At 68.3% G+C, this 226,371-nt stretch carries 218 protein-coding genes, 2 pseudogenes and 1 riboswitch (2 of these 221 running past the window's edge); of the genes and pseudogenes, 96 read left to right on the forward strand and 124 right to left on the reverse strand.

Features of this window, described 5'->3' with window-relative positions:
* The 3 genes from V9K99_RS12460 to V9K99_RS12470 form a co-directional block, all read right to left on the reverse strand.
* Positions 1-338 carry the 5' portion of a GNAT family N-acetyltransferase gene (locus V9K99_RS12460; RefSeq protein WP_337002097.1) on the reverse strand. 160 nt of this gene lie to the left of the window's left edge, so the window shows 338 of its 498 coding nt (coding positions 1-338); it begins with the start codon at positions 336-338; its stop codon lies off the left edge, out of view.
* Between the two features lie 22 nt (positions 339-360).
* Positions 361-543 carry a hypothetical protein gene (locus V9K99_RS12465; RefSeq protein WP_337002095.1) on the reverse strand — a complete coding sequence of 61 codons (183 nt, stop codon included), beginning with the start codon at positions 541-543 and terminating at the stop codon, positions 361-363.
* A gap of 155 nt (positions 544-698) precedes the next feature.
* Complete coding sequence (locus tag V9K99_RS12470) at positions 699-2,573, reverse strand: AfsR/SARP family transcriptional regulator (RefSeq protein ID WP_337002093.1); 1,875 nt, start codon at positions 2,571-2,573, stop codon at positions 699-701.
* Positions 2,574-2,603: 30 nt separating this feature from the next.
* Between V9K99_RS12470 and V9K99_RS12475 the strand changes: the two genes are divergently transcribed.
* Positions 2,604-3,515 carry an alpha/beta fold hydrolase gene (locus V9K99_RS12475; RefSeq protein WP_337002091.1) on the forward strand — a complete coding sequence of 304 codons (912 nt, stop codon included), beginning with the start codon at positions 2,604-2,606 and terminating at the stop codon, positions 3,513-3,515.
* Here the strand turns inward: V9K99_RS12475 and V9K99_RS12480 are convergent.
* Complete coding sequence (locus tag V9K99_RS12480) at positions 3,430-4,701, reverse strand: amidohydrolase family protein (RefSeq protein WP_337002089.1); 1,272 nt, start codon at positions 4,699-4,701, stop codon at positions 3,430-3,432. The two genes, V9K99_RS12475 and V9K99_RS12480, sit on opposite strands and share 86 nt — an antisense overlap.
* An 80-nt stretch (positions 4,702-4,781) precedes the next feature.
* Here V9K99_RS12480 and V9K99_RS12485 point away from each other — a divergent pair, with 80 nt between their 5' ends.
* Positions 4,782-5,270 (forward strand): MarR family winged helix-turn-helix transcriptional regulator, encoded by a 489-nt coding sequence (locus V9K99_RS12485; protein ID WP_337002087.1) that lies wholly within the window; start codon positions 4,782-4,784, stop codon positions 5,268-5,270.
* A 45-nt stretch (positions 5,271-5,315) separates the two neighbouring features.
* Here the strand turns inward: V9K99_RS12485 and V9K99_RS12490 are convergent, their stop codons facing one another.
* From V9K99_RS12490 to V9K99_RS12505, 4 genes are all read right to left on the reverse strand, one after another.
* Positions 5,316-5,531, reverse strand: coding sequence for a helix-turn-helix domain-containing protein (locus V9K99_RS12490; protein WP_337002085.1), 216 nt, complete (start codon positions 5,529-5,531; stop codon positions 5,316-5,318).
* 118 nt (positions 5,532-5,649) lie between these two features.
* Entirely contained in the window at positions 5,650-6,825 is a 1,176-nt protein-coding gene (locus tag V9K99_RS12495) for an acetoin utilization protein AcuC (RefSeq protein WP_337002084.1), read from the reverse strand.
* 47 nt (positions 6,826-6,872) lie between these two features.
* Positions 6,873-7,367, reverse strand: a complete 495-nt coding sequence (locus V9K99_RS12500; RefSeq protein WP_337002082.1) for a GNAT family N-acetyltransferase — start codon at positions 7,365-7,367, stop codon at positions 6,873-6,875.
* 10 nt (positions 7,368-7,377) lie between these two features.
* Positions 7,378-7,533, reverse strand: a complete 156-nt coding sequence (locus V9K99_RS12505) for a hypothetical protein (protein WP_337002080.1) — start codon at positions 7,531-7,533, stop codon at positions 7,378-7,380.
* 527 nt (positions 7,534-8,060) lie between these two features.
* On the opposite strand from V9K99_RS12505, the gene V9K99_RS12510 reads away from it, so the two are divergent.
* The 3 genes from V9K99_RS12510 (at position 8,061) to V9K99_RS12520 (ending at position 10,702) form a co-directional block, all read left to right on the forward strand.
* Entirely contained in the window at positions 8,061-8,753 is a 693-nt protein-coding gene (locus V9K99_RS12510; RefSeq protein WP_337002078.1) for a hypothetical protein, read from the forward strand.
* 186 nt (positions 8,754-8,939) lie between these two features.
* The gene (gene trpS / locus V9K99_RS12515; protein ID WP_337002076.1) at positions 8,940-9,959 is read left to right on the forward strand and encodes a tryptophan--tRNA ligase; all 1,020 of its coding nucleotides are present in this window, start codon (positions 8,940-8,942) and stop codon (positions 9,957-9,959) included.
* A complete protein-coding gene (locus V9K99_RS12520; protein ID WP_337002074.1) occupies positions 9,956-10,702 on the forward strand; it encodes an endonuclease/exonuclease/phosphatase family protein in 747 nt (248 codons plus the stop codon). Before trpS ends, V9K99_RS12520 begins: the two co-directional genes overlap by 4 nt.
* Here the strand turns inward: V9K99_RS12520 and V9K99_RS12525 are convergent.
* The gene (locus V9K99_RS12525; protein ID WP_337002072.1) at positions 10,688-11,590 is read right to left on the reverse strand and encodes a TIGR03560 family F420-dependent LLM class oxidoreductase; all 903 of its coding nucleotides are present in this window, start codon (positions 11,588-11,590) and stop codon (positions 10,688-10,690) included. The two genes, V9K99_RS12520 and V9K99_RS12525, sit on opposite strands and share 15 nt — an antisense overlap.
* A 9-nt stretch (positions 11,591-11,599) precedes the next feature.
* Positions 11,600-11,959, reverse strand: coding sequence for a winged helix-turn-helix transcriptional regulator (locus V9K99_RS12530; protein WP_337002070.1), 360 nt, complete (start codon positions 11,957-11,959; stop codon positions 11,600-11,602).
* A 51-nt stretch (positions 11,960-12,010) separates the two neighbouring features.
* Here V9K99_RS12530 and V9K99_RS12535 point away from each other — a divergent pair, with 51 nt between their 5' ends.
* Positions 12,011-12,445: a TIGR03618 family F420-dependent PPOX class oxidoreductase gene (locus V9K99_RS12535; protein ID WP_337002068.1), complete on the forward strand. Its 435-nt coding sequence runs from the start codon at positions 12,011-12,013 to the stop codon at positions 12,443-12,445.
* 7 nt (positions 12,446-12,452) lie between these two features.
* Here V9K99_RS12535 and V9K99_RS12540 read toward each other — a convergent pair whose 3' ends face one another.
* Positions 12,453-13,067, reverse strand: a complete 615-nt coding sequence (locus V9K99_RS12540; RefSeq protein WP_337002066.1) for a hypothetical protein — start codon at positions 13,065-13,067, stop codon at positions 12,453-12,455.
* An 81-nt stretch (positions 13,068-13,148) separates the two neighbouring features.
* Positions 13,149-13,952 carry a pyrroline-5-carboxylate reductase gene (proC, locus tag V9K99_RS12545; protein WP_337002064.1) on the reverse strand — a complete coding sequence of 268 codons (804 nt, stop codon included), beginning with the start codon at positions 13,950-13,952 and terminating at the stop codon, positions 13,149-13,151.
* A 104-nt stretch (positions 13,953-14,056) separates the two neighbouring features.
* Here proC and V9K99_RS12550 point away from each other — a divergent pair, with 104 nt between their 5' ends.
* Positions 14,057-14,620 (forward strand): hypothetical protein, encoded by a 564-nt coding sequence (locus V9K99_RS12550; RefSeq protein WP_337002062.1) that lies wholly within the window; start codon positions 14,057-14,059, stop codon positions 14,618-14,620.
* A gap of 9 nt (positions 14,621-14,629) precedes the next feature.
* On the opposite strand, the gene V9K99_RS12555 is transcribed toward V9K99_RS12550, so the two are convergent.
* Complete coding sequence (locus tag V9K99_RS12555; protein ID WP_337002060.1) at positions 14,630-15,559, reverse strand: proline dehydrogenase family protein; 930 nt, start codon at positions 15,557-15,559, stop codon at positions 14,630-14,632.
* Positions 15,560-15,725: 166 nt separating this feature from the next.
* On the opposite strand from V9K99_RS12555, the gene V9K99_RS12560 reads away from it, so the two are divergent.
* Positions 15,726-16,760 (forward strand): DUF695 domain-containing protein, encoded by a 1,035-nt coding sequence (locus V9K99_RS12560; protein ID WP_337002058.1) that lies wholly within the window; start codon positions 15,726-15,728, stop codon positions 16,758-16,760.
* A 255-nt stretch (positions 16,761-17,015) separates the two neighbouring features.
* Here the strand turns inward: V9K99_RS12560 and V9K99_RS12565 are convergent, their stop codons facing one another.
* The 6 genes from V9K99_RS12565 to V9K99_RS12590 all read right to left on the reverse strand — a co-directional run bounded on the left by V9K99_RS12565 (position 17,016) and on the right by V9K99_RS12590 (position 21,928).
* On the reverse strand, positions 17,016-17,753 hold the full coding sequence (locus tag V9K99_RS12565) for an ABC transporter permease (RefSeq protein WP_337002056.1): 738 nt from the start codon (positions 17,751-17,753) through the stop codon (positions 17,016-17,018).
* Entirely contained in the window at positions 17,750-18,472 is a 723-nt protein-coding gene (locus tag V9K99_RS12570) for an ABC transporter ATP-binding protein (RefSeq protein ID WP_337002054.1), read from the reverse strand. The genes V9K99_RS12565 and V9K99_RS12570 overlap by 4 nt, the downstream gene beginning before the upstream one ends.
* 146 nt (positions 18,473-18,618) lie before the next feature.
* Positions 18,619-19,209 carry an HDIG domain-containing metalloprotein gene (locus V9K99_RS12575; protein ID WP_337002052.1) on the reverse strand — a complete coding sequence of 197 codons (591 nt, stop codon included), beginning with the start codon at positions 19,207-19,209 and terminating at the stop codon, positions 18,619-18,621.
* Complete coding sequence (locus V9K99_RS12580) at positions 19,209-20,111, reverse strand: TetR/AcrR family transcriptional regulator (RefSeq protein ID WP_337336389.1); 903 nt, start codon at positions 20,109-20,111, stop codon at positions 19,209-19,211. Before V9K99_RS12580 ends, V9K99_RS12575 begins: the two co-directional genes overlap by 1 nt.
* Positions 20,108-20,959: a sugar phosphate isomerase/epimerase family protein gene (locus V9K99_RS12585; RefSeq protein ID WP_337002048.1), complete on the reverse strand. Its 852-nt coding sequence runs from the start codon at positions 20,957-20,959 to the stop codon at positions 20,108-20,110. The genes V9K99_RS12580 and V9K99_RS12585 overlap by 4 nt, the downstream gene beginning before the upstream one ends.
* Before the next feature lie 36 nt (positions 20,960-20,995).
* Complete coding sequence (locus V9K99_RS12590) at positions 20,996-21,928, reverse strand: Ppx/GppA phosphatase family protein (RefSeq protein WP_337002046.1); 933 nt, start codon at positions 21,926-21,928, stop codon at positions 20,996-20,998.
* 87 nt (positions 21,929-22,015) lie between these two features.
* Here V9K99_RS12590 and V9K99_RS12595 point away from each other — a divergent pair, with 87 nt between their 5' ends.
* Positions 22,016-22,753 (forward strand): hypothetical protein, encoded by a 738-nt coding sequence (locus V9K99_RS12595; protein WP_337002044.1) that lies wholly within the window; start codon positions 22,016-22,018, stop codon positions 22,751-22,753.
* On the opposite strand, the gene V9K99_RS12600 is transcribed toward V9K99_RS12595, so the two are convergent.
* A complete protein-coding gene (locus tag V9K99_RS12600; RefSeq protein ID WP_337002042.1) occupies positions 22,746-23,702 on the reverse strand; it encodes an NAD-dependent epimerase/dehydratase family protein in 957 nt (318 codons plus the stop codon). The two genes, V9K99_RS12595 and V9K99_RS12600, sit on opposite strands and share 8 nt — an antisense overlap.
* A gap of 69 nt (positions 23,703-23,771) precedes the next feature.
* On the opposite strand from V9K99_RS12600, the gene V9K99_RS12605 reads away from it, so the two are divergent.
* From V9K99_RS12605 to V9K99_RS12615, 3 genes are read left to right on the forward strand one after another with little or no spacing between them, the layout of a single operon-like run.
* Complete coding sequence (locus V9K99_RS12605) at positions 23,772-24,401, forward strand: VOC family protein (protein ID WP_337002040.1); 630 nt, start codon at positions 23,772-23,774, stop codon at positions 24,399-24,401.
* A 50-nt stretch (positions 24,402-24,451) separates the two neighbouring features.
* Positions 24,452-24,814: an ArsR/SmtB family transcription factor gene (locus tag V9K99_RS12610; RefSeq protein WP_337002038.1), complete on the forward strand. Its 363-nt coding sequence runs from the start codon at positions 24,452-24,454 to the stop codon at positions 24,812-24,814.
* Complete coding sequence (locus tag V9K99_RS12615) at positions 24,801-25,277, forward strand: SRPBCC family protein (protein ID WP_442914712.1); 477 nt, start codon at positions 24,801-24,803, stop codon at positions 25,275-25,277. The genes V9K99_RS12610 and V9K99_RS12615 overlap by 14 nt, the downstream gene beginning before the upstream one ends.
* On the opposite strand, the gene V9K99_RS12620 is transcribed toward V9K99_RS12615, so the two are convergent.
* Together V9K99_RS12620 and V9K99_RS12625 are read right to left on the reverse strand one after the other, a co-directional pair.
* Entirely contained in the window at positions 25,274-26,725 is a 1,452-nt protein-coding gene (locus tag V9K99_RS12620) for a WS/DGAT/MGAT family O-acyltransferase (protein ID WP_337002034.1), read from the reverse strand. The two genes, V9K99_RS12615 and V9K99_RS12620, sit on opposite strands and share 4 nt — an antisense overlap.
* A gap of 258 nt (positions 26,726-26,983) precedes the next feature.
* Positions 26,984-28,408, reverse strand: coding sequence for a beta-N-acetylhexosaminidase (locus tag V9K99_RS12625; RefSeq protein WP_337002032.1), 1,425 nt, complete (start codon positions 28,406-28,408; stop codon positions 26,984-26,986).
* Between the two features lie 158 nt (positions 28,409-28,566).
* On the opposite strand from V9K99_RS12625, the gene V9K99_RS12630 reads away from it, so the two are divergent.
* Entirely contained in the window at positions 28,567-29,793 is a 1,227-nt protein-coding gene (locus V9K99_RS12630) for an MFS transporter (RefSeq protein ID WP_337002030.1), read from the forward strand.
* Here V9K99_RS12630 and V9K99_RS12635 read toward each other — a convergent pair.
* Positions 29,781-30,029 carry a GNAT family N-acetyltransferase gene (locus tag V9K99_RS12635; RefSeq protein ID WP_337002028.1) on the reverse strand — a complete coding sequence of 83 codons (249 nt, stop codon included), beginning with the start codon at positions 30,027-30,029 and terminating at the stop codon, positions 29,781-29,783. The genes V9K99_RS12630 and V9K99_RS12635 overlap by 13 nt on opposite strands.
* Positions 30,019-30,204: a hypothetical protein gene (locus V9K99_RS12640; protein WP_337002026.1), complete on the reverse strand. Its 186-nt coding sequence runs from the start codon at positions 30,202-30,204 to the stop codon at positions 30,019-30,021. Before V9K99_RS12640 ends, V9K99_RS12635 begins: the two co-directional genes overlap by 11 nt.
* A gap of 132 nt (positions 30,205-30,336) precedes the next feature.
* Between V9K99_RS12640 and V9K99_RS12645 the strand changes: the two genes are divergently transcribed.
* The 9 genes from V9K99_RS12645 to V9K99_RS12685 all read left to right on the forward strand — a co-directional run bounded on the left by V9K99_RS12645 (position 30,337) and on the right by V9K99_RS12685 (position 40,275).
* Positions 30,337-30,954, forward strand: coding sequence for a class I SAM-dependent methyltransferase (locus V9K99_RS12645; protein ID WP_337002024.1), 618 nt, complete (start codon positions 30,337-30,339; stop codon positions 30,952-30,954).
* A gap of 103 nt (positions 30,955-31,057) precedes the next feature.
* Entirely contained in the window at positions 31,058-31,609 is a 552-nt protein-coding gene (locus V9K99_RS12650) for a hypothetical protein (protein WP_337002022.1), read from the forward strand.
* Positions 31,599-32,846 carry an ABC transporter substrate-binding protein gene (locus V9K99_RS12655; protein WP_337002020.1) on the forward strand — a complete coding sequence of 416 codons (1,248 nt, stop codon included), beginning with the start codon at positions 31,599-31,601 and terminating at the stop codon, positions 32,844-32,846. Before V9K99_RS12650 ends, V9K99_RS12655 begins: the two co-directional genes overlap by 11 nt.
* Entirely contained in the window at positions 32,846-34,618 is a 1,773-nt protein-coding gene (locus V9K99_RS12660; RefSeq protein ID WP_337002018.1) for a sugar ABC transporter permease, read from the forward strand. The genes V9K99_RS12655 and V9K99_RS12660 overlap by 1 nt, the downstream gene beginning before the upstream one ends.
* Entirely contained in the window at positions 34,615-35,931 is a 1,317-nt protein-coding gene (locus V9K99_RS12665; protein WP_337002016.1) for a hypothetical protein, read from the forward strand. The genes V9K99_RS12660 and V9K99_RS12665 overlap by 4 nt, the downstream gene beginning before the upstream one ends.
* Positions 35,932-35,984: 53 nt before the next feature.
* Positions 35,985-37,385 carry a DNA repair protein RadA gene (radA, locus tag V9K99_RS12670; protein WP_337002014.1) on the forward strand — a complete coding sequence of 467 codons (1,401 nt, stop codon included), beginning with the start codon at positions 35,985-35,987 and terminating at the stop codon, positions 37,383-37,385.
* Between the two features lie 305 nt (positions 37,386-37,690).
* Entirely contained in the window at positions 37,691-38,629 is a 939-nt protein-coding gene (locus V9K99_RS12675) for a beta-ketoacyl-ACP synthase III (protein WP_337002012.1), read from the forward strand.
* 217 nt (positions 38,630-38,846) lie between these two features.
* Positions 38,847-39,902, forward strand: coding sequence for a DNA integrity scanning diadenylate cyclase DisA (gene disA / locus V9K99_RS12680; RefSeq protein WP_337002329.1), 1,056 nt, complete (start codon positions 38,847-38,849; stop codon positions 39,900-39,902).
* A 172-nt stretch (positions 39,903-40,074) separates the two neighbouring features.
* Positions 40,075-40,275 carry a hypothetical protein gene (locus V9K99_RS12685; RefSeq protein WP_337002010.1) on the forward strand — a complete coding sequence of 67 codons (201 nt, stop codon included), beginning with the start codon at positions 40,075-40,077 and terminating at the stop codon, positions 40,273-40,275.
* On the opposite strand, the gene V9K99_RS12690 is transcribed toward V9K99_RS12685, so the two are convergent.
* Positions 40,246-40,902 carry a hypothetical protein gene (locus V9K99_RS12690; RefSeq protein WP_337002008.1) on the reverse strand — a complete coding sequence of 219 codons (657 nt, stop codon included), beginning with the start codon at positions 40,900-40,902 and terminating at the stop codon, positions 40,246-40,248. The two genes, V9K99_RS12685 and V9K99_RS12690, sit on opposite strands and share 30 nt — an antisense overlap.
* Positions 40,903-40,935: 33 nt before the next feature.
* On the opposite strand from V9K99_RS12690, the gene V9K99_RS12695 reads away from it, so the two are divergent.
* The gene (locus V9K99_RS12695; protein ID WP_337002006.1) at positions 40,936-41,832 is read left to right on the forward strand and encodes an A/G-specific adenine glycosylase; all 897 of its coding nucleotides are present in this window, start codon (positions 40,936-40,938) and stop codon (positions 41,830-41,832) included.
* 37 nt (positions 41,833-41,869) lie between these two features.
* Here V9K99_RS12695 and V9K99_RS12700 read toward each other — a convergent pair whose 3' ends face one another.
* Both V9K99_RS12700 and V9K99_RS12705 read right to left on the reverse strand, forming a co-directional pair.
* Complete coding sequence (locus V9K99_RS12700; RefSeq protein WP_337002005.1) at positions 41,870-42,820, reverse strand: hypothetical protein; 951 nt, start codon at positions 42,818-42,820, stop codon at positions 41,870-41,872.
* Positions 42,821-42,892: 72 nt separating this feature from the next.
* Positions 42,893-44,875, reverse strand: a complete 1,983-nt coding sequence (locus V9K99_RS12705) for a kinetoplast-associated-like protein (protein WP_337002003.1) — start codon at positions 44,873-44,875, stop codon at positions 42,893-42,895.
* A 106-nt stretch (positions 44,876-44,981) separates the two neighbouring features.
* Between V9K99_RS12705 and V9K99_RS12710 the strand changes: the two genes are divergently transcribed.
* The 3 genes from V9K99_RS12710 to V9K99_RS12720 all read left to right on the forward strand — a co-directional run bounded on the left by V9K99_RS12710 (position 44,982) and on the right by V9K99_RS12720 (position 50,054).
* Positions 44,982-47,795: a hypothetical protein gene (locus V9K99_RS12710; protein WP_337002001.1), complete on the forward strand. Its 2,814-nt coding sequence runs from the start codon at positions 44,982-44,984 to the stop codon at positions 47,793-47,795.
* Positions 47,792-48,307, forward strand: coding sequence for a hypothetical protein (locus V9K99_RS12715; RefSeq protein WP_337001999.1), 516 nt, complete (start codon positions 47,792-47,794; stop codon positions 48,305-48,307). The genes V9K99_RS12710 and V9K99_RS12715 overlap by 4 nt, the downstream gene beginning before the upstream one ends.
* Before the next feature lie 574 nt (positions 48,308-48,881).
* Positions 48,882-50,054 (forward strand): hypothetical protein, encoded by a 1,173-nt coding sequence (locus tag V9K99_RS12720; protein ID WP_337001997.1) that lies wholly within the window; start codon positions 48,882-48,884, stop codon positions 50,052-50,054.
* A gap of 54 nt (positions 50,055-50,108) precedes the next feature.
* Here the strand turns inward: V9K99_RS12720 and V9K99_RS12725 are convergent, their stop codons facing one another.
* From V9K99_RS12725 to V9K99_RS12740, 4 genes are all read right to left on the reverse strand, one after another.
* Positions 50,109-52,652: an ATP-dependent Clp protease ATP-binding subunit gene (locus V9K99_RS12725; RefSeq protein ID WP_337001995.1), complete on the reverse strand. Its 2,544-nt coding sequence runs from the start codon at positions 52,650-52,652 to the stop codon at positions 50,109-50,111.
* Positions 52,653-53,000: 348 nt separating this feature from the next.
* Positions 53,001-53,330 carry a histone-like nucleoid-structuring protein Lsr2 gene (locus V9K99_RS12730; RefSeq protein ID WP_337001993.1) on the reverse strand — a complete coding sequence of 110 codons (330 nt, stop codon included), beginning with the start codon at positions 53,328-53,330 and terminating at the stop codon, positions 53,001-53,003.
* A gap of 286 nt (positions 53,331-53,616) precedes the next feature.
* Positions 53,617-55,137, reverse strand: a complete 1,521-nt coding sequence (gene lysS / locus V9K99_RS12735) for a lysine--tRNA ligase (protein ID WP_337001991.1) — start codon at positions 55,135-55,137, stop codon at positions 53,617-53,619.
* 9 nt (positions 55,138-55,146) lie between these two features.
* Entirely contained in the window at positions 55,147-56,373 is a 1,227-nt protein-coding gene (locus V9K99_RS12740) for an MFS transporter (RefSeq protein WP_337001989.1), read from the reverse strand.
* Between the two features lie 99 nt (positions 56,374-56,472).
* Between V9K99_RS12740 and V9K99_RS12745 the strand changes: the two genes are divergently transcribed.
* The 4 genes from V9K99_RS12745 (at position 56,473) to V9K99_RS12760 (ending at position 59,131) form a co-directional block, all read left to right on the forward strand.
* Entirely contained in the window at positions 56,473-57,039 is a 567-nt protein-coding gene (locus V9K99_RS12745) for a winged helix-turn-helix domain-containing protein (RefSeq protein ID WP_337001987.1), read from the forward strand.
* Between the two features lie 74 nt (positions 57,040-57,113).
* A complete protein-coding gene (locus V9K99_RS12750; protein WP_337001985.1) occupies positions 57,114-57,560 on the forward strand; it encodes an NfeD family protein in 447 nt (148 codons plus the stop codon).
* On the forward strand, positions 57,548-58,426 hold the full coding sequence (locus V9K99_RS12755) for an SPFH domain-containing protein (RefSeq protein WP_337001983.1): 879 nt from the start codon (positions 57,548-57,550) through the stop codon (positions 58,424-58,426). The genes V9K99_RS12750 and V9K99_RS12755 overlap by 13 nt, the downstream gene beginning before the upstream one ends.
* A 39-nt stretch (positions 58,427-58,465) precedes the next feature.
* Entirely contained in the window at positions 58,466-59,131 is a 666-nt protein-coding gene (locus V9K99_RS12760; RefSeq protein WP_337001981.1) for a DedA family protein, read from the forward strand.
* Here the strand turns inward: V9K99_RS12760 and V9K99_RS12765 are convergent.
* On the reverse strand, positions 59,117-60,403 hold the full coding sequence (locus V9K99_RS12765; RefSeq protein ID WP_337002327.1) for a hypothetical protein: 1,287 nt from the start codon (positions 60,401-60,403) through the stop codon (positions 59,117-59,119). The two genes, V9K99_RS12760 and V9K99_RS12765, sit on opposite strands and share 15 nt — an antisense overlap.
* Before the next feature lie 139 nt (positions 60,404-60,542).
* Between V9K99_RS12765 and V9K99_RS12770 the strand changes: the two genes are divergently transcribed.
* Positions 60,543-61,112: a carboxymuconolactone decarboxylase family protein gene (locus V9K99_RS12770; protein ID WP_337001979.1), complete on the forward strand. Its 570-nt coding sequence runs from the start codon at positions 60,543-60,545 to the stop codon at positions 61,110-61,112.
* Here the strand turns inward: V9K99_RS12770 and V9K99_RS12775 are convergent.
* From V9K99_RS12775 to V9K99_RS12810, 8 genes and pseudogenes are all read right to left on the reverse strand, one after another.
* Positions 61,100-62,497, reverse strand: coding sequence for a multicopper oxidase family protein (locus V9K99_RS12775; protein ID WP_337001977.1), 1,398 nt, complete (start codon positions 62,495-62,497; stop codon positions 61,100-61,102). The two genes, V9K99_RS12770 and V9K99_RS12775, sit on opposite strands and share 13 nt — an antisense overlap.
* A 74-nt stretch (positions 62,498-62,571) precedes the next feature.
* On the reverse strand, positions 62,572-63,018 hold the full coding sequence (locus tag V9K99_RS12780) for a hypothetical protein (RefSeq protein WP_337001975.1): 447 nt from the start codon (positions 63,016-63,018) through the stop codon (positions 62,572-62,574).
* A 102-nt stretch (positions 63,019-63,120) separates the two neighbouring features.
* Complete coding sequence (locus tag V9K99_RS12785) at positions 63,121-63,882, reverse strand: type III pantothenate kinase (RefSeq protein ID WP_337001973.1); 762 nt, start codon at positions 63,880-63,882, stop codon at positions 63,121-63,123.
* Positions 63,882-64,736, reverse strand: coding sequence for a carboxylating nicotinate-nucleotide diphosphorylase (gene nadC, locus V9K99_RS12790; RefSeq protein ID WP_337001971.1), 855 nt, complete (start codon positions 64,734-64,736; stop codon positions 63,882-63,884). The genes V9K99_RS12785 and nadC overlap by 1 nt, the downstream gene beginning before the upstream one ends.
* A complete protein-coding gene (locus V9K99_RS12795) occupies positions 64,729-66,393 on the reverse strand; it encodes an L-aspartate oxidase (protein WP_337001969.1) in 1,665 nt (554 codons plus the stop codon). Before V9K99_RS12795 ends, nadC begins: the two co-directional genes overlap by 8 nt.
* A 22-nt stretch (positions 66,394-66,415) precedes the next feature.
* A complete protein-coding gene (gene panC, locus V9K99_RS12800) occupies positions 66,416-67,243 on the reverse strand; it encodes a pantoate--beta-alanine ligase (RefSeq protein ID WP_337001967.1) in 828 nt (275 codons plus the stop codon).
* The gene (locus tag V9K99_RS12805) at positions 67,240-67,776 is read right to left on the reverse strand and encodes a DUF2520 domain-containing protein (protein ID WP_337002325.1); all 537 of its coding nucleotides are present in this window, start codon (positions 67,774-67,776) and stop codon (positions 67,240-67,242) included. Before V9K99_RS12805 ends, panC begins: the two co-directional genes overlap by 4 nt.
* A gap of 63 nt (positions 67,777-67,839) precedes the next feature.
* Positions 67,840-68,184 (reverse strand): annotated as a pseudogene (locus V9K99_RS12810) (NAD(P)-binding domain-containing protein); the annotation flags it as partial.
* 6 nt (positions 68,185-68,190) lie between these two features.
* Between V9K99_RS12810 and V9K99_RS12815 the strand changes: the two are divergent.
* Together V9K99_RS12815 and V9K99_RS12820 are read left to right on the forward strand one after the other, a co-directional pair.
* Positions 68,191-68,742 (forward strand): 2'-5' RNA ligase family protein, encoded by a 552-nt coding sequence (locus V9K99_RS12815; RefSeq protein WP_337001965.1) that lies wholly within the window; start codon positions 68,191-68,193, stop codon positions 68,740-68,742.
* A gap of 269 nt (positions 68,743-69,011) precedes the next feature.
* Positions 69,012-69,377: pseudogene (locus V9K99_RS12820) on the forward strand (SAM-dependent methyltransferase); the annotation flags it as partial.
* 107 nt (positions 69,378-69,484) lie between these two features.
* On the opposite strand, the gene V9K99_RS12825 reads toward V9K99_RS12820, so the two are convergent.
* Together V9K99_RS12825 and V9K99_RS12830 are read right to left on the reverse strand one after the other, a co-directional pair.
* The gene (locus tag V9K99_RS12825) at positions 69,485-70,969 is read right to left on the reverse strand and encodes a PH domain-containing protein (RefSeq protein ID WP_337001963.1); all 1,485 of its coding nucleotides are present in this window, start codon (positions 70,967-70,969) and stop codon (positions 69,485-69,487) included.
* Complete coding sequence (locus V9K99_RS12830; RefSeq protein WP_337001961.1) at positions 70,966-71,454, reverse strand: PH domain-containing protein; 489 nt, start codon at positions 71,452-71,454, stop codon at positions 70,966-70,968. Before V9K99_RS12830 ends, V9K99_RS12825 begins: the two co-directional genes overlap by 4 nt.
* An 82-nt stretch (positions 71,455-71,536) precedes the next feature.
* Between V9K99_RS12830 and V9K99_RS12835 the strand changes: the two genes are divergently transcribed.
* On the forward strand, positions 71,537-72,742 hold the full coding sequence (locus V9K99_RS12835; protein WP_337001959.1) for an NADH-quinone oxidoreductase subunit D: 1,206 nt from the start codon (positions 71,537-71,539) through the stop codon (positions 72,740-72,742).
* A 1-nt stretch (position 72,743) separates the two neighbouring features.
* On the opposite strand, the gene V9K99_RS12840 is transcribed toward V9K99_RS12835, so the two are convergent.
* The 15 genes from V9K99_RS12840 to dacB all read right to left on the reverse strand — a co-directional run bounded on the left by V9K99_RS12840 (position 72,744) and on the right by dacB (position 85,916).
* Positions 72,744-73,529 carry an inositol monophosphatase family protein gene (locus V9K99_RS12840; RefSeq protein WP_337001957.1) on the reverse strand — a complete coding sequence of 262 codons (786 nt, stop codon included), beginning with the start codon at positions 73,527-73,529 and terminating at the stop codon, positions 72,744-72,746.
* Between the two features lie 23 nt (positions 73,530-73,552).
* Positions 73,553-73,924, reverse strand: coding sequence for a hypothetical protein (locus V9K99_RS12845; RefSeq protein WP_337336390.1), 372 nt, complete (start codon positions 73,922-73,924; stop codon positions 73,553-73,555).
* A 63-nt stretch (positions 73,925-73,987) separates the two neighbouring features.
* Positions 73,988-74,428: a hypothetical protein gene (locus V9K99_RS12850; RefSeq protein ID WP_337001953.1), complete on the reverse strand. Its 441-nt coding sequence runs from the start codon at positions 74,426-74,428 to the stop codon at positions 73,988-73,990.
* A gap of 11 nt (positions 74,429-74,439) precedes the next feature.
* Positions 74,440-74,952 carry a DUF3180 domain-containing protein gene (locus tag V9K99_RS12855; RefSeq protein WP_337001951.1) on the reverse strand — a complete coding sequence of 171 codons (513 nt, stop codon included), beginning with the start codon at positions 74,950-74,952 and terminating at the stop codon, positions 74,440-74,442.
* Between the two features lie 2 nt (positions 74,953-74,954).
* Positions 74,955-75,512, reverse strand: a complete 558-nt coding sequence (gene folK, locus V9K99_RS12860) for a 2-amino-4-hydroxy-6-hydroxymethyldihydropteridine diphosphokinase (RefSeq protein WP_337001949.1) — start codon at positions 75,510-75,512, stop codon at positions 74,955-74,957.
* Positions 75,509-75,898 (reverse strand): dihydroneopterin aldolase, encoded by a 390-nt coding sequence (gene folB / locus V9K99_RS12865; RefSeq protein ID WP_337001947.1) that lies wholly within the window; start codon positions 75,896-75,898, stop codon positions 75,509-75,511. Before folB ends, folK begins: the two co-directional genes overlap by 4 nt.
* A complete protein-coding gene (locus tag V9K99_RS12870; RefSeq protein ID WP_337001945.1) occupies positions 75,895-76,380 on the reverse strand; it encodes a nuclear transport factor 2 family protein in 486 nt (161 codons plus the stop codon). The genes folB and V9K99_RS12870 overlap by 4 nt, the downstream gene beginning before the upstream one ends.
* On the reverse strand, positions 76,377-77,174 hold the full coding sequence (gene folP, locus V9K99_RS12875) for a dihydropteroate synthase (RefSeq protein ID WP_337002323.1): 798 nt from the start codon (positions 77,172-77,174) through the stop codon (positions 76,377-76,379). Before folP ends, V9K99_RS12870 begins: the two co-directional genes overlap by 4 nt.
* 276 nt (positions 77,175-77,450) lie before the next feature.
* The gene (locus V9K99_RS12880) at positions 77,451-78,593 is read right to left on the reverse strand and encodes a S1 family peptidase (RefSeq protein ID WP_337001943.1); all 1,143 of its coding nucleotides are present in this window, start codon (positions 78,591-78,593) and stop codon (positions 77,451-77,453) included.
* A gap of 218 nt (positions 78,594-78,811) precedes the next feature.
* Positions 78,812-79,384: a GTP cyclohydrolase I FolE gene (gene folE / locus V9K99_RS12885; RefSeq protein ID WP_337001941.1), complete on the reverse strand. Its 573-nt coding sequence runs from the start codon at positions 79,382-79,384 to the stop codon at positions 78,812-78,814.
* 86 nt (positions 79,385-79,470) lie between these two features.
* Positions 79,471-81,507, reverse strand: a complete 2,037-nt coding sequence (gene ftsH, locus V9K99_RS12890; protein ID WP_337001939.1) for an ATP-dependent zinc metalloprotease FtsH — start codon at positions 81,505-81,507, stop codon at positions 79,471-79,473.
* Between the two features lie 237 nt (positions 81,508-81,744).
* Positions 81,745-82,296, reverse strand: coding sequence for a hypoxanthine phosphoribosyltransferase (gene hpt, locus V9K99_RS12895; RefSeq protein ID WP_337001937.1), 552 nt, complete (start codon positions 82,294-82,296; stop codon positions 81,745-81,747).
* A 4-nt stretch (positions 82,297-82,300) separates the two neighbouring features.
* Positions 82,301-83,272 (reverse strand): tRNA lysidine(34) synthetase TilS, encoded by a 972-nt coding sequence (tilS, locus tag V9K99_RS12900; protein WP_337001935.1) that lies wholly within the window; start codon positions 83,270-83,272, stop codon positions 82,301-82,303.
* Between the two features lie 64 nt (positions 83,273-83,336).
* Positions 83,337-84,431 carry a zinc-dependent metalloprotease gene (locus tag V9K99_RS12905; protein ID WP_337001933.1) on the reverse strand — a complete coding sequence of 365 codons (1,095 nt, stop codon included), beginning with the start codon at positions 84,429-84,431 and terminating at the stop codon, positions 83,337-83,339.
* A gap of 120 nt (positions 84,432-84,551) precedes the next feature.
* Positions 84,552-85,916 (reverse strand): D-alanyl-D-alanine carboxypeptidase/D-alanyl-D-alanine endopeptidase, encoded by a 1,365-nt coding sequence (gene dacB, locus V9K99_RS12910; RefSeq protein ID WP_337001931.1) that lies wholly within the window; start codon positions 85,914-85,916, stop codon positions 84,552-84,554.
* A gap of 50 nt (positions 85,917-85,966) precedes the next feature.
* Between dacB and V9K99_RS12915 the strand changes: the two genes are divergently transcribed.
* Complete coding sequence (locus V9K99_RS12915; RefSeq protein ID WP_337001929.1) at positions 85,967-86,455, forward strand: inorganic diphosphatase; 489 nt, start codon at positions 85,967-85,969, stop codon at positions 86,453-86,455.
* A 9-nt stretch (positions 86,456-86,464) separates the two neighbouring features.
* On the opposite strand, the gene V9K99_RS12920 is transcribed toward V9K99_RS12915, so the two are convergent.
* The 5 genes from V9K99_RS12920 to V9K99_RS12940 all read right to left on the reverse strand — a co-directional run bounded on the left by V9K99_RS12920 (position 86,465) and on the right by V9K99_RS12940 (position 91,565).
* On the reverse strand, positions 86,465-86,647 hold the full coding sequence (locus V9K99_RS12920) for a hypothetical protein (RefSeq protein ID WP_337001927.1): 183 nt from the start codon (positions 86,645-86,647) through the stop codon (positions 86,465-86,467).
* 47 nt (positions 86,648-86,694) lie between these two features.
* The gene (locus V9K99_RS12925) at positions 86,695-88,071 is read right to left on the reverse strand and encodes a C40 family peptidase (protein ID WP_337001925.1); all 1,377 of its coding nucleotides are present in this window, start codon (positions 88,069-88,071) and stop codon (positions 86,695-86,697) included.
* A 253-nt stretch (positions 88,072-88,324) separates the two neighbouring features.
* A complete protein-coding gene (locus V9K99_RS12930; RefSeq protein ID WP_337001923.1) occupies positions 88,325-89,146 on the reverse strand; it encodes an endonuclease/exonuclease/phosphatase family protein in 822 nt (273 codons plus the stop codon).
* A 63-nt stretch (positions 89,147-89,209) separates the two neighbouring features.
* A complete protein-coding gene (locus V9K99_RS12935) occupies positions 89,210-90,280 on the reverse strand; it encodes a WD40/YVTN/BNR-like repeat-containing protein (protein ID WP_337001921.1) in 1,071 nt (356 codons plus the stop codon).
* A 22-nt stretch (positions 90,281-90,302) separates the two neighbouring features.
* Complete coding sequence (locus V9K99_RS12940; RefSeq protein ID WP_337001919.1) at positions 90,303-91,565, reverse strand: RICIN domain-containing protein; 1,263 nt, start codon at positions 91,563-91,565, stop codon at positions 90,303-90,305.
* A gap of 159 nt (positions 91,566-91,724) precedes the next feature.
* Between V9K99_RS12940 and V9K99_RS12945 the strand changes: the two genes are divergently transcribed.
* Complete coding sequence (locus V9K99_RS12945) at positions 91,725-92,609, forward strand: bile acid:sodium symporter family protein (RefSeq protein ID WP_337001917.1); 885 nt, start codon at positions 91,725-91,727, stop codon at positions 92,607-92,609.
* Here V9K99_RS12945 and V9K99_RS12950 read toward each other — a convergent pair.
* A complete protein-coding gene (locus V9K99_RS12950; protein WP_337001915.1) occupies positions 92,585-93,430 on the reverse strand; it encodes a helix-turn-helix transcriptional regulator in 846 nt (281 codons plus the stop codon). The genes V9K99_RS12945 and V9K99_RS12950 overlap by 25 nt on opposite strands.
* A 100-nt stretch (positions 93,431-93,530) precedes the next feature.
* On the opposite strand from V9K99_RS12950, the gene V9K99_RS12955 reads away from it, so the two are divergent.
* Positions 93,531-94,271, forward strand: coding sequence for an SDR family oxidoreductase (locus tag V9K99_RS12955; protein ID WP_337001913.1), 741 nt, complete (start codon positions 93,531-93,533; stop codon positions 94,269-94,271).
* On the opposite strand, the gene V9K99_RS12960 is transcribed toward V9K99_RS12955, so the two are convergent.
* The 4 genes from V9K99_RS12960 to V9K99_RS12975 are packed head-to-tail and all read right to left on the reverse strand — an operon-like array spanning position 94,268 to position 97,472.
* Entirely contained in the window at positions 94,268-94,567 is a 300-nt protein-coding gene (locus tag V9K99_RS12960) for a thiamine-binding protein (RefSeq protein ID WP_337001911.1), read from the reverse strand. The genes V9K99_RS12955 and V9K99_RS12960 overlap by 4 nt on opposite strands.
* Positions 94,564-95,166: a hypothetical protein gene (locus V9K99_RS12965; protein WP_337001909.1), complete on the reverse strand. Its 603-nt coding sequence runs from the start codon at positions 95,164-95,166 to the stop codon at positions 94,564-94,566. Before V9K99_RS12965 ends, V9K99_RS12960 begins: the two co-directional genes overlap by 4 nt.
* A 12-nt stretch (positions 95,167-95,178) precedes the next feature.
* Positions 95,179-96,840 (reverse strand): MFS transporter, encoded by a 1,662-nt coding sequence (locus V9K99_RS12970; protein WP_337001907.1) that lies wholly within the window; start codon positions 96,838-96,840, stop codon positions 95,179-95,181.
* Complete coding sequence (locus V9K99_RS12975; protein WP_337001905.1) at positions 96,837-97,472, reverse strand: acyl-CoA-like ligand-binding transcription factor; 636 nt, start codon at positions 97,470-97,472, stop codon at positions 96,837-96,839. Before V9K99_RS12975 ends, V9K99_RS12970 begins: the two co-directional genes overlap by 4 nt.
* Before the next feature lie 161 nt (positions 97,473-97,633).
* Between V9K99_RS12975 and V9K99_RS12980 the strand changes: the two genes are divergently transcribed.
* The gene (locus V9K99_RS12980) at positions 97,634-98,179 is read left to right on the forward strand and encodes a hypothetical protein (RefSeq protein ID WP_337001903.1); all 546 of its coding nucleotides are present in this window, start codon (positions 97,634-97,636) and stop codon (positions 98,177-98,179) included.
* On the opposite strand, the gene V9K99_RS12985 is transcribed toward V9K99_RS12980, so the two are convergent.
* Both V9K99_RS12985 and V9K99_RS12990 read right to left on the reverse strand, forming a co-directional pair.
* Positions 98,169-98,630: a methyltransferase family protein gene (locus V9K99_RS12985; RefSeq protein WP_337001901.1), complete on the reverse strand. Its 462-nt coding sequence runs from the start codon at positions 98,628-98,630 to the stop codon at positions 98,169-98,171. The genes V9K99_RS12980 and V9K99_RS12985 overlap by 11 nt on opposite strands.
* Positions 98,623-99,102 carry a MarR family winged helix-turn-helix transcriptional regulator gene (locus V9K99_RS12990; RefSeq protein ID WP_337001899.1) on the reverse strand — a complete coding sequence of 160 codons (480 nt, stop codon included), beginning with the start codon at positions 99,100-99,102 and terminating at the stop codon, positions 98,623-98,625. Before V9K99_RS12990 ends, V9K99_RS12985 begins: the two co-directional genes overlap by 8 nt.
* A gap of 86 nt (positions 99,103-99,188) precedes the next feature.
* On the opposite strand from V9K99_RS12990, the gene V9K99_RS12995 reads away from it, so the two are divergent.
* Positions 99,189-100,406, forward strand: coding sequence for a nucleotide disphospho-sugar-binding domain-containing protein (locus V9K99_RS12995; protein WP_337001897.1), 1,218 nt, complete (start codon positions 99,189-99,191; stop codon positions 100,404-100,406).
* Between the two features lie 153 nt (positions 100,407-100,559).
* Here the strand turns inward: V9K99_RS12995 and V9K99_RS13000 are convergent, their stop codons facing one another.
* From V9K99_RS13000 to V9K99_RS13030, 7 genes are all read right to left on the reverse strand, one after another.
* Entirely contained in the window at positions 100,560-100,760 is a 201-nt protein-coding gene (locus tag V9K99_RS13000; RefSeq protein ID WP_337001895.1) for a hypothetical protein, read from the reverse strand.
* Positions 100,761-101,112: 352 nt separating this feature from the next.
* Entirely contained in the window at positions 101,113-104,511 is a 3,399-nt protein-coding gene (locus V9K99_RS13005) for a hypothetical protein (RefSeq protein WP_337001893.1), read from the reverse strand.
* Positions 104,508-106,667 carry an outer membrane protein assembly factor BamB family protein gene (locus tag V9K99_RS13010; RefSeq protein ID WP_337001891.1) on the reverse strand — a complete coding sequence of 720 codons (2,160 nt, stop codon included), beginning with the start codon at positions 106,665-106,667 and terminating at the stop codon, positions 104,508-104,510. Before V9K99_RS13010 ends, V9K99_RS13005 begins: the two co-directional genes overlap by 4 nt.
* On the reverse strand, positions 106,660-109,347 hold the full coding sequence (locus V9K99_RS13015) for a hypothetical protein (RefSeq protein ID WP_337001889.1): 2,688 nt from the start codon (positions 109,345-109,347) through the stop codon (positions 106,660-106,662). The genes V9K99_RS13010 and V9K99_RS13015 overlap by 8 nt, the downstream gene beginning before the upstream one ends.
* Before the next feature lie 12 nt (positions 109,348-109,359).
* Entirely contained in the window at positions 109,360-109,668 is a 309-nt protein-coding gene (locus V9K99_RS13020; protein ID WP_337001887.1) for a hypothetical protein, read from the reverse strand.
* A gap of 40 nt (positions 109,669-109,708) precedes the next feature.
* Positions 109,709-110,017, reverse strand: a complete 309-nt coding sequence (locus tag V9K99_RS13025) for a hypothetical protein (RefSeq protein WP_337001885.1) — start codon at positions 110,015-110,017, stop codon at positions 109,709-109,711.
* A gap of 136 nt (positions 110,018-110,153) precedes the next feature.
* Positions 110,154-110,816, reverse strand: coding sequence for a hypothetical protein (locus V9K99_RS13030; RefSeq protein WP_337001883.1), 663 nt, complete (start codon positions 110,814-110,816; stop codon positions 110,154-110,156).
* 235 nt (positions 110,817-111,051) lie between these two features.
* Here V9K99_RS13030 and V9K99_RS13035 point away from each other — a divergent pair, with 235 nt between their 5' ends.
* Positions 111,052-111,819 (forward strand): IclR family transcriptional regulator, encoded by a 768-nt coding sequence (locus tag V9K99_RS13035; protein ID WP_337001881.1) that lies wholly within the window; start codon positions 111,052-111,054, stop codon positions 111,817-111,819.
* 549 nt (positions 111,820-112,368) lie between these two features.
* Here V9K99_RS13035 and V9K99_RS42740 read toward each other — a convergent pair.
* A complete protein-coding gene (locus tag V9K99_RS42740) occupies positions 112,369-112,866 on the reverse strand; it encodes a bifunctional DNA primase/polymerase (protein WP_443137118.1) in 498 nt (165 codons plus the stop codon).
* Between the two features lie 205 nt (positions 112,867-113,071).
* On the opposite strand from V9K99_RS42740, the gene V9K99_RS13040 reads away from it, so the two are divergent.
* From V9K99_RS13040 to V9K99_RS13055, 4 genes are read left to right on the forward strand one after another with little or no spacing between them, the layout of a single operon-like run.
* Complete coding sequence (locus tag V9K99_RS13040; protein WP_337001879.1) at positions 113,072-113,518, forward strand: MarR family winged helix-turn-helix transcriptional regulator; 447 nt, start codon at positions 113,072-113,074, stop codon at positions 113,516-113,518.
* Complete coding sequence (locus tag V9K99_RS13045; RefSeq protein ID WP_337001877.1) at positions 113,515-114,726, forward strand: MFS transporter; 1,212 nt, start codon at positions 113,515-113,517, stop codon at positions 114,724-114,726. The genes V9K99_RS13040 and V9K99_RS13045 overlap by 4 nt, the downstream gene beginning before the upstream one ends.
* A gap of 41 nt (positions 114,727-114,767) precedes the next feature.
* A complete protein-coding gene (locus V9K99_RS13050; protein ID WP_337001875.1) occupies positions 114,768-115,319 on the forward strand; it encodes a TetR/AcrR family transcriptional regulator in 552 nt (183 codons plus the stop codon).
* A gap of 9 nt (positions 115,320-115,328) precedes the next feature.
* The gene (locus V9K99_RS13055) at positions 115,329-115,832 is read left to right on the forward strand and encodes a DUF2867 domain-containing protein (protein ID WP_337001873.1); all 504 of its coding nucleotides are present in this window, start codon (positions 115,329-115,331) and stop codon (positions 115,830-115,832) included.
* Here V9K99_RS13055 and V9K99_RS13060 read toward each other — a convergent pair.
* Both V9K99_RS13060 and V9K99_RS13065 read right to left on the reverse strand, forming a co-directional pair.
* Positions 115,815-117,656 carry an ABC transporter permease gene (locus V9K99_RS13060; RefSeq protein WP_337001871.1) on the reverse strand — a complete coding sequence of 614 codons (1,842 nt, stop codon included), beginning with the start codon at positions 117,654-117,656 and terminating at the stop codon, positions 115,815-115,817. The two genes, V9K99_RS13055 and V9K99_RS13060, sit on opposite strands and share 18 nt — an antisense overlap.
* A gap of 135 nt (positions 117,657-117,791) precedes the next feature.
* Entirely contained in the window at positions 117,792-118,346 is a 555-nt protein-coding gene (locus V9K99_RS13065) for a TetR/AcrR family transcriptional regulator (RefSeq protein ID WP_337001869.1), read from the reverse strand.
* Between the two features lie 118 nt (positions 118,347-118,464).
* On the opposite strand from V9K99_RS13065, the gene V9K99_RS13070 reads away from it, so the two are divergent.
* The gene (locus tag V9K99_RS13070; RefSeq protein ID WP_442914714.1) at positions 118,465-120,975 is read left to right on the forward strand and encodes a bifunctional FO biosynthesis protein CofGH; all 2,511 of its coding nucleotides are present in this window, start codon (positions 118,465-118,467) and stop codon (positions 120,973-120,975) included.
* 666 nt (positions 120,976-121,641) lie between these two features.
* On the opposite strand, the gene V9K99_RS13075 is transcribed toward V9K99_RS13070, so the two are convergent.
* Together V9K99_RS13075 and V9K99_RS13080 are read right to left on the reverse strand one after the other, a co-directional pair.
* Positions 121,642-122,268 carry a hypothetical protein gene (locus V9K99_RS13075; protein ID WP_337001865.1) on the reverse strand — a complete coding sequence of 209 codons (627 nt, stop codon included), beginning with the start codon at positions 122,266-122,268 and terminating at the stop codon, positions 121,642-121,644.
* Entirely contained in the window at positions 122,261-124,183 is a 1,923-nt protein-coding gene (locus V9K99_RS13080) for an acyl-CoA dehydrogenase family protein (protein ID WP_337001863.1), read from the reverse strand. Before V9K99_RS13080 ends, V9K99_RS13075 begins: the two co-directional genes overlap by 8 nt.
* Positions 124,184-124,250: 67 nt before the next feature.
* Here V9K99_RS13080 and V9K99_RS13085 point away from each other — a divergent pair, with 67 nt between their 5' ends.
* The 10 genes from V9K99_RS13085 to V9K99_RS13130 all read left to right on the forward strand — a co-directional run bounded on the left by V9K99_RS13085 (position 124,251) and on the right by V9K99_RS13130 (position 136,591).
* Positions 124,251-124,679 (forward strand): TOBE domain-containing protein, encoded by a 429-nt coding sequence (locus V9K99_RS13085; RefSeq protein WP_337001861.1) that lies wholly within the window; start codon positions 124,251-124,253, stop codon positions 124,677-124,679.
* On the forward strand, positions 124,679-125,455 hold the full coding sequence (gene modA, locus V9K99_RS13090) for a molybdate ABC transporter substrate-binding protein (protein ID WP_337001859.1): 777 nt from the start codon (positions 124,679-124,681) through the stop codon (positions 125,453-125,455). The genes V9K99_RS13085 and modA overlap by 1 nt, the downstream gene beginning before the upstream one ends.
* A gap of 38 nt (positions 125,456-125,493) precedes the next feature.
* Positions 125,494-126,258 carry a molybdate ABC transporter permease subunit gene (gene modB, locus V9K99_RS13095; RefSeq protein WP_442914710.1) on the forward strand — a complete coding sequence of 255 codons (765 nt, stop codon included), beginning with the start codon at positions 125,494-125,496 and terminating at the stop codon, positions 126,256-126,258.
* Positions 126,255-127,316, forward strand: coding sequence for an ABC transporter ATP-binding protein (locus V9K99_RS13100; RefSeq protein ID WP_337001857.1), 1,062 nt, complete (start codon positions 126,255-126,257; stop codon positions 127,314-127,316). Before modB ends, V9K99_RS13100 begins: the two co-directional genes overlap by 4 nt.
* A 328-nt stretch (positions 127,317-127,644) precedes the next feature.
* The gene (locus V9K99_RS13105; protein WP_337001855.1) at positions 127,645-128,190 is read left to right on the forward strand and encodes a hypothetical protein; all 546 of its coding nucleotides are present in this window, start codon (positions 127,645-127,647) and stop codon (positions 128,188-128,190) included.
* A gap of 237 nt (positions 128,191-128,427) precedes the next feature.
* Positions 128,428-131,007, forward strand: coding sequence for a class III lanthionine synthetase LanKC (lanKC, locus tag V9K99_RS13110; RefSeq protein ID WP_337001853.1), 2,580 nt, complete (start codon positions 128,428-128,430; stop codon positions 131,005-131,007).
* A 5-nt stretch (positions 131,008-131,012) separates the two neighbouring features.
* Positions 131,013-131,147, forward strand: coding sequence for a SapB/AmfS family lanthipeptide (locus tag V9K99_RS13115; protein ID WP_132210032.1), 135 nt, complete (start codon positions 131,013-131,015; stop codon positions 131,145-131,147).
* Between the two features lie 187 nt (positions 131,148-131,334).
* Complete coding sequence (locus V9K99_RS13120; protein ID WP_337001845.1) at positions 131,335-133,254, forward strand: prolyl oligopeptidase family serine peptidase; 1,920 nt, start codon at positions 131,335-131,337, stop codon at positions 133,252-133,254.
* Positions 133,251-134,903 carry an ABC transporter ATP-binding protein gene (locus V9K99_RS13125; protein ID WP_337001843.1) on the forward strand — a complete coding sequence of 551 codons (1,653 nt, stop codon included), beginning with the start codon at positions 133,251-133,253 and terminating at the stop codon, positions 134,901-134,903. The genes V9K99_RS13120 and V9K99_RS13125 overlap by 4 nt, the downstream gene beginning before the upstream one ends.
* On the forward strand, positions 134,900-136,591 hold the full coding sequence (locus tag V9K99_RS13130; protein WP_337001841.1) for an ABC transporter ATP-binding protein: 1,692 nt from the start codon (positions 134,900-134,902) through the stop codon (positions 136,589-136,591). Before V9K99_RS13125 ends, V9K99_RS13130 begins: the two co-directional genes overlap by 4 nt.
* Here V9K99_RS13130 and V9K99_RS13135 read toward each other — a convergent pair.
* Positions 136,570-137,175 carry a response regulator transcription factor gene (locus V9K99_RS13135; protein ID WP_337001840.1) on the reverse strand — a complete coding sequence of 202 codons (606 nt, stop codon included), beginning with the start codon at positions 137,173-137,175 and terminating at the stop codon, positions 136,570-136,572. The two genes, V9K99_RS13130 and V9K99_RS13135, sit on opposite strands and share 22 nt — an antisense overlap.
* Before the next feature lie 483 nt (positions 137,176-137,658).
* On the opposite strand from V9K99_RS13135, the gene V9K99_RS13140 reads away from it, so the two are divergent.
* Positions 137,659-138,231: a transglycosylase family protein gene (locus V9K99_RS13140; protein ID WP_337001838.1), complete on the forward strand. Its 573-nt coding sequence runs from the start codon at positions 137,659-137,661 to the stop codon at positions 138,229-138,231.
* Positions 138,232-138,406: 175 nt separating this feature from the next.
* Here V9K99_RS13140 and V9K99_RS13145 read toward each other — a convergent pair whose 3' ends face one another.
* The 3 genes from V9K99_RS13145 to V9K99_RS13155 form a co-directional block, all read right to left on the reverse strand.
* Complete coding sequence (locus V9K99_RS13145) at positions 138,407-139,057, reverse strand: hypothetical protein (RefSeq protein WP_337001836.1); 651 nt, start codon at positions 139,055-139,057, stop codon at positions 138,407-138,409.
* A 5-nt stretch (positions 139,058-139,062) separates the two neighbouring features.
* Positions 139,063-139,704 (reverse strand): Pr6Pr family membrane protein, encoded by a 642-nt coding sequence (locus V9K99_RS13150; RefSeq protein WP_337001834.1) that lies wholly within the window; start codon positions 139,702-139,704, stop codon positions 139,063-139,065.
* A gap of 106 nt (positions 139,705-139,810) precedes the next feature.
* Positions 139,811-140,353 (reverse strand): 2TM domain-containing protein, encoded by a 543-nt coding sequence (locus tag V9K99_RS13155; RefSeq protein WP_337001832.1) that lies wholly within the window; start codon positions 140,351-140,353, stop codon positions 139,811-139,813.
* Positions 140,354-140,432: 79 nt separating this feature from the next.
* On the opposite strand from V9K99_RS13155, the gene V9K99_RS13160 reads away from it, so the two are divergent.
* The 3 genes from V9K99_RS13160 to V9K99_RS13170 all read left to right on the forward strand — a co-directional run bounded on the left by V9K99_RS13160 (position 140,433) and on the right by V9K99_RS13170 (position 143,831).
* Positions 140,433-141,032 carry a TetR/AcrR family transcriptional regulator gene (locus V9K99_RS13160; RefSeq protein ID WP_337001830.1) on the forward strand — a complete coding sequence of 200 codons (600 nt, stop codon included), beginning with the start codon at positions 140,433-140,435 and terminating at the stop codon, positions 141,030-141,032.
* A gap of 81 nt (positions 141,033-141,113) precedes the next feature.
* Positions 141,114-141,626, forward strand: a complete 513-nt coding sequence (locus tag V9K99_RS13165) for an AAA family ATPase (protein WP_337001828.1) — start codon at positions 141,114-141,116, stop codon at positions 141,624-141,626.
* Between the two features lie 105 nt (positions 141,627-141,731).
* Positions 141,732-143,831 (forward strand): molybdopterin-dependent oxidoreductase, encoded by a 2,100-nt coding sequence (locus V9K99_RS13170; protein WP_337001826.1) that lies wholly within the window; start codon positions 141,732-141,734, stop codon positions 143,829-143,831.
* Positions 143,832-143,885: 54 nt separating this feature from the next.
* On the opposite strand, the gene V9K99_RS13175 is transcribed toward V9K99_RS13170, so the two are convergent.
* Complete coding sequence (locus tag V9K99_RS13175; RefSeq protein WP_337001824.1) at positions 143,886-144,899, reverse strand: LacI family DNA-binding transcriptional regulator; 1,014 nt, start codon at positions 144,897-144,899, stop codon at positions 143,886-143,888.
* Between the two features lie 439 nt (positions 144,900-145,338).
* Here V9K99_RS13175 and V9K99_RS13180 point away from each other — a divergent pair, with 439 nt between their 5' ends.
* From V9K99_RS13180 to V9K99_RS13215, 8 genes are all read left to right on the forward strand, one after another.
* On the forward strand, positions 145,339-146,088 hold the full coding sequence (locus V9K99_RS13180; RefSeq protein WP_337001822.1) for a sugar phosphate isomerase/epimerase family protein: 750 nt from the start codon (positions 145,339-145,341) through the stop codon (positions 146,086-146,088).
* A 76-nt stretch (positions 146,089-146,164) separates the two neighbouring features.
* Complete coding sequence (locus V9K99_RS13185; protein WP_337001820.1) at positions 146,165-147,262, forward strand: Gfo/Idh/MocA family protein; 1,098 nt, start codon at positions 146,165-146,167, stop codon at positions 147,260-147,262.
* Positions 147,259-147,867, forward strand: a complete 609-nt coding sequence (locus tag V9K99_RS13190; RefSeq protein WP_337001818.1) for an SGNH/GDSL hydrolase family protein — start codon at positions 147,259-147,261, stop codon at positions 147,865-147,867. The genes V9K99_RS13185 and V9K99_RS13190 overlap by 4 nt, the downstream gene beginning before the upstream one ends.
* 65 nt (positions 147,868-147,932) lie before the next feature.
* Entirely contained in the window at positions 147,933-150,350 is a 2,418-nt protein-coding gene (locus V9K99_RS13195) for a glycoside hydrolase family 2 protein (RefSeq protein WP_337001816.1), read from the forward strand.
* 52 nt (positions 150,351-150,402) lie between these two features.
* Positions 150,403-151,764, forward strand: a complete 1,362-nt coding sequence (locus tag V9K99_RS13200; RefSeq protein WP_337001814.1) for an APC family permease — start codon at positions 150,403-150,405, stop codon at positions 151,762-151,764.
* Entirely contained in the window at positions 151,761-152,162 is a 402-nt protein-coding gene (locus tag V9K99_RS13205; protein ID WP_337001812.1) for a hypothetical protein, read from the forward strand. Before V9K99_RS13200 ends, V9K99_RS13205 begins: the two co-directional genes overlap by 4 nt.
* Complete coding sequence (locus V9K99_RS13210) at positions 152,162-153,388, forward strand: glutathionylspermidine synthase family protein (RefSeq protein ID WP_337001810.1); 1,227 nt, start codon at positions 152,162-152,164, stop codon at positions 153,386-153,388. Before V9K99_RS13205 ends, V9K99_RS13210 begins: the two co-directional genes overlap by 1 nt.
* Before the next feature lie 32 nt (positions 153,389-153,420).
* Positions 153,421-154,473, forward strand: coding sequence for a DUF3048 domain-containing protein (locus V9K99_RS13215; RefSeq protein WP_337001808.1), 1,053 nt, complete (start codon positions 153,421-153,423; stop codon positions 154,471-154,473).
* Here the strand turns inward: V9K99_RS13215 and V9K99_RS13220 are convergent.
* Together V9K99_RS13220 and V9K99_RS13225 are read right to left on the reverse strand one after the other, a co-directional pair.
* Positions 154,470-155,930, reverse strand: coding sequence for an NAD-dependent succinate-semialdehyde dehydrogenase (locus V9K99_RS13220; protein WP_337001806.1), 1,461 nt, complete (start codon positions 155,928-155,930; stop codon positions 154,470-154,472). The genes V9K99_RS13215 and V9K99_RS13220 overlap by 4 nt on opposite strands.
* Before the next feature lie 22 nt (positions 155,931-155,952).
* Positions 155,953-157,002, reverse strand: a complete 1,050-nt coding sequence (locus V9K99_RS13225) for an MsnO8 family LLM class oxidoreductase (protein ID WP_337001804.1) — start codon at positions 157,000-157,002, stop codon at positions 155,953-155,955.
* A 435-nt stretch (positions 157,003-157,437) separates the two neighbouring features.
* Between V9K99_RS13225 and V9K99_RS13230 the strand changes: the two genes are divergently transcribed.
* The 4 genes from V9K99_RS13230 to V9K99_RS13245 all read left to right on the forward strand — a co-directional run bounded on the left by V9K99_RS13230 (position 157,438) and on the right by V9K99_RS13245 (position 165,055).
* Complete coding sequence (locus V9K99_RS13230) at positions 157,438-160,383, forward strand: type 2 lanthipeptide synthetase LanM family protein (RefSeq protein WP_337001802.1); 2,946 nt, start codon at positions 157,438-157,440, stop codon at positions 160,381-160,383.
* 28 nt (positions 160,384-160,411) lie between these two features.
* Positions 160,412-160,618: a hypothetical protein gene (locus tag V9K99_RS13235; protein ID WP_337001800.1), complete on the forward strand. Its 207-nt coding sequence runs from the start codon at positions 160,412-160,414 to the stop codon at positions 160,616-160,618.
* Between the two features lie 102 nt (positions 160,619-160,720).
* Positions 160,721-163,645, forward strand: a complete 2,925-nt coding sequence (locus V9K99_RS13240; RefSeq protein ID WP_337001798.1) for an ATP-binding protein — start codon at positions 160,721-160,723, stop codon at positions 163,643-163,645.
* 180 nt (positions 163,646-163,825) lie between these two features.
* On the forward strand, positions 163,826-165,055 hold the full coding sequence (locus V9K99_RS13245) for an ROK family transcriptional regulator (RefSeq protein ID WP_337001796.1): 1,230 nt from the start codon (positions 163,826-163,828) through the stop codon (positions 165,053-165,055).
* Positions 165,056-165,074: 19 nt separating this feature from the next.
* Here V9K99_RS13245 and V9K99_RS13250 read toward each other — a convergent pair whose 3' ends face one another.
* Complete coding sequence (locus V9K99_RS13250) at positions 165,075-165,824, reverse strand: alpha/beta fold hydrolase (protein WP_337001794.1); 750 nt, start codon at positions 165,822-165,824, stop codon at positions 165,075-165,077.
* Positions 165,821-166,495: a DUF998 domain-containing protein gene (locus V9K99_RS13255; protein WP_337001792.1), complete on the reverse strand. Its 675-nt coding sequence runs from the start codon at positions 166,493-166,495 to the stop codon at positions 165,821-165,823. The genes V9K99_RS13250 and V9K99_RS13255 overlap by 4 nt, the downstream gene beginning before the upstream one ends.
* Positions 166,496-166,605: 110 nt before the next feature.
* Between V9K99_RS13255 and lysX the strand changes: the two genes are divergently transcribed.
* Complete coding sequence (gene lysX / locus V9K99_RS13260) at positions 166,606-169,965, forward strand: bifunctional lysylphosphatidylglycerol synthetase/lysine--tRNA ligase LysX (RefSeq protein ID WP_337001790.1); 3,360 nt, start codon at positions 166,606-166,608, stop codon at positions 169,963-169,965.
* Positions 169,966-169,972: 7 nt separating this feature from the next.
* On the opposite strand, the gene V9K99_RS13265 is transcribed toward lysX, so the two are convergent.
* The 7 genes from V9K99_RS13265 to V9K99_RS13295 form a co-directional block, all read right to left on the reverse strand.
* A complete protein-coding gene (locus V9K99_RS13265; RefSeq protein WP_337001788.1) occupies positions 169,973-170,389 on the reverse strand; it encodes a hypothetical protein in 417 nt (138 codons plus the stop codon).
* A 31-nt stretch (positions 170,390-170,420) separates the two neighbouring features.
* A complete protein-coding gene (locus V9K99_RS13270; protein ID WP_337001786.1) occupies positions 170,421-170,549 on the reverse strand; it encodes a hypothetical protein in 129 nt (42 codons plus the stop codon).
* Positions 170,550-170,691: 142 nt separating this feature from the next.
* On the reverse strand, positions 170,692-171,144 hold the full coding sequence (locus V9K99_RS13275) for a DUF4240 domain-containing protein (RefSeq protein ID WP_337001784.1): 453 nt from the start codon (positions 171,142-171,144) through the stop codon (positions 170,692-170,694).
* Positions 171,145-171,181: 37 nt separating this feature from the next.
* Entirely contained in the window at positions 171,182-172,831 is a 1,650-nt protein-coding gene (locus V9K99_RS13280) for a (2,3-dihydroxybenzoyl)adenylate synthase (protein WP_337001782.1), read from the reverse strand.
* Entirely contained in the window at positions 172,831-174,873 is a 2,043-nt protein-coding gene (locus V9K99_RS13285; RefSeq protein ID WP_337001778.1) for an acetate--CoA ligase family protein, read from the reverse strand. Before V9K99_RS13285 ends, V9K99_RS13280 begins: the two co-directional genes overlap by 1 nt.
* Entirely contained in the window at positions 174,870-176,459 is a 1,590-nt protein-coding gene (locus tag V9K99_RS13290; protein ID WP_337001776.1) for an FAD-dependent monooxygenase, read from the reverse strand. The genes V9K99_RS13285 and V9K99_RS13290 overlap by 4 nt, the downstream gene beginning before the upstream one ends.
* An 11-nt stretch (positions 176,460-176,470) precedes the next feature.
* Positions 176,471-177,796, reverse strand: coding sequence for an MFS transporter (locus V9K99_RS13295; protein WP_337001774.1), 1,326 nt, complete (start codon positions 177,794-177,796; stop codon positions 176,471-176,473).
* Between the two features lie 163 nt (positions 177,797-177,959).
* On the opposite strand from V9K99_RS13295, the gene V9K99_RS13300 reads away from it, so the two are divergent.
* The 4 genes from V9K99_RS13300 to V9K99_RS13315 all read left to right on the forward strand — a co-directional run bounded on the left by V9K99_RS13300 (position 177,960) and on the right by V9K99_RS13315 (position 183,110).
* Positions 177,960-178,769 (forward strand): PaaX family transcriptional regulator, encoded by an 810-nt coding sequence (locus V9K99_RS13300; RefSeq protein WP_337001771.1) that lies wholly within the window; start codon positions 177,960-177,962, stop codon positions 178,767-178,769.
* A 163-nt stretch (positions 178,770-178,932) separates the two neighbouring features.
* On the forward strand, positions 178,933-181,230 hold the full coding sequence (locus tag V9K99_RS13305) for a hypothetical protein (RefSeq protein WP_337001769.1): 2,298 nt from the start codon (positions 178,933-178,935) through the stop codon (positions 181,228-181,230).
* A 73-nt stretch (positions 181,231-181,303) separates the two neighbouring features.
* Positions 181,304-182,227 (forward strand): hypothetical protein, encoded by a 924-nt coding sequence (locus V9K99_RS13310; protein ID WP_337001767.1) that lies wholly within the window; start codon positions 181,304-181,306, stop codon positions 182,225-182,227.
* A 61-nt stretch (positions 182,228-182,288) separates the two neighbouring features.
* Entirely contained in the window at positions 182,289-183,110 is an 822-nt protein-coding gene (locus V9K99_RS13315) for an alpha/beta fold hydrolase (RefSeq protein WP_337001765.1), read from the forward strand.
* Positions 183,111-183,538: 428 nt separating this feature from the next.
* Here V9K99_RS13315 and V9K99_RS13320 read toward each other — a convergent pair whose 3' ends face one another.
* Positions 183,539-184,171, reverse strand: coding sequence for a hypothetical protein (locus tag V9K99_RS13320; protein WP_337001763.1), 633 nt, complete (start codon positions 184,169-184,171; stop codon positions 183,539-183,541).
* 178 nt (positions 184,172-184,349) lie between these two features.
* Here V9K99_RS13320 and V9K99_RS13325 point away from each other — a divergent pair, with 178 nt between their 5' ends.
* A complete protein-coding gene (locus V9K99_RS13325) occupies positions 184,350-185,027 on the forward strand; it encodes an alpha/beta fold hydrolase (protein WP_337001761.1) in 678 nt (225 codons plus the stop codon).
* Here the strand turns inward: V9K99_RS13325 and V9K99_RS13330 are convergent.
* Both V9K99_RS13330 and V9K99_RS13335 read right to left on the reverse strand, forming a co-directional pair.
* Entirely contained in the window at positions 185,014-186,387 is a 1,374-nt protein-coding gene (locus tag V9K99_RS13330) for an L-serine ammonia-lyase (RefSeq protein WP_337001759.1), read from the reverse strand. The genes V9K99_RS13325 and V9K99_RS13330 overlap by 14 nt on opposite strands.
* Positions 186,388-186,466: 79 nt before the next feature.
* Positions 186,467-186,559: riboswitch (glycine riboswitch) on the reverse strand.
* Complete coding sequence (locus tag V9K99_RS13335; RefSeq protein WP_337001757.1) at positions 186,557-186,910, reverse strand: DUF3817 domain-containing protein; 354 nt, start codon at positions 186,908-186,910, stop codon at positions 186,557-186,559. (Overlaps the previous riboswitch by 3 nt.)
* A 126-nt stretch (positions 186,911-187,036) precedes the next feature.
* Here V9K99_RS13335 and V9K99_RS13340 point away from each other — a divergent pair, with 126 nt between their 5' ends.
* On the forward strand, positions 187,037-188,512 hold the full coding sequence (locus V9K99_RS13340) for an alpha/beta hydrolase (protein WP_337001755.1): 1,476 nt from the start codon (positions 187,037-187,039) through the stop codon (positions 188,510-188,512).
* Positions 188,513-188,571: 59 nt separating this feature from the next.
* Here V9K99_RS13340 and V9K99_RS13345 read toward each other — a convergent pair whose 3' ends face one another.
* The 3 genes from V9K99_RS13345 to V9K99_RS13355 form a co-directional block, all read right to left on the reverse strand.
* Positions 188,572-188,799, reverse strand: a complete 228-nt coding sequence (locus V9K99_RS13345; protein ID WP_337001753.1) for a hypothetical protein — start codon at positions 188,797-188,799, stop codon at positions 188,572-188,574.
* Positions 188,800-188,992: 193 nt separating this feature from the next.
* Complete coding sequence (locus V9K99_RS13350) at positions 188,993-190,420, reverse strand: aminopeptidase P family protein (RefSeq protein ID WP_337001751.1); 1,428 nt, start codon at positions 190,418-190,420, stop codon at positions 188,993-188,995.
* Between the two features lie 88 nt (positions 190,421-190,508).
* Positions 190,509-191,231, reverse strand: a complete 723-nt coding sequence (locus V9K99_RS13355) for a GntR family transcriptional regulator (protein ID WP_337001749.1) — start codon at positions 191,229-191,231, stop codon at positions 190,509-190,511.
* Between the two features lie 165 nt (positions 191,232-191,396).
* Between V9K99_RS13355 and V9K99_RS13360 the strand changes: the two genes are divergently transcribed.
* From V9K99_RS13360 to V9K99_RS13385, 6 genes are all read left to right on the forward strand, one after another.
* Positions 191,397-192,725, forward strand: a complete 1,329-nt coding sequence (locus tag V9K99_RS13360; protein WP_337001746.1) for an NRAMP family divalent metal transporter — start codon at positions 191,397-191,399, stop codon at positions 192,723-192,725.
* 41 nt (positions 192,726-192,766) lie between these two features.
* Positions 192,767-193,519 (forward strand): LamB/YcsF family protein, encoded by a 753-nt coding sequence (locus V9K99_RS13365; RefSeq protein ID WP_337001744.1) that lies wholly within the window; start codon positions 192,767-192,769, stop codon positions 193,517-193,519.
* A complete protein-coding gene (locus V9K99_RS13370; protein WP_337001742.1) occupies positions 193,519-194,127 on the forward strand; it encodes a 5-oxoprolinase subunit B family protein in 609 nt (202 codons plus the stop codon). The genes V9K99_RS13365 and V9K99_RS13370 overlap by 1 nt, the downstream gene beginning before the upstream one ends.
* The gene (locus tag V9K99_RS13375; protein ID WP_337001740.1) at positions 194,124-194,963 is read left to right on the forward strand and encodes a biotin-dependent carboxyltransferase family protein; all 840 of its coding nucleotides are present in this window, start codon (positions 194,124-194,126) and stop codon (positions 194,961-194,963) included. Before V9K99_RS13370 ends, V9K99_RS13375 begins: the two co-directional genes overlap by 4 nt.
* Before the next feature lie 165 nt (positions 194,964-195,128).
* Positions 195,129-196,361 (forward strand): serine hydrolase domain-containing protein, encoded by a 1,233-nt coding sequence (locus V9K99_RS13380; RefSeq protein WP_337001738.1) that lies wholly within the window; start codon positions 195,129-195,131, stop codon positions 196,359-196,361.
* A gap of 112 nt (positions 196,362-196,473) precedes the next feature.
* Positions 196,474-196,818, forward strand: coding sequence for a UBP-type zinc finger domain-containing protein (locus tag V9K99_RS13385; protein ID WP_337001736.1), 345 nt, complete (start codon positions 196,474-196,476; stop codon positions 196,816-196,818).
* Positions 196,819-196,822: 4 nt separating this feature from the next.
* Here the strand turns inward: V9K99_RS13385 and V9K99_RS13390 are convergent, their stop codons facing one another.
* The 6 genes from V9K99_RS13390 to V9K99_RS13415 form a co-directional block, all read right to left on the reverse strand.
* Positions 196,823-197,824 (reverse strand): proline racemase family protein, encoded by a 1,002-nt coding sequence (locus V9K99_RS13390; protein ID WP_337001734.1) that lies wholly within the window; start codon positions 197,822-197,824, stop codon positions 196,823-196,825.
* Positions 197,821-198,723: a dihydrodipicolinate synthase family protein gene (locus V9K99_RS13395; RefSeq protein WP_337001732.1), complete on the reverse strand. Its 903-nt coding sequence runs from the start codon at positions 198,721-198,723 to the stop codon at positions 197,821-197,823. The genes V9K99_RS13390 and V9K99_RS13395 overlap by 4 nt, the downstream gene beginning before the upstream one ends.
* Positions 198,720-200,501: a 2Fe-2S iron-sulfur cluster-binding protein gene (locus tag V9K99_RS13400; protein WP_337001730.1), complete on the reverse strand. Its 1,782-nt coding sequence runs from the start codon at positions 200,499-200,501 to the stop codon at positions 198,720-198,722. The genes V9K99_RS13395 and V9K99_RS13400 overlap by 4 nt, the downstream gene beginning before the upstream one ends.
* Complete coding sequence (locus V9K99_RS13405) at positions 200,498-201,658, reverse strand: NAD(P)/FAD-dependent oxidoreductase (RefSeq protein WP_337001728.1); 1,161 nt, start codon at positions 201,656-201,658, stop codon at positions 200,498-200,500. Before V9K99_RS13405 ends, V9K99_RS13400 begins: the two co-directional genes overlap by 4 nt.
* A gap of 75 nt (positions 201,659-201,733) precedes the next feature.
* Complete coding sequence (locus V9K99_RS13410; protein ID WP_337323582.1) at positions 201,734-202,327, reverse strand: helix-turn-helix domain-containing protein; 594 nt, start codon at positions 202,325-202,327, stop codon at positions 201,734-201,736.
* A 48-nt stretch (positions 202,328-202,375) separates the two neighbouring features.
* Complete coding sequence (locus V9K99_RS13415) at positions 202,376-203,425, reverse strand: SDR family oxidoreductase (protein ID WP_337001724.1); 1,050 nt, start codon at positions 203,423-203,425, stop codon at positions 202,376-202,378.
* A gap of 71 nt (positions 203,426-203,496) precedes the next feature.
* Between V9K99_RS13415 and V9K99_RS13420 the strand changes: the two genes are divergently transcribed.
* On the forward strand, positions 203,497-204,357 hold the full coding sequence (locus tag V9K99_RS13420) for a LysR family transcriptional regulator (RefSeq protein WP_337001722.1): 861 nt from the start codon (positions 203,497-203,499) through the stop codon (positions 204,355-204,357).
* Here the strand turns inward: V9K99_RS13420 and V9K99_RS13425 are convergent.
* Complete coding sequence (locus V9K99_RS13425; RefSeq protein ID WP_337001720.1) at positions 204,348-204,530, reverse strand: DUF3099 domain-containing protein; 183 nt, start codon at positions 204,528-204,530, stop codon at positions 204,348-204,350. The two genes, V9K99_RS13420 and V9K99_RS13425, sit on opposite strands and share 10 nt — an antisense overlap.
* A gap of 1 nt (position 204,531) precedes the next feature.
* A complete protein-coding gene (locus tag V9K99_RS13430) occupies positions 204,532-204,981 on the reverse strand; it encodes a MarR family winged helix-turn-helix transcriptional regulator (RefSeq protein ID WP_337001718.1) in 450 nt (149 codons plus the stop codon).
* 123 nt (positions 204,982-205,104) lie between these two features.
* On the opposite strand from V9K99_RS13430, the gene V9K99_RS13435 reads away from it, so the two are divergent.
* The gene (locus V9K99_RS13435; protein WP_337001716.1) at positions 205,105-206,361 is read left to right on the forward strand and encodes an MFS transporter; all 1,257 of its coding nucleotides are present in this window, start codon (positions 205,105-205,107) and stop codon (positions 206,359-206,361) included.
* A 160-nt stretch (positions 206,362-206,521) separates the two neighbouring features.
* The gene (locus V9K99_RS13440; protein ID WP_337001714.1) at positions 206,522-207,319 is read left to right on the forward strand and encodes a S1 family peptidase; all 798 of its coding nucleotides are present in this window, start codon (positions 206,522-206,524) and stop codon (positions 207,317-207,319) included.
* A 37-nt stretch (positions 207,320-207,356) separates the two neighbouring features.
* On the opposite strand, the gene V9K99_RS13445 is transcribed toward V9K99_RS13440, so the two are convergent.
* Positions 207,357-208,094: a class F sortase gene (locus tag V9K99_RS13445; RefSeq protein ID WP_337001712.1), complete on the reverse strand. Its 738-nt coding sequence runs from the start codon at positions 208,092-208,094 to the stop codon at positions 207,357-207,359.
* Position 208,095: 1 nt separating this feature from the next.
* Positions 208,096-209,007: a hypothetical protein gene (locus V9K99_RS13450; protein ID WP_337001710.1), complete on the reverse strand. Its 912-nt coding sequence runs from the start codon at positions 209,005-209,007 to the stop codon at positions 208,096-208,098.
* Between the two features lie 368 nt (positions 209,008-209,375).
* On the opposite strand from V9K99_RS13450, the gene V9K99_RS13455 reads away from it, so the two are divergent.
* A complete protein-coding gene (locus tag V9K99_RS13455; protein WP_337001708.1) occupies positions 209,376-210,083 on the forward strand; it encodes a TetR/AcrR family transcriptional regulator in 708 nt (235 codons plus the stop codon).
* Here V9K99_RS13455 and V9K99_RS13460 read toward each other — a convergent pair.
* Genes V9K99_RS13460 through V9K99_RS13470 form a run of 3 tightly spaced genes read right to left on the reverse strand, consistent with a single transcriptional unit; the run spans position 210,080 to position 213,426 of the window.
* Entirely contained in the window at positions 210,080-211,351 is a 1,272-nt protein-coding gene (locus V9K99_RS13460) for a dihydrolipoamide acetyltransferase family protein (RefSeq protein WP_337001706.1), read from the reverse strand. The genes V9K99_RS13455 and V9K99_RS13460 overlap by 4 nt on opposite strands.
* Positions 211,348-212,334 (reverse strand): alpha-ketoacid dehydrogenase subunit beta, encoded by a 987-nt coding sequence (locus V9K99_RS13465; RefSeq protein WP_337001704.1) that lies wholly within the window; start codon positions 212,332-212,334, stop codon positions 211,348-211,350. The genes V9K99_RS13460 and V9K99_RS13465 overlap by 4 nt, the downstream gene beginning before the upstream one ends.
* 3 nt (positions 212,335-212,337) lie before the next feature.
* Positions 212,338-213,426 carry a thiamine pyrophosphate-dependent dehydrogenase E1 component subunit alpha gene (locus V9K99_RS13470; RefSeq protein ID WP_337001702.1) on the reverse strand — a complete coding sequence of 363 codons (1,089 nt, stop codon included), beginning with the start codon at positions 213,424-213,426 and terminating at the stop codon, positions 212,338-212,340.
* A gap of 118 nt (positions 213,427-213,544) precedes the next feature.
* Between V9K99_RS13470 and V9K99_RS13475 the strand changes: the two genes are divergently transcribed.
* The gene (locus tag V9K99_RS13475; RefSeq protein WP_337001700.1) at positions 213,545-214,033 is read left to right on the forward strand and encodes an Lrp/AsnC family transcriptional regulator; all 489 of its coding nucleotides are present in this window, start codon (positions 213,545-213,547) and stop codon (positions 214,031-214,033) included.
* Here V9K99_RS13475 and V9K99_RS13480 read toward each other — a convergent pair.
* Positions 214,030-214,995: a LacI family DNA-binding transcriptional regulator gene (locus tag V9K99_RS13480; RefSeq protein WP_337001698.1), complete on the reverse strand. Its 966-nt coding sequence runs from the start codon at positions 214,993-214,995 to the stop codon at positions 214,030-214,032. The genes V9K99_RS13475 and V9K99_RS13480 overlap by 4 nt on opposite strands.
* An 80-nt stretch (positions 214,996-215,075) precedes the next feature.
* On the opposite strand from V9K99_RS13480, the gene V9K99_RS13485 reads away from it, so the two are divergent.
* The gene (locus V9K99_RS13485; RefSeq protein ID WP_337001696.1) at positions 215,076-216,395 is read left to right on the forward strand and encodes a Gfo/Idh/MocA family protein; all 1,320 of its coding nucleotides are present in this window, start codon (positions 215,076-215,078) and stop codon (positions 216,393-216,395) included.
* 97 nt (positions 216,396-216,492) lie between these two features.
* Here V9K99_RS13485 and V9K99_RS13490 read toward each other — a convergent pair whose 3' ends face one another.
* From V9K99_RS13490 to V9K99_RS13500, 3 genes are all read right to left on the reverse strand, one after another.
* Positions 216,493-216,924, reverse strand: a complete 432-nt coding sequence (locus V9K99_RS13490) for a VOC family protein (protein ID WP_337001694.1) — start codon at positions 216,922-216,924, stop codon at positions 216,493-216,495.
* Positions 216,925-216,982: 58 nt separating this feature from the next.
* Positions 216,983-217,951: a hypothetical protein gene (locus tag V9K99_RS13495; protein WP_337001692.1), complete on the reverse strand. Its 969-nt coding sequence runs from the start codon at positions 217,949-217,951 to the stop codon at positions 216,983-216,985.
* A gap of 85 nt (positions 217,952-218,036) precedes the next feature.
* Complete coding sequence (locus V9K99_RS13500; RefSeq protein ID WP_337001690.1) at positions 218,037-219,038, reverse strand: magnesium and cobalt transport protein CorA; 1,002 nt, start codon at positions 219,036-219,038, stop codon at positions 218,037-218,039.
* 185 nt (positions 219,039-219,223) lie between these two features.
* On the opposite strand from V9K99_RS13500, the gene V9K99_RS13505 reads away from it, so the two are divergent.
* The 4 genes from V9K99_RS13505 to V9K99_RS13520 all read left to right on the forward strand — a co-directional run bounded on the left by V9K99_RS13505 (position 219,224) and on the right by V9K99_RS13520 (position 222,978).
* On the forward strand, positions 219,224-220,186 hold the full coding sequence (locus tag V9K99_RS13505) for a 2-hydroxyacid dehydrogenase (protein WP_337001688.1): 963 nt from the start codon (positions 219,224-219,226) through the stop codon (positions 220,184-220,186).
* Positions 220,187-220,540: 354 nt separating this feature from the next.
* A complete protein-coding gene (locus V9K99_RS13510) occupies positions 220,541-220,906 on the forward strand; it encodes an MmcQ/YjbR family DNA-binding protein (RefSeq protein WP_337001686.1) in 366 nt (121 codons plus the stop codon).
* Between the two features lie 300 nt (positions 220,907-221,206).
* Positions 221,207-221,734 (forward strand): ArsR/SmtB family transcription factor, encoded by a 528-nt coding sequence (locus tag V9K99_RS13515; RefSeq protein WP_337001684.1) that lies wholly within the window; start codon positions 221,207-221,209, stop codon positions 221,732-221,734.
* On the forward strand, positions 221,731-222,978 hold the full coding sequence (locus V9K99_RS13520; RefSeq protein ID WP_337001682.1) for an MFS transporter: 1,248 nt from the start codon (positions 221,731-221,733) through the stop codon (positions 222,976-222,978). The genes V9K99_RS13515 and V9K99_RS13520 overlap by 4 nt, the downstream gene beginning before the upstream one ends.
* 96 nt (positions 222,979-223,074) lie before the next feature.
* Here the strand turns inward: V9K99_RS13520 and V9K99_RS13525 are convergent, their stop codons facing one another.
* From V9K99_RS13525 to V9K99_RS13535, 3 genes are read right to left on the reverse strand one after another with little or no spacing between them, the layout of a single operon-like run.
* Entirely contained in the window at positions 223,075-223,599 is a 525-nt protein-coding gene (locus V9K99_RS13525) for a DinB family protein (RefSeq protein WP_337001680.1), read from the reverse strand.
* Between the two features lie 37 nt (positions 223,600-223,636).
* A complete protein-coding gene (locus V9K99_RS13530) occupies positions 223,637-224,641 on the reverse strand; it encodes an alpha/beta fold hydrolase (protein WP_337336391.1) in 1,005 nt (334 codons plus the stop codon).
* Positions 224,566-224,976 carry a VOC family protein gene (locus V9K99_RS13535; protein ID WP_337001675.1) on the reverse strand — a complete coding sequence of 137 codons (411 nt, stop codon included), beginning with the start codon at positions 224,974-224,976 and terminating at the stop codon, positions 224,566-224,568. The genes V9K99_RS13530 and V9K99_RS13535 overlap by 76 nt, the downstream gene beginning before the upstream one ends.
* 233 nt (positions 224,977-225,209) lie before the next feature.
* Between V9K99_RS13535 and V9K99_RS13540 the strand changes: the two genes are divergently transcribed.
* A complete protein-coding gene (locus V9K99_RS13540) occupies positions 225,210-225,584 on the forward strand; it encodes a VOC family protein (RefSeq protein WP_337001672.1) in 375 nt (124 codons plus the stop codon).
* A gap of 26 nt (positions 225,585-225,610) precedes the next feature.
* Here the strand turns inward: V9K99_RS13540 and V9K99_RS13545 are convergent, their stop codons facing one another.
* Positions 225,611-225,811, reverse strand: a complete 201-nt coding sequence (locus V9K99_RS13545; RefSeq protein ID WP_337001670.1) for a hypothetical protein — start codon at positions 225,809-225,811, stop codon at positions 225,611-225,613.
* A 425-nt stretch (positions 225,812-226,236) separates the two neighbouring features.
* On the opposite strand from V9K99_RS13545, the gene V9K99_RS13550 reads away from it, so the two are divergent.
* Positions 226,237-226,371, forward strand: the start of a protein-coding gene (locus V9K99_RS13550; RefSeq protein WP_337001668.1) for a heparinase II/III domain-containing protein. Its footprint extends 1,806 nt past the window's final position; the window shows 135 of its 1,941 coding nt (coding positions 1-135); it begins with the start codon at positions 226,237-226,239; the stop codon falls past the right edge of the window.

Raw genomic sequence — 226,371 nt, forward strand, 5'->3', positions numbered from 1 at the left:
GTCTCGTGCGCATAGGCGGTCAGCAGCGTCAGTGCCCGCGCTCCGAGGCGCTGCCCGCGATGGGCCGGGCCGATCGCGTACCCGAGTGAGCCGGTCTTCAGGTTCAGCATCACCTCACCGAGCGGCGTCGTCCCGTCGGTGGTGATCGCGAGCTGGATCCGTCCCTCTGCTGCGAGCGCGTTCTCGACGTACTCCTGCGCCACCGTCAGGTCGAATGGCGACTTCAGCGGTGTCCAGTACGCCACGTCCGGGTCGTCGAACAATTCCACCATCGCGGGCGCGTCCGCCGGCTCCCACTCGCGCAGCACCAGCCCGTCACCGACCACCCGTACCGTCATGCACCAAGTCTCCGGTACGGCGTCATGCGGCCTTGCGGGTGGGGATCTGGATGGGGTCGGTGAGGACGGCCAGGTGCGGGCCGACGGTGGAGTGGGTGGTGGTGGACTTGTCGGACGTGGTGGTCGCGTAGGCGGCCGGGGTGAAGGCGACGGCGGCGAAGCCCAGGCTGACAATGGTGCCGACGGCAACGGTCTTCGTACGCATCAGGTGCTCCTGGAGGTCCGGTGCCGAGACCCGTTCCCGGCGATGACTCAATCCTGGTCGACCGCACTGCGACCACTCTGTGAGCACCCTGGGAGCTTCCTGTGAGCGTCCACTCCGCCCGCTGGGTAGTCCGAAACCGGCTCGCCGGACGAGTTCTAGAGGTAGGTGGCTACTGGGCCGAGGGTTAGGAGGCCTGAGCCGGCTCCGGCTTGTTCTGATGCGGCAGGAGCCAGTGCGGCTCGGGCGCGGGCCAGCGGTTGCTGCTGGTCGAGTGCCTTGGCTGCGTGGGCTGTCAGGCACCAGAGTGCTTCCAGCAGAAGGCCTGGCGGAGGTTCAGGAATGACCTGCAGAGCTGCGGTCGCTTCAGCTTGATGCCCCTGCGACAGCAGGACGAGTGGGTGGACCCACGGCTCATACGGGCCGTAGTCGGCGTCGGGTACCGGCAGGCTATGCCGGACGTGGTGACAGGCGAGAGCCAGCGGCAACAGGCCCTCCTGCAACCCAGGCATGCCCGCGCCCTCCAGCAGCTCGGCTGCTTTGCGGTAGGCCGGCTCTGTGTCCAGGCGCATGGCCCGATACCAAGTGGTGAAGACGCTGACCAGTGGGAGCTCGTGACGTGCAGCCAGCGTTTCGGCGGCAGCGGCGTGAGTGTCGGCTGCTGGGAAGTCGTCGAGGGCGCTGCAGGATTGCAGGCGGATGAGATGTCCCAGCACTTCATAGGTGGCGAGTCCATGGCGCTGGGACAGGGCAACGAGTTCGGCGCCGATGGCCGAGCGTTGGGGGGCGAGGCCAGCCCGGTGGCAGCTCTGCATGAAGACACCGTTCAGCGCGAACCCGAGCAACGCCGGATCGCCCACCCCACGGGCAATCTCCTCCGCCTCACGCGCCGCCTCCGCAGCCCGGGGTTCCCGCGAGCCGCGCGACTCGAGCGCGATCGTGGCAAGGAGCCGGGCCCGGGTCGCCGGGTGCTGCTGCGTTCGCAGAGCGCGCTCCGCCGCCGCAACAATCGCAGCAGCCTGCGCCTCATCGTCAGACCGCGTCCAGATCGCTGGTACGTCGTACGCACCGATAACTCTCGCGGTCAGGTCAGGATCACCGAGCTCCTCGGCCGCAGTCACCGCGGCAAGTCGGTGGCGCCGCGCAGCCTCGAGCCCGCCGCCTCCTGTCACCGCGAGGTTTCGCAGCAACCCCACCGTCGACTCCAGTCGCGCTCGAGCGCCTGCACCGACAGTGCGGTCGTAGGCAGCGGTTGCCTCTTCCCACACTCGTCCTGCCGAGACAGGTTCCAAGTGCTCGGCCTGGTTGAGTATGTCGGTCTCCAGCCGGCTCAACGCAGTACCTGGGTCCACACCGAGCTGGTCGATCAGCATCGCGCGGGCACGACGCAGTACCGCGAGAGCATCGCCCTGACGACCAGTCCGGTACAGCGCGAGGGCCAGCAACCGCCATGCCTCCTCACGCCACGGGTGTTCGGTCACATGGGCATCCAGCTCGGGCACAGCCTCAGCTGCCAGGCCTAGTGCTAGCCGAGCCTCAGCCTGGCGCTCCACAGCTCTCAGCCGCAGCTCAGTGAGCCGTGAGCGCTCCGCCTGCGCCCAGTCCTCCTCCGCGAAGTCGGCGTACGCCGGACCACGCCACAACGCCAGCCCTTTCGAGAGCTCAAGCAGCCCCGCGGCAGTCACCGCCTTCTCGAACCGCCAAGCGTCGACAGCATCGGTCCGCAAGGCATAACCAGGCCCCTCGGTCACCAGCAGGCGGGCCGGCGTACGCGGAGCCCGGTCCGGTTCCAGCGCGCGTCGCAGCGAGGCCACAAACGTCCGTACGGCGCTCAGCGCACCATCAGGCGGGTCGATCCACAGATCGTCAACCAACTGAGTCGCCGGTACGACGCGACCGCGGGCAACGATCAGCCGGGCCAGCACCGCCCGATGCCGCGGACCCTTCAGGCCGACCGGACGCCCGGCGTCATCCCAGGCCACCACCGGCCCGAGCACCCCGAATTCCACCCGGCCACCGTAGCGCTCATCCACTGCTCATCCGCGTCCGGAAGGCTGATAACCATGAAGATCACCGGATTCGACTACCAGCGCGTCCCCGGCGCGGGCGGTGTCTCGCTGAACGTCGCCGTCGGCGGCTCGGGTACGCCGATCGTCCTGCTGCACGGGTTCCCGCAGACGCACCTGATGTGGCGCGACGTCGCCACCGACCTGGCCGCCGACCACACCGTCATCTGCCCCGACCTCCGCGGGTACGGCGCGAGCGACAAACCGGCCGACGACTATGCGAAGAGGACCATGGCCGCCGACATCGTGGCTGTGGCCCGCGAACTCGGTCACTCGACCTTCGCCCTGGCCGGCCACGACCGTGGCGCGCTCGTCGCCTTCCGGGCCGGGCTCGACCATCCGGACGTGATCACGCACCTGATGTGCCTCGACGTACTGCCGACCCTCGACATGTGGGACGTGATGCACGGGACCAGCGCCGCTGTCGGCTTCCACCTGTTCCTGATGGCCCAACCGCCCGGCCTGGCCGAGACCATGATCGCCGCCAGCGCGGACACCTTCTTCGGCCACTTCCTTACTCTCTGGGCGAAAGACAGTGAGGCGATCCCGGCCGACGTCCGCGCCGCCTACCTGGACGCCTCCCGGGCCGCCGTTCCGTCGATCGTCGCGGACTACCGCGCCTCGGCGACGATCGACGTCACGCACGACCAGGAAGATCTTGCTGCAGGCAACAAACTGCGGATGCCGGTGTCAGTGATCCAGCAGGACTGGGGCGCGGCGCTCGGCTTCGACGCCCAGGCCCTGTGGCGCGCCTGGGCGTCCGATCTCCACCACCAAACGACTTCCGCCGGTCACTTCATGGCCGAGGAGTCGCCGGCAGAGATCACGACCGCTGTTCGCGCCCTGCTGAGCCGAGATAGGCAGCCGACTCCGCCAGCGCGTCGAGAGCACCAGCCAGCGGTGGACTGACCAGCTCACCGTTGCGCTTGACCGCCGTACCGCCGACGAAAACCGTATCCACGTTGCCGGGATGCGCCGAGGTGACGACGGTCGCGATCGGATCGCCGAGGTGCGCGACCAGGTTGATGTCCGTACTGCGCAACAGCACGAGATCGGCCTGGTTGCCCACGGCAAGCGAACCGACGTCGGTCTGGCCGAGGGCGCGAGCGCCTTCCAGGGTGGCGATCCGCAGTACGTCGGCCGCCGTGAACGCCTGGTAGCCGAGGGCGAGGAGCTCGCGCATCGCGGCGAACATGTCGCCGGCCGCGGTCGTCACGACGTCGATGCCCAGACTGAGGTTCACTCCGGCGGACTGCAGCCGGCCGGCCAGTGGCGCACCGATCTCCATCCGCGCCTCGACCGACGGCGTCACCGAGACCGCCGCGCCGGACTCGGCGATCAGCTTGAACTCGGAGTCCGGGAGGTTGTTGCCGTGCACGTACAGCGTGTTCGACCGCAACAGTCCGGCATCACGCAGCCGGGTGATCGGATCCGTGGCGAGCGAACTGCTGCTGATGTGCACCACGACCGGCAACCCGAGCGAGTCGGCCAGCTCCCAGTCGGCCCGGACGGTCTCGAACGGCGCGAACGACGGCCCGATCGCGGCCACGGCGAGACCGATCCGCTCCGACGCCCGATCCATGATCCGCCGCATCCCGTCCGGACTCACCGCACCACCGCCCAACGGGGACGGTCCGTAGCCGAAGACCGCCCTGATTCCGCTGTCCTGCAAGGCATCCAGCGCCGCGTCGGCATGGGCATCCGACGACTGCACGTGCGAGAAGTCCTGCACCGTGGTGACGCCGGCGTTCAAACACTCCAACGCACCCACGAGGTTGCCTGCAGCAACATCTTCGGGACGGAAGTGGGCACCGTACCCGCCGAGCACCCGCTCGAAGTACAGACCGAGGTCCCCGTCGGCGGCCACTCCGCGCAACGCCGTCTGCCACAGATGCCGATGCGTGTCCACGAACCCCGGCAGCACGATCCGCTCGGTCGCGTCGATCACCTCGACGCCGGCCGCCTCGACATCCGCGATCAACGTCGGCCCGACGGCGGCGATCCGCCCGTCCTCGATCAGTACGTCGGTCGCCCGCCGGGCCACCACCTCCGGGTCGGTGTCGATCACCAGGCCACCACGCAGCAATGTCCGCATGCACTTCTCCTCACTAGAAAGCTTTAAAGAAAGCTATCACCAAAGCCACTTAGACTGTCAACAGACGGGAAGGAGACTCGGTGGACGACAGCGGCGATCGGGTGGATCGGTTGATCGCCTCGTGGCAGCGGGAGTTGCCGGAGGTGCTCTACCCGACGAGTGAGCTGACCAAGCGGATCATGGTGCTCGGGGCCGAGCTGAACGAGGCGACCCGGCGGGTGCTGCGCGATGTCGGGCTCACCACCGCGGAGTTCGACGTGATCGTGTCGCTCCGACGGTCAGGAGCGCCGTACCGGCAGAAGCCGTCCGACCTGAGCCGCAACCTGCTGCTGTCGTCCGGCGGGACCAGCAATGTGACGAACCAGCTGGTCCGGCGCGGCCTCGTCGTCCGCGAACCCGACCCCGAGGACGGCCGCGGGACCCAGATCCGGCTCACCGACGACGGCAAGGCCCTCGCCGAGCGCGCGGTCCAGGCCAGCGCGGCCGCTCACCACGCACTGCTGGCGGACATCCCGGACGAGACGGTCAAACAGGCCAGCGCCGCGCTGCGAGAGCTGTTCCAGACGTAGCGAAGCGGCCGGTCCCGAAGGATCCGGCCGCCTCGCGTCTCGTGGTTATCCGGCTTGAAAGTAGGCGCCCTTGAGGTAATCGTGCACGGCGTCCTCGGAGACCCGGAACGAACGACCCACCCGCACCGCGGGCAGCTCACCGGAGTGCACCAACCGGTACACCGTCATCTTGGACACGCGCATGGCCGTGGCGACCTCCGCCACGGTCAGAAACTTCACCTCGGCGAGCGGCGACTCACCACCGGACTTCTTTGATGCCATTGCGCACCGCACTTCCAGCACGGATCGTGCGCCGGCTTCCCCTCCGGCACCTCCGTCCGTGCATGCAACGAGCGTAGTGGCTGTTGGTACGAATGGGAAAGAGGGGGACTCGTGTGACTCAATAAGACGGGTCGAGACCGAGCAGCGGGAAGCTGATGTCGCGGGTCGCCTTGATCGAGCGGTCCAGCCAGGTGTCCGGGTTGTAACCGGTCGACCAGTCGTCGTACGACGCGTCCCGGCCGTCCGTCATCCGCAGCGGCGCGGTCCGCGCGAATCGGATCCGGACGTCCTCGCGCCACGACTCCGGCACCGGCGTCTGCGGGTCGATCGGGTGGCCCGCCACGATCGCGAGCAGGTGACTCCAGGCCCGCGGTACGACGTCGATGATCGCGTACCCGCCACCACCGGTCGCCACCCACTTGCCCTCGGTGACCTCGTGCGCCAGATCGTGCAGGGCCATGTACGCCGCCCGCTGCCCGTCGACCGATTTCGTCAAGTGGGCCAAGGGGTCCTCGACATGTGAATCACACCCGTGCTGGGTGACCAGAATCGACGGCCGGAACGCCCTGACCACGTCCGGAACGATCGCGTGGAACGCCCGCAGCCAGCCGGCATCGCCCGTCCCCGGTGGCAGCGGAATGTTGACCGCCGTACCCTCTGCACCCGGCCCACCGGTCTCCCCCGCACTCCCGGTGCCGGGAAACAGCGTGGTGGGCGACTCGTGCAGGCTCACGGTCAGCACCCGCGGATCGTCGTAGAACACCGTCTGCACGCCGTCCCCGTGGTGCACGTCGACATCGACGTACGCGACCCGCTCGGCACCGTGGTCGAGCAGCCACTGGATCGCGATGGCCGGATCGTTGTAGACACAGAAACCGCTTGCTGCGTCAGGCATCGCGTGGTGCAGGCCGCCGATGATGTTGGCGGCGTGCAGTACGTCGCCCTCCCACACCGCCCGGGCCGCCTCGACGGAGGCGCCGACCACGTGCGCGGACGCCTCGTGCATGTTCGGGAAGCAGTAGGTGTCCTCGGTGCCGAGACCGTGCTCCTGGTCCGGCTGATCGGGGTTCTCCCCCGCGCGTTTGACCGCGGCGATGTACTCGGCGGTGTGCACGGTCCCGATCAGCGCGTCATCGGCGATCGGGGCCGGCACGACCTTCAGCAGATCGAGTACGCCGAGCGCCCGGGCCAGCCGCACCGTCAGATCCACCCGGATCGGACTCATCGGGTGCCCATGGCCGAAGTCGTACGCCGTCAGACCGTCGTCGAAGACCAGCATCGCCTCACCACTCATGCCCCCGACCTTAACCGTCGGCGCCCTCTCGCGGGCTTGCGAGTGAGCTACAGGGTCTGGGACATCAGGGTGAGGCGGCGGTCCGGGTTGCCGAAGGTTTCGGTGCGGCCGGTGGGGAGGAAGCCGGCTCGGCGGTAGAAGGCGGCGGCTCGGGGCGCGGCGTCGTACACCCAGAGGAGCAGGCGCTTGAAGGACTGCTCGCGCGACCAGGTGACGAGCTCGGTGGTGAGTGCGTCGGCCACGCCGTGACCGCGGCACTCCGGGGAAACCCACATCGCGAGCATCAAGGCGGCGTCGGGGTCGCGCTCTTCCTCGCCGGCCTGGACGCCGGTGACCATGCCGGCCGCGTGACCGTCGACCTCGGCCAGCAGGGTGACCTTGTCGGTCGCGCGGAGCCGGGCGCGCCAGTCGGCCTCCATCAACGCGACCGAGTCCTGGTAGGTCGTGTAGAACGACTCGGGCGCATCGATCAACGCCCGCAGGCGTATCTCCCGCAAGGCCGCCCAGTCGTCCTCGCCCAGCCTGCGCACAGTCACCGTCACAGGATCATCCTCACAGGTCCTTGCCGCCGACCAGCCGACCGGCCTCATCCACCGCGAACACCTGTACCCGCTCGAACTTCGGATTCCCCGGCCGGAACCACCGCCGACCGCGCCAAGGAATGCTGCAGTTCGACAGGACGTATTCGACCACTGCCCGGCGACGCACGCCTGACCAGACCGGTAATGCGGCTCGACCGCCCGACACGTCCTGTCGATCTGCACACGTCAGCCCGGATCACCCGTGATCGCCGGAACCGTGGACAGCAATCACCCGGGTCGGAAGCGGGCGGCGCGACACCCCTCCAAGGCCGCGCCGGCCACACTTCCGCAGGGTCTGCTCCACCTGATGGCTTCCCGGTCGAGCACAGGCCCCACAGGCGGTCGACCAGGTCGATCTAATGGCTACTGGGAGTCACAAGTGGCCCTGCAGACGGTCTATCGGGCTGGGACTGCAAGGCGTTACAAGATTTGCAGGATGCTGCAAAACCGGCTGCGATTCGATTGCGGAGGGTTACGGGCTGGCGGTCTAGTCCTGTACTCTGCCCGGCCTCTCCAGGCGGCGTGCAACTTAATGCAACGTTGAGCATTGGACTTGCGCTGAGTAGCGATCAGGCCCCACAGTTCCGTCCCGTGAGGAAGCCCGTGAGCTCGATGAGACCCAATCGACGGCAAATCTTCACGGTCGGGGCCGCGGTGGCTGCCTCTTCCGTGGCCGTCTCCACCGCAACCGCCACGGAGGCGGCAGCCGCGACGACCAGCGGGCCGTACGGCTCCGGCGTACTCGGTTCCTGGTCCAGCGCGACCCGGGCGATCTCGACGGCGGCGCAGGTCCAGCGCGTCCGCGAGACCAACGGCGTGTACATGTTCGGCGACAGCATCTCCGTCCAGGACGGAAAGGCGCTGGCGACCCGGCTGCTGAACCGCGACGGCACCCAGCTGGCCGTGCACAACTGGTCCAGCCGGCCCACCTCCGGCGCGGTCGACGCGCTGCAGCAGTGGGCGTCGACGTACGGTCTGCCGCGCCGGATCCTGATGGCGAGCGGGTCGAACGACATCTTCGACCCGCCGAAGTTCGCGGCGCAGGTCGACCGGGCGATGAGTATCGTCGGCCCGAACCGGACGCTGTACTGGGTCAATATCCAGGTCGTCCGCAAGGGCCAGACCGCAGTCGTGCAGCTCGCCGATCAGCGCAACAGCTCCTGGCTCAACATGCAGCTGTACGACGCCCAGGAGAAGTACCCGAACCTGCGGATCATCCGCTGGGCCGAGTGGCTCTGGGTCAAGCCGTACCGCCTGACCAACTACCTCCGCGACGGCGTCCACCCCACGATCCCGCTCGGTCAGGACGCCCGCAACGAGCTGATCGTCCAGGCCCTCACCCAGTGACAACCGGGCTGGCGCGTTGTCCTGCGCTCCGGCTAGGCTTGATGACGTGAACACGAACTTGCAGCTGTGGTGGGCCGCCTAGGGCGGTCCCCCAGCGTGTTCGCACGCATCCATGAGGCCGTCTCACCGAGGCGGCCTTTTTCATGTCCTCCCTCGGTGGGGCTCCACACACCGAAGGGCACTGACATGACCTCGCTATCCGGCATCACCCCGTCCGGCCGACTGACGCTCGGCAACCACCTCGGCGCCTTGCGCCGGTTCACCGACCCGGACGGGTTCTACTTCGTCGCGAACCTGCACGCGATGACGACCAAACACGATCCACGAAGACTCACCACGCTCACCCGGGAGTTCGCCACCCTGATGCTCGCGGCCGGAGTCCCCGAGGGCACCGTGTTCATCCAGTCCGACGTCCCCGCGCACGCCCAGCTCGCCTATCTGCTGGAGTGCACGTCGTACGTCGGCGAGCTGTCCCGGATGATCCAGTACAAGGAGAAGGGCAACGGCCGGCCGATGACGCGGGCCTCGCTGTTCACGTATCCGTGCCTGATGGCCGCGGACATCCTGCTGTACGGCGCGAAACAGGTCCCGGTCGGCGGTGACCAGGACCAGCACGTCGAGCTGGCCAGAGACATCGCGATCCGGTTCAACCGCGAGTACGGCGAGACGTTCGTCGTACCGCAGCTGGCGAAGGCGGCGCTGGCGACCCGGGTCAAGGATCTGGCCAATCCGACCACCAAGATGAGCAAGTCCGATGTCGACGACGCGGTGGGGACGATCCGGCTGCTCGACCCGCCGGACGTGATCCGCCGGCAGATCATGCGGGCGGTGACGGACTCCGAGAACGAGGTCCGGCACGACGAGGCGGCGAAACCCGGTGTCACCAATCTGCTCGAGATCCTGGCCGCCTGCACCGACGGCGATCCGGTCGCGCTCGCATCGTCGTACTCGTCGTACGGCGCGTTGAAGCAGGACGTGGCGGACGCGGTGCTGGCGGTGATCGAGCCGCTGCAGAAGGAGTACGCGCGACTGGCGACCGATCCGGGGGCGATCGACGGGCTGCTGGCGCAGGGGCGGGACCGGGCGATCGAGGCGAGCCGGCCGCGGTTCGAGGCGGCGGTCCGGGCGATGGGGCTGTCCGGGACCAATGCCGCACCGACCGGATCGGGTGTGGCTGGATCGGGTTTGGCAGGATCGGCGCCATGAAGATTCGCGCCGCCACGTTCAACATCCGCAACTCCTCCGCTCCGGATGGCGACAACGCCTGGCCGGTACGGCGGAAGGCGACGGTGGCGGCGATCGAGGAACTGGACGCGGACGTGGTCGGGCTGCAGGAGGTGCTGCCCGACCAGCTCGAGTACCTGCGCTGGCGGTTCTCGCGGTACGAGATCGTCGGCGTCGGCCGGGACGACGGGATGAGCGCGGGTGAGCATTCGGTCGTCCTGGTCCGGCCGGGCGACTGGAAGCTGCACGAGCACGAGACCCGGTGGCTGTCCGACGATCCGGGTACGCCGGGGTCGGTGGGCTGGGACGCGGACCTGACCCGGATCGCGACGCTGGTCTGGTTGCGGCACCTGAACGGTACGACGATCGGCGTCGCGAACACGCACTACGACCACGCCGGCGAGGTCGCGCAACTGCAGTCGTCGCGGCTGATCGCTCGCTGGATCTCCGGCGGGTTGCCGTGGATCGTGATGGGCGATCTGAACGCGACGCAGGACTCACCGCCGCTGAAGGCATTGACGTCGTCCGGTCTGCGGAACGCCGTACCGCTCGAGGCCGGCGGGAGCTGGCACGACTTCACCGGCGCGGAGGACGACGACCGCATCGACCACATCCTGGTGACGGAACACTGGAAAGTGGTCGACGCGGCCGTGTCCCATGCCCGGCCGGGCGGGCGACTCCCGAGCGATCACTGGCCGGTCGTCGCCACACTAGAGCTTGGCTAGTACTTCTTCCCGCAGCCGTTCGAGGGCGTCGAAGCGGCGGTTCCCGGTGCCGAGGAACGCATCCGGCACGAGCAGCTCGTCGATCCCGGCGGCCGGGTACTGCGCGACCGTGTCGAGCACCTCCTGCGCCGACCCCATGATCACGTGCATCCCACGCCCCTCGAGCCGCTCCTTGCGCTCGACCGCCTCGGTGTCACCCGGTACGACGACCTCGAGGATCGTCTGCGCGGATCGCCGTACCGTCTTCGGATCGCGGCCGATCTTCGCGCAGTGCTCGGCGAACACGGTGCCCTTGTGCGCGGCGAGCTCGGGCCGACCCCAGTGGTTCCACTCGTCGGCGTACCGCGCAACGATGCCCAAGGCAACCTTTTCGCCGGCGGCGCCGATCAGGATCGGCAGGTGCGCCGGCTTCGGCTCGAGCGGAGCGTTCTCGAGCTGGTAGTAGGTGCCGTCGAAGGTCGTGCGTTCCTCGGTCAGCAGACCCTTGATGACCTGGCAGGCCTCCTCGAACCGGGCCAACCGCTGCCGGACCGGCGGTAGCTCGATCCCGTAGACCTCGTGCTCGTTGATCTGCCAGCCGGCCCCGATCCCGAGGACAAAGCGGCCTTGGCTCATCTGGTCGATCGTGGCGGCCTGGTTCGCGACGACGGCCGGATGGCGGTACGTGTTGCCCAGCACCATCGAGCCGATCCGCACCCGCTCGGTGCGTGCCGCGAGACCGGCGAGCAACGCGAGGCATTCGTTGACCGGGACCGACAGGTCGTCCCCGTTCTGCATGAAATGGTCGGCTATCCACACACCGTGCCATCCGGTGCGCTCGGCGTACTCAGCTCCGTCGAGCACTTCCTGCCAGGTCCGGGAGGCGGCGGGCCACAAAGAGAAGTCCATGCTGCGACCCTATGTTCCGCTTTCCTGCGCCTCCAGGACGGCCTCACCGTTGTCCTCGGCCCAGGTGGTGAGCATCCGGATCGGTCCCATCAAGGTGCGTCCGAGCTCGGTCAACTCGTACTCGACTCGTGGTGGCACACCGCCGAAGTCCTGCCGCCGTACCAGCCCATTCGCCTGCAACCTGCGCAGCGTCTGGGTGAGCACCTTCTTCGAGATCCCGCCGATCAACGTGACCAACTCGGAGTGGCGCCGCGGCCCGTCGTTCAGGCCCCAGAGCGCGACCACCGCCCACTTGTCCGCGATCACCTCGACCGCCAACCGCGCCGGGCAGTCGGCCAGAAAGACGTTGCCAGGATCGATACCTCTCACGGCGATCCAGGGTACCCAGAGGTTCCCACGGCGCTGTCTACCGTCTCTGCCATGTCAGGCCTACCGGAAAGCACCCACAGACTGTTCACCGAACCGAAGAACGTCACGATCATCACCCTCGACCCGGACGGCTCGCCCCAGGCGTCCCTCGTCTGGGCCGAACGCGACGGCGACCAACTCCTGATCGGCATCGAACAAAAGCACCGCAAAACCCGAAACCTGCAACGCGATCCCCGCGTCACCCTGCTCGTCCAAGACGACCGGACCAGCCCTCGCGGCCTCACCCAATACCTGGTCCTCCGCGGCACCGCAAAACTGGAAGGCCCCGGAATCCCCACGGAGTACAAAGCCCTGATGGACCAACAATCCCAGCGCTACCTGGGAACGCCCGATTTCCCGTACGGCGACGGCATCTTCGCGAACGCCATGATCGCCCGGATCACCATCGACCGGGTGAGCGGCGAGGGGCCGTGGGGCGGGCGCTGAGCCTGGGTCAGACGATCTGCCAGCGGATGAGGAAGGCGCCTACTGAGAGGACGAGGTAGGTGAGGACCAGGAGGGTGCCGATGCCTGGGCGGGGGCGGTGGCGGCGGGTCGGGTGGGCCGCGGCCTGGTGGTGGAGGGCATGCATGACGGCGGCTACGTGGGCGGTTTTGTCTTTCGGGATGCCGTTGATCTCGTTCTCGTCTTGGCCGCGGACCAGGACGACGTTGTCGTCGCCTACTTCGATGCGGTCGACGTCCTGCCAGGCGAGGCTGCGGATGAGCATGCTGGTGCGGGCCTTGAGGGCGGTCGACGTCAGCACCACGCGGTAGAGGACCACGCCGCCGGCGACCCGGACGACCGACGCGCCGATGATGGTGAGGAGGCCGACGGCGAGCATGTCGCGGGCGCCCATCCAGAGCCAGGAGTTCAGTGCCGGTACGGCGATGAACGGGGTGACGAACAGCGCCCAGGCCCACCACGGCGCCGGATCCAACGGCACCCGCCACGGCAACTCCGGTACGGCGACCTGCTCCAGCGGCCCGGCGGCGTTGGGCTGCCCGTCCGTTGCATTCACCTCTGCGGGCGCAGGCGTGGCGGCCGGATCCACCGAACGATTACCCATGGGCGGGACCATAGTCGACTCATCCCTCGATCACGGCAGGAAACTGCGGCGCTAACAATAACGGCCGCCGCGGCTGAGGTGTTACTCGGCGGCGAGGGCGCGCGAACGGTTGCGGGCTGCTTCGATGGCTGAGAGGAAGGCCGCGCGGACCTTGTGGTCTTCCAGCTCGCGGATGGCGGCTGCCGTCGTACCGCCCGGGGACGTCACCCGCTCGCGCAGGACGGTCGGGTGCTCGCCGGTCTCGCGCAGGAGCTTGGCTGAGCCGACAACGGTCTGTACGACGAGCTCGGTCGCGGTGCTGCGGGGCAGGCCCATGTGGACGCCGGCCTCGATCATCGCCTCGACGACGAAGAAGAGGTACGCCGGTCCGGACCCGGAGATCGCGGTCACTGCGTCCTGCTGCTTCTCCGGGACCCGGAGCACCCGGCCGGTCGCCGCCAACAGGCTCTCCGCCAGCTCGAGGTGGCTCTCGTCGCAGTGCGCACCGCGGGAGATCGCCGCCATCCCCTCGTCCACCAGGGCGGGGGTGTTCGGCATGACCCGGACCACGGCGACGCCCTCCGGCAGCCGGGACTCGATGAAACCGGTGGTGACACCCGCGGCCATCGACACCACGGTCTGCGACGCCACGACCGCCGGGGCGATCTCGCTGAGCAGGTCGGCCATGTCCTGCGGCTTCACCACCAGGACCAGGGTCTCCGCCTTCGCCGCCGCGTCCACGTTGGACACGACGTCGACGCCGTACCGCTCGCGAAGCTCAGCGGCACGCTCCTCCCGGCGCTCGGTGATCAGGAGCTCCTCCGGTCGCCGCCCGGCCCGAATCAGCCCGGACAGCAACGTCTCCCCCATCACACCGGCCCCGAGAATGGCCACCCGACTAGTCATGGTCGACACATTACTGATGAACTGCCCAAGACATCCGGGCGACTGCTCATCAGGCGGGACTTAGGCTGCGGGGGCGCCTGTCCAACCGCCCCGGAGGACCGACCATGAATGTGCGCTCCAAGTTGCTCACCGCTGCCGCCGCCGGCCTGTTCCTGCTGACCGCCGGCCTCACCGAAGCCACTGCCACCGACTACCATCCACGCAGCTCGACCGCGGCCGCATCAACCGCCAACACCGCACCAACCACCGCCGCTGCACCGACCGCAGACGCCGACGCCGATGACGACGACACGAGCACACCGACCAACCCGACCCTCGCGACGGCCGGCGCGTCCGGGTTCGCCGCGGCACTCGTGCCGAACTACGACGAGTGCCGGTTCGAAGGAACCAACGTCGGCTCCACCTGCTACCAGTGGGTCGGTGACGACCAGTGGGTCATGGACGGTTGGACCAACGGATGGGCAGCAGTCGCCCACGTCCAGACCAACTACGGCAAGGACCGGTACTGCCAAGCGCGGCCATCCGCCGAAGGCTGGGACTACTGCAAGTTCGACCACCAGGAGGGCAAGTGCGTCCGGATGCGGATGTACGAGCTCAAGGACGGTGTGACCCGCAACTGGGGTGGCTGGAGCGCGTGGTACGGCACGTCCTACGGCTGGCCCTGCTGAGCCGCCGTACTACTTCTTGCTGATGAGCGACCGGGCAAAGAACTGCAGGTTGGCCGGTCGCTCGGCAAGGCGTCGTACCAGGTAGCCGTACCAGTCCTCGCCGTACGGGATGTAGATGCGGACGGTGTGGCCCTGCGAGGCCAGCCGGAGCTGCTCCTCGGGGCGGATGCCGAAGAGCATCTGGTACTCGAAGCTGCCCGGCCGGCGGTTGGCGCGGTCGGCGAGCGCACCGGCGATCGCGATCAGCCGCGGGTCGTGCGAGGCGATCATCGGGTAGCCGGCGCCGTTCATCAGCACCTTCATCGCCCGGACGTACGCCTTGTCCACGGCCCGCTTGTCCTGGAACGCGACCGACTCCGGCTCCTTGTACGCGCCCTTGCAGAGGCGGACCCGGGAGCCCGCGTGGGCGAGGTCGTGGCAGTCCGCCTCGGTCCGGCGCAGGTAGGCCTGCAGCACCGCACCGGTCTCCGGGAAGTCCTGGCGCAGCTCGCGCAGGATGCTCAGGGTGGAGTCGGTGGTGGTGTGGTCCTCCATGTCGAGGGTGACCGTCGTACCGGCGTTGCGGGCCGCGTGGCAGATGGTCCGCGCGTTCTCCAGCGCGATCTTCTCGCCGTCGCCGGGCAGCGCCTGGCCGACCGCGGACAGCTTCACCGAGACCTCGGCGTTCTTGGTCAGGCCGGCCTCGGACAGCTGCCGGAGCAGCTCCAGGTACGCGTCCGCGGTGGCGGTCGCGGCGGCCAGGTCGGTGACGTCCTCACCGAGGTGGTCGAGGGTGACGTACAGGCCGTTGCTGACCAGCTTCTCGGTGGCCAGCACGGCCTCCGGAGCGGTCTCGCCGGCCACGAACCGCGCGACGATGCCACTGGACACCGGGAGCGACGAAACGGCCTTCTTGATCTGGGGGCTGCGGGACATGCCCAGCAGGACTCGCCGAAGCACTACGTGTTCCTCCTCATCAACCCACCCGGCCCCGTATGCCAGTGGTGTCAGCAGGTTACGCGCCTGAACCGAACGCTCCCTAATCGTGTGTCCGGGACCACACCACCAGGTCCACTGGTTCGGTCACAGCCTGTGCTCGCACCCCCGCACGGGAGAGGATGTGAGTATGCCCATCTTCAAGCGGCGCAAGCGCATCGCGGTGGACGCTGATCCGATCGGCGCGTTCTGGTCCTGGTGGACCGAGTCCGGAGCGGTGCTGGTCGCCGACGCGATCGCCCGCCGGCAGCCGACCGACACGAGCGCTGCGCTGACCGACTACCTCGGGCGGATCCACCCCAACCTCGAGTGGGAGCTGGGGCCCGGCCTGCACGCCAAGCACGTGCTGATCGTCACCGCGGCCGGCGACCCCGGCCTGCGAGCGACCGCACGACGCTGGCTGCGCGCGGCGCCGCCGTCTGACCAGACCTGGGAGTACGCCGACCTGCGCCGACCCGGACCGGCCTTCACCATCCGCTTCGACGGGCTGCCGCCGATCGCGATCGACGAGGCCGTCGTCACAGTCGAACTCGACGCGGCCGCTATCGATGTCGGCGTACACCATCCAGCCTTCCCCGAACTGCCGATCGACGTCCAGCGGCGGGTGACATTCCTGATGCTCGACCTCGTCCTCGGCGAGGAGATGGTGGAGACCTGGGTCGGCGCGATCGACACCCTCACCGACGCACCCGCCGACGCGAAGCCGATCGAGACGCTGCTGCCCGCAGTCGCGTCGTTCGCGGCCGAGCACACACTCGATGACGGCAGCCCGGCCTGGAAAATGCTCGAAGGCATCCGCGACGGCCACCGCCTGATCGCCACCGCCGAGTACCCACTCCGCTCGATCCGCCGCCCCCACCTCGACACGCACACCGCGGTGTCGATCGGCTATCCGGTACGGCGTGAGGACGGCCTGCCGGAGGCGGACATGCTGGACGAACTGCGCCAGTTCGAAGACCACCTCACCGACCGCCTCGGCGGCTCCGGCAACCTCCTCGCCCACGAAACCTCAGCCGGAACCAGGATCCTGCACTACTACGTCGACGGTACGACGCCCGCCGGCGAACAACTCAAAGCCGCCAGCACCGGCTGGCCCCACGGCAAAGTCACCGTAGCCGTATCCCCCGACCCCGCCTGGACCAACGTCTCCCACCTATCCGGCTGACCCACGCGCCGACTGGGGTCACGTTGCCGCCGCGACCGGCGTGGCGGACCGCAGGAGTTCGTCGAGTCGTGGATCCGTGTCGGCGGGAGTCTTTGGCGACTGGAATCCACGACTCGGCGGCCCGGCGTGGCCCCGACCGGAGCGGCCGGGACCACGTCGTAGTCGACCGAGCGGCGGGAGCCGCGCAGAAGGGGGCGGGTGGGAGCGATCGGCGTAGCACGCGACGGCTGGAGCGGCCGTAGCCGGAGCGTGGGGCTATGCGGTGCGGCGGCGGAGGGTTGCTGCGCCGAGTCCGAGGGCCGACAGGATGAAGGCGATCACCACCAAGGCATCCATCCCGGCTCCCGAGCCGAAGCCGTTGCCTAGGGCAACTCCGGTGACGGCGTCGACGGCGTAGGACAGGGGGAGTACGTCGCTGATCGCGTGCAGGATGCCGGGGAGTTGGTCGCGGGGGACGAGGAGGCCGCAGAGGAGGATCTGGGGGATCATCACGGCCGGCATCATCTGGACGGCCTGGAACTCGGTGGCCGCGAAGGCGCTGGCGAACAGGCCGAGCGCCGTACCCAGGACGCCGTCGAGGACTGCGACCACGCCGAGTTGCCAGGCGTCGCCGCGGATGTCGAGGTCCAGTGCATAGAGGGCGATCGACACGACGACGAGGGCTTGCACGACGGCGATCAGTGCGAAGGCCAACGCGTACCCGAGCAGGAAGTCGAGTTTGCCCATCGGCATCGTGAACAGTCGCGAGAGTGTGCCGGTGGAGCGTTCGCGCAGGGTCGCGACCGAGGTGACGACGAACATGATGATGGACGGGAAGACCGCGAGCAGCGGCCCGCCGACTCGGTCGAAGGTGGCCGGTGAATCGGTGAACATCCACCACATCAGGCTGACCAGCAGGGCCGGCAGCACGATCAGCATCGCGACTGTGCGGTGGTCGCGGCGCAGTTGGGCGAGGACTCGCGCGGCGACGGCGAAGGTGACCCGGAGCGTCATCGCGCATCCGCCTTTCGGTCGATCAGGGTGAGGAAGACCTGCTCGATGTCATCGGTACCGACCGAGTCGAGCAGGGCTTGCGGGGTGTCGTCGGCGAGCAGGTCGCCGTCGCGCATCAGCAGCAGCCGGTCGCAACGGCTCGCCTCGTCCATCACGTGACTGGAGACGAGCAGCGTCGCGCCCTGCTCCGCCAACTGATGGAACAGATGCCAGAGGTCACGCCGGAGCACCGGATCGAGGCCGACGGTCGGCTCGTCGAGCACCAGCAACTCGGGGTTGCCGAGCAGCGCGGCGGCGAGCGAGGCGCGGGACTCTTGACCGCCGGACAACTGGTCGACCCGGACGTCGGCGTGCGAGCGCAGATCCACTGCGTCGATCACCCGATCGACGTCACTGGCCGGCACCCCCAGGACCGCGGCGAAGAAGCGGAGGTTCTCCGTCACGGTGAGATCGCGATACACACTCGGCTCTTGGGTGACGTAGCCGATCCGGCCGCGCAACTTGGGCGCTCCGGCGGGTTCACCGAGTACGGCGACGTCGCCGGTGACCTTGGCCTGGAGGCCGACGATCGCCCGGATCAGCGTCGTTTTGCCACAGCCGGACGGCCCGAGCAGCCCGGTCACCGTCCCGGCCCGGAGGTCGAACCCGACCCCGTGCAGGACCTCCCGGTCGCCGCGGACCACCACGACGTCCCGGCAACTCACCGCGTTTTTCATCATGTGATGAATTTAGCGCGCGACGAGTCAGTTGGCAACAGGGTGATGGGACCGAACGACAGGAGGTGGGCCGAGGAAACCGGCTTCCCCGGACACGGCTCCGCGTGAGCGCACGCCCGTGGAGCCAGTACGTCCTGTCCTTCGGTCCCTCAGATCACCGTGTGGCCGGCGGTGGAGCTCAGGGGCTCCAGGTCCGGGTCGCCGTACCGGCGGCGGAGGCTGTCGAACGCGACCACCTTGTCCGCGCCCCAGCGACCGACCCCGCCGGCGTACGTGTCGCCGCAGACGAAGACCGGCGGTGTCCGCTTGCTGTGGAACTTGTCGGCGTACATGACGAGCTCCTCCTCGGGCGATCTGGGGGTGTAGTCGTCGACCGGGATCGGCAGCGACTGCCGTCGTACGTCGTCACGCGTGATGCCGACGCCAGTGTGCCGGGAGCAGAAGCGGCTGATCTCGTCGGGGAATCCCAAGTCCTGCAGGAGTTCATGCCCGAGTACGCCGTGCCGGACGTAGCCCGCTACCTCGAGTTCACCGGCCGGGCTGTAGAGGCGGTACACCCCGATGTCGTGCAGGAGCGCACCGGCGCGGACCAGATCGGTGTCGACGTCAAGGCCGGTGAAGAACTGTTCGGCGATCTGGCAGACGAGCTCGCAGTGGTGGTACACCGACGCGAAGGCTTCGCGGGTCGGGGCGTGATCGCGATGCAGGGCACGGATCTCGCGGTCGGTCGGGATCCGCATCAGCCGGTGAGGTGGAGCTGCAGGACGGGGCCCAGGCGGTCGATCAAGGTGGCGAGGTCGACGGAAGCGACCGGCTCGAGGTTGACCAGGTAGCGCGCCATCGCGATGCCGATGAGCTGGGTCGCGGCCAGGGTGACGCGGAGCTGGGCGTCGGGTACGTCGAGGGTGCGCGACACCGGCTGGATGATCATCTGGGTGATGCCCTCGCGCATGATCCTGGCGACCTCGTCACTGCTCACCACGCTGCGGAAGATCGCCTTCATTCGCTGCTGGCCGTCGGGCGACTCCCAGACGCCGAGGAACACGGTCGCGATCCGCCGGCCGAGCTCGTCCCGCGGGCCGTCGACGATTCGCGCGGCCACCTGACGAGGGTCGACCGGCAGCGCCATCGACTCGATGAACAGCTCGTCCTTGCTGTCGAAGTAGTGATGCACCAGGGCCGCGTCGACACCGGCCTCGCGGGCGATCGCGCGGATCGAGGTGGCGGTGAAACCCTTGGCGGCAAAGGAATCCCGGGCCGCACGCACGATCTCACCACGAGTGTCGGGCCCACCCGGACGACGCCCGGGCCGCCCGTTCCCCGCACCACCGGCGGCCGACTTCCCCGTACCTGCGTCGGCCGGCTTCCCCGCACCACCGGCGGCCGGCTTCCCCGCACCACCGGCGGCCGACTTCCCCGCACCACCGGCGGCCGACTTCCCCGCACCACCGGCGGCCGGCTTCCCCGCACCACCGGCGGCCGACTTCCCCGCACCACCGGCGGCCGACTTCCCCGCACCACCGGCGGCCGACTTCCCCGTACCTGCGTCGGCCGGCTTCCCCGCAGCACCGGCGGGCGGCGACTTCGCCGTACCGCGGCCGGATGCCGGCTTCGCCGTACCGCCGGCCGAGGGTCGGGTCATGTGGTGAGCTCCGAGATCTCTCCTTCGGGGGTGACGGCGAAGGAGGATCGCCGGGAGGTGCGGACGAAGTGCTTGCGGGTGAACTCGAGCGACTCGACCAGGTCGACCTCGCGTTCGGACCGGCTGGTCGCACGCCGGGTGTTGATCTCGATGATGATGTGGCCGCGGAAGTCCTGGTTGGCCAGGTTGTTCAGCAGATCGGCGGCCCGCTGGGTACCGCGACCGGGCACCAGATGCTCGTCCTTGGCCGAGCCGGTGCCGTCGGTGAGGTGGATGTGGGTGAGGCTCTTGCCCATCGTCGTCGCGAGCTCGACACAGTCCTGCTCGGCCGTCGACGAGTGCGACAGGTCGAGGGTGGTGTGCGCGTAGTCCTGCTCGGTCGGGTCCCAGCTCGGCGCGTACGCCTGCAGGCCGCGGCCAGGCGCGCGCCACGGGTACATGTTCTCGACCGCGAAGATGACCCCGGTCTCGTCCTCCAGCCGCGCGATCCCCTCGACGAACCCGCGCGCGTAGTCCCGCTGCCAGCGGAACGGCGGGTGTACGACGACCACGTCGGCGCCGAGCACCTTCGCGGCCTCGGCACTGCGCTCCAGCTTCTCCCACGGGTCCGTGCCCCAGACTCGCTGCGTGATCAGCAGACACGGGGCGTGGATCGCCAGCACCGGCAGCTGGTGGTAGTCGACCAGCCGCTGGATCGCGTCGATCTGGGTGCTCAGCGGGTCGATGCCGACCATCACCTCGACGCCGTCGTACCCGAGCCGGGCAGCCAGCTCGAACCCGCTCGCCGTCGACTCGGGGTAGACAGACGCGGTCGACAGGCCGATCCGGGCGGTCTTGCTGGTGCTCATCTGGTGCCTTCGCGGTGGTTCGTCAGGGGTGGTGCTTCATCGGGGATCCAACTGGTCGAGCCGGGACAGGATGACACCTTCCCGCAGCGCCCACGGACAGACCTCGAGCGCGGACAGGTCGAACAGGTCCATCACCGCGTCGGCGACCATCGCGCCGGCCAGCAGCTGCGACGACCGGCCGGCCGACACCCCGGGCAGCGCGGCCCGCTCGGCCGCGGACATCTTGGTCAGCTTCGGCATCCAGTCGGCCAGGTCATCCCGGTTCAGCCCGCGCGGCACGTACGGCCCGTCGTCGGACGGTGCGGCCCCGCAGATCCGGGCCAGCGACCGGAACGTCTTGCTGGTGGCCACCGCGCGCTGCGGTCTGCCGGCCCGCAGGACGGTGCCGGCCACCGCGGCCATCTCGATCCGGATCCGCTTCCGCAGCGCCCGGACCGCGTCCTTGTCCGGCGGGTCGGCGGCCAGCCCTTCGCGGGTCAGCCGGCCGGCACCGAGCGGAACCGACACCGCGACCGTCGGCTCCTCGTCGGACCCGGCCGCGATCTCCAGCGACCCGCCTCCTATGTCGAACACCGCCAGGCGGCCAGACGACCAGCCGAACCAGCGTCGTACGGCGAGGAACGTCAGCCGCGCCTCGTCCTCACCGGTCAGCACCTGGAGATCGATCTCGGTCTGCTTGCGGACCCGGTCCAGGACCTTCTCGCCGTTCGGCGCCTCGCGCAGCGCGGAGGTGGCGAACGCGAGCACCGACTCGCAGCCCTTGTCCTCGGCCAGCTCGGCGGCTTCGGTGATGAACGACACCAGCCCGTCGGCCCCGGACTCGGCGATCTTGCCGTCCTGGTCCAGGTGCTCGGCCAGCCGGAGCTCGGTCTTGTGCGAGTACGCCGGCAACGGCGCGGCACCGCGATGAGCGTCCACTACGAGCAGGTGGACGGTGTTGGATCCCACGTCGAGTACGCCGAGCCGCATACCCTCACGCTACTGGACCACCGGAACATCAGCGCGATGTGGAGTCTTCGTTCACAGTTAGAGGGCTTTCGCGCGTACGCTTTCCAGGTGCCTGAGGTTTCTCTCGATTTTCCCCGCGCCTGGGTCGAGTTCATCGATCCGGAAGACCCCGACCAGGTGTTCCGCTGCGACCTGACCTGGCTGACGTCCAACTGGTCCTGCATCTTCGGCGGTGGCTGCCGCGGCATCTACAAGGGCCGGCCGAACGACGGGTGCTGCACCCTCGGGGCGCACTTCTCCGACGATGACGACGAGAAGCGGGTGAAGGCGTACGTCAAGGAGCTGACCAAGGACGACTGGCAGTACCGCAAGGAGGGCCGGAAGAACGGCTGGGTCGAGACCGACGACGAGGGCGATCGCAAGACCCGAGTCTGGGACGGCGCCTGCATCTTCCTGAACCGGCCCGACTTCCCCGGTGGCGGCGGCTGTGCACTGCACGGGCTGGCGCTGAAGAAGGGCGTGCACTTCGTCGAGACCAAGCCGGACGTCTGCTGGCAGCTGCCGATCCGCCGGACCTTCCGCGATGTCGAGCGGCCGGACGGTACGACGTACACCGAAGTCGGGATCGGCGAGTACGACCGGCGCGGCTGGGGTCCGGGCGGGCACGACCTGGACTGGTACTGCACCGGCAACACCGAGGCCCACATCAGTGTCGAGGCCGTCTTCGAGTCCAGCAAGGTCGAGCTGCAGACCCTGATGGGCCACAAGGCGTACGACGTACTGGCGGCGTACTGCCGTGAATACCTGGAAGCCGGCCGGCTCTTGCCGCACCCAGCGTCTAAGTAGTCGCGATCTTCCCGTTGTCGACCAGCCAGCCGATGGCTTCCAGACACGTCTGGAGCGCGGAGTAGCGCGGCCGGAAACCGAGCAGTCGAGCCGCCTTCTCCATCGAGCAGTTCGGGCTGTGCTCGATGTGATCCCAGGTGGCCTGCGCGTCCTGCTTCGGCAGCGTGGCCTGGAACTCGCCGACGGGCAGGAAACCGAGCCGCGCTTCCTGACCGAACCACTCCGCGACTCCATGGGCGTACCCGCGCAGGGTCATCGCACCGTCCGCGACCGCGTGGAAGCTCTCGCCGATCGCGACCGAACGGTTCGCCATCGCGGCGAGGAAGACCCCGGCCACGTCGGCGGCGTGCACGTGGTGGAGCGTCTCCAGGCCGAGGTTCGGCAGCAGTACGTCGACCCCGCGGGCGAGCTTCTCGAAGACGGCGAGGTCGAGGTTTCCCGCCGGGTTGATCGGCGTCCAGCCGGGTCCGCTGATGTGACCCGGGTGGACGATCGTGACCGGCAGCCCGTCGCGGCGCGCCTTGCCGAGCAAGTAGGCCTCGATCGCCGCCTTCTGCACGCCGTAGTCGCCGAAGGGCTTGCGCGGCGCATCCTCCCGGGTCGGGACGGTCATGCTCGGGCCGTGTACCCAGATCGTGCCGCAGTGCAGCAGGTGCTGGATCTTTCCCTCCAGGGCGTCCACCAACTGCCGCGCACTGTCCTCGGTGAAGCAGATCAGGTCGATGACGACGTCGGGCTCCAGCTCGGCGACACGAGTACCAAAGGTGCCCTCGGCATCTTCCGCGTCGCGATCGATCTGGATCATCCGCACCCGGCTCCAGGCGCCATCCGACTGGTACGGCGATCGCTCGCCGCGACTGAGGACGACAACCTCATGCCCGAGCCGCACCAGCTCGGGAACCAGGTACGTACCGATATGACCGGTGCCACCAATGACGACTGTGCGCATGGTCCCCCAGAGTAGTCCGCGACACCCCCGGGTCGGCGACTGTCCGTGGTGGGGGACAGAATGACTGACATGCGTCTGGATCATCTGTCGTACGCGTGCGGGCCCGATGGTTGCCCGGCGACACTCGAACGGTTGTCCGCGCTGCTGGGCGCCGAGTTCGTCGACGGTGGGGTGCATCCACGATTCGGCACCGTGAACCACATCCTGCCGCTGGAGAACGACCGCTACATCGAGGTCGTCGACGTGCTGGACCACCCGGCCTCCGACAAGGCGCCGTTCGGTCAGGCGGTGCGCGCCCGCAAGGAGCTCGGCGGCGGCTGGCTCGGCTGGGTGGTGGCGGTCCGCGACATGGAGCGGATGGAGAAGCGCCTCGGCCGGGAGGCGGTGCCCGGCAACCGGCACCGGCCGGACGGGGTGAACCTGACCTGGCGGCAGATCGGCGTGAAGGGCCTGATCGCCGACCCGCAACTGCCGTTCTTCGTGCACTGGGACGACCTCAGCGAGCACCCGTCGACCGGCGGCAAGGGCATCAAGCTGACCGCGCTGGAGATCGCCGGCGACCCGAACCGGGTGACGGACTGGATCGGGCACCCGGCCGACCACCTGCTCGACGACCTGGACGTCGACTGGCGTCCCAACGGCCAGCCCGGCCTGGTCTCGGCCGTCTTCGAGACCCCGAACGGCACGGTTCGGCTGTAAAACGTCGTACCCCTTGACCTGGTCCTGTCGCACGCCTAACGTACAACCAAATGGTTGTAGATGAGATGGTCGTGGACCGGTTGCTGCACGCATTGGCCGATACGACCCGGCGCGATATCGTCCGGCGCTGCCTGGTGGGCGAGGCGTCGGTGTCGCGGCTGGCGGAGGCGTACCCGATGAGCTTCGCGGCGGTGCAGAAGCACGTCGCCGTCCTCGAACGGGCCGGGCTCGTCACCAAACAACGCAGTGGCCGGGAGCAACTGGTGAGCACCGACGTCGACGCCGTACGGCGAGCCCGCGAGGCACTCGACCAGCTCGAAGCGACCTGGCGTGGGCGGGTGGACCGGATGTCGGCCCTGCTGACCGAGACCGATACCGAGGGGAACCAGAACGATGAGCGTGACCAGCATTGACAAGGATTTCGATGCGTTGACCCTGACCCTGATCGCCGACTTCGACGCGACCGCCGAGCGGGTCTGGGAGCTGTGGGCCGACCCGCGGCTGCTCGAGCGCTGGTGGGGACCGCCGACGCACCCGGCGACCATGGTCGAGCATGACCTGACGGCCGGCGGCGAGGTCGCGTACTACATGACCAGCCCGGAGGGCGAGAAGTACCACGGCCGCTGGCAGCTCACGGCGGTCGACCCGCCCAAGTCGCTGGAGTTCATCGACGCCTTCGCGGACGCCGACGGCAAGCCGGTCGAGGGGATGCCGACCAACACGGTCCGGATGGAGCTCAGCGGGTACGACGGCGGCACCCGGATGGAACTGCGGTCGACGTTCGACTCGCGGGAGCAGATGGATCAGCTGATCGGCATGGGGATGGCCGAGGGTCTGGAGCAGGCTGTCAGCCAGATCGACGCACTGCTTGCCTAGTGGATGTTCTCGAGGTCGGCGAGTGAGGTCTCGAGGTGGACGAGCAGGCGCTGCAGGTGCGGCACGGTCCGGCGGCAACCGGTCAGGCCGAAGTGCAGCTGGTGATCGTAGCTGGTCACGCTGATGTTCAGCGCCTGCCCGTTCAGCACGATGGAGGCCGGATACATGCCGAGCAGGCGTGACCGGTTCCAGTACAGCGGACTCTCGGCCGGGCCGGGCACGTTGGAGATGACCACGTTGTACGGCGGCGTCGTACGGCCGGCCACACCGGGCAGGACGGCGGCGGGGCCGGCGACGCCGAAGCCGAGGGCGCCGATCATCAGGTTCTGCAGCGGGCTCAGTGCGGACAGCACACCCTTGCTGTAGCTGGTCGACGCCATGATGCGGCGGATCCGGCGGTCCGGGTCCACCTCGTCGGTGGCGAGGTCGGCGATCAACGTGCTGAGCGAGTTCCCGCCACCGGGTGCGTCGGAGGTTCCGCGCAGCGACACCGGGACCATCGCCGTCAACGCCTTGTCCGGCAGGGCGTTCAGCTCGAGCAGATAGTTGCGCAGGGCACCTGAACACATCGCCAGCATCACGTCGTTGAGGGTCGCGCCGGTGATCGCGCGGACCTTCTCCAGTCGCTCGATCGGCCACGACTGCGCGGCGAACCGACGCGCTCCGGTGATCGACTGGTTGAGGATCGTCCGCGGCGCCTGGAACGGGGTGGTCGAATGCAGCAAGCTCTTCAACCCGACCGGCGTGAGGCCGGCCAAGTCGGCCAGAACGCGAGCGGCGCCGCCTGCCGCCTGCGCGGCACCACCGAGGGTCCGCCCCGGCACTCGGCCGATCGCCGCCAGCAACTCGGCTCCGGTCGGCATGCCGCCGGCATCCACAGCACCGGTCCTACTTGGTGGCTCAGCACTCGGTAGGGCGTAGGTCGCGGGCATACCGGTGCGGGTCGAGTCTGTGGTCAGCGTGTCCTGCATCCAGCGCAGTGCGGTCACGCCGTCGATCATCGAGTGGTGGATCTTGCTGTAGATCGCGAACCGGCGTCCTTCCACGCCCTCGATCAACTGCATCTCCCACAGCGGCCGATGCCGGTCGAGCAGCGTGCCGTGCAGCCGGCTGGTCAGCTCGAACAACTCCCGATACCGCCCCGGCCGCGGCAGCGCCGACAACCGCACGTGGTACTCGAGATCGATCTCGTCGTCCTGCTCCCAGGACCAGTACCCGAGGTCGAGCGCCCGGTTCCGCACCCGCCGCGCGAACAACGGATTCACCGCCTGCGCCGCGACCATCTCCTGGTACAGCCGCGGCACGTAGTCCCGCGAGCCTTCCGGGAACACGTGATCCCGCCCAGCCCCTTCGGGCAACTCGAACAGCATCAACCCACCGACGTGCATGGGCTGCTCACGGCTCTCCCCGAGCAGGAACATAGCGTCCAGCGGCCCCACCGCGGTCATGGGGCCTCCCGGCCTGGACTGAGGAGCGGAGGGAGCGAAGCGACTGGAGTGACGAGGGAAGGCCGGGAGTCAAAGCCCCATGACCCGCCGCGCCGGAGGCGTGGCATCAATACGGTCATGGTCCCTCCCGCTCCCAACCTGGTTCCCGGCACTTCATCGTTGCCGCCGTGCCCCAGGTCGTCTACACCTCCCCAACACCCTTCACCCAGATTTGGTTACCGCCTCAACAACTATCGGACGGAGGGCGCCGGCAGAGGATCAGTCGAGCGGGCGGTAATTCACCCCGATGCGCTCGATCCGGGTCAGGTGCGGGCGGAGGCGGGTGAGGAAGTCGTCGTACGACGTCTTCGGGGAGCCCCAGGCGCGTTCGGCGAAGGCGGACAGGCGTGGGAGGAGCATGTAGCCGACCTGGTCGGGGCCTTCCATGTACTCGGTCCAGATCTGGCACTGGGTGCCGACGATCCGGGCCTCCTCCTCGGCGCTCAGACCGGACGGGATCACCTCGAAGTCGTACACCTTCTCCAGCGGGATGAATCCACCGATCGCGAGCGGCTCGGTCGCCGGCTCACCCTGGTAGTAGTCGAAGTACACCGACTCACACGGCGCCATCACCACCTCGTGGCCGGCCTTCGCGGCGACCTCACCACGCTCCGCGCTGCGCCACGCCATGATGACCGCGTCCTTCGGGCAGTCGGTCTCGACCATCTCGTCCCAGCCGACCAGCCGGCGCCCCTCCTCGGCGAGCACCGACGCGACCTGAGCGGTGAACCACCCCTGCAGCTGGCTCGCCTCGGACAACCCGAGCTCGGCCTGCCGCTTCTGCGCGTCCTCCGCATCCCGCCACTGTTCGGCCGGGCACTCGTCCCCGCCGAGGTGGATGAACGGCGACGGGAAGATCTCCAGCACCTCACGCAGCACGGTCCGGACGAACTCGACCGTCGCGTCGTTCACGTTCAGGACGTCCTCGCTGATCCCCCACACCTGCCGCACCCCGAGCTGAGTCTCCGGGAAGTTGCCGAGCTCCGGGTACGCCGCGATCGCCGCCTGCATGTGACCCGGCAGATCGATCTCCGGGACCACGGTGATCCCGCGCTCGGCGGCGTACGCGACGATCTCGCGGAGGTCGTCCTTGGTGTAGAAACCGCCGTGCCGGGTCCCGTCGTAGGTGAAGTCGGTCTGGCCGTGCGACATCTTCCCGACCATCGTCTCCGGCCGCCACGCACCGACCTCGGTCAGCTTCGGGTACGCCTCGATCTCGACCCGCCAGCCCTGGTCGTCGGTGAGGTGCAGGTGCAGCACGTTCATCCGGTGCAGGGCGATCACGTCGAGCACCTTCAGCACGAACTCCTTCGGCATGAAGTGCCGTGCGACGTCGAGCATCATCCCGCGCCAGCCGAACCGCGGCGCGTCCGCGATGTGCACGGCCGGCACCGCCACCTTCCCGTCCTCGGCCGGTACGGCGGCATCCAGCAACTGCTCGTACGTCGTCTCCGCGTGCCGGAGCGCATCCTCGGAACCGGCCGAGAGCCGGGCACCGTCCGGAGTCACGTCGATGCGGTACTCCGTCTCACCGAGGTTCTCCACCACCGTCCGAACCGCCTCGGCGATCGGGTCTTCGGCGATCCACTGAGCTTCGGTGAGGGTGAGTTCGCGCGGGGCAGGGACGATCGCGATGTCGGGCATCCGGGGACTCCAAGGGGGTCGAATTACGTCAAGACGATCCTATAAGCGGGAATCGGCGCCGTCCATGTTCGGAAGTGCGTGCAACTCGAATGCTGAGAACGGTGCCGAACACGCAAATCCACCTGCCTTACCGGTCAGCTTGATGAGAAGGTGAGCCAGTGACCACCGACCAGAGACCTGCCGATCTACAGCGGACCACTCTTCGGGTCCTGGTGGCCAGCAACGCGCTGGGTGGGGTGGCGGCGGCCAGTGGGTTCGCTGTGACCGGTCTGCTGGCGGAGAACATCTCCGGCTCGACCTCGCTGGCCGGTCTGGCTGCCACGTCGACCACTCTGGGCGCTGCACTTCTCGCCGTACCGCTGGCTCGGTTGGCACGGTCGCGTGGGCGTCGCATCTCGTTGACGACCGGCTACCTGATCGCCTTCTCCGGTGCACTGCTCACCATCGTCGCTGCCCAGGTGGACTCTCTCGTCCTGCTCTTGTTCGCCGGGTGCCTGTTCGGCAGCGGCTCGGCCTCCAACCTGCAGTCCCGGTACGCCGCCACTGACGCCGCTGATCCGGATCACGTCGCACGCTCGCTGGCGCTGGTCGTCTGGGCGACCACCATCGGTGTGGTCGTCGGACCGAACCTGACCGGAGTCGGCGGCTCGGTCGGTACGTCGGTCGGCCTCTTGGCGCTCGCCGGTCCGTACATCTTCTCGGTGATCGCCTTCGGCATCGGCGTGGCCACGGTGTGGTTCGGTCTGCGTCGGCTGCATCACGTCACGCCCAAGGTGAAGCTGGAACGGCAGCCACTCGCGGCAACGTTCCGCCAGGTCGTGGCCGTCCCGCACGCCCGGCTGGGGCTGCTGGCCATCGCAACGGCCCACGCGGTGATGGTCGGGGTGATGTCGATGACCTCAGTGCATCTGACGCACCACGGTGCCTCGTTGACGATCGTTGGCTTCGTGCTGAGCGGACATGTCGCCGGCATGTTCGCCCTGTCCCCGCTGACGGGCTGGCTGGCCGACCGCCTCGGCCGCATCCCCACCATCGGCATCGGTCTCGGTGTGCTGGCCATTGCGATGACAATCGCAGCCCTGGCACCTGACGAGGCGCACGCCATGACCGGGGTGGCGCTGTTCCTGCTGGGGCTCGGCTGGTCAGCCTGTCTGGTTGCCGGGTCCACCCTGCTGTCGCGCTCGGTCCCTGAGGACATCCGCACGTCAGCGCAGGGTCTCTCCGACCTGACCATGGGTGTGCTCGCCTCGATCGCCGGCGTCGCCTCCGGCCCGATCCTCGCCTACTTCGGCTTCCACTGGCTTGCCGTCGGCTGCGGTCTGCTCCTCATCCCGGTCGCCGTACTGGCCGCGACCACACCGCAACGATTGCCTCAGGCAACGTAAGTGACAGTGCGGGCACCGGGCCGGAACCCGATGCTCTGGTAGAGCTTGCGCGCCTTCGGATAACCGTCGTCCCCGCGCGGGCAGACCAAGGCCTCGACAGCACCCGCGTCCCGCACCGCGTGCAGAGCGGCGAGGTTGACCGCCTGAGCGAACCCACGACGCCGGTACGCCGGATCGCAGCCGACCGGCTCGACCAGGCCGGATCGAGCTCTCCGAGCACCACCCCTAGGCCACAACCTGACCGTCGTCCTCCCACAGTGCCGTCCGCCAGGTGTCCGCCCGACTGAACATGGAAGCCCGCTGCCAGGCAACGTCGCCAATGTGCAGGCGGGACCGCTCACTCCAAGTCCGCTGAACCAACTCCTGCATCGCCCGCAGATCCGCGGGACCCGCATAGTCACGCCGATGCATCGAAGCCCTCCGTCAATCGCGGTTGCCGTTGGCAAGGCAACTAAGGTCTGAGGGGTGAGCATCGCGGACGGTGGGATTCCGAGTCCAAACATTTGGCACCACCCGAAGGTGTATGAGGTTGAGAATCGGGCGGTGGATCCGGATGGGGTGATCGAGCCGGCCATGCGGGCGATCCGGGACTGGGCCGGGGCGACGGTGCTCGACATCGGGTGCGGGACCGGGTTCCACCTGCCGATGTTCGCCGCGACCGCGGCCCGGGTGATCGGTGTCGAGCCCCATGGCGCGCTGGCCGAGGCGGCCCGGCGTCGTACCGGACGGCTGGGGAATGTCGAGGTGCGGCAGGGTACGGCGCAGCGGTTGCCGGTGCCGGACGCGTCGATCGACGTGATGCACGCGCGCTGGGCGTACTTCTTCGGGCCGGGCTGCGAACCGGGACTGGCCGAGCTGGACCGGGTGATGCGACGTGGCGGGACCGCGTTCGTGATCGACAACGACGGGAGCCGGTCGACGTTCGGGCGGTGGTTCAGCGCTGCGTACCCGATGATCGAACCGCCCGTGGTGGAACGGTTCTGGACCGCGCGTGGCTGGCACCGGACCCGGCTGGACATGGGCTGGCGGTTCGAGAGCCGGGCGGACTTCGAGGCAGTGGTGCGGATCGAGTTCACCCCAGCCGACGCCGAGCGGATCATCGCCTCCCACGTCGGCGCCGAGGTCGACTACGCGGTCAACCTGTGGAGCAGAACCTTCTGAACATCTTCTGAAACGGCGCGCGGCGAGGCCTGCGAACGGCCCTCCCGTCCCCATAGGGTTGACGAACCACTCGACGGGGCCACTGGGGAGGCGCCAGCCACGGATGGACGGACTGAGGCTCGAACGAATACCTGATCTGCCGGAGAACGTCCTGGTCGAGGTAGGTGAGCAGCGAGCCCTGGTGATGCCCACTGCCGCCGCGGCCCGTCGCCTGGCCGACCTGGTGATCGGTGTGGAGGATCCGCCTGACGGCGCGGTCGTCACGACCGGCGGTCCGGTCCGGCTGGTACCTGCCGAAGGCGGACTGCTCCCACACCTCACTGTGCTCGGCAATGTGATCCACGGGCACACAGTGGCTCACCGCGTGACCCGTGAGGTTGCCGAGAGCCTCAGCACCCAGACAGCAAAGTGGTGCGGCCTGGAGGACGTGCTGCATCGCCACCCGCACGAGATCACGCCAGGCCGTCGTCGACTGGCCGGTGTGGCCCGAGCACTCCGCGCCGAGCCACGGGTGATCGTGCTGGAAGACGCCGCCGGTCTGCCGACGTGGACGTCTCTCTTCGGCCTCCAGCCCAACCCCGAACTCAAGAGAGCAGCACTGGTACTCATCACGACCGATCCTGAACGTACGACGGGCTTCCGCGATGCAACGTAGTCGTCGGGCGTTCCTGGGTACGGCGGCGACGCTGTTGGTCACCGGGTGTTCGAGTGATGTCCTCGGTCTGCGTCGCAGTGTGCGCGTAGCGGTGAGCTGGAGTGGACAGGAGTTGCGGGCGTTCCACGACGTCCTCGACGGCCTCGGCAAGCTGGACTACCCGGTGGAGGTCGTACCACTGGGCGACGACATCTCCACGGCCTTCGGCGCGCGCTCTACCCGCCGGCCGGACATCGTGATGCTGCCGCAGCCCGGACTGGTCCCCCGTCACCTCCGCAGCCTCGAGCCGATCCCGGACGACGTTGCGGATCGTGGACGAGCCCGTCTGTGGGCTGAGCTCTTGGTACACGACGGATCGACGTACGGGGTGCCGTTCAAGACGGCGCACAAGTCTGCGGTCTGGTATCGCCCCTCGGTCTTCCGGAAGGTCGGCGTCGAGCCGCCACGACTCTGGTCGGAGTGGCTGGCTGTCAACAGGACGCTGTCCCGTGCTGGCGTCCGGCCGCTGTCACTGGCCGCCGGGGACGGCTGGGTGCTCACCGACTTCTTCGAGAACGTGCTGCTCGGCATAGCGCCCTCTGTCTACGCAGCACTCGCGACGGCCGACAGCCCGCATCCATCCCGCCAACCGCAGGTCGCTGCAGCACTTCGCCTGCTGGGGACGATGTGGTCGACTCCGCATGCACTGGCTGGTGGTGTGGAGCGGTCGCTTGTGCAGCAGTTCCCTGACGCGGTTGTCGAGGTGTTCGGCCACCGCAGAGCCGCCATGGTCCTGGCCTCCGACTTCGCGGAGCCTGTGGTGCGGTCGTTCGCCGCAGACCCCGACGACGTCGGCCTGTTCACCTTCCCAGCACTCGCACCGGGCGCGGCAGCGCCTGTCGTGGTGGGCGGTGACGTCATGGTGCTCCCGAAGCCCGCCTCGGACGACGCCCTCGATCTGGTACGACGACTGTCCGCACCAGCCGCTGCGGACCCGTGGATCAAGGACGGCGGATTCCTTGTCGACGGACGGGCTTCCGGCTACTCCCCTGAGCTCACCCGGCTCGCCGAGCAGTTGTCGGGGTCCGGCGGGCTGCTGCAGTTCGACCTGTCCGACCGGCTCGGACGGCTCGGAGACATCAATGGACTGTGGCGAGTCCTGACCGACTTCCTCGTTCGCATCGGCGACCGCGGCAGTGACGTCGTATCTGATGCCGTGGACGCGGCGATGATCGAACTGCGGAAGGTGGAGGGCTGATGGGCTTGCAGAGCAACGGCCTGTCGCTCGAGGTCGTCGGCCGGGAGGTGAGCGGTCGCCCGGTGGCCGGCAAGCCGCACCGACCGTCCGTTCCCTATCTACTCGTCCTGCCGGCGTTGCTGCTGAGCTGTCTGCTGTTGATCCCGATCGCGGTGACGGTGGTCGCGGCGTTCCGGACACCGGGCGGTTTCGGCTTCGGCAACTTCGCGGTGATGGGCGACCCGGACGCATTACGGGCCGTAGGCAACAGTCTGATCTGGGTCGGGGTCGCGTTCGGGCTGGTGGTCGTCGGGTTCTTTCTGGCCCTGTTGAGTTATCGGCTGCCCGGAGTGACGTCGTTCCTGCAGCCCGCCCTGGTGATGCCGTTCGCGGTGTCGGTGCTGGTGTCGGGGGCGACGTTCCGGCTGATCTTCGACCCGGCACCCGAACGCGGCACCGTGACCGCGGTCTGGACCTCGCTGTTCGGGTCGAGCCCGGTCTGGCTCGGTCCCGGCCTGGTCTGGCTCGTCCTGGTGTCCGCCTTCGGCTGGACCTGGCTCGGGTACGTCGTCTCGTTGTTCCGCGCCGGTCTGGACGCGATACCGGACGACGTGAGCCGCACGATCGCCGCGGAGGGTGTCACCGGTTGGCGACGGCTGTTCGCGTTGGAGATCCCGCTGCTCCGGCCAATCACTGGCGTGGTGACGCTGACCCTCGTGATTGCAGCAGTCCGGGTCTTCGACTTGGTGCTGATCGTCGTACCCGGGCCGATGCAGCGGTCTGCCGACGTACTGGGGCTGAACTGGTGGCGTGCGACCACGACAGGTGATGACCCGGGTCGTACTGCGGCTCTCGGTGTGGTGCTGTTCGCGATCGTGGCTGCTGTCGGGGTGGCCGGCGTACGTGGTCTGCGGCGGCGCCGGTGGGCGATGCCGGTGGCTGTGGTGACACCTGATCCGTCGTTGGGTCGACCGAAGCCCAGCAAGCGAATACGGCGCATCGGGTGGACTGTCGGCTTTGTTGTCAGCCTGGTGTGGGTCCTGCCGGCTGTGGTGTTGGTTGCGACCGCATTGCACTCACCACGTGAGGCTGGACTACGAGGCTGGTGGTCCCTGTCGGGACTCGGGTTCTCGTCGTTCGCCGCTGCCGCGAACATCGGGCTGTTCCGGGCGCTCCTGTCCACAGTGCTGATCGCCGGCGCGGCCACGGCTGTGGTGCTGGTGATCGCCGTACCGACTGCCTACCTGGTCGCGTGGGGTGGGCTGCCGAAGTGGCTGGGGCGTGTGGTGACGTCTGTGTTCGTGGTGCTGGCCGTGACGCCGGTGCAGATGTACGCCGCTCCGTTGCGGGATGCGATCGGTGCGGCGGGGTTGGCCGGTTCGCGGGTCGCGTTGGCCTTGGTACATGCGGCTGCTGGTCTGCCATTCGCCGTACTGTTGCTGCGGTCTGCGTTCGCGTCGGCACCACCGGCCTTGGTGTCCGAGGCATTGCAGGGGCCTGCGCGTCAGAGCGCCGTACTGGCGACAGTGCAGCGCACGTATCGGCCTGCACTGGTTGCTGTTGCGGTGCTGGAGTTCGCACTGGTGTGGAACGACTTCATCGTCGGCTTCCTGATCAGTGGCCCCGGTACGACGCCGTTGTCGCTGGTGTTGTGGGGTGAGGCTCGGCAGTTCTCCGCGTCGGCCGGGACTGTCGCCGCTGCCGGTGTGGTGGCTTCCGTCGTACCAGTGGTGCTGATGCTGTCGTTCTGGCAGACGGTTGTGCGTGGGCTGACGGTTGGGGGCAAGCCATGACGGAGCCCGCGCCGGTCACGAAGAGCACTCCGAAAACCGAGGACCAGCAGAACCGGAAGCGGGGTGGCTTCTTCGGCCGCAGTGCGCTCGCGTCGGGACTCGTGACCGGGCTTCTGGGCGAGAGACTGTCGGACAGTCTCGACAGCGGCGGCTGGGTCCGAGTGGTGGGTCTCGCCGTCGCAATCGGCTGTGCGGTGGTCTGGGCGTACTACGACATTCCAGTCGCCCTGCGGATGTACCGGCAATGGCGGCAGGGCGGTGTGGTCGCCGTACCTGCTCCGGAGCTTCACAGCGCAGCGGAGCAGGCGGAGCGGTGGCTGGTCTCGCTCGGCTCGGGTGCCGGTGGGATGGCTGCGGCCGAGTGGTTCTCACTGAACGAGTCGCGGCTGCGGGACCTGCTGCGGACGGAGAAGGCGCGTGACGAGACCGCTGACGACCTCGCCCGGATCTGTGACGCGTTGGAGGTCTGGTATTTGCGCCGACGCGACCCTACGGCGCTGCTGGAGTTGAGTGAGTCCCTGGCTGCTATTGCCGACGCGAGCGGGCGGCGTGACCTTGCGGAACTCGCTGCCGCCCGGGAAGCGACGGCGTACCGGCTGAAGGGTGACGTGGAGACTGCGAGCAGCCGACTGGGTACCTCGAACAACGTGGCCACGAACAGTCGTACTGCGGCCGCGATGACGACCCGTCGGCAGGTAGAGCGGGCACTGCTGCACCTGAAACGGGCGGAGAAGGCGCCGACCGGGAACGATCGCGATGAGGCTGTGCTGAACGCACGTGACCGGTTGGACGATGCACGGCTGAGTCGACCGGGTCCTGACCTGGCGGCCGAGGTGGCGATCTCCATCAACCTCGCGATCGTCTGCCTGTACCAGCAGGACCCCGAGACCGCGCACGACCACCTCCGTACGGCGGCTGCCCGCGCCACCGCCGCTGGAGACATCAGCGGCCATGCACACGCGCTCGAACTGCATGGTGTCGCTGCCTGGATGCAAGGCAGCCCGCGCGAGGCCAAGAGCTGGTGGAAGCACGCTGAGCACCTGTACGCCGAGATCGACGAGAGCGAGGGCCGCGCGCGGTGCCTGCAGCATCTGGGGTCGGCCGACGTCGTCGCGGGTGAGCTGGGCAAAGCCCTGAAGCAGCTCGAGGAGAGTGCCGAGCTGCGTCAGTCCGAGAGCGAACTGCTGACGACGTACCTCGAGGCCGCACGCCAGAGCGGGCAGCCGCCGGAGGTCGGCCCGGACCCCGACCCGGTCACCCACGTCGGCTGGATCCGCCGGCGGCTCATCAAGCTCAGGGACCACTTTCGCTGACCCTGTGGACAGCCGCCCGGGATTTGTCGGCGGCTTCGCCTAGGTTGTTCGGCATGGCGAAGGCAGCGGGGAGCACGAAGGGAAAGCCGGCGTTCGCGTGTTCGGAGTGTGGGTGGACGACGCCGCGGTGGATCGGCCGGTGTGGCGAGTGCCAGGCCTGGGGCACGGTCGCCGAGGTCGGTGCGCCCAAGGCCGCCCGGATCACCGCCGGTCCGGTCTCCTCGCCCGCGATGCCGATCGCCAAGGTGTCCGCGATCGAGGCCGAGTCCCGCCCGACCGGGATCGGTGAGCTCGACCGCGTGCTCGGCGGCGGCGTCGTACCGGGTGCTGTGATTCTCCTTGCCGGTGAGCCCGGGGTGGGCAAGTCGACGCTGTTGCTGGAGGTTGCGGCGCAGTCGGCTCGACGGGGTGAACGGACGCTGTACGTCTCGGGTGAGGAGTCTGCTGCCCAGGTGCGGTTGCGGGCCGGGCGGACCGACGCGTTGGTCGACGAGCTGTACCTCGCGGCCGAGACGGACCTGTCTGCGGTGGTCGGCCAGGTCGATGCGGTCGAGCCTTCGTTCCTGGTGATCGACTCGGTGCAGACGATGGCGCATCCCGAGGTGGACGGTGCGCCCGGTGGCGTGACGCAGGTCCGCGAGGTCACCGGAGCGCTTGTTCGACTGGCCAAGGAAAGGCACATCGCGGTCGTGCTGGTCGGGCACGTCACCAAGGACGGCGCGATCGCGGGTCCGCGGATGCTCGAGCACCTGGTCGACGTCGTGCTCGCGTTCGACGGCGACCGGCACTCCGGGTTCCGGATGGTGCGGGCGACGAAGAACCGGTTCGGCCCGTCGGACGAGGTCGGCTGTTTCGACATGGTCGACACCGGCATCGTCGAGGTCACCGACCCGACCGGCCTGTTCGTCTCCGAGCACGCCGAGCCGGTCGCGGGGACGTGTGTGACGGTGATGATGGAGGGCCGGCGGCCGTTGCTGGCCGAGGTCCAGGCGCTGGTCGGACCGTCGGCGGCGCCACAGCCGCGCCGGACCACGTCCGGGCTGGAGTCGTCCCGGGTCTCGATGATCCTCGCCGTACTCGGGAATCGCGTCGGTCTGAAGCTGACCGACCAGGAGGTGTACGTCGCCACCGTCGGCGGGGTGAAGATCACCGAGCCGGTCGCGGATCTCTCGGTCGCGATCGCGGTCGCGTCGTCGGTGATGGACAGGCCGATCCATCCCGGCCTGATCGCGATCGGCGAGGTCGGCCTGGCCGGTGAGGTACGACGGGTCGGCGGCCTGGAGAAGCGGTTGGCCGAAGCCGCCCGGCTCGGGTTCACCAAGGCGATCGTTCCTGCCGATGTACCGAACCGCGGTAAAGAGCTGAAGCCTATGGACATGCAGGCCAAGTACGGCCTGCGCGTCTTCGCCGCCCCCGACCTCCCGTCGGCACTGCTCGCCGCCGGGCTCACCTGAGAGCCTCGATCCGTGGATCCTGGCAGCAGCGAGCAGGTGCTCGGCGGAGTGCAGCGCAAGGCGGAGGGCGAGGCTCGGAATGGGGTTCTCCGTGCCTCGTCCTCCAACGCCGCGATGTGCCCGCCGAGTGCCGCGCAGCGCGGCAGAGTCCACGGATCGAGGCTCAATGTGTTTAGGCGCACATCCGTGAGACGAGGGATCCACGGGGGTGCGGCCGGGAACGTAGTCTGGGGAGGCCCCCGCCGGGTTCAGCGTGGAACCTGGGACCCCACCGGCGTTGTCCGGTTGACTGCAGGAGCCCTCAGATGACCGGTTCCAGAGTTGTCGCGCTCGGCCACTACCAGCCCGAGCGGGTGCTGACCAACGACGAGCTCGCCACCATCGTGGAGACCAGCGACGAGTGGATCCAGAGCCGGGTCGGCATCCGCGAACGCCGGATCGCCGCACCCGACGAGCAGGTCGACGAGATGGCCTGGCGGGCCGCCGAGAAGGCCGTCGCGAACGCCGGGATCGACACGGCCGAGATCGACTACGTCGTGGTCGCGACCTGTACGGCGATCGACCGCTCCCCCAACATCGCCGCCCGGGTCGCCAACCGGCTCGGCCTCGGCAGCCCGGCCGCCATCGACGTGAACACCGCGTGCTCCGGGTTCGCGCACGCGCTGGCGACCGCCGACCACGCGATCCGGGCCGGCGCGGCCTCGAAGGCGCTCGTCATCGGCGTGGAGAAGCTGAGCGACTTCACCGACTGGACCGACCGGACCACCTGTGTGCTGATCGGTGACGGCGCCGGCGCGGCCGTGGTGGTAGCGACCGACGAGCCGGAGATCGGCCCGGTGGTCTGGGGTTCGGTGCCGGAGATGTCGGACGCGGTCCGGATCGAGGGGCACGACGCGAAGTTCGCCCAGGAGGGCCAGAGCGTCTTCCGCTGGACCACGACCCAGCTGCCGGTGATCGCCAAGCAGGTCTGCGAGAAGAGCGGGATCGCCCCCGAGGACCTCGGTGGCGTCGTCCTGCACCAGGCCAACCTGCGCATCATCGAGCCGCTGGCCAAGCGGCTCGGCGCGGTCAACGCGGTGATCGCCAAGGACGTCGTCGAGTCCGGCAACACCTCGGCCGCGAGTATCCCGATCGCGCTGTCGAAACTGGTCGAACGGCGCGAGATCCCGAGCGGCGCGCCGGTGTTGTTGTTCGGATTCGGTGGCGGTCTGTCCTACGCCGGTCAGGTCATCCGCTGTCCGTGACGGCTCAGCAGTCGGGCCGGATCCGGACGATTCACGCGGGAGATCGGCCTGCACGTGTCACGTGCACGGGCGTTTGCACGCGCACGTGCAAGGGCTGCCGATGCGGCGGCCGCCGACCGGCCGGTAGCTGGGAACTTCGGGCCCACCGCGTCCGGACAACCGCATAGACTCAGTGACCGTGGCCCCCAATTCCGACAAGAACAGCACCGGCGCCCGGATGCGCGCGACCCTCGCGGCGGTGGCACCCGGTACCGAACTGCGCGAAGGCCTGGAACGGATCCTGCGCGGGCGTACCGGCGCCCTGCTCGTCCTGGGTCACGACAAGACGGTCGACTCGATCTCGACCGGCGGCTTCGAGATCGACGTAGAGTTCTCCGCGACCGGGTTGCGTGAGCTGAGCAAGATGGACGGCGCGATCATCCTGGACCGCGACGTCTCCCGCATGCTCCGGGCCGCCGTACACCTGATGCCGGATCCGTCGATCCACACCGAGGAGACCGGCACCCGGCACCGCACCGCCGACCGGGTCGCCCGGCAGACCGGGTTCCCGGTGATCTCGGTGTCGCAGTCGATGCACATCATCGCGCTGTACGTCGACGACCAGCGGTACGTGCTGGAGGACTCCGGCGCGATCCTGTCCCGCGCCAACCAGGCCCTCGCCACCCTCGAGCGGTACAAGCTGCGCCTCGACGAGGTCTCCGGCACGCTGTCCGCCCTCGAGATCGAGGACCTGGTCACCGTCCGCGACGTGGCCGCGGTCGCCCAGCGGCTGGAGATGGTACGGCGGATCGCCACCGAGATCGACGGGTACGTCGTCGAGCTCGGCACCGACGGCCGACTGCTCACCCTGCAGCTCAACGAGCTCGTCGCCGGTGTCGCCGGTGAGCGCGAGCTCGTCGTCCGGGACTATCTGCCGCCGGCGACTGGTCGGAAGGCGAAGACTGCGGACGACGTACTGCTCGAGCTGGACGCGGTCAGCCCGACGGACCTGCTGGACATCGGGCAGGTCGCGCGGGCTTTGCAGCTCGGCGGGGCCGAGCAGCTGGACGCGGCCGTGACGCCGCGCGGGTACCGCCTGCTGGCCAAGGTGCCGCGGCTGCCGGGCGCCGTGATCGACCGTTTGATCGACCACTTCGGCCACCTACAGAAGTTGCTCGCGGCAAGCATCGACGACCTGCAGACGGTCGAAGGCGTCGGCGAGAACCGAGCCCGCACCGTCCGCGAGGGCCTCTCCCGCCTAGCCGAATCCAGCATCCTCGAACGCTACGTCTGACCCGCAACACCCAATCGGACACCGCCTTCGGCGGCGGCAGTTCTCCTGCCGCCTCCGGAGGGCCGCCCACCCGACAACCACGCCACTCCATCGGCGGACAGACTGTGCTGCCGCGCGGCCGAGGAACAACAAGACAGTTCGCGGGGCGTGCAGCTGGCGACGGCGCACTGAGGTGAGCGGACACGGGCCCTCGAGTGGGCCGCTGCCAGAGGCGATGCACCAGGGGTTCAGCGACTCGATGGCACAGTCGCTGATGCTGCCGGCCGCAGTGCTGCTGCTGGGCATGCTGGCGGTTCTGCTGTTCGCCAAACCGCAGCACATGCAGCGGGCTCCGACGGCAGGGTCAGACGACCTGGAAGGCCTGCGCAGTTGACTCACGGTCGTCGAAGACTGCCTTGACGATGTAGGTTCCGGGCTTGGCCACCGGCTGACCGGGCAGGCAGCCAGGCCCGGAACGGCGGCCGTTCCATGGCACCGTGGTGGCCGCCTGCTTGCCTTTGGCAACCACTAGGGTGGTGCGCTGAATCGCTTGCCCACAATGCGTTGTGGTCCAGATCAGGTCGTTGCCCGACATCACCGTGACGGTCAGCTCGCCGGAGTCGATCGCGGCCTTGCACTCGTCCGAGACCGCCTCGAACTGGATCACGAAGTTCAGCACCGAGCCGGACACGATCTTGCGGGCGGCGGGCAGCGCCTCGATCTTCAGATCGTTGCCTTCGCACTTGGTGTCCCGGGGCGTCTCCGACGTCTTGACCGGTTTCTCGGTCTTCTTCTCCGTCTGCTTCCCGCTCGCCGTCGGTGTCGTGGTGGGTGCGACCGTTGGAGCCGTCGTCGGGTCCTGCTGCGGGCCGGTGGCGGCCGTGTTCTGCGGGTCCTCGCCGCCCCCGAACAGCCGGAGGACCAGGAAGAGCAGCAGCGCCAGAACAGCAAGCACCAGTCCCCGGCGGAACCAGTACACGCTGGCGGGCAGGTGCCCGACCGGACGGAGCAGGCTGCTCATGAAGCTGACCCTAATGTCAGGATTGTCCTCACCATGTCAGGCTCGCCGCTCCTACCCGTAGCTGCCGCGCTGCACCGCCCCGTGCTGCAGTGGTACGACGCCAATGCCCGGGTGCTGCCGTGGCGCGAACCAGGGGTTGGCGCGTGGGCGGTGATGGTGAGTGAGTTCATGCTGCAGCAGACTCCGGTCAGTCGGGTGCTGCCGGCGTACCAGTCCTGGTTGGAGCGGTGGCCGAAGCCGGTGGACCTGGCTGCAGAGCCGCCAGGAGAGGCTGTGCGGGCTTGGGACCGGCTCGGGTACCCCAGACGTGCTCTGCGGCTTCACGCGGCGGCTCAGGCGATCGTGGAGCGCCACGGCGGCGAGGTACCGGACGACCACGAAGCGCTGCTCGCTCTGCCCGGTGTGGGGACCTACACGGCAGCTGCCATCGCGTCCTTCGCGTTCGGCCAGCGGCACGCGGTCGTGGACACCAACGTGCGCCGAGTGCTCGCGAGAGCTGTCACTGGCGTCGCTCAGCCGGCCATCTCCCCCACTGCGGCCGACCAGCGGCTTGCGGTGACCGCGCTGCCCGCTGACGAGCCGACAGCGGCCCGCTGGGCGGTGGCGTCGATGGAACTCGGTGCACTGGTCTGCACCGCGCGTACGCCGAAGTGCGGCGACTGCCCGATCCGGGGCCGGTGTGCCTGGGTCCTCGCCGGCAGTCCGCCGTACGACGGTCCGCCGCGCCGAGGGCAGACGTATGAAGGCACCGACCGCCAGGTCCGCGGTCGTCTGCTGGCCGTGCTCCGCGCTACGTCGGACGCCGTACCCAAGAAGGCACTGGACGCCTGCTGGCACGACAAGGCGCAACGAGAACGCGCCCTGGACGGCCTGGTAGCGGACGGCCTGGTCGAACCTCTCCCACGCGCCCGCTACCGCCTGCCAAGCTGAGCGGCCGGCCCTACCGGACCGGCCCTCAGCGCGTTCTTCAGTTCTTCTTGCTGCCGGTGGTGGCTTCTTCGTCGTCGTCGGTCAGCAGGTCGAGCGGCATCGCCGGGCTGCCGGACAGCGTCGCCAGCATCTGGCGGACGTTGGTCAGCTGCGCGTTGATGCTGTCGCGGCGCTGCGTCGCGGCGGCGAGCTCGCGCTCGGACTCGGCCCGGATCCGCTCCGCCTTGTCCTTCGCGGCGGCGACGATCTCCTGGGCCTGCCGGTTCGCGTCGGCCAGCTGCTGCTGGGCCAGCCGCTCCGCCTCGGAGCGGGAGCGGTCGGCCTCGCGCTGCACCTGGGCGGCGCGGTCGGTGACGGCGGCCAGCTGCTGCTCGGCCAGCGCGGTCCGGGCGGCGAACTCCTGCTCGACCTTGCCCCGGCGCTCGGCCAGGGTGGTCTCGAACGCGGCCGCGGCCTGAGCGGACTTGGCCCGCTCCTGCTCGTACAGCGCCTGAGCCTCGCTGCGCCGGGCCGTGGCGTCGCGCTCGGCCTCGTCCCGCATGTCGTCGGCCTGGGTGCGCGCCTCCTCCAGGATGCGGGCAGCCTCGGCGTCGACCTCGCTCTTCCAGTCCAGGGAGTACTGCTCGGCCTCCTTGCGGACCTTCTTCGCGTGCGCCTCGGCGTCGGCGACGATCGCCTCGGCGTCGGTGCGGGCGCGGGTGACCAGATCACGGGCCTCGTCGTCGGCCAGCGACAGGATCTTGGCGACCCGCTCACCGAACTCGGTGAACGTCGGGGCGCGGTCCTTGCTCTCCTCCTGCGCAGAAATGACGGCCGACTCGGCGGCGTCCGTCCGGGTCTGCAGCTCCTGCACGTGCCGCTGCAGCTGCTCGGACTGCTGCTGCAGCGCGGTCAGCGAGGTGGTCAGCTCACGGATGTGCTGGTCCACCTGGGCAGGCTCGTAGCCACGCAGAACGGTGCGGAACGGGGTTGGGCTTTCACTGCTCATGTCTTCTGATGCTCACTTCGGTGGGTGGGTGGATCACACATTGTCACTGACAAGGATCTGACTGTCACGTCCTCATCCTGATTCCCCCGTGGAACCCTCGCTGGAGGACATTCCACCACCTGGACGGAATCCCGGTACAGCGAGTGCCTCGATCACACCCGAAAGCTGGGTGAGCTCCTTGGTGATCTCATCACGGCGCTGGTTCAGCGCCGCGACCCTCGCCTCGGCGTCGGCGAGAAGTTTTCGGGCCTGGGCACGCAGGTCGTCGGCGTGCTCGCGGGCCTGCGCCTCGACCCGCTGGGCCTCGGCGCGGGATTTGCGGATCAGTTCGTGCGACTGCCGCTGGGCGTCGGCGAGATCGTTGGCCGCGCGCTCGCGCAGTACCTGGGTGCTGGACTCTGCCTCGGCCTCGCGGCGCTGGGCCCGCTCGACGATCTCGCGGGCTTCGGTCGCGGCGGTCACCTTCACCCGGTCGGCCCGGGCGTTCGCCTGGGCGGTCACCTTCTCCGCCTCCTGCTTGGCCGCGGCCAGCGTGGCCTCGGCCTGCTGGTTGGCGGTCGCCAGCGTGGTCTCGGCCAGCGCGGTCAGCTCGGCGTTCTCCCGGGCGATCGCGTCCTTGGTCTGCTTGAGCCGGCTGGTCGACCGGCCGATCACCCGGCGCAGGTGCGCCCGCTTCTGCCGCATCAACGCGGCCGCGTCGGCGGCGGCCTGCTCCCGGATCGACTGCGCCTCGGACTCGGCCGCGCCGATCAGGTCGTCGACCGTCTTCTTGCTCCAGATGGTCTGCTTCTCGGCCTCGGCGAGCGCCGCCTCGGCCGCCTTGTTCGCGTCCTCGACGATCCGCTGCGCCTCGCCGGCCGCGGTCCGGCGGTCGGCCTCGATACTGTCCACGACCAGCTTGGCCTGCGCCCGGGCGTCGGCCATCAGCCGCTCGTTCCCGGCCTCCGCCTCGGCCTTGCGCTCGGCGATCTCGGCGACCGCCTCGGCCCGCAGCTTGTCGATCTCCAGTGAGATCGCGGCCAGCTTGGCCCGCTCGGTCTCCTCCAGCTCGGCGGTCCGCCGCTCCAGCTCGGCCCGGTTCTCGCCGCGCAGCCGCTCGATCTCGGCATGTGCCTCGGCGATCTGGACGCGGGACTTCTCCCGGGCCGCCTCGACCTCGCGCTCCACCGCGGCCCGCAGGTCGGCGGCCTCGGTCTCGGCCCGGGCGATCAGGTCGGCCTCGTTGCGGACCGCGGCCTGCGACACCAGCGCGGCCTGGTTGCCGGCGTCCGCGACCAGCTGCTGCGCCTCGCGACCGGCCCGCTCGATCGTCTGCTGCGCGGCCTCCCGGTCCTCCCGGGCCTCCTCGAGCAGCTCGTCGGCCTCTTCCTTCAGCCGCGCCGCCTCGGCCTCGGCCGCCGCGATCCGCCGGTCGGCCGCGGCCTGCGACTCGGCCCGCAACCGGTCGGCGGCCGCCTGGCTCTCGGTCCGCAGCTGCTCCGCCGCGGCCTCGGCATCGGCCCGGCGCCGGCCCACCTCCTCGGCGACCGCGGCGCGGAGCTGTTCGGCTTCGGATTCCGAATCGGCCTTCAGCCGCTCGGCGATCGCGGTCGCCTCGGCCCGGACCCGCTCGGCCTCGGCGGTCGACTCCTGCTGCAGCTTCTGGGCCGCGGCGGCGGCCTCACGTCGTATCCGGTCGGCCTCGGCAGTGGACTCGGCCTTGAGTCGCTCGGCCATCGTCTCGGCCTCGGTGCGGACCCGGTCGGCCTCGTTCTCGGACTCGGTCCGGAGTTGCTCGGCAGCGCGCTCGGCGTCGTTGAGCAGCCGTTGCGCGGCCGAGGTCGCGTCGGCCCGCATCTTCCGCGCGGCCGCCTCGGCCTCCGCCTGCATCCGCTCGCTCTCGCTGCGGATCCGGTCGGCTTCCTCGCGGGCGCGATCGTTCTCGTACTCCGCCTGCTCGCGCAGCGTGTCGGCGATCCGCTGGGCCCGTTCGAGCACACCACCCGCTTGCCGCACGCCAAAGGAACCGGTGTCGGCGACCGGTTCCTGGGTCAGGGGCAGACGCGGTGCGTCCATGCGACGAGATGATTCCATCCCCGGCCCCCTTTCCGACAGTCCGGGTCCCATCAGCGTGGTCACAGCGTTACAACGCGGTACATGGGTGGCAGGTAACTTCTTTTTCATGCCGCTGCGCGATCTTCCCACCGAATCGAAGGCCGCGGCGGCGCTTCTGCGTACCGAACTGATCACCCATCGCAGGACCATACGACGATCCGGACGACATGGTGTCGTCCTCGCGTGTCTCGCTGCCGGTACGGCGTTCTCGGTGCTCGTACCGGGTCCGGCGGGCACAGGCTGTTACCTGTGGCGAGCGACCACTCAGCCGGTCAGCGGCCGTGGCGCGGCCCTCGCACTGCCGGTCGCGATGGTGCTGCTGATCCTCGTGGATCGCTTGTCTGCCGACAGATTCCGGCTTCGTAAGCAGGTCCGTTCTCTTGGTACGACGGCCATCGGAGTGGTCACCCTGGCGGCCTGGACCGGATTCGCCGCACAGGGTCGACCGAGCTGTACGACCTCACCGGCTGTGATCGGCACGATCGTGTGCGGAACCCTCGCGACCGCCGTCGCCGCGCACTGGGCGACCCGATCGACGGCCCCTCGGACCGCGCCGGAAGACCAGTCGGAAGGGGCATCCGATGAGCCACTCAATCAGTCCGAATTGCGGGCAGTCTTTGTCCAGCTCGGCGCTCAGGTCGACTCGTGGACGCCTTTTCGCTTCCGGCTGTTCCCCTTCGCCTCGGGTGCCCTCGCCGTACTGCTTGTGCTCTCAACCGTGCTCCCATGGCGTGAGCTGCTCGATCCGATCGCACTCGGACCGACTGCATCCGAGGCCGGTCTAGCCCGGTCTCAGCTGTGGGAGATCCCGTCTGCCCGGCTCTGGGCTGTCATCGTCTGCGGTTTGGCGGTGGCGACGCTCGTCTCGTCCGGCCTGGTACGACGAGCAGCCGCCGTCGCCACCGGATCAGCTGTAATCGCCGGTCTGGCGTCTCACCTGTTGTGGCTGCCGGACGGGTTGGCCTCGGGAGTCGGGTATCGCCCGGCGATCGGAGCCTGGACCGCACTCGGTCTCGGGCTGCTCTTATGTGTGGCCGGCCTGCTGGGTACGCGTCGAGTGGTGCTGGCTGGTGCCGTGATGGTGGGCGTGCTGGCTGGAGTGCTGGTTCCGTCGGCTGTCGGAGCGCCGTACCGGCCGTCTGTCGTTGCAGGGGTTCCGCACCGGTTGCTGGATCTGCAGGGTGGGCAACTGGTCGATCGCCTCGGCCTGCGGGTCGCCATCGGTACGTCGGACCCGCTGGACTCGCTCGCCGGGACACTCGATGGGTCACCCGGGCAGTGGCTGCTGGGCCGGACTGGTTCGGAGAGCTCGACAGTGTTCGCGTACGACGACGGCGTCGCGCTACCCCAGGTCACGCTGAACCACGGCACCACTCCGCCCGCACTGTGGGGTGTCAGCGACAACCGCATGGTCCTGCTCGCCGGTGGAGCACTCGGACAGCCGTGGGCGATCCTCTCGGTGCCACTCGACCTGGTCAGCGCCGACATCAGCCTCAGCCACAAGAACCCGGACAAGTCCTACTACGTGACGCCGGGCGTGGACATCCTTGCCACCGGCATCGGGCCCGCACTCAGCCACCGCAACGCCGACAGGTCGATCGTCGTCTGGGGATCAGCCACCACGTGGCAGATCCCAGCGAACCAGCTGCGCAAGGGAATGCGCCTCAACGACTTCGTGGTCGACCCAGGGCCGGGTGCACCGGGCAACGCGGTCTCCAGCGGTCCAGACGGTACGACGGCCTGGCGGACGAGCGACACGGGGTTGGCAATGGTCCGGCCGGGCGGAGCGCCGCAGCAGCTCACCGGAGTGGCGCCGGCTGGCTGTGTACTGAGCAGTGATGCCGCCAGTTCATCCATGACGGTCGACGCGTTCGCAGTCGACGTACGAGGCAACCTGTGGCTGGGTGGTGGTGCTCCGACGTCAGTCATCACTCCGGACGGCGTACTGCGGAAGCTGCCGGGTGGAGCCGAGGGGGTCGACAGCATCGAGGCCCGGCCGGACGGGTCGGTGTTGCTGGGGACATCACCGGGTGGCGGGGATCAGGTCCTGCAGATACCCGATGCAGCTAGTGCGGCGGCGTCGTACCCGGCTGCTCCAGCGCCGGAGCCTCGGTGCGACCGCCGGAAGCCTGCCGACGGTGCGACGACCTTCCGGACGTCCGTGGTGTCGTCTGTGCCGGTGGTCGGTGCGGCTGGGGTGAGTACGCAACTGGCTCTGGATGAGGCTGGGCGGCTGGTGCGGGTACGTGTTCCGGTGGCGGCTCGTGCGTTTGCTCCGGACGGCCAGGGTGGCGTGTGGTGGACGGTGAGCGGCCGTACGGAGAGCGCCGTACATCTGGTGCGCGGCCGGGAGACTGTGGTGCGGGACTCGCAGCCCGTGCCGGCGAATCAGAAGGGTGAGGGTGCCGCGGCTGCTGGGGATCGGCTGGTGACTGCGCTCGGTGGGAGCCTCTACAACTTCTACGGGCCTGGCGCGGCAGTGCGACGCGTCCAGGTCAAGGGCGAGCTCCGGCCGGGTGGACTGGTGCAGCTCGCGTCTGGCCAGGTGGCGATGGTGCTCGGCGAGCAGCTCGCCGTCGTTGCCGACGACGGCCGCACGACAGTCCTGCTCGGTGGATCGGAGACAGGCTGGCCGATCTCGGCTACCGGCGTACCGGCGTCGCAGTGGACCGCAGACGGCAGCTGGTTCGCCGGTCCCGACGGAAAGCTGTGGGGGTACGACGGAAGCCACCTGGTCCGCGTGGATGCGCCAGGCCGGGTCACCGTGCTCGCAGGACCTAGGCAGGGTGTGCCACAGGCGGCGGACCAGGTGACCGTGATCGGCCAGGCCCTGTACTTCCAGCTCGGCAACGACCTCATCCGCCTGGAGGCCGCCAGATGACTGACTTTCCCGATGAGGAGCTGCCCCGCCGACTCGACGCCGCCGAGACCGAGCTGGCCCGGTCCGAGCACCGCTGGTTCGCTCGAGCGACCCTCCTCGCCGCCCTGGCCACGGGCGTCACGCTGCTGCTCCCCTGGACCTACACCAGGCGCTACGGCCTCTCGGTCTGGCAACTGGGCCTGGAGATCGAGCCCGCACTCGCCCTCACCTGCCTGGCCGGCCTCATCACGTCGACACTCGCCTTGATCCTGAAACCCGGCACCCGCGCCCAAGCAGCCGCAGGTATCACCGCCATCATCTCCATCGTCTGCCTCGCCACCGCCTGGCAAGCCACTAACCTCGACTCTCTCACCGATACCTGGCCCGGCCCGGGCCCGGCCTTCACCATCGCCACCTCATTTCTCTGGCTCCTCGCCACCACGGCCCAACTAGTTGCCCAGAGCCACCATCGCGCCGGCCCCGACCAGCCGGAGATCGCCCGCGCCATAACCCGCCTACGCAGAACCCGCTGACCCCACCACCCCCACCGCCGCCCCAGCTGGCCTCGCCGCCGCCCCCCGCCACTGAAGCCACCGTGCTCCGCCGGCAGCGCCCGCCATCGACTGAAGGCAGATGGTCGGAGGAAAGCGCTTGTCGACCGCACAGTGCTCACACTCGCCAACAGCGGGCCGCTTGGACACACGGTGGCTTCAGTCGACGCGCCCACCCCACGGTGGCTTCAGTCGACGCGCCACCCACACCACCGTGGCTTCAGTCGACGCGCCACCCACACCACCGTGGCTTCAGTCGACGCGCCACCCACCCCACGGTGGCTTCAGTCGACGCGCCCACGCCACACCGCGCGGTGGCTTCAGTCGACGACCCACACCACAGTGGCTTCAGTCGACGCGTCGACACCCGCACGGTGGCTTCGGTCGACGTGTTGGGTTCGGGTGCGGGGGTTCGGTGGGCGCGCCTGGGTGGGTCGTTGAGGTTTGGCGGCGCCGGCTGATTTCACTCCCGGGAGGGAGGTGGAACACTCTCGCGGCTGAGGTGGGCGGGTGGGCTCCGGCTGGACAGTGAAGGCACTGACGGCTGGAGGATGGGATGAGCGTTGTTGGGGTCCGGGAGAGAGCCGGGAACAGGTTGCCGGTTCTGGTGGCGGGGTTGTCGTTGGTCTATGCGGTGGCCGGGCTGGCCTGGTTGCTGGGAGCCGGTGGCTATGCGTTCGGGCCGATTCCGCCGGACGGGGATCGGCTGTCGTTGCTGGCTCACCTGCCGAAGGATGTTGGCGCGGGGCTGATCGCCGTACTGGGGATTCTGGGAGTGCCGGCGGCGATCGGGCATACCCGGACGGAGTGGAGTGCGTCGGCGTATCGGCCGTTACTGGCCTTCACCGCGTTGCAGGTGGTGGTGTTCGGGCTGCTGGCGCCGAGTGTCACGGTGGTGATCCTGGTCGGGTATTCGCTCGTCCTGTTCGGTCTGCCGGCCGGGATCCTGTGGTTGATCGTCGGGGCGTGGAAGCAGCCGGCGACGCGGGTGCTGCTGCTCGCCGTGGCGGTGGTGGTGATCGCGGTGGAGGTGACCACCGGGCTGTTCGACTGGGCCGCGTTCCGCGAGGTGGCTGAGGGCATGTCCGGCGTACCGGCAAAGGTGGGGACCACACCGCTGTTCGTGGCCGGCGCGCTCCTGCTGGGGTGTGGGTGGGCGCTGCTGGGTGTACGAGGGCTGCGCAGTGTGCGGGGGCGGTGTCTGCGGTGTGGACGGCCGGGGGCGGCCTGGACGCGGCCGGAGTCGGCTCGGCGGTGGGGGTTCTGGGCGACGATCGTGGCGGTGCTCTGCCCGATGCCGTACGCGTTGCTGCGGATGACGTGGTTGCTGCCGAACCCGATCGGTTTCGACGCCGGCGAGCTGAACGCCGAGCCGGGGATGAAGTTGTTCGGTCTGGGGCTCGGGTTGATCGCGCTGACCTCGGGCATCGTGACGCTCGGGCTGGTCCGGCCGTGGGGTGAGGTGTGGCCGCGGTGGATCCCGTTCGTCGCCGGGCGGCCGGTGCCGATCAAGGCGGCTGTCATCCCGGGCGCGGTCGCCGGCACCCTGCTCCTGGTCAGCAGCGCCTCGCTCATCAGCCTGCTCTGGTCCTCGGACGCCTCGATCGCCGAGAACCTCCTGTCCCTGCTGATCCTCCCCTTCCCGCTCTGGGGCGCCGCCGTCGGCCTGGCCACCGCTGCCTACTACTACCGCCGCAGGCCCACCTGCGCCACCTGCCTCCAGGGGTGAGACAGCAGAGGGCCCCGCGCACGAAGCGCGGGGCCCTCTGTGGGTTGGTGCGGGTTACGTGTCCTGCACGCCCGTGGCAGTGCCGCCGGCCGCGAGGTCGGACAGCTCCAGCTCGGGCGAGGTGGACTTCGGCGTGCCGGTGAAGGTGAAGATCTCCGGCAATCCGTCGTCGCCCACGGTGCCCTCAGGGGCCACGTCGACCAGGACGATCTGACCGGGGCGCAGTTCCCCGAACAGGATCTTCTCGGCCAGCACGTCCTCCACGTCGCGCTGGATCGCGCGGCGCAGCGGGCGGGCGCCCAGGACCGGGTCGAAGCCACGGTCGGCGACCAGTGCCTTCGCCGCCGGGGTGAGCTCGATGCCCATGTCCTTGTCCTTCAGCCGTCCCTCCACCTGCGCGAGCATCAGGTCGACGATCTTGACGATCTCTTCCTTGCCGTGCTGGTGGAACACCACGATCTCGTCGACGCGGTTCAGGAACTCCGGCCGGAAGTGCTGCTTGAGCTCCTCCGTCACCTTCGCCTTCATCTTGTCGTAGGTGCCAGGGGCGTCGTTCGCCCGCTGGAACCCGGTGCTGACGGACTTCGAGATGTCCCGCGTACCGAGGTTCGTGGTCATGATGATGACGGTGTTCTTGAAGTCGACCACGCGGCCCTGGGCGTCGGTCAGACGACCCTCGTCCAGGATCTGCAGCAGCGAGTTGAAGATATCGGCGTGCGCCTTCTCCACCTCGTCGAACAGGACCACGGAGAACGGCTTGCGGCGGACCTTCTCGGTCAGCTGGCCACCCTCTTCGTAGCCGACGTAACCAGGAGGCGAACCGAACAGCCGGGACGCGGTGTGCTTCTCGGAGTACTCCGACATGTCGAGGCTGATCAGCGCACTCTCGTCGCCGAACAGGAACTCGGTCAGCGCCTTCGACAGCTCGGTCTTACCGACACCGGACGGACCGGCGAAGATGAACGAGCCGCTCGGGCGGCGCGGGTCCTTCAGCCCGGCGCGAGTACGCCGGATCGAGCGGGACAGCGCCTTGACCGCGTCCTCCTGGCCGATGTACCGCTTGGCCAGTTCCTTCTCCATGTCGAGCAGCCGGGACGACTCCTCCTCGGTCAGCTTGAAGACGGGGATACCGGTCGCGGTGCTCAGCACCTCGGCGATCAGCTCCTCGTCCACCTCGGCGACGACGTCCATGTCGCCGGCCTTCCACTGCTTCTCCCGCTCGGCCTTCGCGTTGATCAGCTTCTTCTCGTCGTCGCGAAGGCTCGCGGCGCGCTCGAAGTCCTGCGCGTCGATCGCCGACTCCTTCTCCCGGCGCACGTTCGCGATCTTCTCGTCGAACTCGCGCAGGTCCGGCGGCGCCGTCATCCGGCGGATCCGCAACCGGGCGCCGGCCTCGTCGATCAGGTCGATCGCCTTGTCCGGCAGGAACCGGTCGGAGATGTAGCGGTCGGCCAGCTGCGCGGCCTGTACGAGGGCAGGGTCGGTGATGGTCACCCGGTGGTGCGCCTCGTACCGGTCCCGCAGACCCTTGAGGATCTCGATCGTGTGAGCGATCGACGGCTCGGCCACCTGGATCGGCTGGAACCGGCGCTCCAGCGCGGCGTCCTTCTCGACGTACTTGCGGTACTCGTCGAGGGTGGTCGCACCGATGGTCTGCAGCTCACCGCGGGCCAGCATCGGCTTCAGGATGCTCGCGGCGTCGATCGCGCCCTCGGCCGCGCCGGCCCCGACGAGAGTGTGGATCTCGTCGATGAACAGCACGATGTCGCCGCGGGTGCGGATCTCCTTGAGCACCTTCTTCAGACGTTCCTCGAAGTCACCGCGGTAGCGCGAACCGGCCACCAGGGCGCCCAGGTCGAGGGAGTAGATCTGCTTGTCCTTCAGCGTCTCCGGGACGTCACCGCGGACGATCTGCTGGGCCAGACCCTCCACGATCGCGGTCTTCCCGACTCCCGGCTCACCGATCAGGACAGGGTTGTTCTTGGTACGGCGGGACAGCACCTGCATGACCCGCTCGATCTCGGTCTCGCGCCCGATCACCGGGTCGAGCTTCGATTCGCGGGCGGACTGGGTGTAGTTCCGGCCGAACTGGTCCAGCACCAACGAGCTGCTGGGAGCACCTTCGGTGGTCCCGGCGCCGGCCGTGGCCGTCTCCTTGCCCTGGTACCCGCTCAGCAGCTGGATGACCTGCTGCCGGACCTTGTTCAGGTCCGCACCGAGCTTGACCAGGACCTGCGCGGCGACGCCCTCACCCTCGCGGATGAGGCCGAGCAGGATGTGCTCGGTGCCGATGTAGTTGTGGCCCAACTGCAGGGCCTCGCGCAGGGAGAGCTCCAGCACCTTCTTGGCGCGTGGGGTGAACGGGATGTGCCCGCTCGGTGCCTGCTGCCCCTGGCCGATGATCTCCTCGACCTGGGAGCGGACGGCCTCGAGCGAGATACCCAGGCTCTCGAGAGCCTTGGCGGCGACACCCTCACCCTCGTGGATCAGGCCGAGCAGGATGTGCTCGGTCCCGATGTAGTTGTGGCTGAGCATCCTGGCCTCTTCTTGAGCCAGGACGACTACCCGACGGGCGCGGTCCGTAAATCGTTCAAACATCGCCAAAGCGCTCCTTGCCTCAGAGGAGTCGGACGTGCCGTGTTGGCCGACCCCCGTACATGCATGCTAGTCCCCGGTGCCGACAGGCTCGCTCTCGGCGAACAAATGCTCACCGCTCAGCCGGCTGCCGAGGAGGCATCACAAGGGAAGAACCCCACGGATCTCCAGGGTGTTCCCGCTCGGCGCCGATCGGACAGCATGTTCGCCACCAGCGAATTCCTCGAGCTGCCTGCCGAGTCAGCCACCCACGGCCGGACCGGAGAGACCGAACTGTCCACACTGTGAAACAACCGGAATGCGGACGGTCCCGGCACCCTCGCAGGGGCCGGGACCGGCAGTCCGTCGGAATTACTTGGCTTCGTTGTACGCCGCGCGCACCTCGGCGGAGATCCGGCCCCGCTCGCTCACGTCGTACCCGTTCTCCTTCGCCCAGGCCCGGATGTCGGCGGAGTCCGACGCCGACCGGCCCCGGCCCCGGCCGCGGCCGGCTGCGCCGCGACGGCCGGCCACCCGGCGCCCCGCGCCGACGTACCCGGCGAGCGCGTCGCGCAGTTTGGCGGCGTTCTTCTTGGACAGGTCGATCTCGTACGTCGTCCCGTCCAGACCAAAGGTCACGGTCTCGTCGGCCTTACCGCCGTCAAGATCGTCCTCGAGAACTACCTGCACCCTTTGCGCCATCGATGACAGTCCTTTCCGCGCCCGTCACCGGGCCGCAATCCCCCTGCCGTTTTGTTTGCACCTGATTTGTACCGCACAAACCGGGTTCGTGTCATTCACATCGGACAATGAACGGGAAAGATGTGACTAAACCCTCCGGCCGGCACGGTACCGAACGACGCTGTGCCGTCGCGGTGACCTTGAGTATTCAACACCCGAAACCGGCTGGACCAGAATGAATTCGACCCCGGCATTTGCAGTGACAGTCCGTTGTGCTATGCAACGATCCTGCGACCGATTCGCGGAATCACTCCGGCCGCAGCAACGGGAACAGAATCGTCTCCCGGATACCGACCCCGGTGAACAACATCACCAGCCGGTCCAGGCCCATCCCCATCCCACCGGCCGGGGGCATCCCGAACTCCATCGCGCGGAGGAAGTCCTCGTCCAGCTCCATCGCCTCCGGGTCGCCGGCGGCGGCCAGCAACGACTGTGCCACCAGGCGTTCCCGCTGGATCACGGGGTCGTTCAGCTCCGAGTACGCCACCCCGAGCTCGACTCCGTTGATGATCAGGTCCCAGGCCTCGACCAGGCCCGGATTTTCCCGGTGCGGCTTGGCCAGCGGCCGTGCCGACTCCGGATAGTCACGGACAAAGGTGGGCTGGATCAGCGTGTGCTCGACCAGCTTCTCGAACAACTCCACCGCGATCTCGCCGGCATTCCAGCCGGGCTGCAGCGGCACCTCGTGCTGCTCGGCCAGCTTGATCAACGCGGCCGCGTCGGTGTCCACATCGACGGTCTGACCGACCGCTTCGGAGACGAGTTCGAAAAGCGTCGCGTGCCGGAACGGCTGGTCCAGATCGATGGTCGAACCGTCGCGCGCGGTGACCACGCTGCGACCGATCGCCCGGCCCGCGTTCCGGATCAGCTCCGCGATCAGTTCGGCCATCGAGTCGTAATCGCCGTACGCCTGATAGGCCTCGATCATCGAGAATTCCGCAGCGTGGGTCGAGTCCAGTCCCTCGTTGCGGAAGGTCCGGCCGATCTCGAAGACCCGGTCGACGCCGCCGATCATCGCGCGCTTCAGGTCGAGCTCGAGCGCGATCCGCAGCTTCATTTCCTGGTCGAACGCGTTCAGGTGGGTGCTGAACGGCCGGGCCGCCGCGCCGCCGTTGGTCAGCTGCAGGACCGGCGTCTCCACCTCGATGAAGCCGTGCGAGTCGTAGGTCGCGCGCAGTGACTTCAGTACGGCGGCCTTGGCCCGGACCATCTCGCGTGCCTCGGCGCGGACGATCAGGTCGACGTACCGGAGCCGGACCCGGGCCTCCTCGTTCAGCGGCTTGTGCTCGTTCGGGAGCGGGCGCAGCGTCTTGGCGGCCATCTGCCAGCCGGTCGCCTGCACGGACAGCTCGCCGCGGCGACTCGTCACCACCTCACCCTGGACGGACAGCAGGTCGCCGATGTCCACCAGCGCCTTGAACCGGGCCAGCTCCTCCTCACCGAGGTCGGCCAGCGACAGCATCACCTGGAGCTCGGTCCCGTCGCCCTCACGGAGCCGGACGAAGCACAGCTTGCCGGTGTTGCGCAGGAAGATCACCCGGCCGGCCACCGAGACCTGCTCGCCGGTCCGCGTGTCGGGCTCCAGCTCCTGGCCGTCGTACTTGGCCCGCAGGTCCGCCAGCAGGTGCGTCCGGGGCACCGAGATCGGGTATGGCTGCACTCCCTCCGCCAGCAGGCGGTCACGCTTCTCCCGGCGGACCCGCATCTGCTCGGGCAGGTCGTCCTGCCCGCTGTCGGGGTTCGCCGGGTTCACGTGTGCGTCAGTCATGGCCCAAGGCTAGTGACTGAGCACCTCCTGAGCCGAATCCTTTGTCTCCAGGCCCTTGACACGCAGCATTGGTACGGCGACCAGCACCGCGGCGACGACACAGGCGGCACCGCACGCGACGAAGGTCATCCGGGTCCCGAGCAGAGCGCCGAGGAAGCCGCCCAGCACGAGTGCGAACAGGCTGCACGCCCGGACCGTTCCGTTGAGTGCCGCGACCACACGGCCCCGGACGCTCTCGGCAGAGCGGGTGACGATGAGCGTGCTCACCGCGGCGTTGAGCAGGCCGCTCCCGAATCCGACCGTGACCGACCCGATCACCAGCGTGACCACCCCGTCGGCCAGGCCCATCAGTACGCAGGCGATCCCGATGGCGGCCATCCCGGCCAGTACGGCGCGTGACCGGGCCAGGGTCCGCACCAGCCGTCCGCTGAGCCAGGCACCGACGATCGCCCCAGCACCCTGAAGAGCCACCACCCAGCCGTACCCGGCCGCGTTCAGCCCGATCTCGTCGGTGACCAGGTAGACCTCGACCACGTTGACCGCCTCACCCACGAGGACGAACAACCACAGGCACGGCACCAAGATCCGGAGCAGCGAGTCACCGAAGATGCTGCGCAGTCCGGCCGACATGCCACCCCGCTCGGGTACGGCGCCGGGCTCGGGCCGTCGGCGCGTCACGACAAGCCGGGCGACGACGGCCAGGACCAGGAAGGTCGAAGCGTCCACCAGCAGGGCACCTCGGTCGCCCGACCAGCCGACCAGGACGCCACCCACCGCCGACCCGGCCAACGTAGCCACACCGATCAGCGCCTGGCTGGTCCCGGTGGTGCGACCGACGAGGTCTTCCCCGACGATCCGCGGAATCAATGCACCCCAGGCCGGCCCGGCGACCGCCGTACCCACCTGCAGCACACAGACCAGCGCGATGGTCTCGGCCAGGCCGTGACTGAAGGCCAGCCCGATCCCGGCGACCGCCTGCAGCAAGGACGCGCCGACCAGCACTGTGCGGGAGTCGTAGCTGTCCACGATCCGGCCGGCGAACGGGATCATCACGACGGTCGGTACGGCGAAGGCCAGCAGCAGCGCGGTCATCGTGCCGGGTCCGCCATACTCCGAAACCCGCAGCATCAAGGCGATGAGGGCGACCGAGTCGCCCGCGTAGGAGAGCGCACGGGCCGGCAGCACCAGCCGGATGTCGGGGAACGACCAGATCGAAGTCTGAAGTGGTTGCTTCATAGTTATGAAGTTAATGCTTCACATTTACGGTAGTCAAGGGCACCGAAGAGCACCCCGCCCTTCGCTTCGCTCCGGGCGGGGGAGGATTAGGGTGACGTCGTGGCCAAGAAGAAGCGCGTGGTGATCTCCGATCCGCGGGCGATCCGTGCCATCGCGCACCCGGCCCGGCAGCGGGTGATCGACGAGCTGTTCAACGGCCGCGTGCTGACCGCGACCGAGTGTGCGGAGCTGGCCGGGCTGACACCGTCCGCGATGAGCTACCACCTGCGGGCGCTGGAGAAGTGGGGCATCGTCGAGCGCGCCGAGGAGTCGGCCGACGGCCGGGAGCGGCCGTGGCGGGCGGCGGCCGGCAGCCTGATGATCGAGTCCCAGTCGAACCAGGCCGGCCGGCTGGCCAGCCAGGCGATCATGCGGACCTCGGTGGACCGGGTGCTCGAGCAGTTCGAGGAGATGGCCGGCGACGACCCCTGGGACGACATCAGCATGCTGAGCCGCCAGCGGCTGTGGCTCAGCCACGACGACGCCCGGCGGCTCAATCAGGAGCTCACCGAGCTGGTCGACCGGTACAAGAAGGGCCGGACGTCGACGAGTCACCCGGCTGGTACACGTCAGATCAGCACGCTGCTGGCCGTCGTTCCGACCGGGAAGCCGCCACAAGATAACTGAACCGTTAGCTACCGAACGGCGTATCCAGGGGTACCTTCGAAAGAAGAGGTACTTTCCGCCGCCGGGTGGTCGTCATGCAGTCCTGGTTCCTGTGGTTGATCCTCGCCGCCGTCCTCGGCACCGCCGAGTTGATGACGGCGACCCTTGATCTGCTCCTGCTCGCCGTCGCAGCGCTGGCCGCGGCCGGAGCGGCCGGCCTGGGGCTCGGGATCGGGCTGCAACTGCTCGCGTTCGCCGTCACCGCCGCCGCGATGATCACGCTTGTCCGGCCGGTGGCCCGCCGTCATCTGAGCTCCCACCCGCAGTTGCGCAGCGGCGTGGCCGCGCTGGTCGGACGCGAGGCCGTGGTGCTGCGCCAGGTCGGCCGGGAGCCCGGCCGGGTCCGGATCGGCGGTGAGGAGTGGAGCGCGCGGTCCTACGACCCTGACCTCGTCATCCCCGAGGGCACCACGGTGGACGTCTTCGCCATCGAGGGGGCCACCGCCCTCGTCCATCCCCGGGAGGATCCATGGCCGAACTGATCTTCGGGCTGATCGTCGCTCTGCTGGCCGTCGTACTGGTGCTCCGGACGGTCCGGATCGTGCCGCAGGCGCGGGCCAGCAACGTCGAGCGCCTGGGCCGGTACCTGCGCACCCTCGAACCCGGCCTGAACATCGTCATCCCGTTCATCGACCGGCCCCGGCAGCTGATCGACCTGCGCGAGCAGGTGGTCTCGTTCGAGCCGAACTCGGTGATCACCGAGGACAACCTGGTCGTCCACATCGACACGGTGCTGTACTTCCAGGTCACCGATCCGCGGGCGGCGGCGTACGAGATCGCCAACTACATCCAGGCGATCGAGCAGTTGACCGTCACCACCCTGCGCAACGTGATCGGCGCGCTGGACCTGGAGAAGACGCTGACCTCGCGTGAGCACATCAACTCGATCCTGCGCGGTGTCCTCGACGAGGCCTCCGGCAAGTGGGGTATCCGGGTGAACCGGGTCGAGCTGAAGGCGATCGAGCCGCCGCCGTCGATCAAGGAGTCGATGGAGAAGCAGATGCGGGCCGAGCGGGAGAAGCGGGCCGCGATCCTCAACGCCGAGGGTGTCCGGCAGTCCCGGATCCTGACCGCGGAAGGCGACCGGCAGGCGGCGATCCTGCGGGCCGAGGGCCAGGCGAAGGCGATCGACACGGTGTTCGAGGCGATCCACCGCAACGACCCGGACCCGAAGCTGCTGGCATACCAGTACCTGCAGATGCTGCCCGAGCTGGCCAAGGGCCCCGGCAACACGTTCTGGGTGATCCCGTCCGAGGTCACCTCGGCACTGCAGAACGTGACCAAGGCGTTCAACGGCATGGCCCCCGAAGTCGCCAACGGCAAGAACCCTGAAATTACCCCGGACTGATGCCCTGAGCACCTAAAAGACTTGTCTCCGGATGCCACCATGGATGACATGGGGGTACTGGGGCACGCGCTGGCGATCGTCGTTCCGACCGGTGGGATGGCGATCGCCGCTTATCTGGTCGTCGGACTGGTCATCGGGATCGAGAGCATGGGGGTGCCGTTACCGGGTGAGACGACGCTGATCGCGGCCGCGCTGCTCGCGTCACAGGGTCATCTGCACCTGGAGTTCGTCATCGGCGCAGCCGCGGCCGGCGCGATCATCGGCGACTCGATCGGCTACTACATCGGCCGAAAGGCCGGCCGTGGGCTGTTCGAGCGCCTCGGCCGCCGGTTCCACCATTTCTCCGAGGACCGGATCCTCCGCGCGGAGAAGTACTTCCAGCGGTACGGCGTCTGGACCGTCTTCTTCGGCCGGTTCGTCGCCCTGCTGCGGATCTTCGCGGGCCCGATGGCCGGCATGCTGCGGATGCCCTATCCGCAGTTCCTGGCCGCGAACGCCGGCGGCGGGATCGCCTGGGCGACCACGATCGGGATCGTCGCGTACAACATCGGCGACAACGCGGACAAGATCTTCGGCCAGCTCTCGATCTGGGCCCTGGTCGTGCTCGTGCTCGCCGGTGTCGCGGCGTACAGCTACTACAAGATCCGCCGTAAGCACCGCGCCGCCGTACCGGCCGAGCCCGAGCCGCAGTCAGCGGACGTTTAGCGGCAGCTGCGGGGTGGTGGTGCCGTCCATCGGCCGGCCGAACATCATCGCCCCCGGAATGACGAACCGGTAGGCGAAGTCACCCACCGAGGCCGCCTTGAAGAGCAGCGAGGCCTGCCCGTTGCGCATCGCCACCGCCTTGAGGTTCACCCACCGGCGGGTCTGCCGGTTCCACGACTGCAGCATCACGGTCGTGTTCATGGCCGGCTTGACCGTCGTGTAGACGAGCACGTTGGCGCCGCGCGTCTTCGCCGGTCCGCCGACGAACCCGGCCGTCGCGACCCGGACAACGCTCTTGGTGTACGCCGGCCGGCTGCTCGACGAACCGGTGAGGACGCCGACCCGGGTGTAGGCCGGCACGGTGATCTTGTACGGCCGGCTCGGGCCGTTGACCATCGGGATGTCGTAGTGCCCGCCGGCCGTCGTCGAACCGCGGGCCGCCGGGGTCCACCGGGCACCCGGCGTGACCTGAGTCAGCACCATGACCGGTACGCCGGCCGGAGTCGCTCGCCGCTGGACGCACGGGGTCTCCGGATCGCAGATGACCTCCTGTACGACGACCCGACCACGGACGTGGACCTGCACGCTGAACTGCGCCAGCGCGGGCACCACTCCACTGATCGAGCTGGTCAGGCCGAGCACCTCCCCGCCGATCCGGGCGCTCCACTCGTTCTGCGCCCGGAGCTGGAACAGGTACGGCGGCTGGAGGCTCTTGATCATTTGCCGCATGGACGTCGTACCCGGACCGATCGCCCGCATCATGCCGCCCGGCCGTCCGACCATCGGCACGTAGCGCTGGGTCTTGGGGCCCTTCACGTCCAGCGGGTCATTCGGGGTGAAGTCCTGCGGCGCCTCCGGCACCGACCACTTCATCAGCACGCCTCGGCCCATCGGAGTCGCGCTGGCCGCGCCCGGGCGGACCGGACCGTCGGTGTCGAACACCTCGGAGCGCGCGAGTTTGCTGGTCACCCCGCCCTGCGACGTACCGGCGGCCACGGCCACCCGGTAGTTGCCGTCGGGCGGAAAGGCCGAGGTCGGGATCTCCCAGGTGTTCGGCTCATTGGCCGGGATGTACTTCACGTACGACGGGCTGCTGCTGAGCACACCCTCGATGGTGATCCGGTTCGGGGCGTCGCCGTCCTTCCAGCTCACCTGGACGGCCGACTTGCCGTCACCGGCCCAGGCGACCGACACGTCGGTGGGCATCGGGTCCGTCTGACAGGCGGTCAGGGCGGTAGTGCCGATCAGCACCGCCAGCGCCACGGCGAACATTCGCCGCACTCCGACCACCTCGTCTCAGCTGCCTCACAACCGACCGGGTGAACCATACCCATTACCCGGTACCCACCCGGTACGAGCGTTGCCGGATCGGTATGCCGGATCTACCGTGAAGCCACGAGGGGGGACCGGCATGGCATTCATAAACTCACCGTCCGACCCGGGTTTCTTCGAACGGAACCTGGCTCCGGCGGGACACGTACCCAACTACGTCAAGACCTTCGCCGCGCGCCCCGCGGTCTACGACGCCTGGGAGCAGCTCAAGAGCGCGATCCGCGATTCCATGGACCTGCGCCGCTACGAGCTGGCGACCCTGGCCGCCGCGACCGCGCTCAACTCGAGCTACTGCAGCCTCGCGCATGGCCAGGTGCTCGCCGACAAGTTCTACACCTCCGAAGAGGTCGTCGCGCTGGTCACCGAGCCCGCCAACGATCCGGTCGACCGCGCGGTGATGACCTTCGCCCGCAAGGTCGCCCTGGCCGCCGACAAGGTCACCCAGGCGGACGTGGACGAACTGAAGGCCGTCGGCCTCAGCGACGAAGACGTCCTCGATGTGGTCCTGGCCGCCGCGGTCCGCTGCTTCTTCTCCAAGACCATCGACGCCACCGGAACGCCACCCGACGCGGCCTTCAACCTGCTACCGGACAACCTGCGCGAAGCGCTGACCGTCGGCCGCCCGATCGAGGACCCTCACTCAGGCTGATTGCTGGTCGGGCCGCCGAGGTGGAAGTTGGTCGTGACGCCGCTGTACATCAGATGGGTGACCAGGCCCTGCGCGGCGTGCGGCAGGTTGTGGCAGTGGTCCATCCAGATCCCCGGGTTGTCCGCGACGAACGCGACCTCGTAGGACTCGTCGTCCTCGACGTTGAGTGAGTCGGTCCACCACGGGCTCCCGGTGGCGGCGACTCCGTTGCGGCTCAGTACGACGACATGGTGCCCGTGCAGGTGCATCGGGTGGACCTGGCCGGAGGTGTTCTTGATCGTCATCCGGACGACGTCGCCCTCGGACACCATGTACATCGGCACATCCGGGAACTGGTGCCCGTTGATCGTCCACCACAGCCCGGGACGGCCGTCGAAGAACCCAGGCCGCCGGCCGATGTTGTAGTCGAACACCCGAGTCGCCTTGGCCGGGTCGAACGCGAGCTCAGCCGGTTTGCCGTAGGAGAGCAGATCGACCCGGTCCTGCGGTTCGGCACCGGTCGGGGCGTTGCCGTCGCCGATCACCAGCGTCGTCGTTCCGCCACCGAGCCCGATCCGGATCGCGGACCCCTGCGGCATCGTCACCTGCAGGTCGATCCGGCCGCCCGCGGTGACGAGCACGGACTTGTTGCTCACCTCCGGCGGCGCGTTCACCTCGGTCCCGTCCACCGCGACGATCTTGTACGGCGCTCCGTCGACCCAGGACGCCATCGGGCCGTTGTCCGTGTTGATCACCCGGACCCGGACCGTCGATCCAGGTGCGGCCACCCGACGTTCGCCGTACCCGCCGTTGACTGTCTGCACCTTGTCGTACGTGTGCACGGCGGCCACCACGTCGGTGGCGGTCGGTTCCACGATCAGTACGCCGTACAGGCCCTTCTTCACCTGTTCGTGGGAGACCTGGTGCGAGTGGTACCAGTACGTGCCGACGTCCTCGGCGACGAAGCGGTACACGTGCGACTGCCCGCGCCGTACCGCGTCCTGCGTGACACCGGCGACGCCGTCCTCGGCCGCCGGTACGTCGACGCCGTGCCAGTGCAGGGTGATCCCGTCGGGCACGGATTCGTTGCGCAAGGTCACCTGGATCAGATCGCCTTGTTTCGCGACGATCTCCGGCCCCGGCGAGGTGTGGTTCAGCGTGAAGCCGTCCATCGATCCGCGGCCGGGAATCTCGAACCGTTCCTTGCGTGCGACGAGATCCACGATCACGTCAGGCGTGCCGGACGGACCGGTGAGTGTGCTGACGTCCCGCCCGTGGTGGGCGTGCGTCGCGGGTCCACCGCCGTAGTCGGCGTACCCCATCTCCATCGGGGACAGGTCGCCGGGCACCAGGCTGTCCTGCCAGAACCACGCGATCGGTGCGAGCACGGCGATCGTCGCCAGCACTGCGATCACGGTACGGCGACGTGGCCGCCCAGCCATCAGCCGGCGGCCACGCGCGAGTCAGTTGCCAATAGCATCTACCTGGTCGCCTCGGTCGGTGCCGCCGGGGCCTCGACCGGCGCGGCCGGCGGACCGGAGGCCTTCCGGGCGGCCATACTCGCGACCGCGAGCAGTGCGAAGGCGTTCAGCCCGTGCAGCGCCCCGATCGCGGGCAGGGCCCAGGCGCCGAAGGCGAGCGCGATCTGCAGCACGACCACCCCGAATACGTACAGGGCCCACTTGATCCCGCCCTCCACCCGGGCGAAGAAGGACACGATCAGCAACAGCAGCGCGAGCGCCGGGATGACCATCATCCCGACGATGCCGTGCATGCCCTGGCCGAAGTTGAAATCGGTGTTCTTGCTGATGACCGCACCCTCGTCCATGTCCTTGAGGGCCGTGAACCAGCCGAGCGCGACCGACATCGCCTGGACCAGCACACCGATCGCGATCAGACCGGCCAGCACACGATAAACAGACCTCATGATTTCCCCCCACCCCGGAAGTCGTTGACCCTCATAGTGATCCTGGCCACATCACCGGCACAAGAGTTTTTGCCCGATCGGGCAGATTCTGGATCGGCGGGTCTAGTTATTGCGGGCAAACGCCCGGTACAGACCGTGCAGGGTCAGTAGCGGTTCGTCGCGAACCTGGGTCGCCAGCTGCTCCGTGAGCAGCCCGGCCAGCGCGCCGGTCAGCACCACGGGGGTTTCGGGGTCGAGCGACTGCTCCGCGCGGATCCGGGTGACGAGTCCGTCGACCAGCGCGGCGAAGCCGTGGATCGCCCCGGACTGCAGGGCTTCGACGGTGTTCTTCGCGACCACCGAGCGGGGCCGGACCAGCTCGACCCGGCGCAACTGGGCCGCCGCGTGGCCGAGCGCGTCGGTTGCCGTCTCGATGCCGGGGGCAATCACTCCGCCGATGAAGGCTCCGGCCGGGTTGACCACGTCGATGGTGACCGCCGTACCGACGTCGACGACGAGGCAGGGAGCGCCGTACAGGTGGACCGCGGCGAGCGCGTTGGCGATCCGGTCGGTGCCGACCTCGCGCGGGTTGTCCACCAGCACCGGTAGGCCGGTCTTCACGCCCGGCTCGACCACCACGCTCGGGACGTCGTGGTAGTAGCGCGCGACCACGTCACGCAGCTCGTGCAGCACATGCGGTACGGCGGAGCACACCGCGATCCCGGACACCGGCGACTCCCCGGCCAGTAGTCCCTGGAGCAGCACCGCCCACTCGTCCGCCGTACGACGAGGATCCGTGCCGACCCACCAATGCCGCTTGACCGTCCCCTCGAACACCAGGCCGACCAGGGTCCGGGTGTTCTCGACGGCGACGGCGAGCAGCATCAGACGGCCTGCAGGTCCAGGGCGATGTCGAGCACCGGCGCCGAGTGCGTCAGCGCGCCGACCGCCAGGTAGTCGACACCGGTCTCGGCCACGGCCCGGGCCCGATCGAGGGTCAGGCCGCCGGACGCCTCCAGCCGGGCCCGGCCGGCCACCTTCTCGACCGCCTCCCGGAGCAGCGGGATGTCCATGTTGTCCAGCAGGATCAGCTCGGCGCCGGACTCGACCGCGATCAGCGCGTCGTCGACCGAGTCCACCTCGACCTCGACCGCGATCTCCGGATACGCCTTGCGGACCAGGCGGAACGCCTCGGCGACCCCGCCGGCCGCGATCACGTGGTTGTCCTTGATCAGCGCCGCGTCGGACAGGCCCATCCGGTGGTTCTTGCCGCCGCCGCAGCGCACGGCGTACTTCTCCAGCGACCGCAGCAACGGCATCGTCTTGCGGGTGTCACGGATGACCGCGCCGGTGCCCTCGACCGCGTCCACCCAGTGGCGGGTCAGCGTGGCCACGCCGGACAGGTGGCAGAGCAGGTTGAGCATGGTCCGCTCGGCCGTGAGCAGCTGCCGCGTCTTGCCGCGGATCGTCATCAGTACGTCGCCCTTGTGCACGGACGCACCGTCGCTGACCGAGTACTCGAGCTCGACCTCTTCCGGGGCCGCGACCAGCCGGATCACCAGCTCGGCGATCTCCAGGCCGGCGACCACACCGTCGGACCGGGCGACCAGCTCGGCGACCGAGACCTGGTCCGCGTCGACCGTGGCCGTGGTGGTGACGTCCACACCGCCGGCCAGATCCTCCTCGATCGTGGCCCGCACGAGGTCAGCGACCCATTGCCGGTCGACAGTCTCATCCATGCTGGGCATTCTCCTCGGTTTCGTGCGGCACAAACGTCGTACGCGGAATGGCCTGATCGCCGTCTGCCGGCAACGTGAGGTCCAGGTTGCCTGACCACAGCGCGTCATCGCGATCGGGGTGGTCCTCACGCCAGTGCGAGCCGCGGCTCTCCTCGCGTGCGGTGGCTGCGGCGATCAGCGCGGACGCCACCGTGACCAGGTTGGTCGCCTCCCATCCCGGCGTACCCGGCTCACCGGCCGGCTGCTCGATCAGCTTGCCGAGTGTCGCACCCGCCTCCGACAGTCCGGTCGCACTCCGGATCACCCCAGCCCCGATCGTCATCACCCGCTGCAACTCCGGTACGACGTCCGCGTCGACCAAGCCGGGAACGCGGGTGTCGTGGGCAGGCTCGCGCAATTCGGGCAGGCCGTTGGCCAGATGGGTGGCGATGCGACCGGCGAAGACGAGCCCTTCGAGCAAGGAGTTCGAGGCGAGCCGGTTGGCGCCGTGGACGCCGGTGCAGGCGACCTCACCACAGGCGAAGAGCCCAGGCACGGACGTCTGACCGTGCAGGTCGGTCCATACGCCGCCGGACGAGTAGTGACAGGCGGGCGCGACCGGGATCAGTTCACGGACCGGGTCGATACCGTGCGAACGGCAGGACGCCAGGATGGTCGGGAACCGGACTCGCCACTTCTCGTCGCCGAAGTGCCGGGCGTCGAGGTACACGTGATCCTTGCCGGTAGCAAGCATCTGCCGCATGATCGCCTTCGCCACGATGTCCCGCGGCGCCAGGTCGGCCAGCTCGTGCTGGCCTTGCATGAACCGGTTGCCCTCGTGGTCGACCAGGAACGCGCCCTCGCCCCGGACCGCCTCGGACACCAACGGTTGCTGGCCTTTCGCGCTCTTTCCCAGCCACAGCACGGTCGGGTGGAACTGGACGAACTCCAGGTCGCGCAGCTTCGCCCCGGCCCGCAACGCCAGCGCCATCCCGTCACCCGTCGACACACTCGGATTGGTGGTCGCGGCGTACAACTGGCCCATACCGCCGGAGGCGAGGATCACCGCACGACTACGGATCGCGCCGACACCGTCCAACTGGCCCTCACCCATCACGTGCAGGGTGACGCCGGCGACAGCGCCGTCCTCGGAGGTCAGCAGGTCGATGACCAGGGCATGCTCGATCAGCCGGATGTCGTCCGCCCGCTTCACCGCGGCGACCAGCGCCCGCTCGATCTCAGCACCGGTCGCGTCCCCGCCGGCGTGCACGATCCGGTCGCGGTGATGCCCGCCTTCCCGAGTCAGCGACAGGTCCCCGTCGACAGTGTCGAACCGCGCCCCGAGGTCGATCAGATCCCGTACGGCGTCCGGTCCTTCCGTCACCAGCGCCCGTACGGCGTCCGGATCGCAGAGCCCGGCGCCCGCGACGAGCGTGTCCTGCAGGTGCTCCTCGGGTGAGTCCTCCGGACTGAGAGCGGCTGCGATCCCGCCCTGCGCCCACTGGGTCGAGCCGGAGGCGACGACGTCCTTCGTCACCACCAGCACAGAACCGAGCTCACGGGCCTTGAGTGCGGCGGTCAGTCCGGCGATCCCGGACCCGATCACCACCACGTCGACGGTGTCGGTCCAGCCAGGCTCAGGCGCGGCCAACCGTTGCGGGACAGCAGGAGCGGTCATTCCGCGACCGTATCAATCGATTTCACCTGAGCGTGATGGAAATGTTGTCAATGAGACGGGTGGTCCCGACCCGGGCGGCGATCAGCATTCGGGCCTCGCCTGGACCGATCACCGGGCCGAGATCCGGTGCCCGCAGGGCGAGATAGTCGATCTTCACCGAGGGCACGGCTTCCAGCTCCGCATGGGCGGCGGCCATCACGGCGTCCGGTCCGTTCATCCCCGCCTTCGCTCCGGCGGTGAGTGCCCGGTAGAGCACCAGCGCTTCGTCACGCTCGGTCTCGTCCAGGTACCGGTTGCGTGAGGACAACGCGAGACCGTCCGGCTCGCGCACGGTCGGCACCGGCACGATGTCGACGTCCCAGTCCAGATCGCACACCATCTCGCGGATCAGCGTGAGCTGCTGGTAGTCCTTCTCGCCGAACAACGCCAGGTCGGGCGCGGTCAGGTGCAGCATCTTCGCGACCACGGTCAGGACGCCGGCGAAATGCCCCGGCCGGACCATGCCCTCCAGCTCGTCGGCCAGCGGTCCGGGGTGCACGGTGATGGACGGCTCGTTCGGGTACAGCTCGTCGCGGGACGGGTTGAAGACCAGGTCGACGCCTTCGTTCTTGGCGATCGCCAGGTCGCTGGCCAGCGTCCGCGGATACCGGTCGAAGTCCTCGGCCGGCCCGAACTGCAACGGGTTCACGAAGATCGTCAGTACGACGCTGCCGTCCGGACCGACCCGTTCCCGGGCCTCGGCGAGCAGGGCCGCGTGCCCGTCGTGCAGGGCACCCATCGTCATCACGACCGCCCGCGGCCGGATCGCCGCAGCCGCCCGCAGTTCGGCCTTTGTCTGGGTCAGTCTCATCGCGGTGCCTCCCCTGTCCGATACCGCTCGCCTGCCAATCCGTCTGGCACCAGCCCGTTCAGCACCTGGTCGAACCGGGCCGCCGTGTCCGGGTCCAACCGCCCGTCCGCCGCGGCCAGCTCCACCGTTGCCCGGGCCAGCTCGGCGTACGTACTCGCCGTCCGGTCTCGCAGCCCGGCCAGATGTGCTGCCACCGTGTCGACATCGCCCCGGGCAATCGGCCCGGTGAGCGCATGATGACCGGATCGCAGCGTGTTGTCGAGGGTTGCGGTCACCAGTGGCCGGAGTGTTGCAGAGGGATCCTCCACACCGGCCTCTCGCAGTACGGCGAGTGCCTGGGTGAGCAACGTTGTCAGGTGATTCGCGCCGTGGACGAGACCCGCGTGATAGTGCGCGCGCTGCTCCTCGGCCACCCACTGCACCTGGGCCCCGACCGCCTTGACGAGCCGCTCGACCATCTCCCTGGCCTCGTCCGGCGCCGTCGCCGTGAACATCACACCTTCCAGGCTCACCACACCGCCAGGGAACGTCATCGCTGGATGCAAAGCCACTGGCGTCGCAGGCTGTTGGGGTAGGGCTCGCAGGCCGTGTGTGCCCGACAGGTGAACGACGTACTGGCCGCTGCCGAGTGGGAGCTCTTCGGCAACCTGAAGGATCAGGTCATCCGGTACGGCGACCAGGACCACGTCGGCGCGGTCGACGACCTCGTCGGCCGGCAGCACCGGTACATGGGGAAGAAGCCGGGCGGCGCGTTCACGTGACGCGCCCGACCGGGCTGTGACACCGACCAGGGGATGTCCGGCGACCGCCAAGGCTGCTCCCAGGGCGGTTCCGGCCCGGCCGGCTCCGATCAAGCCGATCCGTTCCATGCTCACTCTTTTCGTTCCAGTCCCGCAGGGGGGTACCAGACGATCCACCTTCAGCCTAGGCGATGAGAGCATGCCGTGGTGAGCGATACGTTGGCGGCGCGGACCGGTTTGACGGCGATTCTGATCACAGTGCCCGAGCTGGCGGACTACACCCACCGCTGGCGGTCGGTATCCCGGTCGACAGCGCGTCCCCACGTCCGACTGACCGAGTTGATCCCACCGCACGTCACAGTCCTGGTGCCGTGGGTGGTTGAGCCGATATCAGACGACGTACGGCGGTTGTCCGAGGCTGTGACGCCGTACGAGCCGTTCGAGCTGAGCTTCCCGACCGCTGGCCAATTCCCGAACGGTACGGCGTGGCTGAAGCCGGAGCCCTTCGACAAGCTGCAGTCGCTGCTGGTTTCGGTCTTCGAGGCGTTCCCGGAGTGTCCGCCGTACGGCGGGGAGTTCCCGGAGCCGCATCCGCATCTGACCATCTCGTCGGCCGACCAGGGCGGTCCGGCCGTCGTTGCCGAAGCGACGGAGGCTCTGGCTGCCACACCGGCGCCTACGGCCATGCTCACCGAGTTGGGGCTGTGGCGTGAGGGTGAGGACGGCGTCTGGCGGCAGTTCGACGCGGTCCCGTTGTGATCACCTTCCGCGAAGGCTGGGAGCGAGCCCTTTACGGGCCTGACGGGTTCTACCGGCGGGAGCGGCCGGCTGCACACTTCCGGACGTCTGTGCACGCGTCCGCGTTGTTCGGACAGGCGGTGGCGCGGCTGGCTCGTGCGGTGGGTGCGTCGAAGGTTGTGGACATCGGCTCGGGGTCGGGCGAGTTGGGCGACGTACTGCGAGCCGAGGGCTTGTCGGTCGTCGAGGTGGAGCTGGACGACGAACTGCCGGCGGCCCTGGGCGGTCTGGTGATCGCCAACGAGTGGCTGGACAACGTGCCGTGTGACGTCGCCGAGCTCGACGAGGACGGCGTACCGCGGTATCTGCTGGCCGACCTGTCGCTCGGTGAGGTTGTCGCGGGCAACGATCTGCGCTGGCTCGAGGAGTGGTGGCCGTTGCGGGAGCCGGGTGATCGGGCCGAGATCGGCACGACGCGCGATCTGGCCTGGACCACGGTTGTCGAGCGGCTTGCCGATGGTGGGGTGGCGGTGGCGATCGACTACGGGCACGTGCGCGCCGGTCGGCCGCTGTACGGGACTGTCACCGGCTTCCGGGCCGGCCGCGAGTGTGACCCGGTGCTGGACGGCTCCTGCGATGTCACAGCACACGTGGCACTGGACTCGCTGGGCGGGTCCCTCGTGCTGCAGCGGGACGCCTTGCGGGCTCTCGGAGTGAGCGCGACCCGTCCGAGCCTGGAGCTGGCTCAGACGGAACCACTGCGCTACGTGGCCGAGCTGTCGTCGGCCGGTGAGGCTGCGGAGCTGCTGGACCCGTCCGGGCTTGGTGGGTTCGGCTGGGTGTGGACGGCAGTCGGTGAGGGCGCTGTACGACGGGCTTCGCGGGCCCTGTCGGCCTGAGCCTCCAGGAGCTGTGCGGCCTCGAACTGGTCGCGGTGCAAGGCGATGGCGTCAGTCGGGCCGAGTGGGGTGTCCACATGGACGTTGGCCAGACCCATACGCCGCTGGATCGGCCCCTGCTCCAGTCGAACGGACTGAGTCTTGTGGTGCAGCACGATCGACGTACGACGGCTCACCCAGCCGCGCGTGGTGACGAGCACCTGGTCGTCGTGACCGTACGACAGGTAGCGCCAGCCGATCGGTCGCAACCGCTTGACCCGCTCCGGTGCCTGGTGCATCTCGATGCGGGAGAGGTCCAGCCCCGGCAGGATGCGAGCGAGCACGAAGGCCACCTCGCCGCGGTCTCCAACTGGCAGGAGCTGCGCACCCTCGCGGGCGTCCTCCCCCTCGGATGGGTCACCCGCCAGACCGGCGATGTCCAGCTCCACGCGAGCCCAGCCGAGCAGCCGCCAGATGATCGGCTCGGTGATCAGCAGGCCCTGCACCCGACCGGGCGGCACAGTCTGCCGCTGTACGTCGAACAGACCGCGCTTGATCCGCAGTCCGTGGTCGGTCTCCGACAGGGTGAAGCCGTGGTTGCCGACGACCTGCTTCCAGATCGGCTGCACGACACCGAGCAGCAGCGGCAGACCGGCGAACAGGCCGATGTGGAAGTCCAGCACCGTGGTGGCGACGATCAGCCAGATCAGACCACCGGCGCTACCGAGGACGGTCGAGGACAGCAGGGTCGCGCCGAGCAGGCGGCCCGTTGGGACCACCATGATCGGCTCCCGCTCGGGCTGCGGGGTGGTGTGCTCGACGGCCTGCTCGCCCTTGGCCCGGACCAGCAGGATGGTGCGGAGCTTGCCGGCTTCGTCGTACGAGAAGTAGCTCAGTTTGCCGTCGCTCTTGCCGCCGCCGGCCACGTCCATCCGCAGCTCGGCCATCCCGAACAGGCGGGCGACGAACGGCTGGGCGACGTCGATCGCCTGGATCCGGTCGAACCGGATGATCCGGGTCCGGCGGAACAGGAACCCGCTGTCCACCCGGATCGCGTCGTCGGTCAGCTGCCACTTGGTGAACCACCAGGACAGCGCACCGAGCAGGATGCCGCCGATCAGGACCGCGACCAGGCCCAGGCCGGCCAGCTTGAGATTGCTGCGCAGGCTCTCGTTGTTCACCATCGCGATCGCCGCGACGACGAAGTACCCCCAGCCCTTCACGAACGGCGTCAGCGGATGCAGCCGCGCCCCGGTCGGCTCTTCCGGCGGCTGGGGTGACTGCGGCTGGACCGGTTGTTGCTGGGCGGTCTGCTGCTGGGTGGTCTGGTGCCCGGGGGCGTCGTACGGCCCGGGCGTCGGCTCTGTCACAGGCCCCACGCCTGGGCCTGGCCGAGGGCGGACAGGCGGTCGCGCAGACGGCTCGCCTCGTCCGGGTGCAGGCCGGGGATCTTCGCGTCGGTCGCCGGCGTCGCGGTGTGCAGCTCCACCGTGGCGATCCCGAACGCCCGCTCCACCGGCCCGGCCGTCACGTCGACGAACTGCATCCGCCCGTACGGCACCACGACCAGCTCACGGAACAGGATCCCGTGGCTGACCAGCAGTTCGTCCTCGCGCTCGGCGTACTTCCAGGACCGCTGGTTCCGTCCGATCAGGACCCACGACCAGCCGAGTCCGGCCGCGCACACGACCAGCGCGAGTACGCCGTACACCCAGCCGAGCGTCAGCCCGAGGACCACCAAGGCCAGCAGACCGAGCACACCGAACGTGAGGCCCGCGTTCAGCCGGCGGACCGAGGCCAGCTTCGGCGAAACCGGCGTCCAGCTGACATCCGAAGGTGCGAAGAGGTCGTCCACAGCCCAAGCCTGTCACGCCGCTGGTCATCTCGGCGCCACGGTAGTGTGCCTGGTGCGACCGAGCGTGCGGGAGACTGACGATATGAGCACGGAGCGAGTGGTGGGAATCGGCGCCGGGGCCGCCGGGTTCGACCCGCAGTACGAGCGGGGCGGGACCGGGAGCGGCTCAGAGCTGGCCACCACCGACATGGTGCTCAACATCGGCCCGCAGCACCCGGCCACCCACGGCGTGCTCCGGCTCCGGCTGACCCTGGACGGTGAGCGGATCCTCGGCTGCGAGCCGATCGTCGGCTACATGCACCGCGGCGCGGAGAAGTTGTTCGAGGTCCGCGACTACCGCCAGATCATCGTGCTGGCGAACCGGCACGACTGGCTGTCCGCGTTCAGCAACGAGCTCGGCGTGGTGCTCGCGGTCGAGCGGATGATGGGCCTGGAGGTCCCGGTCCGCGCGGTCTGGCTGCGTACCCTGCTGGCCGAGCTGAACCGGATGCTGAACCACCTGATGTTCCTCGGCTCCTACCCGCTCGAGCTCGGCGCGATCACCCCGGTCTTCTACGCCTTCCGCGAGCGCGAGACCCTCCAGGCGGTGATGGAGGAGCTGTCCGGCGGCCGGATGCACTACATGTTCAACCGCGTCGGCGGCCTCAAGGAGGACCTGCCGTACGGCTGGCTCGGCCGCGCGTCGGCCGCCTCGGTCGCGGTCCGCAAGCGGCTGCCGGATATCGAAGACCTTGTCATGGGCAACGAGATCTTCCGGGCCCGCACCGTCGGCGTCGGCCGGCTCTCCCCCGAACTGATCGCGCAGTACGGCGTCTCCGGCCCGATCGCCCGCGCCTCCGGCGTCGACGCCGACCTCCGCCGCGACGAGCCCTACCTCGCGTACGACGAGTTGCAGCGCGACGGCGTACTCAAGGTCGTCACCCGGTCCGAGGGCGACTGCTTCGCCCGGTTCTGGGTGCTGCTCGAGCAGGTGAAGGTCTCCCTCGACCTGGTCGACGCGTGCATCGACAAACTGTCGTCCCTACCCGCCGGCCCGGTGAACGTCCGGCTGCCGAAGATCCTCAAGGTCCCCGAGGGCAGCACCTACGCCTGGACCGAGAACCCCCTCGGCATCAACGGCTACTACCTGGTCTCCCGCGGCGACAAAACCCCCTGGCGCCTCAAACTCCGCTCCGCCAGCTTCAACAACATCTCCGCCCTCCCCGCCCTCCTCCCCGGCACCGTCATCCCCGACATGATCGCCATCCTCGGCAGCATGTTCTTCGTCGTCGGCGACATCGACAAGTAGGTCAGGACGCGGTCGCCTGCTTGACCAGCTCGAGGAAGGGCTCGACGATGCCGGCCGAGACCGCGACCGTGCCACGGGACTCCGGAGTGTGCTCCGAGCCGTCGACATCCAGCACCCGGACACCGGCCTCGCGGGCGATCGCGACCCCGGCCATCGTGTCCCAAGGCTTGTTGGAGAACATCACCATCGCGTCGAAGTGTCCGGCCGCGACCCAGGTGAGCGCGGTCGCCGCCGTGCCGATCTGGCGGAGCCGCTGCACCCGCGGGATCAGCAGCCGGACCATCTCCAGCCGCTCCACGTTCAGCGCGGCGGCGTCCGGCCCGACCGTATAGTCGCCCGCGGCAACCAACGCGTCGGTCAAGCTGGTGCAGTCGCTGCCGCGGATCGCCGTACCGTTGCAGGTCGCGCCCCGTCCCTCGGCGGCGGCATACCTGGTCCCCAGCGCGGGGTGGTCGATGACTCCTGCGACCGCCCGGCCCTCGTGGATCAGGCCGAGCGAGATCCCCCACAGCGGTACGCCGTGGATGAAGTTGACCGTCCCGTCGATCGGGTCGAGCACCCAGCGGGTCCCGGCGGTCGCGCCGCCCTCCTCCTCGCCCAGTACGCCGATGTCAGGCGTCTCCCGCTCGAGGAATGCCCGGACCTCTCGCTCCACCGCGAAGTCCACCTCGGACGCCATGTCCCGGTCCCCTTTGGACGTCAGCACCCCCGGCGCCCGGGTGTCGGTGACGGTCCTTCCCCGATCGACAGCGGCTTCGGCGACCTTCAGCAGTTCGGAGATATCCACAGGGCAGAACCTACGCGACCACCTCAAGCGGTGTCGGGCGAGTCCGACCTCCGGCGCCAGGACCGGATGGCGGTGACGGCACCGGCCGCGAGCACGCCCGCGGCGGCGGCCTGACCGACCTTGCGGCGGCAGCCGACGTTCCTGCAGTCCGGGATCGGGTACGGCTGGCCCGGATTCAGCTCATGCGTCTCGTCGGCCGACACGTACGCCGTCGTCGCCGGGAAATCCCATCCGTCCGGGTTCAGCAGCCGGTACCAGTACGCGTCCTCCCAGGCCTTCAGCCGGCAGGTCACGTTCACCGACGGTGACTCGAACGGCGTCGGCCCGAGCTGCCCGATCGGCAGATGATCCTGGTTGTAGACCGTGACATGCCCGTTCGGGTCATTCATCGTCACAGCCGGATAGTTCGCGTCCAGCCCCATGTGCATCCCCTCCCACACCGCAGTATGGGCGCGGACTCAGGAAGCGGCCAGACCTCGCAGCTTGAGGTCGACGACGGTCGGGGCGTCGGCCTGGGAGTGTTTGTCGCCGGCGGCAACCACCGTGGCGACCTCCTCGTCGATCTTGTCCAGCCGCTGGTCGATCTTGTCCAGCCGGCGCTGCATCAGGTCGACGAACTCGGCGTTCTCGACCACGCGGGCACTGGTGATCCGGGAGTACTCCTGGGCCACCTGGGCCCGTTCCTCGGAATGGGCCAGGCGTTCGACCAGGAGCTGGTGGCGGACCAGCAGAGACGCGCCGACGGCGACCAGTACGGCGACCACGGCGGCCGCACGCAGGATCCACTGGTTCTGCGAGAACAGGGCGATGGACACGCCCAGGCAGACGATCACCAGCAGAGAATTGGCGACGGCGAGAACTGTGGCCCTGGTTCGACGGCGGTTACCCCTTGAGCCCATGGACCGACATGTTAGGGGGTTTCGTCGGGGTCCTCGGGAATGCGACACGCACGTTCGAGCAACAATCCGGCCGTGACGACCAGCACAGAGACCACCGCCGCGGCACCGGCCATGATCACACGGTTGCGGGGCCCGGACGAGCTCACCGCTTCCAGGAAGGATAACGCGAACCCTGTGTAAACACCGGTGCACAACGCGCCGACGAAAGCGCTGGCCTTCCCGATCAGCAGCAGGAACACCGCGCGGGACGGCTCGACCCGTTCCCGCCGTACCTGGATCCGCTGGTGGGTGTTGCGGGCCGCGGCGAACAGCAGCGCGGCCAGGAACGCCCAGGCGACCAGCGTCAGCCAGGACACCGCGGGCGCGACCCCGCCGCCGGACTCGATCGCCGTGACCATGGTCAGGCCGACCGCCGCCCCGAGGACGGCGATCGCGACCAGCAGCCAGCGCGAGGTCGGCCGGACCGAGCCCGGGCGGGGCGGCTCTTTACCGGGCGCCCGGCCGGGCTCGGGACCGCCGGACACCACTACTGCAGCTCGACGTCGAGCTTGGTCACGTCGTCCGAGCCGACCTTGGCCAGCAGCTCGGCCACCGGACCGTGGCCGGGCAGCACCGCGTCCGGCTCGATGTCGAGCCAGGGCGCGAGCACGAACGCACGCTCGTGCGCCCGCGGGTGCGGCACGGTCAGCTCGTCGGACTCGATCGTCTTCTGGCCGTAGGTGATCAGGTCGACGTCCAGCGTCCGCGGCGCACCCGGCACGCTGCGCTCCCGGCCGAACGCCTGCTCGATCGCGTGGGCGCGGTCCAGCAGCATCTCGACCGGCAGCGTGCTGTCGGCGAGCAGCACGATGTTCAGGTACGGGCCGGACTCGGCCGGCCCACCGACCGGCTGCGTCTCGTAGACCGGCGAGACCTCGACCACCACGACGTCCGGGGTGTCCCGCAGCGCGTCGACCGCGCCCTGCAGGTTCGCCTCGCGGTCGCCGAGGTTGCTGCCGAGCGACAGGATCACCTGGCGGATCGGTTTGAGGCCACCGCTCAGGGTGTCCGCGTCGATGACGTGGGGACTTGGGGTCTCAGTCACGAGGATTCTCCGGCTCTGCGCTGCACGGTCAGGACAACGTCGTCGAACGGCACCGTGATCGGTGCCGAAGGTTTGTGGATGGTCACCGCGGTCGCTGTCACCCGCCGGTCGGCGAGGCACAGGTCGGCGATGCGCTGGGCGAGGGTCTCGATCAGGTCCACCGGGTCGCTCTCGATCGCCTGGTGCACCCGCTCGGCCACCACCCCGTAGTTCACGGTGTCGGCCAGGTCGTCGGAGGCCGCGGCGGGCCGGGTGTCCAGCTCCAGCCGGACGTCCACGACGAACTCCTGTCCGTCGGCCCGCTCGTGCTCGAACACTCCGTGCCGTCCGAACCCACGGATGCCCCGGATCTCGATCACGTCAGGAGGTGTCACGGGACCGCTCATTCCGCCTCCTCCTGTCGGCCCCCAGACGACAGTACCGGGGAGGCATGGTGAATCCACAACCGCCAGCCGGAGGAAGTTCTGCGGAAGACGTTCGTGGCCAGCGCTTTGCCCCCGGCGAATCCCTCCTCCGGGGCACCTTCTCCCGACGACAGGACATTCTCCGTACACGTGACGTATGCCACGTCTTCATCCACGCGTACCTGTACGTCGGTCAGGAAGAACTGGATGTACGGCGTATTGGCGAAGATCATCGCCCAGGCCCGCATCATCTCCGCGTACCCGTAGATCGCGGCGTTGCCCGGATGGATGCAGACCGGGTCCGGTTCGGGCAGCCAGACCGCCGCCATCAGGTCCAGGTCGCCGGCCTCGAACGCGTTGTAGAACGCGGTGTTGGCGTTCAGTACGACGTCCTCCACCGTGGCACCGCGCGCAGCACCCTCACCGTTGGTGCCCTGCCGCGGACCGCCGGGTCCGTCCGTCATACCGTTCCCCATCTCTTCGCCACCCGGACCGCATCAGCGCTGGGCGCCACCGCGTGGGCCCGGACACACCAGGCTCCCGCGGCGGCGGCCAGGGCGGAAACAGCCGCGCTCGCATCGTCTCGTCGTACGGCCGGTCTGGGTTCACCGGTCTGCTCGTCGGCGAGCAGCCTACCGAGGAACGCCTTCCGGGACGCACCGATCAGCAACGGTCTTTCCAGTACGGCGAATTCCCGCAACCGGCGCAGGATCTCCCAGTTGTGGTCCGCGTTCTTCGCGAAACCGAGTCCCGGGTCCAGTGCGACCCGGCCCAGATCGACGCCGGCCGCACGCATCGCCTCGACCCGCTCACCCAGTTCCGCGACCACTTCGGCGACCACGTCGTCGTACTCGGCCTTGTTCTGCATGTCGATCGAATGCCCGCGCCAATGCATGCAGACATACGGCGTACGACGTTCCGCCACCAGCGGAAGCATGTCGGGATCGGCCTGGCCGCCGGACACGTCGTTGATCATCACCGCGCCCGCGTCGAGGGCGAGGGCGGCGACTCCGGCGCGCATGGTGTCGACCGAGATCAACGCGCCGTCGGCCGCGAGCGCCTCGATCACCGGCAGCACCCGGCGGATCTCCTCCTCGGGCGCGGGCCGTTCAGCCCCGGGGCGGGTCGATTCGCCGCCGACGTCGAGCAGGTCGGCGCCTTCGGCCAGGAGTTCGCGCCCGTGCTTGATCGCCGCGGCCGGCTCGAACCACTCGCCACCGTCGGAGAACGAATCCGGCGTCACGTTGACGACACCCATCACGAGACACCGATCCACCACCGGCAGCCCGTCGACGTGACCCCAAGACTCAGTTCCCACCCAGACACCGTAGTAGCCCCCACCCCCGACGCGGAGGTCAGGTGCTCGGTTGCCCACCTGACCCGCCACCCCCTCCAGCCAAACCCATTTGAGGGGTCAACCCCTCAGTTGGTGGGTTTGGCCGCCGAATATTGGGTCCGCAACCCACAAGGAGAGGGGTTGACCCCTCAAATGGGCGCGGGGCGCGGGGCTGGCGGGTGGGGAGGCGGAGCGGGGTTAGTTGCTGAGGACGAGGCGGGATTTGGTGGCTTTGAGGGCTTCGGCGATGGGTTGCGCGTAGGACTCGTTGGTTTGGCCGTACTTCTCCAGGCACTGGCCGTTGATCAGCGCGGCCCCACTCGTGATGCCCTGGGCGTAGTTGCCGGTCATGTTCGCGCCGCCCGAGTCGCCGCCCTCCACACACGCGGTGTGCTGGAACAGCCCGCGGACGACCTTGTTGCTCCCGTAGTTCACGGTCACGTTCCGCGCGACGATCCGCCCGCAGGTCCAGCCGGTGCTCTTACCCGACTTGCACAGCGTCGACCCGATGGTGGCGTTCGCGATCCCCTTCACCGCGACGTTCCCGGCGCCCCAGCCCTCGACGTACCCCTGCTGGTCCCAGCCCTCGATCACACCGACCGTGCCGAAGTCGTTGCCCGGGAAACTCGACGTCCGGGTGTTGCCGAGGATGTACCCGTTCCGGGAGAACGAAGGCTTGCCGGCCGTGCAGTGCCCGGCGGTGAGGAAGATCCGGGTGCCCTTCGTGGTCCGCGCGTTGAACCCGAGCGAGCAGACGTACCCGGTGTTCTTGTCCACCTGGACCCCGCCGCGCAGCCCGAAGTCGTCGGCGGTGGTGGTCACCCGGCCGGACACGGTCCGGATCGTCACCTGGTCGCCGTTCGCCTTTGCCCGCTCGAGGAACCGCTCGGTGATGGGGTCGCGCGCGCCCTTCGGCACAGTGACGACCACGGTGCCCGAGATCGGGTCGACGTACCAGGACCGGACCTTGCCCGCGCTCGAACTGCTGGCGACGCGGTTCAGCTCGGCCTGTACGGCGTTCAGCTGGTCGGCCGTGAAGCGGACGAGCCTCGGGATCGCGCCGGCCTGGCGGACCAACTCGGCGGCTGCGAGGTCCGACACGGCGACCACCAGGTCACCGGCGTCGTCGTAGTAGCTGCCGACCGCCTTCGATCCGAGCTCCGACTCCAGCGCCTCGGCGACCAGCGGCGACTTCCCCGTCACCTGGTCGACCGGTGCCGCCTGAGTGGTCTTCCCGTCGCCGCGGGACTCGGCGTTGGCCCAGTTCGCCGCAACCAGCCCGGCTGCCGTCAGCACGACGACTCCGGCGAATGCGGCGCCGACCCGGTAACGCCCTGACATCCTGTCCTCCTCACGCCGGTGCTGGGTTCTCGTCGACCAAGCACCACTACGGAAAGTAAACGCTCAGCGACAGAATGTCCACAGACATCGGCTCTCAAACGTCAACGAACCGACCCCCACCGGAGCTACGGCCGGATCACCGACCGTGGACAGCAGGTGGTGGTTGAGCCCCGGAGCCACGGCCGGGCCGCGGACCGCGGACAGCAGGAGGCCGGTGGTCAGCCGACGATGAGGCTCATGGCTTCGGCTCGGGTGACCGGGTTGCGGAGCTGGCCGCGGACGGCGGAGGTGATGGTCTTGGCGCCGGGTTTGCGGACGCCGCGCATGGTCATGCACAGGTGCTCGCACTCGATCACCACGATCACGCCCCGCGGCTCCAGCAGCTCGAGCAGGGAGTCCGCCACCTGGGTGGTCAGGCGTTCCTGCACCTGCGGGCGCTTGGCGTACACGTCCACCAGCCGCGCGAGCTTCGACAGCCCGGTGATCCGGCCGTCCCGGCTCGGGATGTAGCCGACGTGTGCGACGCCGGTGAACGGCACCAGGTGGTGCTCACACAGGCTCCAGACCTCGATGTCCTTCACCAGGACCATCTCGTCATGACCGATGTCGAACGTGGTGGTGAGCACGTCCTCGGCGCTCTGACCCAGTCCGCCGGTCATCTCGGCGTACGAGCGCGCCACCCGGGCCGGGGTGTCCTTGAGCCCCTCGCGGTCGGGGTCCTCCCCGATCGCGATCAGCAGCTCCCGGACCGCCCGCTCCGCCCGCGCGTGGTCGAACTTCGGCGACGTCATCCGGCCACTGTAGGTCCTCGCACCGCAAAGCCCCCCGGACAACGTCGAACGCCGCCGCCCGGGTGGGCGACGGCGTTCGGCGAGTTTCAGTCCTTCGGCGACGGCGGGGTCGGGCCGCTGCCGTAGCTCGGCGGGTTGACGGCCTCGTCCGGGCCGACCGAGCCACCCGGCAGGACGTCCGACAGCGAACCGTTCTGCTCGCCGCGGGTCGGCACCGGCATCACCGGCGGCTGGTCCGACGGCACCCGGGTGGACGAACCGGTCCAGGCCGGCCGGCGCTCGCGCTTCTGCACCGGCGCGAAGACCCGGGCGATCTCGTGCTTGTCCAGGGTCTCCTTCTCCAGCAGCTCCTCGACCAGGTGGTCCAGCACCGCGCGGTTCTCGACCAGGATGTCGAAGGCCTCCTGGTGCGCGTTCAGGATCAGCTTGCCGACCTCCTCGTCGACCGCGGCCGCGATCTCCTCGGAGTAGTTCCGCTGGCTGCCGATGTCGCGGCCCAGGAACGGCTCACTGCTGTCCTGGCCGAACTTGATCGCGCCGAGCCGCTCGGTCATGCCGTACTGCGTGACCATCGCGCGGGCCAGTGCGGTCGCCTTCTCGATGTCGTTGCTGGCGCCGGTGGTCGGGTCGTGGAAGACCATCTCCTCGGCGGCGCGGCCGCCGAGCATGTAGGCGAGCTTGTCCAGCATCTCGGACCGGGTGGTCGAGTACTTGTCCTCGTCCGGCATCACCATCGTGTAGCCGAGCGCCCGGCCACGCGGCAGGATCGTCACCTTCTGGACCGGGTCGGAGTGCGGCAGCGCGGCGGCGACCAGGGCGTGCCCGCCCTCGTGGTACGCCGTCAGCACCTTCTCCTTGTCCGACATCAGCCGGCTGCGCCGCTGCGGACCGGCGATGACCCGGTCGATCGCCTCGTCCAGCCCGCGGTTGTCGATCACCTGCTGGTTGTTCCGCGCGGTCAGCAGGGCCGCCTCGTTCAGCACGTTGGCCAGGTCGGCACCGGTGAAGCCCGGGGTACGACGGGCGACGGCGGTCAGGTCCACGTCCGGCGCCATCGGCTTGCCGCGGGCGTGCACCTTCAGGATCTGCTCGCGGCCGGGCAGGTCCGGCGCGTCGACGGCGATCTGCCGGTCGAACCGGCCTGGCCGCAGCAGCGCCGGGTCGAGCACGTCGGGCCGGTTGGTGGCCGCGATCAAGATCACACCGCCGCGGACGTCGAAGCCGTCCATCTCGACCAGCAACTGGTTCAGGGTCTGCTCGCGCTCGTCGTGACCACCGCCGAGGCCCGCACCACGGTGCCGGCCGACGGCGTCGATCTCGTCGATGAACACGATCGCCGGAGCGTTCGTCTTGGCCTGCTCGAACAGGTCGCGGACCCGGGAGGCACCGACACCGACGAACATCTCGACGAAGTCCGAGCCGGAGATCGAGTAGAACGGCACACCGGCCTCACCGGCGACCGCACGGGCCAGCAGGGTCTTACCGGTACCGGGCTGGCCGTAGAGCAGCACGCCCTTCGGGATCTTCGCCCCGACCGCCTGGAACTTGCCCGGCTCCTGCAGGAACTCCTTGATCTCGCCGAGCTCCTCGATCGCCTCGTCACACCCGGCCACGTCCGCGAAGGTGGTCTTCGGGGTGTCCTTGGTGATCAGCTTGGCCTTCGACTTGGCGAAGCTCATCACCCGCGAGCCGCCGCCCTGCATCGAGTTCATCAAGAAGATGAAGACGACCGCGATCAGCAGGAACGGGATCAGGGTGGAGAACACCTGGCCGATGAAGCTCGGCTTCGGGTTCTCCACGTCGTACCGGTCGATCTTCTTGTCGTCGTACAGCTTCTGGATCGACTGGCCGAGGGTGTTGGCCTGGCCGTCGACCCAGTGCGCGCGCACCTTGGTGCCGTCGGTCTTCTCGACCCGGATCTCCTGGTCGGGGTCGATCAGCGTCACCGACTTGATCGTCTTGTCCGACGAGGTGGTGGCCTGCTGGATCAGTTGCACGACCTGGCCCGTGGGCTCGGTCTTGTAGCCGGTCGAGCCGGTCAGGAGCTGTCCGATCACCAGAACGCCCAGGAAGGCGACGACGATCCAGAACAGGGGTCCGCGGAAGATGCGCTTCACGTCCATGATCGAGGCCTACGCCCCGTCCCTCCTAGCTCGGCAGGCCCGGGTATGCGGGCTTGAGACGGTAACACCAGTCCAAGTGTCTCGTGCCGGGCAAGCGTGCCCATCACGAGGGTCACCGAAGGACGGTAAGAGCCAGTTGTACAGGCTGTCACCAAGTCTGCCCCGGGTACGGCGCGCAAGCACCCCTCCGGCCGGAATTGGCCCGGCCGGTCAGCCTCCGGGTTGCCCGGACGTGCCTCAGGAGTACACGTGCGGTGCGAGCGTGGCGACGCAGCGCAGGTTCCGGTACTTCTCCGCGTAGTCGAGCCCGTATCCGACGACGAACTCGTCCGGCAGTTCCAGGCCGACGTACTTCACCGGGACCGCCATCTTGGCCGCGTCCGGCTTCACGAACGCCGTGCACAGCTCCAGCGAGGCGGGTTTGCGCGACTCCAGGTTGCTGACCAGCCAGCTCAGCGTCAGCCCGGTGTCGATGATGTCCTCGACGATCAGCACGTGCCGGTTGGTGATGTCGGTGTCCAGGTCCTTCTGGATCCGGACCACACCCGACGACTTGGTCCCCGACCCGTACGACGAGATGGCCATCCAGTCCATCTCGATGTGCCGGCTGAACGACCGGGCCAGGTCGGCCATCACCATCACCGCGCCGCGCAGGACGCCGACGAGGAGGAGGTCCTTGCCTTCGTAGTCCTGCTCGATCCGGCCGGCCAGCTCCCGCAGCTTCGCCAGGATCTGGTCCTCGGTGTAATGGATCTTGCTCAGGTCCTTCTCGATGTCCGACGCATCCACGCGATCAGCCTGTCACACCTTCGCCCAGGACGATGAATCCACCCCGCCGGGCCGCCCGAACCCCCTGCGGCAGGTCGATCCATCGCTGGCCGCGCCAAGCGGTCACGAGTGCGTCGACGGCCGCGATGTGCCCGGCCGTGAGGTCCGTGGCGCGGCACCCGGCTTCCAGTGCGGCCTGCCGCAGCACTCTGGTCCGTACGGCGTCCGGCTCGGCCGCCAGTGTGGCGACGTCACAGTGCACTTCACTGTCAGTACGACGTACTGCGGTCTCAGCGAGGTCAGCCGCCAGCATGTCGAGCGCATCAGCGTCAGCCCGGAGCAGTCCCGCCGTACGGGCCAGCGCTTCAACCACACCGGGCCCGAGCGCCTCCTCAAGCACCGGGAGCACCTCATGTCGCACCCGGACCCGGGTGTACTGCGGGTCGTCGTTGTGCGGATCGTGCCAGGGCCGCAGCCCCGATGCCACGCAAGCGGCGGCCGTGGTGGCGCGTGGCAGCTCGAGGAACGGTCGACGAAGCTGTCCGGCGACAGCAGCCATCCCAGCGAGCGATCGGGCGCCTGAGCCACGGGCAAGCCCCAGCAATACAGTCTCGGCCTGGTCGTCACGAGTGTGAGCCAGCAGTACGACGTCCGCTCCGAACTCGTCGGCCGCGTCGCGCAGAGCGTCGTACCGGGCTGTCCGAGCGGCCCCCTCCGGCCCGCCCTCGCTACCGACCTCCACTGGCCGCACCTGCACCGGGTCGAGCCCCAGCGACCGGCACTGCCCGGCCGCGATCTCCGCGGTCTGGGTGGAGTCAGCCTGGAGTCCGTGGTCGACGATGATCGCACCGGCGCGCAGCTTGAGCTTCGGCGCCTCGAACGCGGTCGCGGCCGCCAGGGCCAGCGAGTCCGTGCCGCCTGAACACGCGACCAGGACGGTCGTGCCCTCGGGCAGCTCGGACAGCGTGCTGCGCACTGCCTCCCGGGTGCGCGCCACGGCGGGGTGCAGCTTCCCCCGCCGGTGTTCGACCAGTTCCTCAGTCGCCCACCGGGACGGAGGCTCAGCCGTGGAGTCGGGCGACCCAGGCATCGGGGTTCGCGATCTCGTGCTTGGTGGGCAGGGTATTCGGCCCGGTCCACACCCGGTTGAAGCCGTCCATGCCGACCCGCTCGACCACTCGGCGGACGAACGCGGCACCGTCCTTGTACTGCCGCATCTTGGCGTCCAGGCCGAGCAGGCGCTTCAGCAACTGGTCCACCGGGTTGCCACTCTGCCGGCGCGACGTGAACTTGGCCCGGATGGTGTCCACGGTCGGGATCACCGACGGCCCGACCCCGTCCATCACGAAGTCGGCGTGCCCCTCCAGCAACGACATGACCGCCGTCAGCCGGTCCAGCACCGCCCGCTGCTCAGGCGACTGCATCAGGTCGACCAGACTCAGCTCGGCCTCACCCCGCACCGACCGGCCCAGCCGCTGCACAGCCTCCCGGAACATCGCCGCGTACGCCGACGCGTCCAGCTCGGCCTGGTCGAGGAACAGCGCGATCTCCGACCGCAGGTGGTCCCGCAACCACGGCACCGCTGTGAACTGGACCCGGTGCGTCTCCTCGTGCAGGCACACCCACAACCTGAAGTCCCGCGGTACGACGCCCAGCTCGGTCTCCACGTGCATCACGTTGGGCGCGACCAGCAGGAGCCGGCCGGTCAGGCCAGGACGGTCCGGATCCGGCTCGGACGGGTAGAACGGGTCGAACTGACCCAGCACCCGAGAGGACAGGAACGCCAGCAGCGCACCCGCCTCGATGCCTGTCACCCGGGAGCCGACTGCGGACGACAGACCGCCGGTCCGCTCGGCCTTCTCACGCAACTTGTCCGCCAGCGGCTGCAGGACGGTCCGGAAGCCGTCCGCGTTCGCCTGCACCCAGCCGGGCCGGTCCACGATCACCACCGGCGCGGTGGCCGAGGTGGCCTGCAGCCCGGTGAAATCCCGCACATGATGCTCGGAGTCGGCCGCGAACTGGCGTAGCTCGGCGACCACCTGATCCGCCTCAGCGCGGCTGACCGCCGGGCCGGGCCGGAGCAGCTTCCGCGCCACTCCCGTCGCCAGCTGCCAGTCGACCATCTCCACCGTTGCTGGACCTTCCGCCGTACTCATCCACGTCCTCGCTTCGCTCCGGGCGCGGATGAGGCACAAGGCACACTGCGCTCGATGATGAACTCGCTCCGCTCGTTCATATGTCGACCCTAGTCGTATGTCCCAACAAGCGCCTGCTGATCAGACCGCGCAGCCACAATTGGCCAGCGCTGCCGCGGCCCGGTCGAGGGCTGCCCGGGCGGCCAGCGTCTTCGGAACCGGCACGCTGTCAGTCGCTACCGCGAACACCAAGAGCGTGCCAGTACGGTCCCGGACCAGACCGGCCAAGCTGTGGACCCCAGTCAGCGTGCCGGTCTTCGCACGGACCAGTCCGGTACCCGAACCCGCTCCAGGCCCGGCGAACCGATCCTCGAGGCTGCCGGTGAACCCAGCAACCGGCAGCCCAGTCAGCAGGTGCCGCAGCTCAGGGTGGTCCTCGGACGCGGCCACCCGGACAGCTCCGGCCAGCACCTCCAGCGGGACGTGGTTGCTGCGCGCCAGGCCGCTGCCATCGAAGATCTGCGCCTTGCTGACATCCAGACCGAGCTTGGTGAGCGTCGCCTTCACTCCCTTGACCCCACCGGCGTAAGAGCCGCCGTTCTTGGTCGCCAAGCCGACATGCCGCAGCAGAACCTCTGCACCGTCGTTGTCGCTGTGCAGGTTCACGTACTCGACGATCTCGCCGACACTGGGCGACGCCACCTGCGCGACAGCCTTGGCGCCAGCGGGCGCGACAACAGGCTTCGACGTGCCTGCCACCTTGATCCCTGCAGCCTTCAGCTGCGTCGCGAACGCGGTGGCCGCGGCCTGCGCCGGGGAGCTGGCCCGCTTGGCCATCCCCGGGCTCACGCGTCCCTCATTCACCCACAGAGCGGACGTCGGCGCCGCGATGCCCTCGGGAACGTACTTCGACTCCCACTTCGCATTGATTGCCGGTCCGGTGAACAGCGAAGCGTCGTACCCGAGAGTGACGCTACTGATGCCCTGCGCTTTCAGTGCCTTCGCCGTACTGGCTGCAAGGTCCTGCAGGGAGGCCCGCGTCGGGTAGTCGCTCGGATCGGTCTGGCGCTTGATGGTGAGCAGGGGGTCTCCGCCACCGACCAGGACGAGTGAGCCGTTCGCAGCGCTGACCACCTTCGTGGTGAACGTGTGGTCCGCTCCGAGCGTCTCCAACGCCGACACCGTCGTCAGCAACTTCAGAGTCGACGCGGGCACGTACGGCGTAGTCGCACCGACCGAGAACACCGGCTTGTCGCGTGAGGCGTCGTACACATAGATGCCCCGGTGCGTGCCGAGTGCCGGGTCCTTGAGGATCGGCGCCAGCACCTTCTGTACGCCGGCCGCCGTCGGCGCGACGCCCTCCGCCTTCGCCGGGGCCAGCACCGCCGGCGCCTGGACCTGTGCGGTCTGACGGGATCCGGGTACGGCGTCGGCCCCGCTCGCCGGGCTCACGCAGAGCGCTGTGGCGAGCAGCGTGACGAACACCGCACGAGGAGGACGGGCCACCGGGCTGCTCCTGTCATTTGGTCGGTCGGAACCGTGACAGTATCTGCCGTATGGAGTTCGACGTCTTCATCGAGATCCCCAAGGGCACCCGCAACAAGTACGAGCTGGACCACAAGACGGGCCGGCTCCGGCTGGACCGGACCCTCTTCACGGCCACCCAGTACCCGTCCGACTACGGGTTCATCGAGGACACCCTCGGCCAGGACGGCGACCCGCTGGACGCGCTCGTGCTGCTGACCGAGCCGACGTTCCCCGGCTGCCTGATCCGCGCCCGCGCGATCGGCATGTTCCGGATGACCGACGAGAAGGGGCCGGACGACAAGGTCCTCTGCGTCCCGGCCGGTGACCCGCGTCAGGAGCACCTGCGCGACATCCACCACGTGCCGGAGTTCGACCGCCTCGAGATCCAGCACTTCTTCGAGGTCTACAAGGACCTCGAGCCGGGCAAGTCGGTCGAAGGCGCCACCTGGGTCGGCCGGACCGACGCCGAGACCGAGATCAGCGCCTCGTTCGAACGCCTGAAGACCGAAGGCCACTGACCCCGACGGCTACCAGCCGACGAGTGAGTACGGCGCGTTCGTCGCCGCGTTGCCCGGGCCGTCGGCAGTCGACGGCGTGCTCGGGACACTCGGCTCCGGCGGCACCTCCGCGGCCCTGACCGTACGCCGGCCTGCCGGGCGGACCCGGGACATCGCGGACGCGATCATCGCCTTGCCGCGCATTGCTTTCATCACAGGCACCGTTCTCCAAGAAGACCTTGTTGCCGGAGGCAAGTGACTTACGGACGGCCGAAGAAGTCCGGCGGCTCCCAGTAGTACACGCTGTCGATCTGCACCGGCTTGCCGGTGCGCGGCGCGTGCACCATCCGCCCGTCGCCCAGGTACATGGCCACGTGGTGGATCGTGCCCGGGTCGTCCGGATCCGTCGACCAGAAGATCAGGTCGCCGGGCCGCAGCTCGTCCTCGTCGATGTGCCGGACCTGCTCGTACTGCGCGACGCTGTAGTGCGGCAAGTACACGCCGGCCTTCGCCCAAGCACCCTGGGTCAGGCCAGAGCAGTCCCACCGGGACGGGCCCGTCCCGCCCCACAGATACATGTCGCCGAGCTGGGCCAGCGCGAAGTCGATCGCGGCGCCGGCACCCTTCCGGGAGGAGGGGCGGTCGTCGTCCCTCGGCCGGTCCGGCTGCTTCCTCGGCGGCGTCTTCCCGGGGTTCTTGTTCTGTTCCTCCCGCCGCTCCCGCTCCTCGCGAGCCTTCTCGGCCGCCTCCCGGGCCCGCTCGGCGGCCTCCCGGGCGGCGATCCGGCGGCGCAGCTCGGCCGCCTTCTTCGCGGCGATGGCGGCGGCTCGCTGGCGCGCAAGCTCCTCGAGTCCCCGCTGCCGCTGGGTGGCCACCTGGATCGACGTGTTCTGCAGGACGGCGAGCTGGGTGATCGCCTGCTTGCGCTGGACGCTCATCGCCGTGACCGCCGACGCCTGCGCCTGCTCCGCGGCCTCGGCCGCCTTCTTGGCCTTGGCCGCCTCGTCGGTCGCCTGCTTCACCTTGGTGACGGCCTGGTCGGCCTGCACCTTGAACAGGTTCGTCATCACCTGCGTCGCGGTGTAGCGCAGGTACGAACCCTGCATCGCGGCCGACACCGAACGCGCCGCACCAGCCGAGTCGAGCAGCTCCTGCGGACCGTCAGCGGTGAACAGCGGCGCGAGTTTCGCCACATCCCCACCACCCTGGTACGACGCCGCCGCGAACCGACCGATCTGCTGTCGCTGGGTCGCCAGCGTCTTCTGTGCCTTCGCCGCCCGGGCCGCCGCCAGTGCCGCGTCGGTCTTCGCCAACTGCAGCCGGTAGACCGCGCCGTTGTACGCCTCGTCGGCGATCCCTGACGCGACGCCGAGCTGCTCCAGCCGCGCGTTCGCGGCGGCCAACTGGTTCTCGATCGCGGTCACCTGGACCGCCTTCGCGCCGGCGGCCTGCTTGGCCCGCTCCACCGCGGCTTTGGACGGAATGACCGGCGGCTTCGGCTCGGCCTGCGCCGGGACGGGGATCACGGCCATCGAGCCGGCCAGACAGACCGCAAGCACCCCGGAGAGCAGCGCCCTGCCGGTCTTCCCAGTGCCCGCGACCCGCCGACCGGACCTGGCCCTCGAGGGCGTCCGCATCGGAGTCGTTCCTTCCGCCGGTCACGAACCCCTTCCCCAGGGTTCGTGAACTTTTGGTCCTCGTGGACCTCATACGCGACACTAGTTGCTTGCAGCCCCAATGGGAACACCTTTCACACAAGTAACTTTGTTTCACCTGCGTGTCGGCTTGACAAACTACAAGCTTGTAATTCCGAACGGGCTGTCACTGCGAGCACACAGAACGGCGCCCGTCCAGCCTGAGCCGGAGGGCGCCGTCAGCGTGGTGGTGTGATCAGCGAAGGACGTACGACCCAACGACCGGCAGGTGGTCGGAGGCCAAGCTCACCGGCACCGACGCCTTGGTGGGCTTCAGCTGCGGGCTGTGCAGCAGGTAGTCGATCCGTGCGGTCGGGTTCTCCGCACCGCTGGTGTAGCCGGGTCCGACGCCGACCTCTAGCCAGGTGTCGTCGAGCACAGCGGTCATGGTCTTGATCTCCGGCGCGTCCGGGCGCGCGTTCAGATCACCGACCAGCATCGTCGGCGTCATCGAGGAGCCCAGGAGCGAGACCACCTTCTGCGCCTGCTCCAGCCGCTCGGCGTTGTTGTTGTGCGTCAGGTGCGTGTTCGCGAACCGCAGGTCCACCCCGCGCACCTTGAGCGTCGCCACCGCCAGCCCGCGCTGCTCACCCGTTGGGTACTTCGGCAGCAGGGTGTTGGTGAAGTCCTTGACCGGGTAGCGCGACAGGATCGCCGTACCGTACTGGCGGCGCGGCTCGCCCGGGTTCAACGGCGGCAGGTCGAGGTTGGCGGCGTACCCGTAGTGCATCTTCAACCGCTTGGCGAACCAGGCCGGCTGGTCGACCCAGTTGCTCCGCGCACTCCAGTGCCGGTCCACCTCCTGCAGCCCGACCACGTCCGCCCCGGACTCCTCGATCAGTACGGCGATCCGCTCCAGATCGAGTACGCCGTCGACGCCGGCACCGTGGTGGATGTTGTAGGTCATCACGGTCAGCGGACGACCCGGTCGATCAGCCGTGGCCGCGGGCTCGGCGGCGGCCGCAGTAGGTAAGAGCATCAGCAATCCCGCAATAGTCCCCAGCACCAGTTTGCGCATGCCCTCATCCTGTCGGGAGATCGGCGACACCCGCAGAACCTGCGGGTGTCGCCCACCTGAACATCAGCGTGTCAGCCGAGCGACCGCGCCCTTGGCACCGGAAGCCCAGCAACCAGCGTTGACCCCGTGCCCGGCGCACTCGACGCTGTCGAAGCTGCCGTCGTAGAACTGCGTCCAGCTGCGCCCGCCGTCGTAGCTCACATCGCTGCCCGACGGGCCCACCGCGATCACGGTAGCGGGCGAGTTCGGGACGAACGCGGAACCACTCCGATACCCCTTCGGCGCCTTGTCCGCCGGGACCAGCTCCCAGCTGCGACCGCCGTCGTACGTGACCGACGCCGCCTTCACCGCCTCGGTCGGCTTGAGGAAGTCGCCGCCGACCGCAACCCCGAACAGCGGGCCGCGGAACGCCAGGCTGAAGATTCCGGCCGCCTCACCACTGGCCATCGGCGAGTCCGCGACCGTCCAGTGTTTGCCTCCGTCAACGGTCCGGAACACCCGCGGCCGATCCCCGCCGCCGGTCGCGAACCACGCCGTACGGCCAGGCCCGGCGACCAGGCAGGTGCCGCTGGCCGCGAACGCGAACTCACCGGGCAGCGCGGCCGGCATACCCGCCGTGGGCTGCACCTTCCACGACCTGCCACCGTCCGCCGTTGCCAGGATCCGGAACTTCCCGTCCACCGGATCGCTCAACGCCAGCCCACGCTTGTTGTCGAAGAAATCGAAGCAGTCGTAGAACGCGTTCGCGTCGGTGTTCCGGAACATCTCGGTCCAGGACTTGCCGCCGTCCTCGGTCCGGTAGACCCGTGAGTCCTCGCCGTTCCCGATCGACAGCACCACCGCACGCTTCGCGTCGAACGCCTCGACATCACGGAACTGCACCGTCTCGGCCCCAGCCGGGCTGACGTTCTGCCAGCTCTTCCCACCGTCGACAGTCCGCAACACCTGCCCGCCCGACCCGCCGACCCACGCGACGTCCTTGTTCACCGCAGCCAGCCCGCGGAACTGCGCCGTACTCCCGGTCGGCGTCAGTTCCCACTTGTACGACGGCCGGCCGCTCGCCTGGGCGGGGACGAGCTGAGACATCAACAGCAGACCTCCTGCCGCAACAGCGGCCACACGCAGGATTCTCATGCCGGGCAACCTAACCCATGAATCACATGGCGGTCAGCCGGAAAGACTGAGCAGAATTGCCGTTGCAGGTCAGTTGGACGAGTTGGGTGCTGTCGGCGGTCGAGGCATTGGGGACGGTCAGGCACTTGTTGCTCAGGCGGCTGACGAAATGGAAGTAACCGTCGCCTTCCGAAACTGCTTTCCATTGCTGGTTCGTCCCACCGCCGTACGTCCAGAGTTGGAGGCCGGCATTGTCGGCGGCCGACACATTCGTCACGTCGATCGCCTTGGTGGCGTCGTTGCGATTGTTGACGCGAGTGAAGCCGTCGGACGTCAGCTGGAACTGGAATTGCTGTGCCTGCGTGCCGTTGCAGCTGTACTGCTGGATCACGGTGCCGTTGGCGGTCCCCGCGGCTCGGGCGTCGACGCATTTACCGTTGCCTTTGTTGGCGATCGAGTACCACGCGGTCGGCGACGGCTGGTCGGCCGGCGGCGTCGTACCGGCGCCACCCAGCCACTTGAGCGCGTCCATCATGAACTGGTTCTGGGCCGGGCTGTCGAAGGTCGACGAGAGCCGCGTGTTGGTCTCGTAGTTCATCGCGTTGTGGCCGAAGTTGGCGTAGATCAGCTTGTAGTTCTTGTTGGTCCAGATGATCGGGTAGTAGCCGCCGTACCAGGTCTGGTTCGGATCGGTGCCGACCGGGAAGCTGGACGGATCGATCGACGCCAGGATCTGGATGTCGGGGTTGTTCCGCAGGTCGTTCTGCCAGCTGTACCACTCGCTCACCGACGACCGGAACGTCGCGCCCGTGTTCACCAGCGACGGATGCGACCGGTTCTCGGCCTTCAGCGTGACCGCGGTCGGTCCCCAGGTGTTCGACTGGAACCGCCCGGTCCCGAGCAGCGTGTTGTTGAACCACGGCCAGCCGCCGCTCGCGTCGTTGTACGCCGTCACGTGGAAGCCGAAGAACGCGCCGCCGTTGTTCATGTACCGCTGGAACCCGGTCCGCTGCGCGTCGGTGTGCGGTGAGTCGTCGAGGAACATCACCACCTGGTACTGCGACGCACTCAGATTGTTGAGCTGGTCCCAGTTGTTCGTGGCCGTGTAGGTGAACCCGTTCTGCGCCCCGAACTGCGGGAACCGCTGATTGGCCTCCTTGACGAAGTCGATGTGGGCGGCATCCCAGGTGGCGCTGTAGAACGCCAGCACGTTGAAGGTGGCCGTTGGTTGCGCGTACGACGTACTCCCGGAGACCAGGCAGAGCAGTAAGGCGATCAGGGCAGGCAACAGCTTCCGAGCGGGCATGGGCGGATCCCCTCAGTCATGAGCTAGTTACGCAATGAGATTTCAGAACTTAAATTAACCCATGACCTAAGTGCTGTGAAGACTCCGCCGGTCCCGGAACTCTTGCCGCCGTCGCCCGCCGCTGTCACCCTGAGCCACCGACATTCGAAGGGGATGCCGATGGACGACTCCGTGCTCACCTCGGTGCTGTTGCCGATCGCCCTCGCGATCATCATGCTCGGCCTCGGCCTGACCCTGACCGTCGCCGATTTCAGCCGCGTACTGCGGATGCCGCGAGCGGTCCTGGTCGCGCTCGGCATCCAGGTGATCCTGCTGCCGCTGATCTGCTTCGGACTGGTCAAGCTGTTCGGCCTGGCCCCGGCGCTCGCCGTCGGCATGATGCTGCTGGCGGCGTCGCCCGGTGGTACGACGGCCAACCTGTTCAGCCATCTGGCGGGCGGCGACGTGGCGCTCAACGTCACCCTGACCGCGGTGAACTCGGTCCTTGCCGTGATCACCCTGCCGATCGTGGTCAACCTGTCCCTCGACCACTTCCTCGGCGACGGCGAGATCGGCCTGCAACCGGCCAAGATGCTGCAGGTGTTCGCGATCGTGCTGGTCCCGGTTGCCCTCGGCATGCTGTTACGCAACAAGCTGCCAGGGTTCGCGGAGCGGATGGCGCGACCGGTGAAGATCGGCTCGATCCTGGTCCTGGCCCTGGTGATCTTCGCCGCGATCTACAGCGAGCGCGACAACGTCCTCGATTACATCGCGGCCGTGGGTGTGGTCGCCCTGCTGCTGAACGTCCTCAGTCTCGCTCTCGGGTACGCCGTACCGCGGCTGGCCAGACTGGGTGAGCGGCAGTCGATCGCCTGCTCGATGGAGATCGGCATCCACAACGCGACGCTGGCCCTGACGATCGCCCTCAGCCCGTCTCTGCTCGGCAACAGCGAGATGTCGATCCCGGTTGCCGTGTACGGCATCGTCATGTTCTTCCCGACCGCCGTCTTCGCCTACTACCTCAGCCGCCGGACCACGGTTCAGCGTGCCGGATCTAGTGTCTGACTGCCCAGCACCGACAGCAGTTGCAGCTTCTCCGCGCTCTCGCTGCCCGGGGCGGCGGTGAAGATCACCAGGGTCTGCTGCTGATCGCGGTTGTCGATGATCTCGCAGTACAGCTCGAGCTTGCCGACGACCGGATGGTTGAACCGCTTGGTCCGGCTGTGCATGATGCCGACCTCATGCTCGTCCCAGAGCGCGGCGAACTCGGGGCTCAGCTTCTGCAGGGCGCGCTGGAGTGTGGCGGCGTACGACTTCGGCCCGTCCGCCGTGACCACCGATCGCAGCCAGGACACGAGCATCCGGCTGTGCGTCGTCAGCTCCGGCTCGCAGTAGAGCAGCCGCTCTTCCGGACGGGCGAACCAGCGGTAGATCCCACTGCGGTCGAGGCCGTCGTAGTTGGTCTCCTCTCCAGCGAACGCGACATGCGCCGCCGTCTGCGCGAGCGTCTCGCCGCATCGGTTGATCAGCATCGCGGGTGTGTCCTGCAGCCGGTCGAGAACCCGCAGCATGCCTGGATCGACGTGACAGTTCCGCGTCGTGCGCGGCGGCGCGCCGTGGCCGGCCAGCACGAAGAGGTGGTCACGCTCCTCGAGTGTCAGCCGCAGCGCGCGGGCGATCGACGTCAGCATGTCCACCGACGGCTGCGGCCCACGCCCACCCTCCAGCCGGCTGTAGTAGTCGGTCGACATGGACGCCAGGACGGCAACCTCTTCGCGACGAAGGCCAGGCGTACGGCGGCGACGGCCGCGTGGCAGCCCGACGTCCTCGGGCTGCAGGGCCTCGCGTCGTTTGCGCAGAAAATCTGACAGATCGCCGTACTCCATGACTCCAGTCTCCCGGACGCGATGCCGTTATCCAGGGCTTGCCAATCCGAGGTTAAGCCGAGCCTGGTTAGCACCCTGAGCGTCGCGAAGGCTGAGAGACATGAAAACGACTGGCAACACGATCTTCATGACCGGCGGCACCTCAGGCATCGGCCTCGGCCTGGCCCGGAGGTTCCGCGACCTCGGCAACACCGTGATCATCAGCGGCCGCCGCAAGGACCTGCTGGACCGGATCGCCGCCGAGGACGGTATCGAGGGAATCACCCTCGACGTCGCGGACCCGGACTCGATCACGGCCGCCGCCGAGACCGTGACCACGAACCATCCCGACCTCAACGTGGTGATCACGATGGCCGGCATCATGCAGGTCGAGGATCTGCACGACCCCGCTCATCTGGCGGTGAGCGAGGAGATCATCACCATCAACCTGCTCGGCACGATCCGCACCATCACCGCGTTCACCCCGCACCTGCTGAAGCAGCCGAGCCCAGCGCTCCTGACGGTCACGTCCGGCCTGGCCTTCGTCCCACTGGTCATCACGCCGACGTACAACGCCACCAAGGCCGCGATCCACAGCTACACGCAGAGCCTCCGTCTGCAGCTCGCGGATACTCCGCTCCAGGTGATCGAGGTGGCGCCACCCGCCGTACAGACCGCGCTGCTGAACCAGGAGAACGACGAGCGGGCGATGCCACTGGACGAGTACCTGACCGAGACGGTCGAGCTGCTCCAGAAGTACCCGGATGCCGACGAGATCCTGGTCGACCGGGTCCGTTTCCTCCGCGACGCAGAGCGCGAGAACCGCTACGACCAGACGATCCAACTGCTCAACTCACACTAGTCGGCGAGTGCGTCCTCGATGCGTTCGACCTTGGCAGTGAGCTGGCCGGTGTAGCCGGGCCGGATGTCCGCCTTCAGCACCAGGCCGACCCGGGGCGAGACGGCGGCGACCACTTCAACAGCCTGCTTCACCACCGCCATCACCTCGTCCCACTCCCCCTCGATGTTGGTGAACATCGCGTTGGTCTCGTTCGGCAGCCCGGAGGCGCGCACCACGCGGACGGCCTCGGCCACCGCCTGGCTCACGCCTCCGGTCTCGTCCCCACCGGAAGGACTGATGCTGAATGCAACGATCATGGTGCCTCCTTGTCGTCATCGGGAAATCCGAGCCGCCTCATCTTCTCGGCGGTGAAGACAACCATGATCTCGTCACCATGAACGAACGCCATCTCGGGCTCGGTCACCTCTGGCATAGCCGACACAAACCAGACCGGCCCTGCCCCAGCCTCCAACCGGAGCCCCACCGGCACATCGACGCCGTACGCGTCCGAGACCTGCCGGCCGTCGCCAAGTCGATGCCCCGGCCCCACCTCGACGCGATCCCAGAGGAGCGATGCGGTTGAGATCGGCGACCCGATGCGCTCCCGCCAACGAGAGTGCTCACCGACTTCCCAGATCTCAGGACCTTGCGACCCCTGAACGAAGTGGTTCGACAACGGTTCGCGGAACACCTCCACGCCGTACGGGAAGAACGTACTGGTCCAGATGATCGAGGCAGGCCCCGTGTCCAACATCAACTCGACCCCCATGACCGCGTGGTGCCAGTCACCGTAGTCCCAGACTCGCGCCGCGGGGCCAAGGTTGTAGATGTCGGAGTAGCGAACGCCGATGAGACGTTCACCGACGAGCCCGGACACGATGCGCTCCAGGCCGGCACGCTCTGCCTCATGCGTCATTGCGCGCCTCGATCATGCGTCCAGCTTGCCAGCCTCTTCCTCTTCGGCTGCACGGCGTTCGGAAGCGGACGTGGTCAGCAGGGACTTCTCCTTGATGAAGACGATCGCGACCAGGGCCAAGACGGCGATCGGTACCGAGATCAGGAACAGGTCCGCGGTCGCGTTCCCGTACGCCTCCTGCACCGCGACCTTCACCTCCTCCGGCAAGGTGCTGATATCCGGTACGGCGCCACCACCCTGCGAGCCGTCCATCCCCAGCGAGGCGGCGACCTTGTTCGCCAGGACAGCGCCCAGCGCGCTGACGCCGATCGTGCCACCCATGCTGCGGAAGAAGCTCACCACCGACGTCGCCGCGCCAAGCTCCCGCGCCGGTACGTCGTTCTGCGCGGCGAGCACCAGGTTCTGCATCACCAGGCCGACGCCGACACCGAGCACCACCATGAACACCGAGATCCGGAACGTACCCGTGTGCGCGTCGATCGTGCCGAGCAGCGCGAGCCCGATCGGCAGCAGCACACCACCGGCGACCAGGTAGATCTTCCACTTGCCGTACTTCGTGATCAGCCCACCGGCGATGGTCGACGACACGAGCATCCCGAGGATCATCGGCAGGCTCATCAGGCCGGCCGACGTCGGCGAGTGCCCCTGGGCGATCTGGAAGTACTGCGACAGGAACACCGAACCACCGAACAACGCCAGGCCGACCAGCATGCTGGCGACCACGGACAGGGCGACGGTCCGGTTGCGGAACAGGTCGAGCGGGATGATCGGCTCCGGGTGCCGTGCCTCGACCACCACCGCGACCGCGAGCGCGACCACGGCGATACCGACCAGGGTGAAACTCCAGCCCGAGGCCCAGTCGAACTTGTTCCCCGCGAACGTCGACCAGACCAGGATGATGCTCACCCCGCTGGTGATCAGCAGCGCGCCCCACCAGTCGATCTTCACGTCCCGGCGGATCGTCGGCAGCTTCAGTGTCCGCTGCAGCAGGATGATCGCGGCCAGACAGAACGGCACCCCGACCAGGAAGCAGGCCCGCCAGCCGAGCGGCGAGTCGACCAGGAAGCCGCCGAGCAGCGGCCCGCCCACGGTCGCGGAGGCGAAGATCGCGCCGAAGATGCCGGAGTACCGGCCCAGCTCGCGCGGCGGGATGATCGCCGCCATCACGATCTGCACCAGCGCGGTCAGACCGCCGGCGCCGATCCCCTGCACGACCCGGCTGGTCAGCAGCAGTTCGACGTTCGGGGTGAAGCCGGCGACCAGCGATCCGACCACGAAGAACGCGAGCGACAGCTGGACCAGCAGCTTGTTGTTGTAGAGGTCGGCGAGCTTGCCCCACAACGGCACGGTGGCCGTCATCGCGAGCAGCTCGACGGTGACCACCCAGGTGTAGACGGACTGGCTGGCCTCCAGGTCGGCGATGATCCGCGGCAGCGCAGTACTGACGACGGTGCCGGCCAGTACGGCGACCAGCATGCCCATCATCAGGCCGGAAATGGCCTGTGTGGTCTGCCGCGGAGTCAGTGCGGCAGCGCCCTGATCGGCGGCCGGCTCGGTGGTGATTCCCCCGGTCACAGTTCCCCCAGTGGTGGTGTTGTCCTTGTGGTTGACCTCACCCGCGGCGTCGTCGGAGAGGTTCTCCGGCGACGGGGTGGGTGACGAGGTCGTAGTCATGACTGACCTTTCTGCTGAGATTTCTCGAGGTTCGGGCCGAAGGCGGGATCGATGCCCTCGGCAAGTAGGTGGAAGCCTTCGTCGACGAGTTCGCGCAGCGGCCGGTCCGGCGCGGTCTTGTGCAGCTCCATCGCCACCCGGCAGGCGGCGCCGGACGCGCTGACGATGAGCGCGGGACGCACCGAGCCGGCCGGCTCGCCCATCCGCTCGGCCAGCGCGGCAGTGAGCTGCCGCTCGTCGTCGAAGCTGGACATCATCAGGTGGTAGACCAGGTTCGGCGACCCCATGATCAACTCACCGCGGCGCGACAACTCACCCTCGCCCTCGAGGTCCACCAGGACGTCGCGAACGATGTGCCACATCGTCGTCAGCGGTGACTCGTCGGCCGGCGCCGTCCGCATCCGCTCCAGGGCACGCTCCATGTGCTCGGGATTGCGCCCGAGGATCGCGTGCTCCTTGTGCGGGAAGTAGTTGAAGAAGGTCCGCACCGACACGTCGGCCGCCTCGGCGATCTCCTCGACCGTGACGTGGTCCGGCCCCTTCTCGAGCGCCAGCCGCAACGCCGCCTCGGCCAGCGCCGCCCGCGTCTCGCGCTTCTTCCGCTCCCGCAACCCACCCTCAGCCTGCTTCACCCGACCAGGCTAAGAACAAACTTGCACTCACTGCAAACTATTAACCCTGAAACTTTGCACCCACGCAGAAATCTGCGTCAACGGGCAGCCGCTGGACCGCCAGACTGATAGAATCGAATGGCAGCCTCCGGAGCGGATTCCCGCGTTCGGAGGCTTTGTGTATGCCGACACTTCTGTACCGAGCCGCCATCCGCGACCTGCGCGGAACCGACATCCTCCCGTTGAACCAGCTCCGGGATCAGCACCCCGACCTCTACGAACGTGAATCCGCGAAGTACTCCTACCGGCCGCAGACGATGGACAACCCGGTCCACCCGCTCGACTGCCGCTGGAGCGACGTGGTCTTCCTGTCCTCGGTCCATCCGGCGCCGATCTTCGACGCACTCCGCGAGGCCGGCCGAGTCGGACCATCGACCCTTGCCTACTGGACCATCGACGCGGAACTCCTGGACCCCGCCCGCACCTGCATCCTGCTCAAGCGCCACGATCCCCTGTTCCGCCCGCAGCCCGCCTCCGACTACCTCCCCTACAGCGCGGCTACCGTCGCCACCCTGTCCACGCCGTCCACCAAGGCACTCGACCGACTGCGCAACCTCAACGCCACTGAGCCGCTGCTGCCCTGGGCCGACATCCCGCATGTCCTCCATCGCGGCCCGATCCCGGTGAGCCTCTTCCGCGACGCCGATGGCCGATCAGTCAGCTTCTGAGTCGTGGGAGCCAGGCGGGGACGGTTTTGCGGTAGGCCTCGTATTGGGCGCCGTACTGCCGGAGGAGAGCGGGTTCCTCGTACCAGCGGACGAAGGAGGCCATCACGGCCCATGCGAGTACGCCGTACCCGAGGATCCATGAGTTGAGGAAGGTGAGGGCCTGGCCGAGGATTGCTGTGACGACTCCGACGTACATCGGGTTGCGGACGTAGCGGTAGTCGCCGCCGACGACGAGCTCCTCGGTCGGTGCGACCGGCGCCGGCGTACCGCGTCCCTCCCGGACGAAGCGCACGAAGGCACGCAGTACGACGAACGCCCCGGCGGCCACCAGGACGAGACCGGGCCAGAACCGGGGTGCCGCCCAGCCGCTGATCCACCAGGGGACGACGCCGCCCACCACACAGGGCGCCGCGAAGAAGAAGGCTGTGCTGCCCAGGACTGCCTTAAGCATCGTCGAGCCTTGCGATGACGCGGCCAGACAGGTCGCAGAAGGTTTCGATCTCGGCCGGACTCAGGTCCGCGAACCAGTCGGCCACCGCGGCGAAGTCGCCGGCATCCCGCTCGCGCCAGTACGCCGTACTGTGATTCGTTGCCGACAGCAACTTCCGGCGCCGGTCCGCAGGATCGGGCTCGACCTGCAGGAGATCCTTGCGGACCAGGGCCGCGACGATCTGCGCGACGTTCTGATGCGTGCTCCCCAAGGCGGCGGCTGCCTCGGCCAGCGACGGCTTCCCCATCGCCGTCACCACCGTGATCAAGGCTGCCTGCTGCGTGGTGAGCCCATCGGCCCGCAGCCGCTCATCCATCGCGTAGCGAAGCTTCTGGGCCAGCATCAGCGTCGTCCGGAACGCCCGGACCGACGGCGCCAGCTCCGAGCCCGCGCCGATCCCGACCAACTCCTCGGTCTTGTTCCGCGATGACATAGGCAATATATTACCTATCACGATCGAAGGGGGCAACCGTGATCTGTCTACTGCCACACTGCGCCTACCTGTCCGAGACTTCCCGGATGCTCGAGCTGCATCGCGCGCTCACCGAGCTCGGCCTCGAGGTCCGCGTCGCCACCCACGGCGGCCCGCACGAGCGCCTGCTGGCCGAGGCCGGCATCCAGTACGACGTCCTCGGACCGGGCATGACACCGGCCCGGGCCGCCCGCTTCGTCGGCGACGCGATCGGGCTCGGCGATCCCCGGCAGAGCATGTACGACGACGCCGAGATCCGGACGTACGTCGCGGCGGAGGCGGAGTACTTCCGCGCCCACGGAATCACCGTCGCCGTCACCGGCTTCACCGTCACCACATTGCTGTCCTCGCGGCTGAGCGGCGTTCGAGTGATCACCGAACACGCGGGCAGCTTCGTGCCACCGGTCTTCGAACATCGCCTGTTACCAGCACCAACTCATCCCGTCGATCCACGCTTGAAGAACGCCCCGGACTGGTTGTCCCGATTCCTCATCAACAGGAGCTGCAATCGCACTACGGCGTACTGCGGCGGCTTCAACCGTGTGGCCGAATCGCTAGGTATAGAAGGAGTTCCCAGCCTGGCCGCACTCCTGCTCGGCGATCTCTCATTGGTCCCGGAGGTCCCCGAAGTACTCGGAATCTCTGCCGCCGAGCTCGCCGCCTGGAGCCCCGGCAAAGGCTATCGCGCCGGCTCGCAACTCAGGGCCGTCGGCCCGCTGTACGCCCACCTGGACCTTCCGATGCCCGCCAAGGTTCAGCAGTTCCTCGACCGCCCGGGCCCGACGATCTACCTCGCGATGACATCGACCCCGCCGGCCCAGGTCCGTACGGCGATCGCCGAGCTCAGCCGTCTCGACGTACGGATCCTGGTCGCCGGCACGATCCATGACCTCGGCGACCTGGCCACCGACCGAATCATGATCGAGGGCGTCCTACCCAGCCACCTGGTCATGCCGCAGGTCGACCTCGCGGTCACCACCGGCGGCCAGGGCAGCGTGCAGACGGCAATGGCCTGCGGTACGCCGCTCCTCGGCATCCCGCTGCACATCGAGCAGGACCTCAACATCGCCCTGGTCGAACGCCTCGGCGCCGCCCGCCACCTCGGCCGCTCCGACAACCTCGCCGACCTCGCCACCCAAATGCTCGACAACAACACCCACCTGGAAACCGCCGAGCGAATCCAGAAGCTGTACGCCGCCGCCGACGGGCCGGCCGAAGCCGCCGCGCTGATCGCCCAATGTCGAGATCAGCTTGGTCTCAGATGAGTCTGGGCGGGGAGATCTCAGATTCTCGCCGCCCGAGGTCGCGGCCATCTGAGATTGCACCGGTGCAGCCAGCCACAGGACAGGTCCTGCTCAACTATCGAAGACCCCTGGGCAGCCTTCCACTGCTGATGTCAACCGGTAGCTGTCTTCCGCCTACGCCTCGGCGATCCGCCGCAGGGTCTCGTCGCGCTGTTTCTCTCCGCCGGGAGCAGGCACCGGGAACCAGCGCACCCCGAGGTCGTCGTAGTGTCGCTGTGCCAGTCGCTCCGCCGTGGCTGTGTCGAGGGCGCGCTCCTGCTCGTCGGGAAGGGGCACCCGGTAGATCGCCCGACTGTTCGCGTAGTCCCTTGCCACCGGAGAAGGCCCCGGCGTTCCAGGTCATCGAGTGCGTCGCCGAGGTGCTCCTGTCGAGCGATGCGGTACGGCCGTCTTGCCATGACCCCTATTGTCGCCGGGCCTGCCCGCAGGCGGCGACCTTCGCCGGGAACGGGGCGAGTCCTGCGTATGTGCCCTCGCCTGAAAGGGCGCGGTCGGGCCAGGACTTGCCCGCGTCGCGGATCGGGCAACGACGGTCTTCTTCTCCCCGCCTCGATACGACAGCGAGCCTCGGCGACCTGCTCCCAGGTGAGCGCCGTAGGCCCTGCCTCCTCGCCAGGCGTACTCGCCCCGGCCAATGGCCGCCGCGATGCCGTACGACGGGTTCGCGTCACGCCGTGCGCCAGGACTGCGGTAGAGCGACTATGTCGAAGTAGGGAGTCTGTTCGATGAGTTCGGGAGGGCCGATGGCGAATCCGTCCGACGGGATGTCGTCGATTTCGCGGACGCGGAGCCGGAGGTGGCCGGTTGAGTGCGGGATGGTGATCGGTGGGAGCGGCGTTCCGATGGTGCCGGTGGACGAGGTGTCCGGTCGTGGTCGCCAGGCCGTTACCGGCGAGGGTTGCGCGCCCGGAAGGGCGAGGAGCTCGACGGTGTCGGGATCGAACTCGGCCCGCAGTTCGTCGATGACGGCTTCGAGACGGTTCGCGGTTTGCGGACCTTGGCCAGTGACGGTGATGCGCAGCGTTTGGCTGGAGTGTTCGACGGCGAGCAGACGGTTCGGCAGCGCCCTCACTGTCTCGCAGGTGACCAGGTTCGAGGTCTCGAGCCCGTCAAGGCTGTCAGGTTGATAGCGGGCCACCACGAGCTGCACGAACGGCGCGTATGCGCTGGGGACGTCGAGCCACACGTCGGCGTACCAGTGGTCGCCGGCGTCTTGGACGTCGTACGGGATCACGGTCAGCTGGCCGTCGTACTCGGGCAGCTCGATGTCTGTTGGCCGCAGGCTGTTACCGGTGAACCTGGACGCGGGCACGAGGTGCGGCACCGGGGACGATGCCATGATCGGATCGCGGCCCATGCGGGTCGCCGGCACGGTGTCGTCGGCGGAGGCAGGTGCGACGACGACAGCGAGCCGTTCGCCCTCTCCGGTGGAGAACCAAGGCCGGGCGAGCTCGACTCTGAGCGCGACGCGTCGACGCCGGGTCATGCGATCCGGCTCCCTACTGGTCTCAAAGGCGAAGGCGGGTACGGTCGCCAGAACGCGGGGAGGACTGGGCCGCACCGAGGACAGCACGTTCACGGTGTGCGGTTGTACGGCGCTCTGCTGGAACGCCTCGTCGGGTTCACTGTCGGGAAAGAAGTGCCGGAACCGGCTGATCGCGGTCAGGCGGTACTTGATCACCCGATGTTTGGTGTCGCCGAACTCGTGCCGGAAGGCCGGTACGGCGGGAGCACCGCGCGCAATTGTCACGGCGTGCAGGTGTTCGACGGCTTGCTCTGCCGGACCCGTGTCGGAGTGGTCGGTCCACGACGCACCGACCTCGAGCCGCGCGGTGCTGTCGGTATCGAGGCCTGTCGGCTTGAAGGTCGGCGCGAGGTCGACGAACGATGCTCCTGGTGAGCGGGTGACCGCGGAGTCGGGAAGTTCCCAGACCGGCGCGACCAGCGGCCGTTTCACCACGTGGACGAAGGTGAGCCTCCGTACCGGGGACAGCATCGGATGCCTCCCGCCGTACGCCGCCTCGCTCCAGCCGTGCGTCGCGCCATCCTCGAGGATCCAGCAGCCGACGGCAAAGTGGTCGAGGAAGTCGCCGCGGATCGTCGAGGACAGTTCGACGGTGATCTGCTCAGCCCGAGGGAGCCGGACGGTCAGTCCGTTGTCGTCGAGGTCGAGGGCGGTCTCGGCGTCAGGGTCCGCGAGTCCGATCAGTTCGATCGTCTTCGACTCGGACAGGGGCCAATCCGGCCACTGCGCCAGCCCTGACCAGGAACGATCCAGCCCACCGGGCTCCGCACGGACGAACGCCTTGATGCCTTGGGCGGCGGCGTCGGGGACCGCGGGTGGCGCATTGCGAAGCGAGCGGTCGAAGGCACGACGAGCCAGATCGCGGGCCGCCGGGTGGTCGAACATGCGGTGCTGCTCCGCGAGGCGGAAACTGCCGTGTGGCGGGATCAAGTTTCGTTTCGTGACCGGCTCGTGCTCGTCGTCAGCGTCGGTGGAGACGACGAGGGTGTCGATACCCGCGCCGAGTTGGAGCGGGTCGGTGCTGTCCAGTATCGGTGGCTCGACCGGCTCGTGGCGGGTGTAGACGATCGACGGGCCGGCCGCATCCTCGCGATCGGGCTCGTCGAGCAGAGGGCCGCCTCCGGTGATATCGGCGACTCGGACCCGCATCTGGTACGGCTCCGCGAATCGCAAGGCCGGCAGGGTGGGCAGCGGCGTCCCTGTCGGGTCCCGTGGTACGTCGAAGCTCCATTCGAAATCGTAGGGCATCGTCGTCGCCGTACGCCGGGCCCCCCGCTCTGCCCCCGGCGATGGCAGGACCAGACTCCAACCGTCCCAGCGCAGCACGACCTCGTCGGTCTCGAGAGTTCCGTCGTCGCGTTTGACCGTGCTGTGCGGCTTGACGTGACCCTCCTCCGTGCCTGGGTTGCCGATGGCAAGCGATCTGCCGTCCGTCGTACGCACGGTGTAGCTGGCATCACGCTCACACAGCGAACGCCAGGCGCCACCGCCGCGCCGGATGTCGACCCGGTAGCCGAGGATCAGGTCCTCGGCGGTCAGTTCGACGTCGGCCGTGTCGGTGGGCCTCTCCTGAGCACGTCTCGCCAGCGCGTCGTAGTCGGCCTGCCGGCCTCGCCGAACCAAGGCAATGCCTGCGGAGCGGGCGCGCGGCAACAGCAGCGGGTCACCACGATTAATGGCCTGCGCTGCCTCGCGGAGGTCGTTGACCGCGCCTTCGATGTCCATGGTCGAGATCAGCCAGCCGGGATCAGGTGGGCGGGACGTGTCGCCGACCGAGCGCGCGGTGTGGATGTCGAGCATCCCGGCGCGGTGCAAGCCGGCCGGGTGGTCCGCGGCTCGGAAGTGGGCGGGGTGGCCGCCTCCCGGCGTACGGCGCAGCGTGTAGCGGGTCCAGGGCGATATCACCGGTACGGGTGAGTCGTCCGAGGCGATCGCGATCGCGCGATCGGCCGGGTCGCCGATGTCGAGCAGATCTGCATCGACGACAAGATCGAAGACGAGCCCTAACGCCCGCATCACGCGGGGATGGTCCCTCAGCAGAGCGACCGCTCGGTGGAAGTCGACATTCGGTGCAACCGCCGTCTGCTGGATGTCTGGTTCCATTCGGGGACGTCGATGCGACCACGGTGCCAGCTCGTTCTCCACCTCGCCGGTGACGCCGCTCCTCGCAATACTCCGGGCAAGCACCCGGTGCGTGTCGTGAGTCCGGACCGCGTCCGTGTAGCTGTCTCGAACAGTCGGCGTCCGGGGCGCCGGCCGGACGGTACCGTCCTCGATCGTGCCTGCGGCACCGTCGAAGAAGGCATGCCAGACCTCGCTGTCCGGCACCGAGGCCAGGGTCGGCCGGCCATTCGCGATCGATTGCACTCCGCCCGATCGGATCCGCACCTCGAACGACATCTCGGTCAGCCGCGCCGGCCAATCGCGGAGCCCGAAGTCCTGCAGCCGGCCGCCGCCAAGGCGTGGCACCACCAGGACGGACACGTGAGCGTCGTTCCCGGTGATGCGCTGAGGAACGGTCAGCCAGGTCAGGGTGCTCATGACCAGGTCGCCGGATAGACGTAGGCGTTGCCGTCCTCGCAGCCGACGGCCAGCAACGACCCGTCGCCGCTGAACGCGATCCCGCTCACCGTGCCCGGATGGCTGAGCCAGGCGAGCGTGTCACCCGATTTGGGGTCCAGTACACGCACAACCCCGTCGCTGGTGAGTGCCGCAAGAACTCCGCTCGTACTGAACAGAAGCTCGATGACCTCGTTGCCGACCGGGACCCTGAGGTTCCCCGTCACCGTCGTGTCGGAGACGGCACTGATCCGCACCTCGTTGTCGCGACCACCGCTGGCCAGCAGATCACCCATGAGGTTCAGGGCTGCGGCGCTGGCCCCGCGCGGGTGATCGGCCTGGCCCAACAGCGTGCCGGTTGCCGGATCGATGACCAGAACCGCACCACCTTCATAGGCCGCGGCGACCACCTGACGAGAGTGGGCGACGCTCAGTGCCTGGACCCGCCCGTCGTGGGTGAAGGTCGCAGTGATCGTTCCGTTCGAGATGTCGAGGATGTTGGTTGTCTGGTCAGCACAGGCGGTCGCCACCCATCGGCCAAGGGGGTCGAGCACAACTCGGCGTACCGATCGTTCATGGTCCCGGCGCCAGAGCTCGGCCCCGGTCGTGGTGTCGATGAGCCGTGCGGTCTTGTCGTTGGCGGCGGTGGCGAGTAGCTCGCCGGTCGCATCGAATCCGAGGTCGTTGACGGCGTCGTCGTGGTGGATCTGGAGCCGGCGAGCTCCCGACACGGTGTCGTACACCGCGACCCAGCCTGTAGTCCGGCCGGTCGCAAGACGCTGACCATCCGGTGATAGGACCGCAGCGCCGACAAGACCCTGGTCGCGCTTCTCGACCACAACCTTGCCCTGGGCGGCGAGGAACAGGGAGGCCACGCCGTGCCCCTCGTCAGTTTGGCTGGCGGCCGCCAGCAGGGGAATGGCTCCGCCACTCAGCGACACGGCTCGTAAGGGCGCTCCGACACTTGACGGCGGAGCCATCAGACCGGTGTCGTAGAGCCGCAGTTCGTTGCCGACCAGGGCAGCGAGCCGCGACCCACTCGGGTGAAACACGACATCGCCTACAGCACCGTCCGGCTCCTGCCACTCGATGGCACCGGAGCGGGTCCGAAGTACAGTAAGCCCGGGACGGTTGATCGCGAACCGCTCGCCGTCCGGGCTGAGCATCCCCCGGCTCTCCTCGAAAGGGGTAGCCGCTTCGCTGCGCTCCAGCTTGACCGGTGGGAAGCGGCCGGTCCCCGTACTCGTCTGGTAGACGGTGGCCGTCGTCGAGCCCAAGACGGGCCCCCCGATCGCGAGTATCGAGCGGTCGTCCTGCGTCGTACTGAAGAGAGCCGGCATCCGACCAAGGAACGCTATCGTGGCACCGAAAGCCGGGTCGAGGGAATGCTTGCCGAGAGCACCACCTGTCGCCGCGTCGAAATGGTGGACCTCGTGAGGGGGATCGCACAAGACGACGAGCTGATCCTCGACGAAGCAGGCCCATACCGGCTGACCGGGACACACCGCGGACCAGACCGCGTTGCCGGTACGCGTGTCGAGAACCGTGATGCCCTCGGCTGTCCTGGCCGCCAACGTACGGGAGTCACGGCTGTAAGCCGGCGGCATCGGTACCGTCAGGGTCTCTGTACGCTGCTCGACCGGCAACGACAGAGCATCCGCGCCTGTGGCCGCGTCGAGCACCAGGCCGGCGTGAGCGATCAGCCGGCTGTCGGGGCTGAAGTACGCCCGCGACAGGCGTCGGAGGAAGGGGACCATCACCGCCGCAGCAAGCCCTTGGACCAGGAGGCCTCCGAGCAGGCTGCCCACGGGGTTGTTCGGGTCGACCGGCGTGTCGGGACCGGGGTCGACGGCGATGTGATTCCGGGTCCAGAGCCGACCGCCGCCGGCCACGTCGTACGCCTCGATGCTGACCGACCCATCTCCGAAGTCACAAGTGACGAGACGTCGGCCGTCTGGGCTGAAGGTGACCGAGCCGCCTCCACTTACCTCGACCTGCCAGGATATGGCCCCGCCGTCGGGATCGACGAGACGGAGCTGACCTGATCCGCACAGGGCGATCCGGCCGCCGTCGGGGCTCCAGGCGAGCCGATGTGCTCCGTCGGCCGGGAAGCTGACGGAAGAAGGGGCATCAGGCATCGGAACCTCCCTCGTCCGCGAAGCAGGACCAGTAATCGTCGAAGGCATCGACGCCCGGCCGGCTGTCCGCGAAGGCCTTGGCCAGGGCAGGCCGGGCAACCGGCTCGCGCCCTCCCGTGCCTCCGGCGAGGATCCAGTCGCCGCTGTCGAGCTCGACACTGTCCGACCACAGGAACAGGTCGATCTCGACGACGAGTGTCGCCCGGCCGACCAGGGCGTTCGTCTCCGATCGATAGCTGAGCGTCACGCACAGCTCGATGGACACCGAGACGAGGCCGAGGATGTCGACGCAGCCGCCGATCCGGAGGTAGCCGGAAACCTCGACCTTGTCACCGGCCAACTGGAACTTGACGCCGCCGAGCGCGTGCACCTCCGCGTGGGCGACGACGAAGTCGAGCGCCACCATCGCCCCGAACTCGAGCGCGAGGTCGACTCGTCGCAGCCCGTCCTGGGTCAGCTCGATCTCCAGGTAGCCGCCGCCACCGAACATCAGCACGGTCAACGCGAACCGGTTGGCCGGACTGGCGAAGCCCAAGTTCACCGAGATCGGCCGCCCGTCGAACGGGATCGACGCGCTGGCGTGGACGGCGACGTTGGTGAGTACGAACGCAGCGGCGGTGACCTCGGGGAGTTCCAGCGTGTAGTCGGCGGTGATTCCTGAGGGAGCCACGTCGATCCGGGGCCCGTGCCCCGCAAGGTCCACCGCGCGTCCCAAGGCTTCGAGGAGCCGGAGCTCGCCGAGGAAATCGACATGCAGGCCGTGGATATCCACCGTTGGGGGCGCACCGCCTCGCTGGTGGAACGTGAGCTGGTCGATGTGCAGGCGGAGTAGTGGCTTCTTCCCCGGAGGGAGCTCCAGGGCGAAGTCCGTGATTGTGCACTTGGTGTCGTTGCCGAGTAGATCTGCGGGCTCGATGCCGGTCGGAGGCGTCACGTTGACCTGGAGGTCGAGCGTTGTCGTCGGATTCGCGACGAAGGGCGGGAAGGAGTGCAGCTTGACCTGGTTCCATTCCATGGAGACCACTGGCGACGTCCCCGCCTCCAGCAACGAGGTGATTGCCGGGGGCCGCGCTGTGGCTCCCAACAGGTCACGCAGCGGGAATCCGAGGATGGTTGCGTCGGGGGCGAAGAACGCGCGTACGTCGACCATCTCGGTCCGCGGATCGGGCAGCGCGTTGCCGACGACCGGTCCTAGGGTGCGCGAGATCGCGTCGGCGGCGTACGCCGGCGCGACGAGCGCACCAGAACGATCAGCCCGCCCCGCGAAGTCCAGCCCGACTTTGTCCTGGACCAGTTGCAGGACCGTCCGGGCATCGGCGCCCGCGCGGAGATAGTCCTCGGAAAACTTGACCACATAGGTTTCCGCAGCGTCCAGCAGCGATCGCACCGCGGGCAGGGTGATCTCCAGCGAGCTCAGCCCAGGCGCGAACCGACCGGCTTCGGCCACCCCGCTGATGATCAACGCGTGGACCTCCTGAACATCCTCCCGTTGGCTGACCTCCGCACGGACCAGGTCGACGGGCGAGGGGACGATCGGTACGCGCACACTCCCGAACGCATCCTTCAACGCAGCGGCAACCCCAGCGTCTGCCAGAAACTCCACGGTGGGCGGCGGATCCGCGACGAACAACAGCGGAATCCTGAACTCCAGCTCGCTGTCCCCCGTGCGGCACCGCACAGGGAACTGCAGATCCCCGTCGGACACCATCGGGCGGAAGAACACATCCAGGTCGCCCGAGCCCGGCGTCGACTTCCATACCGGCGGCATGATCGTGAACACCTGCTCGGTCAGCTCGACCGCGTCGAACGGGAAAGCACGACGTACGGACGGATCGAGGGGCACCGCGGTCACGGCGTCGACGACCGTGATCAGATCGACCTGCCGCAGTACGGCGGCACCATCCGCGCCGGGTTCGAAGGTGCGCTCGACGCTGCGCTGGTAGATGGCGCGATGCCCGAACGGATACAGCGTGCCGTTGGCAACAACCTGGACCTCCATGTCGCGGCCGAGGACCGCACGGTGCTGCCAGGCAAAGGCATCCCACACTCCGTCGACGGTGAGCGAACCGCCGAGCGCGGTGAGCTCCAGGCGAGCCAGGTCCGCCGGACGAGCGGTGGTCTCGGCAACCAACCGCGCTCGCCACGTCATCTCGAGCGCGATCGGGAACGGGTCGGGAACCCCGGCACCGACCTCGGCGACCGCGACCAAGGCGGCCCCTTCCTCGGGATCGACCCGTAGGCGCCAGAGCACTGCGGCCGAACCGGCCACGGGTACGGCGGTGGAGACGGGACGGAACGCGCCGGGGCTGCCCTGCCTGGTCCGCGGCGCCACGATCAGGTGCCAGGGCAACTCGACCTTCGTCGCGGGTTCGTCCGCAGGCCCCAACGGGACGGCCGAGTCGAACAGACCGAGGATCGAGGCGGCTGTCGGCTCGAAGCCGGAACCCTGCGCGAGCCGGACTCCGACCTGACTGATGCCTGACAGCATCGACTGCGCCGGTAGTTGGTCGGCGCCTGGCGACCCTTGTTCCTCCGGGAATGTCTGCTCGGCGACATGCTGCGGAGGAAGCGCCAGCAACATCCACGCGGAGTTGCCAACAGCAACGAGATCGCCACCGTCGATACCGGACCAGGTCACACCGGCGATCAGGTGATCGGACGGCCGTAGGAGCAGGAACATCGGGCCCGCCGGCTAGGTCCAGAGCACAGGTTGGCAGTGGACCAGCGCCCTGACGAGAAGCGCCCACGACGCGCCCCCGAGGAGCGCGAGGACGAACAGCGAGATCTCCGCGCCCAACTTCGTCAGGATGATTCCGACGACCGCCGTCGCGCTCGCCGCGAGCGTCTGCATCAGCGCGATGCTCTTCGCGCTGAGCGATTCCCACCAGTCGATGAAGCGCTGGATCTTCTCCGCGCCGGCTGTCCGGAGATCGTCGATCACGCTGTCGACCGTCACCTCGACATAGCCGGCGTAACACTCCGCGAAGGCATCCACGGACATGGCCTCACACCTCCCCTTGACTGGCAGTCAGCGCCTCGGCCTACGCCGACTGCGAGGCAGCCAGCATCACCGAGAACGACTGCCCGCTGGTCTGATCGAATGCCTCCAGCAACGGCTCGATGCCGGCGCCGACGCCGATTTCCCCGTCGGCCAGGTGATAGCAGATCGCATACTCCGCCGACCCCTCGTCGAAGCCCTCACGGATCAGCGGATCCAGGTCATCGGCCCAGAACCAGTCCGATACCGCGCTCAGCCCCGACTCGAGCGCATCGGCCGACGGCACCGATCCGGCGTCGATCTCGATCCCGGCCGCACCGAGCCGCGACGCAAACTCCTCTGCGAACCCCAAGACACACCCCCATCTCTTGAGGACTGGCCGTGAGTGCCGGATACCGACCCGCCCAGTCCTGCTTGTTACACAAAGTACGACAGCATGTGAGTTCCGTCACCACCTGACTTCCGGAACGGCGCGGACATCGGTGGGCTCATTCACCGAGTTCGATGACGATGTACCGGATCTTCGTCCCGTCGGGCATGAGAGCACCCTCGACGTAGGTCTGCTTGAAGGTCGGTGTCGGTGTGAACAGCGTCACCAGCACGTGAATCGCGATCCCGCCGAACTTGATCAGTCCACGGGCCGCACCCCCGGCAGCCTCCAGCGCGAGATGCTCGAGCTGAGCGATGCTCAAGCTCATCAAGCCGTCGATGACCAACTCGAGCCCATGTCCGCGATCGGGTGGCACGTTCAGGATCGACACGTAGTACTGATCGTTGACCCGGGGGCTGACGGTGATCCTCGCGTCGTCACGGATCGGGTTCCCAGCCGGCGCCTCCGAAGGAATGGGGACCAGAACGCCGTCCGGGGCGACCTCGAACCGGTGCTCTCCATCCGTCGGGAGAACCTCCTCGAGCTCTCCCAGATCGACAGGCTCTGTCGCCAGTTCGTTCAGCAGGGTGATCGTGCGCTCGCCCGGATCGACGTGGCCATCGTGAAACAGGCCCGCAGCCTTGTTCGCAAGCTGGAACTCGAGAATCGCCTCGTGCAGCGCCGGCGCACAGCTCCCCTGGATCGGCTCCGGCCAGACGTTCACACCGCCAGGGGTGAACGTTCCCCCCTGATCCGTCGGAATGCGATCAAGGAGTCGCATCACGAGATTCTGGTCGGGGACAAGGTTGTAGCACTGAACCCCGTCCTTGATTCCCACGGACGCCTGAACGTCCTCCATGTCGTCCCCCTCCAACGAGCTTCGCCGGACACCCACCGGTCAGCCAGCCTGGCATCGCCCGTCCAGGTCCGGCCAGCGAGTCGTACCACTGAGTGACACGCCGACCACTCCGAAGGCATGATGGTCGGGGGCAACGATCAGTTTCTGGGGGACCGACGTGGACGACCACACCGTCGCGGGGCGAATGATGGACATCATCGAGACGGTCGCCATGAGCGTCGGGGCGATGTCGCTCGCCCGGCTCACCGCCGAGACCGGCCTGCCCAAAGCGACCGTCCGACGGATCGCCAACAACCTCGTCGGGCATCGAATGCTGCAACTCGGGCCGGACGGCTACCAGCTCGGCTTCCGGCTCCTCGAACTGGGCAAATCTGCCCAGCGGCACATAGCGGTCGCCGAGTTCGCGGGACCCTTCCTCCAAGAGCTGAGCCAGACAACAGGGCAGATCACCTGGGCGGGCATCGTGACTGACGAGGCCTTCGTGGTCGCCGATACCGCGTTCACGCCTCGCCACAGCCCTCTCATGGCATCGGCAACGAACCGGGACTGGATGCCCCGCGTCCTCAGAGGCGACTGCCCGAGCACAGCGGTCGGCCAATTGATGATCGCCTTGGACCCCGACTGCATCGAGGGTGTCCTCCGCACAGGCATTCAGCGCGCGACGCCGTACACAGTCACAAGTCCGCACCTGTTACTCACGCGACTCCGTCGAACCGCGGAGACCGGGCTGGCCACCGAGTACGAGGAATCGCGACTCGGCTGGTGGTGTGGGGCGACCCTCGTACCGGGCTCGTCCGGTACCCACATCGTCGGAGTCACCGCCGAGACGAAGTCGTTGCCTCCGGCCCGCGGCCTACAGAGGCTGCAGAAAACAGCCGACGAGCTCGGCAGAGCACTCCAAGAAGCCGAGCGTTCCCCGACCTGACGCAGCCTCGCACCGACAGCTCCAGGTGTCAGGCGAGTACTAGACGCGTAGCCAGTCGAGCTCGTGTGGGTCGAGGGGTTCGGAGGTGCCGAGGTTGCGGGCGATGTGGAGTGTGCGGATCATCTGTTCGAGCAGTGTCGAGAGTCTGACTGCATCGCGGCGGCGACGGTGCCGGCGATCGCGACCGGGCACGCCGCCAACCGGCTCGCGTGACCTCTTGCCAGGTGTACAGCTCGACACTTGATGACCTGACCATCGAACCTGGCCAAGGACCCGCAGGCGACCGATGACGCTCACGGCAGGCGATAACCCGTGGCCCGGTCTGCAGAGGCCCGGTAGGGAGCGAAGCTCGGGGTCGCCGCTGCTGGCGAGAGTTGGTCGATCGGCCGCGTGACGAAGTGGCTGAGGGTCTCGTGCAGTCGTCGTAGCTGCCGTGCGCGAGACAACCGGTGTTATTCGTTCCCGCCGCGGCCAGGTCCTTGGTCGGCATTATCTTCGAGACCCGAGTGTTTGACGTCGCGCCCTGGCGAGTCGGCTGCAGCAGATACATCAGCCAACCGAGAAGTGGCGCGATCGGCAGGTTGTCGTGGACTCGGTATGGACCGGCGTCGACGCGCGACCCTGGAGCAAGCAGATAGCCACCGCTGCGTCTGCCAGGCCTCGGACGTCGATCCCGATTCCCAAGCGCGCGCCGGGCCCGGACGAGTTCGCGATGGGTTGGCCAGCCGCGGCAAAGTACAGATGCCGGCCGCCATTCGGCGTAGTGACGCTGAACGTGGCCGGCCACTGCTGCCCGAACTGGTCGCACAAGGCCTCGAATCTCGCGACCCCGTCGACGCGACCATGCCGGTCCAGGTCGACCCCGACGACGTCGCTTGCCCGGCACCCGACACTGAGGTTGTGGCTGACAGCGATCCAGGCCGCGGCCCGGCCCGGGTCAGTGGTGCAGGCGGGCTTCGTCACACCGACGGCATTCCGTGCGACTGCGGAGTTCACCCCTGGACTTCGCACCGCCAGTGTCTTGCTGTCGGGATCGCCACCGGCCACTCACCAAGACCGGCCAGCCGACCGCGCATGCACCTGAAATGCCGCAAGGTTGAGTCACACCAGTCCCACGAGTAACACCAGCCTCAGAACACATCTCAGATAGGGCACCCAAAATCTGAGATCTAGCGATTCTCGACACTCAACAGGCGTGAGCTGACTCACTGCGGGTGGAGATGCATAGCATTCCTATGTATCGTGAATGGATGTGAGTGGAACTGACCTGACCCAGTTGGGTGTCGACATGGTGGTCGCGTCGGCGCGGGTGACGCGGATGGCGAGTCGGGATGTGAGTGCGCTGCCGCATGCGGCGATGCGGCTGCTTGGCCGTCTCGACGAGCTCGGGCCGACCCGGATCAGCGAGCTCGCGAAGGCTGATCGGTGTTCCCAACCGACGATGTCCAATCTGGTGCAGCGCCAGGAGGAGCAGGGCTGGGTACGGCGCGAAGCCGACCCGGCCGACTCGCGCGCCAGCCTGATCTCGCTCACGGAGGCCGGGTACGGCGAACTGCAGCGCGCCCGCCAGGAAGCCGGCGCCGCCGTCGCGACGCGGCTCCGTCAGCTCCCCGCGGCCGACCTCACCACCCTCGAGGCCGCGGTCGCCGTCATGCACAAGATCCTCACCCTCGAACCATTGGAGGACAGCCCCCGGTGAGCAACTCGTTCCTCAAACAACCCAAGTCCGTCTGGGCGGTCGCCTTCGCCTGCGTGATCGCGTTCATGGGCATCGGCTTGGTCGATCCGATCCTGAAGCCGATCGCCGAACAGTTGCACGCCAGCCCGTCGCAGGTGTCGCTGCTGTTCACCAGCTACATGGCAGTGATCGGTCTCGCGATGCTGATCACCGGCACGGTCTCCAGCCGGATCGGCGCCAAGCGCACCCTGCTCATCGGCCTGGCCATCATCGTCGTGTTCAGCGCCCTGGCAGGCCTGTCCGACTCCATCGGCGCGATCGTCGCCTTCCGGGCCGGTTGGGGCCTTGGCAACGCGCTCTTCATCGCGACCGCACTGGCCACCATCGTGAACTCCGCCAGCGGATCGGTCGCCGAGGCGATCATTCTGTACGAGGCCGCGCTCGGTGTCGGCATCGCGGCCGGGCCTCTCGTCGGCGGTGAGCTCGGCACCATTTCGTGGCGCGGCCCGTTCTTCGGCGTCGCCGTCCTGATGACGATCGCGCTCGCAGCGACGGCCTTTCTGCTTCCCGCTTCGCCACCGGCTGGACGTCGTACGTCGATCATCGAGCCGCTGAAGGCGTTGCGGCACCGGTCGTTGGCGACCGTGGCGATCACCGCGTTGCTGTACAACTTCGGGTTCTTCACGTTGCTCGCGTTCACGCCGTTCCCGCTGGCGATGTCGGCGCGGCAGATCGGACTGATCTTCTTCGGCTGGGGTATCGGGCTGGCGGTCACGTCGGTATTCGTCGCGCCGCGGTTGCAGCGGTGGTTCGGCACGCTGCCGGTGGTGATGACGTCGCTGCTGCTGTTCGGCGCGGATCTGGCGGTGATGGGTCTGTACGCACACCACAAGGCGGTACTCGCGGTCGGCGTGATCGTGGCCGGGCTGTTCCTAGGCATCAACAACACGCTGATCACCGAGGCCGTGATGGCGGCCGCTCCGGTCGAGCGCGGTACGGCGTCGGCAGCGTACTCCTTCGTCCGGTTCTCCGGTGGAGCGGTCGCACCGTGGCTGGCCGGGAAGCTCGGCGAGGAGATCAACGTGCAGATCCCGTTCTACGTCGGCGCCTTCGCCGTACTGCTCGCGGTCGGCGTGCTGGCCACTGGCTGGAAGCCGTTGTCGCACCTCCGCGTACCCACCGCCCACTCCAAGGTCGAAGCCGAGGCACTCACCACGGCTGACGCGTAAGAGACTGCGACCATACCAAACGGTATGGTATGGTCGTTGCCATGGTGACCAGGACGGAATGGCTGGAAGCGGGTCTCGAGCTGCTCGCGGACGAGGGCGCGCCGGCCGTCACGATCGAGCGGCTGACCGGGAAGCTCGGTGTCACCAAAGGCTCGTACTACCACCATTTCAAGGGCGCCGCGGGTTTCCGTACGGCGCTCTTGGAGTATTTCGAGGCGCAGTTCACCACCCGTCTGATCGACACGGTCGAGCGCAAGCCCGATGCGGAGCCGGCGGCCAAGTTGCAGCACCTGCTGAAGCTCGTGCTGTCCGATCCCGGTAGCGATCGGTTGGAGATCGCCGTACGGGCGTGGGCTTTGCAGGACGCCGAAGTACGGGCTGCTCAGGAGCGGGTCGATCGTGCCCGGACGGCGTACCTTCGCGAGCTCTGCCAAGGGCTGAAGGCCGATGTCGATCCGGACCGCCTCGCTCAACTGCTGTACCTGATCCTCATCGGTGGCGAGCAGGTCTTGCCCTCGGTGCCGAAGAGCGATCTGCGCGAGATCTACGCGATGACGCTGCAACTCGCGACCGGCGAGACGCTGATCGACTAGGAGACCGCCATGCCGAGCCGTACCGATCTGCCCGAGATCGACGACCTACTGCCTGTCGTCGACGTCATCGATGTGAAGACCGCTCGCGGCGCGGTGTCGCTGCGTGAGTTCACCGCAGGCGCTCTTGGCTATACGCCGCTGTGGGTCAAAGGACTGTTCGCTGTTCGCATCGTGGTGGCGAAGGCGCTCCGTCTCGACATGGTTCTCCCGGAGTCGCGCCGGCTCCGGCCGGAGACCGTGAGCTTCACACCGGGCGACCTGGCGGCGTTCTTCACCGTCGAACGCGGCGAGGAAGATCATTACCTGCTGCTCAAGGTCACCGACAACCACCTGATCGGGTACTTGGCGATCATCACCGACAACGCGAAGCCAGTGTCCGAATTCAAGGTCGTCACGTTGGTGAAGTACCTGCGACCAGCCGGACGCTTCTACTACAACCTGATCCTGCCGTTCCACCACCTGATCGTCGCCAGCATGGCTCAGGCCGGAACGAAGTCATTCGCGACCCGCTAGCAGGGAGATCGGTTGCGGATTGGTGGCGCGGTACGCCGTGACTGTCGCCGCCGCTCCGACGACGATCATCGCCGTACCGAAGATCAGACCGAGCAGCCGCCAGGGAATCGCCAACGCGGCAAGGCCGTACGGGCCCGCCGCGACGCCTGCCAGCGCGGCACTGGCGACCACGGATCCGAGGAGTACGCCAGTGATCACGACGGTGGTGGATTCGATCAGCGCGACCATGACGACCTGGATTCTGGTGAGGCCCGCCATCCGGGCCAGCGCGAACTCGCGGCGACGGTCCGCGGTCGACATCACCACGGCGTTGACCACGGCAACGGCGGCGTAGATCCCGGCGAGTCCCATCAACGCGGCGAAGAGACTTGAATTGCTGCGTTGCTGGGCATCGCCTTTCGCTTCCGCCCATTCCTTGACGGTTTGGCCGCTCAATGTTTTGCCTGGAGCAACTTTGACCAGGGTTACGGTTCGGCCGCCGGCCGGCAGCAGCGTGCGCGGGATGAAGAAGTTCTCGCTGACGTCGAGCGTCTCCGGCATGATCGCAACAACCTTGACCGGGATCTTTCTGTTGCCGAGCGCAATGGTGAGGGTCGAGCCGAGTTTGTAGCCCTCGGCAGCCATTCCGGGGCCGATGGCAATCGTCCGGCCGGCCAACCGATCCAGCGATCCCTTCCGCGGCCGCAGTTTGTGCGTCTGCTGGTAGGCCACGGGGTCGATCCCGATTGCCTCGGAGTAGACGGTTCGCTTTCCTCGGGTGACAGCAACAGGTACGGCGGTCTGCGGTGACGCGACCACGATGCCCGGCCCTGTCGGCACCTCGTTGCTCACCACGACGTCGGCCGTGATCAGTCTCTCCTGCTCCACGCCGATCGCTTTGGCCAGTGATCCGAACGTTCCCCACAACCCGACCACGAGCCCGACCAGCACGATCAACGGGGCCGCAGTGGCCGCACTTCGTCGTACCGCATGAAGGACGCCGGCTCGGGCCAGGTCGGCGATCAGGTTGCCGCGCAGTACGGCGGCGGGAAGGCGACCGGCCAGCGGTACGACGATCGGGCTGAGCTGACTGAGTGCGATCGAACCGCTGATCATCACGATCAGGCCGATCATCAGTCCGGCCACGAGATCGCGGGCTGCCTGGGCTGCGATCACCAGCAATACCGTGCAGGCCGCGGCGGAGAGTCCCCAGAACCAGCGCCACGCGGTCATCACGCGCATTGCCTTCGGCGACTCGGTGAGCGCTTCGAGTGCGCTGACCCGTGATGCTCGCCAGGCGGCCGTGAGTACGCCGACCAACGCGGTGCTCACGCCGACGATCATCGCGGCCCACATCGCACCTTGATCCCAAGGCGCCTCGAACCACGCCGGCAGCATGCCGAGCTCGATCAGCAACGCCGACTGCGCCCAGGTGCCGAGTAATCCGACCAGTACGCCGATCGCAGTACCCAGCACCCCGAGGAGCCCGGCCTCACAGACCAGCATCAGACAGACGTACCCACGCTGCGCGCCTACGAGCCTCAACAAGCCAAGTTCACGTCGCCGCTGCACGACCGTGAACCCGAACGTCGTACTGACGATGAACACGGTCAGGAACACCGCCAACATCACCGACATCCCCAGCAAAGTCGCGGCCCCGACGTACCCCTCGCGAACCCTCGCACGCTCGTAGCCGGAGAGCCCGGCCGGCAACACCGGCCGATCCGTCGCTGCCAGCACCTGCAACCCCGACTGCACCAAGCCAACACCGAGCGCGACAGCAACAACCGCACCCGCGAACAACTGCCACCGACCCCGCACGGCGCCCACCGACAACCTCAACATCCCCCCACCCAACCGCGCGCCCAGCCCCAAAACCCGGGCCCACACACCCCAGCCGCGGTAGCCCCCGCGCTACCACTTTGTGCACGGGATCCGCAGTTCCGGACCGTTTTCGTGCGGATCCCGTGTACAAAGTGGCTATCTGAGGACGTCCAAGAGGGCGGCGAGGTCGGCGCGGTCTACGTCGCGGGCTCCGATGAGCGCTTGGATGAGGAGGCCGTCGAGGGCAGCGACCAGGAGGCCGGCGCGCTGTGGGTCGGAGGTCAAGGCGCGCGCGATCTCGGTGAGGGGTTCGAGCCAGGCCCGGGCGACCGGACGCAGGTCTGGGCGACGGGCGGCGTACAGGTAGAGCTCGTAGAGAACCAGCGTCCGCCCGCGCCGGCGGACCAGGCTGTGCTCGATCAGCCGGGCGAGCTCATCCGCCGGCCGCGCACCCAGCTCACTCCCCCACCCATGGAGCTCAGCCGTGAGGTCCTCGGCCGCCCACGTCAGCGCCGCCACCAGCAGATCGTCCAACGTCGGGAAGTGGTACGTGATCGAGGCGACCGACACGTCCGCGACCGCGGCGACCGCTCGATGGCTCACACCTGCGACTCCGTCGCGCTCGATCACCGTCAGCGTCGCCCGCAGCAGCGCGCTCCGCCGCTGCTCACCCCGCATCCGGCGCCCGTCGACAACCCGCCTGACCTGCACGAACAGCAAACTATCAGGACAGATGTACGGATTGTTTTTGGTCCCGAGAATCGCGGGAACGCCCGGTTTCCGGCGCCTAGGCTCGGATTCCGTGGCCACAAACGACATCAGTACGGCGATGCGTCGCGCGTTGAAACGAGCCGACGACGGAAAGACACTCGACCCGGTCGAGGCGGAGGTACTGCTCACCGCCACCGGTGACGCGCTGAGCGCCTTGATGGCGACCGCGGCGCGAGTCCGCGACCAGGGGCTGGAGGACGCCGGCCGCGCCGGGATCATCACCTACTCGAAGAAGGTGTTCATCCCCCTGACCCGGCTGTGCCGCGATCGGTGCCACTACTGCACCTTCGCGACCACGCCTGGCCGCGTGCATGCGCCGTACCTCTCGCCGGACGAAGTGCTGGAGATCGCGCGGCAAGGCGCGGCGCTCGGCTGCAAGGAGGCGCTCTTCACGCTTGGCGACGCCCCCGAGGACCGCTGGGACGCTGCGCGCACGTGGCTCGAGGAGGCCGGGTACGACAGCACGCTCGACTACGTGCGGGCGATGGCGATCCGGGTACTCGAGGAGACCGGGCTGCTGCCGCACCTGAACCCGGGCGTGATGAAGTGGCAGGACCTGCAGCGGTTGAAGCCGGTCGCGCCGAGCATGGGCATGATGCTGGAGACCACGTCGCGGCGGCTGTTCGAGGAGAAGGGGCAGCCGCACTTCGGCTCCCCCGACAAGGACCCGGCCATCCGGCTGCGGGTGCTCGAGGATGCCGGCCGGTCGAACGTGCCGTTCACCACCGGTCTGCTGATCGGCATCGGCGAGACGCTGGCCGAGCGGGCCGACTCGATCTTCGCGCTACGCAAGATCGCGCGGCAGTACAACGGGATCCAGGAAGTCATCATCCAGGGGTTCCGGGTGAAGCCGGACACCGCGATGCGCAACGACGACGACGTCCCGCTGGAGGAATGGCTGGCCGCGATCGCGGTCACCCGGATCGTGCTCGGGCCGCGGATGCGCGTGCAGGCGCCGCCGAACCTGGTCGACCTGACCGAGTGCCGCGCCCTGCTCGACGCCGGGGTCGACGACTTCGGCGGGGTCTCACCGCTGACGCCGGACCACGTGAACCCAGAGCGCCCGTGGCCGCAGATCGACGATCTGGCCAAGGTCACCGCGGATGCCGGCTTCACCTTGCGGGAAAGGCTGACCGCGCATCCGGAGTACCTGCGCGAGCCGTGGCTCGACCCGCGACTGATCTCGCATGTCGAAGCGCTGGTCGATCCCGCGACCGGGCTGGCTCTCGAGGAAGCACTCCCGGTGGGCCTGCCCTGGCAGGAGCCGGACGGTGGTTGGGACAGCGTCGGACGGACCGATCTGCATACTGCGATCGACACCGAGGGACGTCGTACCGAGACTCGCTCGGACTTCGACGCGGCGTACGGCGACTGGGATGTCCTGCGCGAGGATGTGGCGGCCCGTCGCGAGGCCTCCGCGCTCGACCGTACCGGGGCGCCGGAGCGGATCGAGGCCGACACCAAGGCCGCCCTCGCCGCGGCCGAGCGCGATCCGGCCGGCCTGTCCGACGCCCAGGCGCTGACGTTGATGACGGCAACGGGTCCGGCGCTGGACGCGCTGGCGGGGATTGCCGACGAGTTGCGCAAGGCAACGGTCGGCGACGACGTGACCTACGTTGTCAACCGCAACATCAACTTCACCAACGTCTGCTACACCGGCTGCCGGTTCTGCGCGTTCGCCCAGCGGCGGACCGACGCGGACGCGTACTCGCTGTCGATGGACGAGGTCGGCCAGCGCGCCGAGGAAGCCTGGGTGATCGGCGCCACCGAGGTCTGCATGCAGGGCGGCATCCACCCCGACCTCCCGGGTACGGCGTACGCGGACCTGGTCCGGGCCGTCAAGGACCGGGTCCCGGACATGCACGTGCACGCGTACTCGCCGATGGAGATCGTCAACGGCTCGGTCCGCACCGGGCTGTCGATCGAGGACTTCCTGATCTCGGTCAAGGAGGCCGGGCTGGACAGCATCCCCGGCACCGCGGCCGAGATCCTCGACGACGACGTCCGCTGGATCCTCACCAAGGGAAAGTTGCCCACGGCAACCTGGATCGAGGTGATCAGCACCGCACACAAGGTCGGGCTGCCGTCGAGCTCGACGATGATGTACGGCCACGTCGACGCACCGCACCACTGGGTCCAGCATCTGCGCACGATCGCCGCCGTACAGGACCAGACCGGTGGGTTCACCGAGTTCGTACTGCTGCCGTTCATCCACCAGAACTCGCCGATCTACCTGGCTGGCGTGGCCCGCCCGGGCCCGACGTACGACGAGAACCGCGCGGTGCACGCGATGGCGCGGATCATGCTGCACGGCCGGATCGACAACATCCAGTGCTCGTGGGTGAAACTCGGCGTCGACGGCTGCGTCGCGGTGCTCAACGGTGGCGTCAACGACATCGGCGGCACCTTGATGGAGGAGACGATCAGCCGGATGGCCGGCTCCAAGCACGGCTCCCGCAAGTCGATCGCCGAACTCACCGCGATGGCCACCGCGGCCGGACGCCCGGCCCGCCAACGCACCACGACGTACGGCGAAGTCCCGAACCGGCCGTCACTCGAACTGGCCTGAGCCGTTCCTGGTTGGTGTCTGGTCCCCAGCAGCACCAGACACCAACCAGACAACGGAAACGCCAGCCGCGCCTGATGTCGGTCGCCACCTCACTGGCGACCGGCACCGCTATCGGCGCGGCCGGCGTCCTGCTGTTGCCCCGAGAGGGCAGTCGGCCCGAAGGAGGGTGGGCCCGCCGTATCATTCCGTGACCGGCAGGGGAGGTACAGTCCGGTCGCGGACGGGAGTACGTCGGGAACACCTGGAGCCTGTGTCAGCGACCCGTCCGTCGCCGACAGCAGAACGTTGTCATGCGGCCACAGCCCCGGACCATCCCCCGGATCAAACATTTGCATTGCCTTTGAACAAGACAACACTCCGTATACAAACCCTCACTTTCCGTACATCCGTTGCCTTCCGCAACAACGAACTGTCGTCCGCATCCCGGAATCGCGACAGCCGACCGTACCGACGAACGGGTAGTGGTCGGATCGGCGCCAACGGCCCTGCAAACATCCCGCCTTGACGTCGTCGGGTCGCCCTGACCTGGCTTGACCACTACCCGTTCGTCGGTACGCCCCTCACCCGACTCCACGGTCAGCTCACGCGCCCAGCCTGTGCCGCGGGCGGAACGCAGTAGCGGCCTGCGCCCGAGGTGGTTCTCGGGGCAGGCCGCTTGGGGTTGGGTTAGTACGGGTAGGTGTCGTCGCGGCGGGTGGGGTCTAGGTCCCAGAGGGAGAACTCGACGATCTTGTGTGACTCTTCGCCGCCGGCTGGGGTGAGGCCGGCGTTGTCGTAGTCCTTGGAGCCGAGGCCGTCGAGGTAGCAGAGCAGCTCGAACGCCGACTGGGCGTCCTCGATGTCGTCGATCACCTCGTCGTTCTGCGCCTCGTCCGCCCGGCTCCGGACGTACCGCACGAACGCTTCCGGATCAGTCACCACGAAGTCGTACCGCGCCTGGTAGCTGAGCCGGACGCCGTTCTCCGGCAGCAGCGGCTCCTCCAGCTCGTCGAGGTCGTCCAGGCCGCCGCCCTCGACCATCTCCCGGTAGTCCGCGGGATCGTCGAAGTCGTCCGGCCCGAGCGGCAGGTCGTCCAGTTCGTCGGGGTCGTAGGAGTCGATCCCGAGGAAGATGTCGCCCCAGCCTCGCTCGTGGATGGCGTCCGCGAGCGCCCGGGACTGGACCCGGACGTTCTCGATCGCGCCGGTGGCCCGCAGGTCGTGCAGGTCCAGAGCGTCGGCCTGCTCCAGCAGCACCCGGGCGAGTTCACGGGCGGCCTCGGCGGCCGACGCGGGTTCGATCGGCTCACTCATGCTGCGACGGTACAACCATGGGCACATCGACCGCCGCGCCCGGTATGCCGAAAGCGTCGACGAGGTCCACCGCGACCGGCCGCACGGCGGCACACAACTCGTTCACCAGAGCCGTGATCGCCTTCGATCTTCCCGGCGACAATCGCCCGTGCTCGAGGTACCAGGCCCGCTGCGCCTCGATCGTCGCCAGGGCATGCAGGTCGTAGACGTCCTTCAATTCTTCCCGGATCTCCTCCGGTGCATCCTGTACGGCGGCCTGGAACGCCTCGAGCACGACACGGTCCACGTGCGCCTTCCCGGCCGCGATGACATGGTCCTGGCACCGGTTGAACACGTCGAACGGCTCGTCACCCGCATCGATCCCCGCCTTCAACCGCCGCGCGACCCCGGACAGCATGTGCTCCTCCCGGAACCGCAGCAGCCCCGAGTGGTACGCGTCGTCTCGCAACCCGGCATCCGGGTCGGCCGTGTCACTCCGATTCGGTACGACGTCCCGCAGCCGCTCGATCAACGGTCGCAGGGCCGCCTTCTCGACCGCGATCTCGACCGCCTGCGCCGCGATGAACCTGGCCGTCCCGAGCGGATCGAGCTTGCCGAACGACTCCCGGTAGTCCGTCAGCAGACCCTTCGCGACCAGCTGCATGAGGACGGTGTTGTCGCCCTCGAAGGTGGTGAACACATCGGTGTCCGCCTTCAGCGTCGCCAACCGGTTCTCCGCCAGGTAGCCGGCCCCGCCACACGCCTCGCGACAGGTCTGGATCGTCTCGGTCGCGTGCCACGTCCCGAGCGCCTTGGTCCCGGCCGCCTGTGCCTCGAGCGCACGCCGGTCGTGCTCGTTGCTGCTGTCGCCGAAGATCCGGGCGAACTCGTCCACCAACTCCGCCTGAGCGAAGTGCAGCGCGTAGGTCCGGGCGAGCAGCGGCAGCAACCTGCGTTGATGCATCCGATAGTCCAGCAGCAGCGCCTCGTCAGCACTCCCTGGAGCACCGAACTGCCGTCGCTCCGCGGCGTACCGGATCGCGATCGTGAGCGCGACCTTGCTCGCGTTGATCGCCGCACCACCGACAGACACCCGGCCCTGCACCAGCGTCCCGAGCATGGTGAAGAACCGGCGGTCCGGGTTCTCTATCTCACTGGCGTAGTTGCCCTCAGCATCGACCTGGGCGTACCGGTCGAGGAGCGCCTCCCGTGGCACCCGGACCTGGTCGAAGACGATCCGCCCGTTGTCCACCCCGTTCAGCCCGAGCTTCGGTCCACAGTCGGACAGCGTCACGCCCGGCATCGGTGTACCGTCCTCCGACCGGATCGGAACAAGCAGGCAATGCACTCCGTGAGTCTCACCGCCCACCACGAGCTGCGCGAACACCGCCGCCATCCGCCCGTGCCGCGCGGCGTTGCCGATGTAGTCCTTCCGGGCGGCCGGCGTCGGCGTGTGGACGACGAACTCCCCGGTCGAATCGTCGTACGTCGCCGTCGTCTCGAGCGCCTGGACGTTCGAGCCGTGGCCGGTCTCGGTCATCGCGAAGCATCCGAGCAGCCGGCCACCGATCGCGTCGGCGAGGTACTGCTCGTGATGCCGCTCGGTGCCCAGGTGCAGGATCGCGCCCGCGAACAACCCGAACTGCACCCCGGCCTTGACCATCAGCGAGAGGTCCCCGAAGGCGAGTGTCTCGAACCCGGCGATGAACCCGCCGAGATCTCCCTCACCGCCGAACTCCTTCGGGAAACCACGCGCTGGATTGCCCTCCGCGGTGATCCGCTGCAGCAGCTCGAGCACCTTGTCGCGGTACTCGTCCCGCGGCAGCCTGACGGCCAGCTCGAACAGCTCCGCGTCGGCGGCCAGCCCAGCCCGCACGACGTCCCGCGCCGCCTTGTGCGGCCCGTCCAGGTAGTCCCGCAACCCCGATGTCCTCATGCCCTTAACTTATGCGGATCCGCCAGCACTTTCCGTCACCACTCTGTGACTGTGGACAACTCGAGTCATGATCCGCATCTGCGGCATTAGAATGTCGATCGTGCCGAAATTGCGGATCAGTGAGGCGGCCTCGCTCCTCGGGGTCAGTGATGACACCGTGCGACGGTGGGTGGAGCAGGGCCGGCTGCCGTCAGTTCAGGCGGGTGGCCGGATGGCGATCGACGGGGGCGAGCTCGCCGCGTTCGCCCAGCAGCTGGCGGAGTCGCCCGAGCCGGGCGCCACCACCGCGGCCTCGGCGCGCAACCGGATGCGGGGAATCGTCACCCGCGTCGTCAAGGACGGCGTGATGGCTCAGGTCGAGATGCAGGCCGGGCCGTTCCGCGTCGTGTCGCTGATGAGTCGCGAGGCCGCCGACGAGCTCGGGCTGGAGCCAGGTGTGGTCGCGGTCGCCTCGATCAAGTCCACCCATGTCGTCGTCGAGATCCCGGAGGCCTGATGTTCCGCCGTACCGCGCTCGTCGCGCTCGCCGCCGTCGCTGCGCTCACCTTGGCCGCCTGCGGCGACGACAGCCCGGCCGCGTCATCAAGCGGTTCCAGCACGGCGAACCTGTCCGGCACGATCAACGTGTTCGCGGCGGCCTCGTTGACCGGGTCATTTACGCAACTCGGTAAGGATTTCGAGAAGGCGCACCCGGGTGTGAAGGTGACCTTCAACTTCGCCGGCAGCTCGGCGCTGGCGCAGCAGATCAACCAGGGCGCGCCCGCGGACGTGTTCGCCTCGGCGGCACCGAAGAACATGGATCAGGTGACAGACAAGAACACTCCGACGACGTTCGTGCAGAACACGCTGGAGATCGCCGTACCAGCCGACAACCCTGGCAAGATCACCGGGCTGGAGGACTTCGCGGACAAGAACAAGAAGATCGCGTTGTGCGCCGCTCAGGTGCCGTGCGGGGCCGCGGCGGACAAGGTCTTCAAGGCAGTCGGGATCACGCCCGCGCCGGACAGCCTGGAGCAGGACGTCAAGGCCGCGCTGACGAAGGTCAGCCTCGGTGAGGTCGACGCGGCACTCGTCTACAAGACCGACGTACTCGCCGCCAAGGACAAGGTGGAGGGCATCGAGTTCCCCGAGGCCGACAAGGCGATCAACGAGTACCCGATCGCCACGCTGACCAAAGCCCCGAACCCCGACGGCGCCAAGGCCTTCGTCGCGTATATCCTCTCCGACCAGGGCAAGGCAGTCCTCATCGCTGCCGGGTTCAGCGCGCCGTGAGTCGCAGGCGCAGGAGCACGAGTGGGCGGCTGCCCCTCGTGCTCCTGCTGCCTGCTCTGCTCGGACTGGCCTTCCTACTGATCCCACTGATCGGTCTGCTGATCGGAGCGCCCTGGTCGACGCTGCCGAGCCGTCTGTTCAGTGCGGACGTCTGGCAGGCGTTGCGACTGTCTCTGCTGTGCGCAACGCTCGCAACCCTGGTCTGCCTCGTGTTGGGCATCCCACTGGCTTGGCTGCTTGCCCGAGCGTCCCTCCCCGGGCGCGGTCTGATTCGCGCCCTTGTCACCGTCCCTCTGGTGCTGCCGCCGGTGGTGGGTGGCGTTGCGTTGTTGCTGGTCCTTGGACGACGCGGACTGATCGGTGAGCATCTGGACCTCTGGTTTGGCTTCTCCCTGCCCTTCACAACAGCCGGAGTGGTCGTTGCCGAGGCGTTTGTCGCTATGCCCTTCTTGGTGATCTCGGTGGAGGGCGCACTGCGTGCTGCTGACCCCCGGTACGAGGAGGCCGCCGCGACACTCGGTGCAGGTCGCTGGCTGACGTTCCGCCGTGTCACGCTGCCGTCTATCGCGCCGGGTGTCATGGCAGGCGCCGTACTGTGCTGGGCTCGGGCACTCGGTGAGTTCGGCGCCACGATCACCTTTGCGGGCAATCTGCCTGGCCGTACGACGACTATGCCGCTGGCGGTGTACCTGGCGTTGGAGACTGACCCTGACGTGGCCGTCGTACTCAGTCTTGTGCTGCTACTCGTGTCGGTCGTCGTACTGGCGTCCCTGCGCGAGCGTTGGATCAGTGGGCTGCGATGACTCTGTACGCCGACGTGCGGGTACGCCGTGGATCCTTCGATCTCTCGTTGGACCTGTCGGTCGAGCCGGGCGAGGTCGTGGCGCTGCTCGGCCCCAACGGTGCTGGCAAGACCACTGCCCTTCGTGCGATCGCCGGTCTGCTGCCTGTCGGCGCTGGACGCGTCGCACTGGACGACGAGGTGTGGGACGAGCCTCCCCGCACCTTCCGTACGCCGGACCGCCGGCCGATCGGTGTGGTCTTCCAGGACTATCTGCTGTTCGACCACCTCAGCGCACTGGAGAACGTAGCCTTCGGACTCCGCGCCCGCGGCGTCGACAAGCACGCGGCCCGGGCCGAGGCTCTGCGGTGGCTGGACGCCGTCGGACTGGCGTCGTACGCACGCACGCGCCCTCGCTCCCTCTCGGGCGGCCAAGCCCAACGAGTAGCCCTCGTCAGGGCACTGGCGACTAGCCCTGAGGTGTTGCTGCTGGACGAGCCGCTGGCCGCGTTGGACGCCAGTACGACGCTCCACGTGCGTGCGGAGCTGGGCCAGCACCTACAACGGTTCCCTGGTCGCACACTGCTCGTCACCCACGACCCACTCGACGCCATGGTCCTCGCAGACCGCCTGGTCATCGTGGAGAACGGTCGCGTCGTCCAGGAGGGCCGACCCACCGAGATAGCCCGCCGTCCCCGCACTGACTACGTAGCCCAACTGGTCGGCCTCAACCTCTACCGAGGCACCGCCGCCGGCACCACAGTCAGCCTGACCGACGGCGGCACCATCACGCTCGCCGAACCCGCCACCGGCCCAGTCCACGTGGCCTTCCCGCCCACTGCCGTCAGCCTGTACGTCGAACCCCCATCAGGCAGCCCCCGCAACACGTGGCCCGCAGTAGTCACCGGCATAGAACAACACGCCCACACAGTCCGAGTCCGCCTAACAGCCACCCCCACCGGCCCAGCCGACCTCCTGGCCGACATAACCCCCGCCGCAGTAGCCGACCTCCACCTATCCCCCGGCCAACCCCTCCACGCCACCCTAAAAGCCACCGAAATCCACACCTACCCCAGCTAACCAACCCACCCGTGCTCAGCGGGACGCGAGCACAGGGATCTTCCAGAGCGTTGACTGGTCGTCGCGGTCGGTTCTCACAGCGGGACACTACTGAAGGGGCAGCCGAAATCAGGGGGCGTCGACTGGTGTACAGGGAGGGTGGGTGGGCGTTTGCTGGAGGCGGGATGCCGCGGATGTCGCCGTGGTGATCGTGTGTGGGTGGGAAGGGTGCCGGTGGGGTCGGCATCGTGTCGGCGGAGTTGCCTGGTTCGCGCTCTGGCCGGAATGAGGTGCCCGGGCCGGCGAACGGGTTCGCTGCCGGGGATAGAACCACGAATGGGGAGGACCGATGCGCAGGTTCGCGCTGGTGGTCGGACTCGTCGTCGCGCTCGTGCTGGGGTCGGTGTCGTCGGCGATGGCCGCCAATCCTGATGTCAATCACTTCAGCTTCACGGAGTCGTCCACCGAGGGCAACTTCTGTGGCACCGGCGAGGCGGTGGACGTCACCGTCTCCGTCACGGGCACGGTGTTCCTTGCACCCAACCAGCCGGTCGGCACCCGCAGCGTCTCGGAGGTCAAGGTCACGTACACGAACCCGGACACCGGCGCCACCGTCGTCCGGCGCGCGGCCGGGCTGGTCTCCGACACGCTCGTCGCGGGCGACCCGGACGGCGTGCACACGCTCGAGTTCGTCGTCAGCGGGTTGTCCGGGATGCTGCGCACCGCCGACGGCGTCGTCCTCCTGGGCGCGGGCAACATCGTCTTCCGCGAGACCTTCGACGGCGACGAGCTCATCGGCAGGGAGATCCTCGTCAACCGGGGACCGCACCCGAACCTCGAGTCCGACCTGGCCCTGTTCTGCGCCGTCATGACGGAGGCTCTGGGACTGAGCTAGCCGATCGCACGAGTAAGGTGCGGCGAAGTTACGGCCTGTGATCTCACCGGCATCAATTGACATGGTGTAACAGCAGGTTCCACGCTCAGAGCGCGCAGTCCAGTAACGAAGAGTGTTTAGTTACTCACTCGTAGTATGTGGGTTCTTCACATCAGAGTGATGACATCGTGCACTACGACGACCCCCGGTGGGGTGCCCAAGATGTGCGGGGCACCACGGAAGGGGGGTCGGACGGTTATGCGTGACGGAGCGCAGGAGAGTTACGAGTTCTATTGCCTGGCGGATCGGACGTTCTACGAGACGCCGGCCAATCGTGGTGCTCAGCATCCGGATTTCGCGCTGTGTGCGCGGGAGGTTCCGGCCGGCTGGCAGCATGTCCCGGGCGAGACCTGGATGCACTACGCGCCCAGCGATCTGCAGCTGCCGCAGCAGGGCTGGAAGATCCATGTGAGCGCCCGGCTGGCCGATGTGGAGCGGACGCTCGAGGCCGTCTGGGAGTACTGCGTGCCGCGCGGCATCGCGTTCAAGTTCCTGCGCAACGAGCCCGTGCTGGTGATGGTCAACTCGAAGTCCGCGCCGCGTGGTTCGAGCGGCAAGCTGGTGACGATCTACCCGGCGGACGAGACGCAGCTGGAGCTGGTCCTCAAGGAGCTCGACGACGTCCTCGAGGGTGTCGAAGGCCCTTATATTCTGAGCGATCTGCGCTACCGCAACGGTCCGCTGTTCGTCCGGTACGGCGCGTTCGTGAGCAGGTTCTGTCTCTCGCCGACCGGTGAGCGGGTGCTCGCCCTCGAGGACGATCAGGGCCGGCTCGTTCCCGACCATCGCAGTCCGACCTTCTCGGTGCCGCCGTGGATCACGCTGCCGGCGTTCCTGCAGCCGCATCTCGACGCGCGCAACGCGGTCACCACCAACGACCTCGCGTACACGATCGACGGTGTCATCCAGTTCTCCAACGGCGGCGGCGTGTACCTCGGCCACCACAACGAGACCGGCGAACGCGTTGTCCTCAAAGAGGGCCGTCCGTACGCCGGTCTCGACATGGCCGGCCGGGACGCGGTCGCCCGGGTCAGCCACGAACGCAACATCCTCGAGCAGCTCGACGGCCTGGACGTCGTACCGAGGACGCATGACTATCTGCAGCTCGGTGAGCATCACTTCCTCGTGCAGGAGCACATCGATTCGGTGTCCCTGCAGCGAGAGTTGGTACGGCGCTATCCCCTGACCCACCCGGATGCGACCGACGCCGAGAAGGCGGAGTACGCCGAGTGGGCCACCGCCATGGTCGCAAAGGTCGAGGATGCGGTCGGGCAGCTGCACGGTCGCGGAGTCGTGTTCTGCGACCTGCACCCGGACAACGTTCTGCTCGACGGCGACGGCCGGCTGACCCTGATCGACTTCGAGGTCGCGACCCGGGCCGAGGACAAGGCGCGGTCGACACTCGCCCACCCGGGCTACGCGGCACCGCCGGATCGTCAGGGTGTCGACGTGGACCGGTACGCGCTCGCGTGCGTCGCGCTCGGCGTGTACGCCCCGCAGGCAACGATCCTGCTGAATCTCCACCCCGGCAAGGCGCACCAGCTCGCCGACATGATCACCGAGACGTTCCCGGTGCCCAGAGCAACGATCGACGAAGCGGTTCGGACCATCTGTCCCAACCAGACGAACGACCTGGCCGACGTCCCGCTGCCCGGCAAGGCTGAGTGGTCCGACGTACGCGAAGCACTCACGAGGTCCATCGTCGCCAGCGCGACGCCCGAGCGGACCGACCGGCTGTTCCCCGGCGACATCGCGCAGTTCCGCGACGGCGGCGGCATCGACATCGCGACCGGCGCGGCGGGCGTCCTGTACGCACTCGCGAAGACCGGCGCCGGGCGCTTCCCCGAGTACGACGACTGGTTGCGCAAGCGCAGCCTGGACACGGAGACCGGGCCCGGACTGTACGACGGTTTGGCCGGTGTAGCGCACGTGCTCGACGAGCTCGGGTACCGCCAGGACGCATTGGACCTGGTCGACCGCACTCTCGCCGACGACTGGAGCTCCCGCGAGCTCGGACTGCATTCCGGGCTCGCCGGCATCGGCCTGAACCTCTTGCACTTCGACACCGAGCCGGCCCTGCGAGCCAAAGCGGTCAGGGTGCTCGATCTGGTCGCTGACCGGCTCGGCGACGTGAACGACGTACCGGAGATCAGTGGCGGTCAGCATGCGCGGGCCGGGTTGATGTACGGATCGTCGGGACCGGCGCTGTTGTTCCTGGAAGCGTACGAGCAGCTCGGCGACACAGGTCTGCTCGACCTGGCCGAGATCGCACTCAGGCAAGATCTGAAACGAACCGTCCAGACCGACGACGGCATGCGTCAGGTCAACCAGGGCTGGCGGACGCTCCCCTACCTCGAGGAGGGATCAGCGGGCGTCGCGCTGGTCCTCGAGCGGTATCTGCGCCATCGCCCCTCCGAAGAGCTCGAGACCGTTCGAGCTGAGCTCCAGCGAGTGACGCACTGCTCCTACTACGTCCAGCCCGGCCTGTTCATGGGTCGCGCCGGTCTGCTCCTGACCGCCGCCGCACTCGGCGAGGAGCAGGCAACGGTCGACGACCTGGTGTACGGGCTCGGTTGGCACGCGATGCCGTTCAAGGGCGGTCTCGCGTTCCCCGGAAACCAGTTGCTCCGTCTCTCGATGGACCTGGCGACCGGATCGGCCGGCGTCCTGCTGGCTCTGGGAACCGCGCTGCACGACGCGCCGGTGTCCCTCCCGTTCCTCGGACCTCCCCAGTGGTCCGAGTCCATGTCCCGACGATCTGCACCTAAGGAGGTGTAACAAACATGGCACTTCTCGACCTTCAGGGTCTGGAGACCCCGGGCTACGGCGGCGGCCACCACCACGGTGGTTCCACGCTGACCGTGCTGGGCTGCGCTTCGCAGCGCCCGAGCAACCTGAGCCTTCTGCTCTGCCACTGATCGGTCCCTGGGCAACCAGGTTCTGAAGGCCCTGGGTGGGCGGCAATTCCCACCCAGGGCCGAACCTGCATTCAGCCCGGTTCGCCGGACAGCCGAGCAGTCGGGCAATCGGGCCGCAGCGCTCGCCCGCTCGGCCCGTGCGCTCACCACAGCCTCGGCCCACCTTCTGATCGGAAGGAGTAATCCCGTGCAGTCCTATCCATGCGCCGAGCGGCTCCCGCTCGTGGAGCAGGTGCACGGCCACCCCGTCGCGGACCCGTACCGCTGGCTCGAGGACGCGACGTCCACCGAGACGCAGCGGTGGCAGGAGAGCCAGGACGAGCTCTGGCTGAATCACGCCGCCACTCTGACCGGCCGATTCCGGTTCCGCACCCGGGTGCAGTCCCTCTCGAACGTCGGCACTGTCTCGACCCCGACCTGGCGCGGCACCCGCTGCTTCACCCTCCGCCGCAGCCCCGGCCAGCAACATCCCGTCCTGTACGCCGACGAAGCGATCCTCGTCGACCCGATGCAGCTCGACCCGACCGGTCTCACCACGCTGGACAGTTGGCAACCATCCCCCGACGGCAGCCTGATCGCGTTCCAGGTCTCCCGAGGCGGGAACGAGCAGTCCGTCCTCCACGTCCTCGACGTGACCACCGGACAGCTGGTCGACGGCCCGATCGACGGCTGCCGCTACTCCCCGATCGCCTGGCTCCCGGACGGAAAGTCCTTCTACTACGTGCGTTTCCGCCAGGTACGACGCCACACCCTCGGCAGCAGCGACGACACCACGGTCCTCGCCGACGAAGCGTCGTACGGGCTGGAGATCAGCAATGACGGTCGCTGGCTGACGATCTCAGCGGTCCGCGGTACGGCGAACGACCTCTGGCTGGCCGACCTCAGCACCGATGAGCCGCCCACGCCGGTCCAGCAAGGCGTCGACGCGCTCACCGTGATGTCCGTCGGCCCCGACGGCCGCCTGTACGTCGTCACCACGAAGGGCGCCCCGACCGGCCGGATCTGCATCGGCGATCCCGCCATCCCGCGTGTCTGGCACGAGTACATCAGCCCGGACGCACCGCTGACCGGCCTCGCGATCCTCGACGACGTACTGCTCGTCAGCACCACCAGCGAGATCGAAGTTCACAATCGCGCGACCGGCAAGCGGATCGGCGCAGTCGACCTGCCCGGCGTCGGCTCGATCGGCTCCCTGACCGCTCGCCCGGACGGCGGAAGCCAAGCCTGGTTCAGCTACACCGACAGCGTCACGCCATCGGCCGTCTACTGCTACGACGACACAACCGGCCGTACGACGCTCTGGTCGCAAGCGCCCGGCTCGACCGCGGAGGCCAAGTCGCACCAACTGACCTGCACCGCGCCTGACGGGACCGAGCTCCACCTCCTCGCAATCGCCAAGCCGGGCGACCGCGGACCGCGTCCGACGATCCTCTATGGGTACGGCGGTTTCGGCCAAGCACTCACCCCGACGTACTCAGCATTCACCCTCGCGTGGGTCGAGGCCGGCGGCGTCTTCGTCACAGCCACCCTCCGAGGAGACGGCGCCTCCCACCAAGACGGCACCCTCGACCAGAAGCAGAAGGTCTTCGACGACTTCATCGCCGCGGCCGAGCACCTGATCGCGGAAGGCTGGACCACGCCGGACCAGCTCGCGCTCTGTGGTGAGTCGAACGGCGGCCTGCTCGTCGCCGCCGCGCTGACCCAACGCCCGGAGTTGTTTGCGGCTGCGGTCTGCTCAGCGCCGTTGACCGACATGGTCCGATACGAGCTGTCCGGGATGGGCAAGCGTTGGGTGCCGGAGTTCGGGACCGCAAAGGATGCAACGCAGTTCGAGAACCTGCTGTCGTACTCGCCGTACCACCGAGTCGTCGATGGCGTGAAGTACCCGGCCGTGCTGTTCACTGTGTTCGGCAACGACACCCGTGTGGATCCCTTGCACGCAAGGAAACTCACCGCAGCGCTTCAGCACGCAACCGACAGTCCACGCCCGGTGCTCTTCAGACTCGACCCGGATGCAGGTCACGTGACCGCGTCAGCCGGCAAGGGAATCAGCCTCGCGGCCGACATGCTCGCCTTCGTCGCCGAGCAGACCGGGCTGGACTCATGATCACCTTCGGATCGGTGGTCAAGCACGGCCGGGGCTGGTTGCCACTGATCGGGTTGAACGCCCTGATCGGCAGCAGTGTCACCCTCGCCCTGCCGACAATCCTCGGCCGTTCGGTCGACTCGATCGTCGCCGGAACTGGCTACACCCAATGGCTGATCGCAGCCGCGGGACTCATCGCGCTCGGTATCGCGGCCAGCCTCATCGACGCCTTCGCCGGCGCCGCCTGTGTCGCCGAAACCACCGCCTGGTTGCGACACCGCCTGGTCAAACAGATCGTCCACGGCGGACCGGAGGGCACCCGCGACTTCGAGACCGGTGACCTGGTCACCCGTGTCTCCGCGAACGCGACCGACGCCGCCCAGTCCGGACCGGCCGCCGTCACCGCGATCGCCGCCATCGCTCCGCCTCTTGGAAGCCTCGTCCTACTGGCGGTGATCGATCCCTGGCTCGCCGCGGCCTTCTTCGGCGGCGTGCTGCTCGTGATCGCGGTCCTCTGGACCTTCGCCCGACGTACGGCGGACGTCAGTCTCGCGTACCAGGAGACGCAGGGCCGCATCGCCTCGCTCCTGTCCGAATCGCTCACCGGCATCCGCACGATCACCGCCGCTGGTACGACGTCCCGCGAGGAGCGGCGCATCCTCGGTCTGCTGCCCGAGCTCCACAAACACGGCGTCGTCACCTGGCGCATCCTGGCCCGATCCGGCGCACAGGCCGCGGTCGTCGGTCCGCTCGTGCTGGTCGCCGTACTGGCTGTCGGTGGTCTCCAACTCGTGTCCGGCCGGATCACGGCCGGCGAACTCTTCGCCGCTTCCCAGTACGCGGTACTCGGCGCCGGCCTGGGCAACCTGACCGGCGTGATCGGGGAGATCGCCCGAGCCCGCGCCGGTGTGCACCGGGCGGCTGAGGTGTTGTCGACGGAAACCATCGCGTATGGGACGTTGCCGATTCCGAGCGGCCCTGGTCAGCTGACGTTCGACGGTGTCAGCGTGGTCGCCGGCGGGAATGTCCTGCTGAACAACGTGACTCTCGATCTGCCCGGTGGTGCAACCGTGGCCGTCGTCGGTCCGAGCGGTGCCGGGAAGTCGGTGCTCGCCGCGGTCGCCGCGCGGCTGCGTGACCCGTCGAACGGTCAGGTGTCGCTGGACGGCGTACCGCTGCAGGCTGTCAGCCGACGGGCGCTGCGCAGCGCGGTCGGGTGCGCGTTCGAACGCCCGCAACTCGTCGGACGGACGATCGGTGAGGCGATCGACCCGAAGGCCGTCAGCCCGGTGCGGACGTTGGCGGCCGCGCGCGCTACGCATGCGCACGACTTCGTCAGCCGGCTGCCCGACGGGTACTTCACTTCGTTGCGCAAGGCACCGATGTCCGGAGGTGAGCGGCAACGGCTCGGCCTGGCCCGCGCCTGGTCGGCGAGCCGTCTGCTGGTGCTGGACGACGCGACCTCGAGCCTCGACACCGCGACCGAACTGCAGATCAGCCGCACCCTCACCGAGGACCGGCACCACCGCACCCGGCTCATCATCACTCACCGCTCAGCGACCGCCGCCCGCGCCGATCTCGTCGTCTGGCTCGACCGCGGCCAGGTGCGCGCCGTCGCCCCGCACGCCGACCTCTGGCAGAACTCCTCCTACCGCGAGGTCTTCGGTTGAGACGCGAACTCTCGTACGGCGCCGGCGCACTCCGGAACCGCTCGACCCTGAAGCTGGTCGCGTGGTCGATTCCGGAGATCCTGCCGACCGCTGTGTACGGGATCGCAGTCGCGCGAGCAACGGACAACTTCCTCGCCGGGCACGCCTGGCACGGCATCGCCTGGCTTGGCGGACTGATCGCGGCCGCGTGCTTGGGCTCGGCCGGCGCGAAGCAGGTCTACGGCCGGCTCGGCGATCTGGTCGAGCCCGTCCGAGACGATCTGGTACGACGAGTTGTCGCCAACGCACTGCGCACCGGTGACGACAGTGCCGTGGCCCGGTTGAACCGCCAGGTGGAGATCGTCCGGGACACCTTCGCCGGCCTGGTCCTGGTGATCCGCAGTTTCGCTGTCACGTTGTTCGGCGTCCTGGCTGGACTGTTGTCGTTGGCGCCGATGGTCGCGGCGTTCGTCGTACCGCCGTTCCTGCTCGGTTTCGCGTTGTCGCTGGCAGTGTTGGGGATGGCGGCGGATCGGGTCCGGGCGTCGCTGCAGGCGGACGAGGAGCTGGCGGCCTCGGCCGGGATGGTGTTCGGCGGCGTACGGGACATCACGGCGACCGGGACCGAGGAGTACGCCGAGAAACTGGTCGGCGAACCGATCGAGGCGCACGCGACAGCGGAGCGCGCATTGGCCAAGGTCGCGGCTCTCCGGACACTGTGTTTCGCGGTTGGTGGATGGTTGCCGTTGCTGATCCTGCTGGCGATCGGGCCGTGGCTGGTTGGGCGCGGGATGAGCACCGGCACGCTGCTCGGTGGGCTCACGTATGTGCTGATCGGTTTGCAGCCCGCGCTCAATACGGTGCTTAGTGCGTTGGGTGACAGCGGTCTGCGGTACGTGATCACGCTCGGGCGGATCCTCGACACGGCGGCGCCGGCGGAGCGGCCGAGGCGGGTCGACGTGGTGCATGGGTATCAGGTGCGGATGCGTGGGCTGACCTTCGCCTACGGACCCAACGCCGAGCCGGTGCTCGACAACCTCGAGCTGACAGTGGCCGAGGGCGAGCATCTCGCGGTCGTCGGGCCGAGCGGGATCGGCAAGTCGACGTTGGCCGGGTTGGTCTGCGGGATGCTCAGACCAACCGGTGGCCGTTTACTGCTGGGCGACGTACCACCTGCTGATCTGACCACGGAGCGGTTGGCGGCGACGCGGGTGCTGATTCCGCAGGAGGCGTATGTGTTCAGCGCTTCGGTGCTGGACAACCTGACCTATTTGTTGCCTGATGCAACAGCACTGGAGGTTGCGGAGGCGGTCGAGGCGGTCGGGGCGGGCGCGTTGATCGAGCGGATCGGCGGTTTGGCCGCAGTGGTGAAGCCAGGTGAGTTGTCGGCCGGGGAACGCCAGTTGATCGCGCTCGTTCGTGCATACCTGTCACCGGCGCCTCTCGTCGTACTCGATGAGGCGACCTGCTTCCTGGATCCGGAAGCTGAGCGGCGGGCCGAGGAGGCCTTCGCCAAACGCGGCGGCACGCTGATCGTGATCGCGCACCGGATCAGCTCAGCCCTTCGGGCGCGGCGCACCCTGGTCCTGGACGGCAACAAGGCGACCGTCGGAACGCACGCCATGCTGATGCGCACGTCCCGCCAATACCGCGAACTCCACGGCCACTGGACACCTTCTCAGCAGAGTCAGATCCAGCCGGCGTCCTGAGCCTTCCGGATCGCCTCGATCCTGCTCCGCGCGCCGGTCTTGGCAAGGATGCGGGACAGATAGTTGCGAACTGTTCCGGCACTCAAGCTCAGGGTGCGGGCGATCTCCTGCGCGGTGGCCCCGGTGGTGGTCTGCCGGAGTACCTCACACTCGCGATCGGTCAGCGGATTGTCACCGGCCTTCAACGCAGCGACAGCGAGGCGTACGTCGACCACCGGCAAACCCTTCGCCACGTCGCGAACCGCCTGTACCAGTTGGTCTATCGTCGCATCCGTCGCGATCAGGCCGATCCGCGGAGCCTGCTTCACCAGGGCCAGGCTCGTCGCGGCGATCGCCTCGTGATCGATCAGGACAAGGACGCCGGGGCCGGTCAGTTTCCGGCACAGGTCCTCGATCCGGATCCGCCCAGGCAGTTGTGGATCGAGCAGCACGACATGCGGCCGGCGCCCGGCCACGTGCAGGACGTCCTCCGAGCGGTCGAGCTCGGCCACCACGTCCAGATCGTTCTCCCTTGCCAGCACCGCGGCCAGTGCACCACGCACCAACGTGCCGCGATGGCCGAGAGCCACTCGGATCACCGCCATGCCCCCATCACATCCGTCGCCTCATCGACCGCCCCCCAGCAGCCCGGGCGGCGGTGCCCGTGCTTCATCAACGACTCAACCGCCCAGATGACACGCCGACATCGGGAAACCGGTCGGTTGCAGGTGTTCACGAGGGTGGAAACCGGGTTGTTTCGAGCGTTTGACTACCCCTGGTGCGCGACGCTCAAACAAGGGCGTTCGGAACGGGAAACCGTTCTGTTGTTGGGGTTTCGGTACGTCAAGGGGAAGAAAAAACCGGGGCAGATTCGGTGAATGGTCTTGCGCTCCGGGCCGAGGTCGCACAGGATGACTCAGGTCGTGCCGTTACCGTGGCGTGACCATTCGGACGCTGTCCTGTGACCTGCCCGGATGCCCCTCCCCTGCACGGGGGGCCTGGTGAGTTCCACCATGCCCAAGCTCACGAGGAGCGCACTACTGATGTCCAAAGCCCGACATGCGCGCCCCCGGCGAACGACTCGCCGGGTGGCTCGGACCCTCTCCATTGCCGGTCTCGGGGCCGGTATCACCGCCGCAGGCGCGGGCGCGGCGTTCGCGACCGACTACACGGTCAAGCCCGGCGACACCCTCTCGGAGATCGCTCAGGCCAACGGTGCCGACTGGCGCGAGCTGGCCAAGATCAACAACCTGAAGGACCCCGATCTGATCCTGATCGGGCAGACCCTGACGCTGGACGGCGTGAAGAAGGCCACCGCCCCGCGCAAGGTGACCACCAAGAAGACCGAGACCAAGAAGGTCCGGAAGACGACCGAACGCAAGGCCCGCACCAGCCGCTCCGACGACCGCCCCTCGACGAGCGTCAGCATGAGTGCCGCCTGGCGGAAGGTCGCTCAGTGTGAGTCCAGTGGCAACCCGCGCGCGGTGAACCCGGCCGGCTACTACGGGCTCTTCCAGTTCGACCTGCAGACGTGGCGCAGCGTCGGCGGCAGCGGCAACCCGGCGAAGGCGTCCGCGGCCGAGCAGCTGATGCGCGCGAAGAAGCTGTACGCCCAGCGCGGCGCCCAGCCGTGGCCGGTGTGCGGCCGCTACCTCCGCTGACACCCTCCAACCGGTTCGGTGCGGCGGTAGACCGTCCTCCCGCCGCGCCGACCGGCCCTCACAGCAACAACACGTAGCACCGCTGTGCCCACCTGACGTTTGGCGCCTCCCACCCCTCGTGGCGGGTGAGTGCGCGACTCATCCGCGATCGCGACCGGGTGGGAGGCACCAGACGTCAGGTACGCGTGAGGACGAGCATTTCGTTGGCGCCTGCCTGGAACTCGTAGGGGACCTTGCGGATCTCCCAGGTGACGCCTTCGAGAGTTTCCAGCAGTTCGGGGAGGTAGGGCACCGGATCACCGGCTCCCTGCATGACCAACGGGAAGATGCGGACCTCGTGGTTGCTGACGCGGATCAGCTCGCGCAGCGACGCAAGATGCCAGTCCCGGTCGCACTTGTCGGCCCAGGTGAACAACAGGTGTGAGCACAGCACCAGCTCGAATCGCCTGTCCCCGAAGGGCAGTTCCGGCAGCCCCGCCGCGACATAACGCTCGGGTGCCACCGCCACATCCTGCAGGAAGGCGTCGGCCGCCTCGATCCTGAACTGGTCCTTCCGCTCCGGCGATCCGTACCAGTGCCAGACGAAGCTCCCCGCGTGCTCGTCGACGATCCCGGCGGTCGCCGGCAGGCTTCGCCGTACCGTGTCCACCAGTTCGGCCGGCTCGAGCTCGTACGCCGGATCGGCGGCGATCGCGTCGACGCCGCGGGCGGCGGCTTCGGCGGTGAAGCTCGCACCGCCCGCACAGCAGTCGAGGATGGAGTCGGGGAGTTCGGTCAGGTCGAACATCGCTTCGTACTCGGCGTACGAGCGAGAGGTCACCAGCACGGGTCTTACCTTTCGACGGTTGTCTTCCGGTGCAACCGGCGATCGAGGGTGGTGGCCCCAGCCGCCAGAGCCAGGAACAGTACCGCGACCAGCAGACAGTTCAGCAGCACCCGTGGATAACCGTGCTCGGCGACATCGACGAACGGGTACGGATAGAACCCGACGAACTCGCCGCGGATCAGCGTGAACACCAGCCACAGCAGCGGGAACACGAGCGACCAGGCGACGATGCGCGGATCGGTCCGCCCACGCGGCCCGAACAGCAGCCAGCCCAGTACGCCGGCCACCGGCGTCGCCGTGTGCAGCAAGAAGTTCGCGACCGCGGCCCACCCGGACAGATCGTCCAGCGGAGCAAGCGACACGTGGTAGACGATCCCGGTCACCGCGATGCACAGAACGCCGTTGAGCCGCAACGTCCGGAAGAGCGTGCTCCGCGGCCTATCCGGAGACAGGGCCAGCATCAACGCGGTCCCGCCGAGCAGCAGGTTCGACTGGATCGTGAAGAACGCGAACACGTTGAACACCCGCTCCGGGTTGTCCGGGAAGAACCCCTCGTTCCCGTTCGCCGTCACGATCAACTGCACCACGATCCCCACCGCCACGAGCAGCGCCGTCAGCCCCGCCCACCCACGCCCCGTAGTCGTCATAACCGCAATCTACGGCCCCCGACCGCCGTACCCGGGGATGTCGAAAGCCCGACTTTGTGCACGGTGTGCGTACGGCGAGGGGCGCATCTGGTGCACAAAGTCGCGGTCAGGCGTTCTGCTTCTCGCGGGGCTCGGCGCCGGTGAAGGTGTAGCTGAAGGAGACGATGGCGTCGATGCCGAGGACGATGGTCCAGGTCCACGCGGGGCCGAGGAGGGCGTCGTACCCCTGGCCGGAGAGGAGGCCGAGGGCGAGCATGATGCCGGAGCCGACGACGTACGCGAGCAGGTGGCGGTACCAGCCCGCGCGCTCGCGGCGGGCCCGCTCCGGACCACCCTTCGGCGGCGTCACCGGACGGGGCGCACCAGCCAGGTAGTGCGCGGCCCATTTGTCCGCCCACTTCAGCGTCTGGTGACCGAAGCCAACGCTGACGCCGATGAAGATCGCGGCCAGGGAGTGCTTGAACGACGGCGCACCACCACGCTGGATGTCGATCACGCTGGCGACCAGCATCACCACGTCGACCAGCGGTACGCCGGCCAGCAGCACCATCCCCACCTTCGGCAGCCGGAGCAGGTAGCGCGTCGTCATTCCGGCGGCGAGCAGGACCCAGAAGCCGATCTCACACGCGGCGATCACAGCGAGCAGCACAGCGGTTCACCCTCCCGAGATTTATTCAGTACGACCGTGTCACAAAACGACTCTAACACGGCTGTGCTAAAAAGGGCACATGCCGAAGATCGTCGACCACGAGACCCGTCGCGAGGAGATCGCCGAGGCGCTCTGGCGGGTGGTCCGCCGGGACGGGATCCGGGCCGCCTCGGTCCGGACCATCGCCGCCGAGGCCGGCTGGTCCGCGGGCTCCGTCCGCTACTACTTCCCCGACCAGGCGGGACTGCTCAGTTTCGCGATGGACCTGGTCACTCGCCGGGTGACCGAGCGGGTCAGCGCGCTGAACCCGAAGGGCAACGCGACCGCGGTCGCGTTGCGCTACCTCGAAGAGGCGCTGCCGCTCGACGCCAACCGCCGTGCCGAGTTCGACGTCTGGATGGCCTTCATGGCCCAGGCGCAGGTGGAGTCGGACGGCGGCAGCCTGCACGAACACGTGGACAAGGTGCACGACGGACTGCGTTCCCTGTGCGAATCCCTGTTGCAATCCCTGGCCGATTCCGGCGCGCTCCGGGAAGATCTCGAACTCCGCCGGGAAATCGAGCGTTTGCATGCCCTGATCGACGGCCTCGCCCTGCATGCGGCGATCCAGCCGGAGCGCACCACCCCGGCCCGGGTGCGGCAGATCCTGCGGCATCACATCGAGACCCTGATGGCCTGAAAGCCCTTACAAACTGGGCTTTGTCGAGAAGAATCGCCGTGACCGGACTAAAACCTTGTCCCGCGTGGCACGATCACCTGCATGGAGTCCGAGGGGGTGCTCGTCGTCAGTGGAATCATGGCGGCCGGGAAGTCGACGGTGTCGCAATTGTTGGCCGAGAGATTCCAGTACGGCGTCCATCTCCGCGGCAATGTCTTCCGCCGGATGATCGTCAGCGGACAGGCCTCGATGGCCGACGACAGCGCCGAGGCCCAGCGGCAACTCCGGTTGCGCTACCGGCTCGCGTGTCAGGCCGCCGACGGGTACGCCGACGCCGGCTTCACCGTGGTTCTCCAGGACGTCGTGATCGGCGAACTGCTGCGTGAGTTCCTCGACGGAATCCGGACCAGACCGCGCTATCTCGTCGTACTCACGCCACGCCCCGAGGTCATCTCGAGCCGGCTCGGCGGGGCGCATCACCTGGTCGACGAGCTCGACTACGAGCTGCACGCGTTCAGCCCGCGCCGCGGTCTGTGGCTCGACAACTCCGACCTCTCCGCGCCGGAAACCGTCGACGCCATCCTCGGCCGCCTCGACGAGGCGCGCTTCGACTGAGGTCCGCTTCGATTGGGGTCCGGTTCGACTGGGGTCCGGTTCGACTGCGATCCGGCGCCGCGCAAGGGGCTGACCAAACAGGCTACTCAGGGGTAGTTTGGCTGGATGGCGACCACTGTACGGCGGACCTCGTGCAACCTGTGTGAAGCGATCTGCGGTGTGCTCGTGACGGTCGAGGACGGCCGCGTCACCGACATCCGCGGCGACGAGTCGGATCCTCTCTCCCGCGGTCACATCTGCCCGAAGGCAGTGGCACTGCGCGATCTCCAGGACGACCCGGACCGGTTGACCACGCCGGTACGACGTACCGCCGACGGCTGGCAGGAGATCGGCTGGGACGCGGCGTACGACCTGGTCGTCTCGAAGCTCACCGAGATCCAGCGGCAGCACGGCCGGAACGCGGTCGGCATCTACCTCGGCAACCCGAACGTGCACAGCCTCGGCGCGCTGACCCACATGCCGACGATGGTGAAACAGCTGAGGACCAGGAACCGGTTCAGCGCCACCTCGGTCGACCAGCTTCCGCACATGCTCGCGTCGTACCTGCTCTACGGGCATCAGCTGATGATCGCGGTCCCGGACATCGACCGGACGTCGTACCTGCTGATGCTCGGCGCCAACCCGCTCGCCTCGAACGGCAGCATGATGACCGCACCCGGTTTCGGCCGGCGGCTCAAGGAGGTGCAGAAGCGCGGCGGCAAGGTCGTCCTCATCGATCCCCGGCGGACCGAGACTGCCGCGGTCGCTGACGAGCACCACTTCGTCCGGCCCGGGACCGACGCGGCCTTCCTGCTCGCGCTCATCCACCAGGTGATCGCCGACGGGCATGCGCGGACGGCGTCGTACGTCGATGGTCTCGAGGCGGTCGAGCAGGCGGTCGAGCCGTGGACCCCCGAACGCGCGGCCGGTATCACCGGGATCGAGGCGGACGTGATCCGGCGGATCGCGACAGAGTTCGCGACCGCTGACCGGGCGGCCTGTTACGGACGCGTCGGGGTGTCGACGCAGCAGTTCGGGGCGGTGTGTCAGTGGGCGATCCAGGTGCTGAACATCATCACCGGGAACCTCGACCGACCCGGCGGGACGATGTTCCCGCGGCCGGCCGTGCCCGCCCTGCTCGGTCTCGGACGCGGGCACATGGGGGTGTGGAAGAGCCGGGTCCGTGGGCTGCCGGAGTTCGGCGGTGAGCTGCCGGCGTCGACGATGGCCGAGGAGATCCTGACGCCCGGCGACGGCCAGATCCACGCGATGGTGACGATCGCCGGCAACCCGGTGCTGTCGACGCCGAACGGCCGCAAACTCGACGAGGCCCTGGACACACTGGACTTCATGGTCGCCATCGACCCGTACATCAACGAGACCACCCGGCACGCCGACGTGATCCTGCCGCCGGCTCCGCCACTCGAGCGCGACCACTACGACGTGATCTTCCACCAGCTCGCCGTACGCAACACGTCCCGCTGGAACGACGCCGTACTGCCGAAGCCGCCACAGGCTCGGCACGACTGGGAGATCTTCCGCGATCTCGCGCTGAGATTGCTGAGCGGTACGCCGATGAGTCGCCGGAAGGTGATGGTGTCGGCGCGGATGCGGATGTCGCCGCGCCGGATCGTCGACGTCGGACTGCGGATCGGGCCGTACCGGCTGTCGCTGCGCAAACTGCGGAAGACGCCGGGCGGGATCGACCTCGGACCGCTGCAGCCGGCGCTTCCCGGGGCGCTCCATCACAAGACCAAGCGGATCGACCTCGCCCAGCGGATGATCCTCGACGATCTCCCCCGACTGGAATCGCTGGCCACCGGGTACGACGGCGAGCTGCTGCTGATCGGCCGCCGGCATCTGCGCAACAACAACTCGTGGATGCACAACTCGGCCCGGCTGGTGAAGGGCAAGCCGCGGCACCAGCTGCTGATGAACCCGGACGACCTGGCCAAGCGCGAGCTGACCGACGGCCAGCTGGTCAACGTGAGCTCGGCGGCCGGCACCGTCGCGGTAGAGGTTGCCGCGAGCAACGACATGATGCCGGGCGTGGTCAGCCTGCCGCACGGCTTCGGTCACGGCCGGGCGGGCGCCCGGTTGACGGTCGCGAACCAGGTCGCCGGACCGAGCGCCAACGACGTCACCGACGCCGACTTCACCGACACCATCGCCGGCACCGCCGCCCTCAACGGCGTCCCCGTCACCGTCACCGCCTGCTCACCCTGACATTACGTCCGAAGAAGTGTGGCCTATAACCCACACTTCTTCGGACGTTGTGAGTCAGGTCGGGGGTGGGCCGGAGCTGTCTCGGATGATGAGGAGTGGGGTGGAGTAGAGGTGGGGTTGGGGGCGGGCGCCTTCGAGTAGGTCGAGGAGGCGGCAGGCGACGGCGGCGCCGTACGCGATGATGTTGTGGCTCATCGCGGTCAGGGTCGGATGCGTGTGCCGGCACAGCGTCGAGTCATCCCAGGCGACCAGCGTGACGTCGTCGGGCGACCGCAGTCCGAGCTCCTGTACGACGGCCAGGCCGGCGACCGCCATCAGGTCGTTGTCGTAGATGATCGCGGTCGGCCGAACGTCGGCGGTCAGCAGGGCACGCGTCGCCGCGTCGCCTTCCTCGGCGGAGAAGTCGGTGTGCACGACCTGGACGTCGAGGTTCAGCCGGCGGCTCGCGGTCGCGAACGCCTTGTCCCGAATCCAGACGTGGCCGTGTTCCGGCGTACCGGCGACGCGGGCGACCGCGCGATGCCCGAGGGACGCGACGTGCTCGACCGCGGCGTTCATCGCCGACGTCCCGTCGGTCCACACGCAGGTCATCCCGTCGGCGAGCGACGGATCGCCGACCAGTACGGCGGGGAGGCCGAGCTTGCGCAGCAACGGGATCCGCGGGTCGTCGACGCGCAGATCCACCACGATCACGCCGTCGACCCGGCGCTCCGCGGCCCACTTCCGGTACGTCGCCAACTCCTCGGGCAGATCCGCCACGACCTGGAGGGCGAGCGCGTACGACTTCCCGGCCAGCACGGACTCCACGCCACCGACGAAGCCCATGTAGAACGGTTCCTCACTCAAGGTTTTCGCGGTCCTGGCGAGGACGAGCCCGAACGTCTCGCTGCGCGCCGCAGACAGCTGCCGGGCGGCCCGGTTGGGCACCCACTCCAGCTCCTCGGCGACTTTCAGGACCCGCGCGCGGGTGGCCTCGGAGACCCCCGGCTGGTTGTTCAGCGCGTACGACACCGCGCCTTTGGAGACGCCTGCCCGACGGGCGATCTCCTTGATCGTGACTCGGGGCACGACGGCCTCCTTCGAAACGGGCGGCCGGACCGCTGACGGTCGGTCCGGAATCCTTCAGTGTGCGCCGATTTCTACGCCGTGTCATCACTCAACCGCAGAGAGTAATACTTTGATCAAATCCACAACCCCACACCTCGGGGGACAACCCCCAACCCGCGGGGGTTGGCCGCGGTGATTGGGGGTTGCCCACTGAGATTGGGGGTTGCCGCCTCAGGTGGGGGGTTGCCCGCTGGGGATCTGAGGGGGCAACCCCTCAGCTGAGGGGGCAACCTCGCCGGGCCCGCGGAGGCGGGGGGTTGTGACCGCCCAGTGGTTGGGCTGAGGGTGGTGGGGGTGGGGCCGATTGGGATACGGTTGCCGTCGTTACTTAACCGGTTCGGCAATCAAGTCGGCGTGGAGCCCAGGGCAGCGGGCGAGGCGTCGGCGACGAGGAGAAACCATGGTCGCAGTGGACAACCTGTCCCTCCAGTTGTACACGGTCCGGTCCAAGCTCGAGGAGGACTTCGACGCCACCCTGGCCCGGATCGCGGAGATCGGCTACACCAAGGTCGAGCCCTTCGGTGTCACCGCCTTCGCGGATCGCCTGGCCGAGGCGCTGCCCAAGTACGGCCTCTCGGCGCCCACCACGCACGCCGGCCTGCTGCGTGAGGACAGTGCCCCGATCTACGCCGCCGCCAAGCGGCTCGGGATCAGCACCGTCATCGACCCGTTCGTCGACCCGGCCCAGTGGCAGGCCGTGGACGACATCAAGGCCACCGCTGACGCCCTGAACAAGGCCGCCGTCGAGGCCGCCGACCACGGCATCACGGTCGGGTACCACAACCACCACTTCGAGCTCGAGTCGAAGGTGGACGGCGTGCACGCGCTCGAGATCCTGGTCGACAACCTGTCCGACGAGGTCATCCTCGAGGTGGACACCTACTGGGCCGCCGTCGGCGGTGCCGACGTACCGGCGCTGCTGGCCAAGTTCGGCGACCGGGTGAAGGCGATCCACGTCAAGGACGGCGACGGGACGTTGGACAACAAGGCCCAGGTTGCGGTCGGCGACGGCACCATCGCGGTCGCGGACATCCTGGCCGCGGTCCCGGCCGCGCTGCGCGTGGTCGAGCTGGACGACTTCAGCGGCGAGATCTTCGACGCGGTCGAGGGCAGCTACAAGTTCCTGACCGGAGAGGGCGCACCTGCATGAACGAGCGGAGCGAGTTCATCATCAAACACAGCGTGCTTCGTGCCTCATCGGCGCCCGGAGCGAAGCGAGGACGTCGATGAGTGCAGTCGGCGTAGGTGTGATCGGCGCGGGGGTCATCTCCGACGCCTACATCAAGAGCATGCAGAGTTTCCGGGATCTAGCCGTTGTCGCGATCGGCGACCTTCGGCCGGAGGCCGCGAAGGAGAAGGCCGAGCAGTACGGCATCGAGGCCCACGGGGGCCCCGAGGCGGTGCTGAGCAACCCGGACGTGGAGATCGTGGTCAACCTGACCATCCCGATCGCCCACGTCGAGGTCGCCCTGGCAGCGGTTGCCGCCGGCAAACATGTGTGGAGTGAGAAGCCGTTCTCGCTCGACCAGGAGAGCGGTCTGAAGCTGCTGTCCACCGCCCAGGACGCGGGTCTGCGGCTCGGCTGCGCACCCGACACCATCCTGGGGCCGGGCCTGCAGGAGTCGCGCCGGATCATCGAGCGCGGTGAGATCGGCCAGCCCCTGACCGCGCTGACCCTGATGCAGTCCCCCGGTCCGGAGTCCTGGCACCCGAACCCGGCGTTCCTCTTCCAGGAGGGCGCGGGTCCGCTCTGGGACATCGGCCCGTACTACCTGACCACGCTGGTCCAGCTGTTCGGACCGGTCGCGGCAGTGGCGGGGCTGGGGTCGAAGTCGCGGGAGAAGCGGACGATCGGGTCGGGTCCGCTCGCGGGCACCGACTTCGACGTGACCGTGCCGACGCATGTCAGCGCGATCGCGCGGTTCGAGTCGGGGCAGTCGTCGCAGAGCATCTTCAGCTTCGACTCGCCGTTGCCGCGGGCCGGGGTGGTCGAGATCACCGGCTCCGAGGCGACTCTCGCCGTACCGGACCCGAACCGGTTCGACGGGGAGATCAAGATCCGCCGCCGTGGTGCGGAGGACTGGGAGACGATCGCGAACACCGAGGCGTCGGCCGAGCGCGGCACCGGAGTGCTGGACATGGCCCGGGCGATCCGGGAGAACCGGCCGCATCGGGCCACCGGCGCACTGGCGTTCCACATCGTCGACGTGATGGCCTCCATCACCGACTCCATCGACACCGGCGCATTCGTCGACGTCACCAGCACGGTCGAGGTCGCGGCGATCCTGCCGGACGACTGGGACGTGCACGCGGCCACCCTGTGACATCACTACTGCTGGATCCCCGGCGAACCGTCGTGTTCGCCGGGGATTCCGTCACCGACTGCGGTCGCCGGACCGACCCCGAAGGCCTCGGCAACGGGTACGTACGGGACCTGTACGACGACCTCGCGCCGCGCCGGCCGCGGATCGTCAACGCCGGGATCAGCGGCAACCGTGCCGTCGACCTGGTCCGCCGGTGGTCCACCGACGTACTCGCGCACGAGCCGTCATTGGTGTCGATCCTGATCGGCATCAACGACACCTGGCGCCGGTACGACGAGGACGACCCGACCACGACCGAGTCGTTCGAGGCGTCGTACCGGGCGCTGCTGGATCCGCTCACGTGTCCCGTCGTACTGGTCGAGCCGTTCCTGCTGCCGGTGAAGGACGGGCAGGATGCGTGGCGGGAGGATCTCGATCCCAAGCTCGACGTCGTCCGCAAGCTGGCTGTCGAGTACGGCGCCATCCTGGTGCCGGCCGATGTCGAGCTGAACCGGCAGGCATCGAGTCTCGGGGCAGCGGCGTTGGCTGACGACGGGGTTCACCCGACCGCCACCGGGCACCGCGCAATCGCCGACCTGTGGCGACGGGTCGTACTGGAAGACTGAAGGCACCGTTCCCGGCCCAGGGTGTGGTGTGCGCAAACTAAACCGGTTCACTTTGGAGAGCTCCTGTGACATCCGTGCATGCAGTCCCGCTGACCACCGAGGGCGGCGCCGCCTGGACCGTGCGTTCGCTCGAGCGCGCACCGATCCCCGCGACCGTTCCGGGTGAGGTACACACCGACCTGCTCGCGGCCGGCGAGATCCCGGATCCGTTCGACGGGGACAACGAGTCAGCGCTGGCCTGGATCGGGCGGACCGACTGGAGCTACCGGACGACGTTCGACTGGACCGCGGATGGCAACGCCGTTCAGGAGCTCGTGGCCGACGGCCTGGACACGGTCGCGACGATCACGCTGAACGGCCGGCAGCTCGGCCGGACCGCGAACCAGCACCGGTCCTACCGGTTCGATGTCACCGGGCTACTGGTGGCTGAGGGCAACGAACTGGTGATCGAGTTCGCCGCGCCGGTGACCACGGCCGAGGAGGTGTCGGCCGGGTACGGGACCTGGCCGCACACGAATCTCCATCCGTACAACGCGTTGCGGAAGATGGCCAGCAACTACGGCTGGGACTGGGGACCGGATGTGGCGACGGTCGGGATCTGGCGGCCGATCCGGATCGAGTCGTGGTCCGGCGTCCGGATCGACTCGGTCCGTCCACTCGCCTCTCTCGACGGGGCCAACGGCGTGCTGAACACCGAGCTAACGTTGGCGTGGTCCGACGGCTTCAGCAAGGACGTGACTGCCACTGTCGAGGTCGGCGGGACGATCACCGAGCTAACTGTTGCCGCTGGCACCGTTTCAGCCGCACTTACATCGACAGTCGACGCGGCCGATCGCTGGTGGCCGCGCGGGCACGGCGAACAGCCCTTGTACGACGTCACGGTCTCGGTGCACGAGGACCGCTGGCAGGGCCGGGTCGGATTCCGGACCGTCTCGCTGAACGTTGCCCCGGACAACCACGGCACTCAGTTCATGCTGTCGGTGAACGACAAGCCGATCTACGTCCGCGGCGCGAACTGGATCCCCGACGACGCGTTCGTGACCCGGCTGAACCGCTCGACGTACGAGACCAGCATCCAGGACGCGCTGGACGCCGGGATGAACCTGCTGCGCGTCTGGGGCGGCGGGATCTACGAGAGCGAAGACTTCTACGACATCTGCGACGAGCAGGGAGTCCTTGTCTGGCAGGACTTCCTCTTCGCCTGTGCGGCGTACTCGGAGGACGAGACGCTGGCCGCCGAGGTGGAGGCCGAGGCGCGGGAGGCCGTCACCCGGCTGAGCCGGCACGCGAGTCTCGCGGTGTGGAACGGCAACAACGAGAACATCTGGGGGTACGTCGAGTGGGGGTGGCGGGTCCCGCTCGCCGGCCGGCCGTGGGGCGCGGGGTACTACTTCGACCTGCTCCCCCGGATCGTGGCCGAGCTCGACCCGCGGACGCCGTACTCGCAGGGCAGCCCGTACTCGTTCGACCGGTTCATCCACCCGAACGACGAGCGCCACGGCACCATGCACATCTGGGACGTCTGGAACCAGGTGGACTACACGACGTACCGCAAGTACAAGCCGCGGTTCGTGTCGGAGTTCGGGTTCCAGGGACCGCCGGCCTGGTCGACGCTGACCTCGGTCGTGCATGACGAGCCGCTGGATCCGTACGGCGAGCAGATGCTCGTGCACCAGAAGGCGTTCGAGGGCAACCTCAAGCTGGAGCGTGGCCTCGGCGAGCACCTGCCGAAGTGGAAGAACATCGAGGACTGGCACTGGACCACCCAGCTGAACCAGGCGCGGGCGATTGCCTTCGGCATCGAACACTTCCGCAGTCTGTACCCGTTGAACACCGGCGCGGTCGTCTGGCAACTGAACGACAACTGGCCGGTCGTCTCCTGGGCCGCCGTCGACGGTCACGGAATCCGCAAGCCGCTGTGGTTCGCCTTGAAGCGTGTGTACGCCGAGCGTCTGCTGACCGTCCAGCCACGGGACAACGAGCTGGTGGTTGCCGCTCACAACGACACCGATACGACCTGGTCGACCGAGGTCACAGTCACTCGCAGGTCGACCGGCTCTGACACCCTCGCGCGCGAAACCTTCGTCCTGGAGGTCGAGCCGCGATCCGCGACGACCAGCTCGCTACCTGAGTCCATCACCAGGCCAACCGACCCGACGCGTGAGTACGTCGAGGTCCGAGGCGCCGACGGCAGCACGGCGTACTGGTACTTCGTCGAGGACACCAAGCTCCGCCTGGACAAGAACGCCTACGCCGCCTCGGTCACCAAGACGGAGAACGGGTACGACGTCACCGTCACGGCAACGGCGTTGACCAAGGACCTGGCCCTCTTCCCGGACCGCCTCGACCCAGCGGCCCGCGTCGCCTCCAACCTCGTCACCCTCTCCGCCGGCGAGTCCCACACCTTCCACGTCACCGCGTCCGAGGCGCCGACCAGCGTTGGCGTGCCCGTCCTACGATCGGCCAACGACTTGGTGGGCTGACGCTCGGCGACCCCGGAAAGGTGGCAGTCTGGGGGGACGATCGAGCGAATGGATGAGTGTGACGACTACTGGTTCGCGGTCGCGGGGGCGGAGTCTTCGGCGCGATGCGCTGGGGGTGGGCTCGTCGACCGCGATCGGGATTGCTTCGACGGCACCGGCGTACTCGCTGGCTGTTTCGGTTGGGCTACTCGCCGCATACACCGGCGCGGCGGCTCCGCTGGTGCTGGCGGCGAGCGCGATCCCGGTGATCCTGGTCGCGCTGTGTTTCCGTGAGCTGAACAGAGCGGAGCCGGACTGCGGTACGACGTTCCCGTGGACCGAGAAGGCGTTCGGGCTGGGCACCGGCCGGATGGTCGGCTGGACCACGGTGATGGCGTGCGTCCTGGTGATGAGCAACCTCGCCCAGGTCGCTGCCGTCTATACCTACCTGTTGCTCGGCCTGGACAGTGCCGCCGACTCCGGCCTCGCGCAGGCCGGGCTCGGCACGGTGTTCATCCTGGTGATGGCCCTGCTCGCGTACCGCGGGATCCGGATCGCCGCGACCACGCAGTTCGTCCTGCTCACGGTCGAGGTGGTCGCGCTGCTGTGGTTCGCGATCAACGCCTTCCGCGAGGCGGGATCCGTCAAGCTCGACAGCGGCGCGACCGGTGAGGGCGCGTGGGCGGCCGGTGTCCTGGTCGCGGTGTTCCTCTACTGGGGTTGGGACTCGTCCTTCAGCGTCAACGAGGAGACCCGCAACCCGCGTCGTACGCCGGCCATCGCCGCGCTGATCGCGAACGGCGTCCTGGTTCTCCTGTACGTCGTGGTCGCGTGGGCCGCGGTCGCGTACGCCGGGGTGGATCCGCTGGCGGACATCGCGGACGACGACTTCTTCGCCGTACTGTCGAACGACCTGCTCGGCACGGCCGGCGGGAAGTTCCTGGTCGGCGCGGTCCTCGTGTCGGCGCTGGCGTCGACCCAGACCACGATCCTGCCGACGGCCCGGACGATGCTGTCGATGGCCCGGCGGGACGCGTTCCCCGGCCGGTTCGCGCGGATCTCCGCCCGCTACCAGACACCGACCGTGTCCACCTGGGTGTTCGCGGGTGTGAGTGTGCTCGTGTACGTCGTCCTCGTGCTGACCTCGGACGCCGTGCTGGCCGACTCGGTGGCTGCTGTTTCGGTCCTGGTGTCGTTGTACTACCTCGCGACGGCGGCCGCCGTGCCGTTCTACTTCCGGGGCGCGGTGCGGGAGCGGCTGGTGCAGCGGTTGGTGGTGCCGTTGCTGGCGAGTGTGTCGTTCCTGCTGGTGCTCGTGCTGGCGGTGGCGGATGTGGGTGCTGGGCCGCTGGTTGTGGTGGGTGTAACGATGGTGGTCGGGGCGGCGATCATGTTCTCGATGAAGCCGCCGGCCGAGGGGGAGGGCAGGCAATGAGACGCAAGCGGATGCGCAGCGCCCAGGTCACGCTCGGGCTGACGGCGTTGATGGCCGCGTCGCTGACCGGTTGCGCCGCCGAGGAGGAGCAGCCGGACTATGCGGCGATCTGCGTCGACCCGCAGACCCAGACCCGCACTGAGGACGACAACTGCACCGACGAGCGTGAGTACCACGGCTCCGGCGCCGGGTTCTTCTGGTTCTATATGGCCACCCGGGGCAACGCTTTCGTACCACCGGTCGGCGGTCAGTACAACGTTGCCAACGGCACCTACACGGTCCCGCGCACGGGTTCGCCGACGGTCCGGCGGGGCGGCCTGGACCGCAGCGGCGGCGATATCGGCACCATCACCCGCGGCGGCTTCGGCAAGTCCGGCCACGGGAGCTCTGGCGGCTGATGTGGCGGCACGCGATCAAGCCCCGGCCGAAGTGGAAGGACACGGTCGTCGAGCAGGGGCTGGTGTTCCCGATGACCGATCTGCCGGACGGCACCGAGACGCCGTACTGGAACGAGAGTGCCTGGTACGAGGTGACGATGGACGAGGTGCTGCACCTCGAGCGGGTCACCGAGGAGCTGTACGAGATGTGCCGGCACGCCGCCTCGGTGATGGCGTCGGGTGACCGGTTCTCCGACTCCCAGCTCGGCCTCGCCTCCGGCACGCTGCCGCTGGTTCGCGAGTCGCTGAAGCGGGACGACCTGTCCGTCTACGCGCGCTTCGACCTGGCCTGGAGCGGGGCCGAGCCGAAGATGCTCGAGATCAACGGCGACACCCCGACCGGGCTGGTCGAGTCCGCGGTGATCCAGTGGAACTGGCTGGAGGACGTGTTCCCGGACGCGGACCAGTGGAACTCGGTGCACGACCGGCTGGTCAAGTGGTGGTCCGAGCACCTCGCGGCCGGCCACTTCCCGGGGAACGAGGCGCACTTCTTCAACTCCGGTGCGGAGACCTCCGGCGAGGAGGCGATGACGGTCGCGTATCTGCGTGACACCGCCGCGATGGCCGGACTGGCGACGTACGGACATGAGATCGAGGACATCGGCTGGGACTCGGCGCGGCGGGCGTTCGTGGACTGGGGCGGGCGGCCGATCCGGACCGCGTTCAAGCTCTACCCGTGGGAGGACATGCTCGACGACGAGTTCGGCCGGTACGTGCTGGCCGGCCTGGAACCCGAGCCGGTGCGGTGGATCGAGCCGATCTGGAAGACGATGCTGTCCACCAAGGCGATCCTGCCGGTGCTGTGGGAGCTGTACCCGGACCACCCGAACCTGCTGCCGGCGTACTTCGGTGATCCCGGCGATCTGCTCGAGTGGGTGGCGAAACCGCTGCACGGCCGGGAAGGCAGCAACATCCGGATCCACACCGTGGCCGACACCGAGGACCACATCCACGAGGGTCCGTACGACACCTCGACGATGGTCTACCAGGAGTGGCACCCGCTGCCGTCGTACGACGGGAATCGCGCCGTCATCGGCAGCTGGATCGTCGACGGTGTCGCGGCCGGGATGATGGTCCGCGAATCCGACGGACCCATCACCGACTACTACGCGCGCTTCGTCCCACACGCGATCGGGACCAGCGCGCGCCCGGATCAGGAGACGATCCAGGCCTGGCTCGCCGAATAGCGCGTACCGGTCGCCTGGGGGATCGTGGAAGGGTGATCACCGGGCGCGTCGGGTTCGTGGCGTTGGCCAGTGTGCTGGCGGCCGCCGCCGTCGGGGCGTGTGTCCGAGACATTCCCGGTGTCTCCCCGACCCCGACCGCGACTCCCGGGGTCCCGGCGCCGCGCGACGACGGGGCCGTCTCGATGACCGGTCGGGCTCCGCTCACCGGGATACCGATCAGTCAGCCGCTGAAGCGGCCGGCGGTGACGGTCAAGATCTCCAACACGCCCGACGCGCATCCGCACCGCGGGCTCGGAGACGCCGATCTGGTGTTCGTGGAACCGATCACCGGGGCGACGACCCGGCTCGCGGCCGTGTTCCACTCCCGGCTGCCTGCCCAGATCGGCCCGGTCCGGTCGCTGCGGCCGATGGACGCGCCGCTGATCGGCCCGACGGGTGGCGTCATCGCCGACACGATGGCCGACCGCTGGGTCCTCGCGTACTTCGACAAGGCGGCCGACGTCGACAACCTCGGTACCCTCAGCGTCCCAGGCGGGACCTATCGGATCGATCCGCGCCGACGCTCGCCCAACCACGTGTTCGCCCAGCCCGCCAAGCTGCTGGCCTTGACCAAACGGACCGCACCGCCTCCGCCGTACTTCAGCTATGCCGCCGGAATCGCGCAGTCCACCGCCCGTCTCGGGACACCCGCCACCTCGGTGCGGATCGGGTACGGCGGTCCCGCGACGGCGACCTGGACCTACCAGCGGCAGACCAGGCGCTGGGTCCGCGCCGAGCAGTGGTCTCCGCACCTGCTCGAAGGCGGCGGCCAGGTTGCAGCCGACAACGTGCTCGTGCTCCGTGCCGCCCCGGACCGTGGATTCCCGCAAGCCAAGGGATCGATGACGATCCTCGACCTCACCGACGCGTTCGGCCCGCTGCAACTGTTCGTCGGCGGCAAGGTGGTCGCCGGCCGCTGGGCCAAGGCCGGCGTCAACGAGCCCTTCACCTTCACCGGCCCGGACGGCAAGCGGCTGCTCCTCACCCCCGGGACGACCTGGGTCGAGTGCACCTTGACCAGCATGCCCGTCCAGGTTTCCCCCTAGTCCACGTTGATCGCGACGTACTTGAGCTCCAGGTACTCGTCGATGCCGGTGCTGCCGCCTTCGCGGCCGAGGCCGGACTGCTTGACGCCGCCGAAGGGTGCGGCCGGGTTGGAGACGATGCCCTGGTTGAGGCCGATCATGCCGGTTTCCAGGCGTTCACAGACGCGGAGGGCACGGGTCAGGTCGTTGGTGAACAGGTACGAGACCAGGCCGAATTCGGTGTCGTTCGCCATCCGGATCGCCTCCTCCTCGGTCTCGAAGGCGGTCAGCGGCGCGACCGGGCCGAAGATCTCCTCCTTCTGCAACCGGGCGGACTGCGGTACGTCGGCCAGCACGGTCGGCGCATAGAAGTACCCGTTGCCTGCGGCAACCGATGCGCCGGTCAGCACCCGGGCGCCCTGCCCGATCGCGTCGTCGACGAGGTCCTTCACCTTGTCCCGCTGGGCGGCGTCGATCAGTGGGCCGACGTCGACCCCGTCCTCGGTGCCGCGGCCGACCTTCAGCGCACCCATCCGCTCGGACAGCCGGGCGGCGAACTCGTCCATCACCGGCGCCTGCACATAGATCCGGTTGGCCGCCGTACAGGCCTCGCCGCCGTTGCGCATCTTGGCCAGCATCGCGCCGTCGACCGCCTTGTCCAGGTCGGCGTCGGCGAACACCAGCAGCGGCGCGTTCCCGCCGAGCTCCATGCTGGTCCGCAGCACCTGCTCGGCGGCCTGCTCGATCAGCTTCCGGCCGACCTGGGTGGAGCCGGTGAAGGACAGCTTGCGGGCGCGGCCGTCCCGGATCAGCGGCTCCATCACGCCGCTGGAGTCGCTGGTCGTGACCACGTTGAGCACCCCGGCCGGCAGCCCGGCCTCGGTCATCAGCTCGGCCAGTTTGAGCATCGACAACGGTGTCTGCGAGGCCGGCTTCATCACCATCGTGCAGCCGGCGGCGACGGCCGGGCCGATCTTGCGGGCACCCATCGCGGCCGGGAAGTTCCACGGCGTGATCAGCAGGCACGGGCCGACCGGCTGCCGCATCACCAGGAAGCGGCCCTTGCCGTTCGGTGCGACCTGGTAGCCGCCGTCGATCCGGACCGCCTCCTCGGCGAACCAGCGGAAGAACTCGGCCGCGTAGGCGATCTCGGCCTTCGACTCGGCGACCGGCTTGCCCATCTCCAGCGTCATCAGCAACGCCAGGTCATCGGCCTGCTCGGTCATCAGTTCATAGGTACGGCGGAGGATCTCGCCACGCTCACGTGGTGCGGTCGCAGCCCAGTCCGCCTGCGCCGCGACGGCCGCGTCCAGGGCGGCCACCCCGTCGTCCGGACTCGCATCAGCCACTTCGCACAACGTCGTACCGGTGGACGGGTCCTCGACGCCGAGGGTCTTCCCACCCGCGGCCGCCTGCCACTTGCCACCGATGAACAGCTCGCTCGGACACGCCTCGATGACTTCCCGCTCGCTCGTCATGTACCCACCATAGGTACGTAGTTCAGGCTGTGGCGATGAGTGGCGGTGCATGGCGCGGGACGGTGCGGACCGTGCGGGTCAGACCGGCTGCGATGGTGCGGAGGATGGCCGACCGCACCAGGCCGTCGAAGGCCAGTGGGACCAGCATGACCTCGTCGGCTTCAGTACTCGCGACCAGCGAGCCCAGTCCGGACACGACTGTGGTCCGTGAGCCGACGATGTGGCCGGGGTCGTCCAGCAACCGCTCAGCCCGACCGCGCTCGCGACCGGTCAGTGGCGGCTCCAGTAACTCCATCAGCTCGGCCGGAGTGGCTCGTGGGGACGCGGTAGCGAGACGCGTCTTCACTCGCACGTACTCCGCGAACCGGATGATCGCCTCTTCCTCAGAGTCCGCCGACACCACACCGACCGTCACCCCGAGGTACGGCTTCACCGTCGGCCCGCTCGCCTCGAAATGATCTTGGTACGCCGCCACAGCCGCATCCGTCATGGCAGCAGCACAGTGATGCGCCAGGAACACCGGCAGCCCTCGTACGGCGGCAGTCGCGGCAGCACCGGGGTGATCGGCCAGAACGAAGACAGGTGGTGGCAATCCAGCCAACGACAGTCGTACGTCGCCCACCGGTGCGCGGCCGGGAAGTCCGTCGCGCAGGAACCCGCACAACTCGTCCAATCGCTGCGGGAACGTGTCACGGGCAGCACTACCGAGTGCGGCCGCCGTACTGGGCACCACACCGTTTTGCTGACCCACGCCGAGGTCAATCCGACTCGGGTACGCCGCTGCCAGTGCAGCGAACTGCTCTGCGATGACAAGGGGTTGGTGGGTCGTCAGCAGTGCACCGCCCGAGCCCAGGCGGATCCGGTCGGTCCGTGCGGCCAGGACGGCCGAGAGCACGGCCGGCGTGGCGCTGCCGACGCCTCGGACGCCGTGCTGCTCCCCCAACCAGAACCGGCGGTATCCGAGGTCGTCGGCAGCTTGTGCCACCTCCGCGGTCTCCCGGAGTGCGGCCGCAGCCGACTGACCGGGCAGCTGCGGTACGACGTCGAGCACCGAGTGCGCTGAGACGGGCAAGCCGGGAGTGACGGGGGAGAGCACCTGCCAACCGTGGCAGTGTCCGAACGGTTCGCGCATGGGTGTTCGGCACCCATGTTCAGGCGGGCGTTCACCCACCTGCCGACCGGAGTGCCCAGTCTCGAAAATGGGGGTTCGGAGGTCTTGCCGGACCGCTGATCGGTCGGGGATAGTTCCCGGCGTTCCTTCCAGATTTCGCGGACAGAGGAGGCCGAAGACGAGTGCAGACACAGAGCTGGGAGCCGTAGCGCTCCTGTCCTGAGCCGGCGGCCTTCCACCAGAGGCTGACCGGCCGGGCGCTGCTGCCGCGGGGTGGTCAACCCCCAGTCGTCACCCCGCGGCAGATGTCGCCTGCCCACTTTTCCCGCACATTTCGCGAAATATGGGGGCTCGTTACCCATGTCTGGGGTGGGTCCCCGATGGCAGCCTGTCCGCGTGCTCAACTCAGCGACCACCGGGCCGGCCCGGACCAACCAGCGCAACGCCTGGTGGTCCGCCGGGATGCGCCCGCACGAGTTGACGACCTCCGCACCGGCCTGGGCCGAGTACGTCGAGCGCAGCACCAACCAGACCGCGCCTGCCGCCGGTCGCAGCCCCGCAGGGACCGATGCCTTCGGCGGCCACACATCAGGTGGGGCTGACGAGGGCTCGGGTGGGCACAGCGACTGGCGGCAGGCGCTTATGCGCTGCCTCGACCCCCTGCTCTCCTCGGCTCGCCGCGACCTCGCGGCCGCCGGGCACGACGGCGTACTGGCAGAGCAGCTGCTGCAACGGCTCGGACTGCGAATGGTGAAGCTGGCGTCGCGCACGCTGGTGCTGGAACTCGCCCGCGCGCGTGACCGCGGCGAGCTGGCCGGTGCAACCCCGGCCGCGCGTTTCCTGGACTTCACCCACCGGCTCGTCGGAGGGAGCGAGCTGGCGGAGTTCCTGGCCACCTACCCGGTGCTGGCCCGGGTCCTGGGCGAGTCGTGCCGGCAAGGCGTCGAGGGTCACCTCGAGCTGCTGGCACGACTCGCCGAGGACCGTGAGTCGCTCGTCACCGGACTGCTGGACGGCCGTGATCCCGGCGCACTGACCGCCATCGACCCCGCAGGCGATCCCCACCGGGGCGGACGGTGCACAGCCACCCTCACCTTCGCGGATGGGCGACGCCTGGTCTACAAACCGCGGTCGCTCGACCTGCACAGCCACTTCAACGAGCTGGTCGGCTGGCTGAACGACAAGACCGGTCTGGGCATCCGCACAGTCGACCTCCTCCCCCGTGACGGTTACGGATGGTCGGAGTACGTCGTACATCAGCCGTGCGACGACTTGGCCGAGGTACGGCGCTTCTACCACCGGCAAGGCGCTCTGCTGGCACTGCTGTACGTGCTGGACGGCACGGACATGCACTACGAGAACCTGATCGCTGTCGGCGAGCAGCCTGTCCTCGTAGACGTCGAGACGCTGTTCCACCCGAGTCAGTCACCAGTCGGTGCACTCAGCCGGGATCCGGCGTGCCGTGCTCTGCTGTGCTCGGTGTATCGCACTGCGCTGCTGCCGCTAGTGGTCAGCGGCGAGCACGGTGTCGCAGACATGTCCGGCCTGGGCGGCGACGCCGACGCAACAGCACCTACCAGCGTGGTCGACTGGGCCGACGCCGGTCTGGACTCGATGCACCTCGTCAGGCGTCCGGGGAAGACTCACGGAGCCAGGAACCGGCCACAGCTCGACGGTGCAGATATCGAGCCGCGGGACCATGAGATCGCTTTGCTCACAGGGTTCCGGGCCGCGTATGAGGCGATTGCCTGGCACCGTGAGGAGCTGATCGGCGCGGACGGCCTACTGGCCCGTTGTGCGACGGACCAGATCCGCTTCGTGCCAAGGAGTACGAGCCTCTACACCAGTCTCCTGGACGAGTCGACGCATCCGGACGCCCTCCGGGACGCGGCCGGTCGCAGCCAACTCCTCGACCTGTTGTGGGACGCCGACGAGGCCCTACACGTCGTGGTGCCGTACGAGCTGGCAGACCTGTGGGCCGGCGATGTACCACTCTTCACTGCCCGTCCGGACAGCCGTGACGTCTGGGCGTCCGACGGCACTCGCATTCCCAACGTGCTGGCGACCGAAGGCCTTGCAGCGGTCGAGGCGAAGATCGCCGGCCTCAGCGACATCGACGAGCACCGGCAGAAGTGGCTGATCTCCGCGACGCTCGCCACCAGGCCGGAGGCGATCGTGCACGCCAGCACCGCCGGCCGCCCGGGCCTGGGCGCGACCGAGGCGGACCCCGATCACCTGCTGGCCGCCGCCACAGACATCGCCGACGAGATCATGGCGCAGGTCCAGAGCGAACGCGACGGCGCGGCGAACTGGCTGGGCCTCGAGCTCATCGACGACCACCACTGGGCCGTAAGGCCAATGGGAGCAGGGCTTTCCAACGGCTACACCGGTACGGCGCTCTTCCTCGCACAGGTCGGTGTGCTGACCGGAGCCCAGAAGTACTGCGACCTGGCGCGTGACGCGATCCGCCCGATCCCTGCCCTGCTGGAGAGCTTGGCAGCGGACCCGGAGTCCGCACAGCTCGTCGGCCCGGGCCTGCACGGACTAGGCGGCATCAGCTACGCCCTGCACCGCCTGCACACTCTGCTCGACGACTCTGACCTCGCCACCTGGCTGGCCGCCTCCCTGGAGCTCACCGGACGACTGAAGCCCGACGAGTTCCCCACGTACGCCGAGGGCGCAGCCGGCGGGCTCACCGCCATGCAAGCGATCCAAGGCAATGCGGCCGCCACTCGGCTCGCCGAGCGGTACGCCGATGAACTGGTCAACACAGTGGAGCTCGGGCTCCGTCGTGGCCGAGTAGCAGCGGACCACGGCTTCGCCCGGGGCTATCAGGGAATCGCCTGGGCTCTCGGCCGGTACGGCGTACCCGGTGACAGGTACATGGACGCCGCACGAACGGCGGCCGACCTGGACCGGCCAGAGCGCCCTGGTAGCCAAGGTTGGTGCTCTGGTGACGCCGGGACCGCGTTGGCCCGGCTGAGTGCCGGAGTACCCGCGGACCTCGACGCCTATCTGAGGGCCGCAACAGAGCGTCCGGTGCTCGCCGATCTGAGTCTGTGTCACGGCGAGCTCGGCGCGGTGGAGCCACTGGTGTGGCTCGCCGAACGCGATCACCCAGCTGTTGAGGCGGTCCGGCGACGCCGGGCCGGGCTGGTGCTCGCTGCAGTACAGCAGTACGGACCACAGTGTGGGACACCCCGATCCGTTCCGTCTCCAGGCCTGCTGACCGGTCTGGCGGGAATCGGCTACGGCCTGCTCCGGCTGGCGTTCTCCGAACGCGTTCCGTCCGTCCTGCTGCTCGAACCAACCGCCGGGCCGAAGCGCGCACCACAGCTCTGAGGCCCATCAATCAACAGGGGAGAACAGCATGACCGCCCAGCACAACGAAGTGCAGCAGCCCGACCACGTCCAGCAGTCTGAGGGCACCGACCCGCTCGGTCCGATCACGTTGCCGCAGCGCTCCAAGATCGGGGCCAGGGCCATGGCCCTGGTCGGCAGTGTCGGCCTGAGCGCGTTCGCAGCCGCGGTCGCTGCGAACCAGTACAGCAGCACCTGGACGACGATCGAGCACTGACAAGCGTTTGATGTCACCACGTCGACCGGCTCACTGGGGGGTGGCCGGTCGACGTTGCTGATTCGCTGCGGTGGCAGCAATACGTCGTTAGAGTTGGCAAGCATGCAGACCCGTGCGCCCAGAGTGGTCGGCAGAGACCGGGAGATCGACCATCTCCACCGCCTGCTGGCCGCGGCCGCAGGCGGTCATGGAGGTGCGGTCTTCCTGGTCGGCGAGCCCGGAATCGGCAAGAGCCGGCTGGCCGGCGTCGGCACCACCCGCGCGCTCGACGACGGCATGGCAACGATGCGCGGCCGGGTCGGGGCCATCGGCACGATGGTTGCGTTCCGCCCGTTCACGGAGGCCCTGCTGTCGCTGATCCGCCGCGGCGAGATGCCCGCCGCCGACGGACTCGGTCCCTACCGGCAGGTGCTCGGCCGGCTGGTGCCGGACTGGGACGACGGTACGGCGCATGACACGGCGACGTCGACCGTCGTACTCGGTGAAGCCGTGCTGCGACTGCTCGCGCTGGTCGGCAAGGACCGTGGTTGCCTGCTGGTGCTGGAAGACCTGCACGGATCGGACCCGGAGACTCTGGCAGTGATCGAGTATCTGCTCGACAATCTGGACGACCAGCCGATCGCACTGGTCGCGACGCTGCGTTCCGAGACCTGTCCGGCGTACGAGCTCGCTCAGCTGTCGGCACAGCGCGGGTCGGCCAGCCTGATCGAACTGCAGCCGCTGGACCGCGATGAGGTCGGTGAGCTGGCAGCCGGCTGTCTCGAGGTGCCACCGGACGGCGTGCCCGATGCATTGGTCGACCGGCTGTGGCAGGACAGTGCCGGAATCCCTTTCATCGTTGAGGAATTGCTGCAGGAGGCAAGCAGGTCAGGGCAGCTGCTGTCCAAGGCTGACGGCACTGTGCACGTCGTGGACGGCCTGCAAACAAACGTTCCAGCAGCTGTTGTCCGGAGCATCAGTAGCCGGACCGATCAGCTGGGTCCACAGTCACGTGACCTGCTGGTGCTGGCTGCTGTCATCGGCCACCGTTTTCCGTTGAGCGTCGTACGCAAGGCCACTGGGACTGACGAGCGGTTGCTGTTGGCCACGTTGCGTGCGGGGCTTGCTGCGCAGCTGGTCGGGCCGGACGAGCCGGTGCCGGACTGGTACGCGTTCCGGCATCCGCTGACCGCCGACGCGCTGCTGGCCGGGCTGACGCCGACTGAGCGGTCGACACTCGCCAGACGGTGTGCGGACGCGATCGAGGAGCTGCACCCTGGCCTCCCAGGTGAGTGGTGCCAGATGGTTGCCGAGCTGGCGGAGACTGGTGGCGACAAGGCACGGGCCGGCCGGCTGTTCGTGACGGCCGGGCGGCGGTCGTTCGACGAGGGTTCGATGGCCTCCGCGGTCAAGCTGCTGGAGCGCGCGAACGCCTTGCTGGTCAGCGATCCCGACACCAGCTACCGGGCCGAGGTGCTCGGATCGTTGCTGATCGCACTCAGTGAGACCGCCCAGTTCGAGAACAGCGCAACCCATGCCGCGACGATCGAGGAGCTGGCCGACCGCAACCTGGACAGCCGCAAGGTCGCGGCCCTGCACGTCCAGCTGGCGAACCTGGAGAACATGGCCGGCCGCTGGTCGGCCGCACTGACCCAGGTCGCGACAGCCCGGTCCCTCCTCGGTGCCGACGCCGGTGACGCGGACCTCGCACCGGTCGACGCGATCGCCGCACACCTCGAGCTGGCCCGGCCGAGCCCCGGCCGGCTGAAGGCCGCGACCGAGCTGGCCACCCGCGCCGCCGCGGCCGCCGAACGCGCGAAGCTGCCCGCGGTCGCCTGCGACGCGCTGCAACTGCTCGGCATCCTGTCGCGCGAACACGACCTCGACCGATCGATCGAGTTCTTCCACCGGGCCCGGCTGGTGGCCGAGGAGCACAACATGACGCTCCAGCGGGTCTGCTCGCACATCTTCCAGGCCGGCACGATCTGCCTGGCCGAAGGCAGCATCGTCGAGCTCGAGAAGGCCCGGCAGCAGGCGCTGCGGATCGGCGCGATCCCGTTGGTGTACGACGTCGACGGGGTACTCGCCCAGCAGGCGATCCTGCGGTCCGAGTACGACAAGGCCGCGGTCATCATCGCCGAGAGCCTGGACGTCACCCGGCGGCTCCGGCTCGGTCGCTCGGCGACCTACGTCCTCTGCACCAAGGCCATCCTGGAGGCGCACCAGGGTCGCCGGGCGGCGATGGAGGAGACGCTGGCCGAGGCCGCCAACTCGGGTGGCGAGCGGGCGTCGTACGAGCTGCCCTACTCCTATGGCCTCGCGCGGACGTTCTGCGCGCTGCTGGAGGAGAACCGCGAGCTGGCCGACTCCGAGATGGCCCAGGCCCTCGCGTACGACGCTCAGAACCCGACAACCCTGCACACCTCGGGGAAGTACGGGCTGGGGCTGCTGCTCGGCGTACTGTCCGGCCGCAACAGCTGGGCGCACTTCGAGGCGATCACTGCGGCCGCAGCCAGCGGGATGCGGTGGAACAAACAGTTCGTTCAGCTGGCGCACGCCGTACTGCTCGGACGGTCCGGTCAGGTCGAGGCGGCCAACGCCAAGGTGGTGGAGGCACTGGAGACCGCGTCGCTCTACCCGATGGCGCGGCACCTGGGTCTGCGGATGGTGGCGGAGCCGGCCCACGCCGACGGCTGGGGCGAGCCGGTCGCATGGCTGCGGCAGGCCGAGGACTATTTCCACAACGCGGAGATCCCGGTGGTGGCAAGCTCGTGCCGTAGTCTGCTGCGTCAGCTCGGTGCGACGGTGTCACAACGCCGGAGCGGGATCGAGCAGGTGCCGGCCCATCTGCGGCAGCTCGGGATCACGAGTCGCGAGTACGAGGTCTGCCGATTGCTGGTGGACCGGATCGGGAACAAGTCGATCGCTTCCCGGCTGCACATCTCACCCCGGACCGTGGAGAAGCATGTGGCCAGCCTGATGACCAAGACACGGCAACCGGATCGGGAGGCACTGAGCAGTTTCGCCCGGACCGTTGTCCAAGACTGATACGGGACTAATAAGCGGTCCGATTCCGGCACTGATGCGTGTGCTGGGACACGGGACGGCCGGAGGGTGGTAGTTGTCGACTCACCATTCGGCGACCGCCCGTCGACGCGGTATGACACGGTAATTTATGAACGCTCGCTTTATATATAGGATGGGCGAGTGGCAGGCAAGGGGTCGGACATGAGCAAGGGAACGGTCGGCGGCGGCGGTACGACGATGCTGCGGCGGATCAACGTGGCCGCGGTGCTGGACGCGGTGCGCCGCTCCGCGCCCGCGCCACTGCGCGTCGCCGAGCTGGTCGAGCGGACCGGTCTGGCCAGACCGACCGTGGCCCAGGCCGTCGACGAACTACTGGACGCCGGCTGGCTGCAACAGCACGGCCCGGACTCCGCGGACCGCTCACTCGGCCGCCCGGCCATCCGCGTCTCGCTGCGCGGCCGTGCGGCGCCGGTCCTCGGCCTGGACGTGGGCCCGCACCGGGTGACCGTGGGCGTCTCCGACCTGGCCGGCCGCAAGCTCGCCCTGGTACGACGCTCTGGCCCTGGCTGGACCGCACAGGAGCTGCTCGGAGTCATCAGCGAGGTGATCACCGAGGCGCTGGCCGAGGCCGAGGTGCCGGCCGAGGACATCGCGGCCGCGGTGGCCGCCAGCCCAGGCATCGTGGACGAGCACACCGGCCGGGTCCAGCTGGTCCCGAGCGTGCCGGGCTGGTCCGCGATCGACCTGACCAAGCACGTGCGCAGTCTGCTCGACTGCCCGGTGATGCTGGACAACGACGCCAACCTGGCCGCGCTGGCGATTGCGGCCGCTCGCGGCGGCACCGGCACACTGCTGGCCGTGCAGTGGGGTGAGCGGCTCGGTGCCGGCATCGTGATCGACGGACGGCTGCACCGTGGCACTGGCGCGGCTGGTGAGATCGGCTTCATCGCCACCGGGCCGGACGACGTCATCAACCCTGAGGACAGTCGCGGCCCGCTGGAGCGTGCGGTCGGTTCCGAGGCCATCGCCGCACTCGGCCGCCAGGCCGCTCTCGACAACCCCGACTCCCGACTGGCCAGGCTGGGTGGCGAGCAGCTGGACACGGCCGATGTGTTCGCGGCCGCGGCAGAGCGTGACCCGGTGGCCCAGGCCGTCGTACAGCAGGTCGCCCGTGACTTCGCCCGCGCCTTGGCCCCCGCCGTACTTGTGCTGGACCCGACTGCCGTGGTGATCGGTGGCGGTGTGGCCCGGGCGGGCGCCGTACTGCTGGACGCCATCTCCGATCAGTTGCGACTGCTCACGCTGAACCACCCGAAGCTGGAGCTGTCCGCCCTGGCCGAGGACGCGGTCGTGACCGGCGCCATGCGGATGGCCCTGGACGAGGTCTGGCAGCGCAAGCTCCCGACCCCGGCCCTCACCAGCACAACCTAAGCCGTCGGGCCGGTCGGGTTTACCGGCGGACGGCGGCGGCGATCGCGTCGGGGCGATCGAGGTGGACGAGGTGGGCTGAATCGGGGAGGACCTCGACCGTGCCTTTGATCACGTCGGCGAGTCGGCGCTGACCCGCCAGCCAGCGATCGGCGGTGAATCGTGAACTGCCGCCGGTCGCGACCAGCAGAGTCGTCGGGGCGACCTCACCGAGCGGCCCGGCGACCAGCTTGCCGACCTCGGCGGCCAGCTCCCAACTGCCGGCCAGTTCGTCCCAGAACAGCAGCCAGGACGACGCGTCGCCGTACCGCTTCCGCGCGGTTGCCTTCGACAACAGATCCCGGTTCGTGGTGCTGCCGAGCCGGACGATCAACCGTCGTACCGCCGGTCCCAGCACTTGCGGTACGCCGATCCGCCCGAGCAACCGCAGCAGCGCGCGCACCAGGCGATCACCGCGCGTCCCGGGATAGAGCCAACGCCACCCGGTCTCGGACGTGAGGCTGGTGTCGACGAGCACGAGCCGAGTCACGTCGAGCGGCCGGGTCAAGGCCCAGCGCAGTACGGCGAGACCACCGATGGAGTGCCCGATCAGCCCGATCTCCGCGTCCCCGGGTACGCCGGCCGCCGTACGCAACTCGTCGACCGTCGACGTGATCGGCGTACACCAGGGATCGATCACCCGGAGATCCACGCCAGGCAACAGCTCGACCACCCGGGCGAACTCCTCCGGAGTCTCGGCCAGGCCAGGCAGCACGACCCAAGTAGTTGTCATCGCACAAAAGCTTGCCTGAGACCTGGTAGCAATGTCGCCATCATTAGGCAAACCAGCAGGACCGAGACGCGCTGCAGGATGCCGGGTGGGTGCAGGTCGCTGCCGGTGAGCACTTCGAGTCCGGTCTCGATGCCCAGCCAGGCCTGGGTGACCACGACCCCGGCGGCCAGTACGGCGACCACACGGCCCCACACACCACCCCAGCCCGAGCGGCGCAGGACCAGGACCGCGAAGATGCCCATGGCAACGCTGCCGAGGCCGGCCATGGTCGAGGTGATCTCGTGCAGGAGAAGCGCCGTACCGGCCTGACCGTTCGCCTCGGCCGCCCGGCAGGCCTCGCTCACTGACGGCGCGCAGTCCATCGGCGAGAACGAGTCGAACAGCGTCCCGGCGCCGAAAACCGCCGCGCTGATCAGCAGACCGGCGACGTCGCGGTGCATCCGGGCCGCGGGCCGGCCGAGGATGGCGGCGATCAGCAGCAGCACGCCCGCACCGAGGTCCAGGGCGCGGGCATAAGGGCTGGTCGGCTGGTCACGCGCGCCCAACTCACTCAGGAACGAGTAGTGGATGTTGAGTGGGTAACCGGCCACCGCCTCGAGCAACAGGCTGCAGTAGAGCACACCGGCGGCGATCATCACGTTGCGCATCAGGCGATACGGGACGGCCACCATGCCCGCCAGCCTCGCACACCGACCAAGGTATTGACTGTCGCCTCAGCTACACCATCTCGGTAGCGCCAGCACCACCGAAAGTCGCTGTGAACTAATGGGATGATCGCTGGGTGCGGTCGGAACAGGCAGAGGTCGTGGTCCCGCAGTGGCAGCAGCGTGCTGCTGTCTGGGTGGGCCGCGTCGTGGTCATTGCGTCGGTCTGGTCGTTCATTGCGATCCCGTTGCACCTGTTCGCGCCGGCGTACGTGAAACGGGTCGATCAAGGCTTCGATTTCTTCGGCATCCCGGCCGGGCACACGTTCTTCTCCGCGGTCTACCTGGCCGTCGTCGGCAGCGCGCTGCTGCGCGGAAAGCGGGCCGCCCTGCTCTGGGTGCTCTGGGTCTTCGAGGCGCTCTGGCTGATCGCGCAGACCGCGGCAGTCGCCTTCACCAGCGTCCGGCTGGCTAACCCGAACGACGCCGAGCTCCTGTCCGACTTCGGTCCCGCGACCGTCAAGGACCTCGAGCTGGGCATCGTCCAGGTCGTCGTGGTGGCCGCGATCATCGTCCTGCTGTGGAAGATCCGCGGCGCGTTTCCGGCCCGGCTCGCGCCCGGTACCCGGCGGCTCGCGGTCAGCGCGCTGGTGCTCGGCCTGCTGATCTCGGCCGCGGTCAGCATCACGCTGACCCAGATCTTCCCGAAGTCGCTGACCGGTCAGCGGGAGAAGATCGGCTGGGCGATCATCGCGGCCCTCGGCCAGTCCCGCAGCAAGATGGGCGGTCACGAGGGACACGGCTGGGTCGGCCTGTCGGTCGGCGCGATCTCGGCCGCCTCGCTGGTGATCGCGTTCGCGATCTTCCTCCGCTCGGTCCGGCGGGTCCGCTATCTGACCCAGGCCGAGGAGCTCGACGTACGGCGACTGCTCCTGCTGCACGGTGAGCGGGACTCGCTCGGGTACTTCGCCACCCGCCGGGACAAGGCGGTCATCTTCTCCCCCGCCAAGGACGCCGCGATCGCGTATCGGGTGGTCAACGGGGTCAGCCTGGCCAGCGGCGATCCACTCGGCGATCCGGCCGCGTGGCCCGGGGCGATCAAGGCCTGGCTGGCCGAGGCACGCACGTACGGCTGGTCCCCCGCGGTCCTGTCGGCGAGCGAGGAGGCGGCTCACGCGTACGTCGATGCCGGCCTGCGCGCGCTGTCGATGGGCGACGAGGCGATCATCGACGTCGCCGACTTCACCCTCGAGGGGCGGACGATGCGGCCGGTCCGGCAGGCGGTGACCCGGGTTCAGCGGGCTGGGTACCACGCGGAGGTGGTCCGGCACGGCGACCTGTCACCCGAGGCCTTGTCGGAGTACGTGCGACTGGCCGAGAAGTGGCGTGGAGCGCAGACCGAGCGTGGGTTCTCGATGGCGCTCGGACGCCTAGGCGATCCGGCCGACGCGCGGTGCGTGATGGTGATTGCCCGTGATGCCGAGGGTTCGGTGCGCGGGTTGCTGTCGTTCGCGCCGTGGGGTGTGCGGGGTGTCTCGCTGGATCTGATGCGGCGGGATCCCGAGTCCGTGAACGGGCTGATGGAGTTCATGGTCACGTCGCTGGTGGATGCGTGCGGTGATCTCGGGCTGCATCGGATCTCGCTGAACTTCGCGATGTTCCGGGAGATCTTCAGCGATGCCGAGCGGGTCGGGGCCGGGCCGGTGCTGCGGTTGACGAACGCGTTGCTGACCGCGGCCTCGCGGTTCTGGCAATTGGAGAGTCTGTACCAGTCGAACGAGAAGTACCTGCCGCGGTGGTCGCCGAGGCTGATCTGCTATTCGCGTGGGGCGTCGCTGGCCCAGGTGCTGCTGGCGGCCGGGACGGCGGAAGGGTTCCTACCCGCGCCGCGGCCGTGGACCCGGGTGGACAGTGTGGAAACGGCCGAGCGGCACGCGATCATGGCGGCGGACGGTGGCGCGTTCGCGGCCGCCGTACGGGAGCAAGAGGAAGAGCTGCTGCGGCCGGCGCTGCCCGATCGGAAGCTGACCGAACAGGAGCAGATCCGCCGCTTGAAGCTAGCCCAGCTGGTTGCTGCTGGCATCGATCCTTATCCGGTCAGCGTGCCGCGGACGGAAACGCTGGAACGCGTTCGGGAGCTGCACCCGAATCTGCCCGCTGACCATCGCACCGGCGAGTCCGTGTCGGTGACCGGGCGGGTGATGCGGATGCGGGACCACGGCGGGCTGTCCTTCGCCCAACTGCAGGACGGGCTGTCACAGCTGCAGGTGATGCTGACGGCGGACGCGTGTGGCAATTTGGCGCTGGATCACTGGCGACGGCTGGTGGATATCGGTGACCACGTCAGCGTGACCGGCGAGGTGGTCACGAGTCGTCGCGGTGAGCTGTCGATCGCGGTGACGAGCTGGCTGATGGCGGCGAAGTGCCTGCATCCGTTGCCGGACAAGCGGAAGGGGTTCACCGATCCGGAGGCCCGGGTCCGGCAACGGCATCTCGACCTGGTGATGAACCCGGACACGTTGCGGATGATGCAGCACCGCAGTACCGCCGTACGGGCGCTGCGCAACGGTTTCGAGTCGCGCGGGTTCATCGAGGTGGAGACGCCGATGCTGCAGGCGGTGCACGGCGGGGCGAACGCGCGGCCGTTCGCGACCCACATCAACGCCTACGACACCGAGCTGTTTCTCAGGATCGCGCCGGAGCTGTTCCTGAAGCGGCTGAGCGTCGGCGGGCTCGGCAAGGTGTTCGAGCTGAACCGGAACTTCCGCAACGAAGGCGCCGACGCGACCCACAACCCGGAGTTCACCTCGGTGGAGGCGTACCAGCCGTACGCCGACTACCACGTGATGCGCGAACTCACCCGGGAACTGCTGATCGAGGCCGCGACCGCGGTCTTCGGCAAGCCGGTCGTGCAGCGCCCCGACGGCGAGGTCGACATCTCCGGCGACTGGCTGGTCGTCACCGTCCACGAAGCCGTCAGCCGCGCCACCGGTACGACGATCTCCGCGGACACCCCGGCCGAGACTCTGCGCGAGCTGTGTGCGACGCACGGCGTACACACGACCTTCGAACTCACCGCCGGCGAACTGGTCCTCGAGCTGTACGACGAACTCGTCGAGCCGACCACGACACTGCCGACGTTCTACACCGACTTCCCGCTCGAAACCTCACCCCTGACCCGCACCCACCGCACCGAGCCCCGCCTCGCCGAACGCTGGGACCTGGTCGCCTTCGGCGCCGAGATCGGCACCGCCTACTCCGAGCTGGTCGACCCGATCGAACAACGCCGCCGCCTCACCGAACAGTCCCTCAAAGCAGCCGCCGGCGACCCCGAAGCCATGTCCCTCGACGAAGACTTCCTCACCGCCCTCGAATACGCCATGCCCCCCACCGGCGGCCTAGGCATCGGCGTAGACCGAGTAATGATGCTCCTCACCGGCCAAAACATCCGATCCACCCTAGCCTTCCCCTTCGTCCGCCCGACGTTGCGCGATTAGCCGACCGTCACTCCGGGAGCGCCCGCGTGACCCTGGCCTCCAGGTCTCTCGCGGCGTCGCGTATTGCTTGGTCATCGTCGGTCAACAAGGTCGCAAGGACCCCCTTGAGCCTCGCAGCCTTACTGCTGTCCAGGCTCGCTTCGAACAAGGCGCCACTGAGCGAACCCGAAAGATGATCGGCTTCTGCCGGCCCAGCCAAGCTCCAGGCAGCCGCAAACACTCGCCACGCAGCAAGGTCACCACGCGCAAGCAACGCATCGGCAATTCCCGCAATGACCGCCGTGTCCTTGGCGTCCAGTAAGAGCTCCTGGAGCACCGCGTCCGCCTTCGCTTGGCCCACATGAGCGCTCAACCCCTCGCCGGCCCGTACCCGATCGGCCCAACCCTCCGACCGCGCCAGCAACAGAAGCTCATCGATGTCCATACAGTCCCCAACCCACTCTCGAGCACATGTCTTATGTCCGGAACGCGATCGCGCGGCCGGTGGTCAGGTTGCCTAGATCAGGCAGGCCGGTGGCGGGTCCTTTGAGCACCCGTAGTGCGCCGGGTGTTGCGGTGACGACGCTGTCCGCGAGGACGGTCACGACGCATTCCATGGAGAAGCCGTTGGGGCCGCCTCGACTGCATCCGAGCTCGGTGAAAGCATCATCGCCTGCTTCCTCGAGCCAGTAAGTGTCCGCCGTGATGATGAGGCGAGCAGCAACTGCCGAACCTGATCATCAACGGTCATCGGGCGTTCCAGCCCTGCGGATTGGACATGGAGTCGATCGGGAAGCTCCTCACCGGATCCATCTCGCGGCCGGTTTTGTTGTGGTAGGCAATCGGGGCCAGGTAGAGGAGGCCTTCGGCGTACAGGGATGACGGGACGACGAAGCGGGCGAACTCGGTGGGCGAATGTGAGGACAAGTCATAGGCGGACTTGCCGGCCAGGATGCAGGCGCAGCGGGCGTACAGGAAATGGTCACTGGTCTGCGGCCACTCCAACCCGCGGAGCCGCACCGGGATCTCTGCGAGTTCACGCCGGTCGATCCAGAAAAGCCGTTCCTGCAACTGCTCGACGAATTGGATCAGATCCGCCGACTCCAAACCGTCAAGCCGCCCCGACACCCGCTCAAGCGCAGCCGACACCTCGCCAGCCGTCTCAACAGCGTTCGCCCCGATCAGTCCCCAGAAATCCACCAAGTTTCCCCATGCCTGTTTGCCTACGTCAGTCAGCCTAGACCGAGACGGGGCCGTCGGTTTTAAGGCGGGTGGCTATGTCGGCTCTTAGGGCTACCTTGTCTATTTTGCCGACCTTGGTGGTGGGGAGTTCTTCGATCAGGACCAGGTGTTCTGGGAGTTTGTAGGCTGCGACGCCCAGGCTTTCCATGGAGTGGCGCACGTCGGCCAGGGTGACGTCGGCGCCGGGGCGGGGGACGACGTAGACGCAGACGCGTTCGCCGAGGCGGGGGTCGGGCATGGCGACGGCGGCGACCTGCTGGACCTGGTCGAGGGTGTAGGTGAGGTTCTCGACTTCCTCGGCGGAGATCTTCTCGCCGCCCCGGTTGATCATGTCCTTGTCCCGGCCCTCGACGATCAGGTTGCCACCAGCAACTATGCGGCAGATGTCGCCGCTGCGGTACCAGCCGTCGTCGGTGAAGGCCCGGGCGTTCTGCTGCTCGGCCTTGTAGTAACCGCGAGGGGTGTACGGCCCGCGGGTCAGCAGCGACCCGGGCTCACCGGCCGGGACCGGGCGGTCCAGGGGGTCGACAACCAGCACCTCGTCGTCGGGACACATCGGGCGACCCTGGGTGGTGCAGATGATGTCTTCGGGGTCGTCCAGCCGGGTGTAGTTGAGCAGGCCCTCTGCCATGCCGAACACCTGTTGCAACGTGCAGCCCAGCACCGGCTTGATTTTGCGGGCCACCTCGTCGGCCAACCGGGCTCCCCCGACCTGCAACACCCGCAGCGACGACAGGTCCCAGGAGTCGGAGTACTCATCCAGCCAGCGCTGTGCGACCGCCGGCACCACCGCAGTATGCGTGACACCCTCGTTAGCGATCGTCTCGAAGGCCCGCCGCGGCTCTGGGCTCGGCAGCATCACCACGGTCCCACCGACGAGCAGTGTGCCGAGCAGCCCCGGACAGGCGAGTGGGAAGTTGTGTCCGGCCGGCAGAGCGACCAGATAGACCGTGGAGGCGTCCATACCGGACACCTGACCGCTGCGCTTGGCGTTGTACGTGTAGTCGTCATGCGTACGAGCGATCAGCTTCGGCAACCCCGTCGTACCACCGGACAACAGGAACACCGCCACACTCCGGCTGTCCGGCTCAGGACCGTCCCACACCCCAGTGCCCGAGCACAGTGCGCGCAGATCCACGCTGCCCGAGTGCAGGTCGTCACCAGCGACCAGCACGTGCTGCAACGACTCCACCTCGTCCACGAGCCGGTGGCCCAACTCCTGATGGTCGAAGTCCCGCAGTACATCCGGTACGGCGATAGCCGCGGCCTCAGCGTGTGCGGCCAAGTACGACAGCTCGTGATACCGGTGCCCCGGCAGAGCCATCACGGGTACGACGCCCGCCCGCAGGCAGCCCAGGGTGAGTACGACGAACTCCCACCCGTTCGGAAGCTGTACGACGATCCGATCGTCAGCACACAGCCCCAACTCGATCAGCCGGGTAGCGGCAGCGTCGGCACGGCCGGTCAGCTCGGCGTACGTGAGCCGGAGGTCGCCGTCGACCAGTGCGACCCGGTCCGGCGTCCGCTCCGCCTGCTGCCAGATGTGGAACGGCAGACTACGGCCCTCCCAGTACCCGGCCGCGACGTAGCGGGCCGCATCCTCTGCAGGCCAGGGCACAACACCATCGGCGATCGGACTGACCATCACTGCTCCTTGCCGGTGATCACGGCGTCGAGCGCGACCAGGCCGTCGCTCGTCAGCCGGAGGGGATTGATCTCGATCTCATCGACGTACGGCGCCGCTGGCAAGACCGCACCGAGCGCACGCACCACGCGCGCAAGCTCCGACCGGTCCAGCACCGGCCCACCACGCCAGCCGTCCAGCAGCGCACGGCCCAGCAGCTCGTCGGGCATGCACGAGGCCTCAGCCACGGACAGCGGCGCAGCACGTACGGCGACATCGGCAAACGCCTCCGCCGTCGTACCACCCAGGCCCACCAGGACAACAGGCCCGAAGACCGGGTCGCGCCGTGCACCGACGATCAGGTCGACACCGGACGGCGCCATGGCCTCCACCAGCACCCGAGGGGAGCGGTGCGGGGCGAGCTCATCCGCGAGGCCTGCCCACTCGAGCTTCTCCAGCGCTTCGGTCAGCTCGGCACGGGTGCGGATGCCCAGATGCACGCCACCGATCTCGGTCTTGTGCAGAACAGCTGCATCCAAGATCTTCACTGCGACCGGACCACCAAGCCGGTCCCGAGCGGCGTACGCCTCCTCCGCTCCCGAGCACGCGACGCGCGCAGGTGTGCGGATGCCCAGCGAGTCCAGCACAGACTTCGCCTGGTCCTCGTCCCACGGCCCAGCCGGCACCTCGACAGCAGGCACAGGCTCATCAGCCACACCACGCCGGTAGGCCAGTTGAGCGTCGTCCACCAGCGCCCGGACAGCATGGGCGAGCGCGCCCGGACTCGTACCGACCGCGAACCCGCGCTCGTGCAGCCCGGACCGGACCACTCCGACGTCCACACTGGAACCGCCCACGCCGACCACAGTAGGACTGCCACCGTCGAGCCGGGAGAGCTCAGACACCAGATCCAGGCTGTCCGGCTCCGACAACGCGTAGACAGCCACCAGGTCGACTGCTGAGTCCTCACCGACCACTGACACGACCTCACCGAACCCAGGACCCGGCCGACCGGTGTCCACAGGGTTCGCCTGGTAGGTCATCGGCGGCAACAACTCCCCCAACCGCTGCTGAGTCGCAGACGTCAACGTAGGCACCCGGACCTCAGAACCACGCAGGCGGTCCAGCAACAGGAGTCCAGGACCCGCCTGGGCAGTCACGACTCCCACACCCGGGTCAGGGTTGGCCGACAGTCGCGTCATAGACAACGCGCCCACCGCATCCACCAGCTGCCGCTCATCGTCGACCAGCACCGCACCGGCCTGCCGGAGTACGCCCCGGGTCGTACGCCAGGAGGTGGCCAACGCGCCCGTGTGCGACTGCGCGAACTCGCCGACATCGTTGCGACCGACAACCAAGGCGACAACGGGCTTGACCGCCGACAGCCGTGCCACCGCCCACGCGAGCCGTGAGCCGTCCGCCACCGACTCGATGTGCAGAGCAACAGCCGTCGTACGACGGTCATCCAGCAGATACTCGAGTACGTCGGTAGCGTCGACGTCAGCGCTGTTACCCAGGCCCACCGCGACGCTGACGCCGTACCCGGCCTCAGCCAGTAGGAACGACACCGCGTGGTTCACACCACCGCTGGCCGCGACCACAGCCACTCCGCCGGCCGGCACCTCGGCCGCACTCGGTACGAAGCTGGCGGTCAGCTTCAACGACGGCACGAGGAAGCCGGACGTGTTCGGACCGAGCAGCCGGATGCCGTAGCGATCGACCACCTCCGCCAACGCCTCTTGGTACTCAGGGTGCCCGGCCTCAGCGAAGCCGCCTGCGCACACCAGGGCTGCGGTCGCACCAGCCTTGGCAGCCTCGGCAACCGCGTCTGCACTGGCCGGTGCGGGCACGCACACCACAGCAAGGTTTATGGGTGCGCCTAGGGCGTCGACTGCCTCCGCAACCGAGCCGTGCAAGGCAGAGTCGCGTGAGTTGACCAGCGCGAGTGGACCGTCGTACGTGGAGAGGGAGCGCGCCATAACCGCGCCGAGCTTGGCCGGGTTGCGCGAGGCGCCGATCACTGCGACCCCGCGAGGGGTGAACAACCCGTCCAGCCCGCTCACACGCTCCCTCCCACGCTCCGGCTGACCCCGGCGACACGGTCCCGGGCGGGACCGCTGGTCCGGCCCACCAGGTCGGCACGCCCGGAGAGGAGGAGGGTCTCCGCGTCGTCCGGGGTCAGCTCGTCATCAACCACCAGCGCAGGGGTCCCGGCCACGAGCCGCGCCTCCTCCGCCAGCAAGGTCCGCGTCAACCGCGAACCACCGTGCACAGCCACCAGCGCCGGTCCGACCAGTACACCGGAGTGCAGCGCGGCGAGCGCCGCCGGCAAGTCCTGCTCGCCAGCCGGTGCCTCAATCCATAGCCCCCAGTCCCGTACGCCGTCAGGCGCCTCGTCGAACAGCGGCAACCCACCGACACGTCCATCGTCGACCTCCACCATGCGACCGGGCAGCGTAAGCACGCCCGACCTGAACGGCGTCTCCAGCGGAGCGGGGCCGTTCGCAGCGTGCCACGACGTACGGGTCGCTGCGACGAAGGCCGGATCGCGCCGCGCCAGCTTCCCAGCGCTGATGCTGCGGGTGAGGAAGTGGAACGCAAACTGCCAAGGCTCCAGCGTGTCGTGGTACCGCCCGAAGTGTTCCCACCAGGACAGGCTCGGCCGCGCCGACCCCTGGATCTTCTCCACCGACGGCCGCGCCGACTCCTCGTACGCCGCCAGCGCGGTAGGAAGGTCGTCGTACGACGTCAACGCCGCCGCCAGCGCGACCGCGTCTTCCATCGCCATCTTCGTTCCCGAGCCGACCGAGAAGTGCGCGGTGTGGGCGGCATCGCCGAGCAGTACGACGTTGCCGTGCGACCAGCGACCCGTACGCCGGGTCCGGAAGCTGCCCCAGCGCGAGTTGTTCACCAGCAACGGATGACCGTCGATCTGCTCGGCGAAGAGCTTCTCCAGGTACACCTTGGTCTTCAGGTCACTCGGCCCCGGCGGCTGGGACACGTCGAACTCATCCAGCCCGGCCCGCAACCATGAGCCCCGGTCGGTCTCGACGATGAACGTGCTCACCTCCGGGCTGATCGGGTACCCGTGCACCGCGAACACCCCGTCGTCGCCCCGCTCGTGGACGAAGGTGAGGCCCTCGAAGGCGTACGTCGTACCGAACCAGATGAACTTCGCCGCCGCCGTCTCCACCATCGGCTCGAGAACGCCCGCCAGCCGCTCCCGGATCCGTGAGTTGGCACCGTCGGCCGCGACCACGAGGTCGAAGCCGGTCAGATCGTCGAGATCCACCTCGGTCTCGAACCGCAGCGTGACGCCGACATCGACCGCGCGCTGCTGCAGTACGGCGAGCAACGTCTTCCGGGCGATCGCGGCCATACCCATCCCGCCGCAGCGGAACCGCTCGCCCTTCAGCCGGACCTCGATCGCGTCCCAATGCACGCCGTACTGCGTCAGTGCGTCGCGGACCACCGGGTCGGCGGCGTGAATGGCGGCCAGCGTGGCGTCGGAGAACACCACCCCGAAGCCGAACGTGTCGTCCGCGCGGTTGCGCTCGAACACGGTCACCTCGGCCGTCGGGTCACTCGCCTTCACCAACGTGGCGAGGAACAGCCCGCCAGGCCCGCCGCCAACAACTGCGATCCGCATCGCGAGACCTCCTAGGCCTGGGTCGTCTGGGGAGTCGTACCGAGCGCGGGCTCGGGCCGCCGCTCCCGGCCGGTCCGCGGTACGGCGGCGATCACCAGCGCACCGAGCACAGCGGGTACCGCGAAACCGTAGAAGTTCCAGTCGAGGCTAAGCCCGGAGTCGAGCACCCAGCCACCGAACAGCGGGCCGACGATCGCACCGAGCCGGCCGACCCCGAGGGACCAGCCGAGCGCGGTCGCGCGGCTGCCGGCCGGGTAGTGGGTGGCGACGTACCCGTTGACGAGGATCTGCGTGCCGACCGTTCCCAGGCCGGCGATCGCGATCAGCAGGTAGAGCGCGAACGAGGCCGGGTTGACGCTGAGGGCGTAAATCGAGCAGGCGGCGAGGGCGAACGCGACCGTGGTGACGACCTTCGAGCCGAGGCGGTCGGCGAGCGTCGACGCCACCAGAGCACCGACGATCGCACCGACGTTCATCACCAGCAGGAACCGCAGCGACGAGCCGAGCGGGTAACCGGCCTGCCGCATGATCTGCGGGAGCCAGGTGTTCAGGCCGTAGACGAGCAGCAGACCGAAGAAGCTGGCCGCTCCGAACAGGATGGTCGCGGCGAGGTGCTTGCGTCCGAACAGTACGGCGAGCGCACTCCACTTGCTGCTGGTCTCGGCCGCCACCGGTTCGGGCTGAACGCCGTACTTGGCCGCAAGAGCTGCCGCTTCGTCGTGGCGACCACGAGCCTGCAGGAAGCTGACCGACTCGGGCAGGTACTTCCAGGCCAGCGGCAGCACCAGGACGAGCGGGGCCATGCCGATCCAGAACATGATCCGGAAGCCCTGTGTGGGCACGAGGTTGATCGCGAGCACCGCGGCCAGCACGCCACCGAGAGAGAAGCCGGAGAACATCAAAGCGTTGTTGAAGTTCCGGCGGTGCGGCGGCGCGTACTCAACGGTCAGCGCGATCGCGGTCGGGACCACGCCGCCGAGGCCGAGACCGGTGACGAACCGCAGGAACCCGAACACCTCGGGGTTGGGCGCCAGGGCGGTCGCCCCCATCGCGAGGGAGAACCAGATGATGCTGGCGAACATGATCCGGCGCCGCCCGACGATATCGGTCAGGGCACCCACCAGGAGGGTCCCGATCACCATGCCGGTCAGGGCGTAGCTTCCGATCGCACCGGCCTGGGCGGCGGTCAGGTGCCAGTCGGGATTCTTCAGCAGGGACGGTACGACGGCGCCGTACACGATCAGGTCGTAACCGTCGAAGACGATCGTGACGAAGCAGATGGCGACCACCCAGAGACCGGCGCGGGACCGGGCGGTGGTGGCGGGGGGACTGGTCATTACGGCCCTCGATTCGTACCGGGCTGACGGGGGATGAGGTGCTATTCCTTTGGGAAAGTATGACCAATCGACGACGACCGTCAAGACTTTGACACACATTAACTGGCATCATGAGAGGATGAGCGCAGCGAACCACCACCCCGACCGGCTCCGAGGAGACGCCATGAAGCCACGGTCGATCGTCTTCGACCTCTTCGGCGACTACATCCGCTACCACGGCGGCGAGGTGCGGCTGCGCACGCTGACCGCGCTGCTCGAGTGCTTCGACGTCGGCGAGAGCACGGTGCGGGTGGTGATGGCGCGACTGCGGCGCGAGGGCTGGTTCGACACCCGGCGCGACGGGCGCGAGACCGTGTACGCGCTGAACGACAAGAGCTGGCGCCTCCTGGACGAAGGCCGGACGCGGATCTTCGAAAGGTCCCGTGACGCCTGGGATCGGCAGTGGTCGATGGTCATCTACTCGGTGCCGGAGAGCGACCGCGGACTGCGCGAGGAGCTGCGGAAGGAGCTTGCCTGGCTCGGATTCGGGCCGCTGGCGTCGTCGACCTGGGTGAGTCCACACGACCGGCTCACCGAGGTCCAGGAGCATTTCGCCGACCAACCCGCCGTACGGCTCGACCTGCTGCGGTGCTCGTCGTCGGGATTGTCGCGTGATCGCGAGATGGCCGCGCGCTGCTGGGATCTGGACTCCCTGGACGCGGACTACGCCGAGCTGCTGCGCACCTACCGGCCGCGGATGAAGGCGTACCGCGGCGGCACCGTGTCACCCCGCCAGGCGCTCGTCGAGCGGATGGAACTCGTCCACGACTACCGGATGTTCCCCTTCCGCGACCCCGATCTGCCCGAGGAGCTGCTCCCGGCCGGCTGGCACGGCCGCGAGGCCCACGAGCTCTTCCTCCAGGCGCACGAGGCCCTCGAGGACCCAGCCACCCGCTTCTTCCTGGACCTCTCGGCCACCGACCGAGTCGCCTGACCGGTCAGCCAAAACACCCCTCCAGACCGCCGCACAACGTTGTCATGTGTCAGATTCTTGACGAACGGCGTGTATATGTACTTCAATCCGGAGCACTCAAGCGGATCGCCGGCCCCGGTCCACCCCGTCCCACAGCTTCTTGTGTGCTCTGGAGGCACAGCCGATGAGACCGATCCGTTCGACCTTTGCCGTCCTCGCGGCCGGTGGGTTACTCGCCTGGTGGGCGTACCCTTCCGCTGCCGACCAGACCACAGCCGCGGCCGCCCCGGTTGCGCCTGGGCCCGCCGTACTGAACGGTCCGCCGCCGACCGCTCCGCAGCTGGAGAACACGGGTGTCTGGCGGGCGAAGCCCACGATGATCTGCCACACCAGCGCCTACCGCGCCGGCGAGTTCCTCAACCAGGGCTGCGTGTACGACGACCAGGGTGCGCAACTGGTACCCACCAACTGGCCCGAACACTCGCTGACCTTCGCCTACACCTACCCGACCGACCCGGCGTACCGCGGGAACGCCGCCGACCTGGTCGAGGTCCGGGTCAAGCCGCTCACCGACGCGACCGCGTTCCGGATCACCTTCAACACGATGACCGATCCCGAGCTGATCGGTACGACGATTGCCCTCGGCAACTCGCTGCTCCCGCGTCAGGCACCGTACGGCGCGAACACCTCGATGCCGGCGGAGAAGTTCGTCACCGTGCACGGGCGGACCGGTGACATCATCGACGCGACCACCGGCCAGAAGTCACCCGTCACCGTGTCGGTCGATCTCGAGCGCCGTCAGGTCGAGGTCCGCGTCCCGCACACCGCGTACAACCCCGGCACCCGCACCGTCCGGGTCGCCGCGGCCGCCGGACTCTGGGACCGCGCGGCGAACAAGTTCCTGCTGCCGCAGGCCGTTGCCGACGCCACCCACCCGGGCGGCGCCCTGACGTCCGGTCTGCTGCAGAAGTCGGCGTACTTCGATGTCGCCTTCCGGCAGGAGCCGTTCAACTCGCCGTGGCGCAACGACAACCAGAAGACGACGCTCGCGAGCGGCAACATCAGCAAGTTCTTCGCCAACGTCGACTTCAGCAAACTGCAGCAGCGGGTGACCGACGACAGCGCGATCCCGACCTCCGGGTACATGAACCGGCTGTACGCGACGAACAGCGAGATCCGTCAGGGCCGTCGGCTGCCGGGTGATCCTGGGAAGCCGCCGCTCGGCTCCTTCACCCAGCAGAACGGCGCAACGGTCGACAGCTCGGGCGAGGCCAGCGTGCAGTTCGGCTGGATCTGCCGCGACGACTGCGTGTCAGACCTGCCCGGCCGGCTGCAGCGCTACCTGGCCTACGTTCCCGACCTGCCCAAGCCGGCAGGAGGTTACGCGAGCATGGTCTGGGCCCCGGGCTACGCCCAGAGCGCCAACGACCAGGTGAACGACCCCGGCATGCTCGAACTCCTGCCCGCCGTCGGCCGGGACCTGTTCCACCAGGTCGCGAACCGTCCGTCCGCGCCGACCGTGGTGATCGCCGTCGACGGCCGTGGCAACGACAACTGGGCCTACGGCCGTTCCGGTACGTCGATGTTCGAAGCGCTCGCGGATGCGCGGCGGGCGTTCGGGCTGGACCCCGGCCGGACCGTGATGAGCGGCTTCTCGAGTGGTGCGTACACCGCGAACAAGCTGTCGCTGCAGTTCCCCGACGTGTTCAGCAAAGCCTTCATCTGCGACGGCCTGAACATGGCACCGTCCTTCCCGGGGATCAACGGCATCGCCGACACCCTGCCGGTCGACACCGCGACCCAGCACGAGGCCGGCTCGGTGCTGACACCGTTGCTGCCGTCGCGCCGCAACCAGCCGGTGCTCGAGTGGGCCGGTCTACCGGACAACTACATCCCGTACAACATCCCGCGTGAACGCGCCAACGTGTACCTCGCCAATGGCCAGTACGACTTCAAGTTCGACAGCTGGCTCGGCGCATCGTCCGACCACGTGGTGATGTGCGCCAACGCGACCTGGGGTGTGCTGACCGACTGGCTCGGCGACATGCGTGGCGTGAAGGACCTGTTCCACGTGACGTACGTGCGCAACCCGGCGATGGACGACCCGGAGTCCGGGCTCGTCGGCGACCACGCCTACTGGATGAGTGACATCCAAAGCCGGTCGGGTCAGCTCGGCACCATCGACGTACAGTCGCACGGCTTCGGACTGAAGGACGCGCCGGCCGCTCCGGTCGTCACCGGCGCCGGCGTAGAGAGCGGCTCGACGGTTCCGGTCAACGCGTACACGACCGAGCACCGGACCAAGCCGGCACCGGTCAGCGCACCGGTCGCGAACCGGCTCGACATCACCGCGACGAACATCCGCACCGTGACGATCGACCCGCAGCAGGCCAAGGTGACCTGTGACGCGGACCTGAACGTAACGACCGACGGACCGCTCACCGTTCGCCTGATCGGTTGCGCGGATCACAACTTCGACTGACCCCTCGCCCACAACCCCTGTGCCCGCATACCCTTTGCGCACAGGGGTTGTGGGGCGACCTGGGGGGAAGTACATGAAGCGCTTTGCTGTGCTCTGCGCGGGAATGGTTCTGCTGTCCGGATGTGGTGGATCGACCGTTCCCGCCGCCAGTACGACGCCGGCCGGTACGACGCCGGTGTCGGCACCTGCTCCGATGGAGTCGGTGACACCACCCGGGCCGCTCGGCTCAGCGGCGTACCAGGCGGAACTGACGAAGATCGAGCAGAGCCTCGCGAGTGATCTGCGCGCGCTGACGCGGGTGCGGACCGCAGAGGCTCTGGTCGAGACGATGGACGGTCTCGCGTCGTCGTTGAACTCGGCGTCGTCGCAGCTGTCCGAGACTCCGGTGACGAGTCGACTGACCGCCGTACACAAGGTGCTGCAAGCCCGGTTGCGGACCGCCGCGACGTCGATGTCCGGATCGAAGTCCGACAGCGTCGAGCTGAACGCGCGCTGCGGCGGGGTCGCCTACACGTCGCAGAAGGTCCAGCGCCAGCTGCTCGCCGATCTGCACAGTGCGATCGTTGCGTTGCGCAAGCTCAAGCTCAACTTCGGCAGCACGCTGCCCGACCCCGGACCGGAGCCCGAGGAGGTGCGCCCGGCGAACGGCGACATCCTGGTCCGCCGCGGCGCCGAAGGCATCGGCCTGCTCCGGGTCTCGAACGGTACGGCGAAGGACGTCGCGATCTCGATCGTGACCACCAGTCAGCCGCCGGGCAAGCCGCACGTGATGGTGTACATCCAGGCGCGCAAGACCGCCACTATCACCCGGATCGGTGGCGCCTACTCGCTCTACTTCAAGAGCGGCAGCGACTGGAACGTGAAGCGGCGGCAGTTCAGCGCCGACTGCTCGTTCCAGAAGTTCGACCAGTCGTTCGGCCGGAACGAGAGCTGGCAGATCGACCTCCAGCCGACCATCGCCGGCAACGCCAGCACCAGCGAGGTCGAAGCTTACTGAGGTTATGTGACATCGACCATGTCACGATGACAGAACGCCGGGCTTTGGTCACCATGAGGTGATGAGCGAGATCGCGACACTGACCGTGGCCGACGTACCGGGGGTGGAGGTCGCCTACCACCGCAAGGGCGCGGGCGAGCCGTTGCTGCTCCTGCACGGCATCGGCCACCATCGCCAGGCCTTCGATCCGGTGCTGGACCTGCTCGCCGAACACCGCGACGTGATCGCGCTCGACCTCCCCGGCTTCGGTGAGTCCCCCGACGTACCGGCCGGGATCCCCGATGAGGTCGACTCGTTCGCTCGGGTGATCGAGGCGTTCTGTACGGCGCTCGCCCTCGACCGGCCGCACGTCGCCGGCAACTCGATGGGCGGCCTGGTCGCGCTCCGGCTCGGCCAACTCGGCCTGGTTCGCTCGGTCACCGCGCTCTCACCGGCCGGCTTCTGGACACCCCGCGAACGCATCTGGGCCCTCAACCTGCTGACCAACCTGCGCCGCGTCGCCCGTCGTACGCCGGAATCGACCGTACGACGGTTGTCCCGCACGGCGGCCGGACGACGCGTGATGACCGGCGCGATCTACCACCGCCCCGCACTTCGCGACCCCGACGCCGTGGTCGCCGAGACCCGTGCCCTGGCCAACGCCCCCGCCTTCGACCGCGTCGCCCGCTACGGCCGCACCGCCGGCTTCGAGGGCGACGTCCCGGACATCCCCGTCACCGTTGCCTGGGGCACCCACGACCGAGTCCTCATCCCGACCCAGGCCGCCCGCGCCCACCTCCAACTCCCCCAAGCCCGCATGATCCCCCTCCTCAACTGCGGCCACGTCCCCATGAACGACGCCCCAACCCTGGTATCCAGCACGATCCTCAACACCGTCGCCTGACGCTCAGAGATCGTCAGGCAACAGGCGGAATGCCGGATGCGGCGTGAGCGGACGAACCGCCCGGAAGTCGCGCCGGTCCTACCGCACCCAGTGCCGCGTCGCCGTCACCACGCCGTCGCGCCAGCCAACTCCCTGCGGTGGGTCGGCCCACCGCACGGTGGGTTGGCCACGCAGAATCCGGTGGGGAAACCCACACTCTGGTTGGCTAACCTCACCACATCGCCACTATCCCTACGGCGGCACCAGGACCGGGACAGCGCATGGCAGTCCCTGCTCCGGAGCGGTATCTCAGCTTCAGTGCAGTTCGACAGGAGGTGTACTCCCGGTGCCGGTTGCTCCCCGCCTGAACCGACTGGGAACCGGGCTCGATGACCGGACATCTCCTGTCGAAATGCAGACAAGCCAGCCCAACGCTGCTTGACGCCGCGCTAGAGGCCGATCTTGTCGAGGATGGTGTTGAGGATGCCGCCGAGGGTTGGGGGGTCGGGGTCTTCGGGGTCGTTCGGGGTGGGTGGTGGGTTGGTGGGGGTGGTGGGGGGCGGGTTCGTGGTGGATGGGGGTTTGGTCGGCTGGGTGGTGGGGTCCGGGTCCGGGGCCGTGGTGGTGGGTTTGGGTGGGACCTTGGTGGCGGGTGGGAGGGTCGGCTCTTCGTGGTCGACCAGCTCGGGGACCGGTGCGGTGGTCGGGCACGGGGTGGACTGGCGGCCGTCGGTGGGCTGACCGGTCACCGGCGCGACTGTTGTTGCTGGGGGCAACGTTGTGGTCTGGCCCGGGGTCGGCGGCACCGGCGGGACCGGGGTCTCGCTGCTGCGCGGGACGGTCGGGCCGCCGGTCGGGGTCTGGCTGGGCTCGAGGCCGGCGACCGGGCTGGCCGGGTCCGGGCCGCCGCCGGGCAGCGGCAGGAACGAGGCGCCGATCCGGGGACCGCCGAGCAGCGCGATCAGGACCAGGACGGCGTACAGAAGCAGCAGCGCACCGGCCACGAGGGCGGCCTGACGCAGCCGCTGACGGTTCTGCCAGGGCGGGCGGCGGTCTGCCGCCGCGGCGGAGAACGGTTTCACAAGTCCCGCAGAGTATCGGCAATCCCAGCGCTTGAAACAGACCTTGGAAGAAATTCCACACTAGATCGCAACTATTCGCGAACTTCGTTCCAGTACGCATTCGTAGAATTGCGGTGAGTTAGCTGAGGGCGCGCCAATCGACCGGGCGGCAGGCCCATTCCTGTGTCAGCCTGCTCTCATGTCTTCACTGGTGCTGCTGCACGGACTCGGTGCCAACGGCCGGGTCTGGGACGCCTGGCCGCAACCGCGGTTCGCCCCCGATCTCCCTGGACACGGCTCAGCCTCCGCACTCACGTCGTACACCTTCGCCTCCATGGCGGCTGCCGTCGCCGAGACGCTTCCGGTACGACGTGAGGTCGTGATCGTCGGCCATTCACTCGGCGGCGTGATCGCGCTCGAGCTGGCCAGCGGCCGCTACGGCATCGAGGTCGACCGCGTGGTCGCGCTCGGCGTGAAGGTCACCTGGTCCGACGACGACCTGGGCCGGGCCGGCGCGTTGGCGCAGAAGCCGATCGCGTGGTTCGACGCCCGGGAGGACGCGGCCGCGCGGTTCCTCAAGGTCTCCGGCCTGCAAGGTCTCGTCGGCCCGGGCGATCCGGTGGTCGGCCACGGCCTGACCGAGACGGACGGTCGCTGGCGACTGGCCATGGACCCCGGCACCTTCGGCGTCGGCGCACCCGACATGGCGAAGCTCATCGCGGACAGCAAGGCCGAGGTCGTCCTCGCCCGCGGCGAACACGACCCGATGAACACCGACGAAGAACTACACTCCCTGCACGATCAGGTCGCCACGCTCGCGGGTCTTGGCCACAACGCCCACGTCGAGGATCCAGAAAGCGTCCTCAGCATTCGATGACGTTGACGGCGAGGCCGCCGCGGGAGGTCTCCTTGTACTTGATCTTCATGTCGGCGCCGGTCTCCCGCATCGTCTTGATCACCTTGTCGAGGGTGACGACGTGGACGCCGTCGCCGTGCATCGCCATCCGGGCCGCGTTGATCGCCTTCACCGACGCCATCGCGTTGCGTTCGATACACGGGATCTGGACCAGCCCGCCGACCGGGTCGCAGGTCAGGCCGAGGTTGTGCTCCATCGCGATCTCGGCCGCGTTCTCGACCTGGAGCGGCGTACCGCCGAGGACCTCGCACAGGCCGGCCGCGGCCATCGAGCAGGCCGAACCGACCTCGCCCTGACAGCCGACCTCGGCACCGGAGATCGACGCGTTCTCCTTGTACAGAACGCCGATCGCTCCGGCCGTCAGCAGGAACCGGACCACGCCGTCCTCGGTCGCCCCCGGCACGAACCGCCGGTAGTAGTGCAGCACAGCGGGAATGATGCCCGCGGCTCCGTTCGTCGGCGCGGTGACGATCCGGCCGCCGGACGCGTTCTGCTCGTTCACCGCCAGGGCGAACAGGTTGACCCAGTCCATCACCTTCAGCGGGTCGACCGACCACGGGTCACCGCTCAGCCGACGGTGCAACGCATGCGCCCGCCGCGGCACCTTGAGCCCGCCGGGCAGGATCCCCTCGGTCTCGCAGCCCTCCTGCACACAGTCCTGCATGACCTGCCAGATCCGCAGCAGCCCGTCGCGGATCTCGTCCTCGGTCCGCCAGGCCAGCTCGTTCGCGAGCATCACCTCGCTGATCGACAGCTGCGACTCGCGACACCGGTCGAGGAGCTCGGCACCCGTCGTGAACGGGTACTTCAACGGTGTCGTGTCCGGCACGATCCGGTCGCCGGCCGCCGCGTTCTCGTCGACCACGAACCCGCCGCCGACCGAGTAGTACGTCCGTTCCCGCAGTACGTCGCCATCCGCCGTACGGGCCGCGAACGTCATCCCGTTCGGGTGGTACGGCAAGGCCTTGCGCCGGTGCATCACCAGGTCGGTGTTCTCGTCGAAGGCGATCTCGTGCGTACCGGCCAGCAGCAGCCGGCCGCGCTCGCGGATCGTCTCGACCCGCGCGTCGACGGAATGCGTCACGACGGTCTCCGGGTCCTCCCCCTCGAGCCCGAGCAGGACCGCCTTGTTACTGCCGTGGCCGTGACCGGTCGCGCCGAGCGAGCCGAAGAGTTGCGCCTCGACCGTTGCCGTCCGGCCGAGCAGGCCGTCGGCGGCGAGGCCGAGTGCGAAGGTGCGGGCGGCGCGCATCGGTCCCACCGTGTGGGAGCTCGAGGGGCCGATCCCGATACTGAACAGGTCGAAGACGCTGATCGCCATCGTGTGGAGGTTCCTTCCGGTCACCGTTGACCGATTGGTGTCCTCCCCGCTCTGTCAGACGGATGTCCTCCAGAGATGCCTCGCCCGCGCGGTGAAGGTGCCTGAGAGATTCTTGGGGAGAGTTGCTCCTACGGCGCCCGGGTCGTGCCCGGGACTCTCCCGCACGGGTTCATGCGGCTGTTGAGTTGACTGACGTCGGTGACGGTACGGCGGCCCGGCCGTCGACGTCAATCCGGCCGGTGCGCTGCGCCCAGATCTCGAAGAACCAGGTGAACAGCGGCGGAACACTGGCGGCCAGCGCGGCCAGCGTCACCGGCCAGGACCAGCGCAACGGCCCGCGGACCACCAGCACGGTGAGCACGTAGGCGATGAAGATGCCGCCGTGGATCGGGCCGAAGATCTTGACCCCGATCTCGTTGTCGGACAGCACGTACTTGAACAACATGCCGATCAGCAATCCGGTCCAGGAGACCGCCTCGGCGATCGCCACCCACCGGAACCACACCGCGTACTTGGTAGTCATCAGCGACCGACCCTAACAAGTCCCCCAAGCGCCACCCGGGGTCGGCCGGGGGCTCGTCCCCGATGTGGTCGAGCAAGCGGTTGCCGAAGGATCGAGGGAGTTTCCGCAGACAGGAGATCCCCTGAGATGAAGTTCAGACAACGCGTCCTCGCCGGCGGGGTGGCGGTGGGCGTGGCCGCCGCCGGACTCGTGACGCTGCCGGTGTCGGCGACCGAGACCGCGGCAAAGGTGCAGTGGTTCGATTGCAAGCCGGAGGGCAAGGACGACCCGAACGTCGTCAAGGGTTCGCAGTGCGCGACCCTCCAGGTACCGGTCGACTGGCGGGACCCGGACGGACCCACCTTCGGCCTCGCGATCGCCCGTCGTACGGCGAAGAACCCGAGCGACCGCGTCGGCGTGCTGATGTGGGGACCGGGTGGTCCCGGCGACTCCGGCGTCGACCGGGTCAAGACCGGGATGAGCCGGTTCAGCCAGACACTGCAGGACCGGTTCGACGTCGTCAGCTTCGACCCGCGCGGCATCGCCCGGAGCAACCCGGTGAAGTGCTCGGCCGCACTGCTGGCCAAGCAGCCGTCGCCGGTCCTGAAGAGCCAGGCCGACTTCGACGCGACGATCGCCTACAACCGCGAACTGGCCACGGACTGCCGCAAGAACACCGGACCGGTGTTCGACCACCTCGACACCTGGCAGACCGTGCGGGACGTGGACGCGATCCGGGCCGCGCTCGGGGAGTCGACGATCTCGTTCCACGGCAGCTCGTACGGGACAGTGCTCGGCGGCCAGTACGCCGAGACCTATCCGGACCGGGTCCGTGCGATGGTCCTGGAGAGCGTGGCCGACCACAGTGCCGCGTCGACCCGGTCGTTCATCGACGCCCAGGCGTCCGCGGCCCAGGACTCGTTCGACGAGTTCGTGAAATGGTGCGACGAGGCAACGAGCTGTTCACTGCACGGTCGCGACATCCACGCGCTGTGGGCGGACCTCCTCGCCCGGGCGGACCGCGGTGAGGTGCCCGATCCGCGGCAGCCGAACGTGCCGATCACGCCGTACTGGCTGAGCTTCTCCGTCTTCCGCACGCTCTACGGGCCGCAGTGGCCGGCACTGGCGGACACCTTGAAGAAGCTCGACACCAGCGCCCCGCCGACCGGGCAGCCGCCGGTCCCGACCGGCCTGGCCTCGAACACGCTTTCGGTGTTCTGCCAGGACTGGAACCTTCCGGTCCGCAACTACAAGGAGTACGCAGGCATGCTCGCCCGGCTGGCCCGGAACACCCCGGACATGCGCTACCCCGGTCAGCTGATCGCCATCTCGATGTGCCTGGGCATGCCGCCGGCGAACAACCCGCAGCACCGGCTGAAGGTCCGCGATCTCGATCAGCCGATCCTGCTGATCAACGCGATCCACGACCCGGCCACCGGCTACAACTGGGCGCGGAGTGTGGAACGCCAGCTCGGCAGACACGGCGTCCTGCTGACGTACGAAGGCTGGGGACACGGCAGCTACGACGGCGGGCCGTGCATGGAGAACGGCGTCGACGCCTACCTGGTCTCACTCGACGTGCCGAAGCGCGGAACGGCCTGTCCCGCCGTACCGCCAGTGTGAGAACCGCAGGGCAGGCGCCTCTCAACCGGGCGCCTGCCCTGGAGCCTCAGTCCGCGTACTCAGACCGGTACGCCGGTCACCTCGAGTACCCGGTTGAGTTGGTCGCCGCGGACCATCCGGCCCGACAGCAGTCGCAGTTCGGCGCAGGCGGTCTCGAGCGCCTGCAGCTGGGATCGGCAGTTGTCGACGTACCAGAACGGATCGTCGGGCTGCGGATCGTCGGCGTCGTCGATGTCGGCGTACCAGTGCCGGTCGCCGCAATGCACCACTCGCACTCGCAGGTTCATGCTCACTACCCCCGTGTCCCCAGGATCCTGGGGTCCCCCCGGGCCCCAGTCGGGGCCGGCTCGGCCCCGGCGTGTGGTCGCGGCCCCCCACCACCACACGCCGAGCCGAGTTCGACCCTCCCCCGCTCGCTACATCGGAGCCGACGGCGTCGGTGTTACAACTTGTGACTAAGAATTTTGGGTAGTTTCCCGGCTACCGTGCGCTGAGGTGGGATTGCGTCCACTGCTCCAGGCCGGCGGCGGTGATCGGCAGGTCCTCGGTGAGGATCTCGAGCCGGTCGGAGTGCACCACCACGTTGTCCTCGATCCGGATTCCGATCCCGCGCAGCTCCGGCGGAACGGTCTCGTCGTTCGGGTGGAAGTACAGCCCCGGCTCGACCGCCAGCGCCATGCCGGCCTCGATCTCACCGGCGAAGTATGCCTCCGGCCGGGACGCGTCGCAGTCGTGCACGTCCAGGCCGATGTAGTGCCCGGTGCCGCAGACGATGTACCGGCGGTGCTGCTGCCCGTCCGGCCCGAGCAGCTCGTCGAGCGAGACGTCGAGCAGTCCCCAGTCCCGCAGGCCCTCAGCCAGCGTGCGCAGGGCGGCGTACTGGAAGGCCCGGTACGGCGCTCCGACCTTGACCGCGTCGAGTGACGCCAGCTGTGCCTTGTGGACCAGGTCGTACACCTGCCGCTGGGCGTCGGTGAACTCGCCCGTGGCGGGGAAGGTCCGGGTGACGTCGGCGGTGTAGAGGGTCCGGGTCTCGACACCCGCGTCGAGCAGGATGACGTCGCCCTCGTTCACCGGCCCGTCGTTGCGGACCCAATGCAGCACCGGCGCGTGCTTGCCAGCAGCAACGATCGAGGCGTACCCGACGCCGTTGCCCGCAGTCCGCGCGCGCCGGTCGAAGGTGCCCTGCAGCCACCGCTCCCCGCCGCCGCGAATGGCCTCCGGCAGCTCACGCGCGACGTCACCGAACGCGAGCACACTGGCCGCGACGGCCTCACGCAGCTGGTCCAGCTCCCAGTCGTCCTTGATCCGGCGCAGCTCGGCCAGCGTCTGCCGCAGCGAGTTCCCGTCCGTCGGCGAGGTCCGGACCAGTGCGTCCAGCATCGGCTCGACGCCCGGGGTCGAGAGCATGAACGGTACGGCGCCGCGCACCGCGGCCGGTAGTTCCTCGATCGGGCGGCAGGCGATCTGCAACGCCTCCGACCAGTCCTTCAGCCCTGGCACCGGGCCGACCCACAGCTCGCCGTCGCGTGCGTTGGCGAAGAAGTCGGCCTCGTCCGGCCCGGCTGTCTCGCGCAGGTAGAGCGTCGCGTCCTCGTCCGCCGACAGCACCAGTACGGCGCCCTCCGCCTGGCATCCAGTGAGCCAGACGAAGTCGCTGTCGGCGCGGAATTGGTAGTCGGTGTCGTTCGACCGGACCGGCGCCCGGCCGGCCGCGACCGCGATCCGCCGCCCGGGCAGCGCCGCGGACAGCTTCCGCCGGTGCTCGGCCGCCGCCTCCGCCAGGCCCTCGGGCACTGTCACCGACCGGTCCACCGCTCCCCAGCCTTGCGAGATGAATTCCCGAAACCCTTTGGCATCGATCGGGCGGTAGGACTTCGGCGTCTCTTCGGTGCGGTCGTCGGTCATGTGCTGCGCTCCCCTTTACTGCTGACGGTTACAAGCCATCAACTCAGGTGAGAGCAGGGCCGCGCAAGCCCTTATCGAAAGTCGTGGATCACCTTGCGCGGAACGCGTCGAGCAGGCCCTGCTCGGAGTCGAGCAGGTACTGATGCAGGTCCGCCGCGGCCTGCTCGTACTTCCGTGCCTCGAGCAGCTCGAAGAGGCCGCGGTTGCGTGCGATGTACGGCTCGTGCAGCTCCTGTGGCGTCGCGATCACATGGAAGAGCAGCCGCAGCTCCGCCAGCAGCCGGCCGGTCATCGCGTCCATCCGCGCACTGTCGGCCAGACCGATCAGGTGCTGGTGGAAGCGCATGTTCGCCGTACCCACAGCCGCCCAGCGATCCGCGAGCGCGGCCGCCTCGGCCGCCTCGACATCGTCCTGCAGCGGCTCGAGCCGGCCGGCCGGCAACTCCGGATCACGCTCGGCCAGACCGCGTACGACGTCCACCTCGAGCACCCGGCGGAGCCGGTACAGGTCGACCACGTCGCGTTCGTCCAACTCGGGCACGAACACTCCGCGATGCAGCTTGTAGACCAGCAGCCCCTCGTGGGTGAGCAGCCGGAAGGCTTCACGCAGCGTGTTCCGGCTGACCTCCAGCACCTCGGTCAGCTCGATCTCCGAGAGCTGGGCACCCGGCGGCAGCGCACCCTCGGTGATGCTCCGGCGCAGGATGTCGGCCGCCCGCTCGGCGGAACTACTCCGGTCCAGCCGCGCGACATCGGCGGCGACAGTGCGCAACCACGCCTGCCGGCCCTCGTCGTCCTCACCCGTGCTCATCACCGCATCATCGCCCACCCGAGGCGTTCAGGGGAAGTTTAGTGGAACAAGACTCTTGCAGGATTGTTGAACAATCTCTACTCTCGTGTCATCAGTCGTCACTCACAGCCATGTCATCACTCACCGCCATGGAGCCCATCCCGACAGCAGCCAGGAGTCACCGCCATGTCCCTCCGCACCCCGAAGCCGAACAAGCCACCGGCCCGGCGACCCACGAGCAGGCCGGTCGCCCGCCGTACCAATCCTTATGCCCGCCGCCTCACCCCCGCGGCCGGGCGGAAGACGCCGGACAGCGCGATGAAGGCCGGGACCCGGTCGACGCTGATCGGCGCCGTGTTCCTGATGGCGACCTCCGCGATCGGGCCTGGGTTCATCACCCAGACCACGCTGTTCACGGTGTCCCTCGGGGCGGCGTTCGCGTTCGCCGTGGTCGCCTCGGTGCTGGTCGATCTCGCGGTGCAACTGAACGTGTGGCGGGTGATCGGCGTCTCCGGGCGCCGGGCACAGGAGTTGGGCAACCTGGTCGCGCCGAGGCTCGGTACGGCGATGGCTGCGTTGCTGTTCGCCGGCGGGCTGGTGTTCACGGTCGGCAACGTGTCCGGCACTGGGCTGGGCACGAACGCGATGGTCGGTCTCGATCCCCGACTCGGCGGCGCACTCTCCGCCGTGGTTGCCATCGGCATCTTCTTGGCCAAGCGGGCCGGGCTGGCGCTCAACCGTGCCGTGGTCGTGCTCGGCACGGTGATGATCGTGCTTGTCGGCTGGTTCGCGGTCACCTCCGGTCCACCGGTCGGCCGGGCGCTGCGGAACGTCGTACTGCCGGAGCAGGCCGACTTCCTCGTCATCACCACGCTGATCGGCGGCACGATCGGCGGGTACGTCATGTACGCCGGTGCGCACCGGCTGCTCGATTCGGGGGTGAGCGGGCCGCAGTACGTCCGGCAGATCAGCCGGGCCTCGGTCGCCGGCATCCTGATCACCGGACTGCTGCGCGCCGTACTGTTCCTCGCGATCCTCGGCGTCGTCGCGGGCGGCGCGACCCTCGACAAGGCGAACCCGACCGCGTCGGCGTTCCAGCACGCGGCGGGCGAGGTCGGACTGCGGGCGTTCGGGGTGCTGTTGTGGGCGGCCGCGATCGCGTGTGTGATCGGGGCGGCGTACACGACCGTCACCTTCGTCACCTCGCGGACGACGACCTCGGACGGCACCAGGACCGCTCTCGTGGTGCTGTTCATCGCGGTCAGCACGGTGATCTATCTGTCCGTCGGTACGGCGCCCGCGAAGCTGCTCGTGTTCGCGGGAGCTTTCAACGGATTGCTGCTACCGCTCGGAATCGGGGTACTGCTCTGGGTGGCATGGCAGCGGGCCGACCTGCTGCGCGGCTACCGCTATCCCCGGCCGCTGCTCATCCTCGGCGGCGCGGCCTGGTTGCTCACCGTCTATCTGGCCGTCCGTTCGATCAAGCCCGTGTTCTCATTGTTCGGTGTCTCGTGATCACCACCGCTCACGAGGCACATTAAGTTGTAGGAGTGTTCATGGACCTCAACGCGGATCTGGGCGAGGGTTTCGGCGCTTACCCGATGGGTGACGACGAAGCGTTGCTCGAGGTCGTCACGAGCGCGAACATCGCCTGCGGATTCCACGCCGGCGAGCCCTCGATCATGCGCCGGGTCACCAGCTGGGCCGTCGAGCGCCGAGTCGCGATCGGCGCGCATGTCGGGTACGACGACAAGGCCGGTTTCGGCCGCCGGTTCGTCGACATCGAGCCGGCCGCGCTCCGTGACGAGATCGTCTACCAGATCGGCGCACTGGACGCGTTCGCCCGGATCGCGGGCGACCGGGTCCGCTACGTGAAACCGCACGGCGCGCTCTACAACACGATCGGGCATCACGAGGAGCAGGCCGCGGCCGTGGTCGGCGCCATCGTCGAGTACGACCGCTCGCTGCCGGTGCTGGGCCTGCCCGGTTCGGCCTGGCTCCGGCTCGCGGCCGAGGCCGGGCTGGCGGTGATCCACGAAGCCTTCGCGGACCGTGCCTACACCCCGGCCGGCACGCTGGTTTCCAGGAGCGAGCAGGGCTCCGTCCTGCACGACGCTGACCAGATCGCGGCCCGGTGTGCGGCGATGGCGACCGGTGCGCCGATCCAGGACCATCAAGGTGGCGACCTCACCCTCGACCCGCACTCGATCTGCGTGCACGGCGACACCCCGGGGGCGGTCGAGATCGCCCGCCGGGTGCGGGCGGCACTGGAGGAGGCGGGCGTCGTGCTGACCCCGTTCAGCCGCTGATGCGCATCCTGCCGTCCGGCGACCGGGCAGTCCTGATCGAACTGGACGACCTCGACGAGGTGATCGGCTACTACGCCGCGATCACCGCTGATCCGCCGGCCGATGTCGTCGACGTCGTGCCCGCTGCCCGGACCGTGCTGGTGAAGGTCGACCGCCCGGAGCTCGACCGCCTGGTCCGCGCGCTGCGCGCGATCCGGCCGGTCGACAGCCGGCGGGAGGCCGGCGACCTGATCGAGATCCCGGTGGTCTACGACGGCGCGGATCTCGAGGACGTGGCCGCTCATCTGGGCTGCAGCCCGGCTGACGTGATCGAACGGCATACCCGTGAGGAGTGGACCGTGGCCTTCTGCGGCTTCGCACCGGGTTTCGGCTACCTGACCGGTCAGGGCGACTGGGACGTGCCCCGCCGCAACTCGCCACGGACGAAGGTTCCGGTCGGGTCGGTGGCACTGGCTGGTGAGTTCAGCGGTGTCTACCCGCACGAGTCACCGGGCGGCTGGCAGTTGATCGGCCGGACCGAGGTGCGGATCTTCGATCACCGGCGTGAACCGGCCGCGCACTTCCACCCGGGCCGCCGGGTCCGGTTCGTCGACGCGGGTCGTGGATGAACAGCCTCACCATCCTCGAATCTGGGCCTTTGGCAACAATCCAGGACGGCGGCCGGATCGGTCAGGCGTCCCTCGGCATCCCCGGGTCCGGCGCGTGCGACCGTACGTCGTACGCGCTGGCCAACCGTCTGGTCGGCAACCGTCCTGGTGCCGCGGCGATCGAGGTGACCTTCGGCGGCCTCGTCCTGCACGCCGACACCGACCTGGTCATCGCCATCACCGGCGCGCCCTGCGCCGGTGTCCCGCTCAACGCACCGGCTTTCTTGAAGGCCGGTCAGGTACTGCGATTCGGACCGCCACGGACCGGGCTCCGGACGTACGTCGCCGTCCGCGGCGGTCTCGCTGTCCCCGCCGTACTCGGATCGCGCTCGACCGATCTCCTGTCCGGACTCGGTCCGGACCCGTTGAGCTCGGGTCAGACTGTGCCGGTCGGGTGCGAGTACGGGCCGATGCCCGGTGTCGACCTCGCTCCCGTCGCCGATCCGCCTGGCGGTGAGGTCGTCGTACGCGTGACTCCTGGACCGCGGCGGGACTGGTTCACGGATGCCGGGTGGGAGTCGTTCACCAGCCAGTCGTACGTCGTCAGCAGCAACAGCAACCGGGTCGGAGTCCGGCTGGAAGGCGAGCCGCTCGAGCGCGCCCGCGAAGGCGAACTCGCCAGCGAAGGCATGGCCCTGGGCGCCATCCAGATCCCACCCTCCGGCCTCCCCGTCATCTTCCTGGCCGACCACCCCGTCACCGGCGGCTACCCAGTCATCGCTTACGTCACCACCCCCACCCTCCCCACCTGCGCCCAACTCCGCCCCGGCCAACCCCTCCGCTTCACCAGCAGCTGACCGAGGCGCCCCACGACGCGTGCTCGCCACGACCCGTTGCTCGCGTACTGTCGCCCGCTGGCTACTTCCTCGTCGGGTGTCATCGGTCGTGTCAGGGCGGCGCCAGGTTGGTGTCAGAGCGGTTGGCGACGGTAGGGGCCTCGAACAGTGCATACAGGGAGATAGATGATGCGAACTGATAAGAGCGGCTTCTCGGCAGCGGGGATGCGCAGGCTGCAGGACGTGCTGGCGCGGCATGTCGAGTCCGGGAAGGTCCCCGGGCTCGTCGCCTTGGTCAGCCGGGGCGAGGAGACGCACGTCGAGGCGATCGGGACGATGCGCCATGACGGTGGCGCGCCGATGAGCCGGGACACGATCTTCCGGATGGCCTCGACGTCCAAGCCGGTCGCGATCGCGGCGGCGATGGTCCTGCTCGACGAGTGCAGGCTGCGGCTGGACGACACGGTGGATGCGTGGCTGCCCGAACTCGCCGACCGGCAGGTGCTGAAGCGGATCGACAGCGCGCTGGACGACACCGTGCCGGCGCGCCGGCCGATCACCGTCCGGGACCTGCTGAGCTCCACGTTCGGGCTCGGGATGGACATGACGTCGCTGGGCACGCCGATCATGAACGCGATCTTCGAGCAGGGGCTCACGCCCAATCTGCCGGAGCCGATGCCCGGGCCGGACGAGTGGATGCGCCGCCTCGGCACGCTTCCGCTGATGTACCAGCCGGGCGAGCGGTGGCAGTACCAGATCAGCAACGACCTGATCGGTGTGCTCGTCGCCAGGGTCACCGGCCAGTCGTACGAGACGTTCCTGCGGGAACGCATCTTCGACCCGCTCGGGATGAAGGACACCGCCTTCCACGTGCCCGCCGACAAGATCGACCGGATGCCGACCCTCTACGCCCCCAACCCGGCGACCGGAGAGTTCATCGTGTGGGACGAGGCCGAGGGTGGACGGTGGAGCCAGCCTCCGGCGTTCGAGGGCGGCGGTGGCGGGCTGGTCTCCACCGCCGACGACTACCACGCCTACTTCCGGATGCTGCTGAACGGCGGGATGCACGGGAACGAACGGATCCTGTCCCGCGCCGCCGTCGAACTGATGACCACCAACCGCCTCACGCCCGAGCAGGAGGCCGTCCGGCACGCCATGGCCGTCGACAACGTCCACATCTCCTTCGGCCAAGGGCAGCACGGCGGCTGGGGCTTCGGGATGGCGGTGCGCACCTACCGCGGTGACTACGCGCCCATCGGCCAGTTCGGCTGGGACGGCGGCAGCGGTACGTCGACCTACGCCGACCCGGTCAACCAGGTCACCGGAATCCTGCTCACCCAGGTCGGCGCGACCGTCCCGAACTCGATCCAACTCATGCACGACTTCTGGACCACCCTCTACCAGGCCATCGAGGACTGACCCCAAGCCCTCCGCCCGGACCGCCCGAGAGTGAGATCCCCTCGGGCGGTTCCGGCAGCAGTCACTGTGCGGCTGCTTGTCCGGCGTCGGCGGGCAGGCGAGGATGGCGGGCATGACGGACATACCGGGGATTGACAGTACGGTTCCGCCGAGTGGGACAGGGTGTGCGGATTGTCTGGAGATTGGCGGGTGGTGGTTCCACCTGCGCCGGTGCGCGCAGTGTGGGCACATCGGTTGCTGCGACTCGTCGCCGGCCCAGCACGCCTCGGCGCACGCCCGGGACGACGACCACCCGATCGTGCAGAGCTTCGAGCCCGGCGAGGACTGGTTCTGGCACTACGGCGAGTCCCAGTACTACGACGGCCCCACCCTCGCCCCACCCAACTCCCGCCCCGAGGACCAACCCGTCCCCGGCGGCAACGTGCCCCCCGACTGGAAATCCAAACTCCACCGCTGACGCGTCAGAGGGTGAAGCCGGCTGGGAAGGGGTCGTCGGGGTCTAGGAGGTATTGGGCCATGCCGGTGATCCAGGCGCGGCCGCGGACTGTTGGTACGACGCCGGGGCGGTCGCCGACTGTGGTTTCGGAGAGCAGTCGGCCGGTGAACGTCGTACCGATGAAGGACTCGTTGACGAAGTCGGTGTTCAGCGCGAGCTCGCCGCGGGCGTGTAGTTGGGCCATCCGGGCGCACGTTCCGGTGCCGCACGGGGAGCGGTCGAACCAGCCGGGGTGGATCGCCATCGCGTTGCGGGAGTGGCTGCCGTTCTGACCTGGTGCGGTGAACTGGACGTGCTTGCAGCTGTGGATCCCCGGGTCCAGCGGATGCACCGGTCGGTCGGTGGCGTTGATCGCGGCCATGATGTCCAGGCCCGCCTTGAGGATCCGGTCCTTCTCGGCCCGGTCGAACGGGAGACCGAGCTGCTCGAGCGGCAGGATCGCATAGAAGTTGCCGCCGTACGCCAGGTCGTAGGTCACCGTGCCGAGGCCCGGCACGTCCACCTTCGCATCGAGGGCGTGACTGTACGCCGGAACGTTCTGCAACGTCACGTGTTCGGCGCGACCGTTGTTCACGGCAACGTCCACCACGACCAGGCCGGCCGGGGTGTCCAGCCGGACCTTGGTGATCGGCTCGGTCACCTCGACCATGCCCGACTCGACCAGCACTGTGGCGACGCCGATGGTGCCGTGACCGCACATCGGCAGGCAGCCGGACACCTCGACGTACAGCACACCCCAGTCGGCGTCGGACCGGGTCGGCGGCTGCAGGATCGCGCCGCTCATCGCGGAGTGACCACGCGGCTCGTTCATCAGGAACAGCCGCAGGTCGTCCAGGTGCTTGACGAAGTACTCGCGCCGCTCGGCCATCGTCGTACCGGGGATGACGCCGACGCCGCCGGTGACGACGCGGGTCGGCATCCCCTCGGTGTGCGAGTCGATCGCCGTGATCGTCCGGACGGACCTCATCGCAAGCTCTCCACTGCCTTCTTCATGTCCTGCTCCAACTGGGCGACGTGTTCCGGCACCAGCGGTCCACGCGGCGGGCGGCACGGGCCGCCGTACCGGCCGACGTAGTCCATGCCGTACTTGATCGCCTGGACGAACTCGGTCCGCGAGTCCCACCGGAACGCGGCGACGAGCGGCTCGTACAGCGCCCGCGCCTCTTCCAGCTTGCCCTGTACTGCGAGGTCGTACAACCGGACCGATTCCTTCGGGAACACGTTCGGGAACCCGGCGAACCAGCCGGTCGCGCCCATCAGCAGCGCCTCCAGCGTCACGTCGTCGGCACCGGCGACGACGGCCAGGTCCGGCGCCAGCTCGCGGATCTCCAGCACCCGGCGGACGTCACCGGAGAACTCCTTCACCGCGACGACGTTCTCGATCTGCGCGATCTCGGCGAGCAGGTCCGGGGTCAGGTCGACCTTGGTGTCGATCGGGTTGTTGTAGACCATCACCGGCAGCCCGGCCTTCGCGACCTCGCTGAAGTGGTGGAGCACCTCGCCGCGGTTCGCCCGGTACATGGTCGGCGGCAGGCACAGCACGCCGTCGGCACCGTCCTCGGCAGCCTTCTCGGCCCACGCGCGCGCCTGGTGCGCCCCGGCCGCGTGGACGCCGACGACCACGACGCCATCGTTGCCCACGGCCTCGATCGCGGTCCGGGCGACGGCCCGACGCTCGTCGTCGGTCAGCGACGAGTACTCCCCCAGCGAACCGTTCGGCCCGACACCGCGGCAGCCGTTGTCGACCAGCCAGCGGCAGTGCTCGGCGTACTTGTCCAGATCGGGGCGCAACCCGGCCGGCGCCGACGCGTCCTCGGCGTACGGCAGTGCGGTGGCGACGATCACGCCGTCCAACTTCTCGCTCACAGCTCCTCCTGAGCCTCGGCCAGATCCCGCAACCTGACAGGCACGGCGATCGGTCGTTTCATTGATGGTCTAGGTACGTCGTTCTGTCCGGATGGCCGGCGTACGTCGCTCTGCCCGGCCGACCCGGCGTATTGTCCGGCCGGCTCGGTGTATTGCCCGGCGAGCTCGGCGACGGTGCGGGAGCAGACCCGGCCCTGGCACAGCCCGAGGCCGGCGCGGCTGGTGAGTTTCAGCGCCCGCCCGTCGGCCACACCCCGCTCGACGACAGCCCCTTCGATGTCGCCCCGCGTCACTTCCTCACACCGGCACACCACAGTCTCCGGCCCACTCCAGCTGCGCCACCCGTCCCGCACCGGATACGCCTTCGCCAACGCGGCCGCAAACCGCCGGCCCTTCACTACCTTCTTCCGGTCCGCTTGAGCTGCGGCCTGTCGAGCAGCCGCAGCACCAGCCACTCGTCCTTCAGCCGCAGCAAGATCCGCTCCACCGATGCCGGTGAGCTCACCAGCTGCGAACACACCCGGTGTCGTGGTCTGCTGGTCCGAGTCGACCACGACCGCCGGCCCGCCGTCCGGTCCGGTGGTCAGCTCGCAACGAGCCGACACCGCGAGCTCCAACTGTGCCGTGAAACCGAACCCCAGGCAGACGGCATCCACTTCGATGCGGCGCTCGGATCCTTTGATCGGGTGCCAGTTGTCGTCGAGCCGTGCGACGGTGACGGCCTCGACATGGTCCTCACCGTGCGCCGCGATCACGGTCCATCCGTGCTTGAGCGGAATCCGGTGCCGCGCGAGCAGAGCGCCGTACCCGAGTCCCTCACGGACCTTGCCCGAGGCAACCAATGGGTCAGTTGCCCAGCCTTTGCGGACGGTCTTCAACGAGTTCGCCTCGAGCAGGCCGACGACCTTCGCGCCGACGCCAACCAACGACTCCGCCACCGGCAGCAGGAACGGCCCGGTCCCGGCGACGATCACCCGCTTCCCGACGGAAATCCGTTGCCCCTTGGCCAACGCCTGCGCCGCCCCGGCGCTGTAAACCCCAGGCAAATCCCAACCAGGGAAGGGAAGCACGCGGTCATAGGCGCCAGTCGCGAGCACCACAGCCTTCGCCTCAACAGCGAAGACCTCCCGCCCAACCCCATCAGCAGGCCCACGCTGCACCCACAACCTCTGCCCCTGCTCAAACGCCCAAACAGACGCCTCCGCAAGATGCGTCACCCGCGGATGTGCCGCCAGCCGATCCCGCTTGGCCGCAAAGGCCTTCCACCCGTGCTGCAACCGCTCCGGCCGCCGCACCCCAAGCTCCTCCGCCACCTGCCGATTGAACTGCCCACCCACAGCCCGCCCGCAATCAATCAACAAAACCTCAGCCCCCGCATCCCCCGCAACCAACGCCGCCTCAATCCCAGCAGGCCCAGCCCCCACCACCGCAACATCAACCACCCGAGGAGCAGACTTCTGTGCCTCATGCACCTCGATCGGCTCGGGCAGCACGGCGCCTTGCTGGGTAGTGATTTCGTCGCCTGCGGCGACTGTTCGTTGGCAGGCTCGGATGTCGGGGATGCCGTTGACGACGACCAGGCAGTCGAAGCAGGCGCCTATGCCGCAGAAGACTCCTCGGGGGCGGCCGGTTGCTCGGGTTGTGCGCCAGGAGTCTTGGCCGTTGGTCAGCATCACGGCGGCGACCGTCTGTCCGGCCAGGGCGTTCACCGGTTGGCCGTCCACGGTGATCTGTACGGCGTCCGTCGTACCGACGTCTTGTTTCAGGTAGGCGTTCATGGGGTGAGCACCGCCGGGCGGTCGACGCGGAAGGGGTCTGGGGTGACGTGGGGCGTGAGGCCCAGGAAGAGCTCGGTGATGAGGCGGCCGGTGGAGGGAGCCAGGCCGATGCCGGCCCCTTCGTGGCCCGTTGCGTGCCAGAGTCCTTCGACGCGTGGGTCGGGCCCGATGACCGGCAGGTGATCGGGGGCGTACGGCCGGAATCCGCCGTACGTGCGCATCACCGACACATCACCCAGGAACGGGAACAACCCGATCGCCTTCCGCGCAAGCTCCCGCAGCACCTTCACCCGGACCGAGTCGTCGAACCCGATCCGCTCGCGGCTCGATCCGATCAGCACGGTCCCGGCCCGCGTCGACTCCACCACCGTCGACGTCTGCAGGTCTGCATCCCCACTCCCGACCGCGCCGACGTAGTCCGCGTCGTACACCTTGTGTCGCACGCATTCCGGCAGCGGCGCCGTCACGAGGATCATCCCGCGCCGCGGCAGCACCTGGATCGGCGCACCCGCGGCCGCCCCGAACGCCCCGGCCCACGGCCCGCACGCGTTCAGCACCGCACCACAAGCGATCTCACCGGCTGACGTCTCCACACCGACGACACGACCCCGGGCGGTACGCACCGACTCGACCGTCACTCCCGTCCGCACAGAACTCCCACGATCCCGTACGGCGGTCAGCAGAGCAGTTGCCGCGAGCACCGGCTGGAGCTGCGCGTCATCGGGATAGTGCACCCCGATCGTCACGTTGCGCGTGAGCAGCGGTTCGAGCTCGAACGCCTCCGCCGGCGTGATCACGCGCGCATCGACACCGGCCGCCTGCTGCTTGGCCGCGAACGCCTTCAGCGGCCCGGGATCGGTCGTCGCCACCACGACCCCACCCTTGGACTCCCACTCGACATCGGCGACACGCTCCGGCAGTCGAGCGAGTACGGCGCCCCACTCGGCACGCGACGCGATCGCCAGGTCCAGCTCGGGCCCAGGCTCCTTGTCGGAGACGAGCACGTTGCCTTCGCCGGAGGCCGTCGTCCCGGAGGCCACCGCGTCCCGATCGACCACGACGACCCTCACGCCGGCCGCGGTCAGCGCCTCCGCGCAGGCTGCGCCGACGATTCCGGCACCCACGACAACCACGTCGGCCGTCGCAGCTCCAGGCATCGCAGTGTCTCCTCGCCGTTCACTAAAATGAACGATATCGAGCGTACGGCGCGATCCCGGCCCAGGTCAACGTGGTCAGGTGGGCAGATGTGGGCTACCCGGGGTGATCGGGTGCGCGTCCGGCGGGTACTCGAGCAGCAGGACCGACCGGACGGGGCCGTCCAGCGCCTCGTACTCGTGCGGTGCGCCGGCCCGGAAGGCGAGGTAGTCACCCTCGCCCAGCTCCTCGGTCCGGCCGCGCGACGTCACCCGCAATCGCCCGTCCAGCACGATGTGATGCTCGGTTCCGGGATGGCCGTCCGAATGCTGAACAGCTCCCGGCCGGACCTCCTGGTTGTAGATCTCGAACAGCCCGCCCGGGTGCTCCAGTCGCCGCAGCATCCGCAGGTCGATCGCCTCACCGGACAGGACGTCGATGTCCGTGGACCGCACCAGGACCAGGTCGGCGGTCGGCGCCTCGCTCAGCAACGCCGACACCGGGACCCCGAGAGCGTTCGACAGACTGAACACCGTCTCGATCGTCGGGTTGCCCGCCCCGGACTCGAGCTGCGACAGCGTCCCCTTCGCGATCCCGGACCGCCGCGCCAGCTCCGACAACGAGATCCCCTGCTCGTCCCGCCGCGCCCGCAAGTTCGCCCCGAGCAACCTACCCGCACCTATCGCCGCCACAGCCCGGAGCATGCCATACCTACGGCCGCGCCTCCGGCACGGCGTGGATCACGGGATGACCCGGCGCCGCCGCAACTCGGCGAAGATCCCGTAGAACATCTCGTCGGTGGCGACGTACTCGTGGAACCCGGCTCGGCGGGCCTTGGAGGAGTCGGCGAAGAAGTCGTAGTCCCAGCCGAAGACGAAATCGGCGAACGGCCACGAGGAGACCTCCGCGTACGACGTCTCCGCCAGACCGTGCGTGACCTGCAACTCCTTCCACAGCGGCTCCTTGTCGGACATCACGTCCTGCAAGGACATCCGCAACGGCGGCGCGACGTCGAGGCCGAACCAGCCGGCCAGCTTCGGCCACAGCTCGTTCCAGCGGAACAGATCGCCGTTCGTGATGTTGAACGCTTGGTTCGCCGCCCCCGGCGCGGTCGCCGCCCACACGGTCGCCTTGGCCAGCAACCCGGCATCGGTCAGCTCGAGCAGAGCGTCGTACGCGCCAGGCTTGCCCGGGAACCGCAGCGGTACGCCGAGTTCCTTCGAGATCGACGCATAGACGGCGATGGCCACGGCCAGGTTCATCGGGTTGCCCAGGGCAACACCACCGACCACGGACGGGCGGAGCGCCGACCAGGTCCACGACTTGCCCTGCTGCCGGTGCTCGAGGAACTGCTGCTGGTCCACGTTGAACTCCGGTGGCAGGTGCGGCGGATCGTCCTCGCGGGCCGGGGTCTTGAACGGCCCGAGGTGCGCGCCGTACACCTTGTAGCCCTGCATCAGGCTGACGTGCCGCAACCCGCGCGCGACCGGCTCGATCGCGTCGACCACGTTGACCAGCATGGCGAGGTTCGGCGGCACCAGTTCGGCCCACGTCGGCCGGTCCTGGTAGGCGACGTAGAAGACGTGCGTCACGTCGCGCAGGTCGGCCAGCTTCGCCCGGGTGTCGTCCGGATCTAGCAGGTCGACGGCCACGTGCCGGATCCGGGGTCCGTCCGCACCGCCGCGGCGGGACAGACCGATCACCTGCCAATCACCCAGCGAGGCCAGATGCTCGACCAGATTCGTCCCGATCACACCGCGCGCACCGACCACCAAAGCCACCTTGTCCATGCCCGACAGCATTGCTGACCTGCACGGATAAGTCCAAGGCATAGTTTTCACCGAAGTCATAAACTCGGTTCATGACAACTCTGAGGCAGCTCGAGTACCTGGTGACCGTGGTCGAGCAGGGGTCGTTCACGAAGGCGGCCGAGCTGCTGCACGTCACGCAGCCGGCGTTGTCCCATCAGATCCGCGCGCTCGAACGATCCGCGGGTGGCCCGCTGCTCGAGCGGTTGCCGCGGAACGTCCGCCTGACCCCGACCGGGCGCGCGATGCTGCCGCACGCCCGGGCCGCACTCGCCGACGCCGAACGCGCTCGCTGCGCGGCCCGTCAAGCCGCGGGACTGGAAGTCGGCGAGCTACAGATCGCGACGCTCTACTCGATCACCTTGGGGGTCCTACCGGCCGCCTTGCGCAAGTGGCGGCAGACCTACCCTGAGGTGGGCATCCGGCTGTTCGAGCACCGCCACACCGATGAACTGGTGGACGCGATGAATGCCGGCCAGGCGGATCTCGCCGTAGGCCCGGAGCCGGTCGGCTGGACGGGCATCACGCACACGATCCAGACCGAGGAGCTCGTCGTCGTGGTCGCCGCCGACGACCCGGCCGCGGTGGGAGACACCATCGCCTTGAAGGATCTGGCCGATCGCGCGTGGGTGCACTACACCCCCGGTCACGGGTTGGCCGACGTACTCGATCTCGCTTGTGCGCAAGCAGGTTTCGAGCCACGCGTCGCCGTACGCACCGAACAGACTGCCGCGGCTCCCGCACTCGCCACCGCCGGACTAGGACCTGCCTTGGTACCGGACAACATCCTGCCCAAAGGCTTCGACGGTCACGTCCTGCACCCCGATCCCCCGGTCCGACGGACCCTCACGGCGTACACGCGCGGCGAGCCGGACCCGCTCGCCGCAGCCTTCATCAAGCTGCTTCAGTCCTGACCCCAGTTGGCCACGATCACGGCGATCGGCGGCAGCACCGCGGCGACCGCGCTCATCCCGATCGCGACTGGGACGGAGAACAGCCGGACGACGAACCACGCCAGCCCGATCAGGACCAGGCAGCTCCCCATCAACCAGAAGTAGAGCTTGCGGTTGTCGTACCGCCGGGCCATCTCAGACCTTCAGTGAAAGCTTGCCCAAAGCATCGACCAGCGGAGCCAGCTCGGGCAGGTCGGCGGCCTTGTCGAGAGCGGACGTCAGTACGGCGTCATGCGTGGGCTGGGCCTGGTCGAGCAGGTCGCGGCCGGCCTGGGTGACCTCGGTGTAGATGCCGCGGCGGTCCGTCGGGCACAGGTACCGCTGTAGGAGCTCGCGGTCCTCCAGCCGGTTCACGAGCCGGGTGGTCGCGGACTGGCTCAGCACGACCGCGTTCGACAACTGGTTCATCCGCAGGTGGTAGTCGTCCTGCCGGGCGAGCACGTCGAGCACGCTGTACTCACTCACCGACAGCCCGTGCTGCTTCTGCAGCGCGCGCTCCAGCTCGTCCTCGATCCGGGCATGCAGAGCGGCCAGGGTCCGCCACCCCTGCGCCCGCGCCTCCGCGGCGTCGTCCGGTAGTCCCACGACTCCTCCACTTGAACTTCACGATTGCATGCGCAATCATAGCGCTTGTGCAATAGCCCGCGTCTGCAACTATCGCAGACGCCGGTAACAGTCACCAGACTACATTCGAGGAGATACCCCGTCATGCCTGCAGCCCTGCTGGCCCTCGCCATCGGTGCCTTCGGGATCGGGACCACCGAGTTCGTCATCATGGGCCTGCTGCCCGAGGTCGCGACCGACTTCGGCGTCAGCATCCCGTCCGCCGGTCTGCTCATCTCCGGCTACGCGTTGGGCGTCGTGGTCGGCGCTCCGCTGCTCACCGCGATCGGGTCCAAGGTGTCCCGCAAGACCGTGCTGGTCGCGCTGATGGGCGTGTTCATCGCCGGCAACCTGCTGTCCGCGCTCGCCCCGTCGTACGGCGTCCTGATGACCGGGCGGATCGTCGCCGCGCTGTCCCATGGCGCCTTCTTCGGGGTCGGCTCGGTGGTCGCCGCGTCGCTGGTTCCAATAGCGAAGCAGGCGAGTGCGATCGCGCTGATGTTCACCGGCCTGACCGTGGCCAACGTGTTCGGCGTCCCCGGCGGTACGGCACTTGGCCAGCAGTTCGGCTGGCGATCGACCTTCTGGGCCGTCACCGCGCTCGGCGTCATCGGGCTGCTCGGCATTGTCTTCCTCGTGCCGCGACAGACGACCTCCGAAGGGCCCGGCCTGCGCAGTGAGCTCGCCGTCTTCAAGAACCTGCAGGTGTGGCTCGCGCTGGCGATGACCGCTCTCGGCTTCGCCGGAGTGTTCGCGTCGTTCACCTACATCGCGCCGATGATGACCGAGGTCGCGGGCTTCTCGGCCGGGGCGGTGACCTGGCTGCTGGTGCTGTTCGGTGGCGGGCTGGTGGTCGGCAACCTGCTCGGCGGCAAGGCGGCCGACCGGTCGCTGATGCCGAGTCTGTACGGGATCCTCGCGCTGCTGGCCGTCGTACTGCTGGCGTTTGTGTTCACCGCGCATGGGCGGGTGACGTCGGCGGTGACGATCGCGGTGTTCGGTGCGGCTGGGTTCGCGACCGTGGCTCCGCTGCAGAAGCGGGTGATGGACAAGGCCGCGGGCGCGCCGGCGCTGGCCTCCGCGGCCAACATCGCCGCCTTCAACCTGGGCAACGCGGTCGGTGCCTACCTCGGCGGGCTGACCATCGAGCACGGCCTCGGCTACACCGCCCCCAACTGGGTAGGCGCCGCCCTGGCCGCCTCCGGCCTCGCGGTTGCCCTCCTCTCCGGCCTACTGGACCGCCGGGGGCGGATCTCCACCACTCACCAACCACACCGGACGCACCCGGCTCACGCTCAGCCATCGGCTCAGACCGGCTCTGGCGAGAGGTTGGTGAGTGGCACACGTCCGGTCAGCGGGTGAGGTACGCGCCGGGCGGCGCGTACTTGGTCGGGTGACACAGGGATGACCCGTCACCGATGTGCCCAAACAATCGCTTGTGCTACTCCTCGTGCTCAGGCGACTCTTCTCAGTCATGGGGCCGCACCGCCCAGGCGGCCCACTGAACTCTGGAGTGTGAGGCATGTCCGGAAAGCTCAAGCTCGCCCGTGCCGCCTTCGCCGCCGCCGTCCTGATCGCGGCCTCGGCCGGCGCGGTCGGCATCGCCGAAGCGAAGACCCCGCCGCCGCAGACCAACATCGTCGGCGGCACGCTGGCCAGCACCGCCCAGGCACCATGGGCGATCGCGCTGAACAACAGTCGGTCGCCGTCACCGAGCGGTCAGTACTGCGGTGCCACCCTGGTCAAGGCCAACAAGATCGTCACGGCAGCGCACTGCGTCACCCAGGCGATGAGCACCTACACGGCGATCCAGGGCCGCGACAACCTGAACACCACGACCGGCCGGACCTCGAAGATCTCCAAGATCTGGAAGGACCCGCTGTACGGACAGGCGGCCGGCCACGACGTCGCCGTACTCACGCTGACCACGCCGTTCACCGGTGTCGCCACCCTGCCGCTGGAGTCGAGCCGATCCGCGGACGCGGTCGGTGCGCAGTCGACCGTCTACGGATGGGGCAACACCGAGGGCACCGGTCCGGCCGACCGGTTCCAGAAGGTGCTCGTGCCGGTGCTCGGGGACTCGTACTGCAGTGATGTCTACGCCGCCTACGACTACGCCGCGAACGGTGAGATCTGCGCCGGCTACAAGGCGGGCGGCAAGGACTCCTGCCAGGGCGATTCCGGTGGCCCGCTGGTCCTGAACGGCCGTCTGTTCGGAGTCGTCTCCTGGGGTATCGGCTGCGCCGACGCCGGTAACCCGGGTGTGTACGCCGAGGTCGCGACCTACTACTCGGCTCTGACCGCCCAGATCAACAGCTGACCTACTGACGAGTGGCCGGCCCACGGGGGCCGGCCACTTACCTTTTCTTGGGTACGGCGATCACGACGGCGTTGCTGAGGTACGCAGTACCGTCCCAGTCCTCGCACGTGACCAGGACCAGCCGACCAGGGACGCCCTGGTTGAAGAGCTGCGCGGCCTGCTTGGCCAGCGTCTTCTTGCGATAGATGGTCACCGAAGAGACCACGTAGTTGATCGCGCCGCGGCCGGTGGTCACCGTGACCGCGTCACCGGCCGTCAGCTCATCGAGGTCGTCGAACGCGCCACCGCCGTCGTGCACGGTGTGGCCGGTGATGATCGCCGAGCCCTTGGTCGCACCGGGCTGGGCGCCGTCCGACCACCAGCCGACCAGGCGGGGGTTGGACGGCGGGATGAGCGAGCCGCCGCGGGCCCGAATCCCGAGTACGCGGGCGGAGACGCCGAGACTCGGCACCGACACCCTGATCGGGTTCCCCGGCCGGACCGGTCCGGTGCTCAGGACCTCAGGCGGAGGCGTCGACTGCGAGGTGCCCGGCGAAGTGCCCTTCGAGGACGGCTTCGTCGGTGCGGCGGACGCCGTACCAGCCACTCGTGGGGTCGACGGGCCGGGAGCCGACGAGGGGCCGACAGCTGTCGGCTGCCGGCCCTCATCAGTGCTTTCGTCCCCCCTGAGCTGGACGTATCCGCCAGTCAGGAGAAGGGCTGCGCCGGCCGCCAGGGCCCCGATCGTCCACCACGATGAACGAGCGCGACCCGGGCGGCGACGCTTCGCGGACATGTCAGGCAGAGTGCTGACCGCGCGTCTGCCGTGACTTCAGGATGCCGGCGAACACGAGCAGACCACCGAGCATGAGCAGGGCGATGCCCCAGACGCTCTGGCTGCTGGTGCTGGCGGACGTGTTCTTCAGGCCACCGGACAGACCGGCGTCAACGTCGGTCGGAACCGGAGCGGCCGGCGTGCTCGTCGTGCTGGTCGGGCTCACCGTCGGCGTGACCGACGGAGACTCGCTCGGGGTCTCGCTCGGCGTCTCCGAGGGGGTCTCGCTCGGCGTCTCGGAAGGCGTCTCGCTCGGGGTCTCCGACGGAGTCTCGCTCGGGGTCTCCGACGGGGTCTCGCTCGGCGTCTCCGAAGGCGTCTCGGAAGGCGTCTGGGTCGGGGTCTCGGTAGGCGTCTGGGTCGGCGTCTCCGACGGCGACGGCGTGATCACGATCTTGCCGACGCAGAAGGACACGTGGCTGATGCCGTAGAACTTGCCGTTGTTGTCGTTCACCGGCGTGTGCAGCCCGACACCGGCCACCGTCCCGGCCGGGCGGTAGTCGTAGAAGTTCGCGTTCGGTCCGCCCTTGATGATGGCGCCGAGCACGACGCCACCGGTGGCGGTGAAGTCGACGACCTTGCCGCCGGTCTGGTCGCCGTCGTGCGCCGGGTCGTCGACCAGGAGCGTGCGCTCTTTCCAGTCCACCGTGACGCCGTCAGCCGTCTTCGAACCCGGGGTCGGCGGGTCGAACTTGATTTCTGTCGAGCCCGGTACGAGCTCGGCGCAGGTCGGGTTGCCGGGCTTCACGATGCCGTCGGCCGAGGCGGACGGGGCCATCGCAAGGGTGACGCCGCCCAGCACGAGCGCCAGCGCGCCCGCCCCACCAAGCAACGCGACGGCGCGTGAGCTCTTCGACTTCACACGCGTGTCCACCGATGTTTCGTTCACAAGTCTGTTCCCCATGTCTGTAGCCGATCCTGCGACCGGCAAGGTCGTCGGTGGTCCTCCGGAGCGACATCCTCCGGCGTGGACCAGGCGGTTCAAGCCATCCGTCGAAGCCGACGTAAACCGGCCTGGCCGTTTCCCCGGATCCGGAACTGGTCCGGTCCGCCCCGCGGGATCATTGGCCCTCGGCATTCTGGTGGTGCGGCGTTGCCGAGCGCAAGTACGGAAAGCGCGACTCGCCGTGGTCCTTACGTTTCGCAACCGAACCGTTTCCTCCGATCGCACAAAGTAGTTGCCTTTCGCCACTAAAACACTGTTTTAGGCTCTGATACAGCGTTTTCGCTATGCTGCTCCGGATGGCACGCGAGGCGGACGAGAAGACGGTGCTCGGATCGGTGTGGTTGCGTGCCGATCCGCATGCGACGAGGGCCCCGCTGAGCCGGGAGGACATCGTCCGTACGGCGGTCAAAGTGCTGGACCGGGACGGGCTGGACACGTTCTCGATGCGGCGGATGGCGGCCGAGCTCGGGACCGCTGCGACCTCCGCGCTGTACTGGCGGATCGCGAACAAGAACGACCTGCTCGAGCTCGCCGTCGACGAGGTTCTGGGCGAGGCGCTCGTACCGACCGCGGGCGGTGACTGGCGCGACCAGGTGACCGTTCTCGCGACAGCGGCGTACGAGGCACTGTGGGCACATCCGTGGGCGCCGCAGTTGCTGGCGTCCCATGCCGGGCTAGGACCGAACTACCAGGGCCTGGCCGAGCGCATCCTGAATGTGCTGAGCTCAGCCGGGTTCAAGGGCGTGCATCTGGATGCGGCAGTGTCGGCGATCTTCCACTACCTGATCGGCTCAGCCGTGACCGATGCGGCGTGGACGGCGACGGTACGGCGAAGTGGGCTGACCGAGGACGAATGGGCCACCGCGGCCGGCGACCAGCTCGGTGTCGGCGCAGCAAGCCTTGCGGCGTACCTGAGCCGGGAGAACCTGGCCGGCCCGGAGGCCCGCTTCACCACCGGCCTCCGAGCCATCCTCGTCGGCCTGCGGCCACGTCAACTGTCCTAGAGGTCGGCGAACACCGAGGCCGGGTTTTCGAAGGCGTCGGCGACGAAGCGGAGGAAGGCGGCCGCCGTGCCTCCGTCGCAGACCCGGTGATCGAAGACGAGGGACAGCTGGGTGAGTTTGCGGATCGCGAGTTCGCCGTCGACCACCCACGGGCGGTCGATGATCCGGCCGACGCCGAGGATCGCGACCTGCGGGTGGTTGATGATCGCCGCGCTGCCGTCCACCCCGAAACTGCCGTAGTTGTTCAGCGTGAACGTCCCACAGCCCAGCTCGTACGGCGTGAGTCGCCCGTCCCGCGCGGATTCGGTCAACCGCCTGATCTCCGCGTCCAGAGCGCGCGTGGTCAGCCGATGCGCGTTCGGCACCGCCGGTACGACGAGACCGCGGTCGGTCTGCGCCGCCAGGCCGAGGTTGATCCCGTCGTACTGGACGAGTTCCTCCCGCTCGGTGTCGACGAACCCGTTCAGCTCCGGGTACTTCTGCAACCCGGCCACCACGAACCGCGCCATCAACGCCAGCAGCCCAGGCCCGGAATCCTTTGCCGTCCGCAACGATTCCCGCAGCTCCACCAGCGCGGTCGCGTCCACGTCCACCCAGGTCGTGGCCTCCGGGATCTCGGCCCGGCTCCGGCTCAACGTCGCCGCCACCGCCTTCCGGAACCCGCTCATCGGCGTCCGCCGCAGCTCCGGCAGCCCGGTCCGCGAGGTCACCTCCGGCTTCTTCTCGAACCGCTGCGCGATGGCTTCCTCCACATCCCGCCGCACGATCAACCCGTTCGCACCCGACCCCACCAGGCTCTTCAGATCAACCTCGGCATCCCGGGCAATCCGCCGTACCAACGGCGAAATCACCAACGGCACCTCGCTTTTCGGAGGATTGGTGCCACTGGGCGGCACTGATCTTCCGGAAGCCGGGGATGCCTGCGGCCGGGGCTTGCGTCGGCGACCGGAGCCGGCGCCGTCACCGGTGCCGTAGCCGATCAGAACGTTGCCCGATCCCGCCTTCTCCTCCTCGCGGTACGTCGTCCCCGCGTCGACCTTCGCGATCGTGATCAGCGGCTTGCCGACCGGGATCACCGTGCCCGGCTCGCCGTGCAGCTCTTCGACGACTCCGGCGTACGGCGAGGGCAGCTCGACCACGGATTTGGCGGTCTCGACCTCGGCGACCGGGGCGTCGACGGTGACGACGTCCCCGACCTTCACCAGCCAGCGCACGATCTCGGCCTCGGTCAGTCCTTCACCGAGATCAGGCAGCAAGAACGTGTTCACGAGTCCTCCCACTGCAGGTCATCCACCGCGTCGAGGATCCGGTCCACGCCCGGCAACTGGTACTTCTCCAACTTCGGCGGCGGGTACGGGATGTCGAACCCGGTGACCCGCCGGATCGGCGCGGCCAGCGAGTGGAAGCACCGTTCGGTGACCCGGGCAACGATCTCCGACGACACACTGGCGAACCCGCTCGCCTCGGCAACCACAACGGCCCGTCCGGTACGACGTACTGCCGCACAGACCGTCTCGTCGTCGAACGGCACGATCGATCGCAGGTCCACCACGGTCAGCTGCCGGCCCTCGGCGGCCGCGACCTCCGCCGCCTCGAGCGCGACCGGCACCGACGGCCCGTACGCGATCAGGGTCGCGTCCGCACCCTCCCGCCGTACGACGGCCGTCCCGATGCCGGGCTGGTCCTCGGTGAGGTCGACCTCCTCCTTGGCCCAGTAGAGCTTCTTCGGCTCCATGAACACCACCGGGTCGGGGAACTCGATTGCCTTGCGCAACAAGGTGTACGCGTCCTCGACGGTGGCCGGCGCGACCACGGTGAGACCCGGGGTGTGCGCGTAGTAGCTCTCGGACGAGTCGCAGTGGTGCTCGACGCCGCCGATCCCGCCGGCGTACGGCATCCGGATCACCATCGGCAGCGTGACCTTGCCGCGGGTCCGGTTCCGCATCTTCGCGACGTGCGAGACGATCTGCTCGAAGGCCGGATACCCGAACGCGTCGAACTGCATCTCGACCACGGGGCGCATCCCGTTCATCGCCAGCCCGACCGCCATCCCGACGATGCCGGACTCGGCCAACGGGGTGTCGAAGCAACGATCCTCGCCGAATTCGGCGGTCAGCCCGTCGGTGATCCGGAAGACGCCGCCGAGGGCACCGACGTCCTCACCGAACATCAGCACGGTGTCGTCGGCCCGCATCGCGTCCCGCAGCGCCTGGTTCAGCGCCTGCGCCATGGTGATCTTCACGTGTGTCATGGCTCAGGCCTCCTCTCGCGCGAGCTCGTCCCGCAGGAACGCGGCCTGTTCCCGCAACTGCTGGGTCTGCGACGTGTACAGGTGCGCGAACAGGTCCGCCGGATCCACCGCCGGCTCGGGCATCAGGCCGTCCCGGAGCTGTGCGGCGACCTCGTCAGCCTCGGATGACGCCCGCTGCCGGACCGAGTCGTCGAGCAAACCTTCGTGCACGAGGTAGGTCTCCAGCCGCTTGATCGGGTCGCGCTCCAGCCACGGCGTGACCTCGTCGTTGTTGCGGTACCGGGTCGCGTCGTCGGCGTTCGTGTGCGCCTGCACGCGGTACGTGTGCGCCTCGACGAGCTGCGGACCCTCACCTGCTCGCGCCTTGTCCACGGCCTGCCCGAGGACGGCGAGCAGCCCGGCCAGATCGTTGCCATCGGCCCGTTCGCCGGGAACGCCGTACCCGATGCCCTTGTGTGCAAGGGAAGGCGCGACGGTCTGCCGGGCGAGCGGCACCGAGATCGCGTACTCGTTGTTCTGGATGAAGAAGACGACGGGCGTGTGGAAGACGGCGGCGAAGTTCAGCGCCTCGTGGAAGTCGCCTTCGCTGGTGGCACCGTCACCGCAGAGCGCCATCACCACGGTGTCCTCACCCTTGAGCCGCGCGGCGTGGGCGACGCCGACCGCGTGGGTGAGCTGGGTCGCGAGCGGCGTGGACTGCGGGGCGACGTTTCGGGCGTACGGGTCGTAGCCGGAGTGCCAGTCGCCGCGGAGCAGGGTGAGCGTCTCGATCGGGTCGACGCCGCGGCTCACGATCGAGACCGTGTCGCGGTACGTCGGGAACAGCCAATCGCCCTCGCGCAGCACCATCGTGGCGGCGACCTGGCACGCCTCCTGCCCGTGCGACGACGGGTAGACGGCGAGCCGGCCCTGCCGGACGAGCGCACTGGCCTGGTCGTTGATCCGGCGCCCCTTGATCAACTGAACGTAGCCGTCGAGCAGCGCGTCCTTGGTGGGAAGCGGGTACGACGGATGGTCGTGCGGAACTCCGTCCTGGTCGATCAACCGGACGGGTTCCGCGGAGGGGAGCAAACGCTCCTCGACGGTGGTCATGGACCCTCCTGAACGGGAGACGGACGGTGGCCTCATCGTCGTACTTCTGGCCATTCGGTTCCAGACCTGGGAAAATCGCGAGACGTTTGGTCCCCAATGCCCCAGAACGAGGAGCAGGATGTCCGACGACGTGATGATCGGCCCGGCCGGACCTGGACAGATGGTCGTCGCTCCCGCGCTCGACGAGGTCGATCGGCAGATCGTCGAGGCGCTCGGCCGGGACGGACGGCTCTCGATCCGGGCGCTCGCGGACCAGGTGCACATCTCCCGGGCGAACGCCTACGCGCGGGTCGAGCGGCTCACCACGACCGGCGTGATCACCGGGTTCACCGCCACGGTCGACCCGTTGAAGCTCGGCCTGGCGACGTCGGCGTACGTCACTCTCAGTCTCCGGCAGAGCTCCTGGCGGACGTTGCGGGAGCAGCTGCAGGCGATCCCCGAGGTCAAGCACATGGCGCTGGTCGGCGGCGACTTCGATGCCATCCTGCTGGTCCGCGCGGCCGACAACGAGGGCCTGCGACGTGTGGTCCTGGAGAAGCTGCAGGCCATCCCGGAAGTCCTGGCCACTCGCACCGCCCTGATCTTCGAGGACCTCGGCACGCTCTAGCAGCCGCAGGAACGCCTGAGGATCAGTTCCGTCGGGCAGGTCACCGCCTCGACCGCATCCGACCCGTCGATCAACCGCGTCACGGCGACCTGCGCTATTTCCTCCAGTGGCTGACGTACGACGCTCAGCGGCGGCCAGCTGTACTCGGTCTCCGCCGTACCGTCGAATGCGAGCACCGCGATGTCGGCCGGGACATTCAGGCCGGCCTCGTGGATCGCCCGCAGTACTCCGACCGCCTGGAGATCCGAGCTGGCGAAGATCGCGGTCGGCCGTGGTGTTGCCGCGAGCAACTCGCGGCCGGCGTCGTACCCGCCGCGCCGGCTGAAGCTTGTCCGCGCGATCGGACCTGCTTCGAGACCAGCGTGTTCGAGCGCGTCACGCCACCCCAACTCGCGCTCTGGCCGACCGTCGCCCCCGATCACCAAGCCGATGGTGCGATGACCGTGCCCGATCAGGTGCTCGACGCCGTGGCGGGCACCTTCGCGGTACTGCGATCTGACCGACGAAGCCTTCTCGAGGACGCGGTTGATCGCGACCACCGGGATGTCGACGCCGCTCAGATCCGGGTCCTCGGTCGGTGCGACCAGGACGATGCCGCTGACCCGGCGGGTGAGCAGTTCCGCGATCTTCGCGTGCTCGGTGTCCGGATCGCCGTCCGCGCTGGTCTGCAGGACGACGTACCCGCGCGCGGAGGCCACCTTGTCGATCGCCTTGGCGAGCTCGGCGAACAGCGGGTTCCCGCCGTCCGGGGTGATCAGGCCGACCGTGCGGGTGGTCCCCATCCGGAGCGCGCGGGCGGTCGCGTTCGGCCGGTAGCCGAGCACGCGGATCGCCTCCAGCACCCGCTCCCGCGTCTGCGGCGACACGCGTCGCGGACCCTCGTTCACCACGTAGCTGACCACGGCCGTGCTGACCCCGGCGTACTCCGCGACGTCGTTCCGGGTGACAGGGGCCTTCGTCATGAGCCTGATGATACGGGCGTTGACCGTTTTGGAAAGCGATTGCTAGCGTGAGCAGCTACACGAGTAGAAAGGGTCCCGTCGTGCCCAGACGCTATGCAGTGGCCGGTACTGGTTCGAGGGCGCAGGCCTACGTCCGCGCGATCCTCCAGGAGCACCCCGAGGAGGCCGAACTGGTCGCGTTGCTCGACCCGAACCCGGGCCGGCTCGCGTTCCACGACCGGAAGGTGAAGGAGCTCGGCGGTCCGGAGTTGCCGCAGTACGGCGCCGACGACCTGGAACGGATGGTCAAGGAGCAGTCCGTCGACCGGGTGGTCGTGACCAGCCCGGACTACACCCACGCGACCGTCGTCTCCCGGATCCTGCGGGCCGGCGCGGACGTGATCGTCGAGAAGCCGCTGACCATCGACGCCGACGGCACCCGGCAGATCGTCGACGCGATGAACGAGTCCGGCAAGTCGGTCGTCGTCACGTTCAACTACCGCTACTCACCCCGCAACAGCGCGCTGCGGCAACTGATTCTCGACGGCGAGATCGGCGCCGTCACCAGCGTCGAGTTCCAGTGGGTGCTCGACACTCGGCACGGCGCGGACTACTTCCGTCGCTGGCACCGGGAGAAGCGGTTCTCCGGCGGCCTGCTGGTGCACAAGGCGTCCCACCACTTCGACCTGGTGAACTGGTGGATCGCCTCGACGCCGACCCGTGTCTTCGCCTCCGGCGGCCTGTCCTTCTACGGCGCGGACAACGCGGCAACTCGTGGCCTTGGGCAACGACCTGAGCGGGGCACCGTCGACGGTTCGGCCGACGACCCGTGGCTGCTCGACCTGCGCACCGACGACACCAACCGGCAGCTGTACCTGGAGAGCGAGCAGTACGACGGGTACATCCGCGACCAGGACGTGTTCGGTCCAGGCATCACGATCGAGGACAACATGGCCGTGATCGCGGAGTACGCGAACGGCGCCCGGTTGAGCTACTCGCTGAACGCGCACTCACCGTGGGAGGGCTACCGGGTCTGCGTCAACGGCACCGAGGGTCGCGCCGAGCTCGAGGTGGTCGAGCGCGCCGCGGTGATCGACGACCGGATCGACCCGAGCTACCCGGCCGAGCGCGTCGTCGCCGGCGAGGTGCGGTCGGACGGCGAGCGGCTCGTTCTGCAGAAGCACTGGGCCCCGGCGGTCGAGGTCGAGATCCCGCGTGGGGTCGGCGGTCACGGCGGCGGCGACCGGCTGATCTACGCCGACCTCTTCAAGGGCCCCGGCAACGACCCGCTCGGCCGCGCCGCCGACGTCCACGACGGCGTCCGCGCCGTTGCCGTCGGCATCGCCGCGAACCAGTCCCTGGTCTCCGGCCAGCCTGTCGTGATCGCCGATCTGGAGCTCGGCGGCTGGGCTCAGGCTTAACGCGAACCGCCAGGCCATCACAATTCGCCACGCTGCGGCGCGCTCACGCTCAGCCGCCCACGGAGCGCTCGTTTGTGATGGCCTGGCGGTCCGCCTGCTACCACGACGCAGGGGCGCCTGGGCGATGCGTGCCGAACGTCCACTCGTACCCCTCGGGGTCGGCGACGCGGCAGCGGTAGTTGCCCCACGCGGTGTCGGCCGGCTCCCAGACCGACTCGGCCCCGGCCGCGACCGCGGTCTGGTGGATGGCGTCCACCTCGGCCTGGCTGTCGAACGCGATGTAGCTGCCGTGGCCGACCGTCTCGCCCTTGCGGATCGGCTTGTCGTAACCTTCCTCGTCGGTGAAGAGGGTGAAGGCCACACCGCCGTACCGCATCTCGGCATGCATGATGCCGCCCTTGTCGTCCGGCACCTCCATCGTGGTCTCGAACCCGAACGCCTTCTCCAGCCAACGCAGGGCACCGACCGCATCGCGGTAGCCGAAATACGCGTGGAAGGTGGCTGTGCTGCTGCTGTTGTTCTCGGTCATGCATCCAGAATCTCGAAGGTAGCGGCCAGCTTCTGACCGCTACCTCACCGGATTTCGCCTACTTGCGGAACTGACCTGGGCCGAGGACCTGCCAGCCCTTGGCGGTGGGAGTGCTGATCGAACCGAGCGGCATGGTGAAGGTGCGGACCTGCCGGTTCGGGCGGCTGATCGCCCAGAACGTCGGTTGCCTAGGGTTCGAGCGGTCCCAGGCGATGCCCTGGCCCTGGACGTCCGAGAGGTCGACCGTGGCGATCCAGCGCAGTTCGGAGCCGGCGACCGGGAGTTGCATCACGTACGCCTCGCCGAGGTCGTGACCGGTCAGCCAGAGCCGGCCGTCCGGACCCCACGAACCACCGGAGTTCGACATCGGCTTGAACTTGTCCAGGATCGGCTTCGGGATGGTCCAGGACGCAACCGGTTCGAACCGGTCGTTCAGCTTCACCACCTGGGTGTTGTAGGTCTGGCCGTACGGCTCGGTCATCCCGTCCTGGATCACGTCATAGTTGGCGAATCCGGCCCACCACGCGCCGTCGTACCGATCCAGCCAGGTGAGCGAACCGCGGTAGATGCCGAACGAATAGGTGTCGACGTGGCGCATCGTCTTGGTGTCGAAGACCTCGATCGAGCTCTCCATCGGCCACTCGGGGTAGTTCGAGTGGACGGCGTACAACTTGCTGCCCACGACGACACCGCTGTCCATGTGCTTGAACGGGCCATCGGTGTCACCGGCGAACTGGAGCAAGGGCTCGCCGGCGGTGCGGTCGTGCTTGGTGATCGTCCGATTGTTGACTGCGTAGAAGTACTTCGCGTCGACGGCCACGGCCTGGTTGGCGTCGAAGGCGGCGTACGACGTGAGTGGGGTCGCCGGGTACGACGGTGGTTCGGCGGCGGTCGTCGTACTCGCTGTGTTGCCAGCTGTGGTGGACGTGGCTTTTGTGTCGGCGGCCGGGCGCGCGGCGGACGCGGTCGGGAGGGCGACGGCGGCGATGGTTGCCGTCGCGATGATCAGGGCGGGGAGCTTTCGCATCACAACCTCCGAGGGGATGGATCCTGCTCCCCGACCCTCGTTCCATCGTGGGAACGACCGCGGTCAGGCGTGTGAACCTGCTGCGTCAGGTTGATTGCCGAGCGGCTGCTTGCCTTCGGAACCAGATGAAGAGGGCGACGCAGGGGATGAGCAGGCCGCCGATGCCGAGGACGAGGAAGTCCCACTCGGCGCTGATGTGGTCGACCAGCCAGCCGAAGTTCTGACCGAAGAACCCGGTCACGAAGGTCAGCGGCAGGAACACCGTGGCCAGGATGGTCAGCTGCTCCATCGTCGCGTTCTGCTGGACGCTGACCTTGGTCTGCTCGACCGAGATGACCGCCATGTTCGCCTCGAGCACGGTCGCGAGCAGATCGCGTTGCGCCGCCACCTCCTCGTTCACCAGCACCAGGTGATCGCGCACGTCCCGGAAGTACGGCAACAGGTCGGTGTTGCGCGCACCGCGCTCGATCGTCGCCAGTACGGCGAGCAGCGGGTGAACGGCCCGGTAGAAGTCGGTCACCTCGCGGCGCAGGAAGTAGATCCGCTCGGTCGGCGCGACGGATCCGGCGAAGACGGTGTGCTCGACCTGCTCGATATCGCGTTCGAGCTCGGCGACGACCGGGCCGTAGCCGTCGACGACCTGGTCGAGGATCGCCCACAGGACGGAGTTCGTGCCGGCCTTCAACAGTTCGGGCCGCTGCTCGAGCCGGATCCGGGCGCCGTGCAGGTCGCTGGCGACACCCTGACGGACGGTGATCACGAACGCCGGCCCGACGAACACGCTCACCTCGCCGAAGTCCACCTCCTCCCGTTCCTCGTCGTACCTGGCGGTACGCAGGATGACGAGGCGGATGTCACCCTCGTACGGCTCCACCTTCGGGCGTAGGTGGAAGGTCTGTGCGTCCTCGACCGCCAGCTCGTGCAGGCCGAAGTTCTCGCTGACCTGGGCGAGCTCGTCGACGGTCGGTTCGAACATGCCGAGCCAGACGAAGCCGCCTTCCTTGCACCGGGTGGCGGCGTCCTCGATCGACATCGGACCGACGTGCTGGCGGTGGCCGTCCCGGTAGTAAGCGCAGTCGATGATCATGATGTGTCCTCCTCCCCCGATGGTCAGGCCTGAAGACGATAGGAAATAGGGTTGAGTGGCGAAGCCGGGATGAATTCCGGTCCCTGGTGAGTGCTCTTCGAGTGCTCTTCGAGTGCCTGAAGAGCGCGGGTCGGGTTCCTGGTGCGGTCGGTGCGGTTCGGTGAGGATGTTGGCGAGGAGGAACTATGGGACTGCCAGTGGTGTTGATGCCGGGACCGATGAACCGGTCGGTCGCGGACGGTCTGGACGGGAAGGTCGAGCTGATCCGGCTCTGGGAGGAGGCGGATCCTGACGCGGTGCTGGCCAAGCGGCGGGACGAGATCGTTGCCGTCGCCGCCGGTGGGACGCGGATCGACGGCGCGTTCCTGGACCGGTTGCCCAACGTTCGGATCGTGTCGAGCTTCGGCGTCGGGTACGACCAGATCGACGCGACGGCCGCGGCCGAGCGCGGTGTCGTGGTGACGAACACGCCTGGCGTGCTGGACGACGAGGTCGCCGACACCGCTCTCGGGTTGCTGCTGATGACCGTCCGCGAGCTACCCCAGGCCGAGCGGTACCTGCGCGCCGGCAAGTGGCAGGACGGCCCGTACCCGTTGACCAAGGCAACGTTGCACGGCCGCCGGATGGGCATCCTCGGTCTCGGCCGGATCGGCCAGGCGATCGCCGACCGGGTCGCGCCGTTCGGCGTTTCCGTTGCCTACCACAACCGCCGCCGCAAGGACGTCGACTTCCACTACTATCCGTCGCTGGTCGAGATGGCCCGCAACGTCGACATCCTGATGATCGTCATCCCCGGCGGCGACAGCACCCGCCACCTCGTCAACGCCGAGGTCCTCGAGGCACTGGGCCCCGACGGCATCCTGATCAACGTGGCCCGCGGCACCGTCGTCGACGAGGCGGCCCTGGTCGACGCCCTCCGCAACGGCACCATCCTCAGCGCCGGCCTGGACGTCTTCGAAGCCGAGCCCACCGTCCACCCCGGCCTCCTCGACCTCCCCAACGCCGTCCTCCTCCCCCACGTCGGCTCCGCCACCATCCCCACCCGCAACGCCATGGGCAACCTGGTCGTAGAAAACCTCCTCAACTGGTTCACCTACGGCACCCCCATCACCCCCGTCCCCGAATCAGCCAACCTAGTGAAACCCTGACCACCCACCACCCCCCGACCTAAAGCCCAACACCACCCCGAGCCGGAGAACGGCCCGGCTGATTGCCGAAGCCGCCGCCCGAAGCCGGTGAGCACCGCACCTCACCAGCCCCAGACACTGCACCGAGCAAGCGAACGGGGAGCCGGCTGACCTCGGGCGCCCCGCGGCTGCCGACACGGGCAGTTGGTCAGCTGCTGCCTGCTGCCTGCTGCCTGCTGCCTGCTGCCGACGCACCTCCACAGACCGAGGCGGTCTGTGGAGCCGGCTAACCGTGTGGATGGTTGGTGAGGTGATGCGTGGAGCTGGAGACGACGGCAGGATGGTTGTCCAACGGACTCTGCGGAGGTGATGTGGGTGACTGACCAGGACGACGTACGCCGGATTGCGCTCAGCCTGCCTGAGGTCGAGGAAGCTGAGGATCGGTTCGCGTTCTCTGTCCGCGGCAAGGGGATCGCTTGGGTCTGGCTCGAACGAACCGAACCGAAGACCCGGGTTCCTCGGCCGGACGTCCTCGCCGTCCGCGTCCCCAACGCTGCCGAGAAAGAGGCCCTCCTGGCAGCCGATCCCACCAAGTTCTTCACCGAGCCCCACTACAACGGCTTCCCCGCCGTCCTGGTCCGCCTCCCCACCATCACCTCCACCGAACTCCAAGAACTCCTCACCGACGCCTGGCGAACCCAAGCCCCCAAATCCCTGGTCAAGTCCTTCGACCAGACCTGACCCACACCTAGAGGTATGCGGGAGGCGGGGGTGTGTGCGCGGGTGTGCTGGGAGGGTGTGCCGGGGGTACGCGGGGGCCGGGGGTGGGTGCCCGGACGATCCGACCGCAACCACCCATCTGCGTCTGACTGCCCGGCCTGTCCGCGCGGACGCGCCGGGACGGGCGGACCGGGTCTGGGCCACTTTCCGTTGACAGAGAGCGCTCTGGTGGTGTCGCCTCGGTACTGCCCAATGAGTGTTTGACAGTTGGTGGGGTTTGGGGCAGGGTTCTCCCCAAGGGTTGTTGGGGAGTGAGGTGCGATGACGGACGACGACATCAAGGAGCTGCGGGCCGTGGCTCATCCGGTTCGGCTGCGGATGCTCTCGTTGCTCACTGGTACGGCGATGAGTGCCGCTGAGGTGGCTCGCGAGCTTGACCTGACTCATGCGAACGCGTCGTACCATCTGCGGATCCTGCTCGAGACCGGCACGGTCGTCGAGGCGGGCGAGGAGCGGATTCGCGGCGGCGTCGCCAAGAGGTACCGCTATCCCCACGAGGAACGCGGACAGCATCGGACCCGCGCGACGACGGAGGGCCAGGTCGCCGAGGTGCGTGCGCTCGCCCGCGAGCTCGAGCGGCGGGTGCGGCAGCGCAAGCGGCACACTCCGAGCCATCTCAGCGACCTCGACGGCTGGGTGCAGCCCGAGGTCTGGGAACGCGTACGTGAACTTCTGGCGGAGGCGTCGACGCTGATGCACGACCACAACCAGCCGCCGCGCACGCCGGGTACCGTGCATGTCAGCACCACGTCCTGGACGTTCCAGATGACCCGTAAGGCGTCGTCATGAGCGACGCGCCCGCGCTCGCCCCGCTCCGCGAGCCGAACTTCCGCTACTACTGGCTGTCCCGGCTCATCGATCGGGCCGGTACGACGATGGCCGGCGTCGCGCTCACCTTCGCGGTGCTCGAGGTCAGCAGCTCGGCGACCGCGCTCGGCACCGTCCTGGCGGCCTACAGCATCCCGATGGTCGTGTTCCTGCTGGCGGGCGGGGTGCTGGCCGACCGGTTCGGCCGGACTCTGGTGATCCAGGCGACCAACGTCGCGTCCGGTCTCAGCCAGCTGGCGACGGCCGCGCTGGTGCTGAGCGGCACCGCTGAGGTCTGGCATCTCGCGTTGCTCGCCGCGGTCAACGGGACCGCCACCGCCGCGGGCATGCCTGCGCTGGCCGGTGTGCTGCCTCAGCTGGTCCCGCGTGACCAACTCAAGGCGGCGAACCTGGTGCTCGCAGTGCCCGAGAACGCACTGATGGTGCTGGGCCCGGCCGTGAGCGGCGTGCTCGTGGTCGTCGTCGGACCGGGGTGGGCGCTGGCCGTGGACGGCGCGACCTACCTGCTCGCGACGCTGGCCCTCACTCGTGTTCGCATCCCGCGCCCGGCCGAGGGACACCGGAGCAGGGGCGCCGTCGCCGACCTGCGCGAGGGGTGGACCTTCTTCCGCACGACCACGTGGCTTTGGGTGGTCGTCGCCTCGTTCTCTTTGCTCAACGCCATCACCAGCGGCGCGTTCAACACCCTCGGCCCAGTGCTCGCCACCCGGACCGACATCGGCGAGGCCGGGTGGGGACTGATCCGCTCGGCCCAGGCGGTCGGCTTTCTGGTGTGCTCGCTGGCCCTGATCCGCATCTCCTTCCGAAGGCCGCTCCGCTGGGGGATGTTCGCGATTGCCCTGAACGGCATCCCGCTGCTGGTCCTCGGCCTCGAGCCCGTGCTGGCGGCGGCGATGGTGGCGGCGTTCCTGGCCGGTCTCGGCAGCCAGGTCTTCGGGCTGGGCTGGGACCTCGCCATGCAGGAGCACGTGCCGGACGAGATGCTCTCGCGCGCCTACTCCTACGACATGCTCGGTTCGTTCGTTGCGATCCCCGCCGGCCAGTTGCTGTTCGGTCCGCTCGGGCTGACCTTCGGCATTCAGCGGGTGATGGTGATTGCCGGCGCGGCCTACGTCGCCATCGCGCTGGTGACCCTGATGTCGCGATCGGTGCGCAACCTCCAGCGAGCAACGGTCGTCAGCACCACCTCCCCGCCGGCCTCCTGACCCGCCGGTTGGCCATCACGTCTCAGCAGGCGTGGGACATGAGGTGATGCCCGCTGGAGCACGCGTCGGCGGGCCGCTCGGACCACCATCCGTGGGTCAGGAGGTGGGCCGTTCGGATTCGGGGAGGTCCCAGATGCGGTTGTGGGTCCAGGCGTATTCCCAGGCCTGGATGTCGGGAGGCTGGATGGCCAAGCCGGTGAGGATGGCGCAGACCTGTTCGCGGTGGTGATTGGCGTGGTTGATCGCCTGGGCGATGAAGATGCCGACCCGGGTGGCGCGGGTGTTGTTGTCGACGATCACCACGCGTTCGACGTCGATCGGCTTGGCGAGGAACACCTCCCAGAGCGCGCCCGCCTCGTCGTTCCAGCGTTCGAGGGTGTCGAAGTCGGTCGACGGCTCGCTGTCGACCCAGTCGAGCGGGCTCTCCGCGATCCGGCGCAGGTAGCTGCCGTCGCATCGGACGATGTGATCGAGGGTGGCGAGGATCCCGCCGTACGTGCCGACGCCGGTGACTTCCAGCTGTTCGGCCGTGAGTTTCTGATCGCGGCAGAACTTGATCAGGCTCTTCGTCGCCCAGATGTTGTGCCGGATCGGGTCGTACAACACGTCGTTGAGTCCCATGTTTTCACGGTAGCTCCGCCGTCACCGGGCGCCGTACTCAATTTCCGGACGTCAAGGCGGTGAAGATGTCGTCCCAGTGATCGTGCAGTACGGCGAGATGCGTGGTCTGCTCGTGGATCACCAGGGTCGCGCCCGGGATCCGGTCGGCGAGCCAGTGGCCGTTTCGGATCGACGCGTTCGCGTCCAACGCGCCGTACCAGAGGAAGGTCGGGCACTCGATCGACTCGGGCCGGAAATCCCAATCACGGAACGAGATCGCAGCATCGCGGAGATAGCCGTCCGGGTTCGCAAGGGCCTCGCGTACGGCGGCTGCGATCGCAGTGTCCGAGCCGAGGGGACGGCCGTCGATCGTGGGTCCGGGCCTGGTCGTCAGCTCGGCGTCATGTGGGTCGAGTTGAGCGAGGAAGCGCCGTGCCAGAGCCGCGTCGTCTGGATCGGCGGGGTTGAGTTGGTCGACGTACGCCTCGAAGTCAGGGCGTATCAACTCGACCGCCTCGTCCGGCGTGAGAGCGGACAGGCGGGTGAAGAACGCCTGCTGTTCCGGGCCGAGATCGTCACGGTGGTACGGCGGATCCAGCGCAGGAACAACCGCCGGACTCGCGGCCACGCCGACCGCGATCACCCGGTCCGGATGACGGGCCGCGCACGCCAACGCGTACGGACCACCGATCGACATCCCGAGTACGGCGTACTGCTCGATCCCAAGCAGATCCGCCACCGCCGCGACGTCATCCGCCACGGACAGATGTGTCGACGGGCATGTGTCGGACAGCCCGTATCCCGGCCGGTTCACCGCGACCAGCCGTACGCCGGCACGCCGAGCTGCCGCGTCACCGGCGTACGCCGCATGCCGCGTGTCAGGGCACCCGTGCAGGAAGAACACCGGCACCCCGTCGGTCGCACCGCCGTGCCAGTACTGCGCCCGCCGTCCGTCCGGCAGGCGCAACAACCCGGTCAGTTCGGTGATCAGCTCTGCGCGGTGATGTTCACCATCCAGTTGATCCCGAACTTGTCCGTCACCATGCCGAACTCGTCGCCCCACATCTGCTTCTCCATCGGCATCGTCACCTTGCCGCCCTCGGCCAGCTTCTCGTAATACCCGCGCAGGTCCTCGTCGTCGCCGCTGAGGCTGACCGCGATGTTCTCACCCGGGTTGTACGGCATGCCCTTCGGCGTGTCCGAGGCCATCAGCGTGAACCCGCCCGGTGTCTCGAGCTGGCCGTGCATCAGCTTGTTCTCGTCGTCCGGGCCGCTGCTCGCGCCGAATTCGGCGAACGTGTTGGTGGCCAGATCTCCGCCGAAAATGCTCTGGTAGAACTCCAACGCCTCCCGTGCAGTGCCGTCGAACTGGATGTACGGATTGAGCCGAGACGCCATCTGACTCCCCTTCCCCCTGGTTGAACCACTCTTGGTCCGCACAGTAGACCCGGCCACCGACAGTCCGCGAGACCCTGCTTTTCCCGATCCCGAGCCGTCACCACCCGTACGCCGACCGTGCGCCCACCCGTCTTCCGTCGTACGACGACATCCGCCGTACCGGATCATGATTTGTCCACAGCGACGGCCAATAATCGGCCGCGCGACGCCCGGGCGGCGGCTAGGGTCTCGGCATGATTCCGCGACACATCACGATCGACGCCGGCAACCCGTTCGAGCTCGCACAGTTCTGGAGCACGGCCACCGGCTGGCCGATCGCGGATGGCGACAAGCCCGGCGACGACGAGGTGCTCGTGGTCGCGCCGGCTCCCGTCCCCGGCTTGCTGTTCATCGCCGTACCCGAGACCAAGTCGGTCAAGAACCGCGTCCACCTCGACTGGGTGCCAGACCAGCGCACGCGCGACGAGGAGGTCGAGCGACTCGTCGGCCTCGGCGCCACCATTTACGACGACCACCGCCAGCCCGACGGCCGCGGCTGGGTCACCATGCACGACCCCGAGCACAACGAGTTCTGTGTAGAACGCAGCGAGGCCGAACGCTCCGCCTAACCCTCAGAGGCAGTCCGCGAGCGCCGTCATCGTCTGAATGACGGCGTCCGGACCAGCCGGGCGGAGACGGGCTTCGTGGCGCGGAGATTTGGCCGGCCGAGAACCCCGACGACCAGGGCCGCGAGCCCGTGACGCTCGAGAAACAGCTCGATCGCAGCCGAGGCGTTGTTGCCGACGATGACGACCGCCTGATCCGTCCGCGCACAAGCGGCAAGAAACTCGCGCACGCCTGGCGTGATCGGCGCACTGAGAGCGCAGGAGCGCCATCCGCGATCGTCGACCCGCTGCCGCGTGGGAACAGATCGCACACCGGCCCATCGAAGTCGAGCAGGACCCGTCCGCTCGCGCCGCGGCCGCCGCCACGGATCAGGCATCTGGGCTCAGCGAAAACCGGTCGAGGTAGGCGCGAGACGTCCCGTCCGTCGCGATCACCTGCGACGGGTCCTGCTCATCGTTCGCCACACCGAGAAACCTACTTTGGCTCAGGGGATCAGGAGAGCGGGCACCGAGAGCTACCTGGTGCGCACGCTCCGACGTCACTGGGGCCTGACGCAACTTTTCTCAACTGCTGGCCATCGTGCGGGTATAGGGGATTCTCACCGCCGGCTGGGGGGCCGCGGGTTAGGGGTGGGGGAAGGACATGGTCAGGTGGGTGTTGGTGTTTGCGCTGGTGGCAGCGGGGGCGACTAGCGGCGGCGGGGCGGCGACGGCACGGGTCGCGGCGGACAATCCGGGGATCGCGATCGCTGCGGACCTGCCGGATCCGCCGGGGGCGCAGTTCGTGCCG

The sequence above is a fragment of the Kribbella sp. CCNWLW201 genome (assembly GCF_037203805.1).
Classification (GTDB): Bacteria; Actinomycetota; Actinomycetes; order Propionibacteriales; family Kribbellaceae; genus Kribbella.

What these genes read in the sequence shown, in the direction of transcription:
- V9K99_RS12750 (WP_337001985.1), top strand. Translation starts at nt 57,114, where the DNA reads ATGCAGTCCTGGTTCCTGTGGTTGATCCTCGCCGCCGTCCTCGGCACC.
- V9K99_RS12965 (WP_337001909.1), bottom strand. Translation starts at nt 95,166, where the DNA reads ATGACGCATGAGGCAGAGCGTGCCGGCCTGGAGCGCATCGTGTCCGGG.
- proC (WP_337002064.1), bottom strand. Translation starts at nt 13,952, where the DNA reads ATGACTAGTCGGGTGGCCATTCTCGGGGCCGGTGTGATGGGGGAGACG.
- V9K99_RS13170 (WP_337001826.1), top strand. Translation starts at nt 141,732, where the DNA reads ATGGCGACCACTGTACGGCGGACCTCGTGCAACCTGTGTGAAGCGATC.
- V9K99_RS12695 (WP_337002006.1), top strand. Translation starts at nt 40,936, where the DNA reads ATGTCAGGCTCGCCGCTCCTACCCGTAGCTGCCGCGCTGCACCGCCCC.
- nadC (WP_337001971.1), bottom strand. Translation starts at nt 64,736, where the DNA reads ATGGATGAGACTGTCGACCGGCAATGGGTCGCTGACCTCGTGCGGGCC.
- V9K99_RS12660 (WP_337002018.1), top strand. Translation starts at nt 32,846, where the DNA reads ATGGGCTTGCAGAGCAACGGCCTGTCGCTCGAGGTCGTCGGCCGGGAG.
- V9K99_RS13375 (WP_337001740.1), top strand. Translation starts at nt 194,124, where the DNA reads ATGAACAGCCTCACCATCCTCGAATCTGGGCCTTTGGCAACAATCCAG.
- V9K99_RS12525 (WP_337002072.1), bottom strand. Translation starts at nt 11,590, where the DNA reads ATGGACTTCTCTTTGTGGCCCGCCGCCTCCCGGACCTGGCAGGAAGTG.
- V9K99_RS12665 (WP_337002016.1), top strand. Translation starts at nt 34,615, where the DNA reads ATGACGGAGCCCGCGCCGGTCACGAAGAGCACTCCGAAAACCGAGGAC.
- V9K99_RS13060 (WP_337001871.1), bottom strand. Translation starts at nt 117,656, where the DNA reads ATGTTGAGGTTGTCGGTGGGCGCCGTGCGGGGTCGGTGGCAGTTGTTC.
- V9K99_RS13490 (WP_337001694.1), bottom strand. Translation starts at nt 216,924, where the DNA reads ATGACCGAGAACAACAGCAGCAGCACAGCCACCTTCCACGCGTATTTC.
- V9K99_RS12495 (WP_337002084.1), bottom strand. Translation starts at nt 6,825, where the DNA reads ATGAGTGGTGAGGCGATGCTGGTCTTCGACGACGGTCTGACGGCGTAC.
- V9K99_RS12650 (WP_337002022.1), top strand. Translation starts at nt 31,058, where the DNA reads ATGGACGGACTGAGGCTCGAACGAATACCTGATCTGCCGGAGAACGTC.
- modA (WP_337001859.1), top strand. Translation starts at nt 124,679, where the DNA reads ATGTTCCGCCGTACCGCGCTCGTCGCGCTCGCCGCCGTCGCTGCGCTC.
- V9K99_RS13290 (WP_337001776.1), bottom strand. Translation starts at nt 176,459, where the DNA reads ATGCGGATCGCAGTTGTTGGCGGCGGGCCTGGCGGGCTGTTCCTCGCC.
- V9K99_RS13135 (WP_337001840.1), bottom strand. Translation starts at nt 137,175, where the DNA reads ATGGCGGTGATCCGAGTGGCTCTCGGCCATCGCGGCACGTTGGTGCGT.
- V9K99_RS12835 (WP_337001959.1), top strand. Translation starts at nt 71,537, where the DNA reads ATGAGCACGGAGCGAGTGGTGGGAATCGGCGCCGGGGCCGCCGGGTTC.
- V9K99_RS12690 (WP_337002008.1), bottom strand. Translation starts at nt 40,902, where the DNA reads ATGAGCAGCCTGCTCCGTCCGGTCGGGCACCTGCCCGCCAGCGTGTAC.
- V9K99_RS12605 (WP_337002040.1), top strand. Translation starts at nt 23,772, where the DNA reads ATGCGTCTGGATCATCTGTCGTACGCGTGCGGGCCCGATGGTTGCCCG.
- V9K99_RS13355 (WP_337001749.1), bottom strand. Translation starts at nt 191,231, where the DNA reads ATGAGCACGGGTGAGGACGACGAGGGCCGGCAGGCGTGGTTGCGCACT.
- V9K99_RS12980 (WP_337001903.1), top strand. Translation starts at nt 97,634, where the DNA reads ATGCCGACACTTCTGTACCGAGCCGCCATCCGCGACCTGCGCGGAACC.
- V9K99_RS13265 (WP_337001788.1), bottom strand. Translation starts at nt 170,389, where the DNA reads ATGGACATCGATGAGCTTCTGTTGCTGGCGCGGTCGGAGGGTTGGGCC.
- V9K99_RS12655 (WP_337002020.1), top strand. Translation starts at nt 31,599, where the DNA reads ATGCAACGTAGTCGTCGGGCGTTCCTGGGTACGGCGGCGACGCTGTTG.
- V9K99_RS12705 (WP_337002003.1), bottom strand. Translation starts at nt 44,875, where the DNA reads ATGGACGCACCGCGTCTGCCCCTGACCCAGGAACCGGTCGCCGACACC.
- V9K99_RS12740 (WP_337001989.1), bottom strand. Translation starts at nt 56,373, where the DNA reads ATGAAGCAACCACTTCAGACTTCGATCTGGTCGTTCCCCGACATCCGG.
- V9K99_RS13205 (WP_337001812.1), top strand. Translation starts at nt 151,761, where the DNA reads ATGAGACGCAAGCGGATGCGCAGCGCCCAGGTCACGCTCGGGCTGACG.
- V9K99_RS13115 (WP_132210032.1), top strand. Translation starts at nt 131,013, where the DNA reads ATGGCACTTCTCGACCTTCAGGGTCTGGAGACCCCGGGCTACGGCGGC.
- V9K99_RS12930 (WP_337001923.1), bottom strand. Translation starts at nt 89,146, where the DNA reads ATGCGCAAACTGGTGCTGGGGACTATTGCGGGATTGCTGATGCTCTTA.
- V9K99_RS13500 (WP_337001690.1), bottom strand. Translation starts at nt 219,038, where the DNA reads ATGATCATCGACTGCGCTTACTACCGGGACGGCCACCGCCAGCACGTC.
- V9K99_RS12480 (WP_337002089.1), bottom strand. Translation starts at nt 4,701, where the DNA reads ATGCGGACATTGCTGCGTGGTGGCCTGGTGATCGACACCGACCCGGAG.
- V9K99_RS12870 (WP_337001945.1), bottom strand. Translation starts at nt 76,380, where the DNA reads ATGACGGACGGACCCGGCGGTCCGCGGCAGGGCACCAACGGTGAGGGT.
- V9K99_RS13335 (WP_337001757.1), bottom strand. Translation starts at nt 186,910, where the DNA reads ATGACTACCAAGTACGCGGTGTGGTTCCGGTGGGTGGCGATCGCCGAG.
- V9K99_RS13015 (WP_337001889.1), bottom strand. Translation starts at nt 109,347, where the DNA reads ATGTTCCTGCTCCTACGGCCGTCCGATCACCTGATCGCCGGTGTGACC.
- V9K99_RS12700 (WP_337002005.1), bottom strand. Translation starts at nt 42,820, where the DNA reads ATGAGCAGTGAAAGCCCAACCCCGTTCCGCACCGTTCTGCGTGGCTAC.
- V9K99_RS12640 (WP_337002026.1), bottom strand. Translation starts at nt 30,204, where the DNA reads ATGCATCGGCGTGACTATGCGGGTCCCGCGGATCTGCGGGCGATGCAG.
- V9K99_RS13235 (WP_337001800.1), top strand. Translation starts at nt 160,412, where the DNA reads ATGACCGCCCAGCACAACGAAGTGCAGCAGCCCGACCACGTCCAGCAG.
- trpS (WP_337002076.1), top strand. Translation starts at nt 8,940, where the DNA reads ATGACCTCGCTATCCGGCATCACCCCGTCCGGCCGACTGACGCTCGGC.
- V9K99_RS13010 (WP_337001891.1), bottom strand. Translation starts at nt 106,667, where the DNA reads ATGCCTGATGCCCCTTCTTCCGTCAGCTTCCCGGCCGACGGAGCACAT.
- V9K99_RS13005 (WP_337001893.1), bottom strand. Translation starts at nt 104,511, where the DNA reads ATGAGCACCCTGACCTGGCTGACCGTTCCTCAGCGCATCACCGGGAAC.
- V9K99_RS12765 (WP_337002327.1), bottom strand. Translation starts at nt 60,403, where the DNA reads ATGTTCGCCGTGGCGCTGGCGGTGCTGATCGGCACTACCGCCCTGACC.
- V9K99_RS12720 (WP_337001997.1), top strand. Translation starts at nt 48,882, where the DNA reads ATGAGCGTTGTTGGGGTCCGGGAGAGAGCCGGGAACAGGTTGCCGGTT.
- disA (WP_337002329.1), top strand. Translation starts at nt 38,847, where the DNA reads ATGCGCGCGACCCTCGCGGCGGTGGCACCCGGTACCGAACTGCGCGAA.
- V9K99_RS12590 (WP_337002046.1), bottom strand. Translation starts at nt 21,928, where the DNA reads ATGCGGCTCGGCGTACTCGACGTGGGATCCAACACCGTCCACCTGCTC.
- radA (WP_337002014.1), top strand. Translation starts at nt 35,985, where the DNA reads ATGGCGAAGGCAGCGGGGAGCACGAAGGGAAAGCCGGCGTTCGCGTGT.
- V9K99_RS12715 (WP_337001999.1), top strand. Translation starts at nt 47,792, where the DNA reads ATGACTGACTTTCCCGATGAGGAGCTGCCCCGCCGACTCGACGCCGCC.
- V9K99_RS13160 (WP_337001830.1), top strand. Translation starts at nt 140,433, where the DNA reads ATGCCGAAGATCGTCGACCACGAGACCCGTCGCGAGGAGATCGCCGAG.
- V9K99_RS13245 (WP_337001796.1), top strand. Translation starts at nt 163,826, where the DNA reads ATGAGCAAGGGAACGGTCGGCGGCGGCGGTACGACGATGCTGCGGCGG.
- V9K99_RS12940 (WP_337001919.1), bottom strand. Translation starts at nt 91,565, where the DNA reads ATGCCCGCTCGGAAGCTGTTGCCTGCCCTGATCGCCTTACTGCTCTGC.
- V9K99_RS13345 (WP_337001753.1), bottom strand. Translation starts at nt 188,799, where the DNA reads ATGAACCTGCGAGTGCGAGTGGTGCATTGCGGCGACCGGCACTGGTAC.
- V9K99_RS13305 (WP_337001769.1), top strand. Translation starts at nt 178,933, where the DNA reads ATGAGACCGATCCGTTCGACCTTTGCCGTCCTCGCGGCCGGTGGGTTA.
- V9K99_RS12620 (WP_337002034.1), bottom strand. Translation starts at nt 26,725, where the DNA reads ATGACCGCGGTGGGGCCGCTGGACGCTATGTTCCTGCTCGGGGAGAGC.
- V9K99_RS13520 (WP_337001682.1), top strand. Translation starts at nt 221,731, where the DNA reads ATGAGCGACGCGCCCGCGCTCGCCCCGCTCCGCGAGCCGAACTTCCGC.
- V9K99_RS13480 (WP_337001698.1), bottom strand. Translation starts at nt 214,995, where the DNA reads ATGACGAAGGCCCCTGTCACCCGGAACGACGTCGCGGAGTACGCCGGG.
- V9K99_RS13030 (WP_337001883.1), bottom strand. Translation starts at nt 110,816, where the DNA reads ATGCGACTCCTTGATCGCATTCCGACGGATCAGGGGGGAACGTTCACC.
- V9K99_RS13220 (WP_337001806.1), bottom strand. Translation starts at nt 155,930, where the DNA reads ATGACGAGCGAGCGGGAAGTCATCGAGGCGTGTCCGAGCGAGCTGTTC.
- V9K99_RS13380 (WP_337001738.1), top strand. Translation starts at nt 195,129, where the DNA reads ATGATGCGAACTGATAAGAGCGGCTTCTCGGCAGCGGGGATGCGCAGG.
- V9K99_RS13525 (WP_337001680.1), bottom strand. Translation starts at nt 223,599, where the DNA reads ATGGGACTCAACGACGTGTTGTACGACCCGATCCGGCACAACATCTGG.
- V9K99_RS12970 (WP_337001907.1), bottom strand. Translation starts at nt 96,840, where the DNA reads ATGACTACGACCTCGTCACCCACCCCGTCGCCGGAGAACCTCTCCGAC.
- V9K99_RS12770 (WP_337001979.1), top strand. Translation starts at nt 60,543, where the DNA reads ATGGCATTCATAAACTCACCGTCCGACCCGGGTTTCTTCGAACGGAAC.
- V9K99_RS13280 (WP_337001782.1), bottom strand. Translation starts at nt 172,831, where the DNA reads ATGGTCAGTCCGATCGCCGATGGTGTTGTGCCCTGGCCTGCAGAGGAT.
- V9K99_RS12585 (WP_337002048.1), bottom strand. Translation starts at nt 20,959, where the DNA reads ATGAGCACCAGCAAGACCGCCCGGATCGGCCTGTCGACCGCGTCTGTC.
- V9K99_RS12920 (WP_337001927.1), bottom strand. Translation starts at nt 86,647, where the DNA reads ATGAAAGCAATGCGCGGCAAGGCGATGATCGCGTCCGCGATGTCCCGG.
- V9K99_RS13440 (WP_337001714.1), top strand. Translation starts at nt 206,522, where the DNA reads ATGTCCGGAAAGCTCAAGCTCGCCCGTGCCGCCTTCGCCGCCGCCGTC.
- V9K99_RS12960 (WP_337001911.1), bottom strand. Translation starts at nt 94,567, where the DNA reads ATGATCGTTGCATTCAGCATCAGTCCTTCCGGTGGGGACGAGACCGGA.
- V9K99_RS13075 (WP_337001865.1), bottom strand. Translation starts at nt 122,268, where the DNA reads ATGAGTGAGCCGATCGAACCCGCGTCGGCCGCCGAGGCCGCCCGTGAA.
- lysS (WP_337001991.1), bottom strand. Translation starts at nt 55,137, where the DNA reads ATGACTGACGCACACGTGAACCCGGCGAACCCCGACAGCGGGCAGGAC.
- V9K99_RS13370 (WP_337001742.1), top strand. Translation starts at nt 193,519, where the DNA reads ATGCGCATCCTGCCGTCCGGCGACCGGGCAGTCCTGATCGAACTGGAC.
- V9K99_RS13415 (WP_337001724.1), bottom strand. Translation starts at nt 203,425, where the DNA reads ATGGACAAGGTGGCTTTGGTGGTCGGTGCGCGCGGTGTGATCGGGACG.
- V9K99_RS12785 (WP_337001973.1), bottom strand. Translation starts at nt 63,882, where the DNA reads ATGCTGCTCGCCGTCGCCGTCGAGAACACCCGGACCCTGGTCGGCCTG.
- V9K99_RS12540 (WP_337002066.1), bottom strand. Translation starts at nt 13,067, where the DNA reads ATGGGTAATCGTTCGGTGGATCCGGCCGCCACGCCTGCGCCCGCAGAG.
- V9K99_RS12570 (WP_337002054.1), bottom strand. Translation starts at nt 18,472, where the DNA reads ATGATGAAAAACGCGGTGAGTTGCCGGGACGTCGTGGTGGTCCGCGGC.
- V9K99_RS13165 (WP_337001828.1), top strand. Translation starts at nt 141,114, where the DNA reads ATGGAGTCCGAGGGGGTGCTCGTCGTCAGTGGAATCATGGCGGCCGGG.
- V9K99_RS12465 (WP_337002095.1), bottom strand. Translation starts at nt 543, where the DNA reads ATGCGTACGAAGACCGTTGCCGTCGGCACCATTGTCAGCCTGGGCTTC.
- V9K99_RS12710 (WP_337002001.1), top strand. Translation starts at nt 44,982, where the DNA reads ATGCCGCTGCGCGATCTTCCCACCGAATCGAAGGCCGCGGCGGCGCTT.
- folE (WP_337001941.1), bottom strand. Translation starts at nt 79,384, where the DNA reads ATGACGTCGCCGAAGTTCGACCACGCGCGGGCGGAGCGGGCGGTCCGG.
- V9K99_RS13070 (WP_442914714.1), top strand. Translation starts at nt 118,465, where the DNA reads ATGCGTCGCGCGTTGAAACGAGCCGACGACGGAAAGACACTCGACCCG.
- V9K99_RS13250 (WP_337001794.1), bottom strand. Translation starts at nt 165,824, where the DNA reads ATGACAACTACTTGGGTCGTGCTGCCTGGCCTGGCCGAGACTCCGGAG.
- V9K99_RS12535 (WP_337002068.1), top strand. Translation starts at nt 12,011, where the DNA reads ATGTCAGGCCTACCGGAAAGCACCCACAGACTGTTCACCGAACCGAAG.
- V9K99_RS12600 (WP_337002042.1), bottom strand. Translation starts at nt 23,702, where the DNA reads ATGCGCACAGTCGTCATTGGTGGCACCGGTCATATCGGTACGTACCTG.
- panC (WP_337001967.1), bottom strand. Translation starts at nt 67,243, where the DNA reads ATGAGACTGACCCAGACAAAGGCCGAACTGCGGGCGGCTGCGGCGATC.
- V9K99_RS12580 (WP_337336389.1), bottom strand. Translation starts at nt 20,111, where the DNA reads ATGACCCGACCCTCGGCCGGCGGTACGGCGAAGCCGGCATCCGGCCGC.
- V9K99_RS12760 (WP_337001981.1), top strand. Translation starts at nt 58,466, where the DNA reads ATGGATGACATGGGGGTACTGGGGCACGCGCTGGCGATCGTCGTTCCG.
- V9K99_RS12475 (WP_337002091.1), top strand. Translation starts at nt 2,604, where the DNA reads ATGAAGATCACCGGATTCGACTACCAGCGCGTCCCCGGCGCGGGCGGT.
- V9K99_RS13515 (WP_337001684.1), top strand. Translation starts at nt 221,207, where the DNA reads ATGACGGACGACGACATCAAGGAGCTGCGGGCCGTGGCTCATCCGGTT.
- V9K99_RS12915 (WP_337001929.1), top strand. Translation starts at nt 85,967, where the DNA reads ATGGAGTTCGACGTCTTCATCGAGATCCCCAAGGGCACCCGCAACAAG.
- V9K99_RS13210 (WP_337001810.1), top strand. Translation starts at nt 152,162, where the DNA reads ATGTGGCGGCACGCGATCAAGCCCCGGCCGAAGTGGAAGGACACGGTC.
- V9K99_RS13200 (WP_337001814.1), top strand. Translation starts at nt 150,403, where the DNA reads ATGAGTGTGACGACTACTGGTTCGCGGTCGCGGGGGCGGAGTCTTCGG.
- V9K99_RS12995 (WP_337001897.1), top strand. Translation starts at nt 99,189, where the DNA reads ATGCTCGAGCTGCATCGCGCGCTCACCGAGCTCGGCCTCGAGGTCCGC.
- V9K99_RS12925 (WP_337001925.1), bottom strand. Translation starts at nt 88,071, where the DNA reads ATGCGGACGCCCTCGAGGGCCAGGTCCGGTCGGCGGGTCGCGGGCACT.
- V9K99_RS12560 (WP_337002058.1), top strand. Translation starts at nt 15,726, where the DNA reads ATGCCCATCTTCAAGCGGCGCAAGCGCATCGCGGTGGACGCTGATCCG.
- V9K99_RS13495 (WP_337001692.1), bottom strand. Translation starts at nt 217,951, where the DNA reads ATGCGAAAGCTCCCCGCCCTGATCATCGCGACGGCAACCATCGCCGCC.
- V9K99_RS13540 (WP_337001672.1), top strand. Translation starts at nt 225,210, where the DNA reads ATGATTCCGCGACACATCACGATCGACGCCGGCAACCCGTTCGAGCTC.
- V9K99_RS12795 (WP_337001969.1), bottom strand. Translation starts at nt 66,393, where the DNA reads ATGACCGCTCCTGCTGTCCCGCAACGGTTGGCCGCGCCTGAGCCTGGC.
- V9K99_RS12490 (WP_337002085.1), bottom strand. Translation starts at nt 5,531, where the DNA reads ATGGCATCAAAGAAGTCCGGTGGTGAGTCGCCGCTCGCCGAGGTGAAG.
- V9K99_RS13080 (WP_337001863.1), bottom strand. Translation starts at nt 124,183, where the DNA reads ATGAGGACATCGGGGTTGCGGGACTACCTGGACGGGCCGCACAAGGCG.
- V9K99_RS12550 (WP_337002062.1), top strand. Translation starts at nt 14,057, where the DNA reads ATGAATGTGCGCTCCAAGTTGCTCACCGCTGCCGCCGCCGGCCTGTTC.
- V9K99_RS12675 (WP_337002012.1), top strand. Translation starts at nt 37,691, where the DNA reads ATGACCGGTTCCAGAGTTGTCGCGCTCGGCCACTACCAGCCCGAGCGG.
- V9K99_RS13180 (WP_337001822.1), top strand. Translation starts at nt 145,339, where the DNA reads ATGGTCGCAGTGGACAACCTGTCCCTCCAGTTGTACACGGTCCGGTCC.
- V9K99_RS13445 (WP_337001712.1), bottom strand. Translation starts at nt 208,094, where the DNA reads ATGTCCGCGAAGCGTCGCCGCCCGGGTCGCGCTCGTTCATCGTGGTGG.
- V9K99_RS12805 (WP_337002325.1), bottom strand. Translation starts at nt 67,776, where the DNA reads ATGACGTTCCCTGGCGGTGTGGTGAGCCTGGAAGGTGTGATGTTCACG.
- V9K99_RS13020 (WP_337001887.1), bottom strand. Translation starts at nt 109,668, where the DNA reads ATGTCCGTGGATGCCTTCGCGGAGTGTTACGCCGGCTATGTCGAGGTG.
- V9K99_RS13240 (WP_337001798.1), top strand. Translation starts at nt 160,721, where the DNA reads ATGCAGACCCGTGCGCCCAGAGTGGTCGGCAGAGACCGGGAGATCGAC.
- V9K99_RS13470 (WP_337001702.1), bottom strand. Translation starts at nt 213,426, where the DNA reads ATGACCACCGTCGAGGAGCGTTTGCTCCCCTCCGCGGAACCCGTCCGG.
- V9K99_RS12610 (WP_337002038.1), top strand. Translation starts at nt 24,452, where the DNA reads ATGGTTGTAGATGAGATGGTCGTGGACCGGTTGCTGCACGCATTGGCC.
- V9K99_RS13150 (WP_337001834.1), bottom strand. Translation starts at nt 139,704, where the DNA reads ATGACGACTACGGGGCGTGGGTGGGCGGGGCTGACGGCGCTGCTCGTG.
- V9K99_RS12780 (WP_337001975.1), bottom strand. Translation starts at nt 63,018, where the DNA reads ATGAGGTCTGTTTATCGTGTGCTGGCCGGTCTGATCGCGATCGGTGTG.
- V9K99_RS12755 (WP_337001983.1), top strand. Translation starts at nt 57,548, where the DNA reads ATGGCCGAACTGATCTTCGGGCTGATCGTCGCTCTGCTGGCCGTCGTA.
- V9K99_RS12955 (WP_337001913.1), top strand. Translation starts at nt 93,531, where the DNA reads ATGAAAACGACTGGCAACACGATCTTCATGACCGGCGGCACCTCAGGC.
- V9K99_RS13300 (WP_337001771.1), top strand. Translation starts at nt 177,960, where the DNA reads ATGAAGCCACGGTCGATCGTCTTCGACCTCTTCGGCGACTACATCCGC.
- V9K99_RS13400 (WP_337001730.1), bottom strand. Translation starts at nt 200,501, where the DNA reads ATGAACGCCTACCTGAAACAAGACGTCGGTACGACGGACGCCGTACAG.
- V9K99_RS13255 (WP_337001792.1), bottom strand. Translation starts at nt 166,495, where the DNA reads ATGGTGGCCGTCCCGTATCGCCTGATGCGCAACGTGATGATCGCCGCC.
- V9K99_RS13050 (WP_337001875.1), top strand. Translation starts at nt 114,768, where the DNA reads ATGGTGACCAGGACGGAATGGCTGGAAGCGGGTCTCGAGCTGCTCGCG.
- V9K99_RS13455 (WP_337001708.1), top strand. Translation starts at nt 209,376, where the DNA reads ATGGCACGCGAGGCGGACGAGAAGACGGTGCTCGGATCGGTGTGGTTG.
- V9K99_RS13435 (WP_337001716.1), top strand. Translation starts at nt 205,105, where the DNA reads ATGCCTGCAGCCCTGCTGGCCCTCGCCATCGGTGCCTTCGGGATCGGG.
- lanKC (WP_337001853.1), top strand. Translation starts at nt 128,428, where the DNA reads ATGCGTGACGGAGCGCAGGAGAGTTACGAGTTCTATTGCCTGGCGGAT.
- V9K99_RS12565 (WP_337002056.1), bottom strand. Translation starts at nt 17,753, where the DNA reads ATGACGCTCCGGGTCACCTTCGCCGTCGCCGCGCGAGTCCTCGCCCAA.
- V9K99_RS13425 (WP_337001720.1), bottom strand. Translation starts at nt 204,530, where the DNA reads ATGGCCCGGCGGTACGACAACCGCAAGCTCTACTTCTGGTTGATGGGG.
- V9K99_RS13295 (WP_337001774.1), bottom strand. Translation starts at nt 177,796, where the DNA reads ATGACCAGTCCCCCCGCCACCACCGCCCGGTCCCGCGCCGGTCTCTGG.
- V9K99_RS12575 (WP_337002052.1), bottom strand. Translation starts at nt 19,209, where the DNA reads ATGCGGATCCCGACCGACCGCGAGATCCGTGCCCTGCATCGCGATCAC.
- V9K99_RS13385 (WP_337001736.1), top strand. Translation starts at nt 196,474, where the DNA reads ATGACGGACATACCGGGGATTGACAGTACGGTTCCGCCGAGTGGGACA.
- folP (WP_337002323.1), bottom strand. Translation starts at nt 77,174, where the DNA reads ATGGGTGTCGTCAACGTGACGCCGGATTCGTTCTCCGACGGTGGCGAG.
- V9K99_RS12950 (WP_337001915.1), bottom strand. Translation starts at nt 93,430, where the DNA reads ATGGAGTACGGCGATCTGTCAGATTTTCTGCGCAAACGACGCGAGGCC.
- V9K99_RS12725 (WP_337001995.1), bottom strand. Translation starts at nt 52,652, where the DNA reads ATGTTTGAACGATTTACGGACCGCGCCCGTCGGGTAGTCGTCCTGGCT.
- V9K99_RS13310 (WP_337001767.1), top strand. Translation starts at nt 181,304, where the DNA reads ATGAAGCGCTTTGCTGTGCTCTGCGCGGGAATGGTTCTGCTGTCCGGA.
- V9K99_RS12880 (WP_337001943.1), bottom strand. Translation starts at nt 78,593, where the DNA reads ATGTCAGGGCGTTACCGGGTCGGCGCCGCATTCGCCGGAGTCGTCGTG.
- V9K99_RS13390 (WP_337001734.1), bottom strand. Translation starts at nt 197,824, where the DNA reads ATGAGGTCCGTCCGGACGATCACGGCGATCGACTCGCACACCGAGGGG.
- V9K99_RS13100 (WP_337001857.1), top strand. Translation starts at nt 126,255, where the DNA reads ATGACTCTGTACGCCGACGTGCGGGTACGCCGTGGATCCTTCGATCTC.
- V9K99_RS13420 (WP_337001722.1), top strand. Translation starts at nt 203,497, where the DNA reads ATGACAACTCTGAGGCAGCTCGAGTACCTGGTGACCGTGGTCGAGCAG.
- V9K99_RS13475 (WP_337001700.1), top strand. Translation starts at nt 213,545, where the DNA reads ATGTCCGACGACGTGATGATCGGCCCGGCCGGACCTGGACAGATGGTC.
- V9K99_RS13325 (WP_337001761.1), top strand. Translation starts at nt 184,350, where the DNA reads ATGTCTTCACTGGTGCTGCTGCACGGACTCGGTGCCAACGGCCGGGTC.
- V9K99_RS12730 (WP_337001993.1), bottom strand. Translation starts at nt 53,330, where the DNA reads ATGGCGCAAAGGGTGCAGGTAGTTCTCGAGGACGATCTTGACGGCGGT.
- V9K99_RS12520 (WP_337002074.1), top strand. Translation starts at nt 9,956, where the DNA reads ATGAAGATTCGCGCCGCCACGTTCAACATCCGCAACTCCTCCGCTCCG.
- V9K99_RS13315 (WP_337001765.1), top strand. Translation starts at nt 182,289, where the DNA reads ATGAGCGAGATCGCGACACTGACCGTGGCCGACGTACCGGGGGTGGAG.
- V9K99_RS13535 (WP_337001675.1), bottom strand. Translation starts at nt 224,976, where the DNA reads ATGGCGTCTCGGCTCAATCCGTACATCCAGTTCGACGGCACTGCACGG.
- ftsH (WP_337001939.1), bottom strand. Translation starts at nt 81,507, where the DNA reads ATGGACGTGAAGCGCATCTTCCGCGGACCCCTGTTCTGGATCGTCGTC.
- V9K99_RS12625 (WP_337002032.1), bottom strand. Translation starts at nt 28,408, where the DNA reads ATGCCCGACATCGCGATCGTCCCTGCCCCGCGCGAACTCACCCTCACC.
- V9K99_RS12850 (WP_337001953.1), bottom strand. Translation starts at nt 74,428, where the DNA reads ATGGGCTCAAGGGGTAACCGCCGTCGAACCAGGGCCACAGTTCTCGCC.
- folB (WP_337001947.1), bottom strand. Translation starts at nt 75,898, where the DNA reads ATGAGCGGTCCCGTGACACCTCCTGACGTGATCGAGATCCGGGGCATC.
- V9K99_RS13055 (WP_337001873.1), top strand. Translation starts at nt 115,329, where the DNA reads ATGCCGAGCCGTACCGATCTGCCCGAGATCGACGACCTACTGCCTGTC.
- V9K99_RS13465 (WP_337001704.1), bottom strand. Translation starts at nt 212,334, where the DNA reads ATGACACACGTGAAGATCACCATGGCGCAGGCGCTGAACCAGGCGCTG.
- V9K99_RS12990 (WP_337001899.1), bottom strand. Translation starts at nt 99,102, where the DNA reads ATGTCATCGCGGAACAAGACCGAGGAGTTGGTCGGGATCGGCGCGGGC.
- V9K99_RS13360 (WP_337001746.1), top strand. Translation starts at nt 191,397, where the DNA reads ATGTCCCTCCGCACCCCGAAGCCGAACAAGCCACCGGCCCGGCGACCC.
- V9K99_RS13330 (WP_337001759.1), bottom strand. Translation starts at nt 186,387, where the DNA reads ATGGCGATCAGCGTCTTCGACCTGTTCAGTATCGGGATCGGCCCCTCG.
- V9K99_RS12945 (WP_337001917.1), top strand. Translation starts at nt 91,725, where the DNA reads ATGGACGACTCCGTGCTCACCTCGGTGCTGTTGCCGATCGCCCTCGCG.
- V9K99_RS12905 (WP_337001933.1), bottom strand. Translation starts at nt 84,431, where the DNA reads ATGAGTACGGCGGAAGGTCCAGCAACGGTGGAGATGGTCGACTGGCAG.
- V9K99_RS13350 (WP_337001751.1), bottom strand. Translation starts at nt 190,420, where the DNA reads ATGACCGACGACCGCACCGAAGAGACGCCGAAGTCCTACCGCCCGATC.
- V9K99_RS13365 (WP_337001744.1), top strand. Translation starts at nt 192,767, where the DNA reads ATGGACCTCAACGCGGATCTGGGCGAGGGTTTCGGCGCTTACCCGATG.
- V9K99_RS13340 (WP_337001755.1), top strand. Translation starts at nt 187,037, where the DNA reads ATGAAGTTCAGACAACGCGTCCTCGCCGGCGGGGTGGCGGTGGGCGTG.
- V9K99_RS13105 (WP_337001855.1), top strand. Translation starts at nt 127,645, where the DNA reads ATGCGCAGGTTCGCGCTGGTGGTCGGACTCGTCGTCGCGCTCGTGCTG.
- V9K99_RS13405 (WP_337001728.1), bottom strand. Translation starts at nt 201,658, where the DNA reads ATGCCTGGAGCTGCGACGGCCGACGTGGTTGTCGTGGGTGCCGGAATC.
- V9K99_RS13125 (WP_337001843.1), top strand. Translation starts at nt 133,251, where the DNA reads ATGATCACCTTCGGATCGGTGGTCAAGCACGGCCGGGGCTGGTTGCCA.
- V9K99_RS13505 (WP_337001688.1), top strand. Translation starts at nt 219,224, where the DNA reads ATGGGACTGCCAGTGGTGTTGATGCCGGGACCGATGAACCGGTCGGTC.
- V9K99_RS13185 (WP_337001820.1), top strand. Translation starts at nt 146,165, where the DNA reads ATGAGTGCAGTCGGCGTAGGTGTGATCGGCGCGGGGGTCATCTCCGAC.
- V9K99_RS13085 (WP_337001861.1), top strand. Translation starts at nt 124,251, where the DNA reads ATGATCCGCATCTGCGGCATTAGAATGTCGATCGTGCCGAAATTGCGG.
- V9K99_RS12985 (WP_337001901.1), bottom strand. Translation starts at nt 98,630, where the DNA reads ATGCTTAAGGCAGTCCTGGGCAGCACAGCCTTCTTCTTCGCGGCGCCC.
- V9K99_RS12935 (WP_337001921.1), bottom strand. Translation starts at nt 90,280, where the DNA reads ATGAGAATCCTGCGTGTGGCCGCTGTTGCGGCAGGAGGTCTGCTGTTG.